Here is a 218,990-nt window from a genome sequence, read left to right on the forward strand (position 1 = left end):
CACACCATACAACGGCGTGGCCGTCCGTGCCTTCAGTCGGATGACACGGTCTTGCCACCTCGCACCAGCAGCGGCATGGCGCCGGCCAGCAGCAGCGCTCCCACCCATTGGCGGGGCGCCATCGGCTGCGCGAGCAACGCCGCGGCCAGCAAGGCGGCCACCAGCGGTTCGACCAGCGTACCGACCACCGCCGCCGTCGGCGACAGCCGCCGCGCGCCCCACGCAAAGGCCAGGTAGCCTACAGAGGTCGTCACCACGCCCGTGTAGCCCACGCCGACCCATTGCGCCGCACCCGCCGGCCAGGTGATGCCGCCCGGCCACGCGACGACCACCATGCACAGCGCCGCCACGGTCATGCCCCAGGCCGAGGCCGTGACCGCGGGCACCCGCACCGGCATGCGCGCATTGCACAGCACCACCATCGCGTAGCAGAAGGCAGAGCCAAAGGACCAGGCCAACCCGGCCGCATGGCCCGGTGCGAGAGGCCCCCAGCCCGCGGCCGGCATCACGAGCAGCAGCACGCCCGCCACGGCGAGCAGCAGGCCGCCCATCAGGCGCAGGCCGAAGCGCTCGTAGCCGCGCAGCACCGACACCAGCGCGACGATCACCGGCGCGCAGCAGATCGAGATCACCGTCGGCAACGCCGCACCCAGGTGCGCAATGCCGGCGAACCAGCAGCTCACGTTCAGCGCCATCGCCGCGCCCGTTGCCAGCATCTGGAAGCGTTCGCGCCGGGTCAGGTCGGACCACCGTGCAGCCGGACTCGCGGGCGCGTGCCAATGCAGCCACCAGAGCAGCGGCAGCCCCAGCGCGAAGCGCGCGAGCGACAGGCTCTGCGGCGCAATGCCGCCATCGATGAGGAATTGCGCCACCAGCGCACCGCCGCCCCACAGCGCGCCGGCCAGCAACACGCCGCCCCAGGCCAGGGCGGCAGACATTCTTGCGTTCATTGTTGAAAGTTCTCCATGACGCCCGCCATGGCCGATCGATCAAGGATCGGCAATCAGCAGCGGGCATGACCAACCGCACCGCCGGCCGGCCTCGGGGCACGGACGGCGGCGACCACTTGCGGGTCTGAGCGCGGCACGGGGCGCGCGTCAGCTTCGGGTCGATGGAGGGGGAGAACGGTACAAGGCCATGGGCGCCGATCTTAGGCGCTCGTCCATGCGCACGGCAACGGCGAGAATCCCGCCCATGAAACGCCAAGGCACGCTCGTTCGATGGGAAAAGGACCGGGGCTTCGGCTTCATCCGCAGCCCCGATGTTTCCGCCGATGTGTTCGTGCACCTGCGCGATTTCACGGACCGGGGCACGGCGCCGCAGGTCGGCATGAAGCTGACGTTCGAAGAGATCCATGTGGGCGGCAAGGGGCCGCGTGCGGTGGCGGTGCAGGCCGACAGCGCCGTGCAGCAGCGTCCGCAGGAGCGACAACGACAGCCAACGCGCCCTGCCGGTTCAGCTCGCACTCGGAATGTTCGCGCCACCAGCCGCCACAGGGACGCCGCGCCCTCTTCTTCGTCGTCGCTGCCGATGGCCCTGCTGCTCCTGTGCTACGCCGCGCTGCTCTTCTACGGCGTATGGACCGCGCGCATTCCGCCGATCGCGCTGGGCGTGTTGCTGCTGCTCAGCCTGCTGACCTTCTTCATCTACGGCTTCGACAAGAACGCCGCCGAAACGGGCCGCTGGCGCACCGCGGAAAACACGCTGCACCTGCTCTCGCTGGTCGGGGGCTGGCCGGGCGCATGGGTGGCGCAGCGGCTGTTCCGCCACAAGGTGCGCAAGACGAGCTTCATGGCCGGCTACTGGGCCACGGTGCTGGCCCACCTGGCGGCCGTGGGCGCCTGGGTGGGCAAGCTGCTGCCGGCGGGTCTGCCGGCCTTCTGAAGCTCAGCGCGGCTTGCGGATGCTGCCGCGCACCGGGCCGGCAGCCTTGCGTGGCGCCGGCGCCGAGCCGTTGTCGCGCGGCGGCAGGCCAGTGTGCTGCGTGAGGATGCGGCCCTTCATGGGCTTCACCGGCGCCAGCTTCACCGGCGCGGCCTTGGCAGCCACCGGCGCTGCCGTCGAGTTCTTGCGCCGCGCGCTGGTGTAGCCGCCGTCGGTCAGCGGCTGCCACGTCGGGATGAGATGGTGCTTGCCGTTGCCGATCAGGTCGGCACGGCCCATGCTCTTGAGCGCCTCGCGCAGCAGTGGCCAGTTGTTGGCGTCGTGGTAGCGCAGGAAGGCCTTGTGCAGGCGGCGGCGCTTGTCGCCGCGCACGATGTCCACCGTCTCGCTCTCGCGCGTGATCTTGCGCAGCGGGTTCTTGTTGGTGTGGTACATCGTCGTGGCCGTGGCCATCGGGCTCGGGTAGAAGGTTTGCACCTGGTCGGCGCGGAAACCGTTCTTCTTGAGCCAGATCGCGAGGTTCATCATGTCCTCGTCGCTGGTGCCCGGGTGCGCAGCAATGAAGTACGGAATGAGGTACTGCTTCTTGCCCGCCTCGGCGGAGAACTTCTCGAACATCTGCTTGAACTTGTCGTAGCTGCCGATGCCGGGCTTCATCATCTTGGTAAGCGGGCCCTGCTCGGTGTGCTCGGGCGCGATCTTCAGGTAGCCGCCCACGTGGTGCTGCACCAGCTCCTTCACGTACTCGGGCGACTGCACGGCCAGGTCGTAGCGCAGGCCGGAGCTGATCAGGATCTTCTTGATGCCCTTCAGCGCACGCGCGCGGCGGTAGATCTTGATGAGCGGGTCGTGGCTGGTGTTCAGGTTCGGGCAGATGCCCGGGTACACGCAGCTGGGCTTGCGGCAGGCCGACTCGATCTCGGGCGACTTGCAGCCCACGCGGTACATGTTGGCCGTCGGGCCGCCGAGGTCGGAGATGGTGCCGGTGAAGCCCTTGACCGAATCGCGGATGGCCTCGACCTCCTTGATGATCGAGTCTTCCGAGCGGCTCTGGATGATGCGGCCCTCATGCTCGGTGATCGAGCAGAAGGTGCAGCCGCCGAAGCAGCCGCGCATGATGTTCACGCTGAAGCGGATCATTTCCCATGCGGGAATCTTGGTGGCGCCGTCGTGGCTGCCGTTCTCGTCGGCATAGCTCGGGTGCGGGCTGCGGGCGTACGGCAGGTCGAACACGTGGTCCATCTCGGCCGTGGTGAGCGGGATGGGCGGCGGGTTGATCCACACGTCGCGCGCGGTGGCGCCCTCGCCGTGGGCCTGCACCAGCGCGCGGGCATTGCCGGGGTTGGTCTCGAGGTGCAGCACGCGGTTGGCGTGCGCGTAGAGCACCGGGTCGCTGCGCACCTGTTCGTACGACGGCAGGCGGATCACCGAATGGTCGCGCGGCGGCACCTTGATCTTGGCGCGCGAAGCCAGCGCCGGGTTGGGCATGAAGGTCAGCGGCTTGATGGCGGGGTTCACCACCGAGGCGGGCATCGCGGGCATCCCGGGAATAGGCCCGCCCGAGGCAGCGGCCTCCGCGGCCTTGGCGACGGCTTCGGCCTCGTCTTCCTTGGCGCAGGTGGCGCCGTTGGCCTTGGCCTGCTCGGACACCATCAGGTAGGGGTTGACGTGGGCCTCGACACGGCCGGGTTCGTCGACGCTGGTGGAGTTGATCTCGAACCAGCCTTCGGGCGTTTCGCGGCGCACATAGGCGGTGCCGCGCACGTCGGTGATCTGCTGCACCGGCTCTTTCGCGGCCAGGCGGTGCGCGATTTCCACGATGGCGCGCTCGGCGTTGCCGTACAGCAGCAGGTCGCACTTGGCATCGACGACGATGGAGCGGCGCACCTTGTCCGACCAGTAGTCGTAGTGCGCAATGCGGCGCAGGCTGCCTTCGATGCCGCCGAGGATGATCGGCACGTCGTTCCAGGCTTCCTTGCAGCGCTGCGAATACACGATGGCCGCGCGGTCGGGGCGCGAGCCGCCGACGTCGCCGGGGGTGTAGGCGTCGTCGCTGCGGATCTTGCGGTCCGCGGTGTAGCGGTTGATCATCGAATCCATGTTGCCGGCGGTCACGCCGAAGAACAGGTTCGGTTTGCCCAGTGCCTTGAAGGGCTCGGCGCTCTGCCAGTCGGGCTGCGCGATGATGCCCACGCGAAAGCCCTGCGCCTCGAGCATGCGGCCGATCACCGACATGCCGAAGCTCGGGTGGTCCACATAGGCATCGCCCGTGACCACGATGATGTCGCAGCTGTCCCAGCCGAGGGCGTCCATTTCCTTGCGCGAGGTCGGCAGGAACTTGGCCGTGCCGAAACGCGCCGCCCAGTACTTGCGGTAGCTGGTCAGCGGCTTGGCGGCACGCGCGAAAAAGGAGACGTCGACGGGGGCGTTCATCGGTGGAAGTGACAGCGCCGTGGGAGCACCGTTGTGGGCAACCCTCGATTTTAGGGTTTTCCTCCATCCGTGTCGCGACAAACATCCTGTGACCGCGCCGCCGGGAGGCCTTCATATGGTTGCCTTGGTCAACCAACTGAATGACAATGGCAACCATGCAAGAGTCCACCGCCAACCCATCCGTCGCCATCGACGCCACCGCCGTCAAGGCGATCCGGCAATTCAACCGCTTCTACACACGCCGCATCGGCGCCCTCGACCCCTACCTCGGCAGCCCCATGTCTCTGACCGACGTGCGCGTGCTGTACGAGCTGGCGCACCGCGAAACGGCGGTGGCGAGCGAGATCAGCCGCGACCTCGGGCTCGATGCCGGCTACATGAGCCGCATCCTGCGCCGCTTCGAGGCCGAAGGCTGGCTCACGCGCGCGCCGCACGCACGCGATGCGCGCCAAAGCGTGCTGTGCCTGACGGAAAGCGGCCACGCCGCATTCGCGCCGCTGCAACAGAAATCGCGCGAAGAGGCCGCCGCCCTGCTCGCCCCGCTTGCGCCGGCGCAGCGCCAGCAACTGGTGCAGGCCATGGGCACGATGCAGTCGCTGCTCGACCCGCAGGCCGGGCCAGCCAAGCCCCAGGCCGCCGTGCTGCGCGACCCGGCACCCGGCGACATCGGCTGGGTGGTGCAGCAGCACGGGGAGGTCTATGCGCGCGAGTACGGCTGGAACAGTCAATTCGAGGCGCTGGTCGCTGGTATTGCGAGCGAGTTCCTGCTCAAGTTCCAGCCCGAATGGGAGCGCTGCTGGATCGCCGAGCTCCACGGCGAGCGGGTGGGCGCCATCTTTGTGGTGCGCAAGTCGCACACCGTCGCCCAGCTTCGCATGCTGATCCTGGCGCCCGGCGCGCGCGGACTGGGGCTGGGTGGCAAGCTCGTGGACGAATGCATCGCCTTTGCGCGGCTGAAGGGGTACAAGAAGATGGTGCTGTGGACCAACAGCTGCCTGCTGGCCGCGCGCGGCATCTATGCCAAGCGGGGGTTCAAGCTGGTGCAGTCGGAGCCGCACGAAGGGTACGGCGCGCCGCTGGTGGGCGAGACCTGGGAACTGAAGCTGTAGCAGCTGCTCCAGTCTTGCTCCTTCCCCTCCCGGGGGAAGGCTGGGATGGGGGCAGGCTTGCGATCACGCGCCGCGTTAAAACGAACGCCGTCGTGCCCCCACCCCTGCCCTCCCCCAGGAGGGGAGGGAGAAATTCAATTCAACGTCACTGCATGAACCAGCCGTGGCTCACGACCAGCGACTGGCCCGTGAGCGCATTCGTCGGAAACCCCGCGAACAGCAGCGCGACGCGCGCGACGTCTTCCGTGGTCGTGAATTCCCCGTCGACCGTCTCCTTCAGCATCACGTTCTTGATGACTTCCTCTTCGCTGATGCCCAGCGTCTTGGCCTGCTCGGGAATCTGCTTCTCGACCAGCGGCGTGCGCACGAACCCCGGGCAGATCACGTTGGCGCGCACGCCGTGCTTGGCGCCTTCCTTCGCGACCGTCTTGGCCAGCCCGATGAGGCCGTGCTTGGCCGTGACGTAAGGCGCCTTCAGCAGCGAAGCCTCCTTCGAGTGCACCGAGCCCATGTAGATCACGCTGCCGCCGCGGCCCTGCGCATACATGTGCTTCAGGCAGGCCTTGGTGGTGAGGAAGGCGCCGTCGAGGTGAATGGCGAGCATCTTCTTCCAGTCGGCAAAGCTGAACCCTTCCACCGGATGCACGATCTGGATGCCGGCGTTGCTGATCAGGATGTCGATGCCGCCGAAGGCGGCCGCGCCCTCTTCCACCGAGGCATTGACCTGGTCTTCGTTCGTCACGTCGACCGCCACGCCGATGGCCTGCGCGCCCGTGGCCTTGAGTTCAGCCGCGGTGGCGTCCGCCGCTTCCTTGTTCAGGTCGGCAATGATGATCTTGGCGCCTTCCTGTGCGAAGAGGATGGCGATTTCCTTGCCGATGCCGCTGGCCGAGCCGGTGATGTAGGCGACCTTGTCCTTGAGTTGCATGGTGAGTGTCCTTGGGTGAGAGTCGGGGTTGAAAAGTGACGGCTGGAATCAGGCGAGATAGTCGTGTTCGACGGTGCCGAGCGCAAGCGTCATGTCGGCGATGTAGTGCACGGCCGACTCGACCTTCAGCACCGGCAGGTCGGCCACCGGCGCCAGCGCGTGCGGATGCAGCTCCAGCGAGGCCGGCGCGGTCCACGCGCCGTGCAGCGTGACGTCGACCATGTGATAGCGCACCAGCTCGCAGATGCGCGCGGTGCCGTCGACGTGCGGAATGATCTTGAGCAGGAAGTTCGGCTGCGCGATGCCCGCGAGGATCGGCTCGGGGTCGAGCGCGCGGTGCTTGAAGCCCATGGTGGCCTTGGCCACGCGCACCTTGCCGTAGTCGAGCGTACCCACCACCACGTCGGTTTCGTAGTCGAGCACCGGCGAGGCCAGTTTCTTCGGAAAGCCCCAGAGCTCGCGGCCACCGGCGATGGGCGGATGGTCGTTGAGGTACATCGCGTGAACGTAGGCGCCCTTCTCCACGCCCCTGGCCGTGCGCAGCTGCACAGGAATGACCTGGCCCGACTCGGTGTAGTCGCCGAAACCGGTGGAGTCGGGCATGCGGATGAACTCGTACTTGACCAGCGGTTCGACCACCTCGAGCGGCTCGGGCACCACGGCGCGCAATGCGTCCATGTCGGTGCGGTAGGTGACGATGAGAAATTCGCGCCGCATGAACCGGTACGGACCCGGCGGAAACGCGGGACTGGTCAGCGGCATGGCGAATGCGGTTCGCCGCACATCTTCAATGTTCATGAACATTTCCTCCTGTTGAAGTGACGCGCCCAGTCTGGCCAGGGTTTCTTAGTCGAAGCTGAATCCCCGCCCTACACCGAGAAGCCGGGCCGCTTCACGCGCCCGGTGCCGTGCTCGCCCAGGTCGAAGGTGGTCACGCCGTTGACCGTGGCGTCGGCGCGCAGCGTCTCCGGATGCGCCAGCGTGATGCGCATGTCGCGCGCGCCCGAATCCCAGTGCTCTTCCACCGCGGCGCGCGAGAACTCGTAGTCCTTCGATTCGAGCTCGTAGGGCTTGTCGCGGTAGATCAGGTGAAAGATGTCGATCGGCTCGTGGGTGAGCTGCGACTGCACCGCGAGCACGCTCGGGTCGTTGCGCAAGCCGGCCGGCAGCTTGGTGATCAGGTCGGCAATGGCCTGCTGCAGGTTCATGTTGGCGGCCAGCGCGTCGGTGTTCATGCGCGTGCGGCTGGAGTAGGTGATGTCTTTTTGCCGCTCCAGCACGCCCGCCATGGTGCGCGGCATTTCGCCGCGCGCATTGAACAGGTCGACCTGCAGCACCACCAGCGGCTCGGTGCGCGGATGGGTGTCGAGCACGTACTGCAGCGGTGTGTTCGACACGATGCCCCCGTCCCAGTAGTCGTCCCCGTCGATGGTGATGGGCGCGAAGCCCGGTGGCAGCGCGCCGCTGGCCATGATGTGCTCGGGGCCGATGCGCTGGCGCGTGTTGTCGAAGTACACCGAGTTGCCGGTGCGCACATTGACCGCGCCCACGCTGAAGCGGGCTTCGCAGGCATTGATGCGGTCGAAGTCCACCAGCCTCTCGAGCGTGGACTTGAGCGGCGAGGTGTCGTAGTAGCTGAGCAGCGGCGCGGCACCGCCCATGAGCAGCGCCGGCGCATAGCGCGGCTCGAAGAAGCCCGGAATGCCCACCAGCGAGGCCATGGTGGCGCTGTACTGGTTCTGCGTGGCACGGTCGCCCATCCACGAAGGCAGGCGCTGCGAAGGGCCGGAAGACACCAGGTGCCAGAACTCGCGCAGACGGTCGACCCGCTGCCCGGGCGCGTTACCTGCGATCAGCGCCGCATTGATGGCGCCGATGGACACGCCGGCGATCCAGTGCGGCTCCAGCTCGGTTTCACTGAGCGCCGCGAACACGCCCGCCTGGTAGGCACCGAGCGCGCCCCCGCCCTGCAGCACCAGCGCCTTTCGGGCACTGCGCATGTCTTCGCGGCGCGAAGCAAAGGGGTTGAGGGGGCGGGAGGCGGCACGGGATTTTTTCTTCGAAGGTGTCGTCATGCATTTATTTGACACCAGCCGTGCGACGCCAACCTGACCAGGGGCTTCATCAACACGAGCCCCTGGCGCGGGATCACATCTTCGGCAGCAGCTGCCCGCGAATCTCGCCGCCCGGGTTGGCCGCCGTGTGCACGTTCGCGTACCACTTGCCCGAGACCAGGTCGGCAGCCTGCGCCGGCGTGAGCGTGGCCTGGCCTTCGATCGGGCTGGCCGGGTTGGCAAAGGGCAGCACCACGCCGGCGTTGGCACCGGCGGCCGCAGGGCCGTGGAAGTGCGCCATGGTGGCGGGTCCGCTCAGGCCGGTGTAGGTGATCTTGTACTTGAGCACGTTGGTGTCGCGGTCGAGCCAGGCTTCGGCCATGCCGCTGCCGCGCGTCATGTTCGGAGGCACTTCGCTGGCCGCGTTCATCGCGCCGCTGAAGCTCGCGGTGTTCGACTTCGACATCATTCCGCAGCCGACCAGCGCGGCACTGGCCACCCCGGTGATGAGGGCTGCACGCAAAAAGGTGCCATATTTGGTCATGAGCTTGATCTCCTGAGTTGTGGAAGCGTCCACAGCATAGGCAGCACGGCCTGGCTTGTCTTGTCGGCCATCGTCCCGACTTGGGCGGGCTCATGCGGCCCGGCACAAGGGCTGAAAGACAATTCGCCCATGACTTCCTCCCCCCTTCCGACCGCTCGCGACGTGGTCGATTTCTGGCGCCAGGCCGGCCCCGAGCGCTGGTTCGCCAAGAACGCCGCGCTCGACACCGAATTCATTTCCCGATTCACCCAGGCGCACCAGGCCGCCGCCCGCGGCGAGCTCGATGCATGGCTGGCCGACGCCGAAGGCACCCTTGCACTGCTGGTGCTGCTCGACCAGTTTCCGCGCAATGCCTGGCGCAACAACCCGCACATGCTGGCCACCGACGGCAAGGCGCTCGCGGTGGCGAGGAAGGCGATCGACGCAGGCTTCGACCGGCAGCTGGAGCCCCCGCTTCGGCCCTTCTTCTACCTGCCCTTCATGCACTCGGAAGTGCTGGCGGAGCAGGAGCGTTCGGTGCAGCTCAATGCAGCGCTGGACGCCAACACGCAGCGTTTCGCGGTGCTGCACCGCGACATCGTGGCGCGCTTCGGGCGCTTTCCGCACCGCAACAAGCTGCTGGGCCGCGAAACCACCGCAGAGGAACAGCAGTTCCTGGACAGCGGCGGCTTCGCCGGTTGAGCGGCCTCAGGCGCCGGGGCGGGCCGGCAGCGGCGCGTCGCGCGTGGGCGAGGGATTGAGCTCGCCCACGCCCTTCAGGTTCTTCATGGAGCCGTAGGTGCGCGCATAGACCCAGGTGAACTCCGCGCCCAGCAAAAAAATCTGCGCCGAGTAGTACACCCACACCAGCACCACCACCAGCGAGCCCGCCGCACCGTAGCCCGATGCCACGCTGCTCTTGCCGATATACAGCCCGATGAGGTGCTTACCCACGGTGAAGAGCAACGCCGTCACCGCCGCGCCCACCCACACGTCGCGCCATTGCACCCGGGCGCGCGGCATGATCTTGTAGATCATTGCGAAGATCACGGTCACCATCGCGAAGCTGAAGACGAAGTTCACCACCTGCGCCGTGGTCTCCCAGGCGCCGAACATCGGCGAAAACCACTTGCCCAGCGCCGCGAGCGCGGCGCTCGCCACCAGCGACACCATGAGCAGGAAGCCGATGCCCATGATCATGCTGAAGGACAGCAGCCGCACGCGCAGCATGTTGAACAGCCCTCCGCTCTTGGCACGCGCCGGCGCGCGCCAGATGCGGTCGAGCGCGTCCTGCAGTTCGCCGAACACCGTGGTCGCGCCCACCACCAGCAGGCCGATGCCGATCACCGTGGCGACGATGCCCTCGGTCGGCTTGTTCACCGCCTGCAGCATGCCTTGCACCGCCGCGGCGCCTTGCGCGCCCATCAGCCCCGAGAGCTGCGCAAAGATCTCGCCCCGCGCCGCCTCCTGTCCGAACACCAGCCCCGCCACGGCAATCACGATCAGCAGCAGCGGCGCGATGGAAAACACCGTGTAGTACGCCAGCGCGGCGCCCATGCTCGGGGCGTAGTCGTTCGACCACGAATTGAAGGCTCGCTTGCAGAGGTCCAAGAGTGCGCGCAGTTGCATGATCATGAGTAAGTGTCCGCCGGGCGGCGTCCGGCATCCTGTCAGTGCGATGCCCGGCGTGTTGAAAGCCTGCCAACGATAATCGCTCCACATGCATCCGTCTCCCCCAGCCTCCGGCACGGCGGCACCGCCCGCCGAACCGGCCGTCGCCCATCCGCAGTCGCCGCGCGACCTGTTCGTTTCGTTCACCTGGCTGGCGCTGCAGGGCTTCGGCGGGGTGCTGGCCATCGTGCAGCGCGAGATGGTCGAGAAGAAGAAATGGCTCACACCCGAGCAGTTCCTCGAAGACTGGGCCGTGGCCCAGGTGATGCCCGGCCCCAACGTGATCAACCTTGCCCTGATGATCGGCGACCGCTACTTCGGCCTGCGCGGTGCGCTGGCCGCCGTGGCGGGCATGCTGACCATTCCGCTGGTCGTGATCCTCGCGCTGGCGGTGCTCTATGCCCACTACGCCGGCAACCCGCAGGTCGCTGCGGCGCTGCGCGGCATGGGCGCGGTGTCGGGCGGGCTGATTGCCGCCACCGGCATCAAGCTGGTGCCGCAACTGCGCAAGCACCCGCTGGGCTTTGCCACCTGCCTCGCGTTCATGACATTGGTGTTCCTGGCCATCGCGGTGTTCAAGATTCCACTGGGCTGGGTGCTGCTGGTGGTGGGCGGGGTGGCTTGCGTGTGGACCTGGAAGAGGATCGGCCCATGAGCGCGCGACGGGCCGCCCCCAGCAAGCTCGCGCCGCAGCCGAAGGCGGAGGTTTTGCAATGACCATCGCAATGCACTGGCACGACTGGCTGGCGCTCTTCGGGCAGTACATGCTGCTGTCGCTGCTGTCGATCAGCGGCGCCATCACCACGGTGCCCGACATGCACCGCTACCTCGTGGCCCAGCACGGCTGGCTGACCGACGCGCAGTTCAGCTCGTCGGTGGCCATCGCGCAGGCCGCGCCCGGGCCCAACGTGCTGTTCGTGGCGCTGATGGGCTGGAACGTGGGGCTCAATGCGGGCGGCGGCATCGGCGCCGGGCCAGGCGCCTGGGTGCTCGGCTTCTTCGGCCTGATGGTCACCATGGTCGGCATCATGCTGCCCAGCACCACCCTCACCTACTTCGCCACACGCTGGGGACACCGCAACCGCACCCGGCGCGAAGTGCGCGCCTTCAAGCAGGGCATGGCCCCCGTGGTCGTGGGCCTGCTGGTCGCCACCGGCTGGGTGCTGTCCGCGGGTAACCATGCTGGCAATGCGCCTGCCTGGCACCTGTGGGCGCTCAGCGGCGTGGCTGCGCTTATCGTCTGGCGCACACGCATCCACCTGCTCTGGCTGCTCGGCGCCGGTGCGGTGCTGGGCGCCGTGGGCTTCGTCTGACCCTTCAACCTTTTTCCCTTCTTCAGGAACACTTCGACATGTCGCAACTTCGCCCGCTCGGCCGCTCCGGTCTCCTGGTTTCCCCGCTCGCCTTCGGCGGCAACGTGTTCGGCTGGACCGTCGACGAGGCAGCCTCGTTCAAGCTGCTCGACGCCTGGGTGGACGCGGGCTTCAACTTCGTCGATACCGCCGACGTGTATTCGAGCTGGGTGCCGGGCCACACGGGCGGCGAATCGGAAACCATCATCGGCAAGTGGCTCAAGCAGAGCGGCAAGCGCAACCGCGTGGTGCTGGCCACCAAGGTCGGCAAGCCGATGGGCGAAGGCAAGGTGGGCCTGTCGCCCGCGTACATCCGCGAAGCCGTCGAAGCCTCGCTGCGGCGCCTGCAGACGGACCACATCGACCTGTACCAGTCGCACGACGACGACGCCAACACGCCGCTCGAAGACTCGCTGGGCGCCTTCGACGAATTGATCAAGGAAGGCAAGGTGCGCGCCATCGGCGCGTCGAACTACACCGCGCCGCGGCTCGAAGAGGCACTGGACGTGTCCGAGCGCCTGGGCATCGCCCGCTACGAGAGCTTGCAGCCGCTGTACAACCTGTACGACCGCGCGGTGTTCGAAGACGCACTGGAGCCGCTGTGCGTGAAGCGCGAAGTGGGCGTGATCAACTTCTACGCGCTGGCTGCCGGCTTCCTCACCGGCAAGTACCGCACCGAGGCCGATGCCGCCAAGAGCGCGCGCGGCGCGAACACAACCAGGAAATACCTCAACGAGCGCGGCCTGCGCATCCTCGACGCGCTGGACAAGGTGGCCCAGCAGTACAACGCCAAGCCGGGCCAGGTCGCCATCGCATGGCAGATCGCGCGCCCGGGCGTGACGGCGCCCATTGCCAGCGCGACCTCGATCGCGCAGCTCGAAGAGCTGGTGGTGGCCACGCAGCTGAAGCTGGACGCCGGCACCATCGAGATGCTCGACCGCGCCAGCGCCGAGACCGCCGCCGCCTGACGGTGCCCCGGCAATGAGCGTCTTCGATTCCATCGCCGCGCCCGCGCTCGAGCACTTCGCCGACCTGCGCGTCGAGGTGGGCGTGCCGCAGGTGCTGGGCAACAGCCCGCGCGGACTGCGCCGCATCGTGCCGATCACGGGCGGCGAGGCCGTCGGCCACGGGTGGCGGGCGCGCGTGCTGCCCGGCGGCAGCGACTTCCAGCTGATCGTGAGCGACACGCTCTCGGAGCTCGACGCGCGCTACGGCCTGGAGACGGATGCGGGCGACCTCGTCTACGTACAGAACCACGCGGTGCGCGCGGCGTCGCCGGAGGTCATGGGCAAGCTGCTGCGCGGCGAGCCCGTGGACGCGTCGCAGGTCTACTTTCGCTGCAGCCCGCGCTTCGAGACCGCCTCGCCTTCGCTGAAGTGGATCAACGAACGCATGTTCGTGGGTGCGGGTGCGCGCCACCCCGCCGAGGTGGTGATGCGCTTCTACGCGCTGGTGTAGCCGTTCAACCGTCGACCGGGTTCAGCGGCGTCGCCAGGATGCGCTGGTAGAACGCCACGTCCAGCCAGCGGCCGAACTTGAAACCGGCCTGGCGCACCGTGCCCGAGTGCTCGAAACCCAGGCGCTCGTGCAGCGCAATGCTGCCGGCGTTGGCCGCGTCGATGGCGCCGACCATCACATGCACGTCGCGCGCGATCGCCTCGGCAACGATGGCCTCCATCAGCGTGCGGCCCAGGCCCTCACCACGGTGGGCGCTATCGACGTACACCGAGTGCTCCACCGTGTACTTGTAGGCGGGAAAGGCGCGGAACGCGCTGTAGCTCGCGAAGCCCAGCAGCTTGCCGTCGTCGTCCACGGCACCGATCACCGGAAAGCCGCCGGCGCGCTTGGCGGCGAACCACGCGACCATGTTCTCGCTCGTGCGCGGCTTGTAGTCGTACAGCGCGGTGGAGGTGACGATGGCGTCGTTCAGGATGGCAAGAATCGCCGCGGCGTGCGCTTCTTCGGTGCAGGGGATGAGACGCATGGGAGTCCTCGGTGGAAGTTTCGCTGGGGTCACTGGAGACCGTTCAATATAGGAGAATAATAATCTCATATGAGAAACGATTCATCCCCCATCGAAGCACCCGGCGAGAACATCGACGCGCTCATCGCCACCCGCCTGCTGGCGCTGCGGCAGGCGCAAGCGCTGAGCCTCGCTGAGCTGGCCGAGCGTTCGGGCGTGAGCAAGGCGATGATTTCGAAGGTGGAGCGCGCGCAAAGCAGCCCCACGGCCGTGCTGCTGGGCCGGCTGGCCGCCGGGCTGGGCGTGCCGCTGGCGCACCTGCTGACGGCAGACAAGGCGCAACCGCAGCGATTGCGCAAGCGCGCCGCGCAAGATGTGTGGCGCGACCCCGAGGCCGGCTACCTGCGCAGGCAGGTCGCCGAGCGCCAGGCAGGCAGCGGCGTCGAGCTGGTCGAGGTCGAGCTGCCGCGCTCGGCGCAGGTTGGCTATCCGCGCTGGAGCGGCAAGCCGTACCGGCAATGCCTGTGGATGCTCGAAGGCGCACTGCGCGTGGACTATGGCGACGATCGTTTCGAACTCGCCCCCGGCGATTGCCTGGACTTCGGCGTCGATCGGCCGCTGGTGTTCAAGGCGCTCGGCCGCAGCGGCTGCCGCTACCTGCTGGTGGCCAGCCCGGAGTAGGCAGGCTCCCACATGCACAGGCGGCACACGCCGGTGCGGGGCGCGGCCCGGGTCGGGATACTGCATGGCATCTCAGCTTCTGGAGGAACGACCATGTCTTTCGCGCTCTACATGATCGGTTTCGTGATTTTCCTGGGGGGCCTCATCTGGGGCGCCTCCGTGGCCGGCGTGCCCACGCTCTACATCGGCATCGGTGCGGTGATCCTGCTCGGCATCGGCATCTTCAGTGCGGTCGGCCGCACGCGCGGCAAGGACCCGTCCTGAGTTCACACAGGCTTCACGCCGCGCGCACAGGCGGCAGCTAACTTCGATGGCGCACTGCAGGAACGCAGTGCGCATCGAAACCGTTGGCTGCCATGCACACCTCTTCCGGTCTTTTCTCCCCTCTCGCTTGCTCTTCCGGTGCACCCGAGCCGGCCTTTTCACCTGTGGCCGGCCACGGCATAGGCAACCTCAAGGTCGACCTGCTTGTCGTGGGCGCGAGCTTTGCGGGCCTCGCGTGCGCGCGGGCCGCGGCCCTGGCCGGGCTCAGCGTGATGGTGCTGGAGAAGAAGACCAGCGCAGGCGCCAAGCTGCACACCACCGGCATCATCGTCAAGGACGCCGTGGACAGCGTGCCCTGGCTGGCGGAAGTGCCGCCCGCGCTCGTGCGCCGCATCGACGGCGTGCGGCTTTACGCGCCCGACATGCGCCATGTCGACCTGCACGCGCCCGGCTACTGGTTCTGGGCCACCGACGCACCCTGCCTGCTCGACTGGATGGTCGATTCGGCGCGGGCCTGCGGTGTGGACGTGCGCCTGGGCACGCTGTTCGAGCAGGCGCTGTGGATCGACGGCCGCTGGGAGGTGCCGGTGACGCAAGGCCCCTGCATCACGGCCACCTACCTGGTGGGCGCCGACGGGCCGCATTCACGCGTGGCCAAGGCACTGGGCCTGTCGCGCAACAAGCACTTCCTGTACGGCGTCGAGCACGAGTACCAGGGCGCCCGCATGGCGCCCGACCTGCTGCATTGCTTCGTCGACCGGAAACTTGCACCGGGCTACATCGGCTGGGCGCTGGACGGCGTGGGTGTCAGCCAGATCGGCCTGGCACGGCGCATGGGGCGCCACGCGGCGGGCGACGCCAGCGCGCTGAAGCTCGACCCGCTGCTGCGCAAGATCGCCTCGGTGGTCTCGCCCGGCGAGGCCCCGCCCGTCGCGGTGCGCGCCGGAATGATCCCCTGCGGCGGCGTGCTGCCGATGGTTGCGCGTGAACGGGCGTTGCTGGTGGGCGATGCGGCCGGCATGGTGTCGCCGGTGACGGCGGGCGGCATCCACACCGCGCTGCAGCACGGCGAAGGCGCGGGCAAGGCGGTGGCGCGCTTCGTGCGCGGCGAGGTCGGCGACCCCGCCACGTGGTTCGTGCGCGGCTACCCGGGCTTTAGGCTCAAGCGCACGCTGCGCTGGGCCTTCGACCACTTCCAGAGCGACTGGCTGTTCAACCGCCTGCTGGGCACGCCGCAGATGCGGCGCATGGCGGAACTCGTCTACTTCCACCGCAAGGGTGCACCGCTGCCCAGGCGCTGAAGCGGGCGATCAGGCGCCGCGCTGGCGCATCGCCTCGTAGAGGCACACGCCGCTGGCCACCGAGACGTTCAGGCTCTCGACCGCGCCGGCCATCGGAATGCTCACCAGCTCGTCGCAGGTCTTGCGCGTGAGCTGGCGCATGCCCTCGCCTTCGGCGCCCAGCACCAGCGCCAGCGGCCGCTTGAAGTCGCTCTGGTAGATGGTGCCCGGTGCATCGTCGCTGGTGCCCACGCACCAGATGTTGCGTTCCTTGAGCTCGTTGAGCGTGCGTGCGAGGTTGGTGACCATGAAGTAAGGCACGGTCTCGGCGGCGCCGCTCGCCACCTTGGCCACGGTGGCGTTGATGCCGGCCGCATGGTCCTTGGGCGCGATGACCGCATGGGCACCGGAACCGTCTGCCACGCGCAGGCAGGCGCCGAGGTTGTGCGGGTCGGTCACGCCGTCGAGCACCAGCAGCAAGGGCACGGTGCCGGCCGCTTCGAGGCCTTCGAGCAGTTCGTCGAGCGAATGGATCTGCGCGACGGGCTCCACGCGCGCCACCACGCCCTGGTGGCCATGGCTGCCGCTGAGCTTGGACAGCCGAAGGCCGTCGGCCTCGACCAGCCGCACGCCGGCGTCCTGCGCACGCGCAATGAACTGTTTCATGCGCGCATCGCGCCGGCTGGTGTCGAACATCACTTCGAGCACCGACTTGGGCGCGGTCTTGATGCGCACGCCCACGGCATGGAAGCCGAAGATCACTTTGGGAGAAGACATATACCCCTGATTATCCCTACCCCCAGGCTTGCCCACTCCGTGTGGCCTCCTACCCCCTGGAATGGGGCGACACCTGCGGCCCGGCGAAGCCGGTTCCGCGGTGTTGCTCGAGTGAGCTCAGGCGATCGGCAGGCCGCTCAGCGCCCGGGTGCGCTCGTCGTGCAGTTCCTGCACCGCCCGCGCGCTCGGATGCACGTTCTCGAGCTTGCCCACGCTCTCCAGGTACTGGCAGGCGGCATGGCCTTCAGCGGCCTTCTCGTAGCGCGCGATCCAGGCGTCGCGCTCGGCCAGACGGTCGGGCGACACCGGCCACACGCCCTGGCGCGGCCGCACGTGCTCGTCGATGCCGATGCGCCAGGGCTTGGCGCTCAGGCGGGCGCGAAAGCAGTTCTGGTTGCGGCACATGCGCGCGTAGACCTTGTCGACACCCAGCGCATGGAAGCAGTCGGCCACGGCGATGTCCGCGGCATTGAACACATCGTGCATGGCCAGCAGGCGAAAGCCCGCGGGCGTGCGGTAGACGCGCAGGTGCCAGTCGGGGTGCTGGTGCATGAAGCGCCCGATGCGCTCGGCCGCCAGCTTCTCGGGCGTGGGGTTGCCGCTGGGCTCGCCGCGCTTCTTGCGCTTCCCGATGACCCAGGCCACGGCGAAGACCACGAAGAATGCGATCAGCCCGCCCAGCCAGGTCTTGGCGGCCCAGCCACCGACCACACCGGCCATGAGCGCCGGCACCAGCGCAAAGAGAAACAGGCTGCCGCGCAACGGCTGCTCGAAGTCGATGTCGACGAACATCACGTCGGGCGTGTTGAGGCAGCGTGCGCCGTAGGTGTTGCGCGTGACGACGGTGTCGCCCTGGCGCTCGACGATCTCTTCGCGGATCGGCACGCCGTCGGCGCCGTTGTAGGCCCGCTTGCGCTCGCGGCGGTCCAGCTTTTCGCCCCTGGCGATGCGTTCGAATGCCTCGCGCGTGCGCTGGTCCGCGTGGGCCTGTGCGGCCAGCGGACTGTCGTCGGACCAGCCATGGCGGCGCACGGTGATCTGCTTGCCGTCGACACGCTCCTGGATGCGGCCTTCGGCCCAATGCTGCGGAACGATCATCGCCTCAGAGCTCTCCGCCGAAATACAGCCACGCCATGAGCGCCGCCAGCACGAGGATCACCACCGGCAGCCACTTGTAGCCGCTGCCCTGCACTCGCCCCGGCTCGTCGATCGGCCGACGGGGCATGGCCGTCGGCATCGGGCCGAAGCCGCCGGCCGCCGGGTCGTCGTGACTGTCGACCAGCCGCTTGGACGCGGCCAGGCCCAGGCCGGTGGCTTCGCGCGTGAGGCGGACGGCCTCGATCTTGTTGCCCTGCGCCAAGGCCTTGAGCGCGGAAGACGGCATCGACGCGAAGCCGCGGTCCTGCCTGGCGACGTCGGGGGCGCTGCGCCCGCAGGCGGTTTCTTCGTCTCCCGCTTCCATGCGTGCGGCGTAGCGTTCGACCGCTTCCTTGGCCGACCTGAGGTCCATGCCCGTGCGGTCGCGCACGATCTTGATGGCCTGGATCAGCCTTCCGCTCTGCAGTGCCTCGACGGCGTCGGGGGGAAGTTCTTCCATGCGGTCTCCTCGAATGTGCTTTGCTATTTATTTAATAGCTTATAGCGCTTGTCAGACGGGCGCTACGGCAGCTTTTTCATTAATGGCGACGCGCCCGGCCTCGATGGTGATGCGGCGTTCGCAGCGGGCCGCGATGCCCCGGTCGTGCGTGACCAGCACGAGCGTGGTGCCGAGCTCGCGGTTCAGGTCGAACATCAGCCGCATGACCTGCTCGCCGGTGGCGAAGTCGAGGCTGCCGGTGGGTTCGTCGGCCAGCAGCAGCGCCGGCTGCACCACGAAGGCGCGAGCCAGTGCCACGCGCTGCTGCTCGCCGCCGGAGAGCACCTTCGGATAGTGGCCCAGCCGCTGGCCGAGGCCGACCCGGCCCAGCATCTCGGTGGCGGCCTTGCGCGCATCCTTGCGGTTGGCCAGCTCCAGGGGGAGCATCACGTTTTCCAGCGCACTCAGGTTGCCGAGCAGCTGGAAGCTCTGGAACACGAAGCCCACGCGCTGGGCGCGCACCGCGGCACGCTCGTCCTCGTCGATGGCGAAGATGTCCTCGCCGGCTATGCGCACCGTCCCACGCGTGGGCGTGTCCAGGCCGGCGATGATCGACAGCAAGGTGCTCTTGCCGGAGCCCGAGGCACCGACGATGGCGGCGGTTTCCCTCGCCCCGAGGGTGAAATCGATGTCCTGCAGAATGTCCAGCGTACCGGTCGAGTCGGTGACGGACTTGAAGACATGCTCGACGGCAACAATGGCATCAGACGGGGGTTGGGACATGGAAAGGCTTTGGTTTTGAATCGACGTGACTTTATCTTGACCACCGCCGCGCTCGGCAACGCGGGGCTATGGACGACTGCGGCGCAGGCCCAGGTTTCGACGGCGGCAGGCAAGCCGGTGATCCTGGTGCTGGGCGATTCGCTCAGCGCAGAGTACGGCCTGAAGCGCGGCGAAGGCTGGGTACCCTTGCTGGAGAAAAGGCTTGCGCAGCAGAAGGTTGCGGCGACCGTGGTCAACGCCAGCATCAGCGGCGATACGAGTTCGGGCGGGCGCGCGCGTTTTCCTTCGCTGCTCGCGCAGCACAAGCCCAGCCATGTGGTGGTCGAGCTCGGCGCCAACGACGCCTTGCGCGGCCTGCCGCTGTCGGACACGGAAAGCAACCTGCTGCAGATCGCCAAGGCCGCGCAGGCCGCGGGGGCGAAGGTGCTGATCGTCGGCATCCAGGTGCCGCCCAACTACGGCGGCGACTACACGCGGCGCTTCGAGGCGGTGTTCTCCAAGGTGGCGAGCGCAACGAAGTCGGCGCTCGTGCCCTTCCTGCTCAAGGGCGTGGCCGATGCGCCCGATGCGATGTCGCTGTTCCAGGCTGACCGCATCCACCCCACGGCGGCGGCGCAGCCGCAGTTGCTGGACAACGTGTGGCCAGAGCTGCGCAAGCTGCTGCCGAAATAAGAAACCGCCGCACCAAATAAAAAACCGCCGCAGGCACAGGCCGGCGGCGGCTTCTCGATCGGTACGCCAGGAACGGATCAACCGTTCTTGGTGGGCAACTCGGGCACCGTGGGTGCATCGCGTTCGAGCGAGGCCACATCGGTTTCCGGGTCTCCGGGGGCCAGACCGTCGCTGCTCGGTGAGAGTTTGCGATTCGCCTTTTCCCGGAGCTTTTCTTCCTTCTTTTTTCTCTTGGCCAGTTCTTTCTGGCGCTTCTCGTAGCCGTAATTGGGTGTTGCCACTGCTTCTCCTTGGGCGAGGCAGTCAGGGTGACTGCGCGTGGCCTACTGTAAGCGATAACGGTGCAGTCCCGAGACGGTACCCAAGGCGGGCCTCAAGGAGGCGGAAGCGATCTTTTACATCCTGGCCAGCGCCTGCTGCAGATCGGCGCGCAGATCCTCCACGTCCTCCAGTCCGACCGAGAAGCGAACCAGCGTGCCCTTGTGGGGCCAACGCGCCACGCTCGCGTCGCGCATCAGGCCGATGTCGTAGGGCACCACGAGGCTGATCGGGCCGCCCCACGAGTAGCCGAGGCGGAACAGCCGCAGGCTGTCGCAGAAGCGGTCGACCTGCTCGGTGCTGTAGCGCTCGTCGAACACCACCGAGAACAGGCCGGCGGCCAGGTCGGTCTCGCCGCACAGCGCGCGCCAGTGGACATGGCCCGGCGAGTCCTCGAGCGCCGGGTGCAGCACCTGCGCAATTTCCTCGCAGCCGTTGAGCCAGCCGGCCAGTTCGCGCGCAGCGCGGTCGTGCGCCGCGTAGCGCAGCGAGATGCTGGGCAGCGAGCGCAGCAGCGTCTCGACGTCGCCCACGCCGATGCCGAAGCCCATGCGCATGTGCGTGAGCTTGAGCGCGCGGTGCAGGCGTTCGTCGCGCGTGATCACGCTGCCCATCAGCACATCGCCGCCGCCGCTCGGGTACTTGGTGAGCGCGTGCACCGAGATGTCGACGCCCTGCCCCGTGCCGTTGAAATCGAAGGGCGCGAAGGCCAGGCCGGCGCCCCAGGTGTTGTCGAGCGCGGTCATGACGCCGCGCGCGCGGCAGACGTTCACCAGCGCGGGCAGGTCGGGGAATTCCATCGTCACCGAACCCGCCGCTTCGACCCACACCAGCCGCGTGCGGTGCGACAGCTTGGCCGCGAGGTCGGCCGGGTTCATCGCGTCGTACATGCGGTGCGTGATGCCGAAGTTGGCCAGCTCGCCGGTGGCCAGCGCCTTGTTGGGGCCGTAGGCGTTGTCGGGAATGAGCACTTCGTCGCCGGTCTTCAGGAACGCGAAGGCCACCAGCGTGATGGCGGCCAGCCCGCTGGGCACGAGCAGGCACTCGGTGCCGCCTTCGAGCGTGGCCAGGCGCTCTTCGAGCGTGAAGGTGGTGGGCGTGCCGTGCAGGCCGTAGGTGTAGCCGGCCTTGGTCTTCCAGTCGCGCGCACGCATGGCGGCCACATCGGCGAAGAACACGGTCGATGCCTTGAACACGCCGGGCTGCGGCGCGGCGAAGGTGGCGGGCGGGGTATAGGGGTGGTGGATCAGGGTCGTGGAGGGCTTGCTCATGCGGCAATGCTAGCGTCCCTGGAGAGCACCCACTCGGCCTTCAAGTCGAACAGGTCTTGCGGGTCGCGAGCTTCAACGGCATCGACAACGAGGCGATGTGAAGGGCGGGCTTGTCGCGGTTGCGCCGCACAATGTGCCATCGGGCGACGGCACGCCCCTCAGGAGAAGCCTTCGGCATGCAGCTGACGCGTCCCCCTCTTCCCCACCTGCGGCCCTTCGTGCGGCTGCTGTGGGCCTCGGCACCCGACGGTGCGCCCTCGCGGCGGCCGGGTGCGCGCGAGCATGTGCTGCCGACCGGCGGCATGCACCTCGTGTTCCGGCTCGGCGGGCCGCCGCTGCGCCTGTTTCGCGACGACGCCGATGCGCACGGCTTCACAGTGGGCCACGCGATGGTGGGCGGAACGCGCTGCGCATTCTTCGTGCGCGATGTGTCGCTCGAGACGCGCTCGGTCGGCGTCATGCTGCAGCCAGGCGCGGCCCGGGCGCTGCTCGGCGCGCCGGAAGATGCGCTGGCCGATGCCCATACGCCGCTCGACGCGCTCTGGGGCGCGGACGCAGGCTTCGCGCTGGAGCAACTGCACGGCGCAGGCGCTCCCGCGCGGCAACTCGCGATCGTCGAAGCCCTGCTGACGGCACGCCTTGCCGCCCGCGCGATGCATGGCCTGCACCCCGCGGTGGCGCACGCCCTGTCCAGCCTGTCGAGCGCCGGCGCCCATGGCGACGCCGCGCAAGCCGGCGCCATCGGCGCGCTGGTGAAGCACAGTGGCTACAGCCACCGGCGCTTCATCGCCCTCTTTCGCGGCATGACAGGCCTGGCGCCCAAGCAGTACGCACGCATGCTGCGCTTCGACCGCGTGCTCGCGCTGTCCGCCATGAACCCCGCCCTGCCCTGGGTCGACCTCGCGCTGCAGGCCGGCTACAGCGACCAGGCGCACTTCAGCCGCGACTTCCTGGCGATTGCCGGCATGTCGCCCCAGGCCTACCGGCGCGCGGCGCCGAGAGCCTCGCGGCATGTGCGCATCTGAAGCGCGTGCGAACAGGTCAAATTTGTCCAAGACCTGAAGAACGGCAGAAGCCAGAATCGCGCCTATCGCAACCCCAGCGGACAAGACCATGGCCATCCACGAACTGTTTCCGTACCTCTGCGTCCACGACGCCGGCGCAGCCATCGACTTCTATTGCAAGGTGTTCGAAGTGAAGGAGATCTTCCGCCTGACCGAGCCCAGTGGGCGCATCGGTCATGCGGAACTGGACTTCCACAACGGGGCGATCCTGATGCTCTCGGACGAGTTTGCCGAGTTCAACATCCACAGCGCGAGGACGCTGGGCGGAACGCCCGTCTCGCTGCACCTGCACGTCGACGACGCGGACGCAGTGGTAGCACGCGCCGTCGCGGCTGGCGCCACGCTTGACATGGCGCCGCAGGACCAGTTCTACGGGGAACGCTCCGGCGTCTTTCGCGACCCCTTCGGCCATCGCTGGAACGTGGGGCACAGCATCGAGAAGCTGACGCCGCAAGAGATGCAGCGGCGCTACACCGCGATGATGCTCAACCCCGCCGGATGACCCGGCGGGCGCGCATCAGACGGACCACTTCTCGATGAGCTTCTCGGCGCCCATGGCGTCGTAGCCTTCGAAGGGCTGGTGGATCCACGGGTTGGTGGCCAGGAATTCCACCTGGTAGTCGGGCGTGAAGGTCGACAGCGCCTTGGTCCAGATCACGGCGCTGCGCAGCTCGGTGATCGGCGGGTAGTTGTTGCGCAGCATGTCCATCACGGCGTGCAGCGTGTGGCCCGAATCGGCCAGATCGTCGACCAGCAGCACCCGGCCCGCGATCTCGCCCTTGGGCGTGGTGATGAAGCGGGCGATGTCGAGGTGGCCCTGCACCGTGCCGGCGTCGGCGCGGTACGAGCTTGTCGACATGATGGCCAGCGGCTTGTCGAAGATGCGCGAGAGCACGTCGCCGGGGCGCATGCCGCCGCGCGCCAGGCACAGGATGGTGTCGAACTGCCAGTCCGACTGGTGCACCTTGATCGCGAGCTTCTCGATCAGGTTGTGGTACTCGTCGTAGCTGACGTAGAGATGCTTGCCGTCTTCGGTCAACATGGGTTTTTTCCTCTTCAGTCGGCCAGATAGGGGTGACGCATCATGATCGTGTGATCGCGGTCGGGGCTGGTCGACACCATGTGGATCGGCACGCCGGTGACCTGTTCGATGCGCTGCAGGTACAGGCGCGCGTTGACCGGCAGCTTGTCGTACTGCGTGACGCCCACCGTGCTCTCGGTCCAGCCCTCGAGGGTCTCGTAGATCGGCGTACAGCGCTCGATCTCGTCCGCGCCCATGGGCAGGATGTCGGTGATTTCGCCGTCGAGTTCGTAGCCGGTGCACAGCTCGAGCTTTTCGAGGCCGTCCAACACGTCGAGCTTGGTGATGCACAGGCCCGACAGGCCGTTGACCTGCGCCGAGCGCTTGAGCAGCGCGGCGTCGAACCAGCCGCAACGGCGGCTGCGGCCCGTGGTCACGCCCTTCTCGGCACCGATGGTGCTCATGTGGTAGCCGGGGGTGCCGGGCGTGGCCCAGTCGAGCTCCGTGGGGAACGGACCGCCGCCCACGCGCGTGCAGTAGGCCTTGGTGATGCCCAGGATGTAGTGCAGCATGCCCGGGCCCACGCCCGAACCTGCGGCGGCATTGCCGGCCACGCAGTTGCTGGAGGTGACGTACGGGTAGGTGCCGTGATCGACGTCGAGCAGCGTGCCCTGGGCGCCTTCGAACAGCAGGTTGGCGCCGTTCCTGTGCGCGTCGTTCAGTTCGCGCGAGACGTCCGCCATCATGGGCTTGAGCAGCTCGGCGTGCCGCATCGCTTCGTTGAAGACTTCATCGAAATCGATGGCCGGCGCACTCAGCACCTGCGTCAGCACGTGGTTGTGCAGGTCGAGCAGCACGCGCAGCTTGGCCGCGAAGCGGTCCGGGTGCTTCAGGTCCTGCACGCGCAGCGCGCGGCGCGCGATCTTGTCTTCGTAGGCCGGGCCGATGCCGCGGCCGGTGGTGCCGATCTTCTCGATGCCGCCCTTTTCGCGGTAGGCCTCGCGCGCGATGTCCAGCGCGGCGTGGAACGGCAGGATCAGCGGGCAGGCCTCGCTGATGCGCAGGCGCGAACGCACTTCGACGCCGGCCTTCTCCAGGCCTTCGATTTCCTCGAACAGCTTGGCCGCGGACAACACCACGCCGTTGCCGATGTAGCACTTGACGCCGGGGCGCATGATGCCGCTGGGGATCAGGTGCAACGCGGTTTTCACACCGTTGATGACCAGCGTGTGGCCCGCGTTGTGGCCGCCCTGGAAACGGACCACGCCCTGGGCGCTTTCCGTCAGCCAGTCGACCAGCTTGCCTTTGCCTTCGTCGCCCCATTGGGTACCGACGACGACCACGTTTCTTCCGGTGGTTACGCTCATGCTCGTTCCATTACTTCAAAAATTCAGATCGCTCGGACACTCCACTGACCGGCGTGCTCGACGAGCTCGCGGTCGCAGTGGAATTCATCGATTTCGCTGCCATGGCCCGGCAGCACGCAGACTACCGTTTCGCCGGCCTTGCGCAATTGGGCAATGGCCTGATGCAGCCCCGCCGCGTCGCTCCAGGGCGCGCGGATGGCGGCGCGCAGCGGGCGAGCCGGCAGCACGCTGACCAGTTCGCGCACGTCCAGGCTGAAGCCGACGGCCGGCCGGTTGCGGCCGAACACGGCACCCACTTCGTCGTAGCGGCCGCCGCGCACCAGGGAGTCGACCGCGCCGGGCACGTAGATGCCGAAGCGCATGCCGCTGTAGTACGCGTAGCCGCGCAGGTCGGCCAGGTCGAAACTGATCCGGCGGCCGGCCGCGCCCTCGAGCCCGGCGGCAAGATGCTTCAGGTCGGCCAGGGCGGCGGCCACGGCCGGCGTGCCCTTCAGGGCCTTGGCAGCCTCGTCGAGCACCGACGCATCGCCGTACAACTGGACCAGGGCGCGCAGCCCGTCGCGGGACGAGGCGGGGAAATCCTTGGTGAGCGCATGGAGCTCGCTCGCGTCCTTGGCGGCCAGCGCCGCGTGCACGCGGGCCAGGACAGCAGCATCGACCGGCACCTCCGCGAACAGGGCACGCACGATGCGGGCATCGGCCAGGTCGACGATCACGCCCTCGTCCAGGCCCGCAGCCTGGAGGCAGTCGAGCGCCAGCAGCAGGGTTTCGGTGTCGGCCTCGAGGCCGGCATGTCCGTAGATTTCGGCACCGAACTGCAGTGGCTCGCGGGTGGCGTGGGGCCGGTCGGGCCGGGTGTGGAGCACCGGGCCGCAGTAGCACAGGCGGGTCACGCCGTCGCGGTTCAGCAGATGGGCATCGATGCGCGCCACCTGGGGGGTGGTGTCGGCGCGAAGGCCCATGCTGCGGCCGGAGAGCTGATCGACAAGCTTGAAGGTTTGAAGGTCGAGCGCCTCGCCGGTGCCCGAAAGCAGCGACTCGAGGTGCTCGAGCAGCGGCGGCATCACCAGCTCGTAGCCATAGCCACGGGCGGTATCGAGCAGCTGGCGTCGAAGTTCTTCGATGTGGCGCGCCTCGGAAGGCAGCACATCGGCAATGTGATCCGGGAGGACCCAGGCGGACATGGGGATCGGGGGCGTGGTTAAACCGGGATTCTACCGGGACCGCGCTACCCCAGGACCCAGAGCAGTGCCAAACCCAGCAGGATGCTGCAAAGTCCAAAGAAACGAAGCTGGCCGTCGCGCAGCTGCATGAGCTGCCCGAAGCCGCGCCGCCACCCACCTGGAGAAACGAAGGGCAAGATGCCCTCGATCACCAGGACGAGCGCGAGAGCGCTCCAGAAGGTGTCGGCGCTCACGGCTCCAAACGAATCAGCGGCGAGGGGCGCTGGTGGCCGATCCCGATCCCTGCATGGCCCGGAAGAAGTCCGACGATGGATCGAGCACCATCACGTCGCTCTTCTTGTTGAAGCTCTGCTTGTAGGCCTCGAGGCTGCGGTAGAACTGGGCGAACTGCGGGTCGCGGCCAAAGGCCTCGGCATACGAGGAAGCAGCCTGGGCGTCGCCCTCGCCCTTGACCTTCTGCGCGTCGCGGTAAGCATTCGCAACGATCACTTCGCGCTGACGGTCGGCGTCGGCGCGAATCTTTTCGCCTTCGGCCGTACCGGTCGAACGCAGTTCGTTGGCCACCCGCTTGCGCTCGGCCTCCATGCGCCGGTAGACCGATTCGGTGATCGCTTCCACATAGTCGACGCGCGTGATACGCACGTCAACCACGTCCACGCCCCAGGGCTTGGCACCCTTCACCACCGCCAGCACTTCGCGCTGCACGTCGGCCATCAGGGCCTCGCGGCGCACCGAGATCAGGTCACGCACGGTGCGCTTGTTGATGTTTTCCTGAAACGCATTGCGCACCACGCGGTTGAGCTGCATGGCACCGGCGTTCTCGTCGAGACCGACGTTGCGGATGTAGGCCTGCGGGTCGCTGATGCGCCAGCGCACGTACCAGTCGATCACCACGCGCTGCTTCTCGGCCGTGAGCATGGGCTCGGTGTCGAGGCTGGAGAGCGTCAGCAGGCGCTTGTCGATGTACGACACGTTCTGGAACGGCGGCGGCAACTTGAAGTTGAGGCCGGGCTCGGTGATGACCTGCTTGATCTGCCCGAGGGCGTACACCACGCCGAACTGGCGCTGGTCGACCACGAAGAGGGTCGAGCTCAGCAGCACGAGCAAGACGAGGATCGACGAGGCGATGAATCCGATTCTGTTCATGTTCTTCTAGGCCTTTTTCAACGCACGTCGCGGTCGCGCGAGCGGCCGTCGCGGGCGCGCACGTCGCCCGTCGCAGGCGCCACCGGGATCACCGAGGACTGGGCCGGCGCGGTGCCGGCAACGTTCGGGCTGGCCGCATCGACCGGCGTGGCCGCTGCGTTGTTGCCGCCCGCCTGCATGAGCTTGTCGAGCGGCAGGTACAGCAGGTTGGAACCCTGCTTGCTGTCGACCAGCACCTTGGTCGTGCTGGCGTAGATCTGCTGCATGGCATCGGTGTACATGCGGTCGCGGGTGACCTGCGGTGCCTTCTGGTACTCGGCCAGCACGGCACTGAAGCGGCCGGCATCACCTTGCGCCTGCGCCACGATACGCGCCTTGTAGGCTTCCGATTCTTCCTTCAGGCGCGAAGACGTACCGGTGGCCAGCGGCACCACGTTGTTGGCGTAGGCCTGCGCTTCGTTCTTGGCACGCTCGCGCTCCTGGCCGGCCTTGAGCACGTCGTCGAACGCGGCCTGCACCTGCTCGGGCGGACGCACGCCACCCTGCTGGAGGTTGATGCCCACCACCTCGACACCGACCTTGTAGCGGTCGAGGATGGTCTGCATCAGCGTGCGAACGCGCGGTGCGATCTGGTCCCGCTCTTCGGCGAGCGCGGCGTCCATCTTCATCTTGCCAACCACTTCGCGCACGGCGGTTTCGGCCACCTGAACGACGGTTTCGGCCGGCGCCTTGCTCTCGTAGAGCCAGGCGCGCGCATCGCTCAGGCGGTACTGCACGGCGAACTTGATTTCGACGATGTTCTCGTCCTCGGTCAGCATGGCCGACTCGCGCAGGCCGGTGGAGCGCACGATGGCATCGCGGCCCACGTCGGTGGAACGGATCTGCGTGGTTACCACCAGCTCGTGGCGTTGGATGGGGTACGGCAGGCGCCAGTTGAAGCCCGCGTTCACCGTCGACTTGTAGCGCCCGAACTGGGTCACCACGGCCTGCTGGCCTTCGTTCACGATGAAGAAGCCCGTGCCGAGCCAGATCAGGACCGCCACCGCAGCCACGAGGCCGAGGCCGAATCCTGCGTTTTTCATGTCGGGTTTGAAACCGTTGCCGCCACCGCTGCTGCTGCCGCCGTTGGGACGGTTGCCGCCACCCTTGCCGCCGAAGAAACCTCCAAGCTTGCGATTGAGATCGCGCCAGAGTTCATCGAGGTCGGGCGGGCCCTGATTGGGGCCTTGGCCACGCGGACGGTTGTCGTTGTTGTTGCCCGAAGGCGGGGGTGTGGGTGCGCCCGGAGGATTGGAATCGGGGGGACGGTTGCCAGCCGGACGATCGCCGTTGGAGGACGGCTCATCGCCGCGCCCCCATCGGCCATCGTTCAGATTGAACATGCCCAGAAACCCTCTCCACGCTGGCTTTGAATTCATTCGCTTCGTTCTCTTGTCAGTGGCGGGATTGTGCCCAATCAATCGGCGGAATCATGCAATTCAGCGTCCGCCTCAGGGGTCATCGTATCGGCTATGGAGCCCGACTGCCGTGCAAGCTCGGCACGCAGCAGCGGCACGCCCTCGCCGCTCCTGGCACTGAGGAAGATGCGAGGAACCTGCACGCCGTCGATTTCCATCTCGTCTTGCAGATGCAGCGGATGTTGCGTGCTTTCAAGAGCATCAAGCTTGTTGAACACCAGGAGTTGCGGAACGCCATCCGCGCCGATGTCGCGCAAGACCGACTGCACCTCGGCCATCTGCTCGGGGTAGTGGGGGTTGGAGGCGTCGATCACATGCAGCAGCAGGTCGGCGTCGACCGCCTCCTGCAGCGTGGCCTTGAACGCATCGACCAGCCCGTGCGGCAGGTCGCGGATGAAGCCCACGGTGTCGGAGATGGACACCTGCCGCCGCGCGTCGCCCAGGTAGAGATTGCGCGTGGTGGTGTCGAGCGTGGCGAACAGCTGGTCGGCGGCATAGGCGCGGGCCTTGACCAGCGCATTGAACAGCGACGACTTGCCCGCGTTGGTGTAGCCCACCAACGAGATGTTGAAGGTCTCGCGACGCTCGCGCTGGCGGCGCTGAGTCCCGCGCTGTTTCTGCACCTTCGCAAGACGCTCGCGCGTGCGCTTGATCGATTCGTTGATCATGCGGCGATCGAGCTCGATCTGCTTTTCGCCGGGGCCGCCGCGCACACCCGCTCCGCCGGTCTGGCGCTCCAGGTGGGACCAGCGACGGACCAGCCGCGTGCTGAGGTACTGCAGGCGAGCGAGCTCGACCTGCAGCTTGCCTTCGTGCGAACGTGCGCGCTGGGCGAAGATCTCGAGAATGAGGAAAGTACGGTCGTAGACGGCAACGTCGAGCTGGCGCTCGAGGTTGCGCTGCTGCGCAGGGCTCAGGGATTGATCGAAGATGACTTCGCTGGCCCTGTGCAGGGCAGCCAGTTCCTTGATTTCTTCGGCCTTGCCGCTGCCAACGAACAATGCGGCGTCAGGCGCCTTGCGCTTGCACGCGAGACGGGCGACAGGCGTCAGGCCCGCGGTCTGCGCGAGCAGGCCGAGTTCCTCGAGTTCGCTGTCGAAATGGGGCAGCCCGAAATCGACACCGACGAGAACGGCGGCGCCTTCCTGGCGGGGGATCGGTTCAGACAAGCGGGGTCAAAATAGGGAAAAAGCGCGGCAGCCGGAGCCGCCGCGCTCCGCGCGATCAGGCAGCGGCGTCTTCGCTCTCGGAGGCCGAGAAGTTGACGGCACGACCCGGCACGATGGTGGAAATGGCGTGCTTGTAGACCATTTGTGTCACCGTGTTGCGAAGCAACACGACGTACTGGTCAAAAGACTCGATCTGGCCTTGCAGCTTGATACCGTTGACCAAATAAATGGAAACCGGCACATGCTCGCGACGCAAAGTGTTCAGAAACGGGTCTTGCAGAAGTTGCCCTTTATTGCTCACGATATTCTCCGTGTTCAAGAGTAGTTGTTGGAGAGATGACCATAACACAGGGTTTCTGCGCTGCAGCAACCGGGGTCAAAAGCCTTGAGAAAATAACGTCTCTGGAAAGACGGAACTTCCGTTACAGCGTCAAGTCAAGAGCCGCCATCGGCGGCCAAGACCCGATCCGCGCTCAGTCGTCCTTGTCGGCAAACGGATTCGCCGAGCTCTTGAACTGGATCCGCAACGGCGTGCCCACCAGGTCGAACTCCTTGCGGAAACGCCCTTCGAGGAAGCGCTTGTACGCGTCGGTCACGTGCTCCAGCGAATTGCCATGGATCACGATCACCGGCGGGTTCATGCCGCCCTGGTGGGCATAGCGCAGCTTCGGGCGGTACATGCCGCCGCGCTTGGGCGCCTGGAATTGCACTGCCTCCAGCAGCAGCCGGGTCAGCACCGGAGTCGACATCTTGCGCGTGGCCGACTTGTGAGCCTGCGCAATCGCCTGCCACACGGGACCCAGGCCCTGGCGCTTGATCGCAGAGATGAAATGCAGCGCCGCGAACTTCAGGAACGGCAGGCGCGTCTCGATCTGCCGCTGGATCTGCTCGCGTTGGTAGCTGTCGACCGCATCCCACTTGTTGATGGCGATCACCACGGCCCGTCCGCTCTCGAGGATATAGCCGGCAATGTGCGCGTCCTGGTCGGTCACGCCCTGCGTCGCATCGAGCAGCAGTAGCACGACGTTGGCCGACTCGATGGCCTGGAGCGTCTTGACCACAGAGAACTTCTCGATCGCCTCGAACACCTTGCCCTTGCGGCGCAGGCCGGCCGTGTCGATCAGTTCGAAATGCTGGCCGTTTCGCTCGAAGGGCACGGAAATGGCGTCGCGCGTGGTGCCCGGCATGTCGAACGCCACGAGGCGCTCTTCACCAAGCCAGGTGTTGATCAGCGTCGATTTGCCCACGTTCGGCCGGCCGGCGACGGCCAGCTTGATCGGCTTGTTGACGTCGTCTTCGTCCGTCTCGTCCTCGGGGTCCGGCAGGTTCAGCGGTGCGAGCGCAAGCTCGACCAGGTCGCGCATGCCCTGCCCGTGCGCCGCGGACACGCCGTAGACGTCGCCGAAGCCGAGCTCGTAGAAATCCACGAGCTTGGTGCCGTCGAGCATGCCTTCGGCCTTGTTGGCCGCCAGCACGCAGGGCTTGCCCAGACGGCGCAGCTCGTTGGCGATGTCGTGGTCTTGCGCCGAGAGGCCTTCGCGGGCATCGACCACGAAGATCACCACATCGGCTTCGGCCACGGCCTGCCGCGTCTGCTTGGCCATTTCCTTGTAGATGCCGCTGCCGGCGTCGGGCTCGAAGCCACCGGTGTCGATGACGATGAACTCGTGCTTGCCCAGGCGGCCGTTGCCGTAATGGCGGTCGCGCGTGAGGCCGGCAAAGTCGGCGACGATGGCGTCGCGCGTCTGCGTCAGGCGGTTGAAGAGGGTCGACTTGCCCACATTGGGGCGCCCGACCAGGGCCACGACCGGCTTCATGGCCGGCCTTTCGATGGCGCGGTTTTCATGATCGGGCCTTGCAAAAAGTAAAAGTTATTCAGGGCGATAGCCAAACACGCCACCCTTGGCAGTCACGACCACGACCGTGTTGCCGGCCAGGACCGGCGTGACGGTGATGGCGGAGCCATCGGGCGTGACGCGATTGAGCAGCGCGCCGTCTTCGCGAGACACGAAATGCAGCGTGCCGGTACCTTCGCCGATGACGAGCGAGCGGCCCACGGCCAGCGGCGCGGTCAGCTCGCGGTTCTTCAGGCGGGACATCTGCCAGGCGCGCTCGCCATCGGCACGGCGCCACGCCACGACGCTGCCGTCGGATTCGGTACCGTAGACGAAACGATCGTCGCCGCTGAGGCCGTCCGCGCCCGAAGCCGGCTTGCTCCACACCAGCGAACCGCGCACGGTTTCGACGCAGCCCACGCTGGCGTAGTACGCCCGCGCGCAGACCGTGTCGCCGAAGCGGCTCACGCTGCCGGTCAGGTCGACCAGGCGTTCCACGTCGTTGGTGCCGCGCGGCGCCGCGATGGGCGACTCCCAGCGTGAAGTGCCGTTGGCCGGGTTGATGCCCACGAGACGACCGCCGATGCCGGCGACCAGCGTGTCGCCCACGGCGATCAGCACGCCCGACTTGCGCAGCACGAGGTTTTCACCGGTGCGCTGCTGGATCCAGAGGCGGCGGCCGCTCTGGCCGTCCCAGGCACTGAGGCTGCGGTCGGCTGTTTGCACGAACACGCGGCGGCCCGCGACCAGCGGCGCCGTGAAGGCCTGCGCCGACAGCTTCTGCTTCCACAGGACCTTGCCGTTCTCGATCGCGACCAGCTCGTTGTTGGTGGTGACTACCGCGGCCATGGTGCCGTCGCTGCCGACGCCGGCTGCCAGCGGAGCCCCGACGCTGGCGCGCCAGGTTTCGCGCCCGGCGCGGGCGTCGATGGCCACCACCGTGCCGTCGCTGCCGGCCACGGTGACCGTGTCGCCGCTGATGTCGGTGGTGAGGGGGAACTTGACCTCGGGAATGCGCACCGTCCAGGCCTGGCGAACGCCCACCAGGGCCGGGTTGGCCGGCAGCTCTTCGGGCTTGGGCTTGCCGCTGCCGGAGCAGGCGGCGAGGAACGCTACCAAAACAAGAGCTGATCCCGCACGCAGGGCGGTCGATTCAGGCACGAAACGCTTGAAATTCATGATGCAGTCAGGGAGTTTTGGGGGCAGCGGGTGTGACCGTGACGACAGGCGCCAGGCTCTTCGGATCGACGCCGACCGCGTTGAGCTTGATCTCGATCAGGCGGCGGTAGTCGGAGGTGGCGCCAAGGCCGGTCCAGGCCTTGCGGTATTCGGCTTGCGCTTCGGTGCGCTTGCCCTGGGCCAGGTAGATGTCGCCCTTGCGGTCGGCCACCAGCGGTTCGAACTCCTTCGGCACGTTGCCGTCGAGCTGCTTGAGCGCATCGTCGTACGACTTGGCGTCCAGCAGTTCGGCCGCGAGACGCAGCTTGGCAATGGCCTGGTAGCCCGGGTCGATGGCGCTTTGCGCCACCCACGTGAGCGCGGCACGGGAACCTTCGGTGTTGCCCTTCTCGTACAGCGTCTTGGCGACCAGCAGGCCGGCCTGTTGCGCGTACGCGGTGGAGGCGAAGCGTTCCTTCATGTCGCCCAGCACGCGCTGGATGCGCTCGACGTCGCCGGACTGCGTGCTGCGCTCGACCTCGTCGTAAAGGGCTGCGGCCTGCGTTGCCTTGCTGCGCTGGTAGTACTGCCAGCCGTTCCAGGCCACGAAGGCGCCGGCGACGAGCAGCACGGCCCAGGTGATCAAGGTGCCGTAGGTGTTCCAGAAATGCTTGAGCTGGTCGAGCTGTTCCTGTTCTTCGAGGTCGAGAGGGGTTGCCATGCGCTGTCAGATGTTGGGAGCCGGCGATTGTAGGGTGACGGCCCAGGCGGCCACTTCTGCGAGGGGCCGTGCGGTCTGCGGGACGCTTGCGTCGCGCAGCGCTTTCAGAGTCACTTCGTCGCGTGCAAGTTCATCGGCGCCGAAGATCAATGCGTGGCGGGCGCCGCTGGCGTCCGCCTTTTTCATCTGCGCCTTGAAGCTGGCAAGCCCTTCGGCGGTGGCTGCATGCATCTGCACGCGCACGCCCGCTTCGCGCAGTTGTTGCAGCGTGCGCAGCACCACCGGCATCGAGGCGGCGTCGGGCACGATGGCATACGCATCGGGGACCGGCGCAGGCACATCGGCGCCCTGCTCCTTGAGCAGGTCGAGCACGCGCTCCACGCCCATGGCCCAGCCCACGGCCGGTGCGGGCTTGCCGCCGATCTGGGCGATCAGGTCGTCATAACGGCCGCCGGCGCACACCGTGCCCTGCGCGCCGAGCCGGTCGGTCACGAACTCGAACACCGACAGGTTGTAGTAGTCCAGGCCGCGCACCAGGCGCGGGTTGATCGTGAAGGCGATGTCATTGGCCTTGAGGATGGCCTGCAACCCCTGGAAGTGCGCGAGCGATTCGGCGCCAAGGAAGTCGATCAGCTTCGGCGCCGATTCGACGACGTCCTTCATCGCGGGATTCTTGGTGTCGAGGATGCGCAGCGGGTTGCTGTGCAGGCGGCGCTTGCCGTCTTCGTCGAGCTTGTCGGCGTGCTGCTCGAAGTGGGCGATCAACTGTGCGCGGTGCAGTGCGCGCTCCGCAGGCTGGCCCAGGCTGTTGAGTTCGAGCCGCACGTCGGTCAGGCCGATGGCCTTCCAGAGCGCGCTCGCGAGCAGGATCAGTTCGGCATCGACGTCGGGACCGGCAAAGCCCAGGGCTTCGGCGCCGATCTGGTGGAACTGGCGGTAGCGTCCACGCTGCGGCTTCTCGCGACGGAACATCGGGCCTGTGTACCAGAGGCGCTTGGGGCCGTCGTAGAGCATGTTGTGCTCGATCACCGCACGCACGAGGCCGGCGGTGTTTTCGGGCCGCATGGCCAGATGTTCCGCCTGACCATGCTTGTCGGAACGGTCCTCGAAGGCGTACATCTCCTTCTCGACGATGTCCGTCACTTCGCCAATGCCGCGCACGAACAGCGCCGTGTGCTCCAGGATCGGCGTGCGCACGTTGCGGTACGCATAGCGCCCCATCAGGTCGCGCACGGTGGCCTCGAGCCACTCCCAGCGCGCCGATTCGGGCGGCAATATGTCGTTCATGCCTTTGACGGCATTCAATTTTTCAGCCATGGATTCCGCGGAGGTGTCAGGCAGCGACGGCGTGCTCGCCGCCGAAGCGCTTTTCGATGTATGTTTCTACGAGCTGGTGGAACTCGTTGGCGATATTGTCGCCGCGCAGCGTGAGGGCCTTTTCGCCGTCGATGAAGACCGGTGCGGCGGGCGCCTCGCCGGTACCGGGCAGGCTGATGCCGATGTCGGCGTGCTTGCTCTCGCCGGGGCCGTTGACGATGCAGCCCATGACGGCCACCTTCAACGTCTCGACACCGGGGTACTTGGTGCGCCAGACCGGCATCTGCATGCGCAGGTAGTCGTCGATCTGCTTGGCCAGTTCCTGGAAGGTGGTGCTGGTGGTGCGCCCGCACCCCGGGCAGGCGGTGACGCTCGGCACGAACACGCGCAGGCCCAGCGCCTGCAGGATTTCGTTGGCGATCAGCACTTCCTGCGTGCGCGACTCGCCCGGCTGCGGCGTGAGCGACACGCGAATGGTGTCGCCGATGCCCTCCTGCAGCAGGATCGACAGCGCCGTGGCCGAAGCCACCGTGCCCTTGGTGCCCATGCCGGCTTCGGTAAGACCCAGGTGCAGCGAATAGTCGCAGCGCCTGGCGAGCTCGCGGTACACCGAGACCAGGTCCTGCACGCCGCTCACCTTGCACGACAGGATGACCTGGTTGCCAGCCATGCCCATGGATTCAGCGAGCTTGGCGGACTCGATGGCCGAGGTGATCAGCGCCTCGTACATCACCTGCTTGGCGTCCCAGGGCTGGGCGCGCTGGCTGTTGGTGTCCATCAGGCTGGCGAGCAACTCCTGGTCGAGGCTGCCCCAGTTGACGCCGATGCGCACCGGCTTGTTCCAGCGCATCGCGGCGTCGATCATCTGGCCGAACTGCTTGTCCTTCTTGTCGCCCTTGCCCACGTTGCCGGGGTTGATGCGGTACTTGCTCAGCGCCTCGGCGCAGGCCGGATAGTCGGTGAGCAGGCGGTGGCCGTTGTAGTGGAAGTCGCCGATCAGCGGCACGTCGACGCCCATGCGGTCGAGCTGCTCGCGGATGTAGGGCACCTGCGCCGCGGCTTCGGGCGTGTTCACCGTGATGCGGACCATTTCCGAGCCGGCGATGGCCAGCTCCTTCACCTGGATCGCGGTGCCGATGGCATCGACGGTGTCGGTGTTGGTCATGGACTGCACGCGCACGGGCGCGTCGCCGCCGACCGTGACCACGCGCGGGCCCCAGACCACACGGGCCTGGCGCGAGCGGCGCGCCTTGGGCGCGGCCGCCTCGATGGGCCCCACGGCAACGGGAAGGCACTCGTTCGTCATGATTTCACCTCGAAACGCGCCACGCCACCGCTCTTGGTGACCGGCTTCAGGTCGAAGGGCTGGCCTCGAACCTGCACATCGACACTCGACGCGCGGCCGACCACGACGGACAGCGGCAGCGTGCCCGACAGGCCCAGCGTTTCACCCGCCTTCAGGCTGCGGCGAAGCAGTTGCTTGCCACCGGCTTCGGTCACGGTGACCCAGCACTCTTCTCGCGCCACGAAAACCAGTTGCTGGCTGCTGCTCGCGGCAGGCGCCACGGGCGCGGATGCCGCGGCCGCCGGTGCCACGGCAACCGGAGTGCCGGTCGAAGCGACCGGCGTTTGACCGACCGACCCGCTCGGCGCCACGGGCTGGGCAGCAACAGTCTCGGCGACCACGCCGGAGCCATCCGCAGAAGCCGCGCCATTCCCCGAACCTTCGGTGGCCGAACCGGCGTCGGAGCCGCTCTTTGCCGTCAGTCGCGCCACGGAGGCGCCGATCTGGTCGAAGACCGACTGGGGCAGCCAGAACAGCGCGCCCGCGCCGATCAACAGAAGCACCACGACCGTCACCAGCGCGCGCGACGGCAGGCCGCTGGAACGGCCGCTGCTGCCGTTCCAGCGCGGCGTGCCCGAAGAAACATGACTCTTGAGCGTGCGGTCCGACTCGGCCAGCAACACCCTCTGCGTGGAAGGCAGCTTCGCCAGCACGGGCGCCGGATCGATGCGCAGTGCGCGGCACACACTGCTGGCCAGCGCGCGCGCAAAGACCGGATCGGGCAGCGAAGCAATGTCGTCCGCCTCGAGCGCCAGCAATTTCTGCGGCGGCACCTTGAGCGCGGCCGCCACCATCTCGATGTGCAGGCCGTGGGCCTCGCGCGCCTCGCGAAGCAGGTCGCCGGCCGTCTTGTGCGTGATGTCGCCTTCCTCGAGCGTCTGTGCCACGGAAGTGCCGAACTCCGAAACCCGATCAGTCATTTAAGTTCCCGCGTTCGTACGCGATTGCCTCCCGCGACTGTGGGAAGCGTCGTTGCAATTGACCGCCCAACTGCGCGGCGGCCTCGCGGTTGTTGAGTTTTCGCTCGATCTTGATGCCGAGCGCGAGCGTCTCGGCACTGGCCGAGGCGCTGTTGTTGACGCGGCGAATGTAGAACTGCGCACGCGACCACTCGTCGCGTTGCGCGAGCACCGAGGCCAGGTTGAAGCCGACCACCGGGTTGCCGGCGTCGATCTCGTAGGCCTGCATGAGGCTGCGCTCGGCCTGCACGCGCTGGCCGGCCCTGAGTTCGCACACGCCCTGGGTCATCAGCGTCTTGGCGCGGTCCGGATAGCTGGGCACGGCCAGCGCTTCAGTGAACTGCGCCGCGGCATCGCCGTAGCGGTTCTGCTGGCACAGCAGCCAGCCGTAGTTGTGGCGCGCGTTCGCATCGCGCGGGCTGATGGCGATGGCGCGGCGGAAGCTGTCCTCCGCCATCCCGGCGTCGTCCAGGCGCATGTAGACGAGGCCGCGCAGGTTGTAGGCATCCGCGTTGTTGGGGTCGGCCACCAGCGCCTGCTTGATCTCGTCGAGCGCCACCGTGGTCTGGCCTTGCTCGAAATAACCCGAAGCGAGCTCCATGCGCAGGCGCGCGCGGCGCTGGCGGGAGCTTTCGTCCGACTCGGTCACGACCTCGACGCCCCGGCTGGAGCTGCTGTCGGCCAGACTGGTGGTGGTGGTTCGGGTGTTCACGCAGCCCGAGAGCAAAAACGCCACGGCGACGCCGGCAAAGCTCGCGGCAAACAGCCGCTGCGCGTTCACGGTCGTCATCGAAAAGGCCATGCTCATGGGTTCAGTGCTCCTGGGGAATGGTCTTGCGAGCCGGGTGCATCACGATCGGACTCTCTGTGGCGCGGCGCTGAGCCATGCGTTCGGCCGCACGGGTGCGGTCCTTGACGTCACCGGCGAGCTGGCCGCAGGCGGCGTCGATGTCGTCGCCGCGCGTCTTGCGCACGGTGGTCACGAGCCCCGCTTCGCTCAACGTCTTCGCGAAAGCGAGAACGCGGGGCTGCGGCGAGCGCAGCAGGCCCGAGGCCGGAAACGGATTGAACGGAATGAGGTTGAACTTGCACGACACGTCGTGCTTGCGTACGAGTTCGATCAACTGGCGCGCGTGTTCGGGCTGATCGTTCACGCCGTCGAGCATGCAGTACTCGAAGGTGATGAAGTCGCGCGGCGCGTACGCCAGGTAGCGCTTGCAGGCCTCGAGCAGCTCGGCAATGGGGTACTTGCGATTGAGCGGCACGAGGTCATCGCGCAGCGCGTCGTTCGGGGCGTGCAGGGACACGGCCATGGCCACGGCGCAATCGGTGCCCAGGCGGTCGATCATGGGCACCACGCCGGAGGTCGACACCGTCACGCGACGGCGCGACAGCCCGTAGGCGTTGTCGTCAAGCATCGTGCGCAGTGCAGGCACGAGTGCCGAGTAGTTCTGCAGCGGCTCGCCCATGCCCATCATCACCACGTTGGAGATGACGCGCTCGTTGCGCTTGAGGTGCTTGCGCAGGAAGTGTTCGGCAAACCACAACTGGGCGACGATTTCGCCCGTGTTGAGGTTGCGGCTGAAGCCCTGATGCCCGGTCGAGCAAAAGCGGCAACCGACCGCACAGCCGGCCTGGGACGACACGCACAAGGTGCCGCGGTCGTCCTCTGGAATGAATACGGCTTCGACGGCATTGCCGTCACCGACGTCGAACAGCCACTTGATCGTGCCATCCTTGGATTCGTGCTGCGTGACGACCGGCAAGGCCTCCACGCGCGCGGTGGTCGCGAGTTTCTCGCGCAGAGACTTCGCCAGATCGGTCATCTGGGTGAAGTCGCTCGCGCCACGCTGGTGGATCCAGCGGAACAGCTGCGTGGCGCGGAATTTTTTCTCGCCGAGCTTTTCGCAGAACGCAGCCAACCCCTCGAGATCGAAGTCGAGCAGGTTGACTGTGGTCATGGAATCGGTCGAGATGCGGCTCTTCAGCGTGCGTAGACGTTGAGGCCGGCGAAGAAGAAGGCGATTTCGTTCGCTGCGGTCTCAGGCGCATCCGAACCGTGCACGGCGTTGGCGTCGATGCTGTCGGCGAAGTCGGCGCGGATGGTGCCGGCGGCTGCCTTCTTGGGGTCGGTGGCGCCCATCAGGTCGCGGTTCTTGGCGATGGCGTTGTCGCCTTCGAGCGCTTGCACGAACACGGGGCCCGAGATCATGAACTCGACCAGGTCCTTGAAGAAGGGACGTTCCTTGTGCACGGCGTAGAACTGCTCGGCTTCGTTGCGCGACAGGTGCACCAGCTTGGCGGCGACGACCTTGAGGCCGGCGGCTTCAAAGCGGGAGACGATCTTGCCGATGACGTTCTTGGCAACTGCGTCGGGCTTGATGATGGAGAGGGTACGTTCGATAGCCATTGAAATGCTTCCTGAAGCTTTGATTTTGAAGTGTTTTGTCACAACTGCAACGCTTTGGTTGCGTCACCTGTCGACAAAGCCTCTGATTTTAACCGGCGCAGCCTTCGCGGTTGGTGAAAACCCCGCGAAAGGCCGCGCTCCGTCGGCTGGCTTTCAGCGCCCGCGGCGCCGTCCGCCGGCCTGCCCTGCCGGACCGCCGTAGCCACCACCGCCGCTGCGGCGACCTGGGGCTCCACGCTGCTCCTTGCGCTGGCGCGAAAAGCTGTCGGCACCGATGTAGCCGAGTGAAGTTTTCATCGGATCGGGCTGGTTGGCACCGCTGGGTTGACGGTCGTCGCCCTGGCGATTGCCGCCACCGCCCTGGCGGTTGCCACCATTGCCGGCATTGCCGTTCCCGCGGCGCGCCTGGCCCTGCGGCGGACCGCCGTTGCCGGGGCCGCGGTTGGCACGACCGCCGCGATCCCCGCGGTCGCCGCGCGGCGCACGACCGTCGCCCAGCGGGCTCGGGATCGGGCCCTCGCGGGCGCCTTCGTCGCGGCCGTCGCGCATGTCGCGCGGCTGGCCGCCACCGGGGCCACCGCCATTGCGGTTGCCCCGGCGCTTCTTGTTGCGGCCGTTGCGGCCATTGCCGCCGCCGTCCTGGCCGGGACCCCGCGCCTGCTGCGGGTCGGGGCGCGCAGCCGCGCCGCCGGACGCCTGGAACAGCGCGCGGATGTCACGCTCGTCGAGCTCCATCCAGGCGCCGCGCTTCAGGCCGCGCGGCAGCACCATCGCGCCGTAGCGAATGCGGATCAGCCGGCTGACCGCATGGCCCACCGACTCGAACAGGCGGCGCACCTCGCGGTTGCGGCCTTCGGAGATGGTCACGCGGTACCAGCAGTTCGAGCCTTCGCCGCCACCGTCTTCGATGGTGCCGAACTGCGCCATGCCGTCGTCCAGGCGCACGCCGTCGAGCAGCTTCTGCTTTTCTTCCTTGGTGAGCGCACCCAGCACGCGCACCGCGTACTCGCGCTCCAGGCCGAAGCGCGGGTGCATGAGCTGGTTGGCCAGGTCGCCCGAGCTGCTGAACAGCAGCAGGCCTTCGGTGTTCAGGTCGAGCCGGCCGACCGACTGCCACTTGCCTTGCTGCAGGCGCGGCAGCTTGCGGAACACGGTCGGGCGGTTCTGCGGATCGTCGTGCGTCACCACTTCGCCCACGGGCTTGTGATACGCGATGACGCGCGGCGGCGGGGGCGCGATGCGGAAGCGGATGGGCTTGCCGTTGATCTTGACCTGGTCGCCGAACTGGATGCGCTGGCCGATGTGCGCCGGCTCGTTGTTGACGGAAATGCGGCCCTGGAGAATCAGCTGCTCCATTTCGAGCCGCGAACCGAGGCCTGCCTGCGCCAGCACCTTGTGCAGCTTGGGCGAGTCGGCCTCGGGGAGCAGCACGCGCTTGAGCGGCGGCACTTCCGGGCTTTCCTCGTCGGCGTCGAACTGGCCGGAAATGACGTCGGCGAAGCGGATCGGCTCGGGCGGCAGCGCATGGCGCTGCTCGCGCTCGGCGGCGCGGCGGGCACGGTCGAGGTCGTCTTCTTCCTCGTCGGGCTCTTCCTCGTCGTCTTCGTCCTCGTCGCTGCTGTCATTGCGGCCGACCTGCTCTGGCTGGGTCGCCTGAGGGGCCTGCTGCGCGGGCGCCGGCTCCTCGGCTTCTTCCGGCGCTGCATCGACGGGCGCCTCGACCCCGCCGGCGACAGCCACCACCGGATCGACAACCGCGGGGGCCTCTTCGACTACCAAGGGAGCCTCTTCGGCCACCACCGGCGCATCGGATGCAGCCGCCGCGCCGTCCGCCACCTTCTTCTTGCGAGGCGCGCGCGGCTTCTTGGGCGCTTCAGCGTCCACAGGCGCAGTTTCAGGCGTCGCGGCTTGCGGCGCTACCGCTTCAACCGCCCCACCTGCAGCCTTCTTGGGCGCGGTCGCACGTTTCTTCTTTTTGACTTCGGGTTCGGCAGGCAGCATGGCCGCGTCGTCGGTGTCGGGTGTGCTCATGAGGTTTTTCCGGAGGAAGGAGCGGGGGGGCCGGCCTCGTCCGCAGACGGGGCATCGGGTTCTGGGGCCAGTGGCGCGGCTTGAGCGAACGCGGGTTCCGGCTCGGCCGTGGATTCGGCTTCGGGTTCTGTTTCTGGGAAGGACAAGGCTTCGGGCGCCTCGGCGGATGCGGCAGCCTCGGCCACCTGCGCCTGGGCGGCTTCGACCGCCTCGGCAACTTCAGCCATTTCCGCGTTTTCCGCGACTTCGACCACTTCCGGCGCCGCATCCATCGGCAAGCCCTGCTGGTCGCCCGAGGCCCGCTCGAGCGCGTCGACCAGGGCCGCCTGCTGCGCCGGCGTTTCGATCAGCGGCAACTGGTCGAGCGAGGCCAGGCCCAGGTCGTCGAGGAACTGGCGCGTGGTGGCGTACAGGCCCGGCCGGCCCACGGTTTCACGGTGGCCGATGACCTCGACCCAGCCGCGGTCCTCGAGTTGCTTGAGGATCAGCGAATTGATCGTCACACCACGGATGTCTTCCATGTCGCCGCGTGTGGCGGGCTGACGGTAGGCAATGATGGCCAGCGTCTCGAGGGCGGCGCGCGTGTAGCGCGGCGGCTTCTCGGGATGCAGGCGGTCGAGATGGTCGCGCATTTCGGGCCGGCTCTGAAAGCGCCAGCCGCTGCCCACGCTCACAAGCTCCAGGCCGCGCTGCGCCCAGTCTTCCTGCAATTCAAGCAACAGCACCTTGATGGTGTCCACGCCCAGTTCGTCGTCGAACAGCACGCGCATGTCGCGCACCGGCAACGGCTGGCTCGAACAGATCAAGGCGGTTTCGAGAATGCGCTTGGCATCCGCCGTATTCATGGTTCGCGTTATCCGGGAAAAGGCGCCTCGGGGACGCTTGTTCAGAAGGATGAAAGGAGTAGGCGCTGCAGGCACACGGCAAATGCAGCGCAAGGCCGGCCTTGGGTGGCCGGCGAGGCCCTCGGGCCGTCAGGCGCGATTGTAATCCAGGCCCCAGGACTGCAAAGCCTGCGCCAGGTCCGGCGGCGGCGCCGACCGGAACTCGAGCGGCGCGTGCGTGACGGGGTGCACGAAGGCCAGCCTGAACGCATGCAGTGCCTGGCGGGTCAGGCCGGCGCCCGGCGCGCCGCCGTAGAGTGCGTCGCCGACCAAAGGATGGCCGATCGACGCCATGTGCACGCGGATCTGGTGGGTGCGGCCAGTTTCGAGGGTGCAGCGCACAGCGCAGGCTTCGGTGTTGCTGTCGAGCCGCTCGATCAGCGTGCGCGCCGTCTTGCCCGAGTTCCGCTCGAGATCGACCACAGCCATGCGCAGCCGGTTGCGCGGATCGCGGCCGATGGGCGCGTCGACCTGCCGGGCCGCGGCGCCCGCCCAGGGCTTGTGCCCGATCGCCAGGTACTGTCGCTTGACGTCGCGTGCGGCAATCAGCGCCACCATCGCGTCCATGGCGGCGCGGGTACGCGCCACCACCATCAGTCCGCTGGTGTCGCGGTCGAGCCGGTGCACGATGCCGGCGCGCGGCAGGAGCACGGCCTTGGGGTCGAGCGCCAGCAACCCGTTGAGCAGCGTGCCGCTCCAATGGCCGGGCGCCGGGTGCACGACGAGGCCGGCGGGCTTGTCGATGATGCGCAGGTGCTCGTCCTCGTGCACGGTGACGATGTCCATCGCCTCGGGCCTGAACGCCTGGCTCTGGGGCGTCGGGCGCAGCTCGATGCGGCCGGCCTGCCCCGCTTTCACCGCCGCCGAGACCTTCTTGAGCGTGTGCCCCTGCACTTCCACCGCACCGCCTTCGATCAGCTGCTGCAGGTAACTTCGGGAAAATTCGGGCACCAGCGCGGCGAGCGCGCGGTCGAGCCGCTGGCCGTGCTGGGCGGCGTCGATGACAAAAGGCCGCAGCTCGCTGGGCTCGATGGGGTCGGCGCCCTCGTCGAGTTCGGCCGCCTCCGCTGACTCGGGGGTATTGCTCAAAGGGTCGGCCGATATAATTGAGGGTAACTGTTTCACGAAAGCCGTATGTGATGTTTCGCGCCAAATTATCGGTCCCCACCTGGATCGCGCTCAGCGCGGCGGCTCTGCTGGCAGCTGGCTGCTCGTCGACCTCCGTCGACAAGACCGCCAACTGGAGCCCCAACCGCATCTACTCCGAAGCCAAGGAGGAAGCCGGCTCGGGTGCCTACGACAAGGCCGTGCCGCTCTACGAGAAGCTGGAAGGCCGCGCCGCCGGCACGCCGCTCGCGCAGCAGGCCCAGCTCGAAAAGGCCTACGCCCAGTACAAGTCGGGTGAAAAGGCTGCCGCCATTTCGACCATCGACCGCTTCATGAAGTTGCACCCGGCGAGCCCGGCGCTCGACTACGCGCTGTACCTCAAGGGCGTGATCAACTTCAACGACGACCTGGGCATGTTCGCCTTTCTCACGCGCCAGGACCTGTCCGAGCGCGACCAGAAGGCCGCCAAGGAATCGTTCGAGTCCTTCAAGGACCTCGTCACGCGCTTCCCCGATTCGCGCTATGCGCCCGACGCGCGCCAGCGCATGAACTACATCGTGAACTCGCTCGCGCAGTACGAGGTTCACGTGGCGCGCTACTACTACTCGCGCGGCGCCTACCTGGCGGCCATCAACCGCGCGCAGATCGCGCTGGCCGACTACCGCGAAGTGCCGGCGCTCGAAGAAGCCCTGTTCATCATGGTCAAGTCGTACGACGCCCTCGGCATGAAGGACCTGCGCGACGACGCACAGCGCGTGCTGACCACCAACTACCCGCAAAGCACCTACCTTGCGAACGGGTTCAAGGGCAAGGACGACCCTTGGTGGAAGGTCTGGTAACAGCAAAGCGCGTACTGCGGCGCGCTCTGCTCAGTTCTTGAGCGCGTCGATCGCGGCGTTGAAGTCTGATTCGCTGTCCAGCCGCCGCATCGGCGGCAGCGCCGCCAGCAACCGGCGGCCGTAGCCCATTGCGACCAGGCGCGTGTCGCATATCGCCAGCACGCCGCTGTCGGTTTCACGCCGAATCAACCGCCCTGCCCCCTGCTTGAGTGCAACCGCCGCTTCGGGCAACGAATAGTCGGCGAACGAGCTGCGGCCCTGCGCCTCAAGTCGCTGCGAGCGCGCCTCGACCAGCGGATCATTCGGCGGCGGGAACGGCAGCTTGTCGATCACCACCAGCTGCAGCGCATCGCCCGGCGCATCGAAACCCTCCCAGAAAGACGCCGACGCCACCAGCACGCAGCCTGCGCGCCCGGCACTCGCGCCTTCGCGGAAGCGATCCATCAGCACGCGCTTGGGCAACTCGCCCTGCACCAGCACCTCGGGCCGCAGTGCGGCATCGAGCAGCTCGAACTGCTGCTTCATGGCGTCGCCGATGGTGCGCAAGGCACGCAGCGTGGTGGTCAGCACCAGCGTGCGCCCGCCGAGTTCGGTGGCGCCGTGCGCGGCCAGTTGCGCGACCCGCTGGCTGTGCGAGGGGTCGTTGGGTTTCGGAAAGGCGCGTGGCACGTAGAGCGCAGCCTGCGAGGCGTAGTCGAAGGGGCTGTGCACGCGCAGCACCTGCGCGTCCTGCAGGCCGCAGGGTTCCGTGAACCAGCGCAAGGTAGGCTCGTCGCCCAATGTGGCGGAGGTGAAGACCCAGGCGCGGCCGCCGTTTGCCTGGCCTGCCCCGCTTCCCTGCCCCGGTGTCTCGCCCGCCTGACGTTCGCCGTAGGCATCGAGACCGTCGTCGTCATCGTCACCCTCCGCGTCGGCGTGGTCGTCGACGATCTTGAGCACCCGCTTGCGCATCGCCTCGGCGATGTCGAGCGGCGACTCGATCAGCCGCAACTGCGAGCCCACGTCGACCCAGCGCACCGAGTCGACTTCGCAAGGCAGCGCAAAGCGCGCGGCCCGTTTGGCGAGCTGGCGGGTTCGCTCGTGCAGCCGCACGAAGTCGGGCGAAATTTCGCTGACGGTGGCAAGCCCTTCGGCCGCCGTTTCGAACGAATGCTGCAGGTCGTCGAGTGCGCGCTGCCATGCATCAGGATCGACTCCCTCCGGCGACGCTCCCAGCCAGCGCAGCTTGGCCCCGGGCCATTGCTTGCCGACCACCAGGCGCAGCTCGCGCGCCGCGCGTTCGACGCCGGCGGCCAGCTGCTGCCAGTCGACCAGCCCGCGCGCGTGCTGCAGCCCCGCGCCGAGCATGTCGCGCGCGAAGTCGACCGCCTGGCCGCTGCCGAGTTGCGCGCCGAGGAACTGCACGCCGGTTTCGTTGAGCTGGTGCGCCTCGTCGAACACCACCACGCTCACGGTCGGCAGCAGCTCCGCCATGCCTGTCTCGCGCACGGCGAGATCTGCAAAGAACAGGTGGTGGTTGATGACCACGATGTCCGCCGCCAGCGCCTCGCGCCGCGCCAGGTTGACGTGGCAGGGCTTGAACTGCGGGCACTGCGCGCCCAGGCAGTTCTCGCGCGTGGACGTGATCAGCGGAATGAGCGGCGAGCGCTCGTCCAGGCCCGGCAGCTCGGCCAGGTCGCCCGTGCGCGTGGCCTTGGACCATTGCTCGATCTTGGCCAGCGTGCGCAGGCTGCCGCGCTCCGGCAGCGATGCGTCGTGGCGCGCCATGTCCAGCCGGTGCAGGCACAAATAGCTGCCCCGCCCCTTGAGCAGCGCCGTGCGCACCGGCAGCCCGAAGGCCTCGACAAGGCGCGGCAGGTCCCGGCCGAACAGCTGGTCCTGCAGGGTCTTGGTGGCGGTCGAGAGCAGCACCCGCTCGCCGCTCAGCAAGGCCGGCACGAGGTAGGAGAAGGTCTTGCCCACCCCCGTGCCCGCCTCGACCACCAGCACGCCGCCCTCTTCGATGGTGCGGGCCACGGCGATGGCCATCTCGGTCTGGCCCGAGCGTTCGCGGAACTGCTCGGCGGCACGCGACAGCACGCCGTCCTGCGCGAAGGCGTCGCGCACCTTGTCTTCGAGCGCGCCGGTCACGCGGGCTCTTTCGGGTCGAGCACGTTCTCCAGGCGCGTGACCTGGTCACGCAGCGCAAGCCGGCGTTTTTTCAGGCGCCGCAGCAGCAGCTCGTCTTGCGGCGAGCTCTCGGACAACCGGTCGATGGAGGCGTCGAGATCGGCATGCTCGATGCGCAGTTCGATCAGTTGACGGGAAAGGGAGTGAAGATTGGAGTCCAACGGTGGGGCGCGCACACTGAATTTTCGTGGCGCATGTTCATTCGATAATACGTCCTGACACGAACCCCAGCGACGACAGAAACACGCGCTTCAGGCGCATATGCCTCATGACTCAAGGCTTTCGACTTGCCGCGGCCACCGGACTCCACAAGGGAGACCGGCCGTACCAACAAGACCAGGTGCTGGTGATGAGTCATCCGCGCGTGCCGGGCTGCGTGCTCGGCGTGGTGGCAGACGGCATGGGCGGGCGCAGCGGTGGCCGCAAGGCATCCGACCAGGTGCTGATGACGGCACGCCAGCTTTTCACGCGCTACCAGCCCGGCCGCGACGACCCGCAGGCCGTGCTCAAGCAGATCCTGGAAGACTCGCACACGGTCATCAAGCTCACGGCGGTGTCCAGCGAACAGGAACCGCACAGCACGCTGGCGGCCTTCCTCATGAACCCCAAGGGCGACTGCGCCTGGATCCATGCCGGCGATTCGCGCATCTATCACTTCCAGGACGGCGAGCTCATCAGGCGCACGCGCGACCATTCCTACGTGCAGGTGCTGATCGACCGTGGCCAGATCACCGAAGCCGAAGCCAACATCCATCCGCAGGGCAACATTTTGCTCGGGTGCCTGGGCATGACGACCACACCGCCGCCGGTCGATCCGTACTACATCCCGAAACTGGCGCCCGGCGACCTGCTGATGGCGTGCAGCGACGGCCTCTGGCACTACTTCACCCCCGAAGAGCTGGCGAGCGTGCTGTACGCGCATCCACCGCGCGACGCGGCCGAGATCCTGGTGGGCGAGGCGCGGCGCCGGGCTCGCGGCACCGGTGACAACCTCTCGATCGCAGTGCTGAAACTCGAACCGCTTCCGGCCGCCGCCTGAGCGGCTGATCGCTCGCTCGCCCGCCCCTGGAACTCAGGGCGCCGGCGATGAAGCCGCGGGCGTCGGCAGCGGCGCACCGCGTGGCTTGCTGCGGTCGGCGTTCTGGCGCTCGCGGCTGGCCCGATGCTCCTCGGCGCGTTTCTGCTTGTCTTGATAGCGCTGCACGGCGGCTGGCGAATCGCTGCGGCGCTGGGCCGCCTTGGCCTGCTCGTCGGCATGGGCCTTCAGCTTGGACTCGAGCTGGCGTTCACGCTCCGCGCCCTCTGCCGCCGTCGCGGCCCGGCTGGTGGCGTGGTCGGCCGCGCGCTGCTCGCGGTCCTTCTGGTTCTGGGTCGACTGCTGCTGCTTCTCGGGCGTGTCCTGCGCGCGCTGCTGGCCGGCCTTCTGGTCGAGCTTCTGCAGTTCGGCCGCGCCGCTGCGCTGGCGCTGGATGTCGTTGATCGCGGTTTCCTGGCGCTTGATGTTGTCGGTTTCCTTGCGGCGCCGTTCACGGCTCTCGCGCAGGCAGTCTTCCACCGCGAACTTCTTGTAGCAGACAGCCCGCTCCTGCACGAAGCGCCTCTCGATGGCCTCGCGCTCCGTCGACAGCCTGCTCTTCTCGGCCTCGAGGTCGGCGTTGCCCGCCGCGGCGTTGGACTGCGCCCACAGCGGCAGGCTGGCCAATGTCATGAGCAGGGCAAGGACGATTTTTTTCATGTGAGTCGGGTGTCGACGATGCGGCGTTCCAGGGCAAGAAACTCGCTCGACTGCATTTCAGTGAGCCGGGAGACCGTGCGCGGAAACTCGTGCGCCAGCGGCCCCTCGGTATACAACGCATCGGGCGGAACCTCTGCCGACATGATGAGCTTGCAACGCCGGTCGTACAAGACGTCGATCAGCCAGGTGAAGCGGCGTGCCTCGGAGGCCATGCGCACCGGCATGTGCGGCACGTCGGACAGCATCACCGTGTGGAACTGGCTGGCGATTTCCAGATAGTCGTTCTGCGAACGCGGGCCACCGCACAGCGTCTTGAAATCGAACCACACCACGCCGCCTGCCTTGCGCCGCGCGCGGATCTCGCGCTGCTCGATGTGCAGGATCGGGCTCTCGTCGGCCGTCTCGGCCAGCTTGTCGAAGGCCTTGCGCATTTCCTTGTCGGCCGCCGCATCGTTGGGCGTGATGTACATGCGCATTTGCTCGAGCGTGCGGCGCCGGTAGTCGGTGCCGTTGTCCACGCTCAGCACCTCGAGCTTCTCGTTCAGAAGCGCAATGGCGGGCAGGATGCGGTCGCGGTGCAACCCATCCGGATACAGGTCGTCGGGCTTGAAGTTCGAGGTGGTGACGAAACCCACGCCGTTCTCGAACAACGACACCAGCAGCCGATGAAGAATCATCGCGTCGGTGATGTCCGCCACATGGAACTCATCGAAGCAGATCAGCTTGTAGCGCTTGGAAATGCGCAGGCCCAGTTCGTCCAGCGGATTGACCGTGCCCTGCAGTTCGCGCAGTTCACGGTGCACTTCGCGCATGAACTCGTGAAAGTGCAGGCGCGTCTTGCGCCGCAGCGGCACGGCGTTGAAGAAGAGGTCCATCAGGAAGCTCTTGCCCCGCCCGACGCCGCCGTACATGTAGACGCCGCGCGGAAGCTCCGGCCGGTTGATGAACTTCTTCAGCGCGTTCGAACGCTGGGCCTTGTACTCGGCCCATTCGTTGGCGCAGCGATCCAGCGCCTCCACGGCGCGCATCTGCGCGGGATCGCTCTGGAACCCGCGCGTGGCGAGCTCCGCCTCATAGGCCTGTTTGACGCTGGTCAAGAGAAACGGCAGATCAGAAGTTCAGCGTGCGCTTGTCCACGGCGAGTGCCGCTTCCTTCGTGGCTTCCGACAGCGACGGGTGCGCGTGGCAGATGCGTGCGATGTCTTCGGCGCTGGCCTTGAACTCCATCGCCACCACGGCTTCGGAGATCAGCTCGCTGACCTGCGGGCCCACCATGTGCACGCCCAGGATCTCGTCGGTCGTGGCGTCGGCCAGGAACTTCACCATGCCGGTCGTGTCGCCCAGCGCGCGTGCGCGACCGTTCGCCAGGAACGGGAAGGTGCCGGCCTTGTAGGCGCGGCCTTCGGCCTTGAGCTGCTGCTCGGTCTGGCCGACCCATGCGATTTCCGGGTGCGTGTAGATGACCCAGGGCACGGTGTTGAAGTTGACGTGCCCGTGCTGGCCGGCAATGCGCTCGGCCACGGCAACGCCCTCTTCCTCGGCCTTGTGCGCCAGCATCGGGCCGCGCACCACGTCGCCGATCGCCCAGACGTTCGGCAGGTTGGTCTTGCAGTCGCCGTCGACGTTGATGGCACCGCGCTCGTCGAGCGCGAGGCCCACGGCCTCGGGGTTCAGGCCGATGGTGTTGGGCACGCGGCCGATCGACACGATCAGCTTGTCGACGTCCAGCACCTGGGCTTCGCCCTTGGCGTTGGTCCAGGCGATGGACACGCCCTTCTTGCCGGACTTGATCTCGCCGACCTTCACGCCGAGCTCGATCTTCAGGCCCTGCTTGTCGAAGGCCTTCTTGGCTTCCTTGGCGATCTGTTCGTCCACCGCGCCCAGGAAGGTCGGCAGCGCTTCGAGCACCGTGACTTCCGAGCCGAGCCGGCGCCACACAGAACCCATTTCGAGGCCGATGACGCCTGAGCCGATCAGCGCCAGCTTCTTGGGCACGCCGCCCATGCGCAGCGCGCCGTCGTTGGAGAGGATGTTTTCCTCGTCGAATGGCGCACCGGGCAGCGCACGGGCATTGGAGCCCGTGGCCAGGATGATGTGCTTGCCGACGATGGTTTCTTCAGCGGCGCCAGCCACCTTGATCTCGTAGCCGCCTTCGGCGGCCTTCACGAACGAGCCGCGGCCGTGGAAGGACGCGATCTTGTTCTTCTTGAACAGGTAGGTGATGCCGTCGTTGTTCTGCTTCACGACCTGGTCCTTGCGGGCCAGCATCTTTCCGATGTCGAGCGACAGGCCCGACACGTTGATGCCGTGGTCCGCAAAGCCGTGGCCCGCATGCTCGAAGTGCTCGGACGACTGCAGCAGCGCCTTGGACGGGATGCACCCGACGTTGGTGCAGGTGCCGCCGAGCGCGGGACCGCCCTTGGCGTTCTTCCACTCGTCGATGCAGGCCACGTTGAAGCCGAGTTGAGCGGCGCGGATGGCGGCGATGTAGCCGCCGGGGCCGCCGCCGATGACGACGACGTCGAATTGCTTGGTCATTCTTTTTCCAGTTTCTTGAGTTGGAACGCGCCCGCATGGAGGACGATGCCAAACACACCGGTTTGGGCAGTCAGCGTTTCGCGTTTCGGTCCTTCGGGGCCGAAGGTGATGGTGGTGCCGGGCGCGGTCTTGCAGACGAAGATGTGGCTCGCATCGAGGCACTCGATGCGGCCGTCGCCATGCAGGCCCGCCCAGCCCCAGCCTTCGTATTCACGCGCCAGGAAGCGGCGCAACGTGGTGCTCTCGCGGGCGTTCGCAGGGTCCGCCAGGGTCCAGCGGACAAGATCCGACTGGTACTTCTTGACGAGCGAGGCGGGGTCGGCGTCGGGTGCGCGCCGGATGGTCACGTCGGACCCCTGCGCGCCCTCCTTGGCCGCCCGTGTGCCCTCGAGCCACTCCAGGCGGTAGGCGCCGGTCCACGGGTCCTGCTGCGGCGCTGCCGCCGCGGCCCCGAGGGGACCGAAGCTCAGCGCGCACATCAAGCCCAGGGCGGAACGACGCATCGTGCGCTCAGATGTCGAACAGCAGGCGCGACGGATCTTCCAGCGCTTCCTTCATGGCGACCAGGCCCAGCACGGCTTCGCGGCCGTCGATGATGCGGTGGTCGTAGCTCATGGCCAGGTAGTTCATCGGACGGATCACGATCTGGCCGTTTTCCACCACGGCGCGGTCCTTGGTGGCGTGCACGCCCAGGATGGCCGACTGGGGCGGGTTGATGATCGGGGTCGAGAGCATCGAGCCGAAGGTGCCGCCATTCGAGATGGAGAACGTGCCGCCGGTCATGTCTTCGATGCCCAGCTTGCCGTCTTGCGCCTTCTTGCCGAACTCGGCGATCTTCTTCTCGATGTCGGCAAAGCTCATCTGGTCGGCGTTGCGCAGGATGGGCACCACCAGGCCGCGCGGCGAACCGACCGCGATGCCGATGTCGAAGTAGCCGTGATACAGGATGTCGTTGCCGTCGACCGAGGCGTTGATCACCGGGTACTTCTTCAGTGCGTGCACGGCGGCCTTCACGAAGAAGGACATGAAGCCGAGCTTCACGCCGTGTTCCTTGGTGAAGCTGTCCTGGAAGCGCTTGCGCAGGTCCATGACGGGCGCCATGTTCACTTCGTTGAACGTGGTCAGGATGGCGTTGGTCGACTGCGATTGCAGCAGGCGCTCGGCGATGCGGGCGCGCAGGCGGCTCATCGGCACGCGCTGTTCGGGCCGCTCGCCCAGGTCGGGCGCGCCGGTGGGTGCGCTCACCTGTTGCAGGGCGGGCTTGGCGGCCGGCGCGGGGATGGCGGCGGCAGCGGGCTTGGCACCCGACGCAACTGCGCCGAGCACGTCGCCCTTGGTGACGCGGCCGTCCTTGCCGGTACCGGACACGTCACCGGTCTTCAGGTTGTTGTCGGCCAGCAGCTTGGCGGCAGCGGGCATGGCCACGTCGGCCTTCGAACCGCCGGTGGCGACAGCAGCGGCCGCGGCCGGTGCCGGCGCTGCGGCGGCAGGCGCTGCAGCGGCTGCCGGTGCGGCGGCCGATGCCTTGCCTTCGGTGTCGATGCGGGCAATCACCTGCTCGGCCACCACGGTGGCGCCATCGGGCTGCACGATTTCAGCGAGCACGCCGGCCGAGGGCGCGGGCACTTCCAGCACGACCTTGTCGGTCTCGATCTCGATCAGGATTTCATCGACGGCGATGGCATCGCCGGCCTTCTTCTTCCAGGTGAGCATGGTGGCTTCGGCCACGGATTCGGAAAGCTGGGGAACTTTGACTTCTACGATAGACATTTGGAGAGAGCTCCGTTTTGTTCTTGAGGGTGTTCGTGTGAAAGGGAACGGGTTTTACTTGGTCAGCACGAAGCCCTTGAGCTTGCCGAACGCGCCATCCACGAGCGCCTTCTGCTGTTCCTGGTGCAGGTGCGAGTAGCCCACCGCCGGCGATGCCGAGGCGGCACGGCCGGAGTAGCCGAGCTTCTGGCCGTCCTGCATGTTTTCGTGGATGTAGTGCTGCACGAAGAACCAGGCGCCCTGGTTCTGCGGCTCGTCCTGGCACCACACCACGTCCACGAGGTTGGGGTACTTCTTGATTTCCGCGGCAAACGCCTTGTGCGGGAACGGATAGAGCTGCTCGACGCGGATGATCGCCACGTCGTCGGTGCCCTGCTCTTCGCGCTTCTTGGCCAGGTCGTAGTAGACCTTGCCCGAGCAGGCGACCAGGCGCTTGACCTTCTCGGCCTTCAGCCCCTTGCTGTCCGGAATGACGGTCTGGAAGCTGCCCTTGGTGAACTCGGCCAGCGGCGAGGTCGCGTCCTTGTTGCGCAGCAGCGACTTGGGCGTGAGGATGACCAACGGCTTCCTCAGGTTGCGCACCATCTGGCGGCGCAGCACGTGGAAGATCTGGCTGGCCGTGGTGGGCTGCACCACCTGCATGTTGGTGTCCGCGCTCAGCTGCATGAAGCGCTCCAGGCGCGCCGAGCTGTGCTCGGGGCCCTGGCCTTCGTAGCCGTGCGGCAGCATCATGGTCAGGCCGTTGACGCGGCCCCACTTCACTTCGCCCGAGGCGATGAACTGGTCGATCACCACCTGCGCGCCGTTCACGAAGTCGCCGAACTGGGCTTCCCAGATCACGAGGGTGTTCGGGTCGTTCGAGGCGTAGCCGTATTCGAACGCGAGCACGGCTTCTTCGGACAGGATCGAGTCGATCACGACGAACGGTGCTTGGTTGTCGGCCACGTTCTGCAGCGGCGTGTAGGTGCCGGTGTCGAACTTCTCGCGGTTCTGGTCGTGCAGCACGGCGTGGCGGTGCGTGAACGTGCCGCGGCCCGAGTCTTCGCCCGACAGGCGAACCGGGTAGCCGCTGGCCACCAGCGAGGCGAAGGCCATGTGCTCGCCCATGCCCCAGTCGACGTTGACGTCGCCGCGGCCCATGGCGGCGCGGTCGTCCAGCACCTTCTTCACGAGCGGGTGCACCGTGAAGCCTTGCGGCACGGCGGTGATCTTCTCGGCCAGGCGCTTCCACTCGGAGGACGGAATGGCGGTGTCGCCGGCGTCGGTCCACTTCTTGTTGAGGTACGGGCTCCAGTCGACGGCGTACTTGCTCTTGAAGTTGGTGAGCACGGGGTCGACTGTGTTCTTGCCTTCGTCGAAGGCGGCGCGCTGCGCCTTGACCATGTCGTCGCCGAGCGTGTCGCCCAGGCCCTGTGCAGCCAGCTTGTCGGCGTACAGCTTGCGCGTGCCGGGATGCTGGGCGATCTTCTTGTACATGAGCGGCTGGGTGAGCGAAGGGGTGTCCTGCTCGTTGTGGCCCAGCTTGCGGAAGCAGATGATGTCCACGACCACGTCCTTCTGGAACTCCATGCGGAAGTCCAGGGCGAGCTGCGTGGCGAGCACCACGGCTTCGGGGTCGTCGCCGTTCACGTGCAGCACCGGTGCGTCGACCATCTTGACGATGTCGGTGCAATACAGCGTCGAGCGGCTGTCGCGCGGATCGCTGGTGGTGAAGCCGATCTGGTTGTTGATGACGATGTGCACCGTGCCGCCGGTGGAGTAGCCACGGGTCTCGGCCAGTGCCAGCGTTTCCATCACGACGCCCTGGCCTGCGAAGGCCGCGTCGCCGTGCACGATCACGGGCAGCACCTGCTTGCCCAGCGGGTCGCCGCGGCGGTCCATGCGGGCACGCACCGAGCCTTCGACCACGGGGTTGACGATTTCAAGGTGCGAGGGGTTGAACGCAAGGCTCAGGTGCACCGGGCCGCCGGGGGTGGTCACGTCCGAGCTGAAGCCCTGGTGGTACTTGACGTCGCCGCTGGGCAGCTCTTCGGGGGCGGTGTGGTCGAACTCGGCGAACAGGTCGGCCGGCATCTTGCCGAGCGAGTTGACCAGCACGTTCAGGCGGCCGCGGTGGGCCATGCCGATCACGATTTCCTGCACGCCCTTGACGCCGGCCTGGTTGATCAGCTCGTCCATCGAGACGATGAAGCTCTCGCCGCCTTCGAGCGAGAAGCGCTTCTGGCCGACGTACTTGGTGTGCAGGAAGCGCTCAAGGCCTTCGGCCGCGGTCAGGCGGCTGAGGACGTGCTTCTTCTGCTCGGCGCTGAGCTTCGGGTTCGTGCGGGCGCTTTCAAGGCGCTGCTGCCACCAGCGCTTGTGCGTGTGGTCGGTGGTGTACATGTACTCGGCACCCATGGTGCCGCAGTACGTTTCGCGCAACGCGTTCAGCAGGTCGCGCAGGGACATGGTGTCCTTGCCGAAGAAGGTGTTGCTGGTGTTGAACACCGTCTCGAGGTCGGCATCGGTGAAGCCGTAGAACGAGGGTTCGAGCTCCGGAATGGACGGACGCTCGGCGCGCTTGAGCGGGTCGAGGTCGGCCCAGCGGGCGCCGACGTTGCGGTAGGCGGCAATCAGCTGCTGGACGGCGGTGCGCTTGCGGCCGAGCTCGGAGTCGGCGCCGCTGGCCACCACGACCTTGGTCGTGCCCTGCTTCGCGCGTTCGGCGAAGGCGTTGATGACCGGCAGGTGCGGAACGTCGCGGGAGTTGCTGCCGTCGGCGGCGGGAACGTGCTGCAGGGCGTCGAAATAGGAACGCCAGTTGTCGGGCACGCTGCCGGGGTTGGCGAGGTAGTTTTCGTACATCTCTTCGACATAGGGCGCATTGCCGCCGAAGAGGTAGGTGTTGCCTTGATAGGCACTGTACGCCGAGGGCGTAGAGGAGGAATCGCTCATGATCCGCTGACCTTCGCTTCCCTGAAGGAAGCACTAGCTGGTTAAGAAACCTTCCGCGACACGGCTGAACCGATTGGCGGATGCGACTGTGGCTGGGGAAGGGCCTGAGTACCTTGGCATTGTGCCACGTCAACCATATGACGCCCCGCGAGAGACCTGCAACCCCCTTGCGGGCTAACTCAGGGAGAAGAAAGTAACTCTTTGATCTGCTGCAGCGTCGCGGGGTCGTCGATGGTGGTCAGGTCACCGGGGTCGCGCTGCTCGCACACGGCCTGGATGGCGCGGCGCAGCAGCTTGCCGCTGCGGGTCTTGGGCAGGCCGGTGACGAAGCGCACGCGCGCCGGCCGCGCCAGAGCGCCGAGCTGGTCGGCCACCCGTTTCATGATCTCGCCTTCGAGCTTGAGCGCCACCTGCGCATCGGTCACGGCCCGGCCGTCCTTGGCGACGACGAAGGCCATCGCCACCTGCCCCTTCAGCGCATCGGCCACCCCGACCACCGCCACTTCGGCCACGTTGGCATGGCCCGAGATGCTCTCCTCGATCTCGCGCGTGCCCAGGCGGTGGCCCGCCACGTTGATCACGTCGTCGGTGCGGCCCAGGATGTAGAAATAGCCGTCCGCATCGCGAATTCCCCAGTCAAAGGTCGAATAGACCATCTTGCCGGGCACACTTTTCCAGTAGGTATTGATGAAGCGCGCGTCGTCCTTCCACACCGTCTGCATGAAGCCGGGCGGCGTCGGGCCTTCGACCACGACCACGCCCTTCTCGTTGGCGCCGGTCAGCTCCTCGCCGGTCGACTCATGCAGGATCTTGATGCGGTAGCCGTACATCGGCACGCCCGGGCTGCCGAACTTGCTGGGCCTGGGCTCGACGCCGTTGGCGATGGTGATCATCGGCCAGCCCGATTCGGTCTGCCAGTAGTTGTCGATGATCGGCACGCCCAGGCCCTCGCTGATCCAGCGCGCGGTGGGCTCGTCGAGCGGCTCTCCTGCCAGGAACAGCGCGCGCAGGCTCGACAGGTCGTACTTCTTCAGCAGCCCCGGATCTTGTTTCTTGAGCACGCGCACCGCCGTGGGCGCGCTGAACATCACCGTCACCTTGTATTTCTCGACCAGGCGCCACCAGATGCCGCCGTCCGGCTGCCGGTCGATGCCCTGCGTGGGCAGGCCCTCGTACATGATCGTCGCCATGCCCGCGATCAGCGGGCCGTAGACGATGTAGCTGTGGCCCACCACCCAGCCGATGTCGCTGGTGGAGAAATAGGTTTCGCCGGGCCGGCCGTCGAAGATGTGCTTCATGCTCGCGGCCAGCGCCACGGCGTAGCCGCCCACGTCGCGCTGCACGCCCTTGGGCTTGCCGGTGGTGCCGCTGGTGTAGATGGTGTAGCTGATGTCGGTCGACGCCAGCCAGGTGCACGGCACCTCGGAATTCATGTGTTTTTGCCGCATGACGCTCGCCAGATGGTCGCGTCCTGCTACCAAACTCATAGCAGCCAGGCCGCGGTCGGCGAGCAGCACCGCCGAGGGCTTGTGCGTGGACAGCCGGATCGCCTCGTCGAGCAGCGGCTTGTACGCAATGACCTTGCCGCCGCGCGAGCCCGCGTCGGCGCTCACGATCACCTTGGGTTCGGCATCCTCGATGCGCGTGGCCAGCGAGCCGCTGGCGAAACCGCCGAACACCACGCAATGCACCGCGCCGATGCGCGCACAGGCCAGCATGGCGAAGGCGGCCTCGGGAATCATCGGCATGTAGATGAGCACGCGGTCGCCCTTGCCCACGCCCAGCTCGATGAGGCTGGCCGCGGTGCGCTGCACCTCGGCATGCAGCTCGGTGAAGCTGTAGCTCTTCTCGACGCCGGTCTCGGTCGAAACGAAGATCAGCGCGGGCTGGTCGCCCCGCGTCGACAGATGCCGGTCGACCGCGTTGTGGCACAGGTTGGTCGTGCCGCCCACGAACCAGCGCGCGAACGGCGGGTTGCTGGCGTCGAGGATCTGTTGCGCGGGCGCATGCCAGTCGATCAGCTTCGCCTGCTCGGCCCAGAAGGCCTCGGGCGCGTCGACGGACTGTCGATGGAATTCTTCGTAGCGGCTCATCTGGACTTGTCTCCTGTTATTCGTTCTGCCTTGGCGGACACCGCCAAAACTGAATTCATAATTATGGAGACCGATCTTGCAGCAAGCTGACGGCCGGTACAACCGGGTTCCGCCCTCCGCCCCGCCGCCTTCGGCTCAGCGGATCAGCGCCTGCAGCTCATGGAATGCCGGGTGTTCGGCGGTGCGCAGCCATTCAAAACCGACCATCTCGGTGGTCACCAGCTCGGCGCCGGCACCGGCCAGCCGGTCGAAGGCGGCGTCGCGGTTGCGCTCGGTGCGCGAGCTGCAGGCGTCGGTGACGACCCAGACATCGAACTCGTCCTCCAGCAGGTCGAGCGCCGTCTGCAGCAGGCAGACATGGGCTTCGCAACCGGCGATCACGATGGTGTTGCGCTCTTCTGCCGCGGCCTGGGGCTTCTGCAGATGCTTGGGCAGGCTGCGGGCATTGCCCTGCGGCGCGGCCTTGGCCGGTGCGCGCAGCCATTCGCCGAGCCCCTCTTCCACGCCGCTGAAATGCATCTTGGCCAGCGTTTTCCTGCACAGCGCGCGGATGTCCGGCAGGTTCTCGCCCAGCTTGGACGGGTTCTGCTCGGTGCCCCACACCGGCACCTCGACCAGTTGCGCCAGCTTGCCGAGGCGCACCGCATTCTTCGCAACGGCCTCGTTCTCGAAGACAGCAGGCATCAGCCGCGCCTGGTAGTCGATCAGCACGAGTTGGGATTGCGAAGCGTCGAGCAGCATGAACAGGTTCTTTCTTGGGGGGAATTGGGATGGGGCTAAACCGTACCACCGAAAACACCGCCTGCGCCCGCAGCGCCGCCGATGCGCTCGACGAGTTGCGCCACATAGGTCTTGAACAGCGCGTCGGCCGACTGCCTGAACATGCGGATGCGGCCCGTGTGCTGCATCAGCAGCAGGCCGACACCGTGCGCGAACAGCGAGGTGTTTTCCTGCAAGGCGACGTCGGCCGCCAGCCCCATCGCCCGCAGCGCGTCTTCGCAGGGGCGCAGCGCCTGATGCAGATGGTCGTTCAGTTCGTGGTCGAGTTCGCTGGTCAGCCCGCGCGGCCGCATGCCCTGGACCAGATAGAAGCCGAGGTCGAGCTCGCGCGGGTTCGCCGCGTAGAAGTCGAACCAGGCCTGGGCCTTGGCGGCGAGCGTCAGGTCGGGGCGGCCCTCGGTCTGCGGCGCGTCGGCCACCGCGGTTTGCAGCCGCTGGATGGATTCGTCGAGCAGGGCCGCGTAGATCGCTTCCTTGCTCTCGAAGTACGAGTAGATCGCGCCCGGCGTGTAGCCGGCCTTGCGGGCAATTTCGCGCACGCTCGCGCCTTCGATGCCGGCGTCCAGGAACACGGCGCGGGCGGCGTCGAGCACGAGCGCGCGGCGGACGTCGGTGAGCGCCTGTCGGCGCTGGAGCTTGGCTTGCATCGGCGGGACTATAGCCCCGCGACCCAGCGCCCTTCGGTTTTTTTGAGCATTGATCGAAAAATTGAACAGTGTTCAAATTCATGATCAAAACACGGACTCCGGAGACACACGATGAATGCCCCGCTTCCCGCCGCCGCCCTCATGTCCGGCGCCGACTACCGCGAATCGCTGCGCCGCTACCGCCCCACGGTGTTCGTGGACGGCCGCCGCGTCGACTGCGTGGCCGACGAGCCCTCGTTCCAGCCCGGCATCAATGCCATCGCCCTCACTTACGACCACGCGCTCAAGCCGCAGTACGAGACGCTGATGACCGCCGTGCAGCACACGAGCGGCAAGCGGGTCAACCGGCTGTCCCACATCAACACCGGCTCGGGCGACCTGCTCAACAAGCTTGAAGCCGTGCGGCTGGTCTGCCAGGAAACCGGATGCGCCCAGCGCTACCTGACGCACGACGCGCTCAACGCCATCGCGCAGGTATCAGCGCGCATCGACGACGCGCGCGGCAGCACCGAGCACACCGCCCGCTTCCACGAGTACCTGCACCGCGTGCAGGACCAGGACCTGACGCTGGGCGTGGCCATGACCGACGCCAAGGGCGATCGCAGCCGCCGGCCGCACGAGCAGGCCAACGTCGACAGCTACCTGCACGTGGTCGAGCGCAACGCGCGCGGCATCGTCATCTCGGGCACCAAGGCCATCGTGACCGGCGCGCCCTATGTGCACGAACTGCTGGTCATGCCCTGCCGCAACATGGGCCGCGAAGACGCCGACTTCGCCGTGTGCTGCGCCGTGCCGCTCGATGCGCCGGGCCTCACGATCGTGGCGCGGCCGGCGGGGCGGCCCGGAGAGAAGCTCGAGCACGGTGACGCCTTGTTCAGCCGCAAATACGGCCAGAGCACCGGCGTGTGCATGTTCGACAAGGTCTTCGTGCCGTGGGACCGGGTGTTCTACGCCGGTGAATGGGAGCATTCGGGCCACCTGACCTACAGCTACGCCACCCATCACCGCCACAGCTGCGTCGGCGCCCGCGCGGGTTTCGGCGACCTGCTGATCGGCGCCGGTGCGCTGATGTGCGAGGCCAATGGCTTCGACCCGGGCAAGGAGAGCCACCTGCGCGAGCAGATGGTCGAGCTCATCACCATCACCGAGAGCTTCTTCGCCTGCGGCGTGGCGGCCAGCGTGTACGGCAAGGCCGACGAACACTGCGAGGTGTTCATGCCCGACCCGGTGTTCAGCAACATCGGCAAGCTGCTGCTGGCCACCAGGATCTACGACATGCACCGCATCGCGCACTACGTGAGCGGCGGCCTGATCGTCACCCTGCCCGGCCCGGACGAAGACCACAACCCCGAGACCGCCGCCCGCCTGTCCGACGTGCTGCGCGCCAACCCCGCCATTCCGTACGAACAGCGCATCGAGACCGCCCGCTTCATCGAAGACCTCACGGCCGGCTACCAGGGCGGCTGGTACAGCGTGATCAGCCTGCACGGCGGCGGCTCGCCGGCGGCCATGAAGCAGGAGATCTGGCGCAACTATCCCGTCGGCTCGAAGGTGGAACTGGTCGAGCGCATCCTCGAGCGCGGCATCGCCGCCGACGGCTCGCCCGCCGCCGCGCCGCACGACCCCGGCCGCGCCATCACCCGCAACCGCCAGCCGGGCAAGTGCTGCGACACGGGCTGCACGACACCGGGGCAACCGGTCATGGTCGACCTGCCAACATCGTTGCGCACCTAGACTGGCGCGCATGAAACTCTTCTCAAAACGGTTGTGCCTGGCGGCACTGGGCCTGGGCGCGGCGCTCCTGGTCGCGGCGTGCGGCGGCATGCGCGAAGCGACCGTGCCGCTGGCGACCTCGCTCGACAAGAGCAGTTGCACGCGCAATGCCGACACGCTGCTGGTGATGCTCCCCGGCCTGTACTCGACACCCGACGAGTTCGAGCGCGAAGGCTTCGTGCGCGCCGTGCGCGACAACCGCATCGCCGCGGACGTGATGCGGGTCGATGCGCACATCGGCTACTACAACAACAAGACCATCCTCGAACGCCTGAACACGGACGTGGTCGCACCGGCGCGCAGCCAGGGCTACCGGCACATCTGGTTCGTCGGCATTTCGCTGGGCGGCTTCGGCAGCCTGCTCTATGCGCAGACGCACCCCGGCGAGCTGGCCGGCCTGGTGACGCTCGCGCCTTACCTGGGGGAACGCGCGCTGGTCACGGACATCGCCAACGCAGGCGGCCTTGCGAAGTGGAACGGCCCGCTGGTCGACGCGTCGGCCGCCAACCCGCGCACGCCCAGCGAAACCCAGCTGTGGCAATGGCTGCGCGGCTATGCAGGCTACACGCAGACCGCAGGCGCGCGCCCGCCGCTCTATCTGGGCTACGGCGAGGACGACCGCTTCGTCTTCAGCCACCGCCTGCTGGCCGCGGCCTTGCCGCCGGAGCGCGTCTTCACCACCGAAGGCGGCCATGACTGGCCGCAGTGGACGCGCCTGTGGCAGCGCATGCTGCCGACCTTGCCGCTGCCGGGCTGCCCCGGTTGAAGCGCGGACGGCTGCGGCTCAGTTCGGCTTCAGGCGCAGCAGCTTGCCGTCGGCTTCGTCGGTGAGCACATAGAGCAGGCCGTCCGGGCCCTGCTTCACATCTCGGATGCGGGCCCGGCCGTCGGCCAGCAGCTTGTGCTCGGCCACCACCTTGCCGTCCTTGAGTTCGATGCGGTCGAGGTAGCCGAACTTGAGCGAGCCGACGAACAGGTTGCCCTTCCAGGCGGCGCCGTAGCGGCTGCTGGTCAGGAACGCCATGCCGGACGGTGCAATCGACGGCACCCAATAGTGCAGCGGCTGCTCCATGCCGTCCCTGGCCGTGATGCCGTCGCCGATCTTGCCGCCGCCGTAGTTCTCGCCGTAGGTGATCACCGGCCAGCCGTAGTTGCGCCCGGCCTGCGGCATGTTGATTTCGTCGCCGCCCTGCGGGCCGTGCTCCGTCATCCAGAAGCGGCCATCGGGTGCGAGCGTGGCGCCCTGCCCGTTGCGGTGGCCGTAGCTCCAGATCTCGGGCAGCGCACCCGTCTTGCCGACGAAGGGGTTGTCCTTGGGCACGGTGCCGTCCTTGGCGATGCGCACGACCTTGCCCAGGTGGTTGTCGAGCTTCTGGGCGTCTTCCTTGCGGCTGAAGCGGTCGCCCAGCGTGAGGAACAGCGTGCCGTCGCGCGCCTCGACGATGCGGCAGCCGAAGTGCGCGCTGCTCGCCACCTTGGGTTGCTGGCTGAAGATGACTTTCAGCGCTTCGAGCTTGGTGCCGTCGGCCGAGAGGTCGGCGCGTGCCAGCGCGGTGCTGTTGGCCGCGCCGCTGGCAGCCGGCTCGGAGAAGCAGAAGTACAGCGTGCGGTTCTTTTCGAAGCCCGAGTCGGCCAGCACGTCGAGCAAGCCGCCCTGCCCACTGGCGGCGATGCGCGGCAGGCCGGTGACGGGCGCGCCCACTTTGCCATCCGCTGCGATCAGACGCAGGCGGCCCGGTTTCTCGGTGACCATGAAGCGGCCACCTGGCAGAAAGGTGACGCCCCACGGATTTTGCAGACCGGCCGCAACGGTCTCCGGTGCCGGCTGCGCCCAGGCGATGCTGCAGAAACCGGTTCCCAGGAGCACCGCCAAGGCGCCTGAGAGGCGAAAAAACGGTTTGATTCGAAAGTTCATGACTTTTCCTGGGAGTTGATGCGATCTTGACGAAAGATAGCCACTCGATCCAGGCAGAGGCCGAATCCACCTGCGGCGAGAAGGTCCACTGGCGGTCAACCACTTATGGTCAATAAACGTTCGCCGTTACATTTTTTCTTGGGCCGCAGCGAAAAATTCAATGTAAATCAATGACTTACATAACTCTTCGCTCATTCTTTTTAAATTGACATAACCGCGCGTCATCAATATCCTACGCGCCATGCGTTTTTTCGTCCTACCCGCGTCTCTCCTCTTTGCCGTCGCTGTCCATGCAGCCCCTCAACAGGATAAAACCGACGACGAGCTGGCACGAATGCTGGCCGACAAGGGCCTGATCGGGCAACTCAAGCAGGTTCGCCAGACTGTCACGGAGCGCACGTCCGACCTGGTCGTCACGGCCATCGGTTTCCTCGGCGTTCCGTACCGCCGCGGTGGCAACACCGCCGAATCGGGCTTCGACTGCAGCGGCTTCGTTCGCGCCATGTACAACCAGACAGTCGGCCACATGCTCCCCCGCCGCGCCGAAGAGCAAGCCGCCGCCACCGAGAAGATCGACGCCAGCCAGCTCAAGCCCGGCGACCTCGTGTTCTTCAACACCATGCGTCGCGCATTCAGCCATGTCGGCATCTACGTCGGCGAAGGCAAGTTCATTCACTCCCCCCGCTCCGGCGCCCAGGTTCGTGTGGAAGACATGAACGGCAGCTACTGGCAACGCCGCTTCGACGGCGCCCGCCGCGTGCTCGGCGGCCCGGCAGACGAAGTGAAGGCCGCAGCCCTGGCCCGCACCGGCGACTGAGCCTTCCGGATCCCGCCGGATCCCGGACGAAAAAAATCCCGCCGCAGCGGGATTTTTTTATGGGCGCCCGGTCAGCGCCCCCAAAGGAAATCAGCTCTTCTTCGCCGGCGGCAGGTCCGTGCAGGTGCCGTGCGCCACTTCCGCCGCCATGCCAATGCTTTCGCCCAGCGTCGGATGCGGGTGGATGGTCTTGCCGATGTCGATCTCGTCCGCGCCCATCTCGATGGCCAGCGCGATCTCGCCGATCATGTCGCCCGCATGCGTGCCGACAATGCCGCCGCCCAGGATCCGGTGCGTCTCCGCATCGAACAGCAGCTTGGTGAAGCCCTCGTCGCGCCCGTTGGCAATGGCACGGCCCGACGCGGTCCACGGGAAGTGGCCCTTCTTGACCTTGATGCCTTCGGCCTTGGCCTGGTCTTCCGTGAGGCCCACCCACGCCACCTCGGGGTCGGTGTAGGCCACGCTGGGGATCACGCGGGCGTTGAAGGCGGCGCTGGACAGCTCCTTGTCGCCCTTCTGTTCACCGGCAATCACTTCGGCCGCCACGTGGGCCTCGTGAACCGCCTTGTGCGCCAGCATGGGCTGGCCCACGATGTCGCCGATGGCGAAGATGTGCGGCACGTTGGTGCGCATCTGGATGTCGACCGGAATGAAGCCGCGGTCGCTCACCGTCACGCCGGCCTTCTCGGCGCCGATCTTCTTGCCGTTGGGGCTGCGGCCCACGGCCTGCAGCACCAGGTCGTACACCTGGGGTTCCTTGGGCGCGTTCTCGCCCTCGAAGGTGACCTTGATGCCCTCCTTCGTGGCTTCGGCGCCCACCGTCTTGGTCTTCAACATGATGTTGTCGAAGCGCGGCGCGTTCATCTTCTGCCAGACCTTCACCAGGTCGCGGTCGGCGCCCTGCATCAGGCCGTCGAGCATCTCGACCACATCCAGGCGCGCGCCCAGCGTCGAATACACCGTGCCCATTTCGAGACCGATGATGCCGCCGCCCAGGATCAGCATGCGCTTGGGGTCGGTGCCCATCTCCAGCGCGCCGGTCGAGTCGACCACGCGCGGGTCTTTCGGCATGAAGGGCAGGCTCACGGCCTGCGAACCGGCCGCGATGATGGCGTTGCGGAACTTCACGGTCTGCTTCTTGCCGTTCGTGTCCCAGCTGGTGCCGGTGCTTTCCTCGACTTCCAGGTGGTACGGGTCGATGAAGTTGCCCACGCCGCGCAGCACCGTCACCTTGCGCATCTTGGCCATGGCCGTGAGGCCGCCGGTGAGCTTGCCCACCACCTTGTTCTTGTGGCCGAGCAGCTTGGCGCGATCGACCGTGGGCGCGGCGAAGCTCACGCCGAGGTCGGCGAAATGCTTCACCTCGTCCATGACGGAGGCCACGTGCAGCAGCGCCTTCGACGGGATGCAGCCGACGTTCAGGCACACGCCGCCCAGGGTGGCGTAGCGCTCGATCAGCACGACCTTCAGGCCCAGGTCGGCCGCGCGGAAGGCGGCCGAGTAGCCGCCGGGGCCGGCACCGATCACGACCACGTCGCACTCGACATCGACCTTGCCGCCGTAGGTGGAGGCCACGGGTGCGGCGGACGGCGCCGGTGCTGGCGCAGCAGCCTTGGACGCGGGCGCTGCTGCGGCCGGTGCAGGCGCGGGGGCAGCGGGCGCAGGCGCGGCTGCGGCGGCACCGTCCACCTCCAGCGTCAGCACGACCGAGCCCTGCTTGACCTTGTCGCCCACCTTCACCGCAATGGCCTTCACCACGCCGGCGGCGGAGGACGGAATTTCCATCGAGGCCTTGTCCGACTCGACCGTGATCAGCGACTGCTCGGCCTTGACCGTGTCGCCGACATTAACGAGCACCTCGATCACCGCGACTTCGTCGAAGTCGCCGATGTCGGGCACCTTGATTTGTTGTTCGCTCATTTGGACACTTTCAGTTTGAGTGTGAGAACGTCGACCGGTGGGGCCGAATTGCGATCGAATTCGCAGGCGGCGGCAATGCCTGCCTCCGCCACGTCGCGCGACGAGCGCGACTTGATGTCATAGGCCGCGTGCATGGCGCCGAGCGCAAAGCTGCGTCCCGAGCCGATGGCCCAGAACTCCTTGAACTCGAACACCTCGCGGTAGCTGTAGATGCCGTAGATGCCGCTCTGGTTGGCCATCAGCATCGTGAACTGGCTCGACTCGTAGGGCTCGTGCTCGTCTTCCTTGGTCTGCATGAAGAACGAGTCTTTCAGCACCGCATGCAAGCGCGTGAAGGTGCGAAAGATCTCGTGCTTGCTGCCGAACAGCAACTGCTCGCGCGGTTGCGCGGCCAGCGCATGCTGCAGCACCAGGAAGTGCGCGGCGGCGCCGGCCACGGCGAACAGGCTTTGGCCCGCCGCGTCCTCGACGGTGAAGATCTTCTGGTTCGCTTCGGCGCGGTGCGAGAGCCGCGTGTCGCCGAAGGTCACCAGAGAATCGGCTGCCATCGTGACCTGGCCGCCTTTGCGGACGGCCACTACGGTGGTCATAGGAGGATTCGACGGTAGTCCGCGAGGACCTGGCCCAGGTAGGCGTTGAAACGCGCAGCCAGAGCGCCGTCGATCACGCGGTGGTCGTACGACAGCGACATCGGCAGCGTAAGGCGCGGCACGAACTGCTTGCCGTCCCACACCGGCTTCATCTGGCCCTTGGAGAGGCCGAGGATGGCCACTTCGGGGGCGTTGATGATGGGCGTGAAGTGCGTGCCGCCGATGCCGCCGAGCGAGCTGATCGAGAAGCAGCCGCCCTGCATGTCGCCCGAGCCGAGCTTGCCGTCGCGCGCCTTCTTGGCGAGTTCGCCCATCTCCTGGCTGATCTGCAGGATGCCCTTCTTGTCGGCATCCTTCAGCACCGGCACCACGAGCCCGTTGGGCGTGTCGGCCGCGAAGCCGATGTTGTAGTACTGCTTGTAGACGAGCTGGTCGCCGTCCAGGCTGGTGTTGAACTCGGGGAATTTCTTCAGCGCCGAAACCACCGCCTTGATGACGAAGGCGAGCATCGTGACCTTCACGCCCGATTTCTCGTTCTCCTTGTTGGTGGAGACGCGGAAGGCCTCGAGCTCGGTGATGTCGGCTTCGTCGTTGTTGGTGACGTGCGGAATCATCACCCAGTTGCGGTGCAGGTTCGCTCCGCTGAGCTTCTTGATGCGCGAGAGGTCCTTGCGCTCGACCGTGCCGAACTTCGTGAAGTCGACCTTGGGCCAGGGAATGAGGCCCAGCGCGGCGCCATCGCCGCCACCACCGGCCGATGCCTTGGCGGCGGAAGCCTTGGTGCTGGCCTGGCCGCTCATCACGGCCTTGGTGAAGCTCTGGACGTCGTCCTGCGTGATGCGGCCCTTCGGGCCGGAACCCTTGACCTCGTCGAGCGGCACGCCGAGTTCGCGGGCGAACTTGCGCACCGACGGCGAGGCATGCGGCAGCTTGCCGCTCGGCGTCGTGGTCGGGTCGTGCGGGGCGGCAGCGGCAACCGGGCTCGCGGCGGGTGCCGGCGAAGCGGCGGCAGGTGCCGGGGCACTGGCAGTTGCGGCAGCCGGTGCGGCCGCCGCAGCCTGTGCGGGCGCGGGTGCCGCAGCGCTGGCGGCACCTTCGAGCACGGCAATCAGGTCGCCGATGTTGACGGTGTCACCCACCTTGACCTTGAGTTCCTTGAGCACACCGGCGCCCGACGACGGGATTTCCATCGAGGCCTTGTCCGATTCCACCGTGATCAGCGACTGCTCGGCCTTGACCGTGTCGCCGACCTTCACAAGCAGTTCGACGACGGCGACGTCCTTGAAGTCGCCGATGTCGGGCACCTTGATCTCGATCGGGCCCGAGGCGGCAGGCGCCGCAGCCGGCGCAGGCGCAGCTGCGGCCGGTGCGGGCGCGGCGGCTGCAGGAGCCGCTGCAGGGGCAGGTGCGGCAGCGGGCGCTGCAGCAGCACCTGCATCTTCCGCCTCGAGCACGAGCACCACCGAGCCCTCCTTGACCTTGCCGCCGACCTCGACCTTGATTTCCTTGACGACACCGGCCGTCGACGAGGGAATCTCCATCGAGGCCTTGTCCGATTCCACCGTGATGAGCGACTGCTCGGCCTTGACCGTGTCACCCACCTTCACGAGCACCTCGATCACCGCGACTTCATCGAAATCGCCGATGTCCGGCACCTTTACTTCCACTGCTGCCATATCGTTGTCTCCCGCCGTAAGGCGCCGTTCGTTCGTTGGTTGTTGATGTTCAAGCGTAGAGCGGGTTGACCTTGTCGACATTGATGCCGTACTTCTTGATCGCTTCCACCACCTTGGCCACCGGCACGGTGCCGTCTTCGCTCAGCGCCTTGAGCGCTGCCACCACGATGTAGTGGCGGTTGATCTCGAAGTGCTCGCGCAGCTTGTTGCGGAAGTCGCTGCGGCCGAAGCCGTCGGTGCCCAGCACCTTGTAGGTACGGCCCTTCGGGATGAACGGACGGATCTGCTCGGCGTAGGCCTTCATGTAGTCGGTCGATGCCACCACCGGGCCGCTCGAAGCTGCGAGCTGCTCGGCCACGAAGGGCACGCGCGGCGACTGGTCGGGGTGCAGCAGGTTCCAGCGGTCGGCGTCCTGGCCGTCGCGCGTGAGCTCGTTGAAGCTCGGGCAGCTCCACACCGAAGCCGACACGCCCCACTCCTTCTCGAGCAGCTCCTGCGCAGCGAAGCTTTCGCGCAGGATGGTGCCGCTGCCCAGCAGTTGCACGGTCGGCGCCTTGGCCTTCAGTGCGGGGCCTTGCTTCGCCAGGTACATGCCCTTGATGATCTGCTCTTCGGTGCCGGGCTGCAGGCCAGGCATCGGGTAGTTCTCGTTGAGCAGCGTGATGTAGTAGTAGACGTTGTCCTGCTTCTCGACCATGCGCTTCAGGCCATGGTGCAGGATGACGCCCACTTCGTGCGCGAAGGTCGGGTCGTAGCTCACGCAGTTCGGGATGGTGTTGGCCAGGATGTGGCTGTGACCGTCTTCGTGCTGCAGGCCTTCGCCGTTGAGCGTGGTGCGCCCCGAGGTGCCGCCCAGCAGGAAACCGCGGGCCTGCATGTCGCCGGCCGCCCAGGCGAGGTCGCCGATGCGCTGGAAGCCGAACATCGAGTAGTACACGTAGAACGGCACCATGATGCGGTTGTTCGTGCTGTACGAGGTGGCGGCCGCGATCCAGCTCGACATGCCGCCGGCCTCGTTGATGCCTTCCTGCAGGATCTGACCGGCCTTGTCTTCCTTGTAGTACATGACCTGGTCCTTGTCGACCGGGGTGTACTGCTGGCCATGCGGGTTGTAGATGCCGATCTGGCGGAACAACCCTTCCATGCCGAAGGTGCGGGCTTCATCCACCAGGATAGGCACCACGCGCGGGCCCAGGGCCTTGTCGCGCAGCAGTTGCGTCAGGAAGCGCACGTAGGCCTGCGTGGTCGAGATTTCGCGGCCCTCGGCCGTGGGCTCCATCACCGACTTGAAGATGTCCAGCGACGGCACGGTGAACGCCTCGTCGGCCTTGGTGCGGCGGTGCGGCAGGTAGCCGCCGAGGGCCTTGCGGCGCTCGTGCAGGTATTTCATTTCCGGCGTGTCGTCGGCCGGCTTGTAGAACGGCAGCTCGGCGATCTTGCTGTCCGGAATCGGGATGTTGAAGCGGTCGCGAAAGGCCATGATGTCCTCGTCGCTGAGCTTCTTGGTCTGGTGGACGTTGTTCTTGCCCTCGCCGATCTTGCCCATGCCGAAGCCCTTGACGGTCTTCACGAGCAGCACCGTGGGCTGGCCCTTGTGGTTGTGGGCGGCGTGGAAGGCGGCATACACCTTCTGCGAATCGTGGCCGCCGCGCTGCAGGCTCCACACCTCGTCGTCGGTCATGTGCTCGACCATCTTCAGCGTGCGCGGATCGCGGCCGAAGAAGTTCTTGCGCACGTAGGCACCGTCGTTGGCCTTGAACGACTGGTAGTCGCCGTCGTTGCACTCCATCATGATCTTGCGCAGCGCGCCGTCATGGTCCTTCGCGAGCAGCGCGTCCCAGCCCTTGCCCCAGATCAGCTTGATGACGTTCCAGTTGGCGCCGCGGAATTCGCCTTCGAGTTCCTGGATGATCTTGCCGTTGCCGCGCACCGGGCCGTCCAGGCGCTGCAGGTTGCAGTTGATGACGAAGACCAGGTTGTCGAGGTTCTCGCGCGCCGCCAGGCCGATGGCGCCCAGCGATTCGACTTCGTCCATTTCGCCGTCGCCGCAGAACACCCACACCTTGCGGTTCTCGGTATTGGCGATGCCGCGTGCGTGCAGGTACTTGAGAAAGCGCGCCTGGTAGATGGCCATGAGCGGCCCCAGGCCCATCGACACCGTGGGGAACTGCCAGAACTCCGGCATCAGCTTGGGATGCGGGTAGCTCGACAGGCCCTTGCCGTCCACTTCCTGGCGGAAGTTGAGCAGCTGCTCTTCGGAAAGGCGGCCCTCGAGATAGGCACGGGCGTAGATGCCAGGCGACACGTGGCCCTGGATATACAGCAGGTCGCCGCCGTGGTTTTCGCTCTCGGCGTGCCAGAAATGGTTGAAGCCGGCGCCGAACATGCTCGCCAGCGATGCAAAGGAGCCGATGTGGCCGCCCAGGTCGCCGCCTTCGGCCGGGTGGTGGCGGTTGGCCTTGACCACCATCGCCATTGCGTTCCAGCGCATGTAGGCGCGCAGGCGCTGTTCGATCTCGAGGTTGCCGGGGCTGCGGGCTTCCACGCCGGGCTCGATGGTGTTCACGTAGCCGGTGTTGGCAGAGAACGGCAGGTCGACGCTGTTCTGCCGAGCATGTTCGAGCAGTTGCTCGAGAAGGAAGTGGGCCCGCTCGGGGCCTTCGCTCTGGATGACGGAGGACAGTGCATCCATCCATTCACGGGTCTCCTGGGCGTCCGCGTCGTTCGCGGCCGAGCCGAACAGGTTCTCTGGATTTGCCGACATGCTTGTCTCTCCTTTTAGGGCTGTGGCGGTAATTTAGTGCGCTATGCGATCAGCGCGGCGGAGTTTCTCATAGAAACATCGAGATTTCAAATAGTGCCGATTCATTTCTTAATGTGATATTTTGGCGATTTGAAGCCGCCAGAAGGCAACCATACGGGAGCCGATGGCACCGCCGCTTTCCCCATCGGTTCCGAGGGGGGGCTTCACCTAAACTCGGCCCATGCCTTTTTCCTCTCCGCTGGCCGTTGCCCGCAGTGCCGTGAACGCGTCGCCCCTGTCCTGGTGGCGCAAGTGGTGGCGCCGGCAAACGCCGGTGCTGCAGGACGCCGTCGCCATGCTGGCGCCGATGGCGGCCGTGCTTCTTTTTCTGGCCGCCATCGTCTCGGCGTTCTGGTACCTGCGCACCGAGGAGGTCGAGCGCGAGCAGGAGTCGGTGCGCCGCGACGTCGAATATGCGCAGCAGCGCATGCGCCTGCGCCTGCTGGAGCGCCAGGAGCAACTGATGCGCATCGCGCGCGATGCATCCAACCGCGAGATCGACCCGATCGAGTTCACCAGCCGGGCCGAGTCGCTGGTCAGCCAGTTCCCCGAACTGCAGACCATCACCTGGATCGACGACCGCCGCCGCTTCAAGGCCGGCTACGCCGCGCCCAGCGTGCATCCGGCGCAGCAGCACCTGATCGGCGACGTGCTGCGCCCCGGCGACATCGAGAGCAACTACGCGCTGGCGCGCGAGCTGCGCCAGCCGGTGTATTCGCAGCCCGTGGCCGGCGGCGAGCCGGCGGCCATGCTGCAACTGCACATTCCCCTTTTCGACCAGGGCCTGTTCGCGGGCGTGGTGCTCGGCGAGTTCTCGGTCGACGGCCTGCTGCGCTACGGCATGCCGTCCGAGGTGCAGGCGCGCTATGCGGTGTCGCTGCTCGACGCCAAGGGCCATGTGATCGCCGGCAACACCGCCAACCTGAAGAACAGCGGCACCCGCCTGCTGCCCTGGACCGAGCGCACCAACGAATACGAAGTGCCGGTGTCGCCGGTGGGCAATGCGCTGGTGCTGCGCGCCCAGGCCTACCGCACCTCGCAGGGCGTGGTGGGCAACGGCCTGTTCTGGCTGGTGTGCGCGCTCAGCGTGCTCACGAGCTGGATGCTGATCGGCACCTGGCGCCACACGCGCCGCCGCCTGCAGGCCCAGCAACGGCTGGTGGCCGAGACCAACTTCCGCCGCGCGATGGAAAATTCCATGCTCACCGGCATGCGCGTGCTCGACCTGCAAGGCCGCATCACTTACGTGAACGCCGCCTTCTGCGCCATGACGGGCTGGAGCGAGGAAGAACTGGTCGGCCAGTCGCCGCCCTTCCCCTACTGGCTCGAATCAGACCGCGAAGTGATGAACGAGCGGCTGGAAGAAGAACTGCACGGCCGCGCCCTGCCCGGCGGCTTCCAGGTGCGCGTGAAGCGCAAGAACGGCAGCGTGTTCAACGCGCGGCTCTATGTGTCGCCGCTGATCGACGCGCGCGGCCACCAGACCGGCTGGATGACGTCGATGACCGACATCACCGAGCCCACGCGCATCCGCGAGCAGCTGTCGGCCTCGTACGAACGTTTCACCACCGTGCTCGAGGCGTTGGACGCGGCCGTGTCGGTGGCGCCCATCGGCAGCGAGGAACTGTTGTTCGCCAACAAGCTGTACCGCCTGTGGTTCGGCTCGGACACCGTGGGCCACCTCGGCATGGTCGCGCAGGCGGGCGTGCCGGCCTCGAACGCGCACGACGAAGGCCTGGACGACGTCGACCCCTACGCGGGCCTTCCCATCGACACGCTCACCGCCGCGCAGGCCGCGAACAACGAGATCTTCGTGCCGCACCTGGGCAAGTGGCTCGAAGTGCGCTCGCGCTACCTGACCTGGGTCGACGGCCGGCTGGCGCAGCTCGTCATCGCGACCGACATCACGCCGCGCCGCGACGCCGAGGAACAGGCGGCCGCGCAGGCCGACAAGGCCCAGTCGGCGAGCCGCCTCATCACGATGGGCGAAATGGCGTCCAGCGTGGCGCACGAGCTCAACCAGCCGCTGACCGCCATCACCAACTACTGCAACGGAATGATGTCGCGCATCAAGGGGCAGACGATCGACACCGAGGCGCTGCTGGCCGCACTCGAGAAGACGTCGAAGCAGGCGCAGCGCGCGGGGCAGATCATCCAGCGCATCCGCTCCTTCGTGAAGCGCAGCGAGCCCAACCGCACGCCGGCCGACGTGGCCACCATGGTGAGCGAGGCGGTCGAACTCGCCGGCATCGAGCTGCGCCGGCGCAACGTGCGCCTGAACCACTACGTGGCCGCGCGGCTGCCGGTGGTGCGGGTCGACCCGATCCTCATCGAACAGGTGATGGTCAACCTGCTGAAGAACGCGGCCGAATCCATCGACATTGCCGATCGGCCGCTGGCGCGCCGCAGCGTCGAGTTGCGGGTGTTGCCCAAGGTCATCGAGGGCCACAACGCCATCGAGTTCTCGGTGCAGGACACCGGCAAGGGCCTGGCGCCCGAAGTGATGGACCGGCTGTACGAGGCCTTCTTCTCCACCAAACCCGAAGGCATGGGCATCGGGCTGAACCTCTGCCGCACCATCGTCGAGTCGCACCGCGGCCGGATGCAGGCGGAGAACATCTACAATGGTCCGGATGTGATCGGATGCCGTTTTTCCTTCTGGATTCCGGTGTTGGACGCTATCAGTTCCGTAGCTAGCGACGAGACAAAGGTACCTGCATGAGTTTGATTCCGAAGAAGGGCACGGTCTATGTTGTCGACGACGACGAAGCCGTACGCGATTCGCTGCAATGGCTGCTCGAAGGCAAGGACTACAGAGTCCGCTGTTTCGATTCCGCCGAATCCTTTCTCTCCCGATACGACCCGCGCGAAGTCGCCTGTCTGATCGTCGACATCCGCATGGCCGGCATGACCGGCCTCGAACTGCAGGATCGACTGATCGAGCGGCGCTCCCCGTTGCCCATCGTGGTCATCACCGGGCACGGCGACGTGCCGATGGCGGTCGACAGCATGAAGAAGGGCGCAATGGATTTCATCCAGAAGCCGTTCAACGACGAGGAACTCGTCACGCTGGTCGAGCGCATGCTCGAACATGCGCGCGGCGCCTTCACGCAGCACCAGCAGTCGGCCAGCCGCGACGCGCTGCTGTCCAAGCTCACGGGCCGCGAGGCGCAGGTGCTCGAACGCATCGTGGCCGGCCGCCTGAACAAGCAGATCGCCGACGACCTGGGCATCAGCATCAAGACGGTCGAGGCGCACCGCGCCAACATCATGGAAAAGCTCAATGCCAACACCGTGGCCGATCTGCTCAAGATCGCCCTCGGACAGGCCGCACCAGCGGCCAAGGCCTAGCAAACAGCTATCTCTTCGATAGCAACGAATGTCCACCACGCCTGCGCAAGCGGGCGTTTTTACTTGGAAAATCAGAACCGATGACCGCCCAACTGATCGACGGCAACGCCCTCGCCAAAACCATTCGCGCCGAAGTCGCCGGCCGCACCGCCGCGCTCAAGGCCCGAGGCGTGAACCCGGCTCTTTCCATCATCCTCGTGGGCGAAGATCCGGCCAGCCAGGTCTACACGAAGCACAAGGTCAACGACAGCGCCCAGACCGGCCTGCAGGCCACGCTCGAAACCTACCCCGCCGACCTGAGCGAAGCCGACCTGCTGGCGCGCATCCGCACGCTCAACGACGACCCGAAGGTGCACGGCATCCTGGTCCAGTTGCCGCTGCCCAAGCACATGGACAGCCAGAAGGTCATCGAGACGATTTCGCCCGCCAAGGACGTCGACGGCTTCCATGTCGCCAGCGCCGGCGCGCTGATGACCGGCGCCCCCGGTTTCTGGCCCTGCACGCCGCACGGCTGCATGAAGATGCTCGAATCCATCGGCTACGACCTGCGCGGCAAGCACGCCGTGGTCATCGGCCGCAGCAACATCGTCGGCAAGCCGATGGCCATGATGCTGCTCGCCAAGAGCGCCACCGTGACCATCTGCCACAGCGCCACGCAAGACCTGGGCGCCATTACTCGCCAGGCCGACGTGATCGTCGCGGCGGTGGGCAAGCTCAACCTGCTGACCGCCGACATGGTCAAGCCCGGCGCGGTGGTCATCGACGTGGGCATGAACCGCAAGGAAGACGGCAAGCTGGCCGGCGACGTCGATTTCGACGGCGTGAAGGAAGTGGCCGGCTGGATCACGCCCGTGCCGGGCGGCGTCGGCCCCATGACGCGCGCCATGCTGCTCGCCAACACCCTTGAAGCGGCCGAACGCGCCGCCAAGTAACTTTCATGGCCATGACGAACAACCCCCTCCTCGACTTCAACGATCTCCCGCTGTTCGACCGCATCCGGCCCGAGCATGTCGCGCCCGCCGTCGACGTTCTGCTGGCCGATGCCGAAACCGCGCTGCAGGCCGTGACGGCGCCCGAATTCCCGGCCGACTGGAATGCCATCTCGAAGGTGCTCGACGTGGCCTCCGAACGCTTCAGCCGCGCCTGGGGCGCCGTGGGCCACCTGAACGCTGTGGCCGACACGCCCGAACTGCGCGCCGCCTACAACGAGGCCATGCCGCGCGTCACCGCCTTCTGGACCCGCCTGGGTTCGGACGAGCGGCTGTACGCCAAGTACAAGGCCATCGATGTTTCCACGCTCAACGCCGAGCAGCGCCAGGCGCATCGCAACGCGGTGCGCAACTTCGTGCTGGGCGGCGCCGAACTGCAGGGCGAGGCCAAGAAGCGCTTCGCCGACATCCAGGAGCGCCAGGCCGAGCTGAGCCAGAAGTTCAGCGAGAACGCCCTCGACGCGACCGATGCCTTTGCGTACTACGCGGCGTTCGGTGAACTCGAAGGCGTGCCCGAAGACGTGGTGAGCGCCGCGCGCTCGGCCGCCGAAGCCGATGGCAAGGATGGCTACAAGCTCACGCTCAAGATGCCGTGCTACCTGCCCGTGATGCAGTTCGCCAAGAGCAGCGCGCTGCGCGAAAAGCTCTACCGTGCGTACGTCACGCGTGCCAGCGAATTCGGCGACGCCGCCTTCGACAACACGGCGCTGATTACCGAGATCCTCGCGCTGCGCGAAGAAGAAGCGAAGCTGCTGGGCTACAACAATTTCGGCGAGCTGTCGGTCGTGCCGAAGATGGCCGAATCGCCCGAGCAGGTCGTGAAGTTCCTGCGCGACCTGGCCGTCAAGGCCAAGCCCTACGGCGAACGCGACCTCGCCGACCTGCGCGTCTTCGCGTCGGAGCAACTGAGCATCACCGACCCGCAACCCTGGGACTGGAGCTACATCGGCGAGAAGCTCAAGGAGGCGCGGTACGCTTTCAGCGAACAGGAGGTCAAGCAGTACTTCCCGGCGCCGAAGGTCATGGCCGGCCTGTTCAAGATCGTCGAGACGCTGTTCGAAGTGGCGATCCGCCGCGACAGTGCGCCGACCTGGCACCCGAGCGTCGAGTTCTATCGCATCGAACGCGCCGGTCAGAAGGTCGGCCAGTTCTACCTCGACCCCTCGGCCCGCGCTGCCAAGCGCGGCGGCGCCTGGATGGACGACGTTCGCGCCCGCTGGCTGCGCCCGGACGACGGCGTGCTGCAAACGCCCGTCGCGCAACTGGTGTGCAACTTCGCCAGCGGTGTCGACGGCAAGCCGCCGCTGCTCACGCACGACGACGTGACCACCCTCTTCCACGAGTTCGGCCACGGCCTGCACCACATGCTCACCCAGGTGAACGAGCGCGACGTCTCGGGCATCAGCGGCGTCGAGTGGGACGCGGTCGAGCTGCCGAGCCAGTTCATGGAAAACTTCTGCTGGGAGTGGGATGTGCTCAAGCACATGACCGCCCATGTCGACTCCGGCGAGCCGCTGCCGCGCGCGCTGTTCGACAAGATGACGGCGGCCAAGAACTTCCAGAGCGGGCTGCAGACGCTGCGCCAGATCGAGTTCTCGCTGTTCGACATGCTGCTGCACACCGAGTACCACGCCTCGGCGGCCAAGACAGGCGACGTGATGGCGCTGCTCGGCGCGGTGCGCAGCGAAGTGGCCGTGATGCCTTCGCCCCCCTTCAGCCGCACGCCGAACACGTTCAGCCACATCTTCTCGGGCGGCTACGCGGCCGGCTACTACAGCTACAAATGGGCCGAGGTGCTGAGCGCCGACGCCTACGCGGCCTTCGAGGAAACCGTGGGCGCCGATGGCGAACCGAACATCGAGACCGGCCGCAAGTACCGCCAGGCCATCCTGGAGGCCGGCGGCAGCCGCAGCGCGATGGACTCGTTCAAGGCCTTCCGCGGCCGTGAGCCGCAGCTTGATGCGCTGCTGCGACACCAGGGCATGGCACAGGCCCAGCCCGCTTGATGCGGCGCTGAAGCTTGCGATACTCGGGCGATGCACACGATCCCTTACAAATTCTCACTGCATCGCCTGGGCGCGCGTACGGCAGGCGTCTGCCTCCTGCTCGTTGCCGCCGGCGCCACGGCGCAGTCGGTCTACCGCCAGGTCGACAAGAACGGCAAGGTCACTTTTTCGGACCGTGCCCCGACCGCGAGCACCGAGCCCGCCTCGGGACCGCAAGGCGCCGTGGGCACACCGGCCGGCGCGGGCCTGCCCTACGAGCTTCGCCAGGTGGCGCAGCGCTATCCGGTCGTCCTGTACACGAGCGACGAATGCGCTCCCTGCGGCGCGGCGCGCTCGATGCTCGTCACGCGCGGCATTCCCTTCGATGAACGCACCGTCAAGAGCAACGAGGATATCGAGGCGCTGCAGCGCCTGAGCAGCCAGAGCTCGCTGCCGCTGCTCACCATCGGATCGCAGCAACTCAAGGGCTATGGCGACGCCGAGTGGTCGCAGTACCTCGATGCAGCCGGCTATCCGAAGAGCAACAGCCTGCCTGCGGGCTACCGCAACGGACCGGCCCGCCCGCTGGTCGCGCAGCAGGCAGCGCCCGCACCGCGTGCCGCCGCGGCACCGTCAGCACAACCCGCGCTGCCGCCCGCATCGAGCGAACCTGGCCCGAGCAACCCGGCCGGCATCAAGTTCTGAGCCTGGCCGCCGGCGGCCCTGCCCGGGCGTCGGTTCAGGCGAATTCCAGGGTCTTCACGCCCGCCGAGGTGCCCAGCAGGCAGACATCGGCCTTCTGGTGCGCGAAGACGCCGACCGTCACCACGCCGGGCCACTGGCTCACTTCGGACTCGAAGGCCAGCGGCGCGGTGATCCGCAAACCCGTCACGTCGACGATGTGCTGCCCGTTGTCGGTGACCAGCGGCAGCCCGTCCTTCTCGCGCACCTGGGCGATGCCGCCCATGGCGGCGAACTGCCGCATCACGCGGCGCACAGCCATCGGGATCACTTCGACCGGCAACGGAAAGGCGCCCAGTGTCTCGACCAGCTTGGACGCATCGGCAATGCAGATGAACTTGCGCGACTGGGCAGCCACGACCTTCTCGCGCGTGAGCGCCGCCCCGCCGCCCTTCACCATGAAACCGCGGTGATCGATTTCGTCGGCTCCATCGATATAGACGGCCAGTTCTTCCACCTCGTTGCTGTCGAACACCGGAATGCCCAGCGCACGCAGGCGCTCGGTCGAGGCCACCGAGCTGGAAACGGCGCCCTTGATCTCGTCCTTGATGGTGGCCAGCGCGTCGATGAACTTGTTCACCGTGGAGCCGGTGCCGACGCCAACGATCTCGCCCTTGACCACATAGGCCAGCGCGGCGCGGCCGACCTGGGCCTTGAGTTCGTCCTGAGAAAGCGGGTTTGAAGGGGTTGCGGGGGCGGGTGCGGTCATCGCGGAGAATCCTTGGCTCATAGAAGTCCAGAATTATCCGATGCCCCTGCTGATGCCCTCCTCGCTTTACGGCCTCGCCCGCCCTTTCCTGTTCGGCTTCGACCCCGAGCATGCCCATGAAATCACGCTGGACGGGCTGGCGCGCACGCAAAACACGCCGCTGGCCTGCGCCTACTCGGCACCGCGCGTGAACGACCCCATCGAGCTCGCCGGGCTGACATTTCCGAACCGCGTGGGCCTGGCGGCCGGGCTCGACAAGAACGCCCGCTGCATCGATGCCTTTGCCGCCATGGGTTTCGGCTTTGTCGAAGTCGGCACCGTCACCCCGAAGGGCCAGCCAGGCAACCCCAAGCCACGCATGTTCCGGCTGCCGCAGCGCGACGCCCTCATCAACCGCCTGGGCTTCAACAACGACGGGCTCGACGCTTTCCTGGCCAATGTGCAGAAGGCGCGCTTTCGCAAGGGCGGCGGCAACAAGGCGCCGATGCTGCTGGGCCTCAACATCGGCAAGAACGCCGCCACGCCGATCGAGCGCGCGGTGGACGACTACCTCGCCTGCCTCGACGGCGTGTACCCGCACGCCGACTACGTGACGATCAACATCTCGAGCCCGAACACCGCCAACCTGCGCTCACTGCAGAGCGACGAAGCGCTCGATGCGCTGCTCGGCGCGGTGGCCGAACGGCGCGAGGCGCTGGCCACGCGGCACGACAAACGCGCGCCGCTGTTCGTGAAGATCGCGCCCGATCTGGACGAAGCCCAGGTGGCCGTGATTGCCGCCACGCTGAAGCGCCACGGCATGGACGGCGTGATTGCCACCAACACCACGCTGGCGCGCGATGCGGTGAAGGGCCTGCCGCATGCCGATGAAGCCGGGGGCCTTTCGGGTGCGCCGGTGCGTGAATCGAGCAACCGCGTGATTTCGCAGCTTCGCGCCGCGCTGGGCGCGGGCTTTCCGATCATCGGGGTGGGCGGCATCCTGAGCGCAGCCGACGCCACGGCCAAAATCGCCGCAGGTGCGGACGTGGTGCAGATCTACACTGGCCTGATCTACCGCGGCCCGGGGCTGGTTCGCGAAGCCGCCCAGGCGCTGCTGCGCGATCGCAGCAAGGCCTGAGCTTTCGGCTTTTTCTTTTCGCTCAGCGCATGCGCCAGAGCACGGGCGCAATAAACGCGGCCCAGCGCAACAGCCGCTTCGGCCGGATCACAACGACGGCGGCCGCGGCGACAACACCCGCGGCCACCGGGTGGGCACGGGCGATACGCAGCGCCGCGGCACCGGCTGATTCATTCGACGGGGGCATTTCGCGCTCGCTCGCACCGCCTGCACCCTCCGCCGCGGCCGGCTGGGTTTCTCGTCCACCCTGCAAAGTCGCGATGCGCTGGCGCTGACGCTCCATGCGCGCGAGCAGTTCTTCGCGCGTCGCAGGCCGCGCGGGACGCGGCGACTCTTCGTCCTGATCCGGGTCCTTGCCAAGGCCGAACTGGTCCTGGACCCAGGCCCAGTCGCGTTCGAATTCATGGCGCGCCGGCACGAAGCTGTTGGACGCGTTGCGCAGCGTCAGCAGCAGGCCGACAGCCGCTGCCAGCCACAGCACCACCCACCCACCCGCGACCGACCAGGCGGCCGTGATGCGGTACGGCGTTTCCCAGAAATGAACGACCACCGCCACAGACAGCAAAGCCACCGTGACCGTGGTCAGCCCCAGCACGGCGACCACGAGGAGGAGCATCAGCTTGAGGCGCTGTTTCTCGTCCTCCCAGGCCATGCGCAGCAGTTGCACCCGGTCTTCGGCCGCCAGGGCGCCCTCGGCTGCTGCGATGCGCAACCGACGAATCCGGGCGTCCAGCCCGAACAGGGACAGCAGCCTCATGGGCTGGCTCCGGTCATCCCCGACTGAAGGCTTCGGTTCGAGTTCAGGTCAGCGGCGGCCAAGCAACAGACCCACCAGCACGCCGACGGCCAGTGCGGCACCGGCGATCTGCCACGGTTCGTCGTGGGCGTAGGCGTTGGCGGAGTTGGCCGCTTCGCGGGCCTTCTTGGCGGCGAGCTTGCTCTTCTCTGCGGCGAGTTCGCGTGCGATGGCCAGCTTGGTGTCGATGCGCTGGCGCAGCGCCTTGATGTGGGGAACCGAATCCAGGTCCTTGCTTGCCAGCACGCCGCGCACGTCGCTTGCAATGTCTTCGGCTGCTGCTTCAAGATTTTGGGATGCACTCATTGGAATCTTTCCTCCGTGATGACACCGGCACCGCGCCGGCGGCTTCACGCCAGCAAATGGCGTGCTGTCATGTTACAGGCACAAAAGACCCTCGTGCGCGACGGACGCGCAGACTTTGACGCGCTACGCGTCAGGCATCCGCCAGCAGGCCGGCGACATGGCGACCGATGGCCAGGCTGCTCGTGAGCCCGGGCGATTCGATGCCGAACATATTGACCAGGCCCGGCACACCGTGCGATGCAGGCCCATCGATCACGAAGTCGGCGGCCGGCTCACCCGGCCCGGAAATCTTGGGCCGCATGCCCGCGTAGCCCGGGATCAAGGCACCGTCGGGCAGTGCGGGCCAGTACTTGCGCACCTCTGCGTAGAAGCCCTCGCCGCGGGCCGGGTCCACGACCAGGTCGTCGGCCGATTCAACCCACTGCACGTCGGGTCCGAACTTCGCCTGGTTGCCCAGGTCGAGCGTCAGGTGCACGCCCAGGCCGCCCGGTTCGGGCACCGGATAGACCAGGCGGCTGAACGGCGCGCGCCCCGAGAGCGTGAAATAGTTGCCCTTGGCGAAGTATTCCTTCGGCACCGACGACAGAGGCAGTCCTTCGAAGCGCCGGGCCAGTGCCGGAGCCCCCAGCCCGGCAGCGTTGACGACGCTGCGGCAGCGCAGCGCCGTGCCGTCCTGCGCGATCAAGACGATGCCGCTGTCGCCGCATTCGGCACGCAGCACCGCAGATTTCAGGGCCAGCATGCCGCCCGCGTTCTCGAGATCCCCGAGCAGGCTCAGCATCAAGGCGTGGCTGTCGACGATGCCGGTACTTGGTGAATGGAGTGCCGCCACGCAATGCAATTGCGGCTCCAACTGGATCGCCTGCTGCGCGGTCATCAGCTCGAGGTCGTCGACACCGTTGGAGGCGGCTTTGGTTCGAATCACATCGAGCTGGGCCGCCTGCTCCGGCGACGTGGCCACGATGAACTTGCCGCAGCGCCGGTGTGGCACGTCACGCTGCGCCGCATAGGCGTAGAGCAGCTCCTTGCCCTCGACGCAAAGCCTGGCCTTCAGCGAGCCCTGCGGGTAATAGATGCCTGCGTGAATGACCTCGCTGTTGCGCGAACTGGTTCCCGTGCCAATGGCACCTTCGGATTCCAGCACCAGCACCTCGCGGCCCGCGAGCGCCAGCGCGCGACCGACGGCCAAGCCCACAACCCCACCGCCGATCACGGCGCAATCAATTTCGTCCATCGAGCGAGCTTAGCGCGGCTCGCACGCCGCGCGCACTCACAGCACGCTGGGAGGCGGCTCGGGATCGGTGGTTTCGTCGGGCGGTGTGCTGGGCCCTTGATCGGGCTCTACAGGCAGGTCCGGCGTGAGCGGAGTTGGAAGGTCGGGATGGGTGGCCATGGTGTTGCTCCTTTGGTCCAGGTTGTAGGCCTGTGCCATGGGGGCTGCGCCAGCGCTTGGCTGTACTTGCCGTCGGCGGGAGCCGACAGGTCAGCCACCGCCCTCGCGACCCCGAAATCTCGCGCAAGGCAGGAACGAACGGACAACAAAAAAGCGACCTGGAAATCCAGGTCGCTTTTTCTGATTTGGTGGGCGGTGGAGGTTTCGAACCTCCGACCCCAGCAGTGTGAATGCTGTGCTCTACCCCTGAGCTAACCGCCCTGAGACACTGCTTTTGAGTTCAGTGTCTTGAACACGTATCGCGTTGTGCGAAGCCTCAGATTATGCCACAGCTTTTTCGCCGTTCTGGCGAAACAGTGTTCGACCACCGCTCGATTTGTCGAGCTGAGACAACACGGCCTCGTGCGCGGCGAGTTCCTGCTCGCCCGCCGCGATGACCGGCAGCGCGAACTGGCTCAGGTCGATGGCCACCACGGTGGTGCCCAGCTCCGGCTCGTTCGAGGCCACGTCGATCAGCAGCGCGTCCTGCCCGCGCGTGAGGTTGATGTAGACGTCGGCCAGCAGCTGCGCATCGAGCTTCGCGCCGTGGAAGGTTCGGTTCGAACGGTCGACACCGAAGCGGTCGCACAGTGCGTCGAGCGAATTGCGTTTGCCCGGGTACACCAGCTTGGCCATGGCCAGCGTGTCGGTCACTTCGCTGACGAAGGTGCGCAACGGCGGCAGGCCGGCGCGCTCGAACTCCTTGTTGAGAAAGCCGACGTCGAAGGCCGCGTTGTGAATGATGAGCTCGGCGCCGCGCAGGTACTCGATGATGTCGTTGCCCAGCGTGGCGAACTTCGGCTTGTCGCGCAGGAAGTCGGTGGTCAGTCCGTGCACCTTGAGCGCGTCTTCGTGGCTCTCGCGCTCGGGGTTGAAGTAGATGTGCAGGTCGTTGCCGGTGAGCTTGCGGTTGAACAGCTCCACGCAGCCGAGCTCGATGATGCGGTCGCCGTTCTCCGCCGAGAGCCCGGTGGTTTCGGTATCGAGAACGATCAGTCTGGACATCAGTGGTTTTCCTTGGCGTGGTTGATCGAGTACTTCGGAATCTCGATGGTCACATTCTCCTGCGCCAGGATCGATTGGCAACTCAGGCGCGACTGCGGCTCCAGGCCCCAGGCGCGGTCGAGCAGGTCTTCTTCACCCTCTTCGGCTTCGTTGAGCGAATTGAAGCCCTGGCGCACGATGACGTGGCAGGTCGTGCAGGCGCAGCTCATCTCGCAGGCGTGCTCGAGGTTGATGTGGTTGTCGAGCAGCGCCTCGCAGATCGAGGTGCCGGCGGGCGCGGTGATTTCGGCGCCCTGCGGGCAGTACTCGGGATGCGGGTAGATCTTGATCGTGGGCATGTTGTTGTTCTACAGGGATTCGACCTTGCGGCCCGAAAGCGCGCGCGCAATGCCCGCGTTCATGCGCTGGGCAGCAAAGGCCTCGGTGTCGTCGGCCAGTTTCTTGGTGGCGGCCTCGATGGCAGCCGCCTCGTTGCTCGCCTTGGCGGCCTCGCGCAGCCGCGCCATCGACGCGTTGATGACGGCGCGTTCCTCGGCGCCGAGCAGGTCGCCGTCGGCGTCGAGCGCACTCTGCGTGGCCAGCAGCATGCGGTCGGCATCGACGCGTGACTCGACCAGCGCGCGCGCCTGCATGTCTTGCTGCGCGGTGGAGAAGCTGTCCTGCAGCATGGTCGCGATCTGGTCGTCCGACAGGCCGTACGACGGCTTGACCGCCACGCTGGCCTCGACGCCGCTGCCCTGCTCCTTCGCGCTCACGCTCAGCAGGCCGTCGGCGTCGACGGTGAAGGTCACGCGGATGCGCGCCGCGCCGGCCGCCATCGGCGGAATGCCGCGCAACGTGAAGCGCGCGAGGCTGCGGCAATCGGACACCAGGTCGCGCTCACCCTGCACCACGTGCAACGCCAGCGCGGTCTGGCCGTCCTTGTAGGTCGTGAAGTCCTGCGCCATGGCCGTGGGAATGGTCTGGTTGCGCGGCACGATGCGCTCGACAAGCCCCCCCATGGTCTCGATGCCGAGCGACAACGGAATCACGTCCAGCAGCAACAGCTCGCCCGCGCCGTTGTTGCCGGCCAGCTGGTTGGCCTGGATGGCAGCGCCGAGGGCCACGACTTCGTCGGGGTTCAGGTTGACCAGCGGCTCGCGGCCGAAGAACTCGGCAACGGCCGCGCGGACCTGCGGCATGCGCGTGGACCCGCCGACGAGCACGATGCCCTGCAGATCGTCGGGCTTGAGCCTGGCATCGCGCAGCGCCTTGCGAACGGCAGCGATGGTGCGGTCGGTGAGCGGCTTCGTGGCCGCGTAGAACTGCTCGCGGGCCAGATCGAACGTGACCGTTTCGCCCGCGACGCTCGCGCTGAATGCGGTCGATGCCGATTCGGTCAGTGCCTCCTTGGCGGCACGCGCAGCCACCAGCAAGGCGGCCTTGTCGGTGTCGCTGCCGGCTTGCAGGCCGGTCTGCTCGAGCACAAAACCGGCCAGCGCGTGGTCGTAGTCGTCGCCGCCCAGGGCCGAGTCGCCACCCGTGGCAATCACTTCGAACACGCCCTGCGTCAGTCGCAGGATCGAGATGTCGAAGGTGCCGCCGCCCAGGTCGTAGACCGCGTAGACGCCCTCGCTCGCGTTGTCGAGGCCGTAGGCGATGGCGGCGGCCGTGGGTTCGCTGATCAAGCGCAGCACATTGAGGCCGGCAAGCTGCGCGGCGTCCTTGGTGGCCTGGCGCTGGCCTTCGTCGAAGTACGCCGGCACGGTGATGACCGCGCCGTAGAGTTCATTGTCGAAGGTGTCCTCGGCGCGGAAGCGCAACGTCGCAAGAATCTCGGCACTGATCTCGACGGGCGACTTCTCGCCTGCCAGGGTCTGTACCGTCACCATGCCGCCGTCATTGCTGCCGATGCGGAACGACATGGCCTCGCGGTTGGCGATGTCGGCCAGGCCTCGGCCCATGAGCCGTTTCACCGAGGTGATGGTGTTGGCCGGGTCCTGCGCGCGCGCGGCCAGCGCGTCGAAGCCGATCTGGCGGCGGTCGCCCTCAAGGTAGCGCACGGCCGAAGGCAGCAGCACGCGGCCCTGGTCGTCGGGCAGGCACTCGGCCACGCCATTGCGCACGGAAGCCACCAGCGAATGCGTGGTGCCGAGGTCAATGCCCACGGCAATGCGGCGCTGGTGCGGGTCGGGCGCCTGGCCGGGTTCGGAAATCTGAAGAAGAGCCATAAGGGCCTATTGTCCCAACTGATCGAATTTGGCTTCGACGTCCTGTCCGAAGCGCTCAATGAACATGAGGGCTCTCACCTGCTGCGCGGCGGCGGGGTAGTCGCCCTTCTCGTCGATGAGCCAGTCGAGCGAGGACAGCGCGCGTGCGCGGCCCGCATCGACCTCGGCCTGCAGCTTCTCGAGCGCGGCGGTGTCCTCGACCTCGTCGAGCGCCTCGCGCCATTCCATCTGCTGCATCAGAAACTCCGGCGGCATCGCCGTGTTGTTCTCGGCATTCAGCGGCGCGTCGTGCAGCTCGCAGATGTAGCTGGCGCGGCGCACCGGGTCCTTGAGCCGCTGGTAGGCCTCGTTGATGCGCACCGACCACTGCATGGCCACGCGCTGCGCTGCAGCGCCCTGCGCGGCGAAGCGGTCCGGGTGGGCTTCGCGCTGCAGCTCTTTCCATCGCGCGTCTATCGCGGCGCGGTCCTGCGCAAACGTCGCCGGGACGGCGAACAGTTGAAAGTCGGTGTCGTTCAGGTTCATGGCAAGAAAAAACCGCCAGCACATGACATGGTGGCGGCTGTGGTCGCGGTCAGCGACGGTGCATCAGAGGCGAAAACTCTCGCCGCATCCGCAACGGTCGCGTTCGTTCGGGTTGATGAACTTGAAGCCTTCGTTCAGGCCTTCGCGCACGAAGTCGAGCTGCGTGCCGTCGATGTAGGCCAGGCTCTTCGGGTCGACCAGCACCTTCACGCCGTGGTCTTCGAACACCACGTCTTCGGGGGTGAACTCGTCCACGTACTCGAGCTTGTAGGCCAGGCCCGAGCAGCCGGTGGTCTTCACGCCCAGCCGCACGCCCACGCCCTTGCCCCGTTTACCGAGGTAGCGGGTGACGTGTCGCGCAGCGGCTTCGGTCAGCGTGACGGCCATGTCAGTGAACGGCTTCCGCAGCAGCTTCGGTCTTGACGCCGTGCTTGGCCTTGTAGTCGCTCACCGCCGCCTTGATCGCATCTTCGGCCAGGATGGAGCAGTGAATCTTGACGGGCGGCAGCGCCAGTTCTTCGGCGATCTGCGCGTTCTTCAGTGCAGCCGCTTCGTCGAGCGTCTTGCCCTTGACCCATTCGGTCACGAGCGACGACGAGGCAATGGCCGAGCCGCAGCCGTAGGTCTTGAAGCGTGCGTCTTCGATCACGCCGGTTTCCGGGTTGACCTTGATCTGCAGCTTCATCACGTCGCCGCAGGCCGGGGCGCCGACCATGCCGGTGCCTACCGAGTCGTCGCCTTTTTCGAAGGAGCCGACGTTGCGTGGATTTTCGTAGTGGTCGATGACCTTGGAAGAATATGCCATGGTGTACCTCTCAAACTTTGTTCAATCGTGGAGCCTTGGGCTGGCCTGGGTCAGTGGGCCGACCACTGGATCGTGCTGATGTCGACGCCGTCCTTGAACATCTCCCACAGGGGGCTCAGCTCGCGCAGCTTCGCGACGTTGTGCTTGATGGTCGAGATCGCGTAGTCGATTTCTTCTTCGGTCGTGAAACGGCCGATGGTCATGCGCAGGCTGCTGTGGGCCAGTTCGTCGCTGCGGCCCAGGGCGCGCAGCACGTAGCTGGGTTCCAGGCTGGCCGAAGTGCAGGCCGAACCCGACGACACCGCCAGGCCCTTGATGCCCATGATCAGCGACTCGCCTTCAACATAGTTGAAGCTCATGTTCAGGTTGTGCGGCACACGACGCTCGAGGTCGCCGTTGATGAAGACCTGCTCGACGTCCTTCAGGCCGTTCAGCAGGCGCTGCTGCAGGCGGCGCGCGTGGGCGATGTCGTCCTTCATTTCGAGCTTGGCGATGCGAAACGCCTCGCCCATGCCGACGATCTGATGCGTAGGCAGCGTGCCGGAACGCATGCCGCGCTCGTGACCACCGCCATGCATTTGCGCTTCGAGGCGAATGCGCGGCTTGCGACGCACGTACAGCGCACCGATGCCCTTGGGGCCGTAGGTCTTGTGCGAGGCGAGGCTCATCAGGTCGATGGGCAGCGCGGTGATGTCGATGTCGACCTTGCCGGTGGCCTGGGCGGAATCCACATGAAAGATCACACCCTTTTCGCGGCAGACGTTGCCCAGCGCGACCACGTCTTGAATGACGCCGATTTCGTTGTTCACGAACAGCACGCTGGCCAGGATGGTGTCGGGGCGGATCGCGGCCTTGAATTTCTCCAGGTCGACGAGACCGTTTTCCTCGACGTCGAGGTAGGTCACTTCGAAGCCCTGGCGCTCGAGTTCGCGCATGGTATCGAGCACGGCCTTGTGCTCGGTCTTCAGGGTGATCAGGTGCTTGCCCTTGCCCTTGTAGAACTGGGCCGCGCCCTTGAGCGCGAGATTGATCGACTCGGTGGCACCCGACGTCCAGACGATCTCGCGCGGATCAGCATTGATCAGCTCAGCGACCTGGCCGCGCGCCTTCTCGACCGCTTCCTCAGCCTCCCAGCCCCAGGCGTGGCTGCGAGATGCCGGATTGCCGAAGTGTTCGCGCAACCACGGAATCATGGCGTCGACCACACGGGGGTCCACCGGCGTGGTGGCGCCGTAATCGAGATAGATCGGGAAATGAGGAGTTACGTCCATGGCTGGCTCGTGCTGGCGTGGGGGTTGTTTTTTGATCTGGCGGCTCTTGGCGGCGCCCGCAGGCGCTGCCGACACTCAGGACTTGGCGAAGACGTTGCCGAGGGCGAACACCGAATTCGGCGCGTTCACACGAATCGGCTTGACCACCGGCTGGGCCGAGATCGCACGCTTGACGACCGGCTTGTTCTCGATCTGCACGCCCTTGGCGATCTGGTCGTCCACCAGCTTTTGCAGCGTGACGGAATCAAGGAACTCGACCATGCGCTGGTTCAGCGAGGCCCAGAGTTCGTGCGTCATGCAGCGGCCGGCTTCGCCGAGGCAGTTTTCCTTGCCGCCGCACTGGGTGGCATCGATGGGTTCATCGACGGAAACAATGATGTCGGCCACGGTGATGTCTGCCGCCTTGCGGCCGAGGCTGTAACCGCCGCCGGGGCCACGGGTCGACTCGACCAGCTCGTGACGGCGCAGCTTGCCGAACAGCTGTTCGAGGTACGACAGCGAAATCTGCTGCCGTTGGCTGATTGCAGCCAGCGTGACCGGACCGGTGTTCTGACGCAGCGCCAGATCGATCATTGCTGTGACCGCAAAACGGCCTTTGGTAGTGAGACGCATCGCAAGCTCCTTCAAGTGCTTACCGTTGAAATGACACCGCAGTCCCGGACCGCGGTGACTTCGTCTCCGCCCTGCCCGACCCCAGACACTGGTGAACCAGCCGGTAGGAGTCGGTCCTTCATCGCGAAGTTCTTTTTATGTTGTTGACTGTTTCGGTCAAGTATAACAGAAACCCCGAACTCTGCTCGGGTAAACCCCAGCGCGGTTCGCTTGAAGAATGCAAACCTCCGAACCAAGGCCAGCCGGACACCAGACCTACTGCGGCAAAACCGCGATGTTGTCGCCGCCGGACGCCCCGAATGCCCGCTCCCGCAGCAGCGCCAACTGGTCGCGCACCCGGGCGGCCTTCTCGAATTCGAGGTTCCGGGCGTGCTCCAGCATCTGCTTTTCGAGCCGCTTGATTTCCCGGGCGATGTCCTTCTCGCTCATGTCCTCGACCTTGGCGCGCTCCAGGTCGAGCTTGGCCATTTCCTTGCCGGTCTTCTCGCTGTAGACACCGTCGATCAGGTCGCGCACCTGCTTGACGATGCTGCGCGGCGTGATGCCGTTGGCCTCGTTGTGGGCAATCTGCCGCGCACGCCGGCGCTCAGTTTCGCCAATGGCCATCTTCATCGAATCGGTCATCCGGTCGGCGTAGAGAATGGCCTTGCCGCTCAGGTTGCGCGCTGCCCGGCCGATCGTCTGGATCAGCGAGCGCTCGGAACGCAGGAAGCCTTCCTTGTCGGCGTCGAGAATCGCGACCAGCGACACCTCTGGAATGTCCAGTCCCTCGCGCAGCAGGTTGATGCCCACGAGCACGTCGAAGGTGCCAAGGCGCAGGTCGCGCAGGATTTCGACCCGCTCCACGGTGTCAATGTCGCTGTGCAGGTAGCGCACCTTCACACCGTTGTCGCCCAGGTAGTCGGTCAGTTGCTCGGCCATGCGCTTGGTGAGCGTGGTGATGAGCACGCGTTCGTTCTTGTCCACGCGGATGCGGATCTCGCCCAGCACGTCGTCCACCTGGTGAGTGGCGGGGCGCACCTCGACCTCGGGGTCGATCAGCCCGGTGGGCCGCACCAGCTGTTCGACCACGTTGCCCGCATGGTCCTTCTCGTACTGCGCCGGCGTGGCCGAAACGAAGATGCACTGGCGCATGCGCGTCTCGAACTCTTCCAGCTTGAGCGGCCGGTTGTCCAGGGCGCTCGGCAGCCGAAAGCCGTATTCCACCAGCGTGGTCTTGCGGGCCCGGTCGCCGTTGTACATGCCGCCGAGCTGCCCGATCATCTGGTGGCTCTCGTCGAGGAACATCAGCGCGTCCTTCGGCATGTAGTCGGTCAGCGTGGCGGGCGGCTGGCCCGGCGCGGCGCCCGACAGGTGGCGGGTGTAGTTCTCGATGCCCTTGCAGTGGCCGATCTCGGCGAGCATCTCGAGGTCGAAACGCGTGCGCTGCTCCAGCCGCTGCGCCTCGACCAGCTTGCCCGCGCCCACCAGTTCCTTGAGCCGGCCGGCCAGCTCGATCTTGATGGTTTCCACCGCCGCCAGCACCTTGTCGCGCGGCGTCACGTAGTGGCTCGACGGGTACACCGTGAAGCGCGGCACCTTCTGCCGGATGCGCCCGGTCAACGGGTCGAACAGCTGCAGCGACTCGATCTCGTCGTCGAACAGCTCGAAGCGGATCGCCAGCTCGCTGTGCTCCGCCGGAAACACGTCGATGGTGTCGCCCCGCACGCGGAAAGTGCCGCGCGCAAAGTCCTGCTCGTTGCGCGTGTACTGCATGCGGATGAGCCGCGAGATCAGGTCGCGCTGGCCGACCTTGTCGCCCACGCGGGCGATCAGCCGCATCTCCATGTAGTCCTCGGGCGTGCCGATGCCGTAGATGGCGCTCACCGTGGCCACGATCACCGTGTCGCGTCGCTCCAGCACGCTCTTGGTGGCAGACAGCCGCATCTGCTCGATGTGCTCGTTGATCGAGGAGTCCTTCTCGATGAACAGGTCGCGCTGCGGCACGTAGGCCTCGGGCTGGTAGTAGTCGTAGTAGCTCACGAAGTACTCGACCGCGTTCTTCGGGAAGAACTCGCGAAACTCGCTGTAGAGCTGCGCCGCCAGGGTCTTGTTGGGCGCAAAGATGATGGCCGGGCGGCCCAGTTGCGCGATCACGTTGGCCATGGTGAAGGTCTTGCCCGAGCCGGTCACGCCCAGCAGGGTCTGGAACACCTCGCCGTCGGTCACGCCCGCCACCAGCCCCTCGATGGCCTTGGGCTGGTCCCCGGCCGGCGGATAGGGCTGGAAAAGCTCGAACGGAGAGCCGGGGTAGCGGACGAATTCGCCCTGTTTTGCGGGCCCGATCGGGTCCAGCTTCTTCAGGTCTGCTATGGCTTCGTTGTTCTCTGGCATGGCTGTTCCCGACAGGTGGCGATCACGCCGGTAAAATTCAAGGCAACCGGAAAGCGTAGCGCAAACCCGGTTGCCAGCGAAGCTTTCATCCCAAAGGACCTTTCCATGTCTATGTTCACCGCGGTCGAAATGGCACCGCGCGACCCGATCCTCGGCCTCAACGAGCAGTTTGCCGCCGACACCAACCCCTCCAAGGTCAATCTCGGCGTCGGCGTCTATTACGACGACAACGGCAAGCTGCCCCTGCTGCAGTGCGTGCAGGCAGCCGAGCAGAACATGATGAAAGCGCCCACGGCGCGTGGTTATCTGCCCATCGACGGCATCGTCGCGTACGACAACGCCGTGAAGGCATTGGTCTTCGGCGCCGACAGCGAACCCGTCACGTCGGGCCGCGTGGCCACCATCCAGGCCATCGGCGGAACCGGCGGCCTGAAGGTCGGCGCCGACTTCCTGAAGAAGCTCAATCCCAACGCCAAGGTCCTGATCAGCGACCCGAGCTGGGAAAACCACCGCGCGCTGTTCACCAACGCCGGCTTCGAGGTCGAAAGCTACCCCTACTACGACGCCGCCAAGCGCGGCATCGACTTCGACGGCATGCTGGCCGCCCTGAACGCGGCGCCCGCCGGCACGGTCGTCGTGCTGCACGCCTGCTGCCACAACCCGACCGGCTACGACATCACGTCGGCCCAGTGGGACCAGGTCGTTGCCGCCGTCAAGGCCAAGAACCTCGTGCCCTTCCTCGACATGGCCTACCAGGGCTTCGGCTACGGCCTGACCGAAGACGGCGCGGCCGTCGGCAAGTTCGTCGATGCCGGCCTGACCTTCTTCGTGTCGACCTCGTTCTCCAAGAGCTTCAGCCTGTACGGCGAGCGCGTCGGCGCCCTTTCGGTGCTGTGCGAGAACAAGGAAGAAGCTGGCCGCGTGCTGTCGCAGCTGAAGATCGCCATTCGCACCAACTACAGCAACCCACCCATCCACGGCGGCGCCGTGGTGGCCGCGGTGCTCGGCACCCCCGAACTGCGCGCCCTGTGGGAAAAGGAGCTCGGCGAGATGCGCGTGCGCATCAAGGCCATGCGCCAGAAGCTGGTGGACGGCCTGAAGGCCGCCGGCGTGAAGGAAGACATGAGCTTCATCACCACGCAGATCGGCATGTTCAGCTACTCGGGCCTGAGCAAGGACCAGATGGTGCGCCTGCGCAATGAATTCGGCGTGTACGGCACCGACACCGGCCGCATGTGCGTGGCCGCGCTGAACAGCAAGAACATCGAGCACGTCTGTGCCTCGATCGCCAAAGTCATCTAAGTGACAGCAAAGTGTGAGGGAATCGCCTTCGCGACGATTCCTTCACATTCCGTGGAAAAAGCACCCTCGCCTCGTGGTCCGTGTAGGGGTTAGGCCCCCTGCACCGCAGCGAGGGCACTGATATATTGCACTGCAACATTCCACTCCAACACCAGCGATGCTCTATCAACTCTACGAAGCCCAGCGTTCCCTGATGGAGCCCTTCTCGGACTTCGCCCAGGCGGCCTCCAAACTCTACGGCCCCGGCGCCGTGTGGGGCCAACTGCCCATGGCGCAGCGCATGGCCGCAGGCTACGACCTGCTCTATCGCCTCGGCAAGGACTACGAGAAGCCCGAATTCAACATCAAGTCGGTGAAGGTCGGCGGCGAAGATGTCGTCATCCAGGAAGCCATCGCGCTCGACAAGCCCTTCTGCGAGCTGCGCCGGTTCAAGCGCTTCACCGACGAGCCGCACATCCTCAAGACGCTCAAGAGCCAGCCCGTGGTGCTGATCGTGGCGCCCCTGTCGGGCCACTACGCCACGCTGCTGCGCGATACCGTGCGCACCATGCTGCAGGACCACAAGGTCTACATCACCGACTGGAAGAACGCGCGGCTGGTGCCGATGTCGGAAGGCGAGTTCCACCTCGACGACTACATCAACTACGTGCAGGAGTTCATCCGCCTGCTGCAGGCCGAGTACGGCAACTGCCACGTCGTGAGCGTGTGCCAGCCGACCGTGCCGGTTCTGGCGGCCGTGTCGCTCATGGCGAGCCGCGGCGAAGCGCTGCCGCTCACCATGACCATGATGGGCGGCCCCATCGACGCGCGCAAGTCACCCACGGCGGTGAACAACCTCGCGATGAACAAGAGCTTCGAGTGGTTCGAGAACAACGTGATCTACCCCGTGCCGCAAGGCTTCCCGGGTGCGGGCCGCCGCGTGTACCCAGGCTTCTTGCAGCACACCGGCTTCGTGGCCATGAACCCTGACCGCCACGCCACCAGCCACTACGACTACTTCAAGGACCTCATCAAGGGCGACGACGCCAGCGTCGAGGCCCACCGCAAGTTCTACGACGAGTACAACGCCGTGCTCGACATGGACGCCGACTACTACCTCGACACCATCCGCACCGTGTTCCAGGAGTTCGACCTGGTCAACGGCACATGGGACGTCAAGAACCCCGAAGGCCAGGTGGAGCGCGTGCGCCCGCAGGACATCCACGGCGCCGCCCTGCTCACCGTCGAAGGCGAACTCGACGACATCTCCGGCTCGGGCCAGACCGAGGCCGCGCACAGCCTGTGCACCGGCATCTCGGACAGCAAGCGCGAGCACTACGAAGTCAAGGGCGCAGGCCACTATGGCATCTTCAGCGGCCGCCGCTGGCGCGAACTGGTCTACCCGAAGGTGGTGAAGTTCATCGCAGCCAACGACGAGCCGCAGAGCCGCGCGGGCAACCGCGGCGAGCTTGCCGCCGAAGACACCGTGAAGCCGACCCGCAAGACGGCCGCCGTCGCCGCCAGCAAGGCGCCGGCAAGAAAGGCTGCGACCGTGTCTGCGCCCGCTGTGCCCGCAGCGGTCAAGAAGACCGCCGCGCGCAAGAAGGCCGGCGCCAGCGCCGCGCGCTGAAGCGCGCCCGCCAAGCTCCAGTGAACGGACTCGCCGCACGCATCAACGACGCACTGCCCCAGACGCAGTGCACCCGGTGCGGCTACCCGGACTGCGCCGGCTACGCGCAGGCCGTGGCAAACGAGGAAGCGGGCATCAACCAATGCCCGCCGGGGGGCGCGGAAGGTATCGCGCGCCTGGCGCTCATCACCGGGCGCCCCCCGCTACCGCTCGATCCCCAGTTCGGCACCGAAGGCCCGCGCGCCATGGCCGTCATCGACGAGGCCTGGTGCATCGGCTGCACCCTGTGCCTGGACGCCTGCCCGACCGACGCCATCGTCGGCATCAACAAGCGCATGCACACGGTGATCGAGGCGCACTGCACCGGTTGCGAGCTGTGCATTCCGGTGTGCCCCGTCGACTGCATCTCGCTCGAAGTCGCAACACCCGGCCGCACCGGCTGGCAGGCCTGGTCTGCCGAGCAGGCCGCGAGCGCACGGCAACGTTACGAAGTGCACGGCAAGCACCGCAACACCGACGCCCGCCTGGCTGAAACGGCGCCCCAACCCGAAACCCCGCAGGACGCCGGCGCACGCAAGCGCGCCATCGTCGAAGCCGCGCTGGCGCGGGCACGTGCCGCTTCACAGCAACGCACCCAGGCCACGAAGCCATGACCCTCGACACCCTGCTCATCTACGCCGTCGCATCGCTCGCGCTGGCCCTGATTCCGGGACCGACGATGCTGCTGGCGCTGTCCAACGGCATCGAGGGCGGCATGCGCCGCGCGAGTTGGGGCATTGCGGGCGCATCGCTCGGCAGCATCACATTGATCGCGGTCGTCGCGCTCGGGCTGGGGTCGCTGCTGGCGGCTTCGGAATGGCTCTTCAACGCGATACGCATAGCCGGCGTGGCTTACCTCGTGTGGCTGGGCGTCAGGCTCTGGCGCAGCGAGGCGACCGATCTCGGCGCAGTGCTGGCCAAGTCGCCGCTCGAAGTTCGCCCGCCCGGCCGCGTCGCGCTGCTGCGCAGCCTGGCCGTGGCGCTGTCGAACCCCAAGACTGTGCTGTTCTTCGCGGCCTTCCTGCCGCAGTTCGTCGATATCGCGAAGCCGCAGGGTCCGCAGTACCTGCTGCTGGGCGCTGTGTTCGTCGCGCTCGACACCTGCGTGATGCTGGCCTACGCCGGCGCCGGCACGCAGGCCGTGCGCTTTCTTTCGCAGCGCGGCGTGAAGGCCATGAACCGCGGCTGCGCAGCCGGCATGTGGCTGCTGGCCGCTACCCTTGCCGTGTGGCGCCGCCCCGGCGCTTGAAGAGCAAAAGCAGCACGCCCGCCAGCACCACGCCCACGGCGTACCACTCGAAGCGCGTGACCGTTTCGCCGGCGATCCACACGCCCAGCAGCATCGCGATCACCGGATTCACGAAGGTGTAGCTCGACGCCAGCGCGGCCGGTGCCCTCGCCAACAGCACCATGTAGGCATTGAAGGCGATCAGCGAGCCGAACACCACGAGGTAGAACCACGCGGCCACCGCCTCGGCCTGCAAGGGCCAGTTCACCGCTTCACCGGACACCGCGGCCAGCCCCATCAACACCACGCCACCACAAAGCATCTCGCTCGCGAAACCCATCGCGCCGGGCGCCAGCGGCAGGCCGCGCTGGCTCAGCACACTGCCGAGCGACCAGCAGCAGCAGGCGATGCAGATCGCCAGCAAGCCTTCGGGCGAAGACCGGAAGCCGCTGCCCTGCGTCAGCATCAGCACGCCGACAAGCCCGAGCGCAATGCCCGCTGCCTCCAGCCGCGACGGCTTCACACCCCAGATCAGGTTGAGCAGCGCAATGAGCAGCGGAATCACCGCGATGAACGCGACGACCAGCCCAGAGCCGATCGACACCTCGGCACTGGCCGTGCCGCCCATGCCGCCGCCCAGCATCAACGCGCCGACGATGAAGGCATTGCGCCATTGCACCGGCGACGGCCACGGCGCCCCGCGCCAGCGCATCCACACGATGAGCAGCACGCCCGCGCACAGAAAGCGCGAGCCCATCTGCAGGAACGGCGGAAAGCTCACGAGCGCGTACTTGATCGCGAGGTAGGTCGAGCCCCAGACCACCCAGGTGGCGGCAAGGCACAGCCACAGCAGCAGCGGCAATCCGGAGCGCCCTGCAGACGTGGGCTTGGCTGGAGAAGCGAGGGTGGCCATGGCCGAGGGAAGTCTCTTGTTGGTATGTGAAGGCAGCCATGGTATGAAAGCCAACCTCCGGCATCCATGCGACTTTCATGGTTCTGCCCTCTTCCAACCGTTGATTTGAAGGAGTTGCATGGACTTCACCTTGACCCCCACGCTGGATGCGCATGACACCCGCATCCTGGCCGAACTGCAGGCCGATGCGCGCCTGACCATGGCCGAACTCGGCCGCCGCGTGCACCTGAGCCAGCCCGCCGTGACCGAACGCGTGAAGAAACTGGAGGCCGCTGGCGTCATCAGCGGCTACCGCGCCACCGTGAACCTGGGAAAGCTGGGCTACGGCATCCGCGCCATCATCCGCGTGGGCCGCGCCGACTACGCACGCGTGGTCGAACTGGTGCAGCAGACGCCTGAATGCGTCAATGCCTACAACGTGACCGGAGAAGACAGCTGGATCCTCGAGATCGCTGTGATCGACGTGAGCCACCTCGATGCGGTGGTCACCAAGTTCTGCATCCTCACGGAGACGGCGACCTCGATCATCCTGAACCCGGCGCGCGAGCACCAGGCGATGCTGCCGCCCCGGCGTTCCGACGTGAAGCCGCCGATCAAGAAAGTGCTCAACGCGTAGCTGCGAACGCGCTGAAAGCTGCCACCACTTCCGGCGGCGCCTGCACCATCTCGATCAGCACGCCCTCGCCCGCAATCGGAAACTCGTCGTTCGCCTTCGGGTGCAAGAAGCAGATGTCGAAGCCGGCCGCGCCCTTGCGGATGCCGCCGGGCGCAAAACGCACGCCCTGCGCCGTGAGCCATTCGACGGCCTTGGGCAGGTCGTCGATCCACAGGCCCACATGGTTCAGCGGCGTCGTGTGAACGGCGGGCTTCTTCTCGGGGTCCAGCGGCTGCATCAGGTCGACCTCGACCTTGAACGGACCCACGCCCATCGTGCAGATGTCCTCGTCGACGTTCTCGCGCTCGCTCCTGAACGTGCCCGTCACCTCGAGCCCCAGCATGTCGACCCACAGCTTCTGCAGCCGCAGCTTGTCCGGGCCGCCGATGGCGATCTGCTGGATGCCCAGCACCTTGAAAGGACGTGTGACGGTAGTCATGCGGCGCATCCCTCTTCGCTTGTTGCCTGAACCTGGCGGGCCTGCAGGCCAAGCCTGCGCAGCAGCACCGTGTCGGCCTCGACGTCGGGGTTGCCGGTGACCAGCAGCTTGTCGCCGTAGAAGATAGAGTTCGCGCCGGCCATGAAGCACAGCGCCTGCACCGCGTCGCCCATCTGCTGGCGCCCCGCCGACAGCCGCACGCGCGCAGTCGGCATAGTGATGCGCGCGACCGCGATCATGCGCACGAAGTCGAAGGGGTCGACCGGCTCCGAGTCGGCCAGCGGCGTGCCCGGCACGCGCACCAGGCTGTTGACGGGCACCGACTCCGGGTACGGGTTCAGGTTGGCCAGTTGCGCGATGAGTCCGGCGCGGTGCACCGGCGCCTCGCCCATGCCCACGATGCCGCCGCAGCACACGCTGATGCCGGCGCTGCGCACATGGGCCAGCGTGTCGAGCCGGTCCTGGTAGGTGCGCGTGTCGACCACGTCGGTGTAGTACTCGGGCGCGGTGTCGAGGTTGTGGTTGTAGTAGTCCAGGCCCGCGGCCTTGAGCTGGTGCGCGTGGTGCGGCTCCAGCATGCCCAGCGTGGCGCAGGTCTGCAGGCCCAGGCCCTTCACGGCCTCGACCAGCACGGCGACCTTCTCCACGTCGCGGTCCTTGGGCGCGCGCCATGCGGCGCCCATGCAGAAGCGCGTGGCGCCGGCGTCCTTGGCGGCCTGCGCGGCGCGCACCACCTCGTCGACCTCCATGAGCTTCTGCGCCTTCACGCCGGTGTCGAACTCGGCCGACTGCGGGCAGTAGCCGCAGTTTTCGGGGCAGCCGCCGGTCTTCACCGACAGCAGCGTGGCCAGCTCGATGTCGCCGGCGGGAAAGTGCGCGCGGTGCACGGTCTGCGCCTCGAACAGCAGGTCCATCAGCGGCTTGTCGAGCAGCGCCTGGATGGCCTCGACGGACCAGCGCGCCGCAGCCGTCGGTGCCGTGGTCTTCGACGGCCGGTGCAGCGTGATCGCCTGTTGCAGGTCGTTGGCACCCATCAGTTGAACTCCATGATGATCTGGTCCACCGCGAGCGACTCGCCCTTGTTCGCGGAAATCTTGCCCACCACGCCGTCCTGCGTGGCGAACAGCACGTTCTCCATCTTCATCGCCTCGATCACGGCGAGCTTCTCGCCGGCCTGCACCTGCTGCCCCGGCTGCACCGCCACCTCGACCAGCAGGCCGGGCATCGGCGACATCAGGAACTTGCTCAGGTCCGGCGGCGCCTTGTAGGGCATCAGTTCGAGCAGGCGCGCGCCCAGCGGCGACAGCACCATCGCCTCGATCTGCGTGCCGTCGTGCGACACGCGCAGCGCCAGCGGGTTCTTGCCCGCGCCGCGCTCCACCTGCGCGGTGAAGGGCTTGTCGTTGACGATGCCCGTCACGCGAATCGCGCCCAGTGCAAAGCTGCTGTCGATCTTGTAGCTCTTGCCGGCCACGGACACCGCGCTCGCGCCGGTCTTGCCCTGGAAGTCGCTGACCGACACCGGGTGGTGCACATGCTTGCCTTCGGGCCCCATTTCGACCACCACGAACTGCTCGCCCACCTTCACGCCATGGCCTTCGAGCTGACCGCTGATGCCCGAGGCACGCGCGCGATAGCGGCGGTGCACGTAGGCAGCCAGCGCCACCAGGAACGAGGGATCGGTGTGCGGCACGTCTTCCGCATGGAAGCCCTTGCCGTAGTGCTCGGCGATGAAGCCGGTGTTGAAGTCGCCCGCCACGAACTTCGGATGCGCCAGCAGCGCCGCCTGGAACGGAATATTGCTGCTCACGCCGCGGATCACGAAGCCGTTGAGCGCCTCGCGCATGCGGGCAATCGCATGCTGGCGGTCCTTGCCGTGCACGATGAGCTTGGCGATCATCGAGTCGTAGTACATCGGGATCTCGCCGCCGTCGTACACGCCCGTGTCCACGCGCACGCCTTGCAGGTGTTCGGTGTCGCTGGCGAACATGGTCTGCGCCGGCGGCTGGAACTTCACCAGGCGCCCGGTCGAGGGCAGGAAGTTGCGGAACGGGTCTTCGGCATTGATGCGGCACTCGATGGCCCAGCCGTCGCGCTTCACCTGCTCCTGCGTGATCGGCAGCTTCTCGCCGGCCGCCACGCGGATCATCAGTTCGACCAGGTCCAGCCCGGTGATGCATTCCGTCACCGGATGCTCCACCTGCAGCCGCGTGTTCATCTCCAGGAAGAAAAAGCTCTGGTCCTTGCCGACCACGAACTCCACCGTGCCCGCGCTCTGGTAGTTCACCGCCTTGGCCAGCTGAACCGCCTGTGCGCCCATCGCCTTGCGCGTGGCGTCGCTGATGAAGGGCGAAGGCGCCTCCTCGATCACCTTCTGGTGGCGGCGCTGAATGGAGCACTCGCGCTCGTTCAGATAGATGACGTTGCCGTGCGAATCGCCCAGCACCTGGATCTCGATGTGGCGCGGCTCCTCGACGAACTTCTCGATGAACACGCGGTCGTCACCGAAGCTGTTGCGCGCCTCGTTGCGGCACGAGGTGAAGCCCTCGAAGGCCTCCTTGTCGTTGAAGGCCACGCGCAGGCCCTTGCCGCCGCCGCCGGCCGAGGCCTTGATCATCACCGGGTAGCCGATGCCCTGCGCAATTTCGACGGCGCGCTCGGCCGTCTCGATGGCGTCGTTCCAGCCCGGAATGGTGTTGACCTTGGCTTCGTTGGCGAGCTTCTTCGAAGCGATCTTGTCGCCCATCGCCGCGATCGAGTGGTGCTTGGGCCCAATGAAGACGATGCCCTCTTCCTCGACCTTGCGCGCGAACGCTTCGTTCTCCGACAGGAAGCCGTAGCCGGGGTGCACCGCCTCGGCGCCGGTCTTCTTGCAGGCCGCGATGATGCGGTCGGCCTGCAGGTAGCTCTCGCGGCTGGGCGCGGCGCCGATGTGCACGGCCTCGTCGGCCATCTCGACGTGACGGGCTTCCTTGTCGGCGTCGGAGTACACGGCGACCGTGAGGATGCCCATCTTCTTCGCGGTCTGGATGACGCGGCAGGCAATTTCGCCACGGTTGGCGATCAGGATCTTCTTGAACATGTTCTTCTCCGTACCGCTCACAGGGGGATGTTGCCGTGCTTGCGCCACGGGTTCTCGAGCTTCTTCTCGCGCAGCATCACCAGCGAGCGGCAGATGCGCTTGCGCGTCTCGTGCGGCAGGATCACGTCGTCGATGTAGCCGCGTGCGCTCGCCACATACGGGTTCGCGAAGCGTGCCTTGTATTCGGCTTCGCGCGCAGCCAGCTTCTCGGGGTCGTTCTTGTCCTCGCGGAAGATGATTTCCACCGCGCCCTTGGCGCCCATCACCGCGATCTCGGCGCGCGGCCAGGCCAGGTTGACGTCGCCGCGCAAATGCTTGGAGGCCATCACGTCGTAGGCGCCACCGTAGGCCTTGCGCGTGATGACGGTGATCTTGGGCACCGTGCATTCCGCGTACGCGTAGAGCAGCTTGGCGCCATGCTTGATGATGCCGCCGTACTCCTGGCCGGTGCCAGGCATGAAGCCGGGCACGTCGACGAAGGTGACCACCGGGATGTTGAAGGCGTCGCAGAAGCGCACGAAGCGCGCGGCCTTGATGCTGCTCTTGATGTCCAGGCAGCCCGCCAGCACCAGCGGCTGGTTGGCCACGATGCCGATGGTCTGGCCTTCCATGCGCGCGAAGCCGATCACGATGTTCTTCGCGTAGTCGGGCTGCAGCTCGAAGAAGTCGCCGTCGTCCACCACCTTCAGGATCAGTTCCTTGATGTCGTAGGGCTTGTTCGGGTTGTCGGGCACCAGCGTGTCGAGCGAATAGTCGGGCCGGTCGGCAGGGTCGCCCTGGCCGTTGTTGCCCAGGCGCACCGGCGGCTTCTCGCGGTTGTTCAGCGGCAGGTAGTTGTACAGGCGGCGCAGCATCATCAGCGCCTCGACGTCGTTCTCGAACGCCATGTCGGCCACGCCGCTGCGCGTGGTGTGGGTGATGGCGCCGCCCAGCTCTTCGGCGGTCACGCTCTCGTGCGTCACGGTCTTCACCACCTCGGGGCCGGTGACGAACATGTAGCTCGAGTCCTTCACCATGAAGATGAAGTCGGTCATGGCCGGTGAATACACCGCGCCGCCCGCGCAGGGACCCATGATCATGCTGATCTGCGGCACCACGCCCGAGGCCATCACGTTGCGCTGGAACACGTCGGCATAGCCGCCCAGCGACGCCACGCCTTCCTGGATGCGCGCGCCGCCCGAGTCGTTCAGGCCGATGACCGGTGCGCCGACCTTCATGGCCTGGTCCATCACCTTGCAGATTTTTTCGGCATGGGCTTCGCTGAGCGCGCCGCCGAACACGGTGAAGTCCTGGCTGAACACGAACACCAGGCGCCCGTTGATCATTCCGTAGCCGGTGACCACGCCGTCGCCGGGGATCTTCTGCTCGGCCATGCCGAAGTCGACCGAGCGGTGTTCGACGAACATGTCCCACTCTTCGAAGGTGTTGTCGTCCAGCAGCAGCTCGATGCGCTCGCGCGCGGTGAGCTTGCCCTTGGCATGCTGCGCGTCGATGCGCTTCTGCCCGCCGCCGAGGCGCGCCTTGGCGCGGCGCTGTTCGAGTTGTTCAATCAGTTCTTGCATGGTGTGTTCCGAAGCTGTGGTCCTGAATTTCTCTGCGATGTGATCTGCAGCGGTCAAAGTCGCGCGGTGATGGCCGCCGCCGCGAGCAGGCTGCGCGCCGCCGTGGAGGCCGGCAAGGTGCCCTGCGCCACCTGTTGTGTGAGCTGAGGCAGCAGCTCGCGCACCTGAGGGTGGTGTTTGAAAGCCTGCTTCAGCCCGGCGTCGATGCGCTCCCACATCCACGCCGTGGCCTGCTTTTCGCGCCGCCGGGCGAGCTTGCCGTTGGCGGTCTGCAGTTGCCTGAACTGGGCGACCGCGTCCCAGAACGCGTCGACGCCCGTGCCCGCGAGTGCGCTGAGCTGCAGCACCTTGGGCAGCCAGAAGCGCACTTCGGCGCCGCTGTGCGCGTCGTGAACCGCATGCGCGTGGTCCGGGTTGCCCTGGTGGCCGAAGAGGCGCAGCGCCGAGGTGATCTGCGCCTGCGCGCGCGTGGCGGCATCCTTGTCGATGTCGGCCTTGTTGATGACCACGAGGTCGGCGATTTCCATCACGCCCTTCTTGATCGCCTGCAGGTCGTCGCCGGCGTTGGGCAGCTGCATCAGCACGAACATGTCGGTCATGCCCGACACCGCCGTCTCGCTCTGGCCCACGCCCACGGTCTCGACGATGACCACGTCGTAGCCCGCGGCCTCGCACACCAGCATGGCCTCGCGCGTCTTCTCTGCCACGCCGCCCAGCGTGCCGCTCGACGGGCTCGGCCGGATGTAGGCGCGCTCGTGCACCGACAGCCGCTCCATGCGCGTCTTGTCGCCGAGGATGGAGCCGCCCGACACGGTGGACGACGGGTCGATGGTGAGCACCGCCACGCGATGCCCCTTGTCGATCAGCAGCAGCCCCAGCGTTTCGATGAAGGTCGACTTGCCGACACCGGGCACGCCCGAAATGCCGAGGCGAAACGACTGCCCGGTGCGAGGCAGCAGCGCGGTGAGCAGTTCATCGGCTTGCGCGCGATGGTCGGTGCGCGTGGATTCGAGCAGCGTGATGGCCTTGGCGATGGCACGGCGTTGGGCCATGCCCGGCGAACCGGTGACGGCACCTTCCAGCGCCTGCACGGTGTTCAGCACGCCGCCTCCGACGCCACGCGCCATCGGTAGTGCAGGTCGACGCCCTCCTCGCCTTCGAGCACGAAGCCGTGCCGCAGGTAGAAGCGGTTGGCGTCGCTCTCCACCAGCGCGGTGAGCGCGATGTCGCGCTGCTGTTCGCGCGCCTGCGACTTGGCCCAGTGCAGCACCCATTCGCCGATGCCCAGGCCCTGGAAACCGGTGCGCAGGTAGAGATGGTCCAGGCGCAGCGCATCGGCGCCCTCGGGCTTGAGCGTGACGAAGCCCACGCGCTGGTCGCCGTCGAGCACGATGTGGTGCATGAAAGGCACCACGAAGCCCGCGCTCAGGCGCTCGCGCGAACGCTCGGGGTCGAAGCGGCCCACGCGTTCCAGGCTGGGGCGCATCGCATCGACACGCAAGGCCAGCATGGCCTCGAAATCGCTGGAATCGACCGGCTGCAGCGACAGCCGCGACAAGAGATCGCTCACGTCGGTGCTTTTCTTCAGGCCGCGACGGCCGCGCGAATCTGCTCCAGCACGTCCTTCGCGCTGGCCGGAATGGGCGTGCCCGGTCCGTAGATGCCCTTGACGCCGGCCTCGTACAGAAAGTCGTAGTCCTGCCGCGGAATCACGCCGCCGACGAACACGATGATGTCGTCCGCGCCCTGCTTCTTCAGTTCTTCGATGATGGCCGGCACCAGCGTCTTGTGGCCGGCCGCGAGCGTGCTCACGCCCACGGCATGCACGTCGTTCTCGATGGCCTGGCGCGCGCATTCCTCGGGCGTCTGGAAGAGCGGGCCCATGTCCACGTCGAAGCCCAGGTCGGCGAACGCCGTGGCCACCACCTTGGCGCCGCGGTCGTGCCCGTCCTGGCCGAGCTTGGAGATCATCACGCGCGGACGGCGGCCCTGTTCTTCTGCGAAGGCGTTGATCTCGGTCTTCAGCGCTTCCCAGCCTTCGGCCGAGTCGTAGGCGGCTGCGTACACGCCGGTCACCTTCTGCGTGTCGGCGCGATGGCGGCCGAAGATCTTTTCGAGCGCGTCCGAAATCTCGCCCACCGTGGCGCGCAGGCGCACGGCGTCGATGCTCAGCGCCAGCAGGTTGCCGGTGCCGTTCTCGGCGGCGTCGGTCAGCGCGTCGAGCGCGGCCTGCACCTTGGCGGTGTCGCGCGAGGCGCGAATGGTCTGCAGCCGCGCCACCTGCTGGTCGCGCACCTTCACGTTGTCGATCGACAGGCTGTCGATCGCGTCTTCGGTCTTCAGCTTGTACTTGTTGACGCCCACGATCACGTCCTTGCCGGAGTCGATGCGCGCCTGCTTCTCGGCCGCGGCCGCCTCGATCTTGAGCTTGGCCCAGCCGCTGTCGACCGCACGGGTCATGCCGCCCATGGCCTCGACCTCTTCGATGATGGTCCAGGCCGCATCGGCCATGTCCTGGGTGAGCTTCTCCATCATGTAGCTGCCGGCCCAGGGATCGATCACGTTGGTGATGTGGGTCTCTTCCTGGATGATCAGCTGCGTGTTGCGCGCGATGCGCGAGCTGAACTCGGTGGGCAGCGCAATGGCTTCGTCGAGCGCGTTGGTGTGCAGGCTCTGCGTGCCGCCGAACACCGCGGCCATCGCCTCGATGGTGGTGCGCACCACGTTGTTGTACGGGTCCTGCTCGGTGAGGCTCCAGCCCGAGGTCTGGCAGTGCGTGCGCAGCATCAGGCTCTTGGGGTTCTTGGGCTCGAACTCCTTCATGATGCGGCACCACAAGAGGCGAGCGGCGCGCATCTTGGCCACTTCGAGGTAGAAGTTCATGCCGATGGCCCAGAAAAAGCTCAGGCGCCCGGCGAAGCCGTCCACGTCGAGGCCCTTGGCCAGGGCGGTCTTCACGTACTCCTTGCCGTCGGCCAGCGTGAAGGCCAGCTCCAGCGCCTGGTTGGCGCCGGCTTCCTGCATGTGGTAGCCGCTGATCGAGATCGAGTTGAACTTGGGCATGTGCTGCGCCGTGTACTCGATGATGTCCCCGATGATCCGCATGCTCGGCGCCGGCGGAAAGATGTACGTGTTGCGGACCATGAACTCCTTGAGGATGTCGTTCTGGATGGTCCCGCTCAGCAGCTCCTGCGACACGCCCTGCTCCTCGGCCGCGACCACGTAGCCCGCCAGCACCGGCAGCACCGCGCCGTTCATCGTCATGGACACGCTCACCTTGTCCAGCGGAATCTGGTCGAAGAGGATCTTCATGTCCTCCACCGAATCGATCGCCACGCCGGCCTTGCCGACGTCGCCGGTCACGCGCGGATGGTCGCTGTCGTAGCCGCGGTGGGTGGCCAGGTCGAAGGCCACGCTCACGCCCTGCCCGCCGGCGGCCAGCGCCTTGCGGTAGAAGGCGTTCGATTCCTCGGCGGTGGAGAAGCCCGCGTACTGGCGAATGGTCCAGGGGCGCACTGCATACATGGTGGCCTGCGGGCCGCGCAGGTAGGGCTCGAAGCCGGGCAGCGTGTCGGTGTATTTCAGGCCCTGCAGGTCGGCCGCGGTGTACAGCGGCTTGACGGTGATGCCGTCGGGCGTGATCCAGTTCAGCGCGTTCACGTCGCCACCCGGCGCGGACTTGGCGGCGGACTTGGCCCAGGCACCGAGGTCGGCGGGCTTGAAAGTGGGTTCGGGAGTGCTGCTCATGAGGGGGGCCGTTCGCAGTGTCTGCAGGAGATTCGCAAATTCGCCTGCACGGATTTGCAAGCCGGGCGCGAGTCTAACCCATCCATAATTATTAATTCAAACGTCTTTTTTGAAGTACAGTCCGGCCCATGTCCGCCCTCACCCTCACCCCCCGCGCCCTCTATGAAGAGGTGGCCGAGCTGCTGCGCCAGCGGATCTTCCGGCGCGAGCTGGAGCCCGGCAGCTGGATCGACGAGCTCAAGCTGGCCGAGGAATACGGCATCAGCCGCACCCCGCTGCGCGAGGCGCTGAAGGTGCTGGCGGCCGAGGGCCTGGTGACGATGAAGGTGCGGCGCGGCGCCTACGTCACCGAGGTGTCGGAGCAGGACCTGGCCGACGTGTACCACCTGCTCTCGCTGCTGGAGAGCGACGCCGCGGGCGTGGTGGCCGAGCGCGCCACCGACGCGCAACGCGCCCAACTCAAGGCGCTGCATGCGGAACTCGAAGCCGCGGCCACACCCGAAGACCGCGAGCACTTCTTCGCGGTGAACGAGCGCTTCCACATGCAGCTGCTGGCCATCGCCAACAACAAGTGGCGCGACCAGATGGTGGCCGACCTGCGCAAGGTGATGAAGCTCAACCGGCACAACTCGCTGCTGAAGGCCGGCCGCATCGGCGAATCGCTGGCGGAGCACCGCGCGGTGATGGCGGCCATCGAGGCGCGCGACGCCGAAGCCGCCATGGCCCGCATGCGGGAACACTTCCAGAACGGCCTCGAAGCCGCTGCATAGCCCCTCCCCCAGGCCGCGCGGCACTGCGTGTGCGCTGCGTTGGGCTTCAGTCCAGGTTGAGGGTGCCGGCCTCGCCGGCAATGCGCTGGGCGGTTTCCAGCAGCAGCGGCACGATGCGCGCCACCATCGCGTCCTTGGGCAGCAGATAGGCCGGGCCACCGCAGCTGACCGCATAACGCTCGCCGCCCGGGCCTTTGAGCGCAAAGCCCAGCGCGTGGATGTGCGGATTCCAGTCGCCGAAGGAGCCGCAGTACCCGAACTGGGTGTACTCCTCGAGGCCGGCCATCAGGCGCGGTTCGATGGTGCTCCAGTTCTCCCCGCTCTCCAGCCGGATCTGCTCCAGCAGCACCGCCTGCTCGGGCTCGGGCAGCGAGGCCAGGTAGGCCCGGCCGGCGGCCGAAGTGGCGATGGTCATGCGCGTGCCGACGTCAATGCGCGAGCTGATGACCACCGAGCGGGGCCGCAGCGAATCGATGACCACGATGTCCACGTCGTCGCGCACGCCCAGGTGCACGCTCACGCCGGCCGACTCCGACAGCTGCGCCAGGTAGGGCCGCGCCATCGCGCGCAGATCGAAATGCCGCAGGTAGCGGCTGCTCATGTCCAACAGCGCCGGGCCCAGGCTGAAGCGCTCGCTGTCCTGTGACTGTCGCAAGTACCCGGCGCTCACCAGCGTGGCGGTGAGCCGGGACACCGTGGCCTTGGGGATGCCGGTGGCATCCGCCAGTTCGCGATTTCCTGTGGGGGCCGCCGCCATGCCTATGACCTTCAGCAGGGCCAGGCCCCGAGCGAGCGCACTTACTTCTTCCTTGCCGCCAATCGCGTCATTCATGTATCCGAACCTTTTTATTTCCCTGAACTCCTCATTTTTCAGCAAAAAAGGGTTGACGCGCCACTTATCCAGAAGTAGCGATTTTTGAAACAGTGTTTCAGTCAGAAGGAGTGCACGGCCGCAAGGGCCGTGGTTGCCCTGTTCCGGCTCAGGCGGCCTGGGTGACAGGCTCGTGCGCCAGGGCCATGACTTCGTGCGCCGGACGCGTCTTGAGCTTGTGGTCGCTCCAGACCTGGCGCCAGCGGCGCGCACCGGGCAGGCCGTTGCGCAGGCCCAGCATGTGGCGCGCAATCGACCACCAGTTGGTGCCGTGCGCGGCCGCTTCGCGGGCCATGTAGTCGCACATCAGCGACTCGACCTCTTCGCGCGTGAGCGGCTGCGGCGCAGCACCGTAGAACTCGGCGTCCCACTCGGCCAGCCACCAGGGGTTGTGGTACGCCTCGCGCCCCACCATCACGCCGTCGAGCAGGCGCAGGTGTTCATGCACTTGCGCGTTGACCGAGATGCCGCCGTTGATCGAAAACTTCAGCGCCGGAAAGTCGTGCTTCAACCGGTGCACCAGCTCGTAGCGCAGCGGCGGAATCTCGCGGTTCTGCTTCGGGCTCAGGCCCTGCAGCCAGGCGTTGCGCGCATGCACGATGAAGGTCTGGCAACCCGCCTCGCTCACCGTGCCGACGAAGTCGCGCACGAACTCGTAGCTCTCGATCTTGTCGATGCCGATGCGGTGCTTCACCGTGACCGGAATGTCGACCACGTCGACCATCGCCTTCACGCAATCGGCCACCAGCTGCGGCTCGTTCATGAGGCAGGCACCGAACGCGCCGCGCTGCACGCGCTCGCTCGGGCAGCCGCAGTTGAGGTTGACCTCGCCGTAGCCCCATTCCTCGCCAAGCTTGGCGCAGTGCGCCAGGTCGGCCGGCTCGCTGCCGCCGAGCTGCAGCGCCAGCGGGTGTTCTTCGGCGTTGAAGCGAAGATGCCGGGGCACGTCGCCGTGGATCAGCGCGCCGGTCGTCACCATCTCGGTGTAGAGCAGCGCGTGGCGCGACAGCAGGCGATGGAAGTACCGGCAATGCCTGTCGGTCCAGTCCATCATGGGTGCAACGGAGATGACCTTCTCTTCCAAAACGCGCGATCCTGTGGTTGTCTGCATGGGCCCGGACATCGGGCAGGCAAGCCCCGGAGTTTCTCACGCAGCCCTTTCCGTGCGCTGCCGCACGGCCATGCAGTTCCCCGGCCAGTAGCCCGGCGTCACGCCGAAACAGCGGCGGAACCCGCGCTTCAGGCCTTCACGGCTCGACCAGCGACTGCGACCGCTCCAGCACCGCCGTCAGCTGCTCGACCGTGTAAGGCTTGCGCAGCCACACCGTGCCCTTCATGGCGGTGGCCGGCTCCGATTGCCCGGTCACGAAGATCACCGGCACCCGGTGAGCGCTCAGCAATCGCTCGGCGAAGTCATGCCCCGACAGCGCGGGCAGGCCGATGTCGACCAGCACCACGTCGAAGGCGCCGTCGAAGAAACGCGCAATGGCCGCTTCCGCGCTCTTCACGCCAGTGGCCCAGTGCCCCATGGCCTCGAGCAGTTTCAAGGTGGTGGCCAGCGTGTCGGCGTCGTCCTCGACAAGGAGCACACGAAGCTTTTTTTGTTCTTCCGAGGATGAAAGCGGTTCGGTTGTCATTGATTTGCATTTTTCCAGACAAACCATCGCCGTGCCGCGTGCAGGGTGGGCTTCGCACAGGGATCTACGGCAGATGGCGGCGTTGTCCGACTCGCCGCCCCGTCTCGAAGGAGACAATCGACGCGTCGGCACGAGACAAGCCGAGCCATAACTCAAAGACCGAAGCGCTTTTTCGCCTCAAGATGACCCGCATCTACCTCATCGAAGACAACCCCCTGATCGCCGACACGCTGACCGACGGCCTGCAGCACTTTTGCGAATGCGACGTCATCGGCAACGCCACGACCTCCGACGACGCGATCCACTGGCTCAAGGAAAACCCCGAGGGCTGGGACGCGGCGGTCATCGACATCTTCCTGGCCGAGGGCAACGGCCTGACCGTGGCGCAGTACCTGAAGGAGCACAAGCTGCCGGCCCAGCGCACGGTGGTGCTCATGAACTATGCGAGTTCCGAGGTGCGCGAAGGCGCGCTGTCCGCGGGGGTCGATGCGGTGTTCGACAAGTCGCTCGAGCTCGAGGCCTTCTACGCGTTCTGCAAGCAGCTGAACATTTCACCGCGCCGCTGAAGCAGACTCGGGGTATGACCACATCGTCCCCGCCCATGCTCGACGCCGCAGGGCTGAAACAACTCGCACAGGCGTCCGCTCCCATGGCGTCGCCCTGCCCTTGCCGGCTCGAAGGCGCCACGGCCTGGGAAAGCATCACCGAAGAACGCTGGCCCGATGCCTTGATGCAGCGCGTGGGCACGCTGCGCGATGCCGAGCTTCATGAGCCGACCTTCGAGGAATGGCACCCCGCCGGCACGCGCTACGACTCGCCCGACGCGCCGATTTCGGTGCGGCACTTTCCGTACAACCGCTGCGACGTCTACCGTTGCACGTCGTGCACGCGGCTCGTGCTGCGCTACACCGAGTTCGGCGGCTACTACGTCGATCATCGCGTGCGCGTGGTCGATGCGACGCTCATCACCGACTGACCGGGCCGGTCAACCGCCCTCGCCCATGAGGTGCGCGGCCAGCGCGCGAAAGGCGGGCATCGACGTCGGCAGGTGGGCGTTGGCCGCCAGCGGGTGCGAGGCGAAGCGCGCCACCACCATCTCGGCCACCGGGTCGATGTGCAGCACCTGCCCGTGGATGCCTTGCGCAGTGAACGTGCCGTGCGCGTCGTGCGCCACCCACCACATGTTGCGGTAGCTCCAGCCGGCCAGCCGCGTGTAGCCCGCGAGCGCGAAGCGCGCCGCATCGGCCCCGCGCCGGATGTCCGCGACCACCGCCTCCGGCACGATCTGCGTGCCGTTGAAGAAGCCGCCCAGGCGCATCGTCTCGCCCAGCCGCGCCAGATCCCGCAGGCCCGTGCACAGGCCGCCGCCCGCGAAATCCGCGCCCTGCCCGTCGACGGCGAAGGCGGCGTCCTGCTCTGCGCCCAGGCGCGACCAGATCAGTTCGCTCAGCACCTGCGCCAGCGGGTGCCCCGCCGCACGGCCGATCAGCCAGCCCAGCACGTCGGTGTTGACGGTGCGGTACGCAAAGGCCCGGCCGTGCGCGCCCTGTCCCCGCACGGTCTGCAGGAACTGCCGGTAGCCCTCGGCACCCGCATAGCCCGCGGGGCGCGGCAGCAGCTCGCCGGCGCGCGCGTGCTTCCACACGCCGGCCTCGGGGTCTGCGTAGTCCTCCGAATAGTCGATGGCGGTCGTCATGTCCATCACCTGCCGCACCGTCGCGCGGCCGAAGGCGCTGGCGCCCAGCTCGGGGATGTAGTGCGTGACGAGCGCGTTCTCGTCCAGCGTGCCGTCGGCCGCGAGCATGGCGCCGAGCGTGCCGACCACCGACTTGGTGACCGACATCGCCATGTGCTGGCCGTGTTCGTCCAGCGCACCGAAGTAGCGCTCGTACACGATGCGCCCGCGGTGCAGCACCACCGCGCCATCGGCGCAGATCGCCTCGAGCGCGCCCGGCCAGTCGGTCGGTGCGCCGTCGCCGAAACGCGCGAAGCGCAGCGCATCGAGCTCCGGCCGCAGCGAGCGCGGCAACACCGACACCGGCCCCGGTCCACGCGGCACGTTGCGCGTGGGCTGCAGCTCGCGCAGGTGCGAAAAGGCCCAGCGGTTCTGCGGCGCCTGGAAGACCGGGCGCTCGCGCGGGCGTTGCACTACAACGCCGGCCATGGGGAATCCGTCGCGCCAGCCGTCGGCCAGCGCGGTGTTGTCGTGGTGTGTCATGAAGTGGTGATGTTCAGTCGCCCAGCACGCCCCGCACGCGGCGTTCGAGCAGGTCGCTGGCGCGGCCCAGGTGCAGCCGCATGTGTTCGGACGCGGCGGCCAGGTCGTTGCGCTCCACCGCGTCCAGGATCTCCAGGTGCTCGTGACACGACTTGTGCAGCAGGTCGATGTTCACGAGCGGGTAGTCCGACAGGTCCGACATGCGGCGCAGCCGGTTCTGCTGGCGCACCGCGTCCAGGATGAAGCGGTTGCCCGAGGCGCTGGCCAGCAGCTCGTGGAACTGTGCATTGGCCTCGAAGAAATCCATCCACGAATAGCGCGAGGCATGCGCCAGCAGTCCCTGCTGGCGTTCCCTGCAGGCCAGCAGCCGCTGCTGGTCGACCTCGAACCCGGGCTCGCGCAGGCCGGCGCATTCGACGATCAGGCGAAACCGGTAGCTCTCGCGCTCGCTCTCGACCGAGTCCAGCGTTTCGGTGAACTCCCAGCGCTGGTAATGGCGCCCGCGCAGCACGCCGTCCTGCAGCAGCGTGGTGAGCACGGTGCGCAGCAAGGGGCGCGGCACGGCGTAGCTCTGCGCCAGTTCCAGCTCGTTGACGCGGGTGGGCAACTTGCCCGCGAGGCGGTCGCGCAGCAGCCGGTAGTAGAGCGTCTTCTCCTCGTCTTCGGGCATCTCGCGCCGCGCGCGGCCCAGCGTCTCGCGGTCGGCGACCAGGGTGTAGCCGCGGTTGGGCACATGGGCCAGCAGGGCGCGTTCATGCAGGAAGCGCAGCGCGGCGCGCACCGGCGTGCGCGAAATGCCGAGCCGGCCCGCCAGGTCGGCCTCGGTCATGTGGCGGCCGTTTTCGTAGCCGCCCGCCAGCGCCTGGTCGAGGATGTAGCGGCTCACGCGCTGGGTGAGCGGCGGGATCGGTCTGTCCATCTGTTCGGCCATCGAAGGGGTCTCCGGAATCGCGGGGGCTGGAGGCCGATCATCGCCGGGTCTTTGTATTTTTGACGGCAAAAAACCATGTACATCTCATGTCAAAAATACAATTTGAGTTTCAAGATCGGCCCCACGACGACCCGAGAGCCGGGTCGCTTCCCAACGGAGAAACCTCGTGGCCCCAGCCGACACCCTGTCTTCGCGCACTGCAGCGACGCACCCGACCGCATCGCCCGCATCCCTCGATGCGTTCTGGATGCCCTTCACCCCCAACCGCAAATTCAAGCAGGCGCCACGCCTGATCGTCGGCAGCGAAGGCCTGTACTACGACCTGGCCGACGGCCGCCGCGTGCTCGACGCCATTGCCGGCCTGTGGTGCGTGAACGCCGGGCACCGCAACCCGCGCATCAGCGCGGCCATGAAGGCGCAGATCGACGTGCTCGACTACGCCTCGAACTTCCAGATCGGCCACCCCGGCGCCTTCGCGCTGGCCGAGCGCCTCGCGCAGATGGCGCCGGCGGGCATGGACCATGTGTTCTTCACCAACTCGGGCTCCGAATCGGTCGACACCGCATTGAAGATTGCCCTGGCCTACCACCGCGCACGCGGCGACGCGGGCCGCTACCGCCTCATCGGCCGCGAGCGGGCGTACCACGGCGTGGGCTTCGGCGGCATCTCGGTGGGCGGCATCGGACGCCAGCGCAGCACCTTCGGGCCGCTGCTCAACGGCGTGGACCACCTGCCGCACACGCTCGACCTGGCGCGCAACGCCTTCTCGCGCGGCGAGCCCGGCCACGGCATCGACAAGGCCGATGCGCTGGAGGCGCTGCTCACGCTGCACGACGCGTCGACCGTGGCCGCCGTCATCGTCGAGCCCGTGGCCGGCTCCACCGGCGTGCTGCCGCCGCCGCGCGGCTACCTGAAGCGCCTGCGCGATATCTGCGACAAGCACGGCGTGCTGTTGATCTTCGACGAGGTCATCACCGGCTTCGGCCGCCTGGGCGCCAACTTCGCGGCCGACCTGTTCGGCGTGACGCCCGACCTCATCACCACCGCCAAGGGCCTGACCAACGGCGCGGTGCCCATGGGCGCGGTGCTGATGCGCGGCGCGGTGCACGATGCGTTCATGCAAGGCAGCGTCAGCGCTGTCGAGCTCTCGCACGGCTACACCTACTCGGGCCACCCGCTGGCCTGCGCGGCCGCCATGGCCACGCTCGACGCATATACCGAGGACGGCCTCATCGCCCAGGCCGGCGCGCTGTCGCCCTACTTCGAGGAATGCCTGCACGCGCTGCGCGGCCTGCCCGGCGTGGCCGACGTGCGCAACGTGGGCCTGCTCGCCGGCGTCGAGCTGCAGACCTGGGCCGCAGGCCCCGGCACCCATGCGCAGGCCGTGGCGCAGCATTGCCTGGACAGCGGCGTGCTGGTGCGCTCGGTGGGCGACACCATCGCGCTGTCGCCGCCCTTCACGCTGGAGCGCAGGCACATCGACCAGATCGTCGACAGCCTGCGCGCCGCCATCGCGCAGACCGCGCAGGCCACGGACACGGCCGCCTGAAACCCCTGAGAGAGCAATCCATGGACATCGAATCCTTCCCCCTCTACGACATCGAAGGCGACGCACTCCAGTGCGGCCGGCAGTACGGCCGCGCCGCCGGTGATCGCATCGACCTGAGCCTGCGCACCTACCGCGCCGCCTTCGAGCGCGTGGGCCTGAGCTGGGACCGCACCCGCGCGCTGGCGCGCCGCTTCATGCCGATGATCGAGGCCTTCGACGCCGGCATGCTGCGCGAAATCGAGGGCGTGGCCGAAGGCGCGGGCGTGCCGGCGGAAGACATCGTGGCGCTCAATGCGCGCAGCGAAATGCTCTACGCCTTCCAGCAGCTCGAAGCCACCGAGCCGCCCGACGGCTGCACCGGCGTGGTGGTCATGCCTTCGGCCTCGCGCGACGGCAAGCTCATCCACGCGCAGAACTGGGACTGGCGCGTCGAAAGCCTGGAGCTCGGCGTGGTGCTGCGCATCCAGCCGGCCAAGGGCCCGTCGATGCTGACCTTCGCCGAGGCGGGTACGCTGGCGCGCGCCGGCCTCAATAGCGCGGGCATCGCCGTCACCGGCAACTTCATCAAGGCCGACGGCGACGGCAGGCAGCAGGGCGTGCCGCTCGCGCTCATTCGCCGCGGCATCCTGCAGTCGGAGCTGTACGCCAACGCGCTGGGCGTGGTGTGCCGCACGGCGCGCTCCATCTCCAACAACATGATCCTCACGCACGCCGAAGGCGAAGCCGTGAGCCTGGAGACCTGCCCCGAGCAGGTGTTCTGGCAGCAGCCCGAGGCCGGCATCCTGGTGCATGCCAACCACTTCAAGACGCCGGCCGCGCTCGCACGCGTGGTCGACCGCAGCCTGGAGACCACGCCCGACTCGCTGTACCGCGACCGCCGCGTGACCGAAGCCCTGCACCTGCAATGCCAACGCGCCGGCGGCCTCACCGAGCAGGACGTGCTCGACGCGCTGCAGGACCGCTTCGGCGCGCCGCGCGCCGTGTGCCGCAGCCCGAGCGCGGGCCCCGGCGGCGCCTCGTCGGCCACCGTGGCGACCATCGTGATGGACCCGGCGGCACGAAAGATGCGCATCGCACCGGCGCCCTTCAGGGCCCACCGCTTCACCGAATATTCCCTCTGACCCGTTTCCGCCCAGCCCACGCCAGGAGTGTTGCCATGAACCTACCCGTGCCCCCCTCTCGCCCACCCTCTGCATGGCGCACCGCGGCCCTGGCGCTGGGCCTGGGCGCCGCCGCTGCAGCCGCTGCCTCGGCATCGGCGCAACCCGCCGCCGGCGCCGGCCAGACGCTGCGCATCCAGATCAACTCCGACATCCGCACCACCGACCCCGGCGGCAACCGCGACGACAACACCGACAACGTGCTGCTGCACGTGGGCGAAGGGCTGGTCGCGCTGCGCGAAGACACCTCCGTGGGCCCGATGCTGGCCAGCAAGATCGACACCTCCGCCGACGGCCTGACCTACACCTTCACCCTGCGCGACGGCGTGAAGTTCCAGAACGGCGCCACGCTCGTGGCCGACGACGTGGTGTGGAACTGGCAGCGCTACCTCAAGCCCACCAGCGGCTGGCGCTGCCTGCCGGAGTTCGACGGCAAGGGCATGACCAAGGTGCTGGCCGTGGAGGCGCCGAACCCGAAGACGGTGGTCTTCAAGCTCGAACGCCCCAGCGCCCTCTTTCTCACCATGATGGCCCGCCCCGACTGCGGCAGCGCGGCCATCGTGCACCGCAGCTCGGTCGGCCCCGACGGCACGTGGAAGGAACCCGTGGGCACCGGCCCCTACAAGCTCAAGGAATGGAAGCGCGGCCAGTACGTCGAGCTCACGCGCTTCGACGGCTACACCTCGCGCGCCGAGCCGCGCGACGGGCTCACGGGGGGCAAGAAGGCCGAAGTCGAGAACCTGCGCTTCGTCGTCATTCCCGACTCGGCCGCCGCCAAGGCCGCGCTCTACAGCGGCGGCATCGACGCCTTCATCAGCCCCAGCCCGTCGGACGTGATCGAGATGCGCAAGCGCACCGACGTGCTGGTCGACACCACGCCGGTCATGACCATGGTCGCGCTGCTGCTTCAGACCAACGACCCGGTGCTGAAGGACGTGCGCGTGCGCCGCGCACTGGCGCTGTCGCTCGACACCCCCGAAATTGCGCGCACCGTGACCGAAGGCCTCTCGGCCGTCAACAACTCGGTGGTGCCTTCGTCCAGCCCCTACTACGACGCGGCGCAGGCCGGCGGCTTCAAGCGCGACCTCGCGGCCGCGAAGAAGCTGCTCGCCGAAGCCGGCTACCGCGGCCAGCCGATCCGCATGATCGCCAACAAGCGCTACGAGGCGCTGTACTCGGCCGCCGTGCTGGTGCAGGCCATGGCATCGGAGGCGGGCATCAACCTCGAGCTCGAGGTGCTCGACTGGGCCACCCAGCTCGACCGCTACACCAAGGGCCAGTACCAGAGCATGGCTTTCATCTACTCCGCGCGCATCGACCCCTCGCTCAACTACGAGATGGTGTCCGGCGACAAGGCCGCACAGCCGCGCAAGGTGTGGGACAGCCCGTATGCGCAGACGCGCCTGACCGAATCGATGGTGTCGCGCGACAAGGCGCGCCGCCAAGCGCTGTTCGACGAGATGCACAAGCAGATGCTGCAGGACGTGCCGATGATCGTGCTGTTCAACGCCAGCGACGCCACCGCCATGCGCAAGAACGTGGTCGGCTTCAAGGGCTGGGCGCCGGCCAAGCCGCGCTTCTGGAACGTGCGGCTGGCAGCGGCCGGTTGATCGAGGGACCGCATCTTCATGCTCGCCTACCTCCTGCGCCGGATCGCGATGACGATCCCGACGCTGCTGCTGGTCTCCATCGCGGTCTTCACCCTGATGCGGCTGATTCCGGGCGACCCGGTGCTGCTCATGCTGGGCGAAGGCGCCGACCCTTCGCAGCTCGCGCTCATGCGCCACCAGATGGGGCTGGACCAGCCCCTGCCCGTGCAGTACTTCGTGTGGCTGCGCCATGCGCTCACCGGCGACCTGGGTGTGTCGACCACCAACGGACTGGCGGTGCTGCCGCTGATCTGGGAGCGCTTTCACGTGAGCGCCGTCATCGTGCTGGTCGCGGTGGCGCTCGCCTCGCTCATCGCCGTGCCCGCCGGCCTCGTCGCCGCCTGGCGCAAGGACCGGCCGACCGACCTGGCCATCATCGGCGCGGCCACGCTGATGCTGTCGGTGCCCAGCTTCTGGCTCGGCCTGCTGCTCCTGATGTTCTTCGGCCAGTACCTGGGCTGGCTGCCGGTGGTGGGCTACGTGCCGCTGTCGGAGAACTTCTCGCAGGGCGTGCTCTACGTGATTCTTCCGATCGTCACGCTGCTGCTGGTGGAGACCGGTGTGCTCACGCGCATGTCGCGCGCCAGCACCATCGAGATCCTGCGGCTCGAATACGTGACGCATGCGCGCGCCAAGGGCGTGCCCGAGTCGCAGGTGCTGCGCCGCCACGTGCTGCCCAACGCCTTCAACCCCACCCTCACCATGATCGGCCTGATCCTGGGCCACCTGCTCAGCGGCATCGCGGTGCTGGAAACGGTGTTCACCCTGCCCGGCCTGGGCCGCCTGATGATCGATTCGATCTTCGCGCGCGACTACCCGGTGCTGCAGGGCTGCCTGCTGTTCACCGCCTGCATCTACGTGGTGATCAACCTGATCGTGGACATGTGCTATCCCCTCTTCGACCCCCGGGTCTCGGTGCAGTGAAGAAGCTCAAGACCCATACCCTCGTCGGCGGCGTGCTCATTGCGGTGCTGCTGGTCCTGGCCGTGCTGGCGGCCGTGTGGACGCCCTACAACCCGCTGGGCATCGACCTGCGTTCCAAGCTGCAGCCGCCTTCCATGGCGCACTGGCTGGGCACCGACGAATTCGGCCGCGACGTGGCCAGCCGCGCCATGCAGGGGGCCGCCACCAGTTGCCTGGTCGCATTGCTCACGGTGACGCTGGCCACCGCCATCGGGCTGGTGGTGGGCGTGGTCGCGGGCTTCGTGCGCGGCTGGACCGACCGCGTGCTCATGGCCTTCAACGACACGCTGCTGGCATTCCCGGGCCTGCTGCTGGCGCTGGGCGTGATGGTGATCGTGGGCGCCAACAAGTGGGGCATCGTGCTGGCGCTGAGCATGGCCTATGCGCCCTCGGTGGTGCGCGTGGTGCGCGGCACCGTGCTGTCGCTGCGCGAGCGCGAATACGTGGAGGCCTCGCGCATGATCGGCAACAGCGAGCTCTACACCATGTGGCGCCACATCCTGCCCAACTGCGTGGCGCCCGTCGCGGTGCTGGCCACCAGCATGTTCGGCTGGGTGCTGCTGTCGGAAAGCGCGCTGAGCTTCCTCGGCCTGGGCGTGCCGCCGCCCGCGCCCACCTGGGGCAACATGCTCGCGAGCGCCCGGCCCTACATGGCCTCGGCCGTGTGGCTGTGCGTGGTGCCGGGCCTGTGCATCGCGCTCACGCTGCTGGGCATCAACCTGTTGGGCGAATCGCTGCGCGACCGGCTCGACCCGCGCACGGAGAAGGCATGAACATTCCATCGAACCCGCCCGTGCTGTCGGTCGAGCACCTGAAGATCGAGCTGCGCCACGGCACCCAGCCGCTGGTGCACGACCTGTCCTTCGACGTGAAGCCCGGCGAGTTCCTTGCCGTGGTCGGCGAATCGGGCAGCGGCAAGACCATGGCCGCGCGCGCCATCCTGCAACTGCTGCCACCGGGCATTGCGCAGACCGGCGGGCGCATCGTGTTCGACGGCGAAGACCTGAGCACACGTGACGTGAAAGCGATGCGCCCCATTCGGGGCCCCGGCATCGGCATGGTGTTCCAGGAGCCGATGGTCTCGCTCAACCCCGTGCACCGCATCGGCGAGCAGATGGCCGAGGGGCTGCGCATGCACACGAAGCTCTCGGCCGCGGAGATTCGCGCGCGCATTCTCGACATGCTGCACCGCGTGCAGATTGCCGACCCCGAGCGCTGCATGCACGCCTACCCGCACGAATTCTCGGGCGGCATGCGCCAGCGCATCATGCTGGCCAGCGTGATGCTGCTGAAGCCGCGCCTGCTGATCGCCGACGAACCGACCACCGCACTCGACACGCTGAGCCAGCGCGAAGTGCTCGACCTGATGGTGGGCCTGGCGCGCGACAACGGCACGGCCGTGCTGCTCATCACGCACAACCTCGGGCTGGTGGGCCGCTATGCGCAGCGCGCCATCGTGCTGGAGAAGGGCCGGCTGGTGGAGACTGGCGACGTGCCCGCCATCCTCGTCGAACCGAAGCAGGCCTACACCCGCAAGCTGGTCGATGCGCTGCCGCGCCGCCAGGCCGCCAAGGCGCAAAGCGCGGTGCAACAGCAGCCGCTGGTGCAGGTGCGCGGCCTGTGCGTGAGCTACCCCGGCGCGCGCGCCGGCCTGTTCAAGCGCGATGCGCCGCAAGGCGTGATCGACACGCTCGACCTCGACATCCACCCCGGCGAGATGGTCGCGCTGGTCGGCGGCAGCGGCTCGGGCAAGACCACGCTGGGCCGCGCCATATTGCGGCTCGCGCCGTCGCAGAGCGGGCAGATCCTGTTCCGCGGCGAGGACGTGCGCACGGCCGACCGCGCCGCGCTGCACCGCTTCCGGCTGGCCTGCCAGCTGGTGTTTCAGGACCCGTTCTCCTCGCTGGACCCGCGCATGCGCGTGCAGGACATCGTGGCCGAGCCGCTGCGCCACCTGCCCTCGCTCGACGCGGCGGCACGTGTGCGGCGCATGCAGGAAACGCTGGACGAAGTGGGTCTGGACGGCCTGGGCGCGCGCTACCCCCACGAACTGTCGGGCGGGCAACGCCAGCGCGTGGCGATTGCGCGTGCGCTGGTGCGCCGGCCTGCCTTCGTGGTGGCCGACGAGCCCGTGTCCGCGCTGGACATGACCATCCAGGCGCAGGTGCTGCGCCTGTTCCAGAGCCTGCAGGCGCACCACGGCTTCGCCTGCCTCTTCATCAGCCACGACCTTGCAGCCGTCGAGCAGATCGCCGACCGCGTGATCGTGATGGAGCGCGGGCGCATCGTGGAACAAGGCCCGCGCGACGCGGTGTTCGACGACCCGCGCCATGCCTACACGCAGGCGCTGCTCGCGGCCACGCCGCGGCCTCTTTCCACCTTGGCCCCCCTTGCCGCCCTGAACATCGCCGGCCCCCCCGTTCCCGAGAAGGCCTTCGCGTGACGTCTACTTCGCCGTACTCCTGGCTCGACCCTTCAGCGCCGCCGCCGCTCGACCCGCAGATCGTCGAGTTCATGCGCCTCATGGCCGCCGAGGGCGGGCGCTACCCGAAGCGCCACACCATTCCCATCGCCGAGGGCCGCGCCAACGCCGAGAAGGTGCGCGCGCCGTGGACGCAAGGCGGCCCGCAGATGGCGCGCACCGTCGAGCACCATGTGCCGACCCGCCATGGCGACGTGCGCATCCGCGTGCACTACCCCGAGGCCCGCACGCTGCAGGGCGCGCTGGTCTACATCCACGGCGGCGGTTTCGTGCTGTTCAGCCTGGACACCCACGACCGCGTGATGCGCGAGTACGCGGGCCGCGCGGGCATCGCGGTCGTCGGCATCGACTACACGCGCGCACCCGAGGCGCAGTTTCCGCAGCCGCACGACGAATGCGTGGACGTGATGCGCTGGCTGCAGGCGAACGCGCGCACGCTCGACATCGACCCCGCGCAGCTCTTCATCGGCGGCGACTCGGCCGGCGCCAACCTGTCGGTCGGCGCCTGCCTGGTGCTGCGCGACAGCGGCGATGCGCTGCCGCTGGGCATGTTGCTGAACTACGGCGCCTACAGCACCGAGCTGTACCGCGAGTCGGCGGTGCGCTACGGCGCGGGCGAGTACGGCCTGTCGCTGCACATGATGGTGTGGTTCTACGGCCTGTACCTGCGCAAGCCCGACGACTTCCGCGACCCGCGGCTTCACATCCTGACGGCCCGGCTCGACGGCCTGCCGCCCGCGTGCATGGTCGTCACCGAGTGCGATCCGCTGTACGACGACAACGTGCTGATGGCACGCGCCCTGCGCGCCGCCGGCGTGGCGGTGACCGACACGCTCTACCCCGGCACCATCCACGGCTTTCTGGAAGCCGTGTCCGTCGCCGACGTGGCCGGCCGCGCCTTCGACGATTCCGTTCGCTGGCTGCGCACGCTGACCCAGGACTGAGCGCGCATGTACACACCCAAGCCCTACGTCGAGGCCGACCTCGCCACACTGCATGCCGGCATGCGCGCATGGAGCTTCGCCACGCTGGTCACCGTCGGCGCGCAAGGCGTCAATGCCACGCACCTGCCCTTTCTGCTCGATGCGCAGGACGACACGGCGGGCGGTGGCCCCGGCCTGCTGACCACGCACCTGTCGAAGAAGAACCCGCAGTACGCCGACCTGTGCGCGGGCGGTGAGGCACTGGCCATCTTCCAGGGCCCGCATGCCTTCGTCACCCCCAGCTGGTACGTGAAGCAGAGCACCTTCCCCACCTGGAACTACACCGCCATCCATGCACGCGGCACGCCCCGCGTGGTCGAGGACCGCCTGGCCGTGCATGCGGTGCTGCGCCGCACGGTGGCGGTGTACGACACACCGCTGGGTGGGGAATGGGACTACGACGCGATGCCCTTCGACTTCGTGGCGCCGCGGCTGGACATGATCGCGGCGGTGGAGATTCCGGTGCGCGTGCTCGAGGGCAAGTACAAGCTCAACCAGGACCGCTCCGAAGAAGACCGCCGGGGCGTCATCGCGGCGCTGGAGCGGCTGGGCGACGCGCAAGGCGTGGCCGTGGCCGGCCTGATGCGCCGGCAGATGGAACAGACCCGGGCGGTGTGAAGCAGCGCGGCACAATCGTCCGCGTGCCTTTTTCCAAACACCTGCCCGCCGGCCTTGCGCCGGCCCTCGCCCTCACGCTTTCCCTCGCCGCGCCGGCGATCCACGCCGCGGAGCCGGTGCTCCTCGTCACTTCGCCCACCGCGCTGCAGGCCGCAGAAAAATCCGGTGCCGGTTTCTCTCACTGGGCCGCTGATGCGCCAGCCTCCGCAGACGGCATCGCGACCAACCAGGCGCTGATGCGCTCACCCGCGTGGCGCTCCATCGCCGAGCCGATCGGCCAGAGCCTCGCGGGCATCCAGCGTCGTGACAGGCAGGCCGGCGTCGGCATCTCGAAATACCCCCACCGCCTGTTCGACGCGCGCTGGCTAGCGAGCCCCGATGCCTGGTTCGAACTGGTCGGCGTGGCCAACCGCATGGACCGCCGGCCCTTCCAGAGCGGCGCATGCGGCGAGACGCGGCTGGTGTACCGGCTGGCCTACCGCACGGCCGCGATGCAGTCTCGCCTGCCGATGACCGTCAACGTGGAGCTGCGCGGCGACGCGCCCGATGCGAGCGGCAGTTGCGCCAGCGCCGCGAAACGCTGGCAGCCACCTGCGGCTTCGATGAGCGACGAGGCGCTGGGCCGCTGGCTCGTGTCGGCAGACGGCCCGCTCGCGCCGCAGCGCCTGGCACCGGCGCGCATCGCGCAGATCACCACCAACCTGCAGAGCGTGCGCTGGCCCTCGGCGGTGCGGCCCGACCTGGGCGGGCATGCCGAGTACATGCTGCGCGCCTTCCGCTGGAATGCGGTTGCCAGGCGCTTCGACGTGGCGCCGCTGGAGAACACGCCCGACGTCGCGAAGCTGAAGGCCGATGCGGCGCTGCGCAAGGAACTGCGGCAGTGGATTGCGCAGCCGGCCAACCTGCGTGCGCTCGACGAAGCCACGCTGCAGATTCCCGAGAAGTTCCTGGCGACAGAAGCCACCTCGGTGGCGCCGCGCGGGCTCGAACGGCTTGCCAACCAACCCTTCGCGCAGGTCTTCTCAGCGGGCGAGTGGCAGGCCGTCGAAGGCAGCCGCACGCTGAAGTCGCCGCAGGCCGTGTTGCGCCGGCTCGACGACCTGAGCTGCGCGGGCTGCCACCAGAGCCGCGCGGTCGCGGGCTTTCATTTGCTGGGCGTGGACCGGCACGGCGCATCGCGCACCTTCACGCCGGGCAATGCGCTCGCCGTGCCGCACTCGCCGCATCTGCAGGACGAGCTGGCGCGCCGCGCCACGTACGTGAAGGCCTCGCTGTCGATGCCTCGGCCCGACCCGTTCCGTCCGCTCGCCGAGCCCGACGAACCTGGCGCGCCGAACGCCGCGCCAGAGAAAGCCACGGTCGGCGCACGCTGCGAGCCCACGCGCATCACACAGTCGGCCAACCCCTGGCTGGACCGCGCGCAGAAGCTGCCGCGCGTCGCCTGCGAAGGCGCGGCCTCGGTGTGCGAGACCACGTCGGTCGGCTTCCCCGGCGGCATGTGCTCCGGCCCCTGCGACCCGAACGACAAGAACGGCACCTGCGGCGGAATCGCCATCCTCAGCGACTTCAACAGCTGCCTCGCCGCGAAGAAGCCCTTCGGCGAATGCCTGGCCAGGCACACGCGGCCCGGCAACCTGCGCAGCTGTTCGGCGCAACAGGCCTGCCGCGACGACTACATCTGCGCGCAGGCCGAGGGCCAGGCCGAGGGGAACGGCGCGTGCATTCCGCCCTACTTCCTGTTCCAGATGCGGGTGGACGGGCACTCTTGATCTTCCGCGGAACACCGCAAGAAGCCCCGTCCCGCATTGCTCCCTCTCCCCTTGGGGAGAGGGCGGGGGTGAGGGCATCGGCTTCAACGCACGAGCCGCGCCTCATCGGCGGCACAGAGCCCTCACCCTAGCCCTCTCCCGCAAGCGGGAGAGGGAAAAAAACACAGACCTCAGACCTCCTCGTACCACCGGTCCTTCGCCAGCATCACCCGGTGGTGCCCGTGCCCCGACGGCATCATCGGAAAGCAGTTCTCCTGCGCCGCCACCTGCACGTCGAGAAAGAACGGACCGTCGCTCGCCAGGCACTCGTCCAGCGCGGCTTGCAGCTCGGCCGGGTCGCTCACCCGCCGCGCACCCCAGCCGAAGGCCTTGGCCAGCGCCACGAAATCGGGCAACGCCTCGTTCCAGCTGTGGCTCAGGCGGTTGCCGTGGTTCAGCTCCTGCCACTGGCGCACCATGCCCATGTAGCCGTTGTTGCACAGCACCAGCTTCACCGCCGCGCGGTGCTGCACGGCCGTCGACAGCTCCTGGATGTTCATGAGCACCGACGCATCGCCGCTCACGCACACCGCCAGCGCCTCCGGGTGACCGATCTGCGCGCCGATGGCGGCCGGCAGGCCGTAGCCCATGGTCCCCGCCCCGCCCGAGGTGAGCCAATGCCGCGGGCTGTCGAAGCGCAGGTACTGCGCGGCCCACATCTGGTGCTGGCCCACGTCGGTCGACACGATCGTGTCGCGCCCGCCCGCCTCGATGGCGCGCTGCAGGGTCGACATCAGCTGCTGCGGAAGGATGGCGTCTTCACGCGGCGCGAAGGCCAGGCAGTCTTCGGCGCGCCAGCGCTCGATGCGCGCCCACCACGGCGCGAGCCGCTCGGGCGCGAAATGCTCGGGCAGCAGCGCCAGCAGGCCGTCGAGCACAGTGCCGCAGTCGCCCACCATCGGCACGTCGACCTGCACCACCTTGTTGATGCTGCCGGGGTCGATGTCGATATGGATCTTGCGGGCGTGCGGGCAGAACTCGTCGAGCTTGCCGGTCACGCGGTCGTCGAAGCGCGCGCCGACGCACACCACCAGGTCGGCCTCGTGCATGGCCAGGTTGGCTTCGAGCATGCCGTGCATGCCCAGCATGCCGATGAACTTAGGGTCGGACGCGGGGAACGCGCCCAGCCCCATCAGCGTGAGCGTGCACGGCGCATGCAGCAGGTTCACCAGCCTGGCAAAGGCCTCGCACGCCGCCGGGCCCGAGTTCACCAGCCCGCCGCCGCCGTAGATCACCGGGCGGCGCGCGGTCGAGAGCAGGTCGGCGGCGCGCTGCATCATGGCCTTGGGCGGCAGCGGCGCGCGGTGGGTGCGCAAGGGGCGCAAGGGCCGCAAGGGCTGGGACGGGGCGGCCTCGGACTGGCGGCCCAAGCGGTCGAGCTGGATGTCCTTCGGCACGTCGAGCAGCACCGGGCCCGGCCGGCCGGTGGTGGCGATCTCCAGCGCGCGGCGCACCAGCGCGGGCACGTCGTCGGCCAAGCGAACCTGCTTGTTCCACTTGGTCACCGAACGCGACATGCCCAGCGCGTCGCTCTCCTGGAAGGCCTGCGTGCCGATGACGGCGGTGGCCACCTGCCCGCTGATGCACAGCACCGGCACCGAGTCGCTCATGGCGTCGAGCAGCCCGGTGATGGTGTTGCCCACGCCCGGCCCCGAGGTGACCAGCACCACGCCCACGCGGCCGCTGCTGCGCGCATAGCCTTCGGCCGCGTGCACCGCCGCCTGCTCGTGGCGCACCAGCACATGGCGCAGCCGCGGCTCGCCATGCAGCGCGTCGTACAGCGGCAGCGCGGCACCGCCGGGGTAGCCGAAGATGGTGTCCACGCCGCACTCGACCAGCGTGTCGAGCAATGCTTCGGCGCCGTTGCGGATACGGGCTGGCGCCTCGGCGTGAAGGGACAGGGTGGGCGTGAGGGGTAGGTCGAGCAGTCGCATGCCGTCAATTCTTCCGGTTTGAGCGCAAAATAAGCATCTTTCTTTTGGCTCTTTGGACGAGATTCATGAAAATCAATCGGCAAATCCCCGTCGATGGCGAAGGATCTTTCGACAAGACCGACCTGGCGATCCTGCGCGTGCTGCTGCTCGACTCGCGCAAGACGCTGCAGGACATCGGCAACGAGGTGGGTCTGTCGCCCACCAGCTGCTGGACGCGCATCAAGAAACTCGAGGCCACGGGGGTCATCAAGCGCTACACGGTGGACATCGACCCGGCCAAGCTCGGCTACCACGACTCGGTGATCGTGCAGGTCACGCTGGAGAGCCACACCGACGAAACCCTGTACGACTTCGGCCGCACGCTGGCCACCATTCCAGAGATCCAGGAGGCCTACCTGGTGTCGGGCGACTACGACTACTACATTCGCATCGCCGTGCGCGACACGCGCGACTACGAACGGCTGCTGCGCGAAAAGCTCTACAAGATCCCCGGCATCCGGCACAGCAAGTCGCACTTCGTGCTGCGCGTGCTGAAGGAGGCCAGCGTGCCCATCATTTGACGGGAAGGTGGTGCGAACGCGCGGGCCGCGGAATCAGAGCCTGATCAGCTCCACCCGCCGGTTCTTCGCGCGCCCCGCCTCGTTGTCGTTGGGCGCCACAGGCTCCGACGCACCCGCACCGCGCGTGGTGAAGCGGCGCGGGTCCACACCCGCCTTCACCAGCACCGCAATCACCGCCAGCGCACGGCGCTTGGACAGGTCGTCGTTGTGCTTCGCCTCGCCCTGCGCATCGGTGTGGCCCACCACCGACAGCTTGAGCGGCGGGTTGCCGCGCATCAGCTTGGTCATCTCGTCGAGCGTGGGTTGCGACTCGGGCTTGATGACGTCCTTGTCCAGGTCGAACAGGATGCCGTAGAGATTGATGCGCCCCGTCTCGGCCAGGCTCTTCTGCATGGCCGTGGCGTCGACGAACACGATCTTGTTGTCTTCCATCGCCTTGGCTTCCACCACCCGCACGAAGGCGTGGTTGCCGACGTCGGCGTTGTGCTCGGCCAGCGCGATGCTGGCGTACACGGTGCCGGTGGGCCCCGCCTTCTTCGCGAGCAGGTAGCGCCCGCTCACACCGAAGTAGTTGCGCGCGTAGTCGCCACGGCTGCCCAGGCGCGGCCATTCGGGGTTGTCGAAGGCCAGCGCAAAGTCGTAGGGCGTGTTGGTGTCCACGCTGTTGGGGCGCGGCTTGTAGCAGGAGGCGTTGGCCGTGCCGCAGCTGAACAGCACCTCGAAGCCCTTGGCCTTCAGGCTGGACTCGTAGTTGCGCTGTACCTCGAGCAGCGAGCGCTCCTTGGGCAGCTTGTAGAGGTAGAGCGTGACCTTGCCTTCGACCTGCAGCAGGTCGGGCTTGCCACCGGCCCAGTTCTGGAAAGGCTCCTTGATGAGGCCGACCTCGTCGTAGGCGGCGGCCTTGTAGCCGTCGAGCACCGCGCCCTCATACCGGCCGACCAGGGGGTGGTCCTTGGCGGGCTCGGCCGCGAGTGCACCCCAGCAGAGCAAGGCTGTGGCGGCGAAGAAGGCGAGCTTTTTCATCGGAGACGTCGGAGAGAGCGGCAACGTGTCGGATGCTAGGGCGGCCATCGGCTGTTGGGCATTCGACGGATGGTCTATGCCGTACCGGTTGCTCGCGCCTTGAACTGCGCGCGGGCTCCATGGCGACATTGGGAAACCATTGAATCGCGCGATCTGAGACTTACTAGCGCATTCAGTTGCCCCGCCTGCGATTTGCCTCTTTAAAGTGGATGCCCCTGTCACTCAAAGCCCCACCTAGCGGGCGAGGAAGGCGTCACACACAAGACTTCGGATGAATGAGCCGCTGGCTTCGCGGCGGGCCTTCGGTGCGGCACGCATCGGGGCGAATGCGAGGCAAAGAAGAAAGAAGGCGACGGCCGGGGCGTATCAGCACCCCGACCGTCTGACCACCTGAAGTGCATCACCTTGGAAATAAGGCACAACAAATGGCTAAACGAATTATGGCCCGGCGTGGCACGCCGGCATCTCCCGCAGCAACCACCACCACCGCGGGCACCAGCGGCCCCAGCGCTGCGGACCTCCTCGAAAACAAGCTGGAGCAGTTGAGATCGCTGCTGTGGTGCTGCCGCGGCGAGGGGATCGAATGGACGGCCGGCGACGGGCCGACGCATCTGGAGAACATGCTCTGGATCGCGACGGATCTTGTGCGCGAGGCGAGGGAGTTGTTTCAGCAGTGCGCGGGCGAGTGGGAGCCGGAGGGCTGATGAGGGCTGGCCCAGGCTGACGGCGGCATGAGCGGCAGGGTCGGTGCATGGGCCAAGTCGCCAAGAGCAGCGATGCGTGCGGTGCCTCGCATCGCTGAACTCGAGCGGCGCATCTGCCGCTCGGATACGTCGCGGTCAACGATGGCTTTGCAACGAGAGCGTGCTGTCGTTGGCCGAGGCTAGATTTCCGGGTTCGGCCAGAAGCTGCCGCTCGACCGCGCGGTCCAGTTCGCTCAGAAGCAGACAGTCGGTGCGCTTGCACATCATCCATTTCACTGAAATAAGACATGCCCGATCGTGACGATACATGGCCCTTCGAGGACGCGCCGAACCTCGCTTGCTTCACCGTGAGGTCCATCATGAATGGGACTGCGCCAATCCTCTACGTCTCCCACGACGATGACGATGGCGCTTGGCAGATGCTCACGAGCGACGCCGCCGATATGTCCCAAGCGATGATCGTGGCGCTTGTGCAGTTGATAGAGCGCGACCGCACGCTGATTGAACTGGCGGACATGCCACTCGGGTGGTCTGCTTCGCGTGAGGATGCGAACTCGCCATGGATACGCCGAGCTAAGTCAGAATCAGCGGTCGACTGAAGCAACGGCATTCGGCCAGGACCGGTCACTCGCTGCTGCGGCAAGATATGTAGGAAGCTGATCAGCGACACAATCGAAAATCGATGAAAACAGAGTCGATAGCTGCTCCGCCACTCCAGTCAGAGAAGGACTTCCGAGCATTCCTGCGGAAGCAAGGACTGCTGCTCAAGTCCATGAAGTTATGCGACGCATGGCCTGCGCTACTGGAATTTCACCGCGAGTCGGTTGATAAATATTCGGTTCTGACCCCGGAAGGCGAAGGGGTCACATTCGATGCGCATCTTGGGACGGCAGACAGGGGCGTTCGATTTGAAGTCGCGATCAATCGTCTTTTTCGCCTCCTTCCAGAAGATGCGTCGGCAGGCCGGTGGCCCGCTGTACGACTGTCTCTTCGCTTGCAGTACACGCTGGACATGATGGGAATCCAATATTTGAATCGACACCAAGCCTATGGAGTCGGTCAGGCGTTTGTTAGTTGGTCTGATACCTCACTCAATGAGTTCGTGCAACAGGTGGAAGCGAGTGACGCATTCGTGACCTTTCGTCAGGCCGCACCGATCGAAGTCCGCCTTTCGGCTGATCCTTGTAGCTACTCTCGACTGGAACCCAAGCCCGACCCGACGCGAGGCCTTTGGTGGGGTGTTTTCGGAACTTGAGGACGGTATCCTCTGCCGTGAAAAATATGATCACCGTGAGGCTGCCTTCCATTTCGGTTATCGGCCAATACCGGGCATTCCCAGAGCGCTTTTCAATAGGATGGACGTGTGAAACATAGACTTTGTTTCTTTCTGTTGTTAGCGGTGTTGTCTGACCAGTCGCTTAGCCAGCCGAACCCGGCGCCGCCGCCTCCAGACGCGAGTCGTATGCTTTTCCATGGCAAATGGGCTGGCGACGCCAAGTTCGAGGAGCAAGCGTGGGCTCTTTCAGCAGACCAACGTCAGAAGGTTCTTGACCTTATGACGAGGCCGGCTCGTTTGCTGGAACACAAGCAGGAATGGTGTAAGACCCAGTACTGGGTCCTTCAAGGCATCGCCGATCCGAGCGAGGGCACAGAAGCCAAAAGGCGCCAGCTGTCTTTGAAACGCGCGGATTACGTAGCAGCTCTGTTGGTTGCCCACGGGGCAGCTCGCTCCGACATATGCGTATTAGCACGGCGGACTGACGTTCCTGTTCTCCCTGCCGGTCAAGTACATCGAAGGGTCGAAATCGAATTTGTGTGTGGCAAGCCGGCAGTACCGTTTGCTGGCACCTGTTGACGAATGTCCGCCTTGCCGAAATCCAAGAAGCCGCCATGGGCCCGTTCACGACGGCGGCGTGACGGGCTAAAGTCGGCCATTACCAGCCATTCGTTGGCGGGCTCCACCAAACATGCTCTGGCGAGCTTCCATATTTTTAGGGCGCTCCAATGCGAGTTCTGATTCGACCCAAAGCAAACCTGCGTGCGGGCCTCCTTTTCGGGGCGATTGTGATCTGGCCACTGATCGCAAACTCCACATCGGATCATATGGTTTGGGCCGAAGAAGTGCGATTTGCAATTGGTGCTGCTTCGCTACCAGCCGAAGAGCGCACCAAACTTCTTTCTAAATTGAGCGAGGCACAAGCCAAATCTGCGTGTCTCGACTATGTGATTGCTGAGGGCTCTGCCGTCGAAGGTCTCGAGGGTGCGCGCAACCCCGCGCGTCGCCTTGCCATGAGGCGTGCTCAGTATGTTGCTGACATAGTGCAGAGGACGGGGATTCCGTCAGCCCGCGTTCTTCCACGCATTCCTGAGGCGGATTTAACGGGGTGCAGCAAAGATTCGGGAGCTTGCGTTTTGATTGAGATTCAAGGGAGAAGACCTGGCTCAACGTGCCAGAAGTTCTGAGCACCCGACTACTTTTCACTCGCCGCCGTACATGTGGCAGGTCGCCCTACCGCAAGGACTTGAACAGATGTGGACGCGAAGAGCGAGCCATCGCTCATGACTGAAGCGGCTTTTCACTGTACTTTCTCACGTCCCCTTTCGGGAGAGGCGGATCTCCGCAAACGGCCCGTTCGCGACGGAAACTCGACCGGCTACGGTCGGCCAAGAGAGGTCTCTTGGCGGAAGTGCAAATAGCAGCCTAACTCGCCGAACCAAGTCAGCTTGAGTCTTTCGCTATGGGCGAGGTCGGTCTCGAACTACCTTGTCGCAACTGTTTATGTTGAAAGATCCAAGCGATGCGATTTCTACGCGACGGTTTTTGGCCCTCCCATCTGCGTCCGGTTCAACTGCAACAGGTAGGTCAGCTCCGGATGACTTGATGTGAATCCTTGCATCCTCAGAGCCGAACTGGATCAATGCGGTTTTGACTGCTTCAGCTCGTCTCTGAGCGAGCTGCCTGGGTGTGCGCTCTGCCTTAGAGGCGTGACCGTAAAGGAAAATTGGGCGTCCATCGGCGGTTGTGGCGCAGGAAACCGCCCTTAGGATCTCTAAGTGCTCTCGCTTAAGAGCATCTTCATCCTTGCCAAAGTACAGGGTTTGGTCGAGATAAACAGGAGAGAGCGACCATCCAGTTATGGGCAGTGAAAGTAAAAGCATGGTCGATGCACGGCGCAGCTTCATGTACCAGACTGAATGGCTGGACTTTTTCATATACCTTTCCCAGTCGAAATCGCCGGTCGAGCGGCCATCTTATAGGCAGCAAACTGGCGTCTTCCATCGTTTCTTACGACGACGTCGGGCAAGAGCCGTTGAAGCTCCCGAGCGACCGCTTTGAGCTAACCCAACCAGCCGCTTCGGGCCCGAATGAGACAGTCACCCGACGCACCCTCAAGACTGCAACCAGTCTGAAGCCGACTCCAATTCCATGATCCTCACATCGCCTCCTTGCCCACGGTGGCGGCAAGCGCAGCGCTCAAGGATTTGCTCCACCGGAACACCTCCACCGCCCTCACAGACTCCCCGCAATCCACTCCCGCAGCCACCGATGCCCCGAGTCCCGATGCCGTCGCTCATGCCACAGCATCGCCATTTCGTACCCTGGCACCTCCAGCGGTGCCTCCACCACCCTGAGTCCCGGCGCGCCGCGCGCCAGCCGCTCCGGCAGCATCGCCACCATGTCTGTCTGCGCCAGCACCGACATCATGAAAAGAAAGTGCGGCACCGACAGCGCCACGCGACGGCTCAGGCCTTGTTCAGCCAGCGCATCGTCGGTCGGCCCGGCAAAACCGCCGCCGCCGGGCGACACCACCACATGCTCCAGCGCGCAGAACTGCGCGAGCGTCGGGCGCCGCTTCAGGCGCGGGTGCCCTGCCCGCCCTGCAAGCACATAGCGCTCGTGGAACAACACCCGCCGGTGCAGGCCGGGCGGTGCGCCCACGCTGGTGTGAAAGAACAGGTCGATCTCCCCTTGCTCCAGCTGCCGCGCCATGCGTGACGGTACGGCCTCCACCACGGCCAGCCGCGTGCGGGGCGCCGCGGCGCGCAACCCGGCCAGTGCCGGCAGCAGGATGGCCGACTCGGCATAGTCGGCGGCGGCCACGCGCCAGGTGGTGGTGGCTTCGGCGGGGTCGAAGGGCTTCGTTGGCGCCACCGCGCAGCCCAGCGATTCGAGCGCTTCGCGCAGCGGCTCCCGCAGCTCGTCAGCGCGCGCCGTGGGTCGCATGCCGCGTTGCGCGGGCACCAGCAGCGGGTCGTCGAACACCTCGCGCAGCCTGGCAAGCTGCACGCTCACCGAAGGCTGCGACAGGTTCAGGCGCTCGGCGGCGCGTGTCACGTTGCGCTCGGCCAGCAGGGTGTCGAGCGTGACGAGCAGGTTCAGGTCGAGGCGGCTGAAATTGTTCATGGCAATACCTGGAATTCAAACTATTCATTTCCAATATAGCGCTACGCTGCCTAACCTGAGGGCTCATTCATTCGAAAGCCTCAGACACCGTGAACATCCTGCTCGTTCTTGCCCACCCCGAAGCCGCCTCGCTCAACGGCTCGCTCCACCGCTTCACGGCCGAGCGCCTCGCCGCCGCGGGCCATGCCGTGCGCGTGTCCGACCTGTACGCCATGCGCTGGAAGCCCGCGCTCGACGCCGACGACTTTCCCGCGCGCGACAGCGCCGCGCGCTTCGACCCCTCGCTGGAGTCGCTGCGCGCCTTCGAAACCGGAACCCAGGCAGCCGACATCGCCGCCGAGCAGCAGAAGCTGCTGTGGGCCGACGCGGTGATCCTGCAGTTTCCGCTGTGGTGGTATTCGATGCCCGCCATCCTCAAGGGCTGGGTCGAGCGCATCTATGCCTATGGCTTCGCCTACGGCGTGGGCGAGCACTCCGACACGCACTGGGGCGACCGCTTCGGCGAAGGCACCCTGGCCGGCAAGCGCGCGATGCTGGTGGTGACGGCGGGCGGCTGGGAGTCGCACTACGCGCCGCGCGGCATCAACGGGCCGATGGACGACCTGCTGTTTCCGATCCAGCACGGCATCCTCTACTACCCGGGCTTCGACGTGCTGCCGCCGTATCTGGTGTATCGCACGCACAAGGTCGACGCGGCGGCCTACGCGCGCATCACCGAAGAACTGGGCCAGCGGCTCGACACGCTGTTCACGGCCGAGCCGATTCCGTTCCGCCCGCAGAACGCCGGCGACTACGACATTCCCGCCCTCACCCTGCGGCCCGACATTGCACCGGGCCAGGAAGGGTTCGCGGTGCACAGCGCACCGCGTGCGGACTAGTCAAGGCAGCACCGGGTTGGAGACTGCGTTCGCGATGGCTGCATCGGCATCGACGCGCAGCATGAAGCGCCTGGCCACCAGGTCATTGGCGGCGGCGGTGACAGCCGCGACGTAGCCCGCCTGGTCCACGTAGCGTTCCTGCAGCGACAGGCGCGGATCGCCCGCACGCAGCGCCGGGGTCTTGGCGAACGCGAAGTACGAGCCGAACAACCCCGCCTGGTCGATGCGCCCGGGCACGTTGGTGGTGTTCCACCCGGTGTTGGTGCCCAGCGGCACGGCCACGTCCACGCTTCGGATGCCTGCGACGTCGTTGCCGTCCGCGTCCACCTGCGGCACCAGGATCGCGTAGTCGCGCCCCAGCCTGGCCGGTGGCACCTGTGTGGCGATGCCGCTCTCGTCCTGCGGGCGGTAGTTGGGACCCCAGTCGAGCAGCGAATAGGTGTTGACCAGCCCGGTGTAGCTCGCGCCCGGAATGGCCGGAAACCTGACCTGCTGCGGTCGCACCAGCGTCGCATCGGCCAGCCTGGGCACCTGGCTGTCGGGCGGCGTGGTGCCGTTGACGACCCAGTCGTCGAGGTCCTGGTACAGCGCACGCACCACCGGAATCACGCCCGTGTTCGCATTGGTGGCATACAGCGCACCGGCGCCTGCACCCGGCAGCGACGCCAGGCCCAGCAGGTGATGCGAGCTCGCGTAGTAGTAGATGCGCGCGTTGCCGGGCTGCACCAGGTCGGCGCTGCCCCACGCATCGGTCAGCAGCGGCGAACCCTGCAGGGTCCAGAACTCGGTACCGCTGAAGCCGATGAAGAGCTTGGGGCAGGTGCCACTCGCCTCACAGCGCGACAGAATGCCGCCTCGGCGCTGCGCCACGTCGTCCACGTAGTCCTTCGACAGGCCGCGCGCACCGGCCTGGCCGAAGGCGGTGTGGTCGGCGCGCACGCCGCCGCCGCCGCCCGGCACCGAGAAGCGCATGTTGATGTTGGTCTGCCGCGCCGCAATCTGCGCGAACACGCCGTCGAACACCTTGCCGCCCGCGCTGTCCTCGTTGAAGCCGAGGTGCACGAAGGTCTTCATGAAGTTGCCGCACTGCGAAACGCCCGAGGCAATGGTGTTCCTGATGGCGGCGGCCACCGGGTTGGCGGTGCCCGCCGCGTCGCTCGCGCTGCGATGGAAGAAGCCGATCATGTCGCGCAGCGCGGCCAGGCCCAGGCCCATGACCTTCGGGTCCTTCGCGACGTAGACCAGCTCGTACAGGTACGCCGGATCCCACTTGTCCTTCAGGCACACGTTCGTCTCGTCGGGCGTGCCGGGGAACGGCGTGGCAGCACCGCACTTCGCGAACTTCCATTCGCTCGCGGGAATGAGCTGGCGCGCATCGCCTTCGTTGACGCGGCGCGTGAGCACGTAGCCGGGCTGCGTGTTGTCCAGGCTTGCCGTGGCATAGGCCTGCATGGCCGCGTTGAACGGGCCGCCGGGCAGCGGCAGCGAATCGTTGGTGGCCGTGGTCGGCAGCAGTTCGGCACGGTAGGTGCCGGTGATCGAACTGCCGTCGGCATTCTTCGCGACCGGCACCTTCAGCGTGAGCTTGCCCGGCGCGGCCGGCACGTCGCCCTGCCATGCGGCAGTGAGGAACACATGGCCGCGCGAGGCGAAGTACGGGTCGAGGTTGACGATGTTGCCGCGGTTCGGCGCGTCGTAGCGCAGCACGCCGCTGGCCTTGCGCATGTCCTTGGGCTTGAAGAGCACGAAGTCCGACGCGTACTCGACCTTGCCGTTGGCGTTGAGCGGCGCGAGTTGCAGGTCCTGGATGATGGCGTTGCGCGGGTCCTTCGGGTCGACCTCGCCGGTGAAGGTGCCGCTGATCTTCTCGTAGGCGCCCACGCTGCCGAAGGTGCCGGGCACGTCTTCGGTGGCGGTGATGGCGAGCTTGTACCTGGGGGCGGCCGCAGCCACGGGTGGCGTGGCCGCGGGCGATGTGGTGGTGGCGGCCGGGGGCGGCAACAAACCGCCCCCTCCTCCACCGCTGCCGCCGCATGCACTCAGAAAAAGGGCGGCCGAAGCCACCGTGGCAGCCAAAGGGCTCCAGCGTTTCATGGTTTGTCTCCTGTTGTATGTCTTGTGTCGTCGCGGCGCCGATGCGCGTTGCGGCGTGCCTGCTACTCGGCTTCGATGCCCGCAGCCTTCACGATCCGGCCCCACTTCTGCGACTCGGCGGTCTGGAACTTGCCCAGCTCCTCCGGCGAGGTCGTGAACACCTCGGTACCGGTCGGCTCGTAGAAGGCGGTCTTCGCGGCGTCGCTCTTCGCGGCCTTCACCAGCAGTTCGTTCAGGCGCTTGACCACGGCGGGCGGGGTCTTCGCGGGCGCGTAAGCCGCGAACCAATAGCCCATCTCGTAGCCCTTCACGCCGGCCTCGGAAATGGTGGGCACGTCGGGCGCCAGCGGCGAACGCGCGGCGCTGGAAATGCCCAGCGCGCGCAGCTTGCCCGCCTTCACCTGCGGCAGGCCGGTGGCCGTGTCGGTGATCATCATGTTGATCTGGCTGCCCAGCAGGTCGGTCACGGCCAGCGTGTTGCTCTTGTAGGGCACGTGCAGCAGCTTGATGCCGGCCATCTGCTGCAGCAACTCGCCCGCCATGCGGCTGGACGAACTGCCGCTGCCGAAGCTGTACTTGCCCGGGTCCTTCTTCGCGAGCGCGATGAACTCCGCCACGCTCTTCGCGGGAAATGTAGGGTTCACCACCATGATCTGCCCGCCCTTGCCCAGCGCGGCGACGGGCGAAAAGTCTTTCACCGGGTCGTAGGGCAGCTTCTTGAACAGGTGCTCGTTGGCCGCGTGCGTGGTGTTGGTGGTGATGAGCACGGTGTAGCCGTCGGCGGGCGCCTTGGCCACGGCCTGCGAGGCGATGAAGCCGCTGGCGCCGGCCTTGTTGTCGATGATGACGGCCTGCTTCGTCTCGGTGGCGATCTGGTTGCCGAGCGCGCGCGCGATCTGGTCGGTGGCGGTGCCGGCCGCAAAGGGCACGACGAAGGTGATGGCCTTTTCGGGGAAGGCCTGCGCGTGGCCGAGCAAGGGCACCATGGCAAGGGCGACGGTCAGCGCGGCAAGAGGAAATCGTTTCATTGTTTTGTCTCCGGATGGAATGGGTGAGTGGAATAAAAAGGAACGTGTGTCGCTAAGGCCCGGCCAGCAAAGGCACGAGCGCGCGCGGCACGCGAACGGGCATGTCGAGCAGCAGGAAGGACAGCGCCTTGCCGTGCGCATCGAGGTTCAGCGCATCGTTCACGCCGCCGTCGAGCACGGCGTCGAGCACGAAGTTCATCGCGTGCAGTTTCGGCAGCACGAAGCGCTGCACCTGCGAGGGCGCGCGGTGGCGAAACTGCGCGGCCACGCGCTCGGGCGTGAGCTGCGAAACCAGCAGGTCGAACAGGTCCGCATGCCAGGCGATGACGCTGATGTTCGAGCGGTCGCCCTTGTCGCCCGTGCGGCCATGGGCGGCGCGGTACAGAGGCACTTCGACCGTGTCTTGCTCAGGGGTGTTCATGCGAGCGCCTCCGCGTCCAGCAATTCGAAGCGAACCGGAATGGCGTCGCGCGGCAGCAGGCACGACAGCGTGTTGAGCCGCGGCGTGAGCGCGGTGCGCACGCCGCCGCCACCCGCGGGGCCGCAGGTGTAGAGCGCCATGACTTCGCGCGCCAGGCGCTCGGCCTGCGCGCGATCGGTGTGCGTGGCGGCCACGCGCAGGCGCACGTCGCGCAGGCCGGCGTCGGGCGTGTCGGCCAGCGCGCGGCCGGCGTCGTCGCCCAGGATGCTCAGCGCGCCGATCAGGTCCACGCGCAAGGCGAGCCCAGGCAGGCGCTTCTTCAGCACGTCGGCCGCGAGCCGCGCACGCGCTTCGGCGCGCGGGCCTGCGTAAGAGATTTCGCCCTCGGCCAGCCAGCCGCCTTCGTGGCAGACGTTGACCTTGTAGCGGCCGGGCCGTTCATGGCCGCGCACACCGGAAAGCTCGACGCGGTCGGCGCCCGGCAGCGCGCGCACTTCGGCATCGGCAATGTCGGCCACCACGTCGGGCGTCAGGTAGGCGGCGGGGTCGTGCACTTCGTAGAGCAGTTGCTCCTTCACGGTCGCTTCGCTCACGAGGCCCCCGGTGGCGTCGGCCTTGCCGATGGTGCAGCGGCCCTCGGCGTCGATCTCGGCGATGGGGAAGCCCACGTTTTCAAGCCCCGGCACGTCCTTGTAGCCGGGGTCGGCAAAGTAGCCGCCGCACACCTGCGCGCCGCATTCGAGCAGGTGGCCGGCCATGGTGGCGCGGCCCAGGCGGTCCCAGTCGTCGGCGCGCCAGCCGAAGTGCGACATGGCCGGCCCGACGGTGAGCGAAGGGTCGGCCACGCGGCCGCACACCACGATCTGCGCGCCCGCGTCGAGCGCAGCGGCAATCGGCTCGGCGCCGATGTAGGCGTTGGCACTGACCACGCGCAGCCCCTGCATCTGCGCGCCGAGCGCTTCGTTCAGCAGCGCGCGGTGCTCGGGGCCCGACAGGTCGTCGCCCTCGACCACCGCGATGCGTGGCGCGCTCGCACCGAGCTCGCGCGCCATGCGGGCGATGTGCCGCGCAGCCGCGCGGGGGTTGGCGGCGCCGAAGTTGCTCACGATGCGGATGCCGTGCGCCAGGCAGCGCGCCAGCACGGGCCGCAGCATGTCGTCGAGCAGCGGCTCGTAGCCCGCGTCGGGGTTGGCGCGGCGGCGCAACTGGGCCAGCGCCAGCGTGCGCTCGGCCAGGGTTTCGAAGATCAGGAAGGCGCGCTGGCCTTCGGGGCCGCTGGCCAGCCGTGCGATCAGCGTATCGACCACGGGCCCCGCGGCGTCGGTGCGGTCGCCCGAGAAACCGGCGGCGCAGCCGATCAACAGCGTGGGCGTTTCTGTAGCGTTCATTGCCGTGCACTGTAGGCAGCGCCCCGTCATCCGTAAAATCGAAACTTCGGATCAATTGATCTGCTTTTCAAATGACTGCTCCATGCCCCTGAGAAAGACGCCTGACCTCTCCACGCGGCAGCTGCGCGCCTTTCTCGCGCTGGCCGAGCACCGCAACTTCACGCGCGCGGCGCAGACCAGCCACCTGTCGCAGCCGGCGTTCAGCGCGCTCATTCGCACGCTCGAAGACGCGGTGGGCACGCGCCTGTTCGACCGCGACACGCGCAGCGTGCAGCTCACGCCCGAAGGCCAGCTGTTCGAGGGCTCGGCGCGCCGGCTGCTCGACGACATGGGCAGCGCCATGAGCGACCTGGCCGACCACGTGGAGCGCCGCAAGGGCCGCGTGCGCGTGGCCGCCCTGCCCTCGCTCGCGGCGGGTTGGCTGCCGGCGGTGTTCGCGGAGTTCATGCAGGCGTGGCCCGGCATTCGCATCGACCTGGACGATGCGCTGTCCGACGCCTGCATTGCGCTGGTGCGCAGCGGCCAGGCCGACTTTGCGCTCGCGGCCTCGGGCGCCGGCGGCACGGCCGGCAGCGACCTGCGCGCGCGCAAGCTGTGCAGCGACCGCTTTCACCTGGTGTGCCGCGCCGACCATCCGCTGGCGCGGGAGGCGCGCCTCACGGTGAAGAAGATCGCGCCCTACCCCTTCATCCAGATGGCGCGCAACAGCAGCGTGCGGCAGGCGCTCGACGTGGCGCTGCACCCGCAGCGGCTGAACGCGGTGTTCGAGGTGGAGCACCTGGCCACCGTCATGGGCCTGGTCGAGGCGGGACTGGGAGTCAGCGTGGTGCCGGCCCTGACGCTGTTCCACTTCCAGCGCGAGACGCTGGTGACAAGGCCGCTGCCGGTGGCGGGCCTTACCCGCACGCTGTACCTGGTGCAGCGGCGCGAGGGCAGCCTGTCGGTGGCGGCGCAGACGCTGCACGACCTGATCGTGCAGCGCCTGGGGTCACTGAAGCTGGACTGAAGCGGGCAGCACCGGCGCCCTGCGTGCATCGAGCGAGTACACGTACTGGTCGTGAACGACGTCGCCGATCTTCTCGGCCTTGCTCAGCACCCCCTCGCGAACGAAGCCCAGGCGCTCGGCGAGCTTCTTGCTGCGTTCGTTGCCGGTGGCGCACTTGATGATGCAGTGGTGAACCAGGTCGGCATCGGAAAACGCGCGAATCATCGCCGCCACCGCCGTACTTGCCACGCCCTTTCCTCGCGCGGCGCTGCCTAGCCAGTAGCCGATGTCGCCGCTCTGGCTGGCATGGTGAACGACGTTGAAAGACACCACCCCCTGCAGCGCCTCGCCGCGCCAGACGCCGTAAGTGGCGCTCTTGCGGTCCTGCCGCGCGGCTTCGCTGGCTGCGCAGAACGCGTGCGTGTCCGCCTGCGTGCGCACAAAACGCGGCCAGTCGAGCGCGGCAAGCAGGCCCTCCTTGTTGAGCTCGATGAGCTGGTGCAGCGCCGGCACGTCTTCCACGCCGATGTGCCGCAGCGCAAGGCCGCCTGGGGCGGCCACGTGCAATGGAAATTCGTTCATTGGTACTCCCTGTCTTTTTTTGTGAACGCCGGTTGCCCGGCTGCGCGATGCTAGCGCCGCGCATTCGGGCGTGATCACGGGCAGGCCGATTCAGGCGCTGCCGAAGACAAGGAAGTCACAGAGCTGCCGCCAACCAGAACGTGGCGTCGTTCCGGCTGGCTCAGGTCACTGAGCCCATACCGGTTCAGGCCACGGCGTCGGGCACGCCGGGCACGCCGGGCACGCCGGACGTGCTTGCCACGCCCGCGGCACTCGCCGCGACGGCCGAGACGACCTGTGCCGCCTCCGCACCCGCGGATTGCGCGGCCGCCTCGGCCAGCGCGGCCCGGGCCGTCGGGTTGGGCGTGGCCTCGCCGATCTTGCGCAGCGTGTTGCGGTCGGTGTGCCTGAAGGGCTCGGCCTGGCCGCGCACGCTCAGCACCGTCTCCAGCACGTAAGACCAGCCGCCGTCGTCATGCACGCTCACCTCGATGCTGTAGCTCAGCGTCTTGAACGCATGCTCGAGGAAAGGGTTGGCCAGGATGCCGTTGGTTTCGCCGCCGCGCACCGCCTCGAGGCGGAAGCTGCGCGCGTCGGCCTGCGCGTGGCCGGTGGCCATGGCGGTCAGCCCGCGCGGAATCGACAGCGTCTGGATCAGCGCGCCGGTGGCGGGCTCCCAGAGCCAGTAGCCGACCTGGTCGTGAAAGCTCTCGACCTCGTTCGGCTTGACGACGCGCAGGTGGTAGCGCAGCCCGTAGAAAATTTGCGGCCCGTTGGTCTGCGCGTCGATGGGCTGGAACTCCGCGTGCTCGATGTAGCCCTCGGCCTCAGGGCCGTCGGCCTTCGGGCTCACGTCGTGGCCGTGGCCGCCGACCCACAGCCCGGCGAGCGCCGCCAGCGGGCCCAGGTTGGCGAGCGTGTGCGGATCGGGCTCGGGTTCGGTGTAGATGTCGTCGGGGTAGCTGGCCATGTTGTTCTTCCTCGTGGTTTTTTTGATGGATGTCTTCGCAGGTTCGTCGCTGTGCAGGCGGCCTGCCTGTCACTGGTCGAGCCGAATGCCGACCCTTGCAATGATCGCGCCCCACTTGCGCCCCTCGCTGTCGATGAAGGCCGCAAATTCCTCGGGCGAGCCACCGCCCGCCACCAGCCCCTGGTTGGCCAGCAGCTCGCGCACGGCGGGCTCGCGCAGCACGGTGTTGACGTCGGCGTTGATGCGGCGCACCACCTCGGATGGCGTGCCGCTGGCGGTGAAGAAACCGTTCCACGCGAGCGACTCGAAACCCGGGTAGCCCGACTCGGCCACCGTGGGCAGGTCTTTCATGAGTTCGGAGCGCCGCGCGCTGGTCACCGCGATGAGCTTCACGCGCTGCCCCTGAATCAGCGGCAGCAGCGCGGGCGCCACGGTGAACAGCGCCTGCGTATCCCCCGCGGCCAGCGACAGGCCCGCGGGCGGCGAACCCGCGTACGGCACATGCACGGCCTCGATGTGCGCCACGCTGCGAAACAGCTCCATCGTGAGGTGCGACGAACTGCCCGCGCCCACCGACGCATAGCTGAACCGGTTGCCCCGCTTCTTCGCCCACTCGACGAATTCCGCCAGCGTGTTCGCCGGGTTGTTCGCCTGCACCGCCAGCACGTTGGGCTGCGAGGTCGTGAGCACGATGGGCATCAGGTCGCGCGCCGGCGCATAGGGCATGCGCGCGTACATGTAGGGGCCGAAGGCGATCGGTCCGTTGAAGCCGATGCCCAGCGTGTAGCCGTCGTGCGGCGCCTTGGCCACCGTGTCCATGCCGATCAGGCCGCCCGCGCCGGCCTTGGTCTCGATGACCACGGGCTGCTTCCACATCACGCGCAGGCGGTCTGCCAGGGTGCGCGCAATGAGGTCGAGCGAACTGCCGGCGGGCGCGGGGACGACGATGCGCACGGGTTTGCCCGGCCAGTCCTGCGCCCAGGCACCGACGGCCAGCAGGCTGGCAAGCAGGAAAGTGGCGAGCTTGTTTTTCTTCACTTCGGTCATTCGATGGCGGGGTAGGATCGCGCGAAGTTTTATCACCGAAAGTGCTCGCATCGCCCGTGCAAGCAGGCACAAGCCGATTCCCGCATGATCCGGCGATGACCTCTTCCAACCCGTTTTCCTCCCGGCGCCGCGGCCTCGTGGCCGCCGCCGCACTGCTGCCGCTGGCGGGCGCCACCGGCCTCGTGAACGCCCAGACGGGCAACGCCACCACCTTGCCGCCCAAAGCCATCGAAGCCTTGCGGGCGGCGGTCGACGGCCCGCAGCGCAGCCCCGCGAACCGGGCCCGCGACGGCGCGCGGCACCCGCTCGACACGCTGGCCTTCTTCGGCATACGCCCCGATGCGACGGTCATCGAGATTGCGCCCGGCGGCGGCTGGTACACCGAGATCCTCGCGCCTTACCTGCACGACCAAGGACGCCTGTATGCCGCCCATGAGCCGGCCGGCGGCACACCCGGCCAGCAGCGCGCACGCGCCGCCTTTCGCGACAAGCTCGCGCGCGAGCCGAAGGTGTACGGCCGCGTCGTGCTCGGCACGCTGCCCACCGCGGCCTTCACGGACATCCGCCCGCCCGGCGGCGCCGATGCGGTGCTGACATTCCGCAACATCCACAACTGGATCGAGGACGGGCACTTCGACGAGAGCCTGCGCGCCTTCTTCGACGTGCTCAAGCCCGGCGGCGTGCTGGGCGTGGAAGAGCACCGCGCGGCGCCGGGCATCCCCCTTGGCCGCGTGATCGCGAGCGGCTACGTGCCGCAGGACCTGGTGATCGAGCGCGCGAAGGCTGCGGGCTTCGAATTCGCGGGCAGCAGCGAGGTCAACGCCAACCCGCGCGACACCAAGGACCATGCGAACGGCGTGTGGTCGCTGCCGCCCACGCTGCGCGGCGGCGAGGTCGACCGGGCGAAGTACCTGGCGATCGGGGAGTCGGACCGAATGACGCTGAAATTCGTCAAGCCGCGCGCGTCCGGCAAATAGCCGGGAGCTTTGACCACGCTGGCATCAGGCCGATTTTCGGGGGGCTTCAAACCGGCGCGACATCGCGGCAAGATGCGCATCCGCCGATTCCTGCGTCACCCAGACCCGAGAGAAGGAGCAAGCCATGTTCGCCACGCCAGAGCGCACCGTCAAGATCCCCGGTCCCGAACATCAGATCACCATCGCGAAGAATCCGCTTCGCGTGGTGGTGTCGGTCGATGGCCACGTCATTGCCGACACGCGCGACGCGCTGACGCTGCGCGAAGCGCACTTCGGCACCGTGCACTACATCCCGCGCAAGGACGTGCGCATGTCGCTGCTGGAGCGCACCTCGCACGCGACCTACTGCCCGTACAAGGGCGAAGCCGCTTACTACAGCATTCCGGCCGGCGGCGAGCGCTCGGTGAATGCGGTGTGGACCTACGAGGCACCGTACGAGCCCGTCGAACAGATCAAGGACCACGTGGCGTTCTACGCGGACCGCGTGGGGCCGATCGAAGAGCGCGTCGCGTAGGCGTCTCACAGGCGGCCGCAACCCCGCCTGCCCACCCCACCCCTCGAACGGCAAAAAGCCGGGCCCCGCTTTCGCAGGGTCCGGCTTTTGTGCGTGTGCCCTCGCCAGCGGCGGGGCAACGTCGTTCAGTCGATTACAGCGGCAGTGCGTCGCCGCGTGCTGCTGCGCGGGCTGCGGCACGCACGGTGGAGCGGTCGATGCCGCTGGCCAGCACCGGTGCCACACGCGAGCTCACGCCTTCTGCATACGGGTTCTCGCTGTGCGCGGCGGCCACTGCTTCGGCGCGAACGGCGGCGCGGCTGGTGGTCGAGGCGATCAGTTGCACGGGGCCTTGGTTGGCGCCGTCGGCATAGGGGTTGGCGCTGTGCGCGGCCACCACGGCCTGGCTGGCGACGTCGGCACGGCTCACGGCCGAGGTGATTTGATGCACGCCGTCATAGCTCTCGGCATGGGCGGCACCGGCGGCGGCCAGAAGAGCGATGGAGATGGCGGAGAGGAGCTTCGAGGCGGTCATTTGGATTTCCTTCAATTGGTTTCGGTTTTGGTTCCCTGGATCAGCTGAAGGGCTGGTCCATGGGAAGAATTGTGCGCCGATACCCAAGGGAAAACCCTGGTCAAAAAGAACCGCGGTGTTCATGTGATGGAAACAATCGCGGCGTGCCAGGGCCGCGATCAGTCAGTCGATCAGCACGCCGCCGAGCACGGTGCCCACGATGCTTTCCAGCGCCTGGTCGTAGTGCGCGGCGGTGAGCTTCTTCACCTGCAGCACGGCATTCACGATGGGCTCGTAGTCGGCATAGAACTGGGTCGCAGCCCACAGCATGAAGAGAAAGTGCCGCGGGTCGATCTGGCGGATCTTCTTGGCGGCCATCCAGGCCTCGAACACCTCGATGCTGGCGGCCGTGCTCTTCGCGATATGCGCACGGTCGGCCACCGACAGGAACGCACCGCCGCGCACCACCTCGTTGGCGAACAGGCGCGCCTCCAGCGGGTTCTTGCGGCCCAGCTTGAGCTTGGCTTGCACGTAGGCGCGCAAGGCCACGGCGGGTTCGGTGTCGACCTGCAGGATCTGCAGCGCGCTGTCCCACTCGGCCAGCAGCGGCGCGAAGGTGGCGCTGTAGAGCTCTTCCTTGGTGGCGTAGTAGTAGTAGACGTTGGCCTTGGGCAGGCCCGCGACGGTGGCGATTTCTGCAATGCGCGCGCCGTCGAAGCCCTTGGCGGCAAACACCTCGCTGGCGGCCTTGAGGATCTTGCGTTTGTTGGCCGCCCTGATCTCCCGATCCGCGGGGTTGTCCGGCAGGGGGGATCGGGGAGTTTTGGTGTCGCGCATGGGCAATGGTGTCGCTGGTGAGCGGGCTCAAATTCTAGAGGGCGCCCCGAAACGGAGCACGGGCAGGCACCAAAAAAATTCTGACCAACTCGTCAATTTATTCCTTAGAATTTCCTGACGAACTGGTCAGCTTTTTGAAGTTTGAATGTAGCCCATGCCCCAAGCCCTGCGCACCGCACTGCAAGAAACACTCGCGAACTGGCCCGACGACCTGCCCGATGCGTGGCGGGCCGCGCTGGGCGATGTGACACTCGATTTCGAGGGCGTCGACGCGGCGCTCGAACTGCAGGCTTGGGAGCCGATCTTTCCGGTGCGCAAGGGCCGGCAGCTGGCCGGCAGCCCCAAGGGCGCGCACATGCTCAAGGCCTTCGACAGCGTGCCGCCCACGCAGGTGCGCTGCGTGGTGCTGGGGCAAGACCCGTATCCGTCCATCGACATCGCCACGGGCCGCGCCTTCGAAGTGGGCAACGTGGCCGAGTGGCGCGAGCTCGACAAGATGTTCACCAGGAGCATCCGCGCCTGGGTGCAGATGCTGGCCGAGGCACGCACCGGTGACGCAGCCTACGGCGGCAGCTTTGCCAACTGGCCGCGCACGCTGCAGGCGATCGAATCGGGCGCGCTGCCCTTCGAGACGCCCGCCACGCTGAGCGACCGCTGGATCGACAGCGGCGTGCTGCTGCTCAACACCTCCTTCACGCTCAGCCGCTTCCAGGTGGGCATCGACCCGCACCAGTCGCGCGGCCACCTGGTGGTGTGGAAGCCGCTCATCCAGGCCGTGCTGTCGTACCTGCGCAAGCGCGGCGAGCCGGTGGTCTTCATGGCCTTCGGCGTCTCTGCCGTCGAGGCCTTCCAGGCGGCCGGCATCGCGCAGGACCGGCATGGCAACGTCGCCTGCATCCTGCGCGAACACCCCGCCTACGCAGAGGCGGTGCTGGGCCTGCCCAACCCCTTCGTCCTGTGCAACGCCCATCTCGCCGAGATGGGGTGCGACCCCATTCGCTGGTGACGGCCGGTAGCCCCATGAACGACAAGAACGACTACGACTACATCATCGTGGGCGCCGGTTCCGCGGGCTGCGCGCTCGCAGCCCGGCTCAGCGCCCGCCCCGCCACCCGCGTGCTGCTGCTGGAGGCCGGCGGGAAAGACTCGAACCCCCTCTTCCGCCTGCCGATGCTCATGGGCAAGTTGTTCCAGTCGGGCATCTACAACTGGCACTTCCACTCCGAGCCCGAGCCCAACCTCAACGGCCGCAAGATCTACTGGCCGCGCGGCAAGGTGCTCGGCGGCACCTCGACCATCAACGGCATGATCTACGTGCGCGGCGGCAAGCAGGACTACGACGGCTGGGCCGCCATGGGCAACCTGGGCTGGTCTTACAAGGACGTGCTGCCCGCCTTCAAGCGCTCCGAGGGCCACATCCAGCGCGACGGCGTGTTCCACAACGCCAAGGGCGAACTCACCGTGTGCCGCGCGCGCGGCTGGAACGCATTGCTCGACGTGTTCTGCCTGGCGGGCCAGCAGGCCGGCTACCCGCTGAACGACGACTTCAACGGCGCCAGCCAGCTGGGCTTCGGCCGCTACGACTTCACCATCAGGAACGGCAAGCGCTGGTCCACGTCCTTCGCGTTCCTGCGCCCGGCATTGAAGCGCAGCAACCTCAAGGTCGTGACGCGCGCGCTCACGCACAAGGTGCTGGTCGAGAAAGGCCGTGCCGTGGGCGTGGCCTACGACGTGCTCGGCCAGATGCGCACCGTGCGCGCCCGCAAGGAAGTGATTCTTTGCGCGGGCGTGGTCGGCTCGCCGCACCTGCTGATGCTCTCGGGCATCGGTCCGCAGGAAGAACTGGCCAGGCACGACATTCCCGTGCTCAAGGCACTGCCCGGCGTGGGCGGCAACCTGCAGGACCACGTCGACTGCGTGATGTCGTACGAGTGCAGGCAGCCCGTCACGCTGTACAAGGACCTGCGCGCGGACAAGATCGCGTTCTCGGTGGTGCGCGGAATGCTGTTCGGCGAAGGCATCACCACCACCTTTCCGTACGAAGCCGGCGCCTTCATCAAGACCCGGCCCGAGCTCGAGCACCCCGACGTGCAACTGCACTTCATGCCCGCGCTGGAGAAAACGGCCAACCTGTATTTTCCCAACCCGTTCAAGAAATCGACGGTGGAGGCTAAGCACGGCTTCACCTTGCGCGTGGGCCCGGTCAACCCGAGCAGCAAGGGCCGCATCCGCCTGCGCTCGGGCCGCCCGACCGATGCGCCGCTGATCCAGCCCAACTACCTGGACACCGAGTTCGACCGCCAGACCATGGTCGACGCCATCCGCGCCACGCGCCAGGTCATCGACCAGCCCGCGTTCGACGCCTACCGCGGCAAGGAACTCGCGCCCGGCCCCGACAAGCAGAGCGACGAAGACCTCGTCGCCTGGCTGCGCGCCACCGCCATGACCACCTTCCACCCGGTGGGCACCTGCAAGATGGGCAACGACGCCATGGCCGTGGTGGACCACCGGCTCAAGGTGCATGGCATTGCCAACCTGCGCGTGGCCGACGCTTCCATCATGCCGGTCATCTCGAGCGGCAACACCAATGCCCCGGCCATCATGATCGGCGAGAAGTGCGCCGAATTCATCCTGGCCGGGCAGTGACACCCAGCACCCACAGGAGCACTTGATGATCGTCGAACACCGCCTCTACACCTTCCGCCCTGGCACCATCGACCAATGGCGCGAGAAGTACGAACGCGAAGGCCTGCCGGTGCAGCAGCGCCACCTGAACAGGTTCGTGGGCCTGTACATCTCCGAGATCGGCCGGCTGCACACCTCGGTGCTGATGTGGGCCTACGACAGCCTGGCCGACCGCGAGGCACGCCGCGCCGCGATGTACGCCGACCCCGAGTGGCAGTCGTTCATCAAGAGCGTGTGGGCGCTGGACGCCATCCAGAGCCAGGACGTGATGATCATGAACCCCGCGCCCAGTTCCCCCACGCCCTGAGTCCGCTCGCCGGCTCTTTCCTTCGCCCCTTCCTCAACCCCAGAGATATCCGCATGACACACCACGCATCCTCCAGCGCCAGGCCCGCTCGCCGGCAGATCCTCAAGGCCGTCGCCGGCATGGGCGGCGTCGCCATGGTCAGCGCCCTGTATCCGCTGATCGCCAATGCCAAGGGCGGCCTCATCGCGCTGGTGCACACGCAGGCCGCGGGCGACGCCAGCGCGGTCGACGCGATGATCGCGCGCCTCAAGCTGCTGGGCAAGGAAACGGGCATGCAGACCCGCGCCATCTACGCGAAGGACCCGTCGACCTACGAGACCATCTTTCGCACGCTGGCCGACGCGGGCGCGGCCATCATCGTGTCGACCTTCAACGAGGTGAGCGAGCCCTTAAAGGCACTGGCGCCCAAGTACCCGAAGACGCAGTGGCTGCAGCTGTTCGGCGACGAGATGAAGCCCGCCATCGCCAACGTGACCACCGTGTCCTACGACTACTACCTGGGCACCTACCTGGCCGGTATCTTCGCGGGGCGCATGTCGACCACGGGCAAGATCGGCTTCATCGGCGGAATGTCGATTCCGCCGCTCAACGCCGACTACAACGCGTTCAAAGCCGGCGTGCTGTCGGTGCGCAAGAACGCGGCCGTCACGGTCGCCTTCGCGGGCTCGTTCCAGGACCCGGTCAAGGGCCGCGAGATTGCCACGCAGATGTTCAACGGCGGCATCGACTTCATCCAGACCGACGCGGCCGCCACCGACGCGGGCATCATCGCCGCGGCCAACGACAAGCCCGGGCGCCTGGTGAGCTGCCTCGACCCGGCGCAGTACCCGCAGGGCCCGAAGTCGCTCATTTCCATCGTCAGCCTGCACTTCGGCAAGTCGCTGTACGACGAGGCCTCGAAGATTCTGAAGACCGGCAAGGGCGGCGCGCACCTGAACACCGGCCTGGGCACCGGCGTGGTCGGCCTCGAACTCTCGCCCGTGTTCCAGAAGGAAGGCGACAAGGCCGTGGCCGCCAAGGCCGAGCAGGTGATGGCAGAGATTCGCACCACGCAGGCGGCCATCCTGAACGGCTCCGTCAAGGTCGCGTTCAACACCGTTCTCTGACCCTTCAGCCGTTCGCGACGCACCCATGAACCCCAGTTCCCCGAGCAGCGAGACCTCCCCGGCGCCCCCCGCGCTGGTGCTGGACGGAGTCACCGTGCAATACGACACCGTGAAGGCGCTGTCGGACGTGTCCATCGCTTTCGCGCAAGGGCAGATTCATGCGGTCGTCGGCCAGAACGGCGCGGGCAAGACCACGTTCGCCCGCGTGTGTTCGGGGCTGGTGAAGCCCACGCAAGGCCGGGTGCGCATCAACGAACACGAGATCCGCACCGGCCACGTCAACGCCGCGCGCGCGGCCGGCGTGGAGCTGGTGCACCAGAGCTTTGCGCTGCCGGCGTCGTTCACCGTGGCGCAGGCGATGGAGTTCGGCTCCAACCGGCACCGCGGCCTGTTCACCTCGCGCCAGCTGGCGCAGCGCTGGCAGGCGCACCTGGACGGGCTGGGCCTGTCGGTGAGCCCGCGCGAAGTCATTCGCAACCTGCCGATCGAGACGCAGCAGGGCATCGAGATTGCGCGCGCGCTGGTGACCGATGCCAAGGTGCTCATCCTCGACGAGCCCACCGCCGTGCTCGCACCGGCCGGCGTGGAGACCCTGTTCGAACGCATCCGCATATTGAAGAAGCGCGGCGTGACCGTCGTGCTCATCCTGCACAAGATCCGCGAAATGATGGCCATCGCCGACACCGTGAGCGTGCTGCGCCGCGGCGAGCACGTGACCGGCCCCGTGCCGTGCAGCAGCATCGGCGCCGCCGAGCTGAGCCAGTGGATCATGGGCGACGCCAAGGTGTCTCTGCAGGCCGAGGCCCAGGCCCAGGCAGCACCACCACCGCGGCGCGAGCTCACCGCGCCCACCGTGCTGCGGCTGAAGAACCTGTCGACCAGGCCGGATGCCGAAGGCGCCGCGCTGGAAGACGTGAGCATGGAAATCCGCGCCGGAGAAATCATCGGCATCGCCGGCGTCGAGGGCAACGGCCAGCGCACGCTGGTGCGCGCCATTGCCGCACTTGCACAGACCGCCAGCGGCAGCATCGAGCTGGCGGGCCGCGACGTGACGCACAGCGACCTGGCCACGCGGCGCGCGGCGGGGCTGCGCATCATCCCGTTCGAGCGCAACGTGGAAGGCCTTTCCCTGAACAGCAGCCTGTGGGAAAACTGGTCAATGGGCCAACTGCTGCAGGGCGGCCTGCTCTCTTTCGTTCGCCCGCGCAAGCTGCAGGCCGAATGCGACGCCGCGCTCACGCAATGGGACGTGCGCTACGCCCACTGCGGCCAGCCGGCCGGCTCGCTCTCGGGCGGCAATGCGCAAAAGGTGATCTTCGCGCGCGAGGTGGACGCGAGCGCGCGGCTGATCATTGCGGCGCAGCCCACACGCGGCCTGGACATCGGCGCCACCGCCTCCGTGTGGAAGGCGCTGCGCGAGGCGCGCGACCGGGGCGCCGCGATCATCCTGATTTCTTCCGACCTCGACGAGCTCTTCGACATCAGCGACCGCGTGCTGGTCATGCTGCGCGGCAAGGTGGTGGGCGACTACGGCGGCCCCTTTGACCTGCGCGAAATCGGCCAGGCGATGGTGGGAGCGCACGCATGATGGCTCACCTGTTTTCCCCCGCGCGCATGCTGCCGGTGCTGCGCGTCGTTCTGTTCGTGTGCTTTGCGCTGGTGTTGTGCGCGCTGGCGTTCTACAGCGCCGGGCTGGACGTGGGCGAACTCTTCACCGGCATCCTCGACGGCGCGTTCCTGCGCGACGGCGCCCTCCACCAGGGCCTGCGCTGGGCCATGCCGCTGTTCATCACCGCCACGGGCGTGGCCATCGCGTTTCGCGCGGGCTTCTTCAACATCGGCGCGCAGGGCCAGTTCTACGTCGGCTCCATCCTCGCCGCGTTCACCGCCGAATGGCTGGGCGGCGCGCCCGCGTGGGTGGTCGTGTCGGGCTGCCTGCTCGCGGGCATGGCGGGCGGCGCGCTGTGGGCCATGTGGCCCGGGCTGCTGCGGCTGCGCTCGGGCACCGACGAGGTCATCACCACGCTGATGGGCAACTTCCTTGCGGGCCTGCTGCTGGTGTACGTCACCTCCGGTCCGCTGAAAGATCCTTCGGGCTCGGGACAGCAGGCGTCGAGCCGGCCCATTGCGGACGCCTACCGAATCTCCGATTCGCTGGGCGTGTCGCCGCTCATCTGCGCGCTCACGCTGGCGGTGTTCGTGCTGTCGTGGCTGCTGGCCAACCGCACGGCGCTGGGCATCGTGGCCAACCTGGCGGGGCGCAACCCGACGATGGTGGCCTGGCAGGGCGCGCGGGTGAGCCGCATCGGGCTCTTCAGCTTTCTGGTGAGCGGCGCGCTCGCGGGGTTGGCCGGCAGCATCGAGCTGCTGGGGCCCAACGGCCGGCTGGCCAGCGGCTTCCTGCCGGCGCACGGTTTCACGGCCATCCTCATCGCGCTGGTGGCGCAGCTGTCGATCGTGGGCACGGCCGTGTCCGCCCTCTTCTTCGGCGCGCTGGCCTCGGCGGCGCTGTACCTGCCGGTGATGGTCGGCATGCCCGCGGCGGCCATAGAGGTCATCAACGCGACCATCGCGCTCTTCATCACGTCGCGCGCCAGGTGGCTCGACAAGCTCCTTACCCGAAAGCCCGCATGACCGACACGCTGGTATCCATCCTGATCTCGGGCACGCCGCTCGTCTACGTCACGCTGGCGGGGGTGCTGGCGCAGCGCGCGGGCATCTGGAACCTGGGCCTGGAGGGGCTGATGATCATCGGCAGCTGCGCGCTCATCGTGGGCATCGTGCAGACCGGCTCCTTCGTGCAGGCCCTGCTCATCGCCGCCGCGCTGTGCGTGGCGGCCTCGGCGCTGCTGTGGTACGTGGTCGAGAAGCTCAAGGCCAACCCGATCATCGCGGGCCTGGGGCTCACCGGGCTGGGCCTGGGCGGCACGTCGCTCGCCATCCAGGCGCTGTACGACAGCGAAGCCACGGTCACCGCGCCCTTCGGCATTCCCAAGCTCAACAGCCTGTTCGATGCCGACCTGGGCCACCTGGGCGGCCTCTCGGTGTTCGTGCTGTTCATGCCCGTGGCCGTGTGGCTGGTGTGGCTGCTGCTGGAGCGCACGCGGCTGGGCCTGCGCATGTCGGCCTCCGGCGAGCACCCCTTCGCCGCGCGCAGCGTGGGCGTGAACCCCGCCCGCATGCGCCTGCTGGCGCTGGCGCTGGGCGGCGTGCTGTGCGCCATCGGCGGGGCGGAGCTGGCCGGCGGCAGCCTGCAGATCTTTTCGCAGAACATGACGGCGGGCCGCGGCTTCATGGCGTTCGCGGCCGTCATCTTCGGTGCCGGCAGCGCGCTGGGCGCCACGGCGGCGGCGCTGTTCTTCGCGGTGGTGTCGGCCCTGGGCATTCGCGCGCAGCTGGCATACGGCGGCGCCATTTCCAACGACCTGCTGCAGGCCCTGCCCTACCTGGCCACCATCTTCGGCGTGTGGCTCAGCACCAAGCTGCGCGGCGGGCTGGGCTCGATCCGGGGCACGGCGGAGATGCGGGATTGAACGCGCACGTGAACGCCACGCTCATCCGCGGCGCCGAAGTGCTGGCCGTCGGCGGCCCGCAGGGCGAGCGGCCCGTGCAGGCCGACGTGCTGCTGCAGCACGGCAAGATCGCCGCCATCGGCACCGACCTGCCGCTGCCCGATGCATTCGACGTCATCGACGGACGCGGCAAGCTGCTGATGCCCGGCCTCGTCAACGCGCACACCCATTCCAGCGAGACCTTCTTCAAGGGCCGCTACGAGCGCATGCCGCTCGAGCTGTGGCTGCTGTACGCGTACACCTACCTCTCGGGCAGCCCCATCGGCGACCGCCTGCTGTACCTGCGCACCCAAGTGCTTGCCATGCAATCGCTGAAGAACGGCGTAACCACCCTGTGCGACGACTTCTTCGACCCGATGGCCCACAGCATCGACCGGCTGGGCATCGTCTTCCAGGCCTACCGGGACGCGGGCATTCGCGCCAACGTGTCGAGCGCCGTGCTCGACACCGCCGTGCTCGACTCCACCCCCTTCGGCCATGAGGTGTTTCCCGAGCACCTGCGCGTGCAACTGAAGTTCGGCGCGCCCACCACGGTGGCCGGCTACACCGCCTATTGCCAGGAAGCCTTTCGCCAGTTCCACGGGCAGGCCGAAGGCCGCATGCGCTTCGCCATCACGCCGTCGGCGCCGCAGCGCTGCACCACCGACATGCTGCAGGCCTGCCACGCGCTGGCCGTGCAGCACGGCGTGCCGCTGCACACCCACCTGCTCGAAACCAGGGTGCAGGCCGTGGCCGGCCAGATGTTCTACGGCAAGACGCTGCTCGCGCACATGCACGACATCGGCGTGCTCGACCGCCACGCCACACTGGCGCACGCCATCTGGATCACCGACGCCGACATCGCGCGCATGGGCGAGGCGACGTGCTCGGTGGTGCACAACCCGCTGAGCAACCTCAAGCTGGGCTCGGGCCTGGCGCCGGTGCGCAAGCTGCTGCGCGCGGGCGTGGCCATCGGCCTGGGCACCGACGGACTTTCGTCCAACGACAGCGCGCGCGTGTTCGACCTGATGCGCTTCGCGGCGCTGATGCACAACGTGAACGGCACGCCGCCCTCACAGTGGCTCACCGCCTTCGAGGTGCTGAAGATGGCCACGCTGGCCGGCGCGCGCACCGCGATGCTCGACGACACCACCGGCTCCATCGAAGTGGGCAAGGCCGCCGACCTGGTGCTGCTGGACCTGGCCAACGACAACTTCCGCCCGCGCAACGACATCGTGAAACAGCTGGCCTACTGCGAGAACGGCAGCGCCATCGATCTGGTGATGGTCGGCGGGCATGTCGTGTGCCGCAACGGCCAGCTCACGACCGTGCGCGAGCAGGAGGTGTGGGCCGAGCTCGGCGAACTGCTGCCCGCGTACCTGGAAGAACACGGCCGGTGGGAGGTGAAGAACCAGGTGTTCGAGCCGTACTTCGCCGAGGTCATTCGCCGGTGCAACGAGGTCGACGTGGGCCTTCATCGCCACGCCTGAATCCGCCGGCGCGGGCGATGGGCTCTGCGTTCGCGGGGGCATCGTGCGGAACGGTCACGCGGCTGAGTAGAGTGCGGTCCCCCGGGCATCGACCCGATTTCCCCTTTTTTACCGCATCCCCTCCATCGACCATGAAGTTCGGCTACACCATCGCCTACGTTCCCGACGTCGCCCAGTCATTGCAATTCTTCGCGCAGGCCTTCGGCTTTGCCACCCGCTTCCTTCACGAGTCGGGCACCTACGGCGAGCTGGAGACGGGCGGAACCGCCCTCGCCTTTGCGTCGCACGAACTCGCCGCATCGAACTTTGCGCAGGGCCACGTGGCTGCATCCGAATCGGCCAAGCCACTGGGCATGGAGCTCGGCTTTGTGACCGACGACGTGGCAGCGGCGCATGCGCGGGCCGTGGCGGCCGGGGCAGCGGAACTCTCTGCGCCGGTCACCAAGCCGTGGGGCCAGGTGGTGTCTTATGTGCGCTGCCCGGATGGCCTGCTGGTCGAGTTGTGCTCGCCTGTGGGCGGTTGAGCGCGGGGCGGGATGCATACCGTTTGTCAGTGCGCTTGGTTTTGGCTGCGCATACCTGAGGGCAGTAGCAGGGCTCAGTACGCGTACGGCGAGACCTGAACGAACGGGTCCACCTGCACCCTGAAGCCATAGGGTGCAGCCACAGTTTGATCGAAGCGCCCAGCAAACAGGCTTGCAGCCGCAAACTCAATGAACCTTCCGCGCTTGTCCTCGATCACTCTGACGCCGGGACAATCCAGCAGGTTCAAGTCGATCACTGGCTGGCGCTGCGTCGAACAATAGACACGGACGGCGACGTCGCCGCTCATCGGCCACACAGTCAGCTCGAGGCGCAGGTCCTCGCGATGAACAACGTAGTGAAACGATGCGCCGTACTCCGCTTCGTCAGGCGCTACGCCGAGCAGGTCGAGAAAGTCGACGGGCTCCCAAACCAGTTCTGGCATACGTGATCTCGGGTTCTATGGCTTCACCGTACCCGGCTGCCGGGTGTCGGGCGTTGAGACGGTCGCGCCGATGTCGTCTTCGACCCATCCACGCGAGGCGCCACGATGGTCGTGATGTTTATGTTCATGTCTCGTCTCTCTCTTCTACGCCACCACAAAACCTGGCTATTCGCTTGTCCCCACATTCCGATCGACCAGCGCTGACCAGAAATCGATTCGACGAGGTCGGCTGCACGAAACGATGACATCGTCACTGGTTTGCTTGACGAACTCCTTCACCAGGTAATCCTCGAGGTTCGACCCATAGCAAATGATGTCTGTCGGAAAAACCACAGAGAACACCGGGTTGCCAGTGCGGGAAGGTTGGTCTGGCATGTAGCGGTGCGCATAGACCTGGATGAGTTTGGGCGCTCGTGCCAGCACTGCTCGCATGTGAAGAGTCGCCCGCTCGAGATTGGCGGGCCTGGGGCCCCAGCCCAAGTTCCAGATACCCGCACCATTTTCGAATGGATAGTGAACCGCGTGCCAGACGCCCTCCGAAGGGAACGCCATCATCTCCAACAGCGAGGGATCATCAAGATTGCGCCAGCTTGGAAAGTCCGCCCCCACAGGAAGAAAATGGCTCAAAAGTTCACGCAGGTCTTCCGGAAAAACAAACCCGAACCTTTGTTCAGCGCGCTTCACCTCTAGTGCGGACAAGCCAGCGGCGAGTGCAACGCCAGCGTTCTCCAGCACGGCGCGGCATTTTTTCAGATCCATCGCAGTTCCTCATTTTTTTGCCTTCCCGCAGTGCGCGAGCGGTCGTCGCTGAGAGCCGATGCATATGCGCCCCGGCCAGCTCTACGTGGTCAGCTCGCGCAAGACTCGCAGCGCCAATGCGCCCTCACCCACGCCGGTGCCGGCGTTGTGCTCGTTGAAGTTCTGCATGCTTGTGACATCGGTCCACCGGTGAACCTGCACAACGCCATCGGGATCGGTATCGATGTCGAATTCAATGAACCGAGCGTCTTGACTGACCAGAACGCCGGACAGAGAACCTGGATAGTCGGTATCAAGGTCGATGACGATAGACATTTCCCACCGGATGCCTAGCTCTTTTGCGCATCGCAACAGTGTTTCGGGCACGCCATGCTCTCTCCAGTAGAGCGCCTCTGCGCGAAGCGATCGCTCGACACGCGCATTTTGCTGCTGCACGTTCAACTGGCGCGGTTCGCGTGGTCGCATGGATTTCTACAGATGAGCGAGATGACCAGGCAGCCAACGCGCTGCTCCGAAACAAGCAGCCCTGCCCCTCACCCCTTCAACACCCGCCGCCGCACCTTCACCGCCGAAGCCAGCCCCTCGAGCACCGGCACCGTCTGCGCAAAGCCGATGCACGCATCGGTGATCGACACGCCGTGCTTCAGCGCCACGCCGGGCTTCAGGTCCTGCCGGCCTTCTTCCAGATGGCTCTCGATCATCAGGCCCGTGATGCGCTGCTCGCCCGCCGCAATCTGCGCCGCCACGTCCGCGGCAACCACGATCTGCCGCTGATGCTGCTTGCTGCTGTTGCCGTGCGAGACGTCGACCATCACCTGGGGGCGCAGGCCGTTGGCCACCAATGCCTCGCAGCTGGCCGCCACATCCGCGGCCGAATAGTTGGGCGCCTTGCCGCCGCGCAGGATCACGTGGCAGTCGTCGTTGCCGCGCGTCTCGAAAATCGCCGCCATGCCCATCTTGGTCATGCCCATGAAAGCATGCGGCGCGCGGGCCGCGAGGATGGCGTCGGCGGCCACCTTCACGCTGCCGTCCGTGCCGTTCTTGAAACCCACCGGGCAGCTCAGGCCCGACGCCAGCTGCCGGTGGCTCTGGCTCTCGGTGGTGCGCGCGCCGATGGCGCCCCAGGCGATCAGGTCGGCAATGAACTGCGGGCTCAACAGGTCGAGAAACTCCGTGCCGGTCGGCAGGCCCAGGGTCGTCAGTTCGAGCAGCAGGCGCCGCGCGCGCTCCAGCCCCTCGTTGATGGCAAAGCTGCCGTCCAGGTGCGGATCATTGATGTAGCCCTTCCAGCCCACGGTGGTGCGCGGCTTCTCGAAGTAGGCGCGCATCACGATGAGCAGGTCGTCCTGCAGGGAATCGGCGACCTTCTTCAGGCGCTGTGCGTACTCGATGGCCTGGTCGTGGTCATGGATGGAGCACGGGCCGACCACCACGACCAGCCGGTCGTCGCGGCCGTGCAGCACGTCGGCAATGGCCGCGCGGCTGCTTTCGACGAGTGCCAGCGTGTTGTCGCGCACCGGCACGCGTTCCTGCAGCAGCGCAGGGGTCATGAGCGGGCGAACGGCGCCAATGCGCACGTCGTCGATTCGCGTGGTGTCGAGCGTGCTGTCGCGGGAGCCGATTTCGGCGTCGTGGAGGGGGTCGTCTAGGCGGGGCATGGTCGTGGCTTTGAATGGGTGCTGAGCTGCGTGGATTGTCCTCGGAAGGTGGCCACGGCCCATTCCGCCCCTAAAGATCCGCCCCCAAGATCCGCCCCTAAGATGCCCGTCTGGCCCACCACGGAGCGCAACGCATGTCACACCCCGTCTACCTGTCCAGCTCGGCCCTGCCCCGCATGCCCGACGGCAGCCGCAACGAATGGCAAGGCTTCTTCGGCGACGGTGCCGAGCTGGAGGCCAACGCCTTCTTCCCGCTGCTCTGGCTGGCCCTGTTCAGCGAGAGCGATATCCGGCATGCGCGCTTCATCGACCAATACGACATCGACGACGAAGACGCCGCGGTCGAGCGCGAGGAGTGCCTGGACGACTTCGGTGCAGACGCCACCTACCCCTACCTGGTCACCGACAACGCCACCGCCGTGGCACGCCTGGCCGCGCGGCGCGAAGGCATCGTCGGCGCCATCGGCGAGCGCTACCGCCCGATCTATGAAGCCTTCGAGGCGCTGATCGCGCAGCGCTATCCGCAATACATCCTGTTGCGCACACAGGGCCTGCCCGACGCGGCCGATGCAGAGCCGGGGCTGCGCGGCGAGCTGGCCGAGACCGAGCGGCTGAAAGACGGCAAGGCGCTCGCGAGCCTGATGCGCGACCTTGAGCGGCACGACGCTGATGCGGTCTGGACATTGGCGGGGCGGGGCTCTTCGCCGGACGAGGCGTGGCCCACGGCTGCGCTGAGGGAGCGCTTTCCGGACCCGCGACGGCGCTAGCGCGTGGGTGCGCCCGTGCGCACTCCGGCGTCCTCCTTGGCGAACCACCGGAACACATGCGAGCGATAGTCCTGCGTCGTGCGCATGTGAAGGAACCCTGCTTGGGCGAAACCCAGTTCATCGACCGGTATGCCAGCGGCGCGCATCGCAACGATCGCTTCGTCGGGGGCCGTGTCGCACGGAAGCTTCAGGGTGATGGTTGCGTTGTGCCATGTGGACCTGTTCATCGCGTTCCCCTCAGGTTTTGACGCGCCAGTACAACGCAGCGCGCCGTGCGGCGCCATCCATCTTTTGTGGTATTCCATCGGGCGAAGAACCGTCATGCCCGGGCCTTGTTCAGGCGGCCAGAGCTAGGAACTGAAATCCTGCCCGGCCACGCAGACGTGTCCGGCTTGGTGCTCCTGGCTGGCATCAGCGGAACATCCGCAGCTGATCGCGCCACCGCATAGGTGATTTCGTGAGGATGAAACGGCACCCCCGCTTCCCTGCCCCGCAGCTTGACCCTGACGAAGTCACCGCTCATGCCGGTGATGATTCCCGGCTGGCCGTCCACCTCGACCGCGCCGCCGCGTCGCGCCGGCACACCGAATTTTTCGCGAATCGCGGTCAGGTTGTCTGGCCTTTTGATCTTCATGACAGGTTCCTTGAACGTGGGATGGCCGGACCTCGTTGTCCGGTGCTCCGACGCCTTTTTTCTATATTTAGAACCAAAGGTATTCCTTTTTTGGCCATCGAACGTCGGACGAGGTGCCATGACGACGTGCTTCAAGCTGCGGAGTTACCTCTCGCCTGCGTCTGGCAAGGCTGCGGGATAGCGCCTTCCGTGGGGACCTGCCGAGCGCTTGCTGCGCCTGCGTCCACGCCGAACGGCAGAAGTTGTATTTGTTGGCGTGAATCGAGATTTCGTGCTGCACGCCGCGGCCCCATGCCCCGCGCTGTTCTCTACAGTGAATGCCCCTGTCACTCAACGCCCCACCAAGGGGACAAGGAAGGCGCAACACACAGCAAGCCGAATGAATGATGAAGCGCTACGTCTCGCGGCGGGTTGTCGGTGCTGCCAAAGCAACGATGCAAATGCGAGGTATCAAAGGCGACGGCCGGGGTGTTCGAGCACCCCAGCCGTCTAACCAAAAGACGTGCACAACTTCTAAAAGGACGCACACCAAATGGCTACCAAGACTATAGCCCGGCCCCGCTCGCCGGTATCTCCCGACGGAACCGCCCAAGACCCGGCGGATCTGCTCGAAAACACCCTCACCCAACTCGAATCCCTGCTGTGGGTCTGCCACGGGGAAGACATCGACTGGCACACCGGTGAAGGGCCTCGGCATCTGGACAACGTGCTCTGGCTAGCGGCTGAACTGGCGCGCAAGGCGGGGGAGTTGTTTCAGATGAGTGAAAAGGCGCGCAGAGAAGCGCCTGAGGCTGGCGGCTAGCGGTGGGGCTGACGGGCTGTGAATTTCACAGCCCGTGTGTCGCACGGAGAACGGTCGGCTTCCATACACCTGTCGAAATGTTCAGCGAATGTGCTGCATCGACCGGTTGAATCCGTCGCCGCAAGCCGACCTTCGCGTGTCCTCATTGCCGCACGTAGCGCAGGTGCGTGGCGGCTGGACCATCCAGAACGCCGTCGATTCGAAACTGCGTCCCTAGTTCGCCCAGGTTCTCGAACAGACGCCGCCCACTGCCGAACAACACCGGCGCCAGGGCGATCTCCAATTCGTCGACGGCACCGAGTTTCAGGTACTGCTGGACCACGTCCGCGCCGCCAGCGATGCGAATGTCGCGCCCGCCCGCGGATTCCCGCGCGAGCGCCAGGGCACGTTCCGGCCCGTCGTTGATGAAGTGGAAGGTCGTGCCGCCAGGGCGCACCCAGGGTTCGCGCTTTTCATGGGTCAGCACGTAGACCGGCGTGTGAAACGGCGCGTCGTCGGGCCAGGCGACCTCCCCTTGGTCGAACATCCGCTTGCCCATGATGTTGGCGCCGATCCGCTCGAAGGTGCTGCGAACGAGGTCATTGACCGGACCGGTTTCTCCACCGGGTCCGAGCTTGAGGACGTTCTCGCGAAAGTGCTGCAGCTTGACCAGCCAGCCCATCATCGCGCCCCACTTGGCGCCCCAGTTCTTGTAGCCGGGGTCGTCCATGGTCATCCCTTCGGGGGCCACGTAGCCATCGAGGCTGAGTCCGATGTTGACGAATACTTTGCTCATGGGGCTGGCCTTTCATCTTTGTTGTGAACACCGTCCACAATTATGTCTTGGAGAAGTGGATGGTGTCCACAGGGGCCGATTCGTGACAAGCCCAGTGACTTCAATGACGCGCATGTGCCACGATGCCGGTCGGGCGGATTCGGACAGCAGCAGACATTGAAGAATGAACATCGCATGACCTACCGAGTTGAGCAGGATCCGTCGCGTCGTGAGCCGTTCGGACGTTACGAGTACTCGATATACAAGGGCGATAAGCTGATCGCTCGCTACTGGCATGACTACCGTGGTGGTGAACACGAAGTCGAGTTTTTGGGCGGCAACTCGCAGTCTTGGCCGGTGGGACGTATGACCGACTTTCTTCAGGGTGGCGGTCCCGAGCCGCTTTCACTGTCGGCGCGCGCAGTCACCTATCTCGACAACAATGTCTCCTAGACGCCGACTGGCCAACAAGCGGTAGTCGGCCATTTCCAGTCGCTGGCCACAGGCGGCTTCCAGGCATCGCAAATTCAGCCGGGCTGGCAACAGTCTTGCGCCGAGAGTCGGTTATCTCGCCGCCACGATCACATGCGCCTGAATTTTTCCGGCCACCGGCCCTTCGCCATGGCGGCTGGCTATGGCCTGTGTTGCACGGTCCGTTGCGACTTGAAGCAAGCTGGCGTCGCGTGCCTCGATTTCATTGCGCAGTGGCGTTCCCTGGCAATAGGCAGTGGCAGCGCCGCGTGCCGAGGCCGCACGACTCACGTTCTCGCGCGTCTCAATCTCGATTTTGGCGAACCCTGCGCGGCTCAACTCGTCCCGGATCAGTGCGACATCGTGATAGCCGTGCGGTGTGCGGGCGAGGAACCTCGGAGGGTCGTGTGGAAACAGCGCGGCGACAGCTTTAGTGACGTCGTCGGCGAAGGCGTTCTCTTCGATGCGGTCCCAGACACTGAAGACGAAGCGCCCTCCGGGCCTCATCACGCGACGCGCCTCGGCGTAGCCGGCGACCCGGTCAGGAAAGAACATCGCGCCGAACTGGCAGCAAACGACATCGAAGGACGCGTCTTCGAACGGCAGTTCGAGTGCGTCCGCCTGTCGCCATTCGATACGGCTGTCGAACCCCTGCCGGGTGGCGGCAAAGTCGAGCATGGGCTGGTTGAGGTCGGTCACTGCGTAGCGTGTGTCGGCGCTGAGTTTGGGCGCGAGCGCCCGCGTGACTACGCCGCTGCCCGCCGCCGTTTCAAGCACCGAGCCGGGCGAAGAGGCTGCGACAAGCTCCGCCATAGCGGCGGCATAGTCAGCAAAGATCAGCGGAACCATCAACGCGTCATAGAACTTCGGGATTGAGCCCGCGAACACTTTGTCGCTCTCAGCCATGAGAACCCCTTGAATCGGAGGATGGGCAATGTTGTGCGCGAAGGCCGCCTTCGTCAACGTCGTGCTGCGGTCATCCAGGCCCACGGAATCATGGCGGGTTGCTGCTGACTGGCGTCGAACGAACGCTTGCTTGGCATCCAATCCTGCGAATGGCAGCTGTCGGTCGACCAATCTCGGGCGCCGTACGGCCGCAGTGGGCCCGAAGCGCCTGGTCGCCGAAAGGCTACAGTCGGCGGCGGATTCAACCGGTCGATGCAACACATTCGCTGAACATTTCAGCAGGTGCATGGAAGCCGAGCGTCTTGCGCGGCCTCTCGTTCAATTGTCTCGCGATCGCGTTGAGTTGAAGCTGACGCTCACCTAGGCTGAATCGTCATCGTCCCGCGTGCCAATGCAGCTTTGCAGAAACGACAGCCCGCGTCCTTGAATGAAGTGTGGAGGCGCGGAGCTAGGGCACGACCGGCTGATTCACACCGAAGGAGGGTCTCGTCTCAGCCATGCCTTGGCGTCATAGGACGCCCCAGAAAAGGAATTGGCGGGCATGGAAGATAGGTTCCAAACTCGCCGCTCCACTTTGGCACTCACTCCATGCAGAAAACCGCTCTCGCGCTGGCCGTTCTGGCAGCGCTCTCTTCCTCGCTCCACGCCGCCCCTGACGCGCCGGTCGAACTTGACCTGCTGCTGCGCGGTGGCACCGTCTACACCGGCGACACCCAGGCGCCCGTGGTCGGCGACGTGGGCATCGTCGGCGACCGCATCGTTTTCGCGGGCCAAGCAACGCCAGCGCAATTCAGCGCCAGGCGCATCATAGATGCCACAGGCATGGTGGTGGCGCCAGGCTTTATCGACGCCCACACGCACGCCGACGTCGACCTGCACTCCGAAGACCCGAAGAAGCGCCTGAACATCCCGTTCGTGACGCAAGGCGTGACCACTGCGGTGATCGGCAACGACGGCTTCGGTGGATTCGACATCGCGGCCCAGGCCAAGCGCCTGCACGCGACGCCCGTGGGCACCAATGTCGCGATGTACGTGGGCTTCGGCCCGGTGCGCATCGACCAGCTAGGCGAGGCCAACAAGGCGCCGACGCCCGCGCAGATCGAGATCATGAAGACGCACGTGAGCCAGGCGATGTGCGAAGGCGCGCTCGGCCTGTCCACCGGCCTTTTCTATCCGCCACAGAATTTCTCGAAGACCGAAGAGGTCATCGAGCTTGCCAAGGTGGCGGCCCGACACGGCGGCCTCTACGACAGCCACATTCGCGACGAGTCGATGTACAACATCGGCCTCAAGGGTGCGATTGATGAGGTGATCCGCATTGGCCATGAAGCAAAGCTGCCGGTGCATGTGGCTCACATCAAGGCTCTGGGCGTGGACGTGCAGGGCCAGAGCGGCGAAATCATCCGTCGCATCGAGCGGGAACGCGCGGGCGGCCTCGACATCACGGCCGACGAATACCCGTGGACCGCATCGAGCACGCGCTTTTCGGCTGCGCTGGTGCCTCTCTGGGCGGTGGACGGCGGGCGTTCCGCCATGCTCAACCGTTTCGACAATCCGGCCGACCAGCAACGACTGCACGCAGACATGCGCGAGAACCTGAGGATGCGTGGCGGCCCCGAGTCCATCCTGTTCTCGGCCGGCAATCTCAAGTACGTGGGCAAGACGCTGGCCGACGTGAGCAAGGCCTCGAACGTCGATCCAATCGATGCAGCTATCGCGGTGCTGCGCGACGGCGATCTGATGATCGCGTCGTTCAATCAGAGCGACGGCGACGTGCGCGCATTCATGAAGCGTCCGTGGGTCATGACCTCGTCCGACTCGTCGCCCGGTCACCCGCGCGCCTACGGCACCTTCGCCCAGAAGTACGCACAGTACGTGGTGAAGGAGCACACGATCTCCATGGCGCAGTTCATCAATAGCAGTTCGGCACTGACAGCCGACACGCTCGGACTTGTGCAGCGCGGCCATCTGCGCCCCGGCTACTTCGCCGACGTCGTGGTGTTCGACCCCGCGCGCTATGCAGCCAAAGCCACCTACACACAGCCCACGCTGCTGTCGGAGGGCGTTGTCGTTGTGCTGGTGAACGGCCAGCTTGCCGTTGACGGCGGCAAGCCCACGGGCGTGGGCGCCGGCGTGCCGCTGCTGCGCACGCCGAAGGCTGGCAGCTGCGGCGCCTAATCAAAGCCTGCTGACCGGTGCGCTACTTCTGGCCCGCTCGTTTGACCTCAACTGCCTTAGTGATTGGTCCGCTTCGGCGGGTTTTTCTTCGCCCAGAAGTTCGCCCACAAGAAATCATGTTGTGGAAGCACCTTGAGACGGGGAAAAGTGATTGATCTTCGATGCGCATAGAAGATTGGGGGCGCATGGGAGTGTCGGCCTCTGGCCGACTGTTGTCGAAGCTAGGCCGATGCTACCGGAGCCGAAGCACACATTCAGTACTAAACGCGAGTCGCGACGGCGACGGCGAATGCCAGCGCGTCACTGGCAAGCAAGACCTTCAATATGCTCTGAGAACGTAGCCCTCTAAAGGCTAGCAGGGCAAGCGTGAGTCCAACGAGTACGAGAAAGACGCCTCCTGCATACGCCGCAAGTCCGCTCAACTCCGAAACACGAAATGGGGCGGCACGTGGTCCTCGTTCAATTAGGCGGCCCGTGAGCAACGCAACGAAGCCCGTTCCGCTCGAAAGCGCCGCAAGCGCAAGCAGCAGCATCTTTCCGCCAATACGCTCGAAGGCAGTCGATTCGCTCCTCGGCTCTTCTTGATTGCTCATTGCTGGATACTCCTGACCGAATTTTGCTCGGCCAAGCCAATGACCGGTTGAATCCGCCGCCGCATTCTGCCTTTGCACCGGCTTCCAAGACGCCCCCGTTTACAGCCCGCGTGAACGGCGACGCATTGCAAGAAAACTCCATCGCACATCACCCCGCCCAAGCATGTCCTCACGCTCACTGTGATGGTGACAGCTGAGCCCATGCTCCGCCGCCAGACTTGTCGTCTCGTCAGCAGAAACATCGAACATCCTTCTGCCTTCTGGAATCGGTCCGTGTCGGAGCGACATGAAGACTTGACCACCATCGGCTGCCAAGTCGGCGACAGCGCCCATGGCCGCCTCGCGCTCAAGTGAGTCCAGGTGCATCCACACGGCGGTGAGCAGGACCAGGTCGAACCGCCGTTTTGCCTGCCGCAGCACGTGCAGCGTTGGTAGGTGGTCGTCCACCCAATCGATTGCCAACGCCCCATGGAGGCGCTTGCCTTCGCGGCGCAGTTCGCCCGTGGGCTCCACTGCAACGACCCGATGGCCGCGACGTGCCAGCGCGGCAGCATCCCGGCCAGAACCCGCGCCGATGTCGAGTACCGCAGCAGGCGGCGCAGGGAGCAAGTGAATCAGGTCGCGATGAACCTCGGCGAAGGTGACGCTTTCGTATTGGGCGGCCAGGGCGGAGGCGTTCGCGCCATAGCCGGCTGCTCCGGGGACTTGAGTAGGCATGGGCTGAAGACGTACTGGGTCAATAGGCGCCGAGGGCGGGCCACGCTTGACCGGTTGTGGCCGAATGTAGCCAAAGCATTGCAGGCGGCACCGAGCCCTGAGCGGTCGCCGGGCGTTGTCCAAGCCTGGGGACCACAGCGGATGGATACCTCCGGAGCGCTTCCAAGGGTCGTCGCGCGACGCGAGCACTTATTTCCAGAACTGCCACCGCGACTTCTTCGGTGCAGCCTGCGTGCTCGGTGCCGACGCGGCCGGCCCCAGCGATGCAGCGACATTCGAGATGCGGCCGAGTTCGTCGAAGCTGATCTCGATGTGTCCTTCGCCCGCTCTCTCGGCGCGGATGCTCCCCGCCCCGCTGGATGCCGCTTGCAACCCTTGCTGCTGCAAGAAACTTGTCACCATCCGGCGATGGTCCACATCGAACTGCGAGATCACTTCCATCAGCACCGTGTTCACGCGAGGCAGCGACACCGGCGTCAACACCTCGGCCGGCACATCGTCAAGCAGCACGAACAGAGCGCCGCCGTCGTAAGGCGCGCGGTAATAGCAGCGGCCTCCCTCCAGGCCGCTGCAGGTCATGGCGATCATGTGATCGGTGATGTCGTCCAGCTGCAGCGAAGGTTGGGTGAACGCCTCTACGCCCTGCGCCTCGCCGAGCTGCCGGATGCGCAAGGCCGTCTCGGTGAGTTGCGGCGGAAGATTGCTTTGCGTATTGGCCCAGACCCACAGCCATGTGCGGGGTTCGAAGGCATGCGTGCCGAGCAGTTGCACGGGGTATTCCAGGTCATCGCCGAAGCGCAACACGCCTTTCTGCATGTCGATGCCCCAGGGCCTTTCACCGATGACATCGCCCAACGCCATTTGCCTGGCGAACGAGGAAGCCGCGTGGTCTGCAAAGTGATCTTGAAACGTGCTCATGTTGATTGATGGTCGATGCCGGTTGTTCGGTTGGAGCCCAGGATGTCCGCGCCGAAGTAGAACTGAGCCGGCTCAGTTTCAGGTCGGCGCCCACAAACAGGAAGGCCGTGTTGCTGGACCTATTCCGATCGCCCACTCCGGCAGACAGTGGCAACTCCAGACCCCCTTCATGACTGTAGCCTGTCGTCTCATGGGCGCAAAGGTCCGAAGCCGACAACTCGCCCCCCGCTAAAGTCGCAGATCTTCAAAGCCGTTCAGCTGGCAACGCCCCACCATGCACACCCTGTTCGCAAGCGCCTCTTTCCTGTTTGCCGCCTTGCTTTGCATCGGCAGCGCATCCGCGCAATCGCTCAACTGCAACGGCAGGCTCTCCGGCGTAGGCGACTCCAAGTATTCAGTGGTGCAGAAATGCGGCGACCCGGTGTCACGCGAATTCGTCTGCGTGCCACGCCCGCAGGTCGTGTGGATTCCGTCGCAGTACCCCGGCGGCCCGGCCCAGCAGGTGGTCACGCAGCAGTGCGTGCCGATGGAAGACTGGACGTACTACCGCGGCGAAGGCAGCTTCCTCGGCATCGTGCGCTTCTTCAACGGCACGGTGGAATCGGTGCGCGATGGGGACCGGGTGCGGTAGGTGTGAGTTTCGCAGCCTGGCTATCGAAAGACAGCGCGCCCGAGAGCAATCTGGGCGCGAAGTTGTCAAGAACCAAACTCGCTCGGCGTTTCGGTCCGGGGATCATCAGCATTTGCCATGTGAGATATTGGCAGCGCCGACCGATCCTCGAACCATTCCTCGCATGAACGACAAACTGCTGGCGCTTCGCCTTTTCGTACGCGTTGCGCGCACGGGGAGCTTCTCGGCTGCGGCGCGCGAGCTCGACCTTTCACAGCCTTCGGTATCGCGCATCATCGCGGCGCTCGAAAAGGACGTTGGCGGCGCATTGATCGCTCGCACGACGCGAGCTGTCACGCTGACCGATGTGGGCAACGAATATCTGACCCGCGTCGAAGAGATTCTGGCCTCGCTCGAGGAGGCCGATCACCAGGCTCGCGGATCGCGGGAGCTGCGTGGCTCACTTCGCATTGCAATGCCTGGAAGCTTCGGCGTGCGCGAGATCGTCCCTGTGATGCCGGGCTTTCTTGCGCGCCATCCTTCGCTGAACGTCAGCTTGTTGATGAGCGATCGAAGGCAAGACACCGTCAAGGACGGAGTCGATGTCGCGCTCCGCCTCGGCGAGTTGGAGGACTCGACGGCCACCGCACGCCTGATCGGCCGAACGCAGCGAGTGATCGTGGCGTCACCGACTTATCTGAAGGCGAGAGGAGTGCCTCGGACGCCCGACGACTTGGCCGCCCACGCGGCCATCGTGGGACCTGCCGGCACGAGCGCGGGCACATGGTCATTTCAGAAGGATGGGCAACGCGTGTCGGCCCGCATCAACAGCCGACTGACCGTCACCGGCAACGAGGCGTCCGTCGCCGCTGCCGTGGCGGGAATGGGTGTCGTGACCACAGCGCTCTGGGGCTGTCGCGCCGAACTCGCCAGCGGCTCGTTGATTCAACTGCTTCCCGATTGGACGATGGGCGAGGTTGAGGCCCACGGCATGTTCACGCCAGGTCGACCCCCGAAGCCCTCGGCACGCGCGCTGGTCGAGTACCTGATCGCGGAACTGCGTCGCTAGGCTTTGGTCAACCAGGCAACTTCGCCGCGAGCAGATCGATCTTCTCGATGTTCGGCGGGGTGCTGAGCAACGCGGCTGCGTTGGCCATCAACGCCGCGGCGATCGGGCCATCCAGATGCGCTTGTCGGCCTTCCTCGTCGGCAAAGGTGTCGAAGACACCGAACGTCGACGGACCGAACTTCAATGCGAACCAGGTGGTGGTGCCCGACTCGGCATTGGCGAGCGGCAACGCGCCGGCCAGGAAAGCGGCAAGCGCAGTCTCCTGGCCGGGCTTGGCTTCGAGACGGACGAACAGGGCAAATTTGGACATGGCGTACTTCTCTCGTTGAACAGGTGAATGAACCGGCGAGTCGCAAGTCTCTGCGCCGCCCGGGCAATCAGCCAGTGGCAAGAAGGCCAATATTGATACCATTGTTGCCATGCGCATCCACATTCTGGTTCTCGACGGCGTGTTCGACCTGGGCCTTGCGGCCCTTACCGACACGCTCGGCACCGCGAACCAACTGGCAGGGTCGCTCGCGCACGCGCCGTCGCCTGTTGAAGTGACGTTGGTCGGGGTGCGACGGCGGGTGCGAACCGCGCAGGGGCTGACCGTGCCGGTGGTACCTGTGCACGGTGCGGTGAAGCCCGACGTCGTGCTCGTGCCTGCGCTCGGCGCCAAGATGCCGGACACGCTCGCGGCGCGACTCGCGCACGCCGACGTGGCCGACGCGGCCGTCGCATTGCAGCAGTGGTCGAAGTCCGGTGCGGTCGCTGGCGCCGCATGCACCGGCACATTTGTGCTGGCCGAGAGCGCACTGCTTGACGGTCAGCGCGCCACGACGTCGTGGTGGCTGGCTCCGATGTTTCGGCTCCGCTACGCGAAGGTTTTGCTGGACGAGACCCACATGCTCGTGAACTCCGCGCGCTTCATCACGGCCGGCGCGGCCTTGGCTCATCTCGACCTTGCGCTGAGCATTGTCCGCAGCCGCAGCCCGGAGCTCGCGGCGCTGGCGGCGCGCTATCTGCTGGTCGAAACGCGCGGCTCGCAAGCCGGGTTCGTCATCCCCGATCACCTCTCCCACGCCGACCCCGTGGTCGAGCGCTTCGAGGGCTGGGCCCGGCAACAACTCGCGCGAGGCTTCTCGCTCGAAGAAGCGGCCGTCGCAGTCGGCGCCAGCAAACGCACGCTGGCAAGGCGCCTGCACAGCGTGTTGGGCAAGACCCCGTTGTCGTACTTCCAGGATCTGCGAGTCGAGCGTGCGGTGCATCTCTTGCGCACGGGCAGCGAAAGCATCGATCAGATCGCCACGCAGATCGGGTACTCCGACGGAGTGACTTTGCGCGTCCTGTTGCGACGCAAGCTTGGCCGCGGTGTGAGGGAGTTGCGCGCGCGGGTCTGATGGCGGGTGGTCAGCGATCCATTTGACGAATAAGTCTTAGTTGCCGACGCACCTACCCGCGGGTGCATCGATCGACGACAGTCCTTTCAGACGCCAACAGTGGCGCCGTAAAACCAAAGGACAGAAATCATGACCACACTTAACGGCAAGGTCGCCATCGTCACCGGCGCCTCCAAAGGGATCGGCGCCGGAATCGCCAAGCTTTTCGCCCAGTCGGGCGCCTCGGTCGTCGTGAACTACTCGACCAGCAAGGAAGCGGCGCATGCCTTGGTCGCCGAGATCGAGAGTTCCGGCGGCAAGGCCGTCGCCATCCAGGCCGACTTCTCGAAGACCGCCGATATCAAGCGACTGTTCGAAGAGTCGAAGCGGGCCTTCGGCACGCTAGACATCCTGGTGAACAACGCGGGCGTCTACGCCTTCGGACCTCTCGAATCCGCGACGGAACAGGAATTTCATCGCCAGTTCACCACGAACGTGCTGGGCGTGATCACCGCGACGCAAGAGGCGGCGAAATACTTCGGCCCGAACGGCGGCAGCATCATCAACATCAGCTCCATCGCCAGCGTCGGCTTCATGCCCAACTCGGTGATCTACGCAGCGAGCAAGAGCGCCGTCGACGCCATCACGCGCGTGACCTCGGTCGAACTCGCGCCGAAGAAGATCCGCGTCAACACCCTCGCACCTGGGGCCACGATCACCGAAGGCATCGCGGCGCTGGGTTGGCCGGAAGAGTCCGTCAAGGCCATCGTCGCAACGATTCCGTTCGGTCGTCCGGGCCAGCCTGAAGACATCGCTCGCGCGGCGCTTCTGCTGGCCTCCGATGATTCGGCCTGGGTGACCGGCGAGCGGATCACCGCCTCCGGCGGCCAGCGCGCCTGATCGGCCTGGCCTTGCCGGAGGCCGTCAAGCGAAAGACGCCGAGTCTCGACCGCCGGTCGGACTCGGCGCCTTTTTTACGTGGGGTGCGCCATGTTGACCGAGCCCGATCGACAAGGTCTTGAGCGTTGCGGGCAGCCTGTCGACGATTGCGGCTACATCCCGCTGACCAACACAAGGACGCGTCTGTGAAGACCGTCTTGCCGATGTGGAGTCGGTGCGCGACGGGGACCGGGTGCGGTAGGCCCTACCACCGCCCCGGCGCAGGGCGCCAGCCCAGCGCGCGCTTCGCCAACTCGCTGCTGGCCTCCGCGCCGTCTTCCGCGATGTTGAAGACGCCGCCGCCCGTGTGCCGCAGCGCGAGCAATGCAGCCCGCGCCGCCGCCTCGACATGCACCGGGCTCGCGCCCTTGGGCTCGGCCGTCGACGTGCCCGGGCCGTAGAGCTGGCCGTAGCGCAGCACCGTGCCCGTGATGCCCTGCGCGCCCAGCACGGCCTGCTCCAGCGCCACCACGCCGTCGACGCTCACGCGGCGCGTGCCTTGCGCGTCGACATCGAGCGGCCGGTCTTCGGTGAATGGCTTGGGGCCCGGCGCATAGGCCCAGGCGATGCTCTGCGCCACCAGCCGCTTCGCACCCGCGGCCTGCGCGGCGGCCACGAGGTTGCGCGTGCCTTCGGTGCGCACGCGGGCATTGAGGGCGGCGGCTTCGGTCATGCGTGCGGGGTCCAGGTCCTTGGGCAGGTCGGTCAGCTGATGGACCACGGCCCAGGGCGCGATGCGCACCAGCGCCGCCTTCAACGCCTGGGCATCGAACACATCGACGACCACCGGGTGCACGCCCTGCGCCTGCAGCGCAGCCGTGCGCTCGGCGCGCCGCGTGCTGCCGTACACGGTGTAGCCGGCATCGACCAACAAGGGGATCAGCGCTGCGCCCACGGCGCCGGTGGCGCCCGCCAAAAACACTTTCTCGCTCATCGCTTTCCTTCGAGGCCGTTCATTGCCGCAAAGCTTAGGTGTGCGATGAACGCGCGGGAAGAACCAAGAATCGGCCGCGCGACTGGACCATCGCCTGGCGGCGGTGCGTCAGGCCAACTCGTCGTCCGGCACCGCGCTGCGGTCCTTGATGCGCGTGACCTGCGACAGCAGCGCGTCGGCCGGCGTCATGTCCGGCCGCTGGCCCTTGTAGACGGGCTGCTCGAACTTGCCACCGGCATAGCGGTACAGGTAGCGCACCTCGACCAGCGTGCCCACCGCGGGCAGCGCCTCGTTGGGCGGCACGGTCACGTTGCCCAGGTCGACCATGGCGCCGGCTTCGTCGCGCAGCCCCACGGCCACCGAGCGCTGCGCATTGACGCGAATCACCTCGCAGGTCGCGCTGTGGTTGAACTTGAACTTCAGGCTGGTGCTGCTGCGGCCGGCGCTGAACGGCGCGGCCAGCGCCTTCAGCACATAGCCCTCGCCATGCGCGGCCAGCAACTGCGCGGCGCGGTTGCGCTTGCCTTCGGGGGTGAGTTCCAGCGCAAGCACCACCATCCACGGCGCGAGGCCGGCGAGCTTGTGCAGATGGCCGAAGCGCTCGATGAACGGCGCGGCGCGCAGGTCTTGCCCGCCCAGCTCCAGCAGGTCGAAGGCCATGAACACATCGCCCACATGCTCGCCCGCAATCACCGTGCGGCCGGCGGGCAGCTGGGCACCGCCGACCCAGGCCTGCGGAATGTCGACGAACAGGCCGCGCCGGTTGGTGCCGCGCACGACGTCGCCTTCGATGAGCAGGATGCGGTTCTCGCCGTCGGCCTTTTCCTGCAGGCCCCAGCCCGGGTCGTCGAAGTAGCGCGCCGCCTGCGCCTCGAGGATCAACGTGGGCAACTGCGGCAGCTCGCCGCTCATGCGGCCGGCGAGGTCGGTGGACGTGTACAGCGCGCCGGACTGGTCGGGCGTGTAGCCCTTGCCCGTCTTTTCCTTCACCACCTTGTCGTAGATCTTCAGCGCGGCCTCGTAGGCAAGCGGGCTGCTGGTCTTGGTGCCGGTGGCCAGCGTGCCGCCGCGCCGGCCGTTGCCGTAGTCGACCACCCAGCCGTCGTCCTTGGGGCGCAGGTGCACCTGGTAGACCTTGTCCGAGCCCTGGCCCGTGAAGTAGAGAAAGCTCGACTGGGAGACCGGTTCCGTGTTCGCCATGGGTGATGAATGCGTGGTGGATTTCGCTGGCGATGCTACACACGCGCGCAGGCGCACATGCGCCAAAACCACACGGCACTTCACAGCGCCGGGCCGGCCCGCTACATTCGTCGCTTCGACAACCACACAGAAAGCGGAGGTGCGCCATGGAAGACACTGCAATTCAAGCCCCTACCAACGTGCGGTTTGTCGGGCCTCATCTGAACTGATCGCTCACACGTTCGCCGTGTAGCCCAGTCTGCCCGCGCGGCCATGCCAGGCCGCGTCTCGCAAGCCGCCCTCCGATTCAAACGCCCGCCGCCGGCACGCATGTGCCGTCGGCGCTCCGTTCATTTTTCGAATCAAGGCTCACCATGCTTGAAACCCGCGCCGCAACGGCCTGCGCACTCGCAGCCGCGCGGCACACAGAGACCACCGTTTTCGATCCCCAGCGCGCGAGCGAAGACTGCTGGACCCGCGCCCTTGCCTACTGGCGCCTGCGCCATGCCGAAGACCACCCCGGCGAGCCGGTGCCGGACGATGCGGACACGCGGCACGCCGTGCTTCGGACAGACCCGTTGGTCGTGGTTCACCGCGTGCTGGCCGTTGGCCCGCACGGCGAATTCATCGGCAGTCTGAACGCGAGCTTCCGTCGCGAAGGCACGCCCGAGCACGAGGCGTTCGCGCCCTTCATCGACGTTTGGGGCGGCGTGCTGCGCGCGCACCAGCGGCGCGGCGTGGCCACCGCCCTGCTGCGCGCATTGCTGGCGCTGATGCAGGCGCACGGCAAGTCCGTTGCCACGCTCAGAACGCACCTGAGCGAAGGCCGCGCCTTCCTGCGGGCCATCGGCGCCGAAGAAAGACACCGCGCCATCGAGAACCGCATGGCTTTCACCGGTCTCGACTGGCAGGCGCTGGCCCGCTGGCGCGCCGAAGGCTTCGCACCCGCCCACGGCCTGCGCGCCGAGGTGCATGCGGGCCGCGTGCCCTTCGAGCGGCTTGCCACGCTGATGGCGCCGATGTCCGCATTGCTGGACGACGCGCCCACCACGAACCTGGACCGCCCGCCGCTGCGCTACGACCTGGAGGGCTACCACACCTGGTATGCCGAGCTGGACCGCCGCGGCGGCGAACACTTCCTCGTGCTGCTGCTGGCCGGCGACGAGCTGGCCGCGGTGTGCGACGCCAACTGGAGCCAGCGCGTGCCCGACCGCATGTACCAGAACCTCACCGCCGTGGCCCGCCCCTGGCGCGGCAAGGGCCTGGCCAAGGGCGTGAAGGCCGCAATGCTGCAGCTCGTGCGCGAGCGCCACCCCGAGGTGGCGCTCGCCGTCACCAGCAACGCCGAGGTCAATGCGCCCATGCTCGCCATCAACCGCCAACTGGGCTTTGCGCCGCACAGGCATGATGGGCTCTACCAGATCGGCACGGAAAGCCTGAGGAACTTCCTCGCGGCACGGCCACTGGCTCTACCACAGGATTCCCAGGAGGCACGGCCATGAAAGCACCCCCCAGACTGCAGGCATTGATCGACGAGGGCCTGATCGACACCGTGGTGCGCCAGCTCATGAGCGGCAAGGAAGCCATGGTGTACGTGGTGCGCTGCGGCGACGACACGCGCTGCGCCAAGGTCTACAAGGAGGCCGACAAGCGCAGCTTTCGCCAGGCCGTCGACTACACCGAGAACCGCCGCGTGAAGAACACCCGCGAGGCGCGCGCCATGGCCAAGGGCACCAAGTTCGGCCGCCAGGTGACCGAGGCCATCTGGCAAAGCGCCGAGGTCGATGCGCTCTACCGCCTGGCCGCCGCCGGCGTGCGCGTGCCCACGCCGCACAACTTCTTGGAAGGCGTGCTGCTGATGGACCTGGTGACCGACGCCAACGGCGACGCGGCGCCGCGCCTGAACGACGTGGCCTTCTCACCCGAAGACGCGCTGCGCCACCACGCCAGCCTGCTGCGCGAGGTGATGCGCATGCTGTGCGCGGGCGTGGTGCACGGCGACCTCTCGGAGTTCAACGTGCTGCTGGCCGAAGACGGCCCGGTCATCATCGACCTGCCGCAGGCGGTGGACGCCGCGGGCAACAACCACGCCAAGCGCATGCTGCTGCGCGACGTGGAAAACCTGCGCAACTTCTTCGGCCAGTACGAGCCCGGCCTGCTGCGCACGCACTACGGCGACGAGATCTGGGCGCTGTACGAGCGCGGCCTGCTGCGGCCCGAGACCGAGCTCACTGGCAGCTTCGTGCGCGAAACCGGTCCGGTCGACCTGGGCAACGTGCTGCGCGAGGTGGAAGACGCGCGCATGGAAGAGGCGGCGCGGCTGCTGCGGATGCAGACGCCGCGACAATAGGCGGGCCCCTACCGCCTGGCCTTGCCCCGTTTCGATGAACTCCCCCGCCCTGCCGAACCCCGCCCCGCACTGGCACCAGCCGCTTTCCGCCGCCGTCCGCCAGATCGCGAAGGCAGCCGCCTTCGTGGCCTTGGGTTTCGGCTCCGCGGCGCATGCGGCGAGCATCCGCCTCGAAGACGACCGCGGCACCACGCTCGAACTGCAGGCGCCGGCGCGGCGCATCGTGTCGCTGATGCCCTCGCTCACCGAAACGGTGTGCGCACTCGACGCCTGCGACCGGCTGGTGGGCATCGACCGCCATGCCAACTGGCCGGCCTCGGTGAAGGGCCTGCCGCAGGTGGGCGGCATCGACGACGCGAACATCGAGCGCATCGTGGCCCTCAAGCCCGACCTGGTGCTGCTGCGCCCCCGCAGCCGCGCCGCCGAGCCGCTGGAGCGTCTTGGCATCAAGGTGCTGGCGCTCGACGCCAAGACCCATGCCGACCTGCGCCGCGTGATGGAAACCGTGGCCCGCGCCACCGGCCGTCCGGGCACGGGCGAGGCCTACTGGCGCAAGCTCGACGCAGGGCTGGACGCCGCCCGGGCCCGCGTGCCGGCCGGCTGGCAGGGCCGGCGGGTGTATTTCGAGGTGCATGGCGGCATGGCGGCGGCCAGCGAAAGCTCCTTCATCGGCGAAACCCTGGCCCGCCTGGGGCTGGGCAACGCGGTGTCGGGCACGCTGGGACCGTTTCCCAAGATGAGCCCCGAGTTCGTGGTGCGCGCCAACCCCGACGTGCTGATGGTCTCGGCGCTGGGCGAAATCTCTGCCATGGCCGCACGGCCCGGCTGGTCGGCCATGTCGGCCATCCAGCGCGGGCGGGTCTGCAGCTTCGCCTCGGCGCGCTTCGACCTGATGATGCGCCCCGGCCCCCGGCTGGACGAGGCGGCCGACGCCATCGTGGCCTGCCTGGCCTCGCTGGGCGAGCCCCGACCCTGACCCGCGGCTGGCGGCCCTGAGGCTGCCGCGCATCGGACCCTATGTCCTTTGCTGTTTCTCGCCATGGTCCTCTGAAGTACCATTTCCGGACTTTGACCCCTGCCGCCGCCCTTCCGCCCCCCATGCTCCCAGTTGCCGGCGTCGATACCGATGAAGCCATTGCGCGGGACGTGGCGGCCATCGGGCGCATCAGCGCGGTGCCTTCGCTGCTCAAGGTCATCTGCCAGAACACCGGCATGGGCTTTGCCGCCGTGGCACGCGTGACCGACGGCACCTGGACCGCCTGCGCGGTGGAAGACACCATCCAGTTCGGCTTGAAGCCCGGCGGGCAGTTGCAGGTGGGCACCACGCTGTGCAGCGAATCGCGCATGGCCCGGCTGCCGGTGGTGATCGACCACGCCAGCACCGACCCGGTGTACTTCAACCACCACACGCCGCGCCTGTACAACATCGAGAGCTACATCTCGGTGCCCATCATCCACAGCAACGGCGAGTACTTTGGCAACCTGTGCGCCATCGACCCGCGCCCGGCCGTGGTGTCCGACGCGCGGGTGGTGGCGATGTTCACCGCTTTCGCCGAACTGATCGCGCTGCAGCTGGAAAACGAAGACCGCCAGGAGCGCATGGAAACCGCCCTGCAGTCCGAGCGCGCCACGGCCGAGTTGCGCGAGCAGTTCATCGCGGTGCTGGGGCACGACCTGCGCAACCCGCTGTCGGCCGTGGGCGCAACGGCCGAGCTGCTGGTGCGCCGCAGCGCGGAACCCGACCTCGTCAAGCTCGGCACCCGGCTGAAGGCCAGCACACGGCGCATGTCGGGGCTGATCGACGACGTGCTCGACTTCGCGCGCGTGCGGCTCGGCTCGGGCATGAGCCTGACGATCCGCGAGGCCGACTTCCTGGCCTCCGGCCTGAAGGACGTCATCGACGAAGTGCGCGCGGCCAACCCGAAGCTCGACATTCGCGACGACATCGCCATCAACGGCGCGGTGCGCTGCGACCAGGGCCGCATCCAGCAGGTGCTGTCCAACCTGCTCGGCAACGCGGTGACGCACGGCGCGCAAGACCAGCCCATCACCGTGCGAGCCGCCATGGAAGACGACAAGCTGGTGCTCTCGGTGATCAACGGCGGCCCGCCCATTCCCGCGGACGACCTGGCGAAGATCTTCCAGCCCTACTGGCGGCCCGCGCACAGCAAGCCCGGTGGCGGACTGGGGCTGGGCCTGTACATTGCCTCGGAAATCGTCGCCGGGCATGGCGGTACGCTGCAGGTCACGTCCAGCGCTGCCGACGGCACCCGGTTCCTGGCGACGCTGCCCACCGCATGAGCGAATCCCCCGTTTTTTCTTTTTCCCCATGAAGCATCGCAAGCAGACCTCGTCCACTCCTTTCATCCGGGTGGGCCCCAGCGGCGTGCACGGCCTGGGCGCCTTCGCCACGCGCGACCTGCCGGGCGAAGCCTTCCTGGGCCTGTACGAAGGCCGCCGCTACACCAAGGCCGAGATCGCCACCAAGGCCTGGGACGACCAGCTGACCTACCTGTTCACGCTGACGAACCAGGAAACCATCGACGGCGCCAAGGGCGGCAACGCCACGCGGCACCTGAATCACTCGTGCGAGCCGAATTGCGAGGCGGTCGAGGAATACGACGAAGGCGGCGAGCTGGTGCTCAAGTTCCAGACGCTGGTGGCGGTGGATGCGGGCGACGAGCTGTTCATCGACTATTCGCTCACGGCGGACGACGGCTCGCCGCCGTCGAAGTACCCGTGCCATTGCGGCTCGGCGAACTGCCGCGGGACGATGCTGGCGGCGCCCGAGGAAGCGGTGGCACCCCCGACGCCGTGAGCCGCAGCGAGCGGCCGCCCGCCCGAGGGCACGCTGCGCAACAGCGCCGTGTTCAGGGCGACTCGCTCTTGAGCTGACGCAGTTGCTCCTCGGCGCGTTCGAGCTGTGCGCGCAGCGACCTGATGTCCTGCTCCAGCTTGTCGATGCGCGCCGCGCGGCTGCCGGCCGGTGCCGGCGTCTTGCACCGTGCCTGCAGCGCGCCCAGCGCTTCGGCCAACTGCTGCCGGCGCAGCATCTGGCCCCGCGAACGGGCCAGATCGATGTCACGCTCGAGCGATGCCTCTTCTGCCTGGCAGGCCGCAGCGTCCGGCACCGCCGCGGGTTGGGCGAAAGCGGGCATCGCCACGGTCAATGCAAGGAACAGGAAGCAGGTTTTGAAGCGCATGCCGCACGGTAACGCAACGGCGATGCAAAACGCCGGTCAGCCCTACACGGTGAGGTAGCGCGCGTCCCACCGCGCCGCGAGTTGCCGCGCACGGTGCAGCGGCAGGCGGGCCGCCTCGAAGTCGACCACGCAGGCGACGTCGGCGGCCTCCGGGCGCTGCGGGCTTTCGCTGGAGCGGCCGTCGGTCAGCAGCCACAGCCAGCGCTGGCGCGACTCGCTCTTCGCCAGCAACTGCCCGGCGCGTTGCACGCCCAGCGCCAGCGGCGTGCCGCCCCCGGCCGCGAGGGGCGCGACCCAGTCGTCGTTCCAGGCACTGGCGCGGCGCGGCGGCAGGCGCAGCTCGACCACCTCGCCGGCAAAGCACAGCAGCGCGACATGGTCGCGGCGCTGGTAGGCCTCCTGCATCAGCGCGAGCAGCAGGCCCTTGGCGCGCGCAAGGTTGCCATCGTTGCGCATCGAGGCCGAGCAGTCGAGCAGCAGGCAATGCAGCGTGCCGCTGCGTGCCTGCTGCGGACGACGGCGCAGGTGCTCGGGACGCATTGGCGCTGCGCCACGGGCCGCGAAGGTGCGCGGCCAATCGAAGGCCGTGCCCAACGTGGCGGGGCCATGCCATGCGTCCCTTTGCGAGCCCTGCCTCCGGTCACCCTGGCGTGCGCCAGCGGGTGCGGTGTTCCGGAGGCTCAGGCTTTTTTTGCGGCGGCCTGCTGCGCGGAGATCAGCGGGCGCAGCGGCTTCACGCGCTCGATGCCTACAGGCTCGGGGGGCATGGCGCCCCAATCGTTGTCGTTGTCGTTGTCGTTGTTGCCGCTGTCGTTGTTGCCGCCGGTGTTGTTCGCGGCCGCGTCTGTGTTCTCTTTGGCGGCTTGACTGGCGGGAGCCGGAGCCGCGGCCGGTGGCGCGCCCTCGGTGCCGGGCTTGCGCCGGTGCAGCAGCACCGCCTGCGCCACGCGCTGCACATGCGCGCCGGAGATCGACGCCGCACCGTCCCACGCCGCCAGTGCGCGGGCGGAGCGCAGCATCACCAGGTCGGCACGCAGGCCGTCGACGCCGGCCTCGATGCACAGCGTGCTCACCGCTTCATGCACCGCATCGCCATAGGGCAGCGCCGACGCATCGGCCACCAGCGCCCGTGCGCGCACCAGCGCCGCCGCCAGCTCGGCCTCTTCCTGCGCGTGCTTCGCGCGAAAGCCCTGCGGGTCGGCATCGAAGGCCAGCCGCGCGCGCACGATGGCCTGGCGTTCGGCCGCGTCCTCGATGTTGCGCAGCTGCACGCACAGGCCGAAGCGGTCGAGCAGCTGCGGGCGCAGCGTGCCCTCTTCCGGGTTCATGGTGCCGACCAGCACGAAGCGCGCGGCATGCCGGTGAGAAATGCCGTCGCGCTCCACCACGTTCACGCCGCTGGCAGCCGCATCGAGCAGCGAGTCGATCAGCGCGTCGGGCAGCAGGTTGATTTCGTCCACGTACAGCACGCCCCCGTGTGCACGCGCCAGCAGGCCGGGCGCGAACTTGAGTTCATGGCCGGCCAGCGCCTGGCCCAGGTCGAGCGTGCCGACCAGGCTTTCCAGGCTCGCGCCCAGCGGCAGCGTGACGAAGGGCGCGCCCGGCAGCAGCTCGGCCAGGGCGCGCGCCGCCGTGGTCTTGGCGGTGCCGCGCGGGCCTTCGATGAGCACGCCGCCCAGGCCGGGGTCGACCGCGGCCAGCAGCAGCGCCTGGCGCAGCAGCGGTTGCCCGGCAATGGCGGCAAAGGGAAAAGGCACCGGCATCGGGGCGGCTGAGGTCATCGGGGGAGTCCTTCCATCTGCTGCTCGTGGTCGAGCAGCAGGTTTTCCAACTGGTTCTTGTAGTCGCCGGGCTGCTGCCACAGGCCGCGCTGCATGGCCTCCAGCAGCCGGCTCAGCATGTCGTGCAGCGCGCGCGGGTTGTGTTCGCTCACGAAGTCGCGCGTGGCCGCGTCGAGCACGTAGGCGTCGGCCACCATCGCGTACTGGTGGTCGCCGACCACGCGCGCGGTGGCGTCGAAGCCGAACAGATAGTCCACCGTGGCGGCCATCTCGAAGGCGCCCTTGTAGCCGTGGCGCTTCACGCCGTCGATCCACTTGGGGTTGACCACGCGCGAGCGGATCACGCGGCTGATTTCTTCCTTCAGCGTGCGCACGCGCGGTGCCTGCGGATTGCCGTGGTCGCCGTGGTACATGGCCGGCTGCTGCCCGCTCAGGTGTCGCACGGCGGCGGCCATGCCGCCCTGGAACTGGTAGTAGTCGTTGGAGTCGAGCAGGTCGTGCTCGCGGCTGTCCTGGTTCTGCATGACGACGTTCATGGCGCGCAGGCGGCGCACCAGCGCGTCGGCCGCCGGCACGCCGTCGCTGCCCTGCCCGTAGGCATGGGCGCTGCCGCCCACGTAGGCCCTGGACAGGTCCTCGTCGGTCTGCCAGTCGCCCTGGTCGAACAGCGGCTGCAGGCCCGAGCCGTAGCTGCCCGGCGCCGAGCCGAACACGCGCCAGCCGGCCTGCAGGCGCGCGGCCTCGGGGGTTGCGCCCTGCGCCTGCAGCGCAGCGGCCTCGCGCAGGATGCGCGCGCGAATCGGGTTGCGCTCGGCGCCCTCGTCTTCCTGCGCGGCCACGGCCTGCACGGCGGCGTCGAACATCTGCACGGCATTGGGAAAGGCGTCGCGGAAGAAGCCCGAGATGCGCAGCGTGACGTCGATGCGCGGACGGCCGATGCCCACCGTGGGCAGCACCTCGAAGTCGACCACGCGCTGGCTGCCCGGCGCCCACTTGGGCCGCACGCCGATGAGCGCGAACGCCTGCGCCAGGTCGTCGCCGCCGGTGCGCATGGTGGCCGTGCCCCACACCGACAGGCCCATGGCCACCGGGTAGTCGCCGTGCTCCTGCAGGTGGCGCTCGACCAGCTGCGCGGCGGACTTCAGGCCCAGCATCCAGGCGGTGGGCGTGGGAATGGCGCGGGTGTCTACCGCGTAGAAGTTGCGCCCGGTGGGCAGCACGTCGGGCCGGCCGCGCGAGGGCGAGCCGCTCGGGCCCGGGGGCACGAAGCGGCCTTGCAGCGCGCGCAGCAGTTGGCGCAGCTCTTGCGGTCCGCAGGCGTCGAGCGCGGGTGCGAGGCTGCGTTCGATGCGGCGCATGACGGCGGCGGTCTGTGTCAGTTCCTGGGGGCAAGCGCCCTTTTCCAGCAACTGCTGCGCGAGCAACTCCAGCCGCTCGCGCGTATCGCCCTGGTGCCGCCATGCCTCCTTGCTGACCGACAGCAGCAGCGCGGGACGCGCGCCCTGCCAGGGCCTGGCCGCATCGATGTCGAGCGGGTCGAAGGCCTCGCCGGGCAGCAGGTCCTTCGCCAACGCGCCGAGCAGGCCCGCGTTGTCGCCCACACCGTCCAGCGCGGGATAGCGGGCCAGCGCCAGCAGCGTGTCGCGCCGAAGGCGCTCCTGCGGCGACGCGCCGAACACATGCAGCCCGTCGCGTATCTGCGTTTCCTTCAGCTCGCACAGGTAGGCATCGACGCGCGCGAGCACGGCGTCGTCTTCCGCTCCCGGCATGCCGAGTTCTTCGACCAGGTGCTGCGCGCGCACCGCCGCGAGGATCTGCGCGCGCAGCACCTTGGCGCGGCGCGCGTCGACCAGCAGCGCGTCGTAGTACTCGTCGACCTGGCGCTCCAGGTCCTGCAGCGGGCCGTGGTTCTCTGCCCGCGTGAGCGGCGGCATCAGGTGGTCGACGATGACCGCCTGCGTGCGCCGCTTGGCCTGCGCGCCTTCGCCCGGGTCGTTGACGATGAAGGGGTACACGTTGGGCAGCGGCCCCAGGATGGCGTCGGGCCAGCAGGCCTGCGACAGCGCCAGGCTCTTGCCGGGCAGCCATTCGAGGTTGCCGTGCTTGCCCACGTGCACCACCGCGTCGATGGCGAACACGTCGCGCAGCCAGAAATAGAAGGCGAGGTAGCTGTGCGGCGGCACCAGTTCGGCGTCGTGGTAGCTCGCGTAGTCGGCCACACCCAAGGTCCCCAGGGTGCCCAGCGCGCGCGCCGGCTGGATGCCGACGAACACGCGGCCCAGCCGCAGGCCGGCGATCATGAAGCGGCCCTGGCGCACCATCGGGTCTTGGTCGGGCGTGCCCCAGCGCGCGTCGATGGCGGCGGCCATGCCGTCGGGCAAGGCCGCCAGGCGTGCGTTGTAGTCGGCCAGCGCGTAGCTCTGCCACGCAGGGCGCGAGGCCCATTGTTCGGGGTCGTTGGCAATGCCTTGCTGCAGCGTGCGCATGAGCGCGTCGCCGTCTTCGGGCACGGCATCGGGCCCACCCACGACGTAGCCTTCGGCCTGCATCGCGCGCAGGATGGCGATGACCGAGGCCGGCGTGTCCAGCCCCACGCCGCTGCCGATGCGGCCTTCGCTGCCCGGGTAGTTGGCCAGGATCAGCGCGACGCGCTTGTCTTCGGCGCGCAGGCGGCGCAGCCTGCACCAGCGCCTCGCCAGCTCGGCCACGAAGGCGACGCGATCGGGCTCGGGCTGGTAGTTGACCACCTCGGTCTGCGTGAGTTCGCAGCGGTGCGACAGGCCCTTGAAGCTGATGGCGCGCGTGATGATGCGCCCGTCCATCTCGGGCAGCGCGATCTGCATCGCGATGTCTCGCGGGCGCAGGCCCTGGCTGTCGGCCAGCCAGTCTTCGCGGTTGCCGCCGCTCACGATCACCTGCAGCACCGGGGCGTCACCGGCCAGGACGATGCCTTCGCCTTCTGCGTCCTGCGCGCCCTGCCCCAGCGCCGCGAACGCCGTGGTGTTGAGCACCAGCTGCACCTCGTGCGCCGCGCACAGCTCGCGGAACGTCGACAGGCACAGCGGGTCTTTCAGCGAATCGAGTGCGACCGGCAACGGGTTGAGCCCCTCGGCGCTCAGCGCGGCGGCCATGGCGTCGAAGGCCACGGTGTTGCCCGACAGCAGGTGCGAGCGATAGAACACCAGCGCCACCACCGGTGCATCGGCGTGCCAGCCGGCGCGCAGGTCGTCGATGCCAGCCACGGTGTGCGCCGCGTTCATGCCGCCCATGCCGTGCGGCACATGCAGCGCCACCTGCGGCAGGCTGCGCGGCGGCAGCGGTGCCTGGCCATGGCCCAGGCCGTGGAAGGCCACCGCGCGCAGAAACTGCATCGCGTTGCCCGCGCCGCCGTTGCGGGTGTACTGCCACAGCTGGCGGCTCACCTCGCGCGGCACGGTGCCGCGCGCGAGCAGGTCTTCGTCCTCCTGCAGGTCGCCGGAGAACATGGCGAGCTGCTGGCCTTTGCGCTTCGCGAGCTTCTCCAGCTGCTGCAGCCCGTAGGCCCAGGCCGACTCGGCCCCCAGGTGGTCGACCACCACCACGCGCGCGTGTTGCAGCACCTCGTCGATGTACAGGTCGAGCGAGGCCGGCTGCTTCAGGTACATGAGGTTGGCCAGCCGCAGCGACGGGTAGCCGGGGTCGGTGGCCGCCAGTGCCGTGCGCGCCGCCGCGAGCAGCGCGAGCGTGGTGTCGGCCGAGCTGAGCACCACGATGTCGCCCGGCGTCTGGTCGAGCCGGGTGACGACGCTGTCGTCCTCGACGAAGCGGCCGGGCTGGGTGCTCAGCAGGTGCATGCGTTCAGCCTGTCGCGCGTCAGGCCGGAACGGCACTCACCTCGTCGAGCGCCTTGCGCAGCACCGCCTCGTCCAGGTCTTCACCGATGAACACGAGCCGGGTGCGCTGCGCCTCGCCGTCGCGCCAGCGGCGGTCGAAGTGGTGGTCGAAGCGGCGGCCCACGCCCTGCACCAGCAGGCGCATCGGCTTGCCGGGAATGGCGACGAAGCCCTTCACGCGGTAGATGGTGTGCTGCTCGACCAGCTGGTTCAGCACGGCCAGCAGGCGGTCGCGGTCCACCGGCGGCAGCTCGATGACGAGCGAGTCGAACTCGTCGTGGTCGTGCTCTTCCTCGTGGTCGTGGTGGCTTTCGCGCAGGTGGATGGTGGCCTCGGCGGCGCGGCCCTGGCCCAGCAGCAGCGCCAGCGGCAGCCGGCCTTCGGTGGCGGCGACGATCTTCACTTCGGGCGGCAGCTCTTCGCGCACCAGCGCCTCGACCTGCGCGCGCATGGCCTCGTCCATCAGGTCGGTCTTGTTCAGCACCACCAGGTCGGCGGCCGAGAGCTGGTCTTCGAACAGCTCGTGCAGCGGCGACTCGTGGTCGAGGTTGGGGTCGGCGCGGCGGGCCTGGTCAACGGCGGCGGGGTTTTCGGCGAACTGGCCCGAGGCGGCCGCCGGGCCGTCCACCACCGTGACCACCGAGTCGACGGTGAAGATGTTGGCGATGTCCGGCCACTGGAAGGCCTGCACCAGCGGCTTGGGCAGCGCCAGGCCCGAGGTTTCGATGATCACCGCGTCGATGTCGCCGCGCCGCTCGGCCAGCTGCAGCATCACGGGCAGGAACTCTTCCTGCACGGTGCAGCAGACGCAGCCGTTGGCCAGCTCGTACAGCGCGCCTTCGCGCTCGTTGCCTTCATCGTCGCAGCCGATGCCGCAACCGCGAAGAATTTCGCCGTCGATGCCGAGCTCGCCGAACTCGTTGACGATCACCGCGATGCGGCGGCCCTCGGCGTTGCCCAGGATGTGGCGCAGCAGCGTGGTCTTGCCGCTGCCGAGGAAGCCCGTGACGATGGTGACGGGGATCTTGGCGTTGCTTGCTTGTGTCATGGGAGATTTTGTTTTCAGCGGCCGGGCGGCCTAATGGCGACCGTGGCCACAGCGATGAATGGCAGGAGCGCCCGCGGCACTTGCCGGGGGCGCTCCCGAAAAGAGAAGCGAGGGGCCTGGCGAATCAGACGGCGCTGTACAGGCGGCGCTCGACGAAGGCAGTTCCCTGCAGACGGCGCCAGCCCTTGGCCGCCGCCAGCACGCCCAGGTCGACCAGCGGCTCGACCAGCACGACGGTCATGTAGGCCGCGCCGAAGCTGGCGATCTGGCTGAGATTCTCGAGCCCCGTGCCGCGCCCGAAGAGCGCCCAGAAGCCGACCCACACCACGATGCCGCCCTGGTAGGCCACCGACAGCTTGAAGGCCTGCTGGTAGCTGAGGTCCACATAGGCCACGTTTTTGGGAACGATTCGCTGCGCCAGCGCGGCCGTCGCGAACAGGGGCACCAGCAAGGTGGTGACGTTCATGCCGAACTGGGGAATGTCCTGCGGCTCGAAGAACAGGCCCTGGATGAGCAGCCCGCCCGCCAGGCCGATGGCCGCAGGCGCCAGGCCGAACACCAGCAGCAGCGTCGTGCCGAGGATCAGGTGCACCTCCGACACACCCACCGGGTGGTGCGGCAGCACCTCGAAGAAGCAGAACACCAGCGCCACGGCAATGGCCGAGCGCAACACCAGGGCGGCAGGGCCGTCCTTCATGAGGGTATCGAAGGCCACCTTGCCTGTGTAGGCCAGCGCGGCGGCGGCCGTCGCATAGCTGAGAAAAATCTTGGATCCGTCAACGAGACCTGGTTCGATGTGCATCGAGCACCTCCTGAAAATGCACCGCAGTGCGAAAGTTGATTGTTGGTTCAGGGGCTGGCTTGCGCAAGCCCCTTCGAGGCAGCCGCCCGCCCCGGCTTGCGCCGCAGCCGGCGCCAGCCGATCACCACGCCGCTGGCCGAGGCCACCGCGCCGACGATGGACAGCAGCCACAACACGAAGTCCCAGGCCGGCCGGTACTGGATGAGCCACGGAAAGTCGAGGCTGTGCGCGGCGTTGAACAGCCAGCGCCGCAGGCGCGAACTGCTGTCGTTGCTGCCCGCGACCTGGCCGCTGGCGGCGTCCACGTAGACCCAGGTGCGCGCCGGGTCGTCGAATTGCAGGCGCCACACGGGCAGCACGCGCTCACGGTGGTGGCCGTACCAGTGGAAGTCTTCGCGGGTCTGCAGCACGGCCTGCGTCACGGCGGCGCCGGGCCGCAGGCGGGCGGCGGCACGCAGGAGGTCTGGCTTGCCGATGACGGCCGGCGCGCCGCTGGCCGCATCGACCACGCGCACGCGCGCCTTCGCGTCGCGCAACTGCAGCAGCGGCTTGCCGTCGAACCACAGCAGCACGGCCTCGCGCGGTGCGCTCTCGCCCTCGCCCGACGGCAACGAGGCCGGCGGCCACGGGAACGGCGCCGTACCGGCCCCGGTGTAGCGCGCCATGTCGGCCGCATCGAGCGGCCCGCGCTGGAACCAGCCGTTGGGGTTCATCGAGAGCCAGCCGCTGATGATCCACGTCAGCACGAAAAAACCGCCGATCAGCCCGGCGATGTGGTGCCAGGCCATCCAGCCCGCGTAAGGCGTGACCGCCCCGTTGCGGAACCTGCGCCGCACACGCACCCGCAGGATGCCGATGACCATGCCCGTCACGGCCGAGACGATGCACGCCGCCGACAGCCACACCACCACGTCGTGCCACAGCGGCGGATCGGCGCGCAGCGGAGTGAAGTAGATCCAGTGCGGCACCGAGCCCAGCCAGTTCCAGAAACGCTCCGGGCGCGTGGTGTCGCGCACCACCTCGCCGTTGCGCTGCGACACGTACAGCTCGGTGCCGGCCGCGTCGTTCACCTCGATGCGGTGCAGCGGACGCAGCGGGTTCAGGCCCTGCGGCACGGTCCACTGGTCGCGCTCCAGCGTCTCCGCCCAGCGCGCACCGGCATGGCCGGAGAAGGCGCGTGCGATGGCCTCGGCCTGCGCGGCATCGACCGGGCCGTGCAGGTGCCCATCGCGCGCCGACACGGTGTGCCGGCCGCCGCGCGCATCGACGATGCGCCAGACCGGCCCGGCGTCGCTGCCGCCCTGCATCTCCAGCCCCATGCGCCGCGGGGGCTGCGCGCGCACGTCCTGCGGCAGCGCCTGCAGCGCTGTAGCGGGCGATACCTGCGCCTGCCCGAAGCGCAACGGTGCCAGCCCTGCCAGCCGTTCCTGGTCCGTGAGGTTGGGGTACCCCACGTACATCATCACCACGCCCGAGGCGAACCACATGACGAACAGCAGGCAGCCGCCGATGCCCAGCCACCGGTGCGTCCAGTAGAGCCAGTGCCGGACGCGCGGCCAGGCGCGGCGCCATGCGGAGGTCATGCCGGAATTCATGCCGGATTTCAGAAGTCGACCAGCGCCGACAGCTCGAACGAGCGCGGCCGGCCCAGCAGCCACTGGTTGCCGCCGTTCGAGAACGACACCGGGTACTTGCGGTCGGCGAGGTTGTAGGCCCGCAGCGCCAGCTTGAGCGACGGGTTCGCCTGCCAGCTCACCGAGGCGTCGGCCACGGTGTACGAACCGATCCTGCGCGTGTTGGCCGCATCGACCTGGCGCGGGCCGACGTAGCGCACGCCGAAGGCGGCCTCCCACTGCGGCAGGAAGCGCCAGCCGAGCCACAGGTTGGCCGCCTCTTCGGGCACGCCGTTGGGCGTGTTGCCCGCGCGCGAGACCAGGCGGCCGTTCACGACCTCGTTGAAGTCCTCGTAGCGCGCGCGCAGCTTGGCAATATTGGCTTCGAGCCGCAGCGTGGAGGTGAGCGCCAGGTCGAGCGTGGCTTCCAGGCCCTCGGAGGACTGCTTGCCGACCTGCTGCGTCTTGTTCGGGTCGTTGGCGTCGCGCGAGAGCAGCTTGTTCTTCTCGATGCGGTAGGCCGCCACGGTCCAGGCGCCGCGGTTGTCGGCCAGCTGGCGCTTGTAGCCGACCTCCACTTGCTTGCCGGTGCTCAACTCGAAGGGCACCTGCGCGGCCGAGGTGCTGATCAGCGAAGTGAGCGGGTCGGCCGCGCGCGCCACCTGCGCGTAGTACGACTGCGACGCATCGGGCGCGTACACCACGCCGAGGCGGCCGGTGGCGTACTCGAAGGTCTTGCCCAGGTTGTTGGCGGCGTTCAGCAGGTCGGTGCGCGCGACCTTGGCATGGTCCCAGCGCAGGCTGCCCACCACCGACCATTGCTCGTTGAAGGCCAGCTTGTCTTCGGTGAAGAAGGCGTAGGTGTCGGTCTTGGTCTTGTAGCGCGGCGTGTAGGCCACGGGCGAGGCGTAGTAGCCGGGGTTGAACACGAACGGGTCGATCACCGAGCGCCCGCCGTAGGGCGAGTCGTTGCTGTGCTGGAAGTCGATGCGGTTCACGTCGAAGCCCACCAGCACCTGGTTGGCCAGCCCGAACACGCTGTGCTTGAAGGTGGCGTCGGTGCGGTTGCCGATCTGCTCCTGGTCGTGGCCGATCTCCAGGTAGTCGCCGCGCGTCACGCGGCGCGTGGTGGCGTTGAAGCTGTAGGTCTCGCTGTTGCGCCAGTGGCGCTTGCTCTCCAGGCGGTAGAGCTGGTTGCGCACGGTGACGGCGTCGTTCGGCGTCCACTGCGCGTCGAGCCGGGTCCATTTGTCGCGGTACTTGATTTCTGCGTCGTCCAGGTTGTAGTTCTGGCGCAGGGTCTGGCTGTTCAGGCGGCCGTCGATCAACGGCACGCCGTAGTAGCGCTGCGGGGTCTGGCGCCCTTCGTCGTGCGAGAGCGTGAACTGCAGCTGCGGCGACACGTCCAGGCGCACGGCCGCGCCCACAGCCAGGCTCTCGGCCTCGCCGCGCTGCATGAAGCCGTCGGTGGTGCGGTGGCTGATGTCGAAGCGGTACGACAGCTTGTCGTTGATGGCCCCCCCGCTGCCGAAGGCCGCCTGGCGGGTGGCGTCGGAGCCCAGCGTGAGCAGCGCCTCGTTCCGGATGGGGCCGCGCGTGGGCTTCCTGGGCACCACGTTGATGGCGCCGCCGATGGCACCTTCGCCGTACATCACCGAGGCCGCGCCGCGCAGCACTTCGATGCGGTCGACCGACCAGGTGTCGAACGGAAAGGTGACGGTGCCAGCGCCCGCATACAGGCGCGTGCCGTCGAACAGCTGCATCACCGAGCCGTGGCCCGTGAAGCCGCGTGCCGCCATCGCGGTGCCGCCGTTGCCGGGCCCGGGCGAGCCGGTGATGCCGGTGGCACGGGTGGCCGCGTCGACCACCGACACGTCGCCGCGCGCGCGGATGGTGTCACCCGTCAGCACCTCGATGCTGGCCGGCGTTTCCAGCGGCGTAAGGCCGAGCCGGCTGCCGGTGGACGTGGGCTCGTCGATGGCCAGCGGGGCCTGCCGGTCGGCCTCGATCCGTACCGGGTTCAGGGATGGGCTCTGGCTGGCGTCGGCCGCTTCAGCCGGCTGCGCAAGGGAAACGCAAGGCCCGAAGGCCAAGCCCAACCCCAGTGAAAGGCCTGAAAGGCGTGAAAGACCGGACAGCCGCGCCCGATGAAAGGGCACGCGCGTAACCGTGCCCGGGCGACTTCGCGCCCGTGTTGCTCGACCCATGTAGCTTCTCCTTCGGCCTGCGTCCCCGCAGGCTCACGACCGATAAAGGACGCGACGGGAGAGGCGAAAGGGCTGCCACGGTGAGCGCAAGCGCGAAGCGGCAGGCCCGGACACGCACTCCCGCTGCGTCCGAAGGCGGTTGCGAAGGCCGGTATCCGGGCTCGCGGAGCGCCGCTGTGTGCCGAATGGAGCACACGACGACCGAAACCCTCGCCTTCCCACGCCGAAGCGCAGTGACTGCCGAGCCTTCAAGAAAGAGGCTCGCGCGTAAGGATTTCCAGATCCGCTGACCGTTGCGGGGGCAGCGCAGGCTTTGACGCGTCTTGAACGACGCGGCGCACCTGCTTCCCGTTTAACCCCAGGGCCATGCGACATGGACCCGGGGCACCTTCGAACCGTGTTTGGGTGCAGTTATAAAAAGTTACCGCACCGAACCGGCGGGATTATAGGGAGCCGGGCGTGCCGTCGGGCCCGAACAGCCGCCGCATCATGGCCACGCCGGCCGCCAGCGCGTTCGAGTAGGTCGGATACGGCTGCAGCGCCGCTTCGAGGGGCGTGTAGACATGGGTGCGCTCGCCGGCCGCACCGGCCGCACCGGGAATTGCGGCGGGGTCGTCCACGGCTTCCATCAGCACCCAATAGAACTCGCCGACCTCCAGTTCGTGGATGGTGAGCGCGATGTTCCTGGGAGAGGGCATGGGCGGTATGAAAAGGGGCTGAGTGTTGAATGCCTGGAGGACGCGAGCCGTTGACAGCTACCGGGCTTCTCCTACAGAGCACACCGGTGGCCCGGCCTACTGTTTTACATGCAACCCGTCAGCGGGTCCCTGTTCTTTGCAAAACCTTCCCAGGAGGCAACATGAAACCCTTCAGCCTTGACCCGAGCATGCGGGCGACCATCGGCGGCGCGTTCTATCCGACGGGCTACTCGATGGTGATGTTCGCCAAACTGGAAGACGCCAGCCGCGTCGGCCAGCAGTTGATCGACAACGGCATGAGCGGCGACGACATCTTCCTGCTGCCGCCGCAGGCCGTGCTGTCGCAGATCACGCCGACCGTCGAACTCGCCGACGACCCGTTGCCGTCCGCCGGCACCGAAGGCGCCACCGTGCGTGCCTACACCAAGCTCGCGCAGGAAGGCCATGCCGCGCTGCTGGTCAAGACCGAGGACCGCGAAACCGCCGACAAGCTGATGGAGGCGGTGCGCACCGTGCCCTATGCCATGGCGCAGCGCTACCGCACCCTGGTCATCGAAGATCTCTGAACCCGGCGTGCCGGTGGGCGTGTGTATCAAGCCGGCACTGCCATCGACACGGCGCGCTGCACCACGTCGCGGGCCATGGCCTGTGCCAGTTCGTGTTCGCCGAGGAACACGGTGGCGGAGGTTTCCTGCGTGAGCAGGCGCGCCTCCTGCTCGTTGTGGCTGCGGATCACGGTCTGGATGGTGGGATTGAGCGTGCGCGCGGTTTCCATCATCTGGCGCACGTTGATGGCGTCGGGCGTGGCCACCACCAGCACCCGGGCGCGCGCAATGTGCGCCTGGATCAGCACCGCCGGATCGGCCGCATCGCCCCACACGGCCGGGGTGCCCGCCTCGCGCAGTTTTTCGACCAGCTCGCGGTTCTGCTCGGCCACCACGTAGGGAATGTCGTGCGCGTCGAGTTCCTGCGCAATGCGCCGGCCGACCCGGCCGTAGCCCACCAGCACCACCTGCCGCGACAGGTACTTGGCCTCGGTGGTGAGGGGCAGCTCGGCCAGCGGATCGTCGCGCGACTCCAGCCCGCGGGCGAACGACGAATGGGCGTGCAGCCACTTCTGCATGGGCACGATCAGGCTGAACCACAGCGGATTGGTGGCAATGGAAATGAGCGCCCCAGCCAACACCAGGCTCTGCCCTTCCACGGGCAGCAGCCCGAGCGACACGCCCAGCCCGGCCAGGATGAACGAGAACTCGCCGATCTGCGCCAGGCTGGCACTGACGGTGAGCGCCGTGCCCAGCGGGTAGCGAAACACCAGCACCAGCGCGCAGGCCGCAAGCGACTTGCCCAGCACGATGACCAGCACCACGGCCAGCACCTGCAGGGGCCGCTCGATCAGCACCGAGGGGTCGAACAGCATACCGACCGACACGAAGAACAGCACGGCGAAAGCGTCGCGCAGCGGCAGCGACTCCTGCGCGGCGCGGTGGCTGAATTCGGACTCGCGCATCACCATGCCGGCGAAGAAGGCGCCCAGCGCGAAGGACACGCCGAACAGCGCCGCCGACGCAAAGGCGATGCTCACGGCCGCGGCCACCACGCACAGCGTGAACAGCTCGCGCGAGCCGGTGCGCGTGACCTGCCAAAGAATCCAGGGGAACACGCGCCGCCCGACGACGAGCATCAGCGCCACGAAGCCGCCAACCTGCAGCAGGGTGAGGCCCAGGGTTTGCCACAGCGGATCGGCCGGGCCGGACTGGGCGCTCTGCCCGCCCAGGGTGCCGGCCAGCGGCGGCATGAGCACCAGCACCAGCACCATGGCCAGGTCTTCGACCACGAGCCAGCCGATGGCGATGCGCCCGGTGAACGAATCGAGAATGCCCAGGCTTTCCAGGGCGCGCAGCAGCACCACGGTGCTGGCCACCGACAGCGCGAGCCCGAACACCAGCGCCTGCCCCCAGCTCCAGCCCCACCACAGGGCGAGCCCTCCGCCGAGCAGGGTGGCGACGGCAATCTGCGCGAGCGCGCCGGGCAGCGCGATCTTGCGCACGGCGAGCAGGTCGTCCAGGGAAAAATGCAGGCCCACGCCGAACATGAGCAGCATGACGCCGATTTCGGCCAGCTGCGCCGCAATGCTCGCGTCGGCAACGAAACCGGGTGTGAAGGGGCCGATGATCACGCCGGCGAGCAGGTAGCCGACGAGCGCGGGCAGCCGCAGCCTGGCCGCCAGGAACCCGAACACGAGCGCCAGCCCGAGCCCGGCGGCGATCGTGTTGATGAGGGAAACGCTGTGGGGCATCGCTGCATTTTGCAGGAACGATGTCTACCCCTTCGTGTCAACCGGCCATCTGGTTGACTCTGCCGGTCGTTGTGCTACGCCGGTCGTGCGGCGTTACTTGAGGCATTGCTGTTCGGGGTGGGTGCACAGGCCGCCGGGTGCTCCCTGCCCCCGCATCCGCGGCGACCTTCAGTCTCAGACGGACATCTTGCTGGTCCGAGCCGCTTCGATCGCCTCGGGGTCCTGCGCCTCGACCCAGGTCTCGTTGTTGAGCACCGCGTGCAACCGTTTTTCGTCGAGCTCGTTGGTCCACTTGGCCACCACGAGGGTCGCCACGCCGTTGCCGATCAGGTTAGTCAGCGCGCGCGCCTCCGACATGAAACGGTCGATGCCCAGGATGAGCGCCAACCCAGCCACCGGCACATGCCCCACCGCCGACAGCGTCGCCGCCAGCACGATGAACCCGCTGCCCGTGACACCCGCCGCGCCCTTCGAGGTCAGCAGCAGCACGGCCAGCAGCGTGATCTCCTGCACCAGCGTCATGTGCGTGTTGGTGGCCTGCGCAATGAACACCGCCGCCATCGTCAGGTAGATCGAGGTGCCGTCCAGGTTGAACGAGTAGCCCGTGGGAATGACCAGGCCCACCGTGGTCTTGTTCGCGCCCGCGTTCTCCATCTTCTCCATCATGCGCGGCAGCACCGACTCGCTGGAGGAGGTGCCCAACACGATCAGCAGCTCTTCCTTGATGTACTTGATGAACTTCCAGATGCTGAAGCCGTGGAACCTGGCAATGAGCCCCAGCACCACGAAGATGAACAGCAGGCACGTCAGGTAGAACGTGCCCATCAGCTTGCCCAGCGAGAACAGGCTGCCCAGGCCGTACTTGCCGATGGTGAAGGCCATGGCGCCGAAGGCACCGATGGGGGCCAGCTTCATGATGTAGTTGACGATGCCGAAGAGCACGTGCGAGCCCTTCTCGATCACGTCGAACACCAGCGTGCCGCGCCCGCCGAAGCGGTGCAGCGCAAAGCCGAACAGCACGGCAATCAGCAGCACCTGCAGGATCTCGCCCTTGGCAAAGGCATCGACCAGCGTGTTGGGGATGATGTTCAGGATGAAGTCGACCGTGCCGGTCATCTTGCCGGGGCCGGTGTACGAGGCGATCGACTTGGTGTCCAGCGTGGCGGGGTCGACGTTCATGCCGGCGCCGGGCTGCAGCACGTTGACCAGCACCAGGCCGACGACCAGCGCAACGCTGCTCACCACCTCGAAATACAGCAGCGCCAGGCCGCCGGTCTTGCCGACCTTCTTCATGTCTTCCATGCCGGCGATGCCTACCACCACCGTGCAGAAGATGATGGGCGCGATGATCATCTTGATCAGCTTGATGAAGCCGTCGCCCAGCGGCTTCATCGCCTCCCCTGCCGCCGGGTAGAAGTGGCCGAGCAGCACGCCGATGATCACCGCGGTGATCACCTGCACGTAGAGGGAGCGATAGATCGGGAGCTTTTTGGCAGGTGTACTTGTTGTGTTTTCCATGGATGCCTCCGGAGGGTTCAAGACTGTAGAGAGCGATTGGGCCGCTTTCCATTCGTAGAAGCCACATTCCCTGAACAAAAAAACCCGCCGAGGCGGGTTCTTTCTTCAGGTGGCAGTCAGCATGCTCAGTGCATGTGCAGGCCGCCGTTGACCGAGAAGTCGGCCCCGGTGCTGTAGCCGCCTTCGTCCGTGGCGAGCCACGAGATGATCGAGGCGATTTCGCTCGGCTCGCCCAGGCGCTTGACCGGGATGGTGGCCACGATCTTGTCGAGCACTTCCTGGCGGATGGCCTTGACCATGTCGGTGCCGATGTAGCCCGGGCTCACGGTGTTCACCGTCACGCCCTTGGCGGCCAGTTCCTGAGCCAGCGCCATGGTGAAGCCGTGCATGCCGGCCTTGGCGGCCGAATAGTTGGTCTGGCCGGCCTGGCCCTTGGCACCGTTGACCGAGCTGATGTTGATGATGCGGCCCCAGCCCTTTTCGACCATGTCGCCCACCACCTGCTTGGTGACGTTGAACATGCTGTTGAGGTTGGTCTCGATGACTGCGCTCCAGTCCTCGGGCGTCATCTTGAGGAACATGCGATCGCGCGTGATGCCGGCGTTGTTGACCAGCACGTCGATGGCGCCGTGCGCCGCCTTGGCGGCGGAGAAGGCCTCGACGGTGGATTGCCAGTCGCCCACATTGCCGACCGACGCGTGGAAGTCGAAACCTTCGGCTTTCTGCTCGGCCAGCCATTTGGCGTGGTCGCGGGTAGGACCGCAACCGGCAATCACGGTGAACCCGTCCTTGTGCAGACGCTGGCAGATGGCTGTTCCGATGCCACCCATGCCCCCGGTGACGTATGCAACTTTCTTGCTCATAAGATTTCCTTGATGTGTACGTAGCAAAAGCCTGAACGGCCGCCTTCACTCTAGCGAGTTTCAAGCCACGCCCCTCTGAGGAAAACACTGAGCCAAGCTTGCAACCAGCTGTCACGAAGCGGTCTTCGCAAGCAGGCTCTATCCTCGCACCTCAAGCAGGCCCGCACGCGCTGCGCACGCTCTTGCGCGGGGCGCCACGCACCCAGCACACCCAGGAGTTCTAAAGTATGAGTTTCGGCATCATCGTCTTCCCCGAGGTCGAGGAACTCGACTTTGTCGGCCCCTGGGAAATGCTCACCATGTGGAGCAAGCTGGCCGGCGGCCCGGCCCCATGCCTGATCGTGGCCGAGAAGCGGGAACCGGTGGTCTGCGCCAAGGGGCTGTCCATCAACCCGCACGTGTCCTTTGCCGACTGTCCGCCGCTCGACTACGTGCTCGTGCCCGGCGGCATGGGCACCCGCCGCGAGGTCGACAACCCCGCCATGACCGGCTTCCTGGCGGAGCGCGCGCCCGGCTGCAAGGCCCTGCTCTCGGTGTGCACCGGTGCCTTCGTGCTGCACGCGGCCGGCCTGCTCTCGGGCAGGACCGCCACCACCCACTGGGGATCGCTCGACCGCCTCCGCGCGCTGGGCGACGTGAAGGTGGTCGAGCAGCGCTTCGTGCAGGACGGCAACGTCTGGACTTCCGCGGGGGTATCGGCCGGTACCGACCTGATGCTGGCCTTCATCGCCCACACCGCGGGCGAGGAAGCGGCCGCCAAGGTGCAGTTGCAGTCCGAGTACTACCCGGCGGACACGGTGTACGGCAGCACGGCCAGCCATGCGCGCGCGCCGGCCTATGTAAAGCGGCCCGGCACCCCGTTCAAGACGCCATGAGCGCCGTACCGGTTCCTGAACCGCTGGCCGTGCTGGCCGCGCGCATCGGCGAAACCCTGCGCGCACGCGGGCAGACGGTGGCGGTGGTCGAATCGTCGGCCGGCGGCCTGGTGTCGGCCGCCCTGCTCGCCGTGCCGGGTGCCTCGGCGTACTTCCGGGGCGGCGCAGTCGTCTACTCGCGCCGCGCCGGCCGGGCCCTGCTGGGCCTGACGGCGGAAGACATGACCGGCATGCGCGGCGAGACCGAGCCCTACGCCCGCCTGGTCGCCGGCCGCGTGCGCGACACGCACCACACGACCTGGGGCATCGCCGAGAGCGGCGCAGCCGGCCCGGTCGGCAGCCCGTATGGCGACGCGCCGGGGCATGTGTGCCTGGCCATCGTGGGCGCGGTTACGGTGAGCCGCACCATCGAAAACGGCGACACCGACCGGCCGCGCAACATGGACGTGTTCGCGCGACAGCTGCTCGCGCTGTTCGAAGAGACGCTGGCGGCGGAGGCACCGGCCTCGTCATCCACTTAGTTCAGCCGCAGCCCTTCGCCGGCCCAGTCCCGGACGCGGCGCTGGCAGGCGGCGATCCATGCGCCGAGCTCCTTGCCCTTGCGTTCCGGCGCGTTCGCCGCCAGGCCGTCGGGGTGGCGCAAGCCCGCCGCATAGCGCCTTTGCGCGTCTTCGCTTGCCGGCACGAAGGCGCAGTGCGTGCGCGAGAACTCGTCGAACTGCGCATCCCACGCATGGAAGACGAGGTTGTACCGCGGGTCTTCCGCGTCCTCGTCATAGCCCTCGAGGTCCTGCTTCAAAGGCTTGCGCCCGCCGAAGCCCGGTACCGGCGAGCGCAGCGCGGTCCATGCCATGCGGCCGTCGGCCGAGAAGCGCACGACGAGAAGGCCGGGCTCCCACTCCACGCACCAAAGCAGGTCTTCGCCGTCCAGCACATAGCTGAATCGCGCGCCGGTGTGCAGGATCATGGCCGGGCCGTCGAGATAGGTCTCGTCGTCCAGCGCTTGAAAGGTGGGCACCACGCGCTCGCGGAGAAAGCGCGCGTCGTCCTCGGGCACCGGCGCCGTGTGCATCACTTCGCGGCCCTGTTCGTCCTCCACGAAGATGGCGTACTGGTATTGCATCGGGCTGTTCTGCACCGTCTCTCCCCCCCAAAAGGCGCCAGTTTAGTGGCGCCTTTTCGACTTTTCGCAGGCTCGGAAGATCAGTCCGCCTGCACGCCCGCCGCGCGGATCACCTTGCCCCACTTCTCCACCTCCGCCGCGAGGTGGGTGCGCAGGCTTTCCGGGGTCTGCTTGTCCAGCGGCACGATTTCCGAGCTGAGTTCGGCCAGGCGGTGCTTGACCATGTCGTCCTGCAGGCCGGCGCGCAAGGCCGCGTTCAGCTTCTCGAGCACGGCCGGCGGCGTGCCCTTGGGCGCATACACGCCGTGCCACACCCGCACGTCGAAGCCCTTCAAGCCCTGCTCGTCCAGCGTCGGAATGTTGGGCATGCTCGACAGGCGCCGGGGCGTGGTCACGCCGAACACCTTCACGCGGTTGCCGTCCTTGATGACCGGCGCAGTCTGCGTGGTCTGGTCGCACAGCAGGTCGACCTGCCCGCCCATCAGGTCGTTCAGCGCCGGGCCCGCGCCCTTGTACGGCACGGTCGTCAGCTGCACGCCGATCTGGTTCATGAAGAGCAGGCCGCACAGCTGCGACACCGCGCCCACGCCCGCGTTGGCCAGCGTGACCTTGTCCTTGTTGGCCTTCACGTAGGCCAGCAGCTCGGGGTAGGTGCTGGCGGGAAAGTCCTTGCGCGAGAGCAGCGTCATCGGCACGTCGAGCACCTGGCCGATGTACTCGAAGTCCTTGAGCGGGTCGTAGTTGAGCTTCTTGTAGAGCGCGGGCGCGGTGGCCATGCCCATGTGGTGGATCAGGATGGTGTAGCCGTTGGGCGCCGCGCGGGCCACGCGCGCCGGCGCGATGGTGCCGCCCGCGCCCACCGTGTTCTCGACGATCACCGTCTGCCCCAGCGACTTGCCCATGGGAATGGCGAGCATGCGCGCCACCACGTCGGTGGGGCCGCCGGCGGAGTAAGGCACGACCATGACGATGGGCTTGTCGGGCCAGGCGGCCTGCGCCGCCGCCGGCCATTGCGCTTGCGCGGCCAGCAGGCAGGCGCCCACCGAGGCGGCGATCGGGGTCTTGAATTTCCGGCTCTTCCGGGTTGCGGTCATCTCTTTGTCTCCTATGGTTATGGGTGTTCGTCAGGGGTCCGCTCAGGGCACCTCTTGGGCATCGAGTGCCAGCAGGCGCTCGGCCAGCCGCACCACCGGCGCGTCGACCATGCGCCCGTCGAGGCTGACCACGCCGCCGCCGCCGGATGCGCGAACGGCGTCGATCACACGGCGCGCCCAGGCCAGTTCGGCGGCGCTCGGGCCGAGCGCGGCGTGCACCGGCGCGACCTGGTCCGGGTGGATGCACAGCTTGGCGCCGAAGCCGCCGCGCCGGGCGCGCGCGGTGTCGACGGCCAGCCGGTGCGGGTCGCGCCAGTCGGCGGTCACGCCGTCGATGGGCGCGGGCAGCCCGGCGCGGCGCGTGGCCAGCAGCAGCGCAAGGCGCACCGGCACCAGCTCGGCTTCGTCCGCGTCGCAGGCCAGGCCCAGGTCGGCCTGGAAGTCGAGGTTGCCGAACGCCAGGCGCAGCACCTGCGGGCCGGCGGCCAGTGCGTCGGCCGCGTCCAGCCCTGCGGCCGATTCGATCAAAGGCACCAGCACGCCCTTCGGGCCGATGGCTTCGGCGATGCGCAACAGGTCGGCCGCACGCTCGGCCTTGGGCAGCACGACGCCCGCGATCAGGCCCTGCGCCACCAGCGCGCCGGCCTGCACGCAGTCGTCCGCGTGCCACGGCGTGCCTGCCGCATTGATGCGCACCAGCAGGCGTTGCCGGTCCGCGGCGGGCAGCGCGGCGAACGAGGCTGCAAGCCCCTCGCGCGCCGTTGCCTTGCGCTCGGGCGCCACCGCGTCTTCCAGGTCGACGATCACGCCGCCCGCACCGGTGGCCAGCGCGCGGGCATGCCGCTCGGGCCGGTCGGCCGGCACGAACAGGAAGGTGCGAGCCAATGCCAGCAACGCCAGCGATGCCCGGCTCATACCGCTTTCGCCTCGCGCAGCGCGGCGATGTCCGCCTCGCTGCGGCCCAGGCCGCGCAGGATGGCGTCGGTGTGCTCGCCGACCGCCGGCACCGGGTCCATGCGGTAGTCGAACGCGCTCTGGCGGCCGGCCGGCAGCAAGGCCGGGATGTCCCCGGCGGGCGAGCCCACCTGCCGCCAGCGGTCGCGCGCCTTCAGTTGCGGATGCGCCCACAGGCCGGCCATGTCGTTCATGCGCGCGTTGGCGATCTGCGCCGCGTCCAGCCGCTCCAGCACCTGCGCCGTGCCCAACGCGGCGAAGGTCTCCACGATGATCGCGCGCAGGGCCTCCCGGTTCTCGTTGCGCCGCGCGTTGCTGTCGAAGCGCGCGTCGCTCGCGAGCCCCGCCTGCAGCAGCACCTTGTCGCAGAACCCGCGCCATTCGCGCTCGTTCTGCAGCCCCAGCATCACCGTGCCGCCGTCGCCCGCAGGGAAGGGGCCGTAGGGGTAGATGGTGGCGTGCGAGGCGGCGCTGCGCGGCGGCGGCGGCGCGCCTTTGTAGGCGTAGTACATCGGGTAGCCCATCCACTCGGCGAGCGACTCGAGCATCGACACGTCGATGTGCGAGCCCTTGCCGGTCTTGCCGCGCTGCAGCAGCGCGGCCAGGATGCCGGTGTACGCGTACATGCCCGCCGCGATGTCGGCGATGGAGTTGCCCGACTTGCACGGATCGTCCGGCGTGCCGGTGACCGACAGGAAGCCCGCCTCGCTCTGGATCAGCAGGTCGTAGGCCTTCTTGTCGCGGTACGGGCCGTCGTCGCCGTAGCCCGAGATGTCGCACACGATGAGCCGCGGGTGCTTCGCCTGCAGTGCTTCGGCACCGAGCCCCATGCGCGCCGCGGCGCCGGGGGCCAGGTTCTGCACCAGCACGTCGGCATCGGCCAGCAGCTCCTGCAGCACCGCGAGCGCGGCGGGTTGCTTCAGGTCGAGCGTGAGGCTTTCCTTCGAGCGGTTGACCCACACGAAGTGCGAGGCCTCGCCGCCCACGCGGGCGTCGTAGGCGCGCGCGAAGTCGCCCACCTCGGGGCGCTCCACCTTGACCACGCGCGCACCCAGGTCCGCGAGCTGGCGGGTACAGAACGGTGCGGCAATGGCGTGTTCCAGCGAGATGACGGTGATGCCGTCCAGGGGTCTTGTCATGTCCGTGGGTCTCCAGAATCAGGCGAGCACGGCCGTGGCCTGCATCGTGAGCCAGCCGTCGGCGTCTTCGCCCCAGAGGCTGAACGTCTTGCCGTCGGTGCTTGCGTCGGCCGGCTTGCCGTGCACCCGGAACGGCGCGGTGTCGAAGGTCGGCCGCACGGCACGGAACTCGAAGCGCGCCAGCAGTGCGCCGGGCACCTGGCGGCGCAGCAGGTCGACCAGCAAGGTGGCGATCAGCGGGCCGTGCACGATCAGGCCCGGATAGCCCTCGACCTGCGTCACGTAGCGCCGGTCGTAGTGGATGCGGTGGCCGTTGAAGGTAAGCGCCGAGTAGCGGAACAGCAGCACGTCGTCGGGCGCGATGTCGCGGCTGAAGGCGGCGTCCTTCGGTGCGGGCGTGGGCGGCGGGCCTGCTTCGCCGGGCTGCGCGGCGGCGCGGTAGACGATGTCGTGCTCCTCGGTCAGCGCAAGGCCGCGTTCGTTGCGCACCTCGTGGCGCACGAGCACGAACACCAGCTCGCCGGTGCGGCCCGCCTTGTGCGTGACCGAGACGATGGTCGAGGTGCGCTGCACCTTGTCACCCACCCGCAGCGGGTTGCCCGGCTCCCACGCGAGCCGCCCGCCGGCCCACATGCGGCGCGGCAGCGGCACGGGCGGCAGGAAGCCGCCGCGCTTCACATGGCCGTCTTCGCCAAGCTCGGACTGGCGGTGGTGCGGCAAGAAGTACAGCCAGTGCCACAGCGCGGGCAGGTGCGTGCCGGCAGCGGGCGGTGCGTCGTCGCGGTCGAGCGTGGCGGACAGCGCGCGCACGGGCGCGGCGGTGATGTCGTCGGCCAGCGTTTCGCTGCGGCCTTGCCAGGCCTGCAGCTTCGCGAGCGCTTCGCCATCGATCAGGGGGGTGTCGTTCATCGGGTTCTTCATTCAGTCGACCGCGGCGCCGGAGGCCTTGACGATCCGCGCCCACTTGGCAAGGTCGTCCTGCAGCAGCGCCGCGAACTGGTCGGGGGTGGTGGGCGGCGCAATCTCGACGCCCTGCTGGTCGAGCTTGTCGCGCAGGTCCTTCGAGGCCAGCGCCTTGCGCGTGGCCTCCTGCAAGGTGGCCAGCACGTCGGGCGGCACGCCCGTGGGCGCAAACAGGCCGATCCACAGCGTGCCGTTGTAGCCGGGCACGGCCTCGGCAATGGTGGGCACGTCGGGCAGCACGGCCGAGCGCTTGTCGCCGCTCACGGCCAGCGCGCGCAGCTTGCCGGCCTTGATGTGCGCGAGCGCCGAAGGCAGGCTGGCGAACACGATCGGCAGTTGCCCGCCCAGCACGTCGTTGAGCGCGGGCGCCACGCCCTTGTACGGCACGTGCTGCAGGGAAATGCCCGCCATGCTGTTGAGCATTTCGCCCAGCAGGTGGTTGAGCGTGCCGTTGCCGGCCGAGGCGTACTGGTAGTTGGCGCCCTTCTGCCGCGCGAGCTTCAGGAACTCGGCGAAGTTCTTCGCCGGGAACGAGGGGTTGACCAGCAGCACGTTGGGCACCGCGCCGACGAGGCCGGCGGGCTTGAAGTCTTTCACCGGGTCGAAGCCCGGGTTCTTGTACAGCGCCGGGTTGATGGCCTGGCTGCTGCTGATGGTCATGAGCAGCGTGTAGCCGTCCCGCGGACCCTTGGCCACCAGCTGCGTACCGATGTTGCCGCCCGCGCCGGGCCGGTTGTCGACCACCACGCTGGCGTTGTTCATCACCTCGCCGAGCTTCTGGCCCACGAGGCGCCCGACGATGTCGTTGGTGCCGCCGGCCGCCTGCGGCACCACCAGCGTGACGGGGCGCGAGGGGTACGGCTGGGCACCCGCCGGGGCCGTGTGGATCAGCGTGGCTGCGGCGGCGAACGCCAGCAGCGCGAGTGCGCGAACGCGCGGGTTTTTTGTTGTCTCCATGGCCGCATGGTCGTTCGCCCTTCCCTCGCGCGCAATCTGCGATTTCAAAAGCCAGCCTTCTGTTATTCCGAAGGCTTGGCTACCATCGGCCATGCTTTTCGACCTGACCGACCTTCGCCTCTTCGTGGCCGCCGCCGAGCTCGGCAACCTCACGCGGGCGGCCGAGCGCCAACACCTGTCGCTGGCCGCGGCGAGCGCGCGCATCAAGTCGCTGGAGACGCAGGCCGGCCTGCAGCTGCTGCAGCGCGAGGCCCGCGGCGTGCGGCTGCTGCCGCCGGGCGAAGCCTTTCTTCATCACGCGCGGCTGGTGCTGCACCAGACCGAGCAACTGCGCGCCGACCTGCTCGAGTACGGCGGCGGGCTGCGCGGCCACCTGCGCGTGTTCGCCAACACCACGGCCGTGACCGACTTCCTGCCCGAAATACTGCCCGGCTTCCTGGCGCGGAACCCGCGCATCAACGTCGACCTTCAGGAAAAACCGAATGCTCAGATTCCGCGCGGCGTGCTCGACGGGCGCGCCGACATCGGCATCGTCGCGGGCCAGGTCGACACACTGGGGCTGGAGGCCATCCACTTCAGCACCGACCGGCTGGTGCTGGTCACCGCGCGCAAGCACCGCTTCGCCAAGCGCCGCAGGATCTCGTTCACCGAGACGCTCGACGAAGACGCCATCGGCATGCAGCAGGGCAGCACGCTGCAGGCCTTCCTGGCGCAGATCACCGACAACCTGGGCAAGCGGCAGAAGCTGCGCATTCAGCTCGGCAGCTTCGACGCCATGTGCCGGATGATCGGCAGCGGCGTGGGCATCGGCGTGGTGCCGGAATCGGCGGCGCGCCGCAACCAGGACAGCATGCAGCTCGCGCTGATAGAGCTCAGCGACGCGTGGTGCGTGCGCGAGCGGTACCTGCTGGTGCGCGACCGGGCGGCGTTGCCGATCTACGCGCAGGCGCTGGTCGACACGCTGTGCCGGCATTACGCGGCGCCGGCCACTTCAGGGTGAAGTCGCGGGTGAAGTCCCGGGTGAAGGCCCGGATGAGCTTGCACCCGTGCCGATTTCGCCGGTCCAGCGATGGGTTGAGGCCGAAATGTGCACAACTCGGCGTAATCCCCATTTTCTGTGCACAACTTTGGGGGCAACTCAGGTGGAGCCTTGTAAAACGAATATAAGTTATTGTTTTATAAGGAAATTCTACACATTGCTCAAAATTTGAGCGGTGAACAAGATTGGCAGCCCAAACAGGAGCGGCATCGGGTGAAACCCTGGATCGAGCCTGTTTTTTCGCTGATAACGCGCCCACTTGGGCATGCAATCGCGGTTTTCCTGCTTAGTCCCCATTTTCTGTGCACAACTTTGGGGGCAACTGAGGTGGAGCCTTGTAAAACAAATATAAGTCGTTGTTTTATATAGGTATTCCACACTTTGCTCAAAATTTGGGCGGTGAACAAGATGCAACGGGTCTCATCACCTTGCTGCACTCTTGAAGTCGAATGACTTACAGCGCCCCTAGTACGGCGGTGCCTTGCGCTGTCGCTGCGCCCGCGCCGCTTCAGTCCACCAGGCCAGGTCGTCGGCGAAGCGGCCGAAAGACCGGTCGAGCGATTCACCCGCAGGTCCGGTCGGCTTGCCATCCGCGTCCAGCGTCTGCGAAATCGGCCCGACGGCGAGCGTGCTGGACACCACGACCATGCCCATCTCCGACAGGATCGAATGCCACACCGTGCCCGAGCGCACGCCCGAGAAGCGCCCCGCCGAGTAGCTGGCCACGGCCGCCGGGCGCCAGAACCACTCTTCGAGAAAGTGGTCGGTGAGATTCTTCAGGCCCGGCTGCGGGCCCCAGTTGTATTCGCCGGTCACGAAGACGAAGGCATCGGCCGCGCGGATCTTGACGGCCAGCGCTTCCATGGCCGCGGGCGCGGTGCCCTTCGGATATTCCTTGTACATGCGGTCGAGCATGGGCAGGTCGACCGCCTTGGCGTCGATCAGCTCGGCCTGCGCGCCGCGTGCGTTCAGCCCGGCCACGATGTAGTCGGCCAGGCGCACGCCCATGCGGTCGGAGCGGTACGAACCGTAGAAGACCAGGATGCTGTCGCTCATGGGGAGCCCTTCTTGGCTGGGGTCAGGTCGGCTTTGCGAGCTTGTCCTGCGTCTGGGTGTCGAAGTCGGCCGCGTCGTGGCGCTCGTGCAGCTGGCTTTCGGGCTGACCCCAGGTGCGGTTGACCATGCGTCCGCGTTTCACCGCCGGGCGCTGCGCGATCTCGTCGGTCCAGCGCAGCACGTTCTTGTACTCGTTCACCTGCAGGAACTCGCCCGCTTCATACAGCTGCCCCTTGGCCAGCGTGCCGTACCAGGGCCACACCGCCATGTCGGCAATGGTGTAGTCGTTGCCCGCCAGGTAGCGGCTCTCGGCCAGCCGGCGGTCGAGCACGTCGAGCTGGCGTTTCACCTCCATGGCGAAGCGGTCGATGGCGTATTCGATCTTCGTGGGTGCGTAGGCGTAGAAGTGCCCGAAGCCGCCGCCCAGGTACGGCGCGCTGCCCATCTGCCAGAACAGCCACGACAGGCATTCGGCGCGGGCCGCGCGTTCGGTGGGCAGGAAGGCGCCGAACTTCTCGGCCAGGTACTGCAGGATGGCACCCGACTCGAACACCCGCACCGGCACGGGCTCGCTGCGGTCGAGCAGCGCGGGGATCTTGGAGTTGGGATTCACCGCCACGAAGCCGCTGCCGAACTGGTCGCCCTCGTTGATGCGGATCAGCCAGGCGTCGTACTCGGCGCCGGTGTGGCCCAGTGCCAGCAGTTCTTCCAGCATCACCGTGACTTTCACGCCGTTGGGCGTCGCCAGCGAATAGAGTTGCAGCGGATGCCGTCCCACCGGCAGGTCCTTGTCCTGGGTCGCGCCGGCGATCGGTCGATTGATGTTCGCGAAGCGCCCGCCGCTTTCCTTGTTCCAGGACCAGACGTTGGGGGGCGTGTAGACGGCCGGGGTGGTCGTGTCATTCATGCAATGCGTTCCAGGAGTGCCAAAGACGATGATCATTCTCTACGACTGCGCCACCGCACCGAGTCCGCGGCGCGCGCGCATCCTGCTTGCCGAAAAGGGCATTGCCCACGACACCGTGCAGGTCGACCTGGTCCATGGTGAGCAACTGGGTGCCGCCTACCGCGCGATCAATCCGCAGTGCACAGTGCCCGCGTTGCGAACCGAAGAAGGCGCGCTGCTGACCGACAACGCCGCCATTGCGGCCTACCTGGAGGCGCAATACCCGCAGCCGCCGCTGACGGGCGTCACGCCGCACGAAAAAGCGGAGATCGCGAGCTGGACGTGGCGCGTGGAATTCGAAGGCCTGATGGCCATTGCGGAGACGCTGCGCAACGGCTCGCCCGCCATGGCCGGCCGGGCACTGCCCGGGCCGGTGAACTACGCGCAGATTCCCGAACTGGCGCAGCGCGGGCTGGTGCGGGTGCAGCAGTTCTTCGACACGCTGAACGAGCGGCTGGCCGGCCGCGAGTTTCTCGCCACCGACCGGTTCAGCCTGGCCGACATCACCGCCGTGGTGGCGGTGGACTTTGCCCGCGTGGTGCGCGTCAAGCCCGGGGAGCAGCACCCCGAGCTCGTGCGCTGGCGCGCTGCAATGGCGCAGCGCCCGTCGATGTCGCGCTGAGCGACGACGGCTCAGAAGGTGCGAAGAAACCGTCGCGAGCGCGCCGAGGTCGCATCGAGGACCGGAGCCGTACTGCAGTACGGTGAGGACCGCAGATGCGAGATCGGGGTGCGCAGCAGGTTCATTCGCGCCTTCTCAACGCTCGATGGTGAGCGCCACGCCCATGCCGCCGCCGATGCACAGCGAGGCGATGCCCTTCTTGGCGTTCTGGCGCTGCATTTCGTGCAGCAGCGTCACCAGGATGCGGCAGCCCGACGCGCCGATGGGGTGGCCGATGGCGATGGCGCCGCCGTTCACGTTCACCTTGTTCACGTCCCAGCCCATTTCGCGGTTCACGGCGCAGGCCTGCGCGGCGAAGGCCTCGTTGATCTCGAGCAGGTCGAGGTCGGCGGCCTTCCAGCCGGCGCGTTGCAGCGCCTTGGTCGACGCGGGCACAGGGCCCATGCCCATGATGGCGGGGTCGAGGCCGGCGGTGGCATAGCTGGCGATGCGGCCCAGCGGCTTCAGGCCGAGCGCGGCGGCCTTCTTGGCGGTCATGACCATCACGGCGGCCGCGCCGTCGTTCAGGCCGGAGGCATTGCCCGCGGTCACGCCGCCGGCCTTGTCGAAGGCGGGGCGCAGGCCGGCCAGCACTTCGGCGCTGCTCTTGCGGTTGATGAACTCGTCCTGGTCGAAGACGATCGGGTCGCCCTTCTTCTGCGGAATGCTCACGCCGACGATCTCGTCCTTGAACTTGCCGGCGTCCTGCGCGGCGGCGGCCTTGGTCTGCGAGCCCAGCGCCAGTTCGTCCTGCGACGCACGGTCGATGTTGAACTTCTTGGCCACGTTCTCGGCGGTGATGCCCATGTGGTACTGGTTGTAGACGTCCCACAGGCCGTCCACGATCATGGTGTCGACCAGCTTCCAGTCGCCCATGCGCTGGCCGTTGCGCGAGTTGGGCAGCACGTGCGGCGCCATGCTCATGTTTTCCTGGCCGCCGGCAATGACGATCTCGCTGTCGCCCGTGGCCACGGCCTGGGCCGCCAGCATCACGGCCTTCAGGCCCGAGCCGCACACCGCGTTGATGGTGAGCGCCGGCGTTTCCTTGGCGCCGCCGCCCTTCAGCCATGCCTGGCGCGCGGGGTTCTGGCCCGCGCCGGCCGCGAGCACCTGGCCCATGATGGCCTCGCCGACCTGGTCGGCGGTGAGGTTGGCACGTGCAATCACTTCCTTGATGACGATGGCACCCAGCTCGGTGGCCGCGATGCCGGCGAGCGAGCCGCCGAATTTGCCGACCGCCGTACGCGCTGCCGAAACGATGACGATGTCTTCCATGAGGTTCTCCGTTGAAGTGATTTGAAATTCGAGGTGTGCGGTGTCAGGCGCGTGCCTTGACGTAGCGGCCCGGTGCCGGCTCGATGGCCTTGTAGGCCTTGCCGTTGCCGTAGCCCTTGGGCGCCGGGATCTGCTTGCCGGCGTTGCCCTTGAGCCATTGTGCCCAGTCGGTCCACCAGCTGCCCGGATGCTCCTGCGCGCCGGCGAGCCACTCGGGCTGTGTTTCGGGGAACTTGCCGTCGTTGCGCACCCAGTGGCTGCGCTTGTTCTTGGCGGGCGGGTTGATCACGCCGGCAATGTGGCCCGACGCGCCCATCACGAAGCGCTTCTTGCCCGGCAGCAGTTGCGTGGACGCGTACGCCCCGCCGATCGGCACGATGTGGTCTTCGCGCGAGCCGTAGATGTAGGCCGGAATGTCGATGCTGCCCAGGTCGATCTTCTCGCCGCACACGGTGAGCGCGTTGGGCTTGGCCAGCTTGTTCTCGTGGTACGTGTTGCGCAGGTACCAGGTGTAGAACGGGCCCGGCAGGTTGGTGGCGTCGCTGTTCCAGTACAGCAGGTCGAAGGGCGGCGGGGTCTCGCCCTTCAGGTAGTTGCCCACCACGTAGTTCCACACCAGGTCGTTGGGCCGCAGGAAGCTGAAGGTCGAGGCCAGGTCGCCGCCGGGCAGGAGGCCGCCCTTGCCGAGCTGCATCTCGCGGTAGGCCACCATCGGCTCGTCCACGAAGATGTCCAGGATGCCGGTGTCGCTGAAGTCCAGGAAGGTGGTCAGCAGCGTGACCGACGCGGCCGGCTTCTCGCCGCGCGCCGCCAGCACCGCCAGCGCGGTGCTCAGGATGGTGCCGCCCACGCAGAAGCCCAGCGTGTTGATCTGTTTGCTGCCGGTGATGTCCTGCACCGTGTGGATCGCCTCGATGGCGGCGTTCTCGATGTAGTCGTCCCAGGTGGCCTTTTCCATCGACGCGTCGGGGTTGCGCCAGCTCACCACGAACACGCGGTGGCCCTGCTCGTTCGCATAGCGGATGAGCGAGTTCTCGGGCTGCAGGTCGAGGATGTAGAACTTGTTGATGCACGGCGGCACCAGCAGGAACGGCCGCTCGTACACCTTGGCCGTGAGCGGCTTGTATTCGAGCAGCTGGAAGAAGTCGTTCTCGAACACCACGGCACCCTCGGTGGTGGCCACGTTGCGGCCCACCTCGAAGGCGCTCTCGTCGGTCATGCTGACGTGGCCCTGCTTCACGTCGTGCATCAGGTTCTGGATGCCCTTGGCAATGCTCTCGCCCTGCGTGTCGATGGCCTTCTTCTGCGCATCGACGTTGAACGCGAGCGAGTTGCTCGGCGACGACGCGGCCATCCACTGCTCGACGGCGAAGCGCAGGCGCGCGCGGGTCTTTTCGTCGGCATCGATGGCCTCGGCCATGCCGAGCATGGTGCGGCCGTTGAGCAGGTACACGGCGGCCGAAAAGGCCGACAGCGGGTTGCTGCCCCAGGCATCGCCCGCGAAGCGCTTGTCGCCCTCCGGCTTCGCATTGAAGCCCTGGCGCCAGAGCTCGGTGGCTTCGGCCACGTACTGCTGCTGGATGGCCTGGAGCTTTTCGGGCGCGATGGAGAACTTGGGCAGTTCGGGCATCTTCATGGCCCCTGGCAATTCAGGCATCTGCCATAGCGGCGTGCCGCCGGGATTGAACGCCGAAGCCCCTTGCGCGGTGGACTGCTGGAACGACGCCAGCGCCTTGCTCCATCCCTCGGAAAGTGCCTGCTGGAAGGGCGCGAACGCATCGGCCCCCGTGGTTTGCTTCATCATGTCTCCTGGTCCTCACCTGAATCGATACGGATGGCTGGCGTGTTTTGAGTATCCTGCATTCACCGGGCCCTCACAACGCATTCACTGCGTCGGCGCACCCTTTCCCTTACCAACTGAAACTTCTCGTGTTTATCCATCTGATCGTCATCGGCTGGCTGTATGTCGTCGTCATGATGGCCGTGGCCGAAGCCACCAACACCAACGGCACGGTGCTGGGCGCCATCTTCACATTTCTTTTGTACGGATTGGGCCCGATGGCACTGGTGGTTTACCTGATGGGTACCCCCGGGCGCCGCCGAGCCGTCAAGCAGCGCGAGGCCGAGGCCCAGGAGGCCGCGCGGCGCGCAGCCGCACAAGCGCATGCAGCTGCGGCGGCTAAAGACGCTGGCTCAGACCTTCCAGACCAGGGCAGCGAAGCGCCCGCTGATGCCGTCGCGCCGGTGCGAAAAGAACAGTGAGGGGTTGCCGACGGTGCACCAGCCGCTGGTGCCGTCGTTGCCATGGACCGATGCAATGCCCGCCGCGCGCAGCCGCTGGCGCGCCAGCGCGGGCAGGTCGGCGAGCCATTTGCCGGCCGCCGGCGCGGGTCGGAAGCACGCGGCGGCTTCGGCCGCATGCGCCTCGAAGGCGGCCTTGACCTCGGGGCCGACCTCGAAGGCGCTGGGGCCGATGCAAGGCCCCACCCACGCCATGACCTTGCCCGCGCCTTCCGCGTCGAAGGCCTTGACGGTCTGCTCGAGCACACCGCCTGCGAGCCCCCGCCAGCCGGCATGCGCAGCGGCCACGCGGTGGCCCGCTTTGTCGGTGAAGAGCACGGGCAGGCAATCGGCCACCATGATCGTGCAGGCCAGCCCGGTGGTGGTGGCGGTGCAGGCATCGGCCGCGGTGCCGTCGCGCACCACGTCCTGCGCATCGTCGAGCGCCACGACGCCGGTGCCGTGCACCTGCTGGAGAAAGACAGGCCGCGCGCCGACGGCACTGCGCAAACGGTCGCGGTTGTGCGCCACCTGCGCGGGTTCGTCACCCACGTGGTCGCCGAGGTTCAGGCTCTCGTAGCGGCCCAGCGAAACACCGCCGTCGCGCGTGGTGCACACGGCCCGCACGTTCGCCGGCGCAGGCCAGTCGGGCACGAGCCAGCGCGCGTTCCAGTGCCCGTTCATGGCGCTCAGGCTTCCGCGTCGGGCGCCTGGGAAGGCTGTGCGCGCTGGAAGGCTTCGAGGTCCATGCAGGCCTCGAAGGCGGCCATGCTGCGCGGCAGGCCGCTGAAGTCGCAGTCGAAGCGGCGGCCGTTGAAGATCTGCGGCACCAGGCAGCAGTCGGCCAGGGTCGGCGTGTTGCCGTAGCAGAAGGTGCTGCCCGGATGCAGCGCGAGCTGGCGCTCGAAGGCCAGCATGCCGTCGCGCACCCAGTGGCGGTACCAGGCGTTCTTGGCCTCGTCGTCGAGCTTGAGGTCTTTCACCAGGTACTTGAGCACGCGCAGGTTGTTCAGCGGGTGGATCTCGCAGGCGATCGATTGCGCCAGTGCGCGCACGTGGGCGCGGCCGACCGGGTCGCTCGGCAGCAGCGGCGGCTCAGGGTGCGTCTCGTCGAGGTATTCCATGATGGCCAGCGACTGCGAGAAGCGCTCGCCCTCGTCTTCGAGCAGGGGCACCAGCATGTCGGCCGAGATGGCGGAATAAGGGCCGGTGCGGTGTTCGCCGCGCGCGATGTGCACGGGAACGTAGTCGTAGTCCAGGCCCTTCAGGTTGAGGGCGATGCGCACGCGGAACGAGGAGGAGGAACGGAAGTAGTTATGCAGCTTCATGATTTTCCAAGGATAGCGCTCATGCCCATCGGCGTCAGGCGCGGGGTGGAGCCTGCAGCACGCAGCGCAGGTCGTGCAGCGCGGCCTTCGGTGATGTGGCGGCGCGCCATTCGTCGAGCACGCGGCGCGCGGCTGCCTCCTCGCGCGAGGCGATGCCCACGCGCCACGGCCCGAGCGTGCCGGGGGCTTCGTCGGCCCCGTGGTTGTGCTGGCCCTCGCCGAAGGGCCGGCCTTCGGAGCAGGCGCGGCACAGCACCTGCATGCTGTCGGTCCAGTTCTCTGCGGCGGCGCCGGTGGCTTCGAAACGCTGGATGAGCGCGGCGATCTCGTCCTTGGTGACGCCCTCGATCGAGACCTCGTAGGTCGAATGGTCGGACGGTGCAATCAGCTCGAGCGCGTCGAACACCGGCACCTCGCGCCCGCCGCGCAACCGGTAGCCGTTGGCCGCGCCGTCGTGCAGCACGAGGTCGCCGTAGCGGTGCCCGCATGCGGGCGTCGGCACGTTGCGCAGGATGGCGCGTGCCGGGTCGATGCGGTCGGCCCAGACCACCTCGGTACCCTCGTCGCCATGCACGCGGATGGGCGTGAGGCCCACGAAGTGGTCAATTGGACCTTCGCCGTCCGCAATGCCGATGCCGTATTGCCGCCAGGCGCGCCGCGCCGTGGCCCAGTCGCCCAGCGCGGTGGCCGCGATGCCCAGGTTCCAGAGCGCGCCTTCGTTGCCCGGCTCGCACTGCACCGCGCGGGCGTTGGCGTGCAGCGAGGCGGCCCAGTCGCCGCGGTACTTGTGGATGAGGCCGGCGTTGTACCAGGGCGCGGCCCAGTACGGATGCACGGCACTGGCCTGGGCATAGGCTTCGAGGGCGCCGTCCTGGTCGCCTTCATCGTCGCGCCGGCGACCGAGTTCGTTGAGGGCGTTGGCTTTGCCGGCTTTGCCGAGTCGCAGGGGCATGGTGGAAACGAGCGGGAGCAGGGAGATGGGCGGGGCGTCTATTGTGAGCCCCTCGCCTCTGGCACACTGCCGGCTTCCCGCTTAGGTTTCGCTGAAAAAGGACACGTCGCAATGGCTTCCGAGTTTGTCTTCGCCCCGCCCGCCACCGTTTCGGTTCCCGTGGCCGGCCAGCCCGCCCGCTTTCCGGTGCACCGCATCTACTGCGTGGGCCGCAACTACGAAGAGCACGCCAAGGAAATGGGCTTCACCGGCCGCGAGCCACCCTTCTTCTTCATGAAGCCGGCCGACGCGCTGGTGGTGGTCGATGCGGGCCAGACCGGCACCATGGCCTACCCCTCGCTCACGCACAACCTGCACCACGAGATCGAACTGGTGGTGGCCATAGGCACCGGCGGCAAGAACATCCTGGCGGCCGATGCCCACAAGCACGTGTTCGGCTACGCCGTCGGCCTGGACATGACGCGCCGCGACCTGCAGAACGAAATGAAGAAACAGGGCCGCCCCTGGGACATCGGCAAGAGCTTCGAGCAGAGCGCGCCCATCGGCCCCATCGTGCCCGTGGCGCAGGCCGGCGACGCCGAAAAGGCCGAGATCTCGGTGCAGGTGAACGGCACCGATCGCCAGCGCAGCACCGTGGGCAAGCTGATCTGGAACGTGGCCGAAACCATCGAGCACCTGTCGGCCGCGTGGGAGCTGCAGCCCGGCGACCTGATCTTCACGGGCACGCCGGAAGGCGTGGCCGCGGTGGTGGCTGGCGACACGCTCGTGGGCGAAGTCGCGGGCCTGCCCAAGCTGACCGTCAAGATCGTCTGAAGACGGCGGCCGGCGTCATGCTCCTGCGCGTACCCATCAAGCATTGCAAGAACTGCGGCACCGCGGTGGTCTACCGCGTGCCGGACGACGGCGACACCAAGCAGCGCGCCGTGTGCCCGGCCTGCCACACCATCCACTACGAGAACCCGCTGAACGTGGTGGGCACCATCCCCGTGCTGGGCGACAAGGTGCTGCTGTGCAAGCGCAACATCGAGCCGCGCTGGGGCAAGTGGACGCTGCCGGCCGGCTTCATGGAACTCGAGGAAAGCACCGCCCAGGGCGCGGCCCGCGAGACCGACGAGGAGGCCGGCGCCAACTACGTGATGGAGGGCCTGTTCTCCGTCATCAGCGTGGTGCGCGTGGGCCAGGTGCACCTGTTCTACCGGGCCCGGCTGCTCGACGACAAGTTCGCCCCCGGCCACGAGACCATCGAGGCGAAGCTCTTCACCGAGGAAGAAATTCCCTGGGACGAGATCGCCTTTCGCACGGTGCGCGAGACGCTCGAGCACTATTTCGAAGACCGGCGCCGCGGCAGTTTCGACCGCGTGCACACGTTCGACATCGTTTGACCCCCACCACCTCCACATGACATATCGCCTTCCCGTGCTGCGCACCCTCCTCGGCCTCGGCTTCGCCCTGGCTGCCTCTGCGCATGCGGAAACGGTGGGCGAGGTGGACACCGCCTTCAAGCTCATCGGCCCGGACCACAAGATCGTGGTCGAGGCCTACGACGACCCCAAGGTCTCCGGCGTGACCTGCTACGTGTCGCGTGCCAAGACCGGCGGCATCAAGGGCGCGGTCGGGCTGGCCGAGGACAAGGCCGAGGCCTCCATCGCCTGCCGCCAGGTCGGCCCGGTGAGCGTCACGCAGCCGCTGCCCAAGCGCGAGGAGGTCTACAGCGAGCGGCTGTCGATTCTGTTCAAGCGCCTGCGCGTGGTGCGCATGGTCGATCCCAAGCGCAACACCCTGGTGTACCTGACCTACTCCGACCTGCTGATCGACGGCTCGCCCAAGAACAGCATCACCGCGGTGGCGATCGACCGCGCCACGCCGATTCCGCTGAAGTAGCCGCAGCGCCAATCACCCCTTCGCGCCCGGTTGCTCTTCGCAGGCCGGCGCACCGGTTTGCTAGCATCGCCCCTCTGGCCCGCCCCGGCGAGCCGGACCGCAGGAACCCTCCGCAACGAATCCGTTCCCACACAGCGCCATGCATCTTCAGACTTTTGTTTCCCGTACCGCCGCCCTGGCGCTGGTTGCCGTGAGCCTCGCGGCCTGCACCACGACCGATCTCAACACGCCGCGCACCGGCCAGGGCCCCATCGTCGCGCCGCCCGCGCAGCGCCAGGCGCTGTTCGTGCGTCCCGCCGCCGGCGCGACCATTGCGCGCTTCGACGGCGTGCGCATCAAGGGCATCGACATCGCCGGCAACCTGGGTGATCCGATCGTGGCGTCGGCCGACGGCCGTGTGGTATACGTGGGCGGCGAACTGCCGGCCTACGGCAACATGATCATCGTCAAGCACAACGAGACCTACCTCACTGCCTACGCGCACCTGCAGACCATCGGCGTGAAGGAAAACCAGGTGGTCCGCCAAGGCGAGAAGATCGGCGAAATGGGCAAGAGCAACACCGACCGCGTGAAGCTGCGCTTCGAGATCCGCAAGAACGGCAATGCCGTCAATCCGGAGCCCTACCTCAACGGGTTGCTGCAGCAATAGACGGCGGCCCTCGCCCGACGTTCGCCTGACGTCTCCGCCGCCCATTGAAAAAGCCCCTCGCGGGGCTTTTTGCTTTTTCAGGGTGCTACCGAGTTGAAGTCTCGCAGCACCACGTCACGCCAGGTGGCGTCGCGCGTGCTGACGAACATGCTCTTGTAGGCGATGCCGCTCTGGGTCGGCAGGTTGAACGTCTTCGACGCAGCACCCGCGCCCGAGGGCGCCACGTCGGCCTGGTCGCTCACGCCGGTGCTCGGCCCCGTCATCAGGCTCAGGAAGAACTCCGCCGCAAAGCCAGGGTTCAGGCCCGTGGCGCTGACCGAGAAGTCGGCGCCGCCGGCATAGGCCGCCAGTGAAGGCGTGGTCGCGAAGCTGGGGTACGCGGCCGCCGTGGCTTCGGCCAGCGTCATGGGGCGCGCATGGAAGCGGTGTTTGTAGACGATGTCGAAGCCGCTGAACTTGGCCACCGTGGTGCCGTCGGCCTCGTACGCCGTGAAGGTGTACTCGGGCGTGGCGGGAATCGCCGCGATGTCGCTGTCCGACAGGCCCGCGGTGCCCGGGATGTTGCTGCAGTTCGACGCCAGGTAGTAGATGTTGTTGGTGCCCGAGCCCTGCAGCGGCCAGATGCCGCCGCCGGCGGGGCGCATGTGGCGCAGGCCCGCCACCGGCAGCCCCGGGCCCGTGACGACCACCGACGCGGCCGTGTTGCTGTTGCTGGTGTTGGTGTCCTGGATGGAAAACTGCAGCGAGGTGCTCACGCAGCCCGTGGCGTTGTCCTTGCTCGCCTGGATGTGCGGGTTCAGGTCGAGCACGCGCCCGTCGCCGCGCAGGCGCCACACGCCGTCGGTGCCCTTCACGAGCTGCATGCCCTGGTTGTTGCTGAAGGCCACGCCGTTCTTGTCGCGGTGCGTGAACTCCACGAAGGCGCGCGGGCTCGTGTTGTTCGCGTCGATCGTGTAGTTGATGCGGTTGATGACCACGTCCGAGAAGCTGGCGCCGATCAGGTTGGTGTCCGCCGCCGCCTCATTGGCGAACTGCTGGGCGCTGAGGTCCGAAGACCTGAAGCCGTAGGTGCCGGTGACGGGGTTGCTGCCGTCCGTCATCAGCGGCAGCAGCACGCCCGGCGCCGGCAGGCCGTCGGCGAACTTGCCCACGTAGTCGCTCAGCGCCTTGCGGATCAGCGTGATGTCGTCGGCCGCCGTGCCCATGCCCGCATCGCTCAGCGGTGTGGTGCCGGCGTCCTGCGCGGCCTTCACGGCCAGGTCGTCGGTGATCTGCTGCTGCGTGACGATGTTGGTGATGGTGGCCACGTTGGTGGCCGGGTCCACGCTCACGCGCAGCACGTCCAGCGCCTTGTCCAGCGCGCTCGACAGCGGGGTGAAGGCGGTGCGCAGCAGGTCGATGCTCGAGTCCACGCCCAGCGCCAGCAGCACCGGCAGCAGCTTGGCCTTCAGCGCGTCGGACTCGGCCTTCAGCTGGGTGGCCGAGAGCCCGGAGAACTCGCCGCCGTCGAAGTACTGCGCGGCCACCAGGCCGGCGATGTTGGCCACCACCAGGTCGGTCAGCGGCGTGATGTTGATGGTGCCGTTGGCATCGGCGGCGGTCGCGGCCGAGTGGATCACGGTGCGCTGGCCGCCCACGACGCCCTCGGCGCGGAACACGAAGGGCCCGGTCATGCCGCTCACATCGACGAGGTAGTTGCCGTCGACCAGCGGCACGGTCTTGGTGGCGCCCTTGGCGTCCTTCACCGTGACGGTACCCGACAGCGGCAAGCCCGAGGCCGCGGTGCCCGAGAACGTAACAGCCGCTGCCGCAGGCGGATCGCTGGCGGGCGGGTTGACGGTGCCCCCGCCGGCGACCGGAAACCCGGCGAACCCGCCACCACCTCCACCCCCGCCCCCGCCGCATGCGGCGAGCGAGATCAGGAGCGCCGCTGCGCACGCGCAGCGCGTCGTCTGGAAGAGCCTGCCGGCTGTTGCCGGGGTCGCGGAATTTGTTTTCATGAAATGGTTTCAGGTGAAGAAGGTAAACAAAAGAATCAACTCGTAACACGAGCGTTGCAATTCTTCTGTGCCCTCCTTCACCCCACCATCCTCTGTTTTGAGGATGCGGCTGCGCGGTGCCTGTGCCTTCGCGGCCCGCTGCGGCGGCGCCGGGAACACTTCGATCAATGCCCCCGCGCCGGCCCCCACTGCCGCACGAAATGGCCCGCGCGCACGTTGGCACGCTCCACGGCGGAGTCCCACGACAACTGCTGGGTGATCACCAGGGCGCAGCGCGGAATGCCGCGCAAGCTCAGCTCGGCAATGCCGGCGTAGGTGCCGCTCGGCGTGCGCATGAGCTCGATCCAGCCCGTCCAGCCTTCTGGAACGTTCAGAACGAGTCGGGCGCTGTCCATGATGAATGCACCATACCCCTTCTGTTTCGTGGTTCCAAGAATTTAAACCCTAAGCACTACTTGCGGCCGGGGGTGTGAGGCTAAGGGCTGCCTCCCCGTGCTGCATCCCCAGAATATGGGAGCCCGGCGTGTCGGCCGACGCGACTGTCGGCGTACACGGGCGGCGCGTGCCGCGGCTTTTCAGCAAAGATCGAGGGGCATGACCACAACGACCCTTGCCCTGTTCGACGACCCGCCGCGCGAGGCGCGCGAACCGCTCGGGCCCGGCGCCTTCGTGCTCCCAGGCTTTGCGCTGCCCTTCGCGGGCGCGCTGCTGCCGGCGATCGAAGCGCTGACCGACCGCGCGCCGTTTCGCCACCTGGTCACGCCGGGCGGCTTCACCATGTCCGTCGCGCTGACCAACTGCGGCGCGCTGGGCTGGACCAGCGACCGCCGCGGCTACCGCTACAGCGCCACCGACCCCGACACCGGCCTGCCCTGGCCGCCCATGCCCGAACCTTTCGCACGCCTGGCGCGCGAGGCGGCAGCGGCGGCGGGCTTCGACGGCTTCGCGCCCGACGCCTGCCTGGTCAACCGCTACGTGCCCGGCGCGCGGCTGTCGCTGCACCAGGACAAGGACGAGCACGACTACGGCGCGCCCATCGTCTCGGTGTCGCTCGGCATGCCGGCCGTGTTTCTGTTCGGCAGGCTGGCGCGCGCAGACAAGCCGGTGCGCGTGCCGCTCGCGCACGGCGACGTGGTGGTGTGGGGCGGTGAAGACCGGCTGCGCTACCACGGCGTGCTGCCGCTGAAAGACGATCCGCACCCGCTGCTGGGTGCCCACCGCATCAACCTCACCTTCCGCAAAGCCGGCTGACACGCATGCAGACCACCGACAAGAAACTCGACCCCGGCAACGCCATTCGCGAGCTGTATGTGGCGCTGTGGCACTTCGCCGAAGGCGCGCGCGGACAGCTGCTGGGCGCCACCGGGCTGCTGGCCTGCTCGCAGCTGATTCGCCTCGCGCTGCCCTACCTGGCGGGCCAGGCCATCAACTCGCTGCAGCGCGGCGACCTCCCCGGCGCGGGCCGGTGGATCGCGACGCTGGCCGGCGTGTACGTCGGCGCTTGGGTGCTGCACGGCCCCGGCCGCATCCTGGAGCGCAACGTGGGCATGAAAGTGCGCGAGCGGCTGGCCGACGAGCTGTACGCGCGCATCGCCGCCGCGCCGCTGGCCTGGCACGACGGCCACCATTCGGGCGAGCTGCAGCACCGCGTGCACCAGGCCAGCCGCGCGCTGTCGGACTTTGCGCAGAACCAGTTCATCTGGCTCACCAACGCCGTCAACTTCGTCGGCCCGCTGGTGGCGCTGGCGCTGCTGTCGCGCACCAGCGGCGTGACGGCGCTGGCGGGCTACGTGCTGATCGGGCTGGTCATCGTGCGCATCGACCGCGCGCTGATGAAGCTGGCGCGCGCCGAGAACGACGCCGACCGGCGCTACGTTTCAGCGCTGCTCGACTTCGTGGGCAATGCCTCCACCGTGATCGGCCTGCGCCTGCAGGGCGCGTCGCGGCTGCTGCTGCGCCGGCGCATGGCCGCCATTTCGCTGCCGCTCAAGCGCACCGTGGTGCTGAACGAAGGCAAGTGGTTCGCCGTCGACCTGATGGGTCTGGCGCTGACCTGGGGCCTGGTGGTGGTCTACGTGTGGCAGGCGCGCGCACCGGGGCAGGCGGTGATGCTGGGGGCGGTGTTCATGATCTACCAGTACGCGCAGCAGGCCGCCGGCGTCGTCACGTCGGTAGCGGCCAACTTCAGCTTCTTCGCGCGCATGCACACCGACTACAGCAGCGCCGAGCCGATCTGGCAGGCCCCCACGAGCGGCGCTGGCGACGTGCGGGCCACGCCGCCCGAGCAGGTGCCCGAGCGCGAGCGCATCGTGGCCGACGCGCAGTGGCAGCAGCTGGACATTCAAGGCCTGCAATGGCGCTACGCCGCGCGCGGGGCCGCGCCCGGAACCGATCGCGAAGCCGGCACCGGCGAACCCACGCGCAGCGGCCTGCACGACGTGACGCTCACGCTGCGCCGCGGCCAGCGCGTGGCGCTGGTGGGCCCCAGCGGCGGCGGCAAGAGCACGCTGCTGCGCGTGCTGGCCGGGCTGTATCCGCCGGGCAGCGGCACGCTCTCTTTCGACGGCCGGCCCATGGACTGGGCGCAGCTGCGCCGCCTGGCCACGCTGATCCCGCAGGAGACCGAACTCTTCGAGGCCACCATGCGCGAGAACCTCGCCTTCGGCCTGCCGCGCGACGACGCGCTGCTGAACGCCGCGCTGCACACCAGCACCTTCGACGAGGTGCTCAAGGCCAACCACGGCAACCTCGACACCGCCGTGTCGGAGCGCGGCTTCAACCTGTCGGGCGGACAGCGGCAACGGCTGTGCCTGGCGCGCGGCGTGCTCGCGGCGCAGGGCAGCTCGCTGCTGTTGCTCGACGAGCCGACCAGCGCGCTCGACGCCAACACCGAGGCCCGCGTGCTGGCGCGCATCGCCGAGGCCTTTCCCGACGCCTGCGTGATCGCATCGATCCACCGCCTGAGCCTGCTCGATCGCTTCGACACCGTGGTGCTGATGGAGGCCGGCCATGTGCTCGACCACGGCCCGCGCGACGCGGTGCTGGCACGCCAGCCGCTGCTGCAGCGCATGACGGCACCGGCCGGCGCGCACGCCTAGAGAACTACGGAAGGTTTTCTCTGAAGATGACCTGGCTGCGCGTCGTTTCCACGCCGCTCAGCGCCTCGCGCTTGTCGCGCAGGTTGTTGAAGATGCGCACGCAGTTCATCAGCGTGGTGTGCGGGCTCTGCGTGATCACCGCGTCCATGCTGCCGTCGATCAGCAGCGCGCGCGTGTCGGGCGTGAGCCCGTGGCCGATGAAGACCACCTTCTGCTCGCGCCCCGCCTCCTTCAGCGCGCGCGCCACGCCGTCCGACGCACCGCCGATGTTGTAGATGCCGCCCATGTCCGGGTGCTGCTCCAGCAGCGCGCGGGTCTGGCGGTAGTTCTTGCCCGCGTCGTCCTGGCCTTCCCGCAGGCCCACCACTTCGAGCCGCGGGAACATCTCGTCGATGACGTGCAGGAAGCCCGCTTCGCGCTCCTCGTGCGCCTTGTAGCTCAGGCTGCCCGCAATGAGCGCCACCTTGGCCGTGCGCGCGCCGATGAAGCGCCCGATGAGGTAGCCCGCCGTGCGCCCGGCCGCGCGGTTGTCCAGCCCCACGAAGGCCGCGCGCTCCGAGTTCGACAGGTCTGAAATCAGCGTGACCACCGGCAGCCCGCGTGCCGCCAGCGCGGCCACCGCCTCGCGCACCGCCGGATGCTCCAGCGCCATCATCGCGATGCCGTCGCAGCGCTGGCCGTGGCGGCGCAGGGCGTCGGCCAGCTCGTGCGGATTGAAGCTCTCGATGAACACCGTGCGGCACTGCACGTTGAAGGGCGCCCAGTGCTCCTGCGCGTAACCCACCATGTCGCCCAGCATGCGGATGAAGCGGTTGGTGCCGGCCGGCAGCAGGAACACCAGCCGCAGCGGCGGCGGCGTGAGCGCGGCGTACAGCTCGGGGCCCGGCAGGTAGTCGAGCTCGCCCGCGGCCTTGAGCACGCGCTGCACCGTGGCGTCGCGCACGCCGGGGCGGCGGTTGAGCACGCGGTCGACGGTGGCGGTCGACACCTGCGCGGCGCGGGCGATGTCGACCACGCGGGCGCGGCGCGCATCAGGCGGCAAGGAAACGAGTGAAGGGTTTTCCCGCATACATCAAAAACCATCAGGCATAAGTTTGACCTGGATCATGCATCCTTCTATCTTCACTGGGCACTGAA

General features: G+C 67.2%; 215 protein-coding genes, 1 tRNA gene, 2 pseudogenes and 1 riboswitch. Of the genes and pseudogenes, 83 read left to right on the top strand and 135 right to left on the bottom strand.

The features are described 5' to 3' along the window. Positions 1-32: 32 nt before the first annotated feature. Entirely contained in the window at positions 33-938 is a 906-nt protein-coding gene (locus ACSFBM_RS08675; protein ID WP_435483995.1) for a DMT family transporter, read from the bottom strand. 256 nt (positions 939-1,194) lie between these two features. Between ACSFBM_RS08675 and ACSFBM_RS08680 the strand changes: the two genes are divergently transcribed. Continuing rightward, entirely contained in the window at positions 1,195-1,884 is a 690-nt protein-coding gene (locus tag ACSFBM_RS08680) for a DUF1294 domain-containing protein (RefSeq protein ID WP_435483996.1), read from the top strand. A gap of 3 nt (positions 1,885-1,887) precedes the next feature. Here ACSFBM_RS08680 and ACSFBM_RS08685 read toward each other — a convergent pair whose 3' ends face one another. After that, positions 1,888-4,317, bottom strand: coding sequence for a YgiQ family radical SAM protein (locus ACSFBM_RS08685; RefSeq protein WP_435483997.1), 2,430 nt, complete (start codon positions 4,315-4,317; stop codon positions 1,888-1,890). Positions 4,318-4,463: 146 nt separating this feature from the next. Between ACSFBM_RS08685 and ACSFBM_RS08690 the strand changes: the two genes are divergently transcribed. Further along, the gene (locus ACSFBM_RS08690) at positions 4,464-5,426 is read left to right on the top strand and encodes a bifunctional helix-turn-helix transcriptional regulator/GNAT family N-acetyltransferase (protein WP_435483998.1); all 963 of its coding nucleotides are present in this window, start codon (positions 4,464-4,466) and stop codon (positions 5,424-5,426) included. Positions 5,427-5,571: 145 nt separating this feature from the next. Here ACSFBM_RS08690 and ACSFBM_RS08695 read toward each other — a convergent pair whose 3' ends face one another. The 4 genes from ACSFBM_RS08695 to ACSFBM_RS08710 all read right to left on the bottom strand — a co-directional run bounded on the left by ACSFBM_RS08695 (position 5,572) and on the right by ACSFBM_RS08710 (position 8,952). Further along, on the bottom strand, positions 5,572-6,354 hold the full coding sequence (locus ACSFBM_RS08695) for a 3-hydroxybutyrate dehydrogenase (RefSeq protein WP_435483999.1): 783 nt from the start codon (positions 6,352-6,354) through the stop codon (positions 5,572-5,574). 48 nt (positions 6,355-6,402) lie between these two features. Then, the gene (locus ACSFBM_RS08700) at positions 6,403-7,152 is read right to left on the bottom strand and encodes an acetoacetate decarboxylase (RefSeq protein WP_435484000.1); all 750 of its coding nucleotides are present in this window, start codon (positions 7,150-7,152) and stop codon (positions 6,403-6,405) included. A 71-nt stretch (positions 7,153-7,223) separates the two neighbouring features. Then, complete coding sequence (locus ACSFBM_RS08705; RefSeq protein WP_435484001.1) at positions 7,224-8,354, bottom strand: patatin-like phospholipase family protein; 1,131 nt, start codon at positions 8,352-8,354, stop codon at positions 7,224-7,226. Between the two features lie 148 nt (positions 8,355-8,502). Then, on the bottom strand, positions 8,503-8,952 hold the full coding sequence (locus ACSFBM_RS08710) for a CHRD domain-containing protein (RefSeq protein WP_435484002.1): 450 nt from the start codon (positions 8,950-8,952) through the stop codon (positions 8,503-8,505). 129 nt (positions 8,953-9,081) lie between these two features. Between ACSFBM_RS08710 and ACSFBM_RS08715 the strand changes: the two genes are divergently transcribed. Beyond that, positions 9,082-9,633, top strand: coding sequence for a DUF924 family protein (locus ACSFBM_RS08715; RefSeq protein WP_435484003.1), 552 nt, complete (start codon positions 9,082-9,084; stop codon positions 9,631-9,633). Positions 9,634-9,639: 6 nt separating this feature from the next. Here ACSFBM_RS08715 and ACSFBM_RS08720 read toward each other — a convergent pair whose 3' ends face one another. Beyond that, complete coding sequence (locus ACSFBM_RS08720; RefSeq protein ID WP_435484004.1) at positions 9,640-10,566, bottom strand: YihY/virulence factor BrkB family protein; 927 nt, start codon at positions 10,564-10,566, stop codon at positions 9,640-9,642. An 85-nt stretch (positions 10,567-10,651) separates the two neighbouring features. Here ACSFBM_RS08720 and ACSFBM_RS08725 point away from each other — a divergent pair, with 85 nt between their 5' ends. Genes ACSFBM_RS08725 through ACSFBM_RS08740 form a run of 4 tightly spaced genes read left to right on the top strand, consistent with a single transcriptional unit; the run spans position 10,652 to position 13,412 of the window. Further along, positions 10,652-11,257 carry a chromate transporter gene (locus ACSFBM_RS08725; RefSeq protein ID WP_435438637.1) on the top strand — a complete coding sequence of 202 codons (606 nt, stop codon included), beginning with the start codon at positions 10,652-10,654 and terminating at the stop codon, positions 11,255-11,257. Between the two features lie 58 nt (positions 11,258-11,315). Continuing rightward, positions 11,316-11,915, top strand: coding sequence for a chromate transporter (locus ACSFBM_RS08730; RefSeq protein WP_435438636.1), 600 nt, complete (start codon positions 11,316-11,318; stop codon positions 11,913-11,915). A 38-nt stretch (positions 11,916-11,953) separates the two neighbouring features. Continuing rightward, the gene (locus ACSFBM_RS08735) at positions 11,954-12,922 is read left to right on the top strand and encodes an aldo/keto reductase (RefSeq protein WP_435484005.1); all 969 of its coding nucleotides are present in this window, start codon (positions 11,954-11,956) and stop codon (positions 12,920-12,922) included. A 13-nt stretch (positions 12,923-12,935) separates the two neighbouring features. Continuing rightward, positions 12,936-13,412 (top strand): DUF3237 domain-containing protein, encoded by a 477-nt coding sequence (locus ACSFBM_RS08740; protein WP_435438634.1) that lies wholly within the window; start codon positions 12,936-12,938, stop codon positions 13,410-13,412. A gap of 4 nt (positions 13,413-13,416) precedes the next feature. Here the strand turns inward: ACSFBM_RS08740 and ACSFBM_RS08745 are convergent, their stop codons facing one another. After that, entirely contained in the window at positions 13,417-13,938 is a 522-nt protein-coding gene (locus ACSFBM_RS08745) for a GNAT family N-acetyltransferase (RefSeq protein ID WP_435484006.1), read from the bottom strand. A 69-nt stretch (positions 13,939-14,007) separates the two neighbouring features. On the opposite strand from ACSFBM_RS08745, the gene ACSFBM_RS08750 reads away from it, so the two are divergent. The 3 genes from ACSFBM_RS08750 (at position 14,008) to ACSFBM_RS08760 (ending at position 16,163) form a co-directional block, all read left to right on the top strand. After that, positions 14,008-14,598 (top strand): helix-turn-helix domain-containing protein, encoded by a 591-nt coding sequence (locus tag ACSFBM_RS08750; protein WP_435484007.1) that lies wholly within the window; start codon positions 14,008-14,010, stop codon positions 14,596-14,598. A gap of 93 nt (positions 14,599-14,691) precedes the next feature. After that, positions 14,692-14,862 (top strand): hypothetical protein, encoded by a 171-nt coding sequence (locus tag ACSFBM_RS08755; protein ID WP_177206563.1) that lies wholly within the window; start codon positions 14,692-14,694, stop codon positions 14,860-14,862. A gap of 92 nt (positions 14,863-14,954) precedes the next feature. After that, a complete protein-coding gene (locus ACSFBM_RS08760; protein ID WP_435484008.1) occupies positions 14,955-16,163 on the top strand; it encodes an NAD(P)/FAD-dependent oxidoreductase in 1,209 nt (402 codons plus the stop codon). A gap of 9 nt (positions 16,164-16,172) precedes the next feature. Here ACSFBM_RS08760 and rlmB read toward each other — a convergent pair whose 3' ends face one another. The 4 genes from rlmB to ACSFBM_RS08780 form a co-directional block, all read right to left on the bottom strand. Then, positions 16,173-16,919, bottom strand: a complete 747-nt coding sequence (gene rlmB / locus ACSFBM_RS08765; protein ID WP_435438630.1) for a 23S rRNA (guanosine(2251)-2'-O)-methyltransferase RlmB — start codon at positions 16,917-16,919, stop codon at positions 16,173-16,175. A gap of 117 nt (positions 16,920-17,036) precedes the next feature. After that, positions 17,037-18,017: a hypothetical protein gene (locus ACSFBM_RS08770; protein WP_435484009.1), complete on the bottom strand. Its 981-nt coding sequence runs from the start codon at positions 18,015-18,017 to the stop codon at positions 17,037-17,039. Between the two features lie 4 nt (positions 18,018-18,021). Then, positions 18,022-18,516 (bottom strand): hypothetical protein, encoded by a 495-nt coding sequence (locus ACSFBM_RS08775; RefSeq protein ID WP_435484010.1) that lies wholly within the window; start codon positions 18,514-18,516, stop codon positions 18,022-18,024. Positions 18,517-18,567: 51 nt separating this feature from the next. Beyond that, positions 18,568-19,278, bottom strand: coding sequence for an ABC transporter ATP-binding protein (locus ACSFBM_RS08780; RefSeq protein ID WP_435438627.1), 711 nt, complete (start codon positions 19,276-19,278; stop codon positions 18,568-18,570). Between the two features lie 36 nt (positions 19,279-19,314). Between ACSFBM_RS08780 and ACSFBM_RS08785 the strand changes: the two genes are divergently transcribed. Continuing rightward, positions 19,315-19,950, top strand: coding sequence for an arylesterase (locus ACSFBM_RS08785; protein ID WP_435484011.1), 636 nt, complete (start codon positions 19,315-19,317; stop codon positions 19,948-19,950). 77 nt (positions 19,951-20,027) lie between these two features. On the opposite strand, the gene ACSFBM_RS08790 is transcribed toward ACSFBM_RS08785, so the two are convergent. Continuing rightward, positions 20,028-20,231, bottom strand: coding sequence for a hypothetical protein (locus ACSFBM_RS08790; protein ID WP_435438625.1), 204 nt, complete (start codon positions 20,229-20,231; stop codon positions 20,028-20,030). Between the two features lie 114 nt (positions 20,232-20,345). Beyond that, positions 20,346-21,539 (bottom strand): PLP-dependent transferase, encoded by a 1,194-nt coding sequence (locus ACSFBM_RS08795; RefSeq protein WP_435484012.1) that lies wholly within the window; start codon positions 21,537-21,539, stop codon positions 20,346-20,348. A gap of 176 nt (positions 21,540-21,715) precedes the next feature. On the opposite strand from ACSFBM_RS08795, the gene ACSFBM_RS08800 reads away from it, so the two are divergent. Continuing rightward, positions 21,716-22,564, top strand: coding sequence for a helix-turn-helix domain-containing protein (locus ACSFBM_RS08800; protein ID WP_435484013.1), 849 nt, complete (start codon positions 21,716-21,718; stop codon positions 22,562-22,564). Positions 22,565-22,652: 88 nt separating this feature from the next. Continuing rightward, the gene (locus ACSFBM_RS08805; protein ID WP_435484014.1) at positions 22,653-23,105 is read left to right on the top strand and encodes a VOC family protein; all 453 of its coding nucleotides are present in this window, start codon (positions 22,653-22,655) and stop codon (positions 23,103-23,105) included. Positions 23,106-23,120: 15 nt separating this feature from the next. Here the strand turns inward: ACSFBM_RS08805 and ACSFBM_RS08810 are convergent, their stop codons facing one another. The 20 genes from ACSFBM_RS08810 to ACSFBM_RS08905 form a co-directional block, all read right to left on the bottom strand. Next, the gene (locus tag ACSFBM_RS08810; protein WP_435484015.1) at positions 23,121-23,645 is read right to left on the bottom strand and encodes a phosphoribosyltransferase; all 525 of its coding nucleotides are present in this window, start codon (positions 23,643-23,645) and stop codon (positions 23,121-23,123) included. Positions 23,646-23,659: 14 nt separating this feature from the next. After that, positions 23,660-24,991, bottom strand: coding sequence for an adenylosuccinate synthase (locus tag ACSFBM_RS08815; protein WP_435438620.1), 1,332 nt, complete (start codon positions 24,989-24,991; stop codon positions 23,660-23,662). 23 nt (positions 24,992-25,014) lie between these two features. Beyond that, positions 25,015-26,175 carry an ATP phosphoribosyltransferase regulatory subunit gene (locus ACSFBM_RS08820; protein ID WP_435484016.1) on the bottom strand — a complete coding sequence of 387 codons (1,161 nt, stop codon included), beginning with the start codon at positions 26,173-26,175 and terminating at the stop codon, positions 25,015-25,017. Positions 26,176-26,219: 44 nt separating this feature from the next. Further along, positions 26,220-26,408 (bottom strand): DUF2065 domain-containing protein, encoded by a 189-nt coding sequence (locus tag ACSFBM_RS08825; RefSeq protein ID WP_093237567.1) that lies wholly within the window; start codon positions 26,406-26,408, stop codon positions 26,220-26,222. A 13-nt stretch (positions 26,409-26,421) separates the two neighbouring features. Then, on the bottom strand, positions 26,422-27,321 hold the full coding sequence (hflC, locus tag ACSFBM_RS08830) for a protease modulator HflC (RefSeq protein WP_435484017.1): 900 nt from the start codon (positions 27,319-27,321) through the stop codon (positions 26,422-26,424). A 17-nt stretch (positions 27,322-27,338) separates the two neighbouring features. Next, positions 27,339-28,703 (bottom strand): FtsH protease activity modulator HflK, encoded by a 1,365-nt coding sequence (hflK, locus tag ACSFBM_RS08835; protein WP_435484018.1) that lies wholly within the window; start codon positions 28,701-28,703, stop codon positions 27,339-27,341. 74 nt (positions 28,704-28,777) lie between these two features. After that, entirely contained in the window at positions 28,778-29,947 is a 1,170-nt protein-coding gene (gene hflX, locus ACSFBM_RS08840; RefSeq protein WP_435484019.1) for a GTPase HflX, read from the bottom strand. Positions 29,948-30,002: 55 nt separating this feature from the next. Further along, positions 30,003-30,248: an RNA chaperone Hfq gene (gene hfq, locus ACSFBM_RS08845; RefSeq protein WP_435438615.1), complete on the bottom strand. Its 246-nt coding sequence runs from the start codon at positions 30,246-30,248 to the stop codon at positions 30,003-30,005. 172 nt (positions 30,249-30,420) lie between these two features. Continuing rightward, a complete protein-coding gene (der, locus tag ACSFBM_RS08850) occupies positions 30,421-31,764 on the bottom strand; it encodes a ribosome biogenesis GTPase Der (protein ID WP_435484020.1) in 1,344 nt (447 codons plus the stop codon). Positions 31,765-31,818: 54 nt separating this feature from the next. Further along, a complete protein-coding gene (bamB, locus tag ACSFBM_RS08855; RefSeq protein WP_435438613.1) occupies positions 31,819-32,961 on the bottom strand; it encodes an outer membrane protein assembly factor BamB in 1,143 nt (380 codons plus the stop codon). Positions 32,962-32,968: 7 nt separating this feature from the next. Further along, the gene (locus tag ACSFBM_RS08860) at positions 32,969-33,661 is read right to left on the bottom strand and encodes a YfgM family protein (protein ID WP_435484021.1); all 693 of its coding nucleotides are present in this window, start codon (positions 33,659-33,661) and stop codon (positions 32,969-32,971) included. Positions 33,662-33,667: 6 nt separating this feature from the next. After that, positions 33,668-34,978, bottom strand: a complete 1,311-nt coding sequence (gene hisS / locus ACSFBM_RS08865; RefSeq protein ID WP_435484022.1) for a histidine--tRNA ligase — start codon at positions 34,976-34,978, stop codon at positions 33,668-33,670. Between the two features lie 16 nt (positions 34,979-34,994). After that, the gene (gene ispG, locus ACSFBM_RS08870) at positions 34,995-36,284 is read right to left on the bottom strand and encodes a flavodoxin-dependent (E)-4-hydroxy-3-methylbut-2-enyl-diphosphate synthase (protein ID WP_435484023.1); all 1,290 of its coding nucleotides are present in this window, start codon (positions 36,282-36,284) and stop codon (positions 34,995-34,997) included. Continuing rightward, entirely contained in the window at positions 36,281-37,243 is a 963-nt protein-coding gene (locus ACSFBM_RS08875; RefSeq protein WP_435484024.1) for a helix-turn-helix domain-containing protein, read from the bottom strand. Before ACSFBM_RS08875 ends, ispG begins: the two co-directional genes overlap by 4 nt. Then, positions 37,236-38,090, bottom strand: a complete 855-nt coding sequence (pilW, locus tag ACSFBM_RS08880; protein WP_435438608.1) for a type IV pilus biogenesis/stability protein PilW — start codon at positions 38,088-38,090, stop codon at positions 37,236-37,238. Before pilW ends, ACSFBM_RS08875 begins: the two co-directional genes overlap by 8 nt. A gap of 4 nt (positions 38,091-38,094) precedes the next feature. Further along, positions 38,095-39,243 carry a dual-specificity RNA methyltransferase RlmN gene (gene rlmN, locus ACSFBM_RS08885; protein ID WP_435484025.1) on the bottom strand — a complete coding sequence of 383 codons (1,149 nt, stop codon included), beginning with the start codon at positions 39,241-39,243 and terminating at the stop codon, positions 38,095-38,097. A gap of 23 nt (positions 39,244-39,266) precedes the next feature. Next, positions 39,267-39,692, bottom strand: a complete 426-nt coding sequence (gene ndk, locus ACSFBM_RS08890; RefSeq protein ID WP_056521682.1) for a nucleoside-diphosphate kinase — start codon at positions 39,690-39,692, stop codon at positions 39,267-39,269. A gap of 153 nt (positions 39,693-39,845) precedes the next feature. Next, complete coding sequence (locus ACSFBM_RS08895) at positions 39,846-41,723, bottom strand: pseudouridine synthase (protein ID WP_435484026.1); 1,878 nt, start codon at positions 41,721-41,723, stop codon at positions 39,846-39,848. Then, positions 41,720-42,568 (bottom strand): SMC-Scp complex subunit ScpB, encoded by an 849-nt coding sequence (gene scpB / locus ACSFBM_RS08900; RefSeq protein WP_435484027.1) that lies wholly within the window; start codon positions 42,566-42,568, stop codon positions 41,720-41,722. Before scpB ends, ACSFBM_RS08895 begins: the two co-directional genes overlap by 4 nt. A 129-nt stretch (positions 42,569-42,697) precedes the next feature. Continuing rightward, positions 42,698-43,696, bottom strand: a complete 999-nt coding sequence (locus ACSFBM_RS08905; RefSeq protein ID WP_435484028.1) for an RluA family pseudouridine synthase — start codon at positions 43,694-43,696, stop codon at positions 42,698-42,700. A 50-nt stretch (positions 43,697-43,746) separates the two neighbouring features. On the opposite strand from ACSFBM_RS08905, the gene ACSFBM_RS08910 reads away from it, so the two are divergent. Further along, a complete protein-coding gene (locus ACSFBM_RS08910) occupies positions 43,747-44,553 on the top strand; it encodes an outer membrane protein assembly factor BamD (RefSeq protein ID WP_435438737.1) in 807 nt (268 codons plus the stop codon). 30 nt (positions 44,554-44,583) lie between these two features. Here the strand turns inward: ACSFBM_RS08910 and ACSFBM_RS08915 are convergent, their stop codons facing one another. Together ACSFBM_RS08915 and ACSFBM_RS08920 are read right to left on the bottom strand one after the other, a co-directional pair. Beyond that, positions 44,584-46,683: an ATP-dependent DNA helicase gene (locus ACSFBM_RS08915; protein WP_435484029.1), complete on the bottom strand. Its 2,100-nt coding sequence runs from the start codon at positions 46,681-46,683 to the stop codon at positions 44,584-44,586. Further along, the gene (locus ACSFBM_RS08920; protein WP_435484030.1) at positions 46,680-46,883 is read right to left on the bottom strand and encodes a YdcH family protein; all 204 of its coding nucleotides are present in this window, start codon (positions 46,881-46,883) and stop codon (positions 46,680-46,682) included. The genes ACSFBM_RS08915 and ACSFBM_RS08920 overlap by 4 nt, the downstream gene beginning before the upstream one ends. Positions 46,884-46,990: 107 nt before the next feature. Here ACSFBM_RS08920 and ACSFBM_RS08925 point away from each other — a divergent pair, with 107 nt between their 5' ends. Beyond that, the gene (locus ACSFBM_RS08925) at positions 46,991-47,761 is read left to right on the top strand and encodes a PP2C family protein-serine/threonine phosphatase (RefSeq protein WP_435438602.1); all 771 of its coding nucleotides are present in this window, start codon (positions 46,991-46,993) and stop codon (positions 47,759-47,761) included. A gap of 33 nt (positions 47,762-47,794) precedes the next feature. Here the strand turns inward: ACSFBM_RS08925 and ACSFBM_RS08930 are convergent, their stop codons facing one another. The 9 genes from ACSFBM_RS08930 to ACSFBM_RS08970 all read right to left on the bottom strand — a co-directional run bounded on the left by ACSFBM_RS08930 (position 47,795) and on the right by ACSFBM_RS08970 (position 59,219). After that, a complete protein-coding gene (locus tag ACSFBM_RS08930) occupies positions 47,795-48,457 on the bottom strand; it encodes a hypothetical protein (protein ID WP_435484031.1) in 663 nt (220 codons plus the stop codon). Next, on the bottom strand, positions 48,454-49,554 hold the full coding sequence (gene zapE / locus ACSFBM_RS08935) for a cell division protein ZapE (protein WP_435484032.1): 1,101 nt from the start codon (positions 49,552-49,554) through the stop codon (positions 48,454-48,456). The genes ACSFBM_RS08930 and zapE overlap by 4 nt, the downstream gene beginning before the upstream one ends. A gap of 13 nt (positions 49,555-49,567) precedes the next feature. Further along, positions 49,568-50,995 carry a dihydrolipoyl dehydrogenase gene (gene lpdA / locus ACSFBM_RS08940; RefSeq protein WP_435484033.1) on the bottom strand — a complete coding sequence of 476 codons (1,428 nt, stop codon included), beginning with the start codon at positions 50,993-50,995 and terminating at the stop codon, positions 49,568-49,570. Further along, entirely contained in the window at positions 50,992-51,498 is a 507-nt protein-coding gene (locus ACSFBM_RS08945; RefSeq protein ID WP_435484034.1) for a hypothetical protein, read from the bottom strand. The genes lpdA (ACSFBM_RS08940) and ACSFBM_RS08945 overlap by 4 nt, the downstream gene beginning before the upstream one ends. Before the next feature lie 7 nt (positions 51,499-51,505). Next, the gene (gene odhB / locus ACSFBM_RS08950; protein ID WP_435438597.1) at positions 51,506-52,765 is read right to left on the bottom strand and encodes a 2-oxoglutarate dehydrogenase complex dihydrolipoyllysine-residue succinyltransferase; all 1,260 of its coding nucleotides are present in this window, start codon (positions 52,763-52,765) and stop codon (positions 51,506-51,508) included. Between the two features lie 54 nt (positions 52,766-52,819). Further along, the gene (locus ACSFBM_RS08955; protein WP_435438596.1) at positions 52,820-55,699 is read right to left on the bottom strand and encodes a 2-oxoglutarate dehydrogenase E1 component; all 2,880 of its coding nucleotides are present in this window, start codon (positions 55,697-55,699) and stop codon (positions 52,820-52,822) included. 179 nt (positions 55,700-55,878) lie between these two features. Continuing rightward, positions 55,879-57,894 carry a propionate--CoA ligase gene (locus tag ACSFBM_RS08960; protein WP_435484035.1) on the bottom strand — a complete coding sequence of 672 codons (2,016 nt, stop codon included), beginning with the start codon at positions 57,892-57,894 and terminating at the stop codon, positions 55,879-55,881. Between the two features lie 33 nt (positions 57,895-57,927). Further along, positions 57,928-58,533 carry an isochorismatase family protein gene (locus tag ACSFBM_RS08965; protein ID WP_435484036.1) on the bottom strand — a complete coding sequence of 202 codons (606 nt, stop codon included), beginning with the start codon at positions 58,531-58,533 and terminating at the stop codon, positions 57,928-57,930. 35 nt (positions 58,534-58,568) lie between these two features. Next, on the bottom strand, positions 58,569-59,219 hold the full coding sequence (locus tag ACSFBM_RS08970; RefSeq protein WP_435484037.1) for a TetR/AcrR family transcriptional regulator: 651 nt from the start codon (positions 59,217-59,219) through the stop codon (positions 58,569-58,571). A gap of 111 nt (positions 59,220-59,330) precedes the next feature. On the opposite strand from ACSFBM_RS08970, the gene ACSFBM_RS08975 reads away from it, so the two are divergent. Both ACSFBM_RS08975 and ACSFBM_RS08980 read left to right on the top strand, forming a co-directional pair. Then, positions 59,331-60,953, top strand: a complete 1,623-nt coding sequence (locus ACSFBM_RS08975) for a 4-hydroxyphenylacetate 3-hydroxylase family protein (RefSeq protein WP_435484038.1) — start codon at positions 59,331-59,333, stop codon at positions 60,951-60,953. Positions 60,954-60,963: 10 nt separating this feature from the next. Beyond that, positions 60,964-61,758 carry an alpha/beta fold hydrolase gene (locus tag ACSFBM_RS08980; RefSeq protein ID WP_435484039.1) on the top strand — a complete coding sequence of 265 codons (795 nt, stop codon included), beginning with the start codon at positions 60,964-60,966 and terminating at the stop codon, positions 61,756-61,758. Between the two features lie 18 nt (positions 61,759-61,776). On the opposite strand, the gene ACSFBM_RS08985 is transcribed toward ACSFBM_RS08980, so the two are convergent. Beyond that, positions 61,777-62,907, bottom strand: a complete 1,131-nt coding sequence (locus ACSFBM_RS08985; protein WP_435484040.1) for a PQQ-dependent sugar dehydrogenase — start codon at positions 62,905-62,907, stop codon at positions 61,777-61,779. A 241-nt stretch (positions 62,908-63,148) separates the two neighbouring features. Between ACSFBM_RS08985 and ACSFBM_RS08990 the strand changes: the two genes are divergently transcribed. Continuing rightward, positions 63,149-63,724 carry a C40 family peptidase gene (locus ACSFBM_RS08990; RefSeq protein WP_435438589.1) on the top strand — a complete coding sequence of 192 codons (576 nt, stop codon included), beginning with the start codon at positions 63,149-63,151 and terminating at the stop codon, positions 63,722-63,724. A 90-nt stretch (positions 63,725-63,814) separates the two neighbouring features. Here the strand turns inward: ACSFBM_RS08990 and lpdA (ACSFBM_RS08995) are convergent, their stop codons facing one another. From lpdA (ACSFBM_RS08995) to aceE, 4 genes are read right to left on the bottom strand one after another with little or no spacing between them, the layout of a single operon-like run. Then, on the bottom strand, positions 63,815-65,644 hold the full coding sequence (gene lpdA, locus ACSFBM_RS08995) for a dihydrolipoyl dehydrogenase (protein ID WP_435484041.1): 1,830 nt from the start codon (positions 65,642-65,644) through the stop codon (positions 63,815-63,817). Further along, positions 65,641-66,234, bottom strand: coding sequence for an MFS transporter (locus ACSFBM_RS09000; protein WP_435484042.1), 594 nt, complete (start codon positions 66,232-66,234; stop codon positions 65,641-65,643). The genes lpdA (ACSFBM_RS08995) and ACSFBM_RS09000 overlap by 4 nt, the downstream gene beginning before the upstream one ends. After that, a complete protein-coding gene (gene aceF, locus ACSFBM_RS09005; RefSeq protein ID WP_435484043.1) occupies positions 66,231-67,910 on the bottom strand; it encodes a dihydrolipoyllysine-residue acetyltransferase in 1,680 nt (559 codons plus the stop codon). The genes ACSFBM_RS09000 and aceF overlap by 4 nt, the downstream gene beginning before the upstream one ends. 49 nt (positions 67,911-67,959) lie before the next feature. Then, on the bottom strand, positions 67,960-70,674 hold the full coding sequence (aceE, locus tag ACSFBM_RS09010) for a pyruvate dehydrogenase (acetyl-transferring), homodimeric type (RefSeq protein WP_435484044.1): 2,715 nt from the start codon (positions 70,672-70,674) through the stop codon (positions 67,960-67,962). Between the two features lie 220 nt (positions 70,675-70,894). Here aceE and ACSFBM_RS09015 point away from each other — a divergent pair, with 220 nt between their 5' ends. The 5 genes from ACSFBM_RS09015 to ACSFBM_RS09035 all read left to right on the top strand — a co-directional run bounded on the left by ACSFBM_RS09015 (position 70,895) and on the right by ACSFBM_RS09035 (position 77,743). Beyond that, positions 70,895-73,435 carry a PAS domain-containing sensor histidine kinase gene (locus tag ACSFBM_RS09015; RefSeq protein WP_435438584.1) on the top strand — a complete coding sequence of 847 codons (2,541 nt, stop codon included), beginning with the start codon at positions 70,895-70,897 and terminating at the stop codon, positions 73,433-73,435. Beyond that, positions 73,432-74,064, top strand: a complete 633-nt coding sequence (locus ACSFBM_RS09020; protein ID WP_012747279.1) for a response regulator transcription factor — start codon at positions 73,432-73,434, stop codon at positions 74,062-74,064. Before ACSFBM_RS09015 ends, ACSFBM_RS09020 begins: the two co-directional genes overlap by 4 nt. 80 nt (positions 74,065-74,144) lie before the next feature. Further along, a complete protein-coding gene (gene folD / locus ACSFBM_RS09025) occupies positions 74,145-74,996 on the top strand; it encodes a bifunctional methylenetetrahydrofolate dehydrogenase/methenyltetrahydrofolate cyclohydrolase FolD (RefSeq protein WP_435438583.1) in 852 nt (283 codons plus the stop codon). Between the two features lie 5 nt (positions 74,997-75,001). Further along, positions 75,002-77,059, top strand: coding sequence for a M3 family metallopeptidase (locus ACSFBM_RS09030; RefSeq protein WP_435484045.1), 2,058 nt, complete (start codon positions 75,002-75,004; stop codon positions 77,057-77,059). Positions 77,060-77,089: 30 nt separating this feature from the next. Beyond that, positions 77,090-77,743 (top strand): glutaredoxin family protein, encoded by a 654-nt coding sequence (locus tag ACSFBM_RS09035; protein ID WP_435484046.1) that lies wholly within the window; start codon positions 77,090-77,092, stop codon positions 77,741-77,743. A gap of 34 nt (positions 77,744-77,777) precedes the next feature. Here ACSFBM_RS09035 and rpiA read toward each other — a convergent pair whose 3' ends face one another. Continuing rightward, positions 77,778-78,488, bottom strand: a complete 711-nt coding sequence (gene rpiA, locus ACSFBM_RS09040; RefSeq protein WP_435484047.1) for a ribose-5-phosphate isomerase RpiA — start codon at positions 78,486-78,488, stop codon at positions 77,778-77,780. A 40-nt stretch (positions 78,489-78,528) separates the two neighbouring features. Here rpiA and ACSFBM_RS09045 point away from each other — a divergent pair, with 40 nt between their 5' ends. Beyond that, a complete protein-coding gene (locus ACSFBM_RS09045) occupies positions 78,529-79,605 on the top strand; it encodes a quinone-dependent dihydroorotate dehydrogenase (RefSeq protein WP_435484048.1) in 1,077 nt (358 codons plus the stop codon). A gap of 22 nt (positions 79,606-79,627) precedes the next feature. On the opposite strand, the gene ACSFBM_RS09050 is transcribed toward ACSFBM_RS09045, so the two are convergent. From ACSFBM_RS09050 to uvrB, 14 genes are all read right to left on the bottom strand, one after another. Further along, on the bottom strand, positions 79,628-80,362 hold the full coding sequence (locus tag ACSFBM_RS09050) for a phage holin family protein (protein WP_435484049.1): 735 nt from the start codon (positions 80,360-80,362) through the stop codon (positions 79,628-79,630). A 48-nt stretch (positions 80,363-80,410) separates the two neighbouring features. Further along, positions 80,411-80,707, bottom strand: a complete 297-nt coding sequence (locus ACSFBM_RS09055; protein WP_007828200.1) for a glycine zipper domain-containing protein — start codon at positions 80,705-80,707, stop codon at positions 80,411-80,413. Between the two features lie 130 nt (positions 80,708-80,837). Continuing rightward, a complete protein-coding gene (locus tag ACSFBM_RS09060; protein WP_435484050.1) occupies positions 80,838-81,941 on the bottom strand; it encodes an NAD(P)/FAD-dependent oxidoreductase in 1,104 nt (367 codons plus the stop codon). Positions 81,942-81,977: 36 nt separating this feature from the next. Then, a complete protein-coding gene (locus ACSFBM_RS09065) occupies positions 81,978-82,100 on the bottom strand; it encodes a stereocilin (protein WP_435438576.1) in 123 nt (40 codons plus the stop codon). Between the two features lie 186 nt (positions 82,101-82,286). After that, positions 82,287-82,361 (bottom strand) — tRNA-Val (locus ACSFBM_RS09070). A 60-nt stretch (positions 82,362-82,421) separates the two neighbouring features. Then, the gene (gene dnaQ, locus ACSFBM_RS09075) at positions 82,422-83,144 is read right to left on the bottom strand and encodes a DNA polymerase III subunit epsilon (protein ID WP_435484051.1); all 723 of its coding nucleotides are present in this window, start codon (positions 83,142-83,144) and stop codon (positions 82,422-82,424) included. Further along, positions 83,144-83,482, bottom strand: coding sequence for an ISC system 2Fe-2S type ferredoxin (gene fdx / locus ACSFBM_RS09080; protein ID WP_435438574.1), 339 nt, complete (start codon positions 83,480-83,482; stop codon positions 83,144-83,146). Before fdx ends, dnaQ begins: the two co-directional genes overlap by 1 nt. Before the next feature lie 9 nt (positions 83,483-83,491). Then, on the bottom strand, positions 83,492-85,354 hold the full coding sequence (hscA, locus tag ACSFBM_RS09085; protein ID WP_435484052.1) for a Fe-S protein assembly chaperone HscA: 1,863 nt from the start codon (positions 85,352-85,354) through the stop codon (positions 83,492-83,494). Between the two features lie 6 nt (positions 85,355-85,360). Beyond that, positions 85,361-85,879: a Fe-S protein assembly co-chaperone HscB gene (gene hscB, locus ACSFBM_RS09090; protein ID WP_435438572.1), complete on the bottom strand. Its 519-nt coding sequence runs from the start codon at positions 85,877-85,879 to the stop codon at positions 85,361-85,363. Between the two features lie 63 nt (positions 85,880-85,942). Next, complete coding sequence (gene iscA, locus ACSFBM_RS09095) at positions 85,943-86,266, bottom strand: iron-sulfur cluster assembly protein IscA (protein ID WP_435484053.1); 324 nt, start codon at positions 86,264-86,266, stop codon at positions 85,943-85,945. 1 nt (position 86,267) lies between these two features. After that, positions 86,268-86,684 carry a Fe-S cluster assembly scaffold IscU gene (gene iscU, locus ACSFBM_RS09100; RefSeq protein ID WP_116907255.1) on the bottom strand — a complete coding sequence of 139 codons (417 nt, stop codon included), beginning with the start codon at positions 86,682-86,684 and terminating at the stop codon, positions 86,268-86,270. A gap of 50 nt (positions 86,685-86,734) precedes the next feature. Then, positions 86,735-87,955, bottom strand: a complete 1,221-nt coding sequence (locus ACSFBM_RS09105; RefSeq protein ID WP_435484054.1) for an IscS subfamily cysteine desulfurase — start codon at positions 87,953-87,955, stop codon at positions 86,735-86,737. 75 nt (positions 87,956-88,030) lie between these two features. After that, positions 88,031-88,567 carry a Fe-S cluster assembly transcriptional regulator IscR gene (iscR, locus tag ACSFBM_RS09110; protein WP_093237517.1) on the bottom strand — a complete coding sequence of 179 codons (537 nt, stop codon included), beginning with the start codon at positions 88,565-88,567 and terminating at the stop codon, positions 88,031-88,033. 255 nt (positions 88,568-88,822) lie between these two features. Further along, a complete protein-coding gene (gene uvrB / locus ACSFBM_RS09115) occupies positions 88,823-90,940 on the bottom strand; it encodes an excinuclease ABC subunit UvrB (RefSeq protein WP_435484055.1) in 2,118 nt (705 codons plus the stop codon). A 105-nt stretch (positions 90,941-91,045) separates the two neighbouring features. On the opposite strand from uvrB, the gene ACSFBM_RS09120 reads away from it, so the two are divergent. From ACSFBM_RS09120 to ACSFBM_RS09135, 4 genes are all read left to right on the top strand, one after another. Beyond that, positions 91,046-92,242: an amino acid aminotransferase gene (locus tag ACSFBM_RS09120; RefSeq protein WP_435484056.1), complete on the top strand. Its 1,197-nt coding sequence runs from the start codon at positions 91,046-91,048 to the stop codon at positions 92,240-92,242. A 157-nt stretch (positions 92,243-92,399) separates the two neighbouring features. Next, positions 92,400-93,851 carry a polyhydroxyalkanoate depolymerase gene (locus ACSFBM_RS09125; RefSeq protein WP_435484057.1) on the top strand — a complete coding sequence of 484 codons (1,452 nt, stop codon included), beginning with the start codon at positions 92,400-92,402 and terminating at the stop codon, positions 93,849-93,851. A gap of 20 nt (positions 93,852-93,871) precedes the next feature. Further along, positions 93,872-94,504, top strand: coding sequence for an RnfABCDGE type electron transport complex subunit B (locus tag ACSFBM_RS09130; RefSeq protein WP_435484058.1), 633 nt, complete (start codon positions 93,872-93,874; stop codon positions 94,502-94,504). Next, complete coding sequence (locus ACSFBM_RS09135; protein ID WP_435484059.1) at positions 94,501-95,139, top strand: LysE family translocator; 639 nt, start codon at positions 94,501-94,503, stop codon at positions 95,137-95,139. Before ACSFBM_RS09130 ends, ACSFBM_RS09135 begins: the two co-directional genes overlap by 4 nt. Here the strand turns inward: ACSFBM_RS09135 and yedA are convergent. Next, the gene (gene yedA, locus ACSFBM_RS09140; RefSeq protein ID WP_435484060.1) at positions 95,105-96,031 is read right to left on the bottom strand and encodes a drug/metabolite exporter YedA; all 927 of its coding nucleotides are present in this window, start codon (positions 96,029-96,031) and stop codon (positions 95,105-95,107) included. The two genes, ACSFBM_RS09135 and yedA, sit on opposite strands and share 35 nt — an antisense overlap. A 118-nt stretch (positions 96,032-96,149) precedes the next feature. Here yedA and ACSFBM_RS09145 point away from each other — a divergent pair, with 118 nt between their 5' ends. Next, positions 96,150-96,647, top strand: coding sequence for an Lrp/AsnC family transcriptional regulator (locus ACSFBM_RS09145; RefSeq protein WP_435484061.1), 498 nt, complete (start codon positions 96,150-96,152; stop codon positions 96,645-96,647). On the opposite strand, the gene ACSFBM_RS09150 is transcribed toward ACSFBM_RS09145, so the two are convergent. Genes ACSFBM_RS09150 through scpA form a run of 7 tightly spaced genes read right to left on the bottom strand, consistent with a single transcriptional unit; the run spans position 96,637 to position 105,516 of the window. After that, the gene (locus ACSFBM_RS09150) at positions 96,637-97,125 is read right to left on the bottom strand and encodes a VOC family protein (RefSeq protein WP_435484062.1); all 489 of its coding nucleotides are present in this window, start codon (positions 97,123-97,125) and stop codon (positions 96,637-96,639) included. The genes ACSFBM_RS09145 and ACSFBM_RS09150 overlap by 11 nt on opposite strands. Beyond that, positions 97,122-98,159, bottom strand: a complete 1,038-nt coding sequence (gene bioB, locus ACSFBM_RS09155; protein ID WP_435484063.1) for a biotin synthase BioB — start codon at positions 98,157-98,159, stop codon at positions 97,122-97,124. The genes ACSFBM_RS09150 and bioB overlap by 4 nt, the downstream gene beginning before the upstream one ends. After that, positions 98,159-100,207, bottom strand: coding sequence for an acetyl-CoA carboxylase biotin carboxylase subunit (locus ACSFBM_RS09160; protein ID WP_435484064.1), 2,049 nt, complete (start codon positions 100,205-100,207; stop codon positions 98,159-98,161). The genes bioB and ACSFBM_RS09160 overlap by 1 nt, the downstream gene beginning before the upstream one ends. 17 nt (positions 100,208-100,224) lie before the next feature. Beyond that, complete coding sequence (locus ACSFBM_RS09165; RefSeq protein ID WP_435438561.1) at positions 100,225-101,769, bottom strand: acyl-CoA carboxylase subunit beta; 1,545 nt, start codon at positions 101,767-101,769, stop codon at positions 100,225-100,227. A gap of 53 nt (positions 101,770-101,822) precedes the next feature. After that, entirely contained in the window at positions 101,823-102,821 is a 999-nt protein-coding gene (gene meaB / locus ACSFBM_RS09170; protein WP_435484782.1) for a methylmalonyl Co-A mutase-associated GTPase MeaB, read from the bottom strand. A gap of 44 nt (positions 102,822-102,865) precedes the next feature. Then, positions 102,866-103,339: a GNAT family N-acetyltransferase gene (locus ACSFBM_RS09175; protein ID WP_435484065.1), complete on the bottom strand. Its 474-nt coding sequence runs from the start codon at positions 103,337-103,339 to the stop codon at positions 102,866-102,868. Between the two features lie 14 nt (positions 103,340-103,353). Then, positions 103,354-105,516, bottom strand: coding sequence for a methylmalonyl-CoA mutase (gene scpA / locus ACSFBM_RS09180; protein ID WP_435484066.1), 2,163 nt, complete (start codon positions 105,514-105,516; stop codon positions 103,354-103,356). A gap of 128 nt (positions 105,517-105,644) precedes the next feature. Here scpA and ACSFBM_RS09185 point away from each other — a divergent pair, with 128 nt between their 5' ends. Beyond that, positions 105,645-106,286: a GntR family transcriptional regulator gene (locus ACSFBM_RS09185; protein WP_435438558.1), complete on the top strand. Its 642-nt coding sequence runs from the start codon at positions 105,645-105,647 to the stop codon at positions 106,284-106,286. A gap of 46 nt (positions 106,287-106,332) precedes the next feature. On the opposite strand, the gene ACSFBM_RS09190 is transcribed toward ACSFBM_RS09185, so the two are convergent. The 3 genes from ACSFBM_RS09190 to ACSFBM_RS09200 form a co-directional block, all read right to left on the bottom strand. Further along, the gene (locus ACSFBM_RS09190; protein ID WP_435484067.1) at positions 106,333-107,118 is read right to left on the bottom strand and encodes an IclR family transcriptional regulator; all 786 of its coding nucleotides are present in this window, start codon (positions 107,116-107,118) and stop codon (positions 106,333-106,335) included. A 148-nt stretch (positions 107,119-107,266) separates the two neighbouring features. Next, positions 107,267-108,268: a tRNA dihydrouridine(20/20a) synthase DusA gene (dusA, locus tag ACSFBM_RS09195; RefSeq protein WP_435484068.1), complete on the bottom strand. Its 1,002-nt coding sequence runs from the start codon at positions 108,266-108,268 to the stop codon at positions 107,267-107,269. Between the two features lie 136 nt (positions 108,269-108,404). Continuing rightward, positions 108,405-108,746 (bottom strand): response regulator, encoded by a 342-nt coding sequence (locus ACSFBM_RS09200; RefSeq protein ID WP_435484069.1) that lies wholly within the window; start codon positions 108,744-108,746, stop codon positions 108,405-108,407. A gap of 230 nt (positions 108,747-108,976) precedes the next feature. Between ACSFBM_RS09200 and ACSFBM_RS09205 the strand changes: the two genes are divergently transcribed. Further along, positions 108,977-109,360: a response regulator gene (locus ACSFBM_RS09205; RefSeq protein ID WP_435438554.1), complete on the top strand. Its 384-nt coding sequence runs from the start codon at positions 108,977-108,979 to the stop codon at positions 109,358-109,360. Positions 109,361-109,374: 14 nt separating this feature from the next. Continuing rightward, the gene (locus ACSFBM_RS09210; protein WP_435484070.1) at positions 109,375-109,770 is read left to right on the top strand and encodes a hypothetical protein; all 396 of its coding nucleotides are present in this window, start codon (positions 109,375-109,377) and stop codon (positions 109,768-109,770) included. Positions 109,771-109,779: 9 nt separating this feature from the next. Here the strand turns inward: ACSFBM_RS09210 and ACSFBM_RS09215 are convergent, their stop codons facing one another. Both ACSFBM_RS09215 and ACSFBM_RS09220 read right to left on the bottom strand, forming a co-directional pair. Next, complete coding sequence (locus tag ACSFBM_RS09215) at positions 109,780-110,958, bottom strand: serine hydrolase domain-containing protein (RefSeq protein WP_435484783.1); 1,179 nt, start codon at positions 110,956-110,958, stop codon at positions 109,780-109,782. 67 nt (positions 110,959-111,025) lie between these two features. Continuing rightward, positions 111,026-111,943: a GntR family transcriptional regulator gene (locus tag ACSFBM_RS09220; RefSeq protein ID WP_435484071.1), complete on the bottom strand. Its 918-nt coding sequence runs from the start codon at positions 111,941-111,943 to the stop codon at positions 111,026-111,028. Positions 111,944-112,109: 166 nt separating this feature from the next. On the opposite strand from ACSFBM_RS09220, the gene aptA reads away from it, so the two are divergent. From aptA to ACSFBM_RS09265, 9 genes are read left to right on the top strand one after another with little or no spacing between them, the layout of a single operon-like run. Then, positions 112,110-113,492, top strand: coding sequence for an omega-aminotransferase AptA (aptA, locus tag ACSFBM_RS09225; RefSeq protein WP_475544734.1), 1,383 nt, complete (start codon positions 112,110-112,112; stop codon positions 113,490-113,492). A gap of 20 nt (positions 113,493-113,512) precedes the next feature. Then, positions 113,513-114,613 carry a C45 family autoproteolytic acyltransferase/hydrolase gene (locus ACSFBM_RS09230; RefSeq protein ID WP_435484072.1) on the top strand — a complete coding sequence of 367 codons (1,101 nt, stop codon included), beginning with the start codon at positions 113,513-113,515 and terminating at the stop codon, positions 114,611-114,613. Positions 114,614-114,648: 35 nt separating this feature from the next. After that, the gene (locus tag ACSFBM_RS09235) at positions 114,649-116,262 is read left to right on the top strand and encodes an ABC transporter substrate-binding protein (RefSeq protein WP_435484073.1); all 1,614 of its coding nucleotides are present in this window, start codon (positions 114,649-114,651) and stop codon (positions 116,260-116,262) included. 18 nt (positions 116,263-116,280) lie between these two features. Beyond that, entirely contained in the window at positions 116,281-117,225 is a 945-nt protein-coding gene (locus tag ACSFBM_RS09240) for an ABC transporter permease (RefSeq protein WP_435484074.1), read from the top strand. Next, positions 117,222-118,037 carry an ABC transporter permease gene (locus tag ACSFBM_RS09245; RefSeq protein WP_435484075.1) on the top strand — a complete coding sequence of 272 codons (816 nt, stop codon included), beginning with the start codon at positions 117,222-117,224 and terminating at the stop codon, positions 118,035-118,037. Before ACSFBM_RS09240 ends, ACSFBM_RS09245 begins: the two co-directional genes overlap by 4 nt. Continuing rightward, on the top strand, positions 118,034-119,707 hold the full coding sequence (locus ACSFBM_RS09250; RefSeq protein WP_435484076.1) for an ABC transporter ATP-binding protein: 1,674 nt from the start codon (positions 118,034-118,036) through the stop codon (positions 119,705-119,707). Before ACSFBM_RS09245 ends, ACSFBM_RS09250 begins: the two co-directional genes overlap by 4 nt. Continuing rightward, complete coding sequence (locus tag ACSFBM_RS09255) at positions 119,704-120,690, top strand: alpha/beta hydrolase fold domain-containing protein (RefSeq protein WP_435484077.1); 987 nt, start codon at positions 119,704-119,706, stop codon at positions 120,688-120,690. The genes ACSFBM_RS09250 and ACSFBM_RS09255 overlap by 4 nt, the downstream gene beginning before the upstream one ends. A gap of 6 nt (positions 120,691-120,696) precedes the next feature. Next, entirely contained in the window at positions 120,697-121,347 is a 651-nt protein-coding gene (locus ACSFBM_RS09260; RefSeq protein ID WP_435484078.1) for an FMN-binding negative transcriptional regulator, read from the top strand. A 23-nt stretch (positions 121,348-121,370) separates the two neighbouring features. After that, positions 121,371-123,116 (top strand): hypothetical protein, encoded by a 1,746-nt coding sequence (locus ACSFBM_RS09265; RefSeq protein ID WP_435484079.1) that lies wholly within the window; start codon positions 121,371-121,373, stop codon positions 123,114-123,116. Positions 123,117-123,286: 170 nt separating this feature from the next. Here the strand turns inward: ACSFBM_RS09265 and ilvB are convergent, their stop codons facing one another. Beyond that, positions 123,287-125,089, bottom strand: a complete 1,803-nt coding sequence (gene ilvB, locus ACSFBM_RS09270; protein WP_435484080.1) for a biosynthetic-type acetolactate synthase large subunit — start codon at positions 125,087-125,089, stop codon at positions 123,287-123,289. Between the two features lie 65 nt (positions 125,090-125,154). Here ilvB and ACSFBM_RS09275 point away from each other — a divergent pair, with 65 nt between their 5' ends. Then, complete coding sequence (locus ACSFBM_RS09275) at positions 125,155-125,649, top strand: Lrp/AsnC family transcriptional regulator (RefSeq protein ID WP_435484081.1); 495 nt, start codon at positions 125,155-125,157, stop codon at positions 125,647-125,649. A gap of 33 nt (positions 125,650-125,682) precedes the next feature. Here the strand turns inward: ACSFBM_RS09275 and ACSFBM_RS09280 are convergent, their stop codons facing one another. Continuing rightward, positions 125,683-126,672, bottom strand: coding sequence for an OmpA family protein (locus ACSFBM_RS09280; protein WP_435484082.1), 990 nt, complete (start codon positions 126,670-126,672; stop codon positions 125,683-125,685). A gap of 425 nt (positions 126,673-127,097) precedes the next feature. On the opposite strand from ACSFBM_RS09280, the gene ACSFBM_RS09285 reads away from it, so the two are divergent. The 3 genes from ACSFBM_RS09285 (at position 127,098) to ACSFBM_RS09295 (ending at position 128,631) form a co-directional block, all read left to right on the top strand. Further along, positions 127,098-127,376, top strand: coding sequence for a hypothetical protein (locus ACSFBM_RS09285; RefSeq protein WP_435484083.1), 279 nt, complete (start codon positions 127,098-127,100; stop codon positions 127,374-127,376). 287 nt (positions 127,377-127,663) lie between these two features. After that, complete coding sequence (locus ACSFBM_RS09290) at positions 127,664-127,975, top strand: hypothetical protein (protein WP_435484084.1); 312 nt, start codon at positions 127,664-127,666, stop codon at positions 127,973-127,975. A gap of 83 nt (positions 127,976-128,058) precedes the next feature. Next, positions 128,059-128,631: a hypothetical protein gene (locus tag ACSFBM_RS09295; protein WP_435484085.1), complete on the top strand. Its 573-nt coding sequence runs from the start codon at positions 128,059-128,061 to the stop codon at positions 128,629-128,631. A 1,481-nt stretch (positions 128,632-130,112) separates the two neighbouring features. Here the strand turns inward: ACSFBM_RS09295 and ACSFBM_RS09300 are convergent. Beyond that, entirely contained in the window at positions 130,113-130,589 is a 477-nt protein-coding gene (locus tag ACSFBM_RS09300) for an OmpA family protein (RefSeq protein WP_435484086.1), read from the bottom strand. 298 nt (positions 130,590-130,887) lie between these two features. Next, a complete protein-coding gene (locus ACSFBM_RS09305; RefSeq protein WP_435484087.1) occupies positions 130,888-131,781 on the bottom strand; it encodes a LysR family transcriptional regulator in 894 nt (297 codons plus the stop codon). An 89-nt stretch (positions 131,782-131,870) separates the two neighbouring features. Between ACSFBM_RS09305 and ACSFBM_RS09310 the strand changes: the two genes are divergently transcribed. Continuing rightward, a complete protein-coding gene (locus ACSFBM_RS09310; protein ID WP_435484088.1) occupies positions 131,871-132,659 on the top strand; it encodes an NAD(P)H-dependent oxidoreductase in 789 nt (262 codons plus the stop codon). Here ACSFBM_RS09310 and ACSFBM_RS09315 read toward each other — a convergent pair whose 3' ends face one another. The 4 genes from ACSFBM_RS09315 to ACSFBM_RS09330 all read right to left on the bottom strand — a co-directional run bounded on the left by ACSFBM_RS09315 (position 132,660) and on the right by ACSFBM_RS09330 (position 137,590). Next, positions 132,660-134,753 (bottom strand): alpha/beta hydrolase domain-containing protein, encoded by a 2,094-nt coding sequence (locus ACSFBM_RS09315; RefSeq protein WP_435484089.1) that lies wholly within the window; start codon positions 134,751-134,753, stop codon positions 132,660-132,662. Positions 134,754-134,815: 62 nt separating this feature from the next. Further along, complete coding sequence (locus ACSFBM_RS09320; protein ID WP_435484090.1) at positions 134,816-135,781, bottom strand: Bug family tripartite tricarboxylate transporter substrate binding protein; 966 nt, start codon at positions 135,779-135,781, stop codon at positions 134,816-134,818. Between the two features lie 52 nt (positions 135,782-135,833). After that, positions 135,834-136,202 (bottom strand): AtuA-related protein, encoded by a 369-nt coding sequence (locus ACSFBM_RS09325; RefSeq protein WP_435484091.1) that lies wholly within the window; start codon positions 136,200-136,202, stop codon positions 135,834-135,836. Then, complete coding sequence (locus tag ACSFBM_RS09330; RefSeq protein WP_435484092.1) at positions 136,199-137,590, bottom strand: acyclic terpene utilization AtuA family protein; 1,392 nt, start codon at positions 137,588-137,590, stop codon at positions 136,199-136,201. Before ACSFBM_RS09330 ends, ACSFBM_RS09325 begins: the two co-directional genes overlap by 4 nt. A gap of 88 nt (positions 137,591-137,678) precedes the next feature. Between ACSFBM_RS09330 and ACSFBM_RS09335 the strand changes: the two genes are divergently transcribed. After that, the gene (locus ACSFBM_RS09335; RefSeq protein ID WP_435484785.1) at positions 137,679-138,596 is read left to right on the top strand and encodes a LysR family transcriptional regulator; all 918 of its coding nucleotides are present in this window, start codon (positions 137,679-137,681) and stop codon (positions 138,594-138,596) included. Here the strand turns inward: ACSFBM_RS09335 and ACSFBM_RS09340 are convergent. The 3 genes and pseudogenes from ACSFBM_RS09340 to ACSFBM_RS09350 all read right to left on the bottom strand — a co-directional run bounded on the left by ACSFBM_RS09340 (position 138,579) and on the right by ACSFBM_RS09350 (position 141,144). Continuing rightward, complete coding sequence (locus ACSFBM_RS09340) at positions 138,579-139,157, bottom strand: GNAT family N-acetyltransferase (RefSeq protein WP_435484093.1); 579 nt, start codon at positions 139,155-139,157, stop codon at positions 138,579-138,581. The two genes, ACSFBM_RS09335 and ACSFBM_RS09340, sit on opposite strands and share 18 nt — an antisense overlap. Positions 139,158-139,473: 316 nt before the next feature. Beyond that, positions 139,474-140,106, bottom strand: a pseudogene (locus ACSFBM_RS09345) (FABP family protein); the annotation flags it as partial. Between the two features lie 69 nt (positions 140,107-140,175). Then, complete coding sequence (locus tag ACSFBM_RS09350; RefSeq protein WP_435484094.1) at positions 140,176-141,144, bottom strand: Bug family tripartite tricarboxylate transporter substrate binding protein; 969 nt, start codon at positions 141,142-141,144, stop codon at positions 140,176-140,178. 104 nt (positions 141,145-141,248) lie between these two features. Between ACSFBM_RS09350 and ACSFBM_RS09355 the strand changes: the two genes are divergently transcribed. Beyond that, positions 141,249-142,130, top strand: a complete 882-nt coding sequence (locus ACSFBM_RS09355; protein ID WP_435484095.1) for a class I SAM-dependent methyltransferase — start codon at positions 141,249-141,251, stop codon at positions 142,128-142,130. A gap of 124 nt (positions 142,131-142,254) precedes the next feature. Further along, positions 142,255-142,644, top strand: coding sequence for a DUF427 domain-containing protein (locus ACSFBM_RS09360; RefSeq protein WP_435484096.1), 390 nt, complete (start codon positions 142,255-142,257; stop codon positions 142,642-142,644). Positions 142,645-142,777: 133 nt separating this feature from the next. Here the strand turns inward: ACSFBM_RS09360 and ACSFBM_RS09365 are convergent, their stop codons facing one another. Together ACSFBM_RS09365 and ACSFBM_RS09370 are read right to left on the bottom strand one after the other, a co-directional pair. Continuing rightward, complete coding sequence (locus tag ACSFBM_RS09365; protein WP_435484097.1) at positions 142,778-143,158, bottom strand: helicase SNF2; 381 nt, start codon at positions 143,156-143,158, stop codon at positions 142,778-142,780. Positions 143,159-143,320: 162 nt separating this feature from the next. Next, on the bottom strand, positions 143,321-143,974 hold the full coding sequence (locus tag ACSFBM_RS09370) for a TetR family transcriptional regulator C-terminal domain-containing protein (protein ID WP_435484098.1): 654 nt from the start codon (positions 143,972-143,974) through the stop codon (positions 143,321-143,323). Between the two features lie 154 nt (positions 143,975-144,128). Between ACSFBM_RS09370 and ACSFBM_RS09375 the strand changes: the two genes are divergently transcribed. The 9 genes from ACSFBM_RS09375 (at position 144,129) to ACSFBM_RS09415 (ending at position 153,637) form a co-directional block, all read left to right on the top strand. After that, a complete protein-coding gene (locus ACSFBM_RS09375; RefSeq protein WP_435484099.1) occupies positions 144,129-144,980 on the top strand; it encodes a uracil-DNA glycosylase family protein in 852 nt (283 codons plus the stop codon). 14 nt (positions 144,981-144,994) lie between these two features. Then, positions 144,995-146,620 (top strand): GMC family oxidoreductase, encoded by a 1,626-nt coding sequence (locus ACSFBM_RS09380; protein ID WP_435484100.1) that lies wholly within the window; start codon positions 144,995-144,997, stop codon positions 146,618-146,620. A gap of 25 nt (positions 146,621-146,645) precedes the next feature. Next, positions 146,646-146,966 (top strand): NIPSNAP family protein, encoded by a 321-nt coding sequence (locus ACSFBM_RS09385; RefSeq protein ID WP_093131953.1) that lies wholly within the window; start codon positions 146,646-146,648, stop codon positions 146,964-146,966. A 53-nt stretch (positions 146,967-147,019) separates the two neighbouring features. Continuing rightward, a complete protein-coding gene (locus tag ACSFBM_RS09390) occupies positions 147,020-148,072 on the top strand; it encodes a BMP family ABC transporter substrate-binding protein (protein WP_435484101.1) in 1,053 nt (350 codons plus the stop codon). A 25-nt stretch (positions 148,073-148,097) separates the two neighbouring features. Continuing rightward, positions 148,098-149,660 carry an ABC transporter ATP-binding protein gene (locus ACSFBM_RS09395; RefSeq protein WP_435484102.1) on the top strand — a complete coding sequence of 521 codons (1,563 nt, stop codon included), beginning with the start codon at positions 148,098-148,100 and terminating at the stop codon, positions 149,658-149,660. Further along, positions 149,657-150,706, top strand: a complete 1,050-nt coding sequence (locus ACSFBM_RS09400) for an ABC transporter permease (protein WP_435484103.1) — start codon at positions 149,657-149,659, stop codon at positions 150,704-150,706. The genes ACSFBM_RS09395 and ACSFBM_RS09400 overlap by 4 nt, the downstream gene beginning before the upstream one ends. Further along, entirely contained in the window at positions 150,703-151,605 is a 903-nt protein-coding gene (locus ACSFBM_RS09405) for an ABC transporter permease (RefSeq protein WP_435484104.1), read from the top strand. The genes ACSFBM_RS09400 and ACSFBM_RS09405 overlap by 4 nt, the downstream gene beginning before the upstream one ends. Positions 151,606-151,613: 8 nt before the next feature. Continuing rightward, entirely contained in the window at positions 151,614-153,113 is a 1,500-nt protein-coding gene (locus ACSFBM_RS09410; protein ID WP_435484105.1) for an amidohydrolase family protein, read from the top strand. A 131-nt stretch (positions 153,114-153,244) separates the two neighbouring features. After that, positions 153,245-153,637: a VOC family protein gene (locus ACSFBM_RS09415; protein ID WP_435484106.1), complete on the top strand. Its 393-nt coding sequence runs from the start codon at positions 153,245-153,247 to the stop codon at positions 153,635-153,637. Between the two features lie 74 nt (positions 153,638-153,711). Here ACSFBM_RS09415 and ACSFBM_RS09420 read toward each other — a convergent pair whose 3' ends face one another. From ACSFBM_RS09420 to ACSFBM_RS09435, 4 genes are all read right to left on the bottom strand, one after another. After that, positions 153,712-154,080 (bottom strand): hypothetical protein, encoded by a 369-nt coding sequence (locus tag ACSFBM_RS09420; protein WP_435484107.1) that lies wholly within the window; start codon positions 154,078-154,080, stop codon positions 153,712-153,714. A 165-nt stretch (positions 154,081-154,245) separates the two neighbouring features. Further along, complete coding sequence (locus tag ACSFBM_RS09425; protein WP_435484108.1) at positions 154,246-154,839, bottom strand: SMI1/KNR4 family protein; 594 nt, start codon at positions 154,837-154,839, stop codon at positions 154,246-154,248. A gap of 81 nt (positions 154,840-154,920) precedes the next feature. After that, positions 154,921-155,304 (bottom strand): hypothetical protein, encoded by a 384-nt coding sequence (locus ACSFBM_RS09430; RefSeq protein WP_435484109.1) that lies wholly within the window; start codon positions 155,302-155,304, stop codon positions 154,921-154,923. Positions 155,305-155,372: 68 nt separating this feature from the next. Further along, on the bottom strand, positions 155,373-156,497 hold the full coding sequence (locus ACSFBM_RS09435; protein WP_435484110.1) for a 3-deoxy-7-phosphoheptulonate synthase: 1,125 nt from the start codon (positions 156,495-156,497) through the stop codon (positions 155,373-155,375). A 134-nt stretch (positions 156,498-156,631) separates the two neighbouring features. On the opposite strand from ACSFBM_RS09435, the gene ACSFBM_RS09440 reads away from it, so the two are divergent. Further along, complete coding sequence (locus ACSFBM_RS09440; RefSeq protein ID WP_435484111.1) at positions 156,632-157,264, top strand: hypothetical protein; 633 nt, start codon at positions 156,632-156,634, stop codon at positions 157,262-157,264. Here ACSFBM_RS09440 and ACSFBM_RS09445 read toward each other — a convergent pair. Together ACSFBM_RS09445 and ACSFBM_RS09450 are read right to left on the bottom strand one after the other, a co-directional pair. Continuing rightward, complete coding sequence (locus ACSFBM_RS09445; protein ID WP_435484112.1) at positions 157,261-157,587, bottom strand: hypothetical protein; 327 nt, start codon at positions 157,585-157,587, stop codon at positions 157,261-157,263. The two genes, ACSFBM_RS09440 and ACSFBM_RS09445, sit on opposite strands and share 4 nt — an antisense overlap. Further along, positions 157,584-157,898 carry a hypothetical protein gene (locus ACSFBM_RS09450; RefSeq protein WP_435484113.1) on the bottom strand — a complete coding sequence of 105 codons (315 nt, stop codon included), beginning with the start codon at positions 157,896-157,898 and terminating at the stop codon, positions 157,584-157,586. Before ACSFBM_RS09450 ends, ACSFBM_RS09445 begins: the two co-directional genes overlap by 4 nt. A gap of 532 nt (positions 157,899-158,430) precedes the next feature. Between ACSFBM_RS09450 and ACSFBM_RS09455 the strand changes: the two genes are divergently transcribed. Next, on the top strand, positions 158,431-158,700 hold the full coding sequence (locus ACSFBM_RS09455) for a hypothetical protein (protein WP_435484114.1): 270 nt from the start codon (positions 158,431-158,433) through the stop codon (positions 158,698-158,700). Between the two features lie 142 nt (positions 158,701-158,842). Here ACSFBM_RS09455 and ACSFBM_RS09460 read toward each other — a convergent pair whose 3' ends face one another. After that, positions 158,843-159,475, bottom strand: coding sequence for a dihydrofolate reductase family protein (locus tag ACSFBM_RS09460; RefSeq protein ID WP_435484115.1), 633 nt, complete (start codon positions 159,473-159,475; stop codon positions 158,843-158,845). 174 nt (positions 159,476-159,649) lie between these two features. Between ACSFBM_RS09460 and ACSFBM_RS09465 the strand changes: the two genes are divergently transcribed. Then, positions 159,650-159,907 (top strand): hypothetical protein, encoded by a 258-nt coding sequence (locus ACSFBM_RS09465; protein ID WP_435484116.1) that lies wholly within the window; start codon positions 159,650-159,652, stop codon positions 159,905-159,907. 111 nt (positions 159,908-160,018) lie between these two features. Here ACSFBM_RS09465 and ACSFBM_RS09470 read toward each other — a convergent pair whose 3' ends face one another. After that, positions 160,019-160,831: a class I SAM-dependent methyltransferase gene (locus ACSFBM_RS09470; protein WP_435484786.1), complete on the bottom strand. Its 813-nt coding sequence runs from the start codon at positions 160,829-160,831 to the stop codon at positions 160,019-160,021. A 241-nt stretch (positions 160,832-161,072) separates the two neighbouring features. Continuing rightward, a pseudogene (locus ACSFBM_RS09475) lies at positions 161,073-161,192 on the bottom strand (IS30 family transposase); the annotation flags it as partial. Positions 161,193-161,419: 227 nt separating this feature from the next. Here ACSFBM_RS09475 and ACSFBM_RS09480 point away from each other — a divergent pair. Next, complete coding sequence (locus tag ACSFBM_RS09480; RefSeq protein ID WP_435484117.1) at positions 161,420-163,009, top strand: N-acyl-D-amino-acid deacylase family protein; 1,590 nt, start codon at positions 161,420-161,422, stop codon at positions 163,007-163,009. A gap of 260 nt (positions 163,010-163,269) precedes the next feature. On the opposite strand, the gene ACSFBM_RS09485 is transcribed toward ACSFBM_RS09480, so the two are convergent. The 3 genes from ACSFBM_RS09485 to ACSFBM_RS09495 all read right to left on the bottom strand — a co-directional run bounded on the left by ACSFBM_RS09485 (position 163,270) and on the right by ACSFBM_RS09495 (position 165,237). After that, on the bottom strand, positions 163,270-163,602 hold the full coding sequence (locus tag ACSFBM_RS09485) for a hypothetical protein (protein WP_435484118.1): 333 nt from the start codon (positions 163,600-163,602) through the stop codon (positions 163,270-163,272). Positions 163,603-163,701: 99 nt separating this feature from the next. After that, complete coding sequence (locus ACSFBM_RS09490) at positions 163,702-164,319, bottom strand: class I SAM-dependent methyltransferase (RefSeq protein ID WP_435484119.1); 618 nt, start codon at positions 164,317-164,319, stop codon at positions 163,702-163,704. A gap of 189 nt (positions 164,320-164,508) precedes the next feature. Further along, positions 164,509-165,237 (bottom strand): DUF6882 domain-containing protein, encoded by a 729-nt coding sequence (locus tag ACSFBM_RS09495; RefSeq protein WP_435484120.1) that lies wholly within the window; start codon positions 165,235-165,237, stop codon positions 164,509-164,511. Between the two features lie 274 nt (positions 165,238-165,511). Here ACSFBM_RS09495 and ACSFBM_RS09500 point away from each other — a divergent pair, with 274 nt between their 5' ends. Together ACSFBM_RS09500 and ACSFBM_RS09505 are read left to right on the top strand one after the other, a co-directional pair. After that, positions 165,512-165,868, top strand: a complete 357-nt coding sequence (locus ACSFBM_RS09500; RefSeq protein ID WP_435484121.1) for a DUF2845 domain-containing protein — start codon at positions 165,512-165,514, stop codon at positions 165,866-165,868. Between the two features lie 163 nt (positions 165,869-166,031). Next, positions 166,032-166,916, top strand: a complete 885-nt coding sequence (locus ACSFBM_RS09505) for a LysR family transcriptional regulator (protein ID WP_435484122.1) — start codon at positions 166,032-166,034, stop codon at positions 166,914-166,916. A gap of 7 nt (positions 166,917-166,923) precedes the next feature. Here the strand turns inward: ACSFBM_RS09505 and ACSFBM_RS09510 are convergent, their stop codons facing one another. Continuing rightward, on the bottom strand, positions 166,924-167,226 hold the full coding sequence (locus ACSFBM_RS09510) for an antibiotic biosynthesis monooxygenase (protein ID WP_435484123.1): 303 nt from the start codon (positions 167,224-167,226) through the stop codon (positions 166,924-166,926). A gap of 109 nt (positions 167,227-167,335) precedes the next feature. Here ACSFBM_RS09510 and ACSFBM_RS09515 point away from each other — a divergent pair, with 109 nt between their 5' ends. Then, a complete protein-coding gene (locus tag ACSFBM_RS09515; RefSeq protein ID WP_435484124.1) occupies positions 167,336-168,298 on the top strand; it encodes a GlxA family transcriptional regulator in 963 nt (320 codons plus the stop codon). A 129-nt stretch (positions 168,299-168,427) separates the two neighbouring features. Then, on the top strand, positions 168,428-169,177 hold the full coding sequence (locus ACSFBM_RS09520) for an SDR family NAD(P)-dependent oxidoreductase (RefSeq protein ID WP_435484125.1): 750 nt from the start codon (positions 168,428-168,430) through the stop codon (positions 169,175-169,177). A 244-nt stretch (positions 169,178-169,421) separates the two neighbouring features. Here ACSFBM_RS09520 and ACSFBM_RS09525 read toward each other — a convergent pair whose 3' ends face one another. Together ACSFBM_RS09525 and ACSFBM_RS09530 are read right to left on the bottom strand one after the other, a co-directional pair. Continuing rightward, positions 169,422-170,150: an NAD-dependent epimerase/dehydratase family protein gene (locus ACSFBM_RS09525; RefSeq protein ID WP_435484126.1), complete on the bottom strand. Its 729-nt coding sequence runs from the start codon at positions 170,148-170,150 to the stop codon at positions 169,422-169,424. A gap of 108 nt (positions 170,151-170,258) precedes the next feature. Further along, positions 170,259-171,350 (bottom strand): hypothetical protein, encoded by a 1,092-nt coding sequence (locus tag ACSFBM_RS09530; RefSeq protein WP_435484127.1) that lies wholly within the window; start codon positions 171,348-171,350, stop codon positions 170,259-170,261. A 353-nt stretch (positions 171,351-171,703) separates the two neighbouring features. Between ACSFBM_RS09530 and ACSFBM_RS09535 the strand changes: the two genes are divergently transcribed. The 5 genes from ACSFBM_RS09535 (at position 171,704) to ACSFBM_RS09555 (ending at position 176,497) form a co-directional block, all read left to right on the top strand. Beyond that, positions 171,704-172,831, top strand: a complete 1,128-nt coding sequence (locus tag ACSFBM_RS09535) for a GNAT family N-acetyltransferase (RefSeq protein WP_435484128.1) — start codon at positions 171,704-171,706, stop codon at positions 172,829-172,831. Continuing rightward, positions 172,828-173,679 carry a PA4780 family RIO1-like protein kinase gene (locus ACSFBM_RS09540; RefSeq protein ID WP_435484129.1) on the top strand — a complete coding sequence of 284 codons (852 nt, stop codon included), beginning with the start codon at positions 172,828-172,830 and terminating at the stop codon, positions 173,677-173,679. Before ACSFBM_RS09535 ends, ACSFBM_RS09540 begins: the two co-directional genes overlap by 4 nt. 34 nt (positions 173,680-173,713) lie before the next feature. Continuing rightward, a complete protein-coding gene (locus ACSFBM_RS09545; RefSeq protein ID WP_435484130.1) occupies positions 173,714-174,655 on the top strand; it encodes an ABC transporter substrate-binding protein in 942 nt (313 codons plus the stop codon). 122 nt (positions 174,656-174,777) lie between these two features. Next, complete coding sequence (locus ACSFBM_RS09550; RefSeq protein WP_435484131.1) at positions 174,778-175,980, top strand: GAF domain-containing sensor histidine kinase; 1,203 nt, start codon at positions 174,778-174,780, stop codon at positions 175,978-175,980. A gap of 28 nt (positions 175,981-176,008) precedes the next feature. Continuing rightward, positions 176,009-176,497, top strand: a complete 489-nt coding sequence (locus tag ACSFBM_RS09555) for an SET domain-containing protein (protein ID WP_435484132.1) — start codon at positions 176,009-176,011, stop codon at positions 176,495-176,497. A 52-nt stretch (positions 176,498-176,549) separates the two neighbouring features. Here ACSFBM_RS09555 and ACSFBM_RS09560 read toward each other — a convergent pair whose 3' ends face one another. The 9 genes from ACSFBM_RS09560 to ACSFBM_RS09600 all read right to left on the bottom strand — a co-directional run bounded on the left by ACSFBM_RS09560 (position 176,550) and on the right by ACSFBM_RS09600 (position 188,903). Then, positions 176,550-176,837: a DUF1090 family protein gene (locus ACSFBM_RS09560; RefSeq protein WP_435484133.1), complete on the bottom strand. Its 288-nt coding sequence runs from the start codon at positions 176,835-176,837 to the stop codon at positions 176,550-176,552. An 87-nt stretch (positions 176,838-176,924) separates the two neighbouring features. Further along, positions 176,925-177,422: a vWA domain-containing protein gene (locus tag ACSFBM_RS09565; RefSeq protein WP_435484134.1), complete on the bottom strand. Its 498-nt coding sequence runs from the start codon at positions 177,420-177,422 to the stop codon at positions 176,925-176,927. 140 nt (positions 177,423-177,562) lie between these two features. Further along, positions 177,563-178,663, bottom strand: a complete 1,101-nt coding sequence (locus ACSFBM_RS09570; RefSeq protein ID WP_435484135.1) for a magnesium chelatase ATPase subunit I — start codon at positions 178,661-178,663, stop codon at positions 177,563-177,565. Further along, on the bottom strand, positions 178,660-182,496 hold the full coding sequence (gene cobN / locus ACSFBM_RS09575) for a cobaltochelatase subunit CobN (RefSeq protein ID WP_435484136.1): 3,837 nt from the start codon (positions 182,494-182,496) through the stop codon (positions 178,660-178,662). Before cobN ends, ACSFBM_RS09570 begins: the two co-directional genes overlap by 4 nt. A gap of 19 nt (positions 182,497-182,515) precedes the next feature. Continuing rightward, entirely contained in the window at positions 182,516-183,583 is a 1,068-nt protein-coding gene (gene cobW / locus ACSFBM_RS09580; protein ID WP_435484137.1) for a cobalamin biosynthesis protein CobW, read from the bottom strand. Between the two features lie 124 nt (positions 183,584-183,707). Next, entirely contained in the window at positions 183,708-184,385 is a 678-nt protein-coding gene (locus ACSFBM_RS09585) for an energy-coupling factor ABC transporter permease (RefSeq protein WP_435484138.1), read from the bottom strand. A gap of 47 nt (positions 184,386-184,432) precedes the next feature. Next, positions 184,433-185,968, bottom strand: coding sequence for a PepSY domain-containing protein (locus ACSFBM_RS09590; protein WP_435484139.1), 1,536 nt, complete (start codon positions 185,966-185,968; stop codon positions 184,433-184,435). Between the two features lie 20 nt (positions 185,969-185,988). Beyond that, on the bottom strand, positions 185,989-188,091 hold the full coding sequence (locus tag ACSFBM_RS09595; RefSeq protein ID WP_435484140.1) for a TonB-dependent receptor: 2,103 nt from the start codon (positions 188,089-188,091) through the stop codon (positions 185,989-185,991). Between the two features lie 243 nt (positions 188,092-188,334). Beyond that, a riboswitch (cobalamin riboswitch) is annotated at positions 188,335-188,611 on the bottom strand. A 37-nt stretch (positions 188,612-188,648) separates the two neighbouring features. Further along, a complete protein-coding gene (locus ACSFBM_RS09600; RefSeq protein ID WP_435484141.1) occupies positions 188,649-188,903 on the bottom strand; it encodes a hypothetical protein in 255 nt (84 codons plus the stop codon). A 161-nt stretch (positions 188,904-189,064) separates the two neighbouring features. On the opposite strand from ACSFBM_RS09600, the gene ACSFBM_RS09605 reads away from it, so the two are divergent. Next, positions 189,065-189,469, top strand: coding sequence for a hypothetical protein (locus ACSFBM_RS09605; RefSeq protein WP_435484142.1), 405 nt, complete (start codon positions 189,065-189,067; stop codon positions 189,467-189,469). 26 nt (positions 189,470-189,495) lie between these two features. On the opposite strand, the gene ACSFBM_RS09610 is transcribed toward ACSFBM_RS09605, so the two are convergent. The 3 genes from ACSFBM_RS09610 to phbB form a co-directional block, all read right to left on the bottom strand. After that, the gene (locus ACSFBM_RS09610) at positions 189,496-191,202 is read right to left on the bottom strand and encodes a cation:proton antiporter domain-containing protein (RefSeq protein ID WP_435484143.1); all 1,707 of its coding nucleotides are present in this window, start codon (positions 191,200-191,202) and stop codon (positions 189,496-189,498) included. Between the two features lie 174 nt (positions 191,203-191,376). Beyond that, the gene (locus tag ACSFBM_RS09615) at positions 191,377-192,720 is read right to left on the bottom strand and encodes a dicarboxylate/amino acid:cation symporter (RefSeq protein ID WP_435484144.1); all 1,344 of its coding nucleotides are present in this window, start codon (positions 192,718-192,720) and stop codon (positions 191,377-191,379) included. Positions 192,721-192,845: 125 nt separating this feature from the next. Then, positions 192,846-193,583, bottom strand: a complete 738-nt coding sequence (gene phbB, locus ACSFBM_RS09620) for an acetoacetyl-CoA reductase (protein WP_435484145.1) — start codon at positions 193,581-193,583, stop codon at positions 192,846-192,848. 227 nt (positions 193,584-193,810) lie between these two features. On the opposite strand from phbB, the gene ACSFBM_RS09625 reads away from it, so the two are divergent. Next, on the top strand, positions 193,811-194,458 hold the full coding sequence (locus tag ACSFBM_RS09625) for a DJ-1/PfpI family protein (RefSeq protein ID WP_435484146.1): 648 nt from the start codon (positions 193,811-193,813) through the stop codon (positions 194,456-194,458). Beyond that, on the top strand, positions 194,455-194,979 hold the full coding sequence (locus tag ACSFBM_RS09630) for a CinA family protein (RefSeq protein ID WP_435484147.1): 525 nt from the start codon (positions 194,455-194,457) through the stop codon (positions 194,977-194,979). Before ACSFBM_RS09625 ends, ACSFBM_RS09630 begins: the two co-directional genes overlap by 4 nt. Here the strand turns inward: ACSFBM_RS09630 and ACSFBM_RS09635 are convergent. From ACSFBM_RS09635 to ACSFBM_RS09660, 6 genes are all read right to left on the bottom strand, one after another. Further along, positions 194,976-195,581 carry a hypothetical protein gene (locus ACSFBM_RS09635; protein ID WP_435484148.1) on the bottom strand — a complete coding sequence of 202 codons (606 nt, stop codon included), beginning with the start codon at positions 195,579-195,581 and terminating at the stop codon, positions 194,976-194,978. The two genes, ACSFBM_RS09630 and ACSFBM_RS09635, sit on opposite strands and share 4 nt — an antisense overlap. Positions 195,582-195,661: 80 nt before the next feature. Next, entirely contained in the window at positions 195,662-196,675 is a 1,014-nt protein-coding gene (locus ACSFBM_RS09640) for a tripartite tricarboxylate transporter substrate-binding protein (RefSeq protein ID WP_435484149.1), read from the bottom strand. A gap of 42 nt (positions 196,676-196,717) precedes the next feature. After that, a complete protein-coding gene (locus ACSFBM_RS09645) occupies positions 196,718-197,590 on the bottom strand; it encodes an HpcH/HpaI aldolase/citrate lyase family protein (RefSeq protein ID WP_435484150.1) in 873 nt (290 codons plus the stop codon). Continuing rightward, on the bottom strand, positions 197,587-198,768 hold the full coding sequence (locus ACSFBM_RS09650; RefSeq protein WP_435484151.1) for a CaiB/BaiF CoA transferase family protein: 1,182 nt from the start codon (positions 198,766-198,768) through the stop codon (positions 197,587-197,589). The genes ACSFBM_RS09645 and ACSFBM_RS09650 overlap by 4 nt, the downstream gene beginning before the upstream one ends. Positions 198,769-198,786: 18 nt before the next feature. Beyond that, a complete protein-coding gene (locus ACSFBM_RS09655) occupies positions 198,787-199,677 on the bottom strand; it encodes an HTD2 family dehydratase (protein ID WP_435484152.1) in 891 nt (296 codons plus the stop codon). Positions 199,678-199,689: 12 nt separating this feature from the next. Next, positions 199,690-200,688, bottom strand: a complete 999-nt coding sequence (locus ACSFBM_RS09660; RefSeq protein WP_435484153.1) for a tripartite tricarboxylate transporter substrate binding protein — start codon at positions 200,686-200,688, stop codon at positions 199,690-199,692. A 91-nt stretch (positions 200,689-200,779) separates the two neighbouring features. Between ACSFBM_RS09660 and ACSFBM_RS09665 the strand changes: the two genes are divergently transcribed. Continuing rightward, on the top strand, positions 200,780-201,688 hold the full coding sequence (locus ACSFBM_RS09665) for a LysR substrate-binding domain-containing protein (protein WP_435484154.1): 909 nt from the start codon (positions 200,780-200,782) through the stop codon (positions 201,686-201,688). Positions 201,689-202,192: 504 nt separating this feature from the next. Here ACSFBM_RS09665 and ACSFBM_RS09670 read toward each other — a convergent pair. Together ACSFBM_RS09670 and yghU are read right to left on the bottom strand one after the other, a co-directional pair. Continuing rightward, complete coding sequence (locus tag ACSFBM_RS09670) at positions 202,193-202,783, bottom strand: NADPH-dependent FMN reductase (RefSeq protein ID WP_435484155.1); 591 nt, start codon at positions 202,781-202,783, stop codon at positions 202,193-202,195. A gap of 22 nt (positions 202,784-202,805) precedes the next feature. Continuing rightward, a complete protein-coding gene (gene yghU, locus ACSFBM_RS09675; protein ID WP_435484156.1) occupies positions 202,806-203,690 on the bottom strand; it encodes a glutathione-dependent disulfide-bond oxidoreductase in 885 nt (294 codons plus the stop codon). Positions 203,691-203,718: 28 nt separating this feature from the next. Between yghU and ACSFBM_RS09680 the strand changes: the two genes are divergently transcribed. Then, the gene (locus ACSFBM_RS09680; protein WP_435484157.1) at positions 203,719-204,351 is read left to right on the top strand and encodes a glutathione S-transferase family protein; all 633 of its coding nucleotides are present in this window, start codon (positions 203,719-203,721) and stop codon (positions 204,349-204,351) included. A 135-nt stretch (positions 204,352-204,486) separates the two neighbouring features. On the opposite strand, the gene ACSFBM_RS09685 is transcribed toward ACSFBM_RS09680, so the two are convergent. Beyond that, the gene (locus ACSFBM_RS09685) at positions 204,487-205,665 is read right to left on the bottom strand and encodes an acetyl-CoA C-acetyltransferase (RefSeq protein WP_435484158.1); all 1,179 of its coding nucleotides are present in this window, start codon (positions 205,663-205,665) and stop codon (positions 204,487-204,489) included. Between the two features lie 43 nt (positions 205,666-205,708). Continuing rightward, the gene (phaC, locus tag ACSFBM_RS09690) at positions 205,709-207,469 is read right to left on the bottom strand and encodes a class I poly(R)-hydroxyalkanoic acid synthase (RefSeq protein ID WP_435484159.1); all 1,761 of its coding nucleotides are present in this window, start codon (positions 207,467-207,469) and stop codon (positions 205,709-205,711) included. 125 nt (positions 207,470-207,594) lie between these two features. Between phaC and ACSFBM_RS09695 the strand changes: the two genes are divergently transcribed. Further along, positions 207,595-207,927: a hypothetical protein gene (locus tag ACSFBM_RS09695; protein ID WP_435484160.1), complete on the top strand. Its 333-nt coding sequence runs from the start codon at positions 207,595-207,597 to the stop codon at positions 207,925-207,927. On the opposite strand, the gene pgeF is transcribed toward ACSFBM_RS09695, so the two are convergent. From pgeF to ACSFBM_RS09710, 3 genes are read right to left on the bottom strand one after another with little or no spacing between them, the layout of a single operon-like run. Beyond that, a complete protein-coding gene (pgeF, locus tag ACSFBM_RS09700) occupies positions 207,859-208,629 on the bottom strand; it encodes a peptidoglycan editing factor PgeF (protein WP_435484161.1) in 771 nt (256 codons plus the stop codon). The genes ACSFBM_RS09695 and pgeF overlap by 69 nt on opposite strands. A gap of 5 nt (positions 208,630-208,634) precedes the next feature. Continuing rightward, entirely contained in the window at positions 208,635-209,273 is a 639-nt protein-coding gene (maiA, locus tag ACSFBM_RS09705; protein WP_435484162.1) for a maleylacetoacetate isomerase, read from the bottom strand. A 34-nt stretch (positions 209,274-209,307) separates the two neighbouring features. Beyond that, positions 209,308-210,225, bottom strand: coding sequence for a tetratricopeptide repeat protein (locus ACSFBM_RS09710; protein ID WP_435484163.1), 918 nt, complete (start codon positions 210,223-210,225; stop codon positions 209,308-209,310). A 111-nt stretch (positions 210,226-210,336) separates the two neighbouring features. Between ACSFBM_RS09710 and ACSFBM_RS09715 the strand changes: the two genes are divergently transcribed. The 4 genes from ACSFBM_RS09715 (at position 210,337) to ACSFBM_RS09730 (ending at position 212,755) form a co-directional block, all read left to right on the top strand. Next, on the top strand, positions 210,337-211,038 hold the full coding sequence (locus ACSFBM_RS09715; protein ID WP_435438477.1) for a fumarylacetoacetate hydrolase family protein: 702 nt from the start codon (positions 210,337-210,339) through the stop codon (positions 211,036-211,038). Positions 211,039-211,055: 17 nt separating this feature from the next. After that, a complete protein-coding gene (locus tag ACSFBM_RS09720; protein ID WP_435484164.1) occupies positions 211,056-211,607 on the top strand; it encodes an NUDIX hydrolase in 552 nt (183 codons plus the stop codon). A gap of 16 nt (positions 211,608-211,623) precedes the next feature. Next, entirely contained in the window at positions 211,624-212,106 is a 483-nt protein-coding gene (locus ACSFBM_RS09725) for a CreA family protein (protein ID WP_435484165.1), read from the top strand. Positions 212,107-212,245: 139 nt separating this feature from the next. Continuing rightward, on the top strand, positions 212,246-212,755 hold the full coding sequence (locus ACSFBM_RS09730; protein WP_435484166.1) for a peptidoglycan DD-metalloendopeptidase family protein: 510 nt from the start codon (positions 212,246-212,248) through the stop codon (positions 212,753-212,755). Positions 212,756-212,832: 77 nt separating this feature from the next. Here ACSFBM_RS09730 and ACSFBM_RS09735 read toward each other — a convergent pair whose 3' ends face one another. The 3 genes from ACSFBM_RS09735 to ACSFBM_RS09745 are packed head-to-tail and all read right to left on the bottom strand — an operon-like array spanning position 212,833 to position 215,150. After that, positions 212,833-214,755 (bottom strand): hypothetical protein, encoded by a 1,923-nt coding sequence (locus ACSFBM_RS09735; RefSeq protein ID WP_435484167.1) that lies wholly within the window; start codon positions 214,753-214,755, stop codon positions 212,833-212,835. A gap of 9 nt (positions 214,756-214,764) precedes the next feature. Next, complete coding sequence (locus ACSFBM_RS09740; protein ID WP_435484168.1) at positions 214,765-214,923, bottom strand: hypothetical protein; 159 nt, start codon at positions 214,921-214,923, stop codon at positions 214,765-214,767. Then, complete coding sequence (locus ACSFBM_RS09745) at positions 214,920-215,150, bottom strand: hypothetical protein (protein WP_435438471.1); 231 nt, start codon at positions 215,148-215,150, stop codon at positions 214,920-214,922. Before ACSFBM_RS09745 ends, ACSFBM_RS09740 begins: the two co-directional genes overlap by 4 nt. Positions 215,151-215,349: 199 nt before the next feature. On the opposite strand from ACSFBM_RS09745, the gene alkB reads away from it, so the two are divergent. Both alkB and ACSFBM_RS09755 read left to right on the top strand, forming a co-directional pair. Next, complete coding sequence (gene alkB, locus ACSFBM_RS09750) at positions 215,350-216,006, top strand: DNA oxidative demethylase AlkB (RefSeq protein ID WP_435484169.1); 657 nt, start codon at positions 215,350-215,352, stop codon at positions 216,004-216,006. A 5-nt stretch (positions 216,007-216,011) separates the two neighbouring features. Further along, positions 216,012-217,853, top strand: coding sequence for an ABC transporter ATP-binding protein (locus ACSFBM_RS09755; RefSeq protein ID WP_435484170.1), 1,842 nt, complete (start codon positions 216,012-216,014; stop codon positions 217,851-217,853). A 4-nt stretch (positions 217,854-217,857) separates the two neighbouring features. Here ACSFBM_RS09755 and ACSFBM_RS09760 read toward each other — a convergent pair whose 3' ends face one another. After that, positions 217,858-218,922, bottom strand: coding sequence for a LacI family DNA-binding transcriptional regulator (locus tag ACSFBM_RS09760; protein WP_435484171.1), 1,065 nt, complete (start codon positions 218,920-218,922; stop codon positions 217,858-217,860). Between the last annotated feature and the right edge of the window lie 68 nt (positions 218,923-218,990).

It is taken from the genome of Variovorax pasteuri, assembly GCF_051216435.1.
Classification (GTDB): domain Bacteria; phylum Pseudomonadota; class Gammaproteobacteria; order Burkholderiales; family Burkholderiaceae_C; genus Variovorax.

Bases quoted from the DNA above. Each gene is read 5' to 3' on its own strand.
- ACSFBM_RS09665 (WP_435484154.1), top strand. From the start codon at position 200,780: ATGCTTTTCGACCTGACCGACCTTCGCCTCTTCGTGGCCGCCGCCGAG.
- ACSFBM_RS09045 (WP_435484048.1), top strand. From the start codon at position 78,529: ATGCCCCTGCTGATGCCCTCCTCGCTTTACGGCCTCGCCCGCCCTTTC.
- ACSFBM_RS09015 (WP_435438584.1), top strand. From the start codon at position 70,895: ATGCCTTTTTCCTCTCCGCTGGCCGTTGCCCGCAGTGCCGTGAACGCG.
- ACSFBM_RS09745 (WP_435438471.1), bottom strand. From the start codon at position 215,150: ATGGACAGCGCCCGACTCGTTCTGAACGTTCCAGAAGGCTGGACGGGC.
- ACSFBM_RS08990 (WP_435438589.1), top strand. From the start codon at position 63,149: ATGCGTTTTTTCGTCCTACCCGCGTCTCTCCTCTTTGCCGTCGCTGTC.
- odhB (WP_435438597.1), bottom strand. From the start codon at position 52,765: ATGTCTATCGTAGAAGTCAAAGTTCCCCAGCTTTCCGAATCCGTGGCC.
- ACSFBM_RS09600 (WP_435484141.1), bottom strand. From the start codon at position 188,903: ATGCCCTCTCCCAGGAACATCGCGCTCACCATCCACGAACTGGAGGTC.
- ACSFBM_RS09260 (WP_435484078.1), top strand. From the start codon at position 120,697: ATGTACACACCCAAGCCCTACGTCGAGGCCGACCTCGCCACACTGCAT.
- ACSFBM_RS09185 (WP_435438558.1), top strand. From the start codon at position 105,645: ATGTCCGCCCTCACCCTCACCCCCCGCGCCCTCTATGAAGAGGTGGCC.
- ACSFBM_RS09105 (WP_435484054.1), bottom strand. From the start codon at position 87,955: ATGGACGTAACTCCTCATTTCCCGATCTATCTCGATTACGGCGCCACC.
- ACSFBM_RS08680 (WP_435483996.1), top strand. From the start codon at position 1,195: ATGAAACGCCAAGGCACGCTCGTTCGATGGGAAAAGGACCGGGGCTTC.
- ACSFBM_RS08925 (WP_435438602.1), top strand. From the start codon at position 46,991: ATGACTCAAGGCTTTCGACTTGCCGCGGCCACCGGACTCCACAAGGGA.
- ACSFBM_RS08735 (WP_435484005.1), top strand. From the start codon at position 11,954: ATGTCGCAACTTCGCCCGCTCGGCCGCTCCGGTCTCCTGGTTTCCCCG.
- ACSFBM_RS08805 (WP_435484014.1), top strand. From the start codon at position 22,653: ATGGCCATCCACGAACTGTTTCCGTACCTCTGCGTCCACGACGCCGGC.
- ACSFBM_RS09215 (WP_435484783.1), bottom strand. From the start codon at position 110,958: ATGGCCGGCGTTGTAGTGCAACGCCCGCGCGAGCGCCCGGTCTTCCAG.
- ACSFBM_RS09440 (WP_435484111.1), top strand. From the start codon at position 156,632: ATGTCACACCCCGTCTACCTGTCCAGCTCGGCCCTGCCCCGCATGCCC.
- maiA (WP_435484162.1), bottom strand. From the start codon at position 209,273: ATGAAGCTGCATAACTACTTCCGTTCCTCCTCCTCGTTCCGCGTGCGC.
- ACSFBM_RS09405 (WP_435484104.1), top strand. From the start codon at position 150,703: ATGACCGACACGCTGGTATCCATCCTGATCTCGGGCACGCCGCTCGTC.
- ACSFBM_RS09315 (WP_435484089.1), bottom strand. From the start codon at position 134,753: ATGAAACGCTGGAGCCCTTTGGCTGCCACGGTGGCTTCGGCCGCCCTT.
- ACSFBM_RS09160 (WP_435484064.1), bottom strand. From the start codon at position 100,207: ATGTTCAAGAAGATCCTGATCGCCAACCGTGGCGAAATTGCCTGCCGC.
- rlmN (WP_435484025.1), bottom strand. From the start codon at position 39,243: ATGACCACAGTCAACCTGCTCGACTTCGATCTCGAGGGGTTGGCTGCG.
- ACSFBM_RS09560 (WP_435484133.1), bottom strand. From the start codon at position 176,837: ATGCCCGCTTTCGCCCAACCCGCGGCGGTGCCGGACGCTGCGGCCTGC.
- ACSFBM_RS09630 (WP_435484147.1), top strand. From the start codon at position 194,455: ATGAGCGCCGTACCGGTTCCTGAACCGCTGGCCGTGCTGGCCGCGCGC.
- ACSFBM_RS08980 (WP_435484039.1), top strand. From the start codon at position 60,964: ATGAAACTCTTCTCAAAACGGTTGTGCCTGGCGGCACTGGGCCTGGGC.
- ACSFBM_RS09515 (WP_435484124.1), top strand. From the start codon at position 167,336: ATGCGCATCCACATTCTGGTTCTCGACGGCGTGTTCGACCTGGGCCTT.
- ACSFBM_RS09450 (WP_435484113.1), bottom strand. From the start codon at position 157,898: ATGAAGATCAAAAGGCCAGACAACCTGACCGCGATTCGCGAAAAATTC.
- ACSFBM_RS08985 (WP_435484040.1), bottom strand. From the start codon at position 62,907: ATGAACTTTCGAATCAAACCGTTTTTTCGCCTCTCAGGCGCCTTGGCG.
- ACSFBM_RS09510 (WP_435484123.1), bottom strand. From the start codon at position 167,226: ATGTCCAAATTTGCCCTGTTCGTCCGTCTCGAAGCCAAGCCCGGCCAG.
- ACSFBM_RS08965 (WP_435484036.1), bottom strand. From the start codon at position 58,533: ATGCTGCTCGACGCTTCGCAATCCCAACTCGTGCTGATCGACTACCAG.
- ACSFBM_RS09250 (WP_435484076.1), top strand. From the start codon at position 118,034: ATGAACATTCCATCGAACCCGCCCGTGCTGTCGGTCGAGCACCTGAAG.
- ACSFBM_RS09375 (WP_435484099.1), top strand. From the start codon at position 144,129: ATGCCCCAAGCCCTGCGCACCGCACTGCAAGAAACACTCGCGAACTGG.
- ACSFBM_RS09240 (WP_435484074.1), top strand. From the start codon at position 116,281: ATGCTCGCCTACCTCCTGCGCCGGATCGCGATGACGATCCCGACGCTG.
- ACSFBM_RS09485 (WP_435484118.1), bottom strand. From the start codon at position 163,602: ATGAGCAATCAAGAAGAGCCGAGGAGCGAATCGACTGCCTTCGAGCGT.
- ACSFBM_RS09545 (WP_435484130.1), top strand. From the start codon at position 173,714: ATGAACTCCCCCGCCCTGCCGAACCCCGCCCCGCACTGGCACCAGCCG.
- ACSFBM_RS09660 (WP_435484153.1), bottom strand. From the start codon at position 200,688: ATGGAGACAACAAAAAACCCGCGCGTTCGCGCACTCGCGCTGCTGGCG.
- ACSFBM_RS09715 (WP_435438477.1), top strand. From the start codon at position 210,337: ATGGCTTCCGAGTTTGTCTTCGCCCCGCCCGCCACCGTTTCGGTTCCC.
- ACSFBM_RS09150 (WP_435484062.1), bottom strand. From the start codon at position 97,125: ATGACTACCGTCACACGTCCTTTCAAGGTGCTGGGCATCCAGCAGATC.
- iscA (WP_435484053.1), bottom strand. From the start codon at position 86,266: ATGGCCGTCACGCTGACCGAAGCCGCTGCGCGACACGTCACCCGCTAC.
- ACSFBM_RS09030 (WP_435484045.1), top strand. From the start codon at position 75,002: ATGGCCATGACGAACAACCCCCTCCTCGACTTCAACGATCTCCCGCTG.
- ACSFBM_RS09645 (WP_435484150.1), bottom strand. From the start codon at position 197,590: ATGAGCCGGGCATCGCTGGCGTTGCTGGCATTGGCTCGCACCTTCCTG.
- hflC (WP_435484017.1), bottom strand. From the start codon at position 27,321: ATGAACAGAATCGGATTCATCGCCTCGTCGATCCTCGTCTTGCTCGTG.
- ACSFBM_RS09020 (WP_012747279.1), top strand. From the start codon at position 73,432: ATGAGTTTGATTCCGAAGAAGGGCACGGTCTATGTTGTCGACGACGAC.
- ACSFBM_RS08955 (WP_435438596.1), bottom strand. From the start codon at position 55,699: ATGAGCGATTCCTCCTCTACGCCCTCGGCGTACAGTGCCTATCAAGGC.
- ACSFBM_RS09290 (WP_435484084.1), top strand. From the start codon at position 127,664: ATGCCCGATCGTGACGATACATGGCCCTTCGAGGACGCGCCGAACCTC.
- ACSFBM_RS09330 (WP_435484092.1), bottom strand. From the start codon at position 137,590: ATGAACGCTACAGAAACGCCCACGCTGTTGATCGGCTGCGCCGCCGGT.
- ACSFBM_RS09400 (WP_435484103.1), top strand. From the start codon at position 149,657: ATGATGGCTCACCTGTTTTCCCCCGCGCGCATGCTGCCGGTGCTGCGC.
- ACSFBM_RS08860 (WP_435484021.1), bottom strand. From the start codon at position 33,661: ATGGCAACCCCTCTCGACCTCGAAGAACAGGAACAGCTCGACCAGCTC.
- scpB (WP_435484027.1), bottom strand. From the start codon at position 42,568: ATGAATACGGCGGATGCCAAGCGCATTCTCGAAACCGCCTTGATCTGT.
- ACSFBM_RS09340 (WP_435484093.1), bottom strand. From the start codon at position 139,157: ATGAACGAATTTCCATTGCACGTGGCCGCCCCAGGCGGCCTTGCGCTG.
- ACSFBM_RS08745 (WP_435484006.1), bottom strand. From the start codon at position 13,938: ATGCGTCTCATCCCCTGCACCGAAGAAGCGCACGCCGCGGCGATTCTT.
- ACSFBM_RS09505 (WP_435484122.1), top strand. From the start codon at position 166,032: ATGAACGACAAACTGCTGGCGCTTCGCCTTTTCGTACGCGTTGCGCGC.
- ACSFBM_RS09625 (WP_435484146.1), top strand. From the start codon at position 193,811: ATGAGTTTCGGCATCATCGTCTTCCCCGAGGTCGAGGAACTCGACTTT.
- ACSFBM_RS09000 (WP_435484042.1), bottom strand. From the start codon at position 66,234: ATGACCACCGTAGTGGCCGTCCGCAAAGGCGGCCAGGTCACGATGGCA.
- ACSFBM_RS08700 (WP_435484000.1), bottom strand. From the start codon at position 7,152: ATGAACATTGAAGATGTGCGGCGAACCGCATTCGCCATGCCGCTGACC.
- ACSFBM_RS09135 (WP_435484059.1), top strand. From the start codon at position 94,501: ATGACCCTCGACACCCTGCTCATCTACGCCGTCGCATCGCTCGCGCTG.
- bioB (WP_435484063.1), bottom strand. From the start codon at position 98,159: ATGGGTGCCAACGACCTGCAACAGGCGATCACGCTGCACCGGCCGTCG.
- ACSFBM_RS09490 (WP_435484119.1), bottom strand. From the start codon at position 164,319: ATGCCTACTCAAGTCCCCGGAGCAGCCGGCTATGGCGCGAACGCCTCC.
- ACSFBM_RS09540 (WP_435484129.1), top strand. From the start codon at position 172,828: ATGAAAGCACCCCCCAGACTGCAGGCATTGATCGACGAGGGCCTGATC.
- ACSFBM_RS09360 (WP_435484096.1), top strand. From the start codon at position 142,255: ATGTTCGCCACGCCAGAGCGCACCGTCAAGATCCCCGGTCCCGAACAT.
- ACSFBM_RS09365 (WP_435484097.1), bottom strand. From the start codon at position 143,158: ATGACCGCCTCGAAGCTCCTCTCCGCCATCTCCATCGCTCTTCTGGCC.
- ACSFBM_RS09460 (WP_435484115.1), bottom strand. From the start codon at position 159,475: ATGAGCAAAGTATTCGTCAACATCGGACTCAGCCTCGATGGCTACGTG.
- iscU (WP_116907255.1), bottom strand. From the start codon at position 86,684: ATGGCATATTCTTCCAAGGTCATCGACCACTACGAAAATCCACGCAAC.
- ndk (WP_056521682.1), bottom strand. From the start codon at position 39,692: ATGGCTATCGAACGTACCCTCTCCATCATCAAGCCCGACGCAGTTGCC.
- ACSFBM_RS09685 (WP_435484158.1), bottom strand. From the start codon at position 205,665: ATGGAAGACATCGTCATCGTTTCGGCAGCGCGTACGGCGGTCGGCAAA.
- phbB (WP_435484145.1), bottom strand. From the start codon at position 193,583: ATGAGCAAGAAAGTTGCATACGTCACCGGGGGCATGGGTGGCATCGGA.
- ACSFBM_RS09380 (WP_435484100.1), top strand. From the start codon at position 144,995: ATGAACGACAAGAACGACTACGACTACATCATCGTGGGCGCCGGTTCC.
- ACSFBM_RS09430 (WP_435484109.1), bottom strand. From the start codon at position 155,304: ATGCGACCACGCGAACCGCGCCAGTTGAACGTGCAGCAGCAAAATGCG.
- ACSFBM_RS08810 (WP_435484015.1), bottom strand. From the start codon at position 23,645: ATGTTGACCGAAGACGGCAAGCATCTCTACGTCAGCTACGACGAGTAC.
- ACSFBM_RS09760 (WP_435484171.1), bottom strand. From the start codon at position 218,922: ATGCGGGAAAACCCTTCACTCGTTTCCTTGCCGCCTGATGCGCGCCGC.
- ACSFBM_RS08760 (WP_435484008.1), top strand. From the start codon at position 14,955: ATGCACACCTCTTCCGGTCTTTTCTCCCCTCTCGCTTGCTCTTCCGGT.
- yghU (WP_435484156.1), bottom strand. From the start codon at position 203,690: ATGAATGACACGACCACCCCGGCCGTCTACACGCCCCCCAACGTCTGG.
- ACSFBM_RS09730 (WP_435484166.1), top strand. From the start codon at position 212,246: ATGCATCTTCAGACTTTTGTTTCCCGTACCGCCGCCCTGGCGCTGGTT.
- ACSFBM_RS09710 (WP_435484163.1), bottom strand. From the start codon at position 210,225: ATGCCCCTGCGACTCGGCAAAGCCGGCAAAGCCAACGCCCTCAACGAA.
- ACSFBM_RS09635 (WP_435484148.1), bottom strand. From the start codon at position 195,581: ATGCAATACCAGTACGCCATCTTCGTGGAGGACGAACAGGGCCGCGAA.
- ACSFBM_RS09670 (WP_435484155.1), bottom strand. From the start codon at position 202,783: ATGAGCGACAGCATCCTGGTCTTCTACGGTTCGTACCGCTCCGACCGC.
- ACSFBM_RS08775 (WP_435484010.1), bottom strand. From the start codon at position 18,516: ATGGAAGAACTTCCCCCCGACGCCGTCGAGGCACTGCAGAGCGGAAGG.
- ACSFBM_RS08815 (WP_435438620.1), bottom strand. From the start codon at position 24,991: ATGAGCGTAACCACCGGAAGAAACGTGGTCGTCGTCGGTACCCAATGG.
- ACSFBM_RS09300 (WP_435484086.1), bottom strand. From the start codon at position 130,589: ATGAAAAAGTCCAGCCATTCAGTCTGGTACATGAAGCTGCGCCGTGCA.
- lpdA (WP_435484041.1), bottom strand. From the start codon at position 65,644: ATGAGCGAACAACAAATCAAGGTGCCCGACATCGGCGACTTCGACGAA.
- ACSFBM_RS08930 (WP_435484031.1), bottom strand. From the start codon at position 48,457: ATGAAAAAAATCGTCCTTGCCCTGCTCATGACATTGGCCAGCCTGCCG.
- ACSFBM_RS09605 (WP_435484142.1), top strand. From the start codon at position 189,065: ATGAAACCCTTCAGCCTTGACCCGAGCATGCGGGCGACCATCGGCGGC.
- ACSFBM_RS09680 (WP_435484157.1), top strand. From the start codon at position 203,719: ATGATCATTCTCTACGACTGCGCCACCGCACCGAGTCCGCGGCGCGCG.
- ilvB (WP_435484080.1), bottom strand. From the start codon at position 125,089: ATGCGACTGCTCGACCTACCCCTCACGCCCACCCTGTCCCTTCACGCC.
- yedA (WP_435484060.1), bottom strand. From the start codon at position 96,031: ATGGCCACCCTCGCTTCTCCAGCCAAGCCCACGTCTGCAGGGCGCTCC.
- ACSFBM_RS09755 (WP_435484170.1), top strand. From the start codon at position 216,012: ATGCAGACCACCGACAAGAAACTCGACCCCGGCAACGCCATTCGCGAG.
- ACSFBM_RS09370 (WP_435484098.1), bottom strand. From the start codon at position 143,974: ATGCGCGACACCAAAACTCCCCGATCCCCCCTGCCGGACAACCCCGCG.
- lpdA (WP_435484033.1), bottom strand. From the start codon at position 50,995: ATGACCAAGCAATTCGACGTCGTCGTCATCGGCGGCGGCCCCGGCGGC.
- ACSFBM_RS09325 (WP_435484091.1), bottom strand. From the start codon at position 136,202: ATGAACACCCCTGAGCAAGACACGGTCGAAGTGCCTCTGTACCGCGCC.
- hscA (WP_435484052.1), bottom strand. From the start codon at position 85,354: ATGGCTCTTCTTCAGATTTCCGAACCCGGCCAGGCGCCCGACCCGCAC.
- iscR (WP_093237517.1), bottom strand. From the start codon at position 88,567: ATGCGTCTCACTACCAAAGGCCGTTTTGCGGTCACAGCAATGATCGAT.
- ACSFBM_RS09355 (WP_435484095.1), top strand. From the start codon at position 141,249: ATGACCTCTTCCAACCCGTTTTCCTCCCGGCGCCGCGGCCTCGTGGCC.
- ACSFBM_RS08725 (WP_435438637.1), top strand. From the start codon at position 10,652: ATGCATCCGTCTCCCCCAGCCTCCGGCACGGCGGCACCGCCCGCCGAA.
- ACSFBM_RS08910 (WP_435438737.1), top strand. From the start codon at position 43,747: ATGTTTCGCGCCAAATTATCGGTCCCCACCTGGATCGCGCTCAGCGCG.
- dnaQ (WP_435484051.1), bottom strand. From the start codon at position 83,144: ATGTCCAGACTGATCGTTCTCGATACCGAAACCACCGGGCTCTCGGCG.
- ACSFBM_RS09060 (WP_435484050.1), bottom strand. From the start codon at position 81,941: ATGGACGAAATTGATTGCGCCGTGATCGGCGGTGGGGTTGTGGGCTTG.
- ACSFBM_RS08715 (WP_435484003.1), top strand. From the start codon at position 9,082: ATGACTTCCTCCCCCCTTCCGACCGCTCGCGACGTGGTCGATTTCTGG.
- ACSFBM_RS08770 (WP_435484009.1), bottom strand. From the start codon at position 18,017: ATGATCGTTCCGCAGCATTGGGCCGAAGGCCGCATCCAGGAGCGTGTC.
- hisS (WP_435484022.1), bottom strand. From the start codon at position 34,978: ATGGCTGAAAAATTGAATGCCGTCAAAGGCATGAACGACATATTGCCG.
- ACSFBM_RS09725 (WP_435484165.1), top strand. From the start codon at position 211,624: ATGACATATCGCCTTCCCGTGCTGCGCACCCTCCTCGGCCTCGGCTTC.
- ACSFBM_RS08705 (WP_435484001.1), bottom strand. From the start codon at position 8,354: ATGCGCAGTGCCCGAAAGGCGCTGGTGCTGCAGGGCGGGGGCGCGCTC.
- ACSFBM_RS09720 (WP_435484164.1), top strand. From the start codon at position 211,056: ATGCTCCTGCGCGTACCCATCAAGCATTGCAAGAACTGCGGCACCGCG.
- ACSFBM_RS08820 (WP_435484016.1), bottom strand. From the start codon at position 26,175: ATGTCCGCCTGGGTCCTCCCGGATCACATTGCCGATGTGCTGCCTTCC.
- ACSFBM_RS09650 (WP_435484151.1), bottom strand. From the start codon at position 198,768: ATGACAAGACCCCTGGACGGCATCACCGTCATCTCGCTGGAACACGCC.
- pgeF (WP_435484161.1), bottom strand. From the start codon at position 208,629: ATGAACGGGCACTGGAACGCGCGCTGGCTCGTGCCCGACTGGCCTGCG.
- ACSFBM_RS09445 (WP_435484112.1), bottom strand. From the start codon at position 157,587: ATGACGGTTCTTCGCCCGATGGAATACCACAAAAGATGGATGGCGCCG.
- pilW (WP_435438608.1), bottom strand. From the start codon at position 38,090: ATGAGCATGGCCTTTTCGATGACGACCGTGAACGCGCAGCGGCTGTTT.
- ACSFBM_RS08780 (WP_435438627.1), bottom strand. From the start codon at position 19,278: ATGTCCCAACCCCCGTCTGATGCCATTGTTGCCGTCGAGCATGTCTTC.
- ispG (WP_435484023.1), bottom strand. From the start codon at position 36,284: ATGACGAACGAGTGCCTTCCCGTTGCCGTGGGGCCCATCGAGGCGGCC.
- alkB (WP_435484169.1), top strand. From the start codon at position 215,350: ATGACCACAACGACCCTTGCCCTGTTCGACGACCCGCCGCGCGAGGCG.
- ACSFBM_RS09210 (WP_435484070.1), top strand. From the start codon at position 109,375: ATGACCACATCGTCCCCGCCCATGCTCGACGCCGCAGGGCTGAAACAA.
- uvrB (WP_435484055.1), bottom strand. From the start codon at position 90,940: ATGCCAGAGAACAACGAAGCCATAGCAGACCTGAAGAAGCTGGACCCG.
- ACSFBM_RS08895 (WP_435484026.1), bottom strand. From the start codon at position 41,723: ATGAGCACACCCGACACCGACGACGCGGCCATGCTGCCTGCCGAACCC.
- aceE (WP_435484044.1), bottom strand. From the start codon at position 70,674: ATGTCGGCAAATCCAGAGAACCTGTTCGGCTCGGCCGCGAACGACGCG.
- ACSFBM_RS09120 (WP_435484056.1), top strand. From the start codon at position 91,046: ATGTCTATGTTCACCGCGGTCGAAATGGCACCGCGCGACCCGATCCTC.
- ACSFBM_RS08875 (WP_435484024.1), bottom strand. From the start codon at position 37,243: ATGACTGATCGGGTTTCGGAGTTCGGCACTTCCGTGGCACAGACGCTC.
- ACSFBM_RS09305 (WP_435484087.1), bottom strand. From the start codon at position 131,781: ATGAACAATTTCAGCCGCCTCGACCTGAACCTGCTCGTCACGCTCGAC.
- ACSFBM_RS09050 (WP_435484049.1), bottom strand. From the start codon at position 80,362: ATGAGGCTGCTGTCCCTGTTCGGGCTGGACGCCCGGATTCGTCGGTTG.
- ACSFBM_RS09535 (WP_435484128.1), top strand. From the start codon at position 171,704: ATGCTTGAAACCCGCGCCGCAACGGCCTGCGCACTCGCAGCCGCGCGG.
- ACSFBM_RS08695 (WP_435483999.1), bottom strand. From the start codon at position 6,354: ATGCAACTCAAGGACAAGGTCGCCTACATCACCGGCTCGGCCAGCGGC.
- ACSFBM_RS08945 (WP_435484034.1), bottom strand. From the start codon at position 51,498: ATGCGTCGTTCCGCCCTGGGCTTGATGTGCGCGCTGAGCTTCGGTCCC.
- ACSFBM_RS09385 (WP_093131953.1), top strand. From the start codon at position 146,646: ATGATCGTCGAACACCGCCTCTACACCTTCCGCCCTGGCACCATCGAC.
- ACSFBM_RS09565 (WP_435484134.1), bottom strand. From the start codon at position 177,422: ATGCGTCCCGAGCACCTGCGCCGTCGTCCGCAGCAGGCACGCAGCGGC.
- ACSFBM_RS08720 (WP_435484004.1), bottom strand. From the start codon at position 10,566: ATGATCATGCAACTGCGCGCACTCTTGGACCTCTGCAAGCGAGCCTTC.
- ACSFBM_RS09655 (WP_435484152.1), bottom strand. From the start codon at position 199,677: ATGAACGACACCCCCCTGATCGATGGCGAAGCGCTCGCGAAGCTGCAG.
- ACSFBM_RS09570 (WP_435484135.1), bottom strand. From the start codon at position 178,663: ATGACCTCAGCCGCCCCGATGCCGGTGCCTTTTCCCTTTGCCGCCATT.
- ACSFBM_RS09530 (WP_435484127.1), bottom strand. From the start codon at position 171,350: ATGGCGAACACGGAACCGGTCTCCCAGTCGAGCTTTCTCTACTTCACG.
- ACSFBM_RS09275 (WP_435484081.1), top strand. From the start codon at position 125,155: ATGAAAATCAATCGGCAAATCCCCGTCGATGGCGAAGGATCTTTCGAC.
- ACSFBM_RS09435 (WP_435484110.1), bottom strand. From the start codon at position 156,497: ATGCCCCGCCTAGACGACCCCCTCCACGACGCCGAAATCGGCTCCCGC.
- dusA (WP_435484068.1), bottom strand. From the start codon at position 108,268: ATGCAGACAACCACAGGATCGCGCGTTTTGGAAGAGAAGGTCATCTCC.
- ACSFBM_RS09285 (WP_435484083.1), top strand. From the start codon at position 127,098: ATGGCTAAACGAATTATGGCCCGGCGTGGCACGCCGGCATCTCCCGCA.
- ACSFBM_RS09480 (WP_435484117.1), top strand. From the start codon at position 161,420: ATGCAGAAAACCGCTCTCGCGCTGGCCGTTCTGGCAGCGCTCTCTTCC.
- hflK (WP_435484018.1), bottom strand. From the start codon at position 28,703: ATGTTCAATCTGAACGATGGCCGATGGGGGCGCGGCGATGAGCCGTCC.
- ACSFBM_RS08970 (WP_435484037.1), bottom strand. From the start codon at position 59,219: ATGCAAGCCAAGCTCCAGCGCCGACAGGCGCTCACCGACGTCCGCCGC.
- ACSFBM_RS09500 (WP_435484121.1), top strand. From the start codon at position 165,512: ATGCACACCCTGTTCGCAAGCGCCTCTTTCCTGTTTGCCGCCTTGCTT.
- ACSFBM_RS09555 (WP_435484132.1), top strand. From the start codon at position 176,009: ATGAAGCATCGCAAGCAGACCTCGTCCACTCCTTTCATCCGGGTGGGC.
- ACSFBM_RS08675 (WP_435483995.1), bottom strand. From the start codon at position 938: ATGTCTGCCGCCCTGGCCTGGGGCGGCGTGTTGCTGGCCGGCGCGCTG.
- ACSFBM_RS09550 (WP_435484131.1), top strand. From the start codon at position 174,778: ATGCTCCCAGTTGCCGGCGTCGATACCGATGAAGCCATTGCGCGGGAC.
- phaC (WP_435484159.1), bottom strand. From the start codon at position 207,469: ATGATGAAGCAAACCACGGGGGCCGATGCGTTCGCGCCCTTCCAGCAG.
- der (WP_435484020.1), bottom strand. From the start codon at position 31,764: ATGAAGCCGGTCGTGGCCCTGGTCGGGCGCCCCAATGTGGGCAAGTCG.
- ACSFBM_RS08755 (WP_177206563.1), top strand. From the start codon at position 14,692: ATGTCTTTCGCGCTCTACATGATCGGTTTCGTGATTTTCCTGGGGGGC.
- ACSFBM_RS09235 (WP_435484073.1), top strand. From the start codon at position 114,649: ATGAACCTACCCGTGCCCCCCTCTCGCCCACCCTCTGCATGGCGCACC.
- ACSFBM_RS08975 (WP_435484038.1), top strand. From the start codon at position 59,331: ATGAATGCCCCGCTTCCCGCCGCCGCCCTCATGTCCGGCGCCGACTAC.
- ACSFBM_RS09610 (WP_435484143.1), bottom strand. From the start codon at position 191,202: ATGCCCCACAGCGTTTCCCTCATCAACACGATCGCCGCCGGGCTCGGG.
- cobW (WP_435484137.1), bottom strand. From the start codon at position 183,583: ATGACACAAGCAAGCAACGCCAAGATCCCCGTCACCATCGTCACGGGC.
- ACSFBM_RS09165 (WP_435438561.1), bottom strand. From the start codon at position 101,769: ATGCAAGAACTGATTGAACAACTCGAACAGCGCCGCGCCAAGGCGCGC.
- ACSFBM_RS09640 (WP_435484149.1), bottom strand. From the start codon at position 196,675: ATGACCGCAACCCGGAAGAGCCGGAAATTCAAGACCCCGATCGCCGCC.
- ACSFBM_RS09455 (WP_435484114.1), top strand. From the start codon at position 158,431: ATGGCTACCAAGACTATAGCCCGGCCCCGCTCGCCGGTATCTCCCGAC.
- ACSFBM_RS08685 (WP_435483997.1), bottom strand. From the start codon at position 4,317: ATGAACGCCCCCGTCGACGTCTCCTTTTTCGCGCGTGCCGCCAAGCCG.
- ACSFBM_RS09525 (WP_435484126.1), bottom strand. From the start codon at position 170,150: ATGAGCGAGAAAGTGTTTTTGGCGGGCGCCACCGGCGCCGTGGGCGCA.
- ACSFBM_RS09145 (WP_435484061.1), top strand. From the start codon at position 96,150: ATGGACTTCACCTTGACCCCCACGCTGGATGCGCATGACACCCGCATC.
- ACSFBM_RS09520 (WP_435484125.1), top strand. From the start codon at position 168,428: ATGACCACACTTAACGGCAAGGTCGCCATCGTCACCGGCGCCTCCAAA.
- ACSFBM_RS09420 (WP_435484107.1), bottom strand. From the start codon at position 154,080: ATGCCAGAACTGGTTTGGGAGCCCGTCGACTTTCTCGACCTGCTCGGC.
- fdx (WP_435438574.1), bottom strand. From the start codon at position 83,482: ATGCCCACGATCAAGATCTACCCGCATCCCGAGTACTGCCCGCAGGGC.
- scpA (WP_435484066.1), bottom strand. From the start codon at position 105,516: ATGAGCAGCACTCCCGAACCCACTTTCAAGCCCGCCGACCTCGGTGCC.
- ACSFBM_RS09320 (WP_435484090.1), bottom strand. From the start codon at position 135,781: ATGAAACGATTTCCTCTTGCCGCGCTGACCGTCGCCCTTGCCATGGTG.
- ACSFBM_RS09425 (WP_435484108.1), bottom strand. From the start codon at position 154,839: ATGGATCTGAAAAAATGCCGCGCCGTGCTGGAGAACGCTGGCGTTGCA.
- ACSFBM_RS09190 (WP_435484067.1), bottom strand. From the start codon at position 107,118: ATGAATGACGCGATTGGCGGCAAGGAAGAAGTAAGTGCGCTCGCTCGG.
- bamB (WP_435438613.1), bottom strand. From the start codon at position 32,961: ATGAATTTCAAGCGTTTCGTGCCTGAATCGACCGCCCTGCGTGCGGGA.
- ACSFBM_RS09395 (WP_435484102.1), top strand. From the start codon at position 148,098: ATGAACCCCAGTTCCCCGAGCAGCGAGACCTCCCCGGCGCCCCCCGCG.
- ACSFBM_RS08795 (WP_435484012.1), bottom strand. From the start codon at position 21,539: ATGAGCAAGCCCTCCACGACCCTGATCCACCACCCCTATACCCCGCCC.
- ACSFBM_RS09470 (WP_435484786.1), bottom strand. From the start codon at position 160,831: ATGGCTGAGAGCGACAAAGTGTTCGCGGGCTCAATCCCGAAGTTCTAT.
- ACSFBM_RS08740 (WP_435438634.1), top strand. From the start codon at position 12,936: ATGAGCGTCTTCGATTCCATCGCCGCGCCCGCGCTCGAGCACTTCGCC.
- ACSFBM_RS08710 (WP_435484002.1), bottom strand. From the start codon at position 8,952: ATGACCAAATATGGCACCTTTTTGCGTGCAGCCCTCATCACCGGGGTG.
- aceF (WP_435484043.1), bottom strand. From the start codon at position 67,910: ATGGCAGCAGTGGAAGTAAAGGTGCCGGACATCGGCGATTTCGATGAA.
- ACSFBM_RS09585 (WP_435484138.1), bottom strand. From the start codon at position 184,385: ATGCACATCGAACCAGGTCTCGTTGACGGATCCAAGATTTTTCTCAGC.
- ACSFBM_RS08750 (WP_435484007.1), top strand. From the start codon at position 14,008: ATGAGAAACGATTCATCCCCCATCGAAGCACCCGGCGAGAACATCGAC.
- ACSFBM_RS09230 (WP_435484072.1), top strand. From the start codon at position 113,513: ATGGACATCGAATCCTTCCCCCTCTACGACATCGAAGGCGACGCACTC.
- ACSFBM_RS08730 (WP_435438636.1), top strand. From the start codon at position 11,316: ATGACCATCGCAATGCACTGGCACGACTGGCTGGCGCTCTTCGGGCAG.
- ACSFBM_RS09465 (WP_435484116.1), top strand. From the start codon at position 159,650: ATGACCTACCGAGTTGAGCAGGATCCGTCGCGTCGTGAGCCGTTCGGA.
- folD (WP_435438583.1), top strand. From the start codon at position 74,145: ATGACCGCCCAACTGATCGACGGCAACGCCCTCGCCAAAACCATTCGC.
- ACSFBM_RS09615 (WP_435484144.1), bottom strand. From the start codon at position 192,720: ATGGAAAACACAACAAGTACACCTGCCAAAAAGCTCCCGATCTATCGC.
- meaB (WP_435484782.1), bottom strand. From the start codon at position 102,821: ATGGCCCAACGCCGTGCCATCGCCAAGGCCATCACGCTGCTCGAATCC.
- ACSFBM_RS09065 (WP_435438576.1), bottom strand. From the start codon at position 82,100: ATGGCCACCCATCCCGACCTTCCAACTCCGCTCACGCCGGACCTGCCT.
- ACSFBM_RS09035 (WP_435484046.1), top strand. From the start codon at position 77,090: ATGCACACGATCCCTTACAAATTCTCACTGCATCGCCTGGGCGCGCGT.
- ACSFBM_RS09295 (WP_435484085.1), top strand. From the start codon at position 128,059: ATGAAAACAGAGTCGATAGCTGCTCCGCCACTCCAGTCAGAGAAGGAC.
- rpiA (WP_435484047.1), bottom strand. From the start codon at position 78,488: ATGACCGCACCCGCCCCCGCAACCCCTTCAAACCCGCTTTCTCAGGAC.
- ACSFBM_RS09495 (WP_435484120.1), bottom strand. From the start codon at position 165,237: ATGAGCACGTTTCAAGATCACTTTGCAGACCACGCGGCTTCCTCGTTC.
- ACSFBM_RS09055 (WP_007828200.1), bottom strand. From the start codon at position 80,707: ATGAGTGCATCCCAAAATCTTGAAGCAGCAGCCGAAGACATTGCAAGC.
- ACSFBM_RS09125 (WP_435484057.1), top strand. From the start codon at position 92,400: ATGCTCTATCAACTCTACGAAGCCCAGCGTTCCCTGATGGAGCCCTTC.
- ACSFBM_RS08800 (WP_435484013.1), top strand. From the start codon at position 21,716: ATGCAGCTGACGCGTCCCCCTCTTCCCCACCTGCGGCCCTTCGTGCGG.
- hscB (WP_435438572.1), bottom strand. From the start codon at position 85,879: ATGAACCTGAACGACACCGACTTTCAACTGTTCGCCGTCCCGGCGACG.
- ACSFBM_RS09205 (WP_435438554.1), top strand. From the start codon at position 108,977: ATGACCCGCATCTACCTCATCGAAGACAACCCCCTGATCGCCGACACG.
- ACSFBM_RS09220 (WP_435484071.1), bottom strand. From the start codon at position 111,943: ATGGCCGAACAGATGGACAGACCGATCCCGCCGCTCACCCAGCGCGTG.
- cobN (WP_435484136.1), bottom strand. From the start codon at position 182,496: ATGCACCTGCTGAGCACCCAGCCCGGCCGCTTCGTCGAGGACGACAGC.
- ACSFBM_RS09280 (WP_435484082.1), bottom strand. From the start codon at position 126,672: ATGAAAAAGCTCGCCTTCTTCGCCGCCACAGCCTTGCTCTGCTGGGGT.
- ACSFBM_RS09590 (WP_435484139.1), bottom strand. From the start codon at position 185,968: ATGACCTCCGCATGGCGCCGCGCCTGGCCGCGCGTCCGGCACTGGCTC.
- rlmB (WP_435438630.1), bottom strand. From the start codon at position 16,919: ATGTCTTCTCCCAAAGTGATCTTCGGCTTCCATGCCGTGGGCGTGCGC.
- ACSFBM_RS09390 (WP_435484101.1), top strand. From the start codon at position 147,020: ATGACACACCACGCATCCTCCAGCGCCAGGCCCGCTCGCCGGCAGATC.
- ACSFBM_RS08690 (WP_435483998.1), top strand. From the start codon at position 4,464: ATGGCAACCATGCAAGAGTCCACCGCCAACCCATCCGTCGCCATCGAC.
- ACSFBM_RS09415 (WP_435484106.1), top strand. From the start codon at position 153,245: ATGAAGTTCGGCTACACCATCGCCTACGTTCCCGACGTCGCCCAGTCA.
- ACSFBM_RS09735 (WP_435484167.1), bottom strand. From the start codon at position 214,755: ATGAAAACAAATTCCGCGACCCCGGCAACAGCCGGCAGGCTCTTCCAG.